We start from the raw sequence: 230686 nt of genomic DNA, 5'->3' as shown, positions 1-230686 counted from the left end.
GATGTCACGCGGCTGTCGCTCGCCGATTTTCCGCTACCGATCTATGACGGCGATCTGCAGAGCAAATCCGGCGTGCCGAAGCATGCGGTCAATCTCAAGCGAATGATCGGCGCCCATCACGGCGTGCTGATGGTCACGCCCGAATACAATTCATCGGTGCCGCCATTGCTCAAGAATACCATCGACTGGGTGTCGCGTGTGCACGACGCGCACGAAACCCGCGGCCAGGTGTTTCACGGCCGCGCCTTTGCGATCGCGGCGGCATCGGAAAACAGATTGGGCGGGACGCGCGCTTTGACGGCGCTGCGGCTTATTCTTTCCGCCTGCCGGGCGATGGTGATCCCCAATCAGCTTGCGCTGTCGTTCGCCGGCGAGGCCTATGATGATATGGACAGGTTGAAACATCCCGCCGATATCGAGGCGCTGGGCGCGCTGGTGCGGCAATTGATCGAAGTTTCCCAGCACGAGGTGAGGTGACATGCAGCTATCCAGCATCGCTCCAAGTGACACGCCGCTCTCCAACATCGCTCTGCGCGACCGGTTGATCGTGGCGCTCGATTTGCCCGATGTCGCCGCGGCGGAAACGATGATCGGCCGGCTCGGCGATAGCGTGACGTTCTACAAGATCGGCTACCAGCTCGCTTACGCCGGCGGCTTGCCGCTAATCCGCCAGCTCGCGGATGCCGGCAAAAAGGTCTTCATCGATCTCAAGCTGCACGACATCGGCAACACGGTGGCGCGCGGCACCGAGAGCATTGCCAAACATGGTGCGACCTTTCTGACCGTGCACGCCTATCCGCAGACCATGAAGGCGGCGGTCGATGCGAGCGCGGGATCGGGATTGAAGATTCTCGCGGTCACGGTGCTGACCTCCTATGACGACAGCGATCTGCAGGAAGCGGGCTATCGCCATAGCGTGCCCGATCTGGTCGCCGCGCGCGCCCGGCAGGCGCAGGAACTTGGTGTCGATGGCATCGTGTGCTCACCTGAAGAGACCACGGCGCTGCGCGGGATCATCGCCCCCCGGATGTGTCTGGTGACGCCCGGCGTGCGGCCGGCCGGCACAAACCTCGGCGATCAGAAACGCATCATGACCCCGGCGCGCGCGATTGCGGCAGGCTCGGATTATCTCGTGGTCGGACGTCCCATCACCGAAGCCGCGGACCCCAAGGCGGTGGCGGAGGTTATCGTGGCCGATATCAAGACGGCATTGGCATAAGCAAACCGGAGAGAAGCACCATGGCAAAAGGCTACTGGATCGGGCGCGTCGACGTTCACAACGAGGAGGGCTACAAGCCCTACGCGGCGGCCAACGCGGCCATCTTCAAGAAGTTCGGCGGGCGGTTTGTCGTGCGCGGCGGCAAGTATTCCGGCGTCGAAGGCCAAAGCCGCACGCGCAACGTGGTGATCGAATTTCCCGACTACGAGACGGCGATGGCCTGCTACCGCTCGCCGGAATATCAGGACAACATCAAGGTGCGGCAGCCGCATTCGATCGCCGATCTTCTCGTGGTGGAAGGCTATGATGGGCCGCAGCCGTAGTTAGATCCTCCTCATCCTGAGCGGCGCGCTCTCCCGCGCGTCTCGAAGAATGTGGCGCGGGCGGTGGCCTTCATGGTTCGAGACGGCGCTAACGCGCCTCCTCACCATGAGGAATGACCAGCGTTAAGCAGGTCAGCAGTGGCCCATCGGTTGCCGGAACCGGCTGCCCCGGCTATACGGCAAAGAAGAGGGTTTTGGACATGGCCGAGATGCGATTGATCGTTGCGGGGGCCGGCGGCCGGATGGGCCGCGCGCTGACGCGCGTGATTTCAGAAACACCGGGCGCCGTCATCACCGGCGCGCTGGAAGCGCCGGGCTCCGACCTCCTGGGCATGGACGCCGGCGTGTTGGCGGGCCTGCCCGCCAATGGCGTGGCACTGTCGGCCGATCTGTGGACGCTATCGGCGAATGCCGACGCCATTCTCGACTTCACCGTGCCCGGCGCGACCATCGCCAATGTCGCGATCGCCGCCGAGCGCGGCCTCGTCCACGTCATCGGCACCACGGGCCTTTCGGCATCGGACGACGCCGTGATCAAGAGCGTGACCTCGCGCGCCATTGTCGTTAAGTCCGGCAATATGAGCCTTGGCGTCAATTTACTGGCGGCGCTGGTGAAGCGGGTGGCGCAATCGCTCGATGAGGATTTCGATATCGAAATCCTGGAAATGCACCACAAGGCCAAGATCGACGCGCCCTCAGGTACTGCTTTGATGCTGGGCGAGGCCGCGGCGGCCGGCCGCCAGATATCACTCAGCCAGCGCTCGGTGCGCGGCCGCGACGGCATCACCGGCGCACGCCGTCCCGGCGATATCGGCTTTGCGTCATTGCGCGGCGGCACCGTCACCGGCGATCACAGCGTGATCTTTGCGGGTGCGATGGAACGCATCGAGCTGACTCACCGGGCCGAGGACCGCACCATGTTCGCGCAAGGCGCCGTGAAAGCGGCGCTATGGGCCCACGGCAAGAAGCCCGGACTGTATTCGATGGCCGATGTGCTTGGGCTCAGCGACTTTTAAACCCGCATGATCCGGAAAAGTGGGTACCGGTTTTCCGAAAGAGATCATGCGCAAACAAAAACGAGATCATGATCCGATCTAATCGGATCATGATCGGGAAAAAACGGAACAACAGGAATGAGCGACCGTCTTCTCGTGCTCGTGCGCCACGGCCAGAGCGAATGGAATCTGAAGAATCTTTTCACCGGCTGGAAAGACCCTGATCTGACCGAGAAGGGCATCGCCGAGGCGAAAGATGCCGGCCGGAAATTGAAGGCGCAGGGGCTTCAATTCGATATCGCCTTCACTTCGGCTTTGCTGCGCGCGCAGCATACGCTCGACCTGACCTTGGCTGAACTCGGCCAGACCGGTCTTCCCGTTCGCAAGCATCTGGCGCTCAACGAGCGCGACTACGGCGATCTCTCGGGTCTCAACAAGGATGATGCCCGCAAGAAATGGGGCGAGGAGCAGGTCCTGATCTGGCGCCGCTCCTATGACGTGCCGCCGCCCGGCGGCGAAAGCCTGAAGGATACGCTGGCGCGCACGCTGCCCTATTTTGTGCAGGAGATTTTGCCGTGCGTATTGCGCGGCGAGCGTACGCTGGTGGCCGCGCATGGCAATTCGCTGCGCGCGCTGATCATGGTGCTGGAAAAGCTGACCCCGGAAGGTATTCTGAAGCGCGAACTCGCGACTGGCGTGCCGATCATTTATCGGTTGAACGCCGACGCCACGGTGGCGTCTAAGCTCGATCTGGCGGGGTAGCAATTCGGGGCCCGTCATTCCGGGGCGATACGAAGTATCGGACCCGGAATCTCGAGATTCCGGGTCTGGTCCTTCGGACCATCCCGGAATGACGTGCTATACACACTCAGTGAATCCCGACCTGTCCGGCTTCCCAGCCCAGCATCGCCTGCTTGCGGGTGATGCCCCAGTGATAGCCGGTCAATGCGCCGCTTTTGCCGAGCGCGCGGTGACACGGCACCACGAACGAGAGCGGGTTTCTTCCGACCGCAGCGCCCACCGCGCGTGAAGCTTTGGGATTCCTGATCTTGTTGGCGATATCCGAATAGCAGACCGCGCGGCCCATCGGGATCTTCAGCAGCGTCTCCCAGACCCGGACTTCGAAATCAGTCCCGATCAGAACCACGCGGAGCGGCTGGTCTTCGCGCCACAGTTTGGTATCGAAGACGCGCTGCGCCAGCGCGGATGTGCCGGCGGTGTCCTCGATATAGGTTGCGCGCGGCCAGCGCCGCTGCATATCGGCGAAGGCTGGCTGTTCCTCGCCTGGATCGGCAAATGCCAGACCGGCCAGGCCGCGGCCGCTGGCAATCACAATCGCGGTCCCGAACGGCGAGGGGTGAAATCCAAATCTTAACGTCATGCCGGCGCCGCCGTTCTTCCATTCGCCCGGCGACATCGCCTCATGGGTGACGAACAGATCGTGCAGCCGCCCCGGGCCCGAAAGGCCGGAATCCAGTGCGGCGTCGAGCACGCTGGCCGAGTCACGTAGCAGGCCCTTGGCGTGGTCGAGCGTCAGCGCCTGCATGAAGGCTTTTGGCGTCAGCCCAGCCCAGCGGCGAAACAGATGGTGCAATTCATCGGGCGTGACGCTCGCCGCGTCCGCCATCGCTTCGATGGTCGGTTGCGTGCGCCAGTGTTCCGAGATGAAAGCGATCGCGCGCCGCACCGAATCATAATCGCGCAGCGCCGCGTTCTCCGAGCCCGGCTTGGCCAGCCGGCGGTCTTTAATGGCGAGGTTCATGTGGTCATTCATGGCTGGGTACATCATGCCTTACGATGTAGGGCCAGTGCGATAGCCAAACCACCCGATTCCTGACGACGTGGCGTTTTCAAGCGAAGTGGACGCCGGTTCGCATAGCAGTCAAGCTTACGCAGATTGCGTAGACTTATCTGCGGTAGAAAACGCGTCAAAAAAAGCAAATCAGGATATCGGATTGTAAGTCACACCCCGTCGCGCGGCCTGCAGTGCATCCGTTAAGGCATTGGCAAAACTTGCTTTTTCATCCGGGCCGAGAAAGGTCGCGATCGTGAAGCGGCGGCCTTTTGAGACCAGAGTGAGCCGTTCGATGCCGAATTCGGCGTGGGTCTTGCGGTCGAGCCGGACCCAGAGCGGATTGAGCACGAATTCGACTACATGGCCGCGATGGCTGACCCGGCGCACGCGCAGTTCGGACGGCGTCACCGAAATCTCCTCGGTGGCCCGCGCGCGGCGGAAATTGACCCGGAACGCCCAGTAGATCGCGAGAATGTCGAGGCCGAAAAAGCCGAACACCGGCCACGCGCCCATCAGCCAAAAAGCAACGCCGGCCGCGAAACTGACCGCGCTGAGAAATCCCATCAGCACCAGGAATCCGGTGCTATTGAGCGAGCGATGCGGCGTCAGCAGCGCCGAAAATAATTCCGGCTGTGCCTGCGGATCAAATTCGTTGCCTGCGGTCATGACCTGTCAGTATACCCGGATCATGGCGAAAATCACCCGCAGACTACCCTCCAAAGCGAAACCAGCGTCGAAGCCAGCGGTGAAAAAATCCAGCGCTTCGAAGTCCAAGGTTCCGGCCAAATCCAAGCCCCCGACCAAGCCGAAGGCTTCAGCCAAGAACAAGGCAATTTTCAACAAGGCCTGGACACCGGCTGAAGTCTACGAAGCCTTCGACCGTTTTCGTAAAGCCAATCCCGAGCCGAAGGGCGAGCTCGAACATCTCAACCCCTATACGCTTTTGGTCGCCGTCGTGCTGTCGGCGCAGGCGACCGACGCCGGCGTCAACAGGGCGACGCGCGCGCTGTTCGCTGTCGCCGATACGCCGCAAAAAATGCTGGCGCTGGGTGAGGATAACGTTCGCGATTACATCAAGACCATCGGGCTCTATCGCAACAAGGCCAAAAACGTCATCGCGCTGTCGGAAAAACTGATCACTGATTTCGGCAGTGAAGTGCCGCGCACCCGTGAAGAACTGGAATCGTTGCCGGGCGCCGGCCGCAAGACCGCCAACGTCGTCCTCAACATGGCGTTCGGCGAACACACCATGGCGGTGGATACGCATGTGTTTCGCGTCGGCAATCGCACGGGTTTGGCGCCCGGCAACACGCCGCTGGAAGTGGAACTCGGGCTTGAGCGCGTGATACCCGCAGAATTCATGCTGCATGCGCATCACTGGTTGATTCTGCATGGCCGCTATACCTGCCTCGCACGCAAGCCGCGGTGCGAGGTGTGTCTGATCAACGATCTCTGCCGCTGGCCTGAAAAGACGGTTTAAGGCATCATCTTGGTATCCACGATCGCCACGCGGAATGTTTCTTTTTCGCGCGGCAAGCATGAGTGACAGGGGGCGTCTTTGAGTCAGCAGGATCAGGTCAAGCCGGCACCATCGGCAGGTCAGACCGGTTTACCGCCCTCGTCATACGGTCCGCATATTCGCCGCCTCGCGCTCCCGTTGTTTGCGGTGCTGGTGGCCTTTGGATTTATCGTGCTGGCCACCTTGCGTTGGGATGCATGGACCGGCAATGCGGTGATCCAGACCACCAACGACGCCTATATCAAAGCGGACCTGACCCGGCTGAGCAGCCGGGTTTCGGGAGAGGTTCTCACCGTCGCTGTAGACGATTTCCAGCGCGTCAAGACTGGCGATCTGCTGATACAGATCGATCCCGCCGACTATCAGGCCCAGGTCGCTCTGGCCGAGGCCGGCGTGGCCGGCGCGCAGGCCGTCTTCGACAATCTCGCCAACCAGATCGAGCTGCAATACGCCACCATCGCCCAGGCCGAGGCGCAGCAGGTCTCGGCCTTGGCACAGGAAGTCGAAACCCGCGAAGAACAACAGCGGCAACAGTCGCTGACGCAGACCGAGGCCGGCACACGGCAAAAGCTCGAACAGGCCGTCGCGGCCTATGCCCGGGCGCAAGCGGACGTTAAGGCCAGCCGGGCGCTGATCGCAGCACAACGCCACCAGATCGAGGTGCTGAACGGGACGAAGAGGCAGCGCGCCGCGGATATCGAAGCCGCCAAGGCGACGCTGGCTTCGGCGAAGCTCAAGCTCGGTTACACCAAAATTACCGCGCCGTTCGATGGCGTCGTCGGAGAGCGGGAAGTTCAGCCGAACGACTACGTCAATATCGGGACCAACCTGATCAACGTCGTGCCGCTGCCGGACGTCTACATCATCGCCAATTACAAGGAGACCCAATTGACCCGGGTCAGACCGGGCCAATCCGTCGATGTCACCGTCGACAGTTTCCCGAGCCAGCGGCTGCATGGCCGCGTCGAGCGTATTTCACCGGCCAGCGGATCGCAGTTTGCATTGTTGCCGCCCGATAATGCGACCGGCAATTTCACCAAGGTGGTTCAGCGCATTCCGGTTCGAATTCAATTCGACAAGGGCCAGCCGCTGCTGGAGCGTTTGCTGCCGGGCATGTCGGTGGTTACCGAAATTCACACCGACGATGCGGTGTCGAATGCCGGAAAATAGCGACGATACCGGTCAGGGACCGCGTTCGCGCGGCGACGTCGCGCCGCAACCTCTGTTCGCCGTCGTGGCAGTGTTGCTCGGCGCTTTTCTCGCCAATTTCGATAGCCGGCTGACGACGGTTGGATTACCGGATTTGCGCGGGGCCTTTTCGCTCGGTTTCGATGAGGGCGCCTGGCTGTCGACGGCAGGGATCGGTTCGCAGATCTTCATTGCGCCGGCGGTCGCCTGGCTCGCGACCGCCTTCGGCCTGCGCCGTGTTCTGGGCGTCCCCAGCCTGGCCTACGCCCTGGTCTCGCTGGTGATACCCTTCGTGCGCGATTACGACACGCTGATCGTACTCAGCGTCATCCACGGCCTGCTGCTGGGCACCTTCGTCCCCGCGACGCTGATGATCATCTTCCGCAACCTGCCGATCGCATGGTGGCTGCCGGCGATCTCGCTCTATTCGATCCGGGTTGGCTTCGCGCTCGATAGCGGATCGTCGCTGGTCGGCCTCTATGTCGATCATCTGGGATGGCAGTGGGTGTACTGGCAGGGCGTGGTGATCGCGCCGCTGATGTGGCTGATGGTCCATCTCGGGACGCCGCGAGAACCGGTCAATCACGAAGTGCTTAAAGGCGCCGATTGGGGCGGCATGCTGCTATTGGGAGCCGGCGTTTCCATGGTCTATGCCGGCCTCGATCAGGGCAACCGCCTCGATTGGCTGGAATCCGGCACCGTCGCGGCGCTGCTGATTGCAGGCGGCGTGCTGTGCGTCCTGTTCCTGATCAACGAGACGCTGGTGCGCCGGCCGTGGGCGCACGTCAACGTGCTGTTTTCGCGCAATGTCGGGCTCTCGCTGGTCGTCATCCTGCTCTACACGCTCACCAGCCTGTCTAATTCATCGCTGGTGCCGAATTTTCTCGGCACCGTCGTGCTGTTGCGGCCCGAGCAGACCGGCGAATTACTGGTGACCTATGGCGCGCTGCCGATGTTCGTGTTGGTGCCGCTATCGATCCTGCTGCTCAGGCATTTCGACCCTCGCTTCGTCCTCATCATCGGCCTGTCAGCCTTCGCCACCGCGAATCTGCTTGGTACGCAACTGACGCATGACTGGGCGCGCGGCGATTTCGTCACCATCGTGGTCCTGCAATCGATCGGCCAGGCGTTCACGCTTTTGCCCATTATTCTCCTCGCATTGGTCAATTCCGATATTACCCGGGCGACCGCATTCGCGGCCTACATCCAGATCATGCGGCTTGGCGGGGCCGAGATCGGCATTGCGCTGATGGGCACCTGGCTGCGCGTCCGCGAACAGATCCATTCCAACTTTCTCGGCCAGCATGTGGAGAACGGCAGTACAGCCGTCACCAAAATGCTCAATCAATTGTCGGCGGAGTTCACCAGCCGCGGCGCATCAACCGCGATGGCACGCGCTACGGGATCGCTCGCTGCGCTGGTGCAACGCGAAGCGAATGTGCTGGCCTATATTGACGGCTTTTGGCTGACATTCTGGCTGGCGATGGCCGCGCTGGGCTTTACGGCCCTGATGACCCGCGCACCAGCGGGTCCGTTGTCGCCTGTGCCGCTTGGCTTCGCGCAGGCCGTGATGCGGCGGCTTGGACTCTCCCGGGGATAACAACAACGCGCCTGCGGTTGATCGCCGCCTTGTATCCGGGTGTCGCCGCGCCTACGCTTGATGATGCGCCAAAAATGGCGTGAAGGCCTAACTCAAGGGCCACATCTATCGGGGAGTGACGCCGTGCGATCCAGGCTTCTTGCTTTTGTGACAGCTAACGCGTGCCTTGTCGGCATTTTCTTGGGATCCGCCGCACAGGCGCAGATCTCCGACGATGTCGTCAGGATCGGCGTGCTCAACGACCAGTCCGGTCTCTATGCGGATCTGGGCGGTCCAGGCTCGGTGGTCGCCGCGCGCATGGCCGTCGAGGATGCGGGCGGCACAGTGCTCGGCAAGCCGGTCGATATCGTGTTTGCCGATCATCAGAACAAATCCGATGTCGGCGTCGCCGTGGCCCGGCAATGGTTCGAGATCGGCAAGGTCGACATGGCGATCGGCTTCGACAATTCGGCGGTCGCCTTGGGCGTCGAGCAACTCGCCTTCGAGAAGAACCGCATCGCGATTGCGGGCGCGGTCGGCAGCACCGCCTTTACCGGCAAGTCCTGCACCCCGAATGAAGCCTCCTGGATCTATGACAGCTACGCGCTGACCACGAGTCTGGCCAAGGCCACCGTGGCGGAAGGGCGCGACACCTGGTTCTTCATCACCGTCGATTACACCTTCGGTCATTCGCTGGAAGCCGATGCGACCGCGGCGGTGAAAGCGGCCGGCGGCAAGGTGCTCGGCAGCGTGCGTCATCCGCTCAACACCGCGGATTTCAGCTCCTATCTGCTGCAGGCGCAGGCCTCCGGCGCCAAGGTGGTGGCCTTTGCCAATGGCGGCGGCGACATGGTCAACGCCACCAAGCAGGCCAACGAATTCGGGCTGACCAAAAATCAGACTCTGGTGTCGCTGCTGGTGTTCATTTCCGACATTCACAGCATGGAGCTGAAAGCCGCGCAGGGATTGAAGTTCATCACCGCGTTCTACTGGGATCGCAATGAAGAAACCCGCGCCTGGTCGAAACGCTTCTTTGAGCGCCAGGGCCGGATGCCGACCATGCCGCAGGCCAGCGTCTATTCGGCCGTTCGCCACTATCTCGCCGCGATTGCCGCCGCCGGTACCGACGAGGCCAGGGCTGTGATGGCGAAAATGCGCGAGACTCCGGTCAATGATTTCTACGTCAAGAACGGCCATCTGCGCGAAGACGGCCGGCTAGTGCACGACATGTATTTTGCGCAGGTGAAAACGCCGGCGGAATCCACCAAGCCGTGGGATTATTACAAGATCCTCGGGACCATTCCCGGCGATCAGGCGTTTCGCTCATTGTCGGATAGCGGGTGTCCGCTGGTGGGGAAGTGATGGCAGCAATTGATGTTCCTCATCCTGAGGAGCCGCGAAGCGGCGTCTCGAAGGATGGCCGCGAGTCCATACGTTGCCGCCATCCTTCGAGACGCCATGCTCCGCATGGCTCCTCAGGATGAGGGCTACACCACTGGCACGCCCGTCTTTCTTGCCGGCTCGATCAGCTCCGGCCGCGGGCCGCTCAGGCGCTTGTGCATGTGGACCATGAACGCCATGCCGAATAGCGGCGTCGCCAGATTGACGACCGGGATCGACACGAACGCGGCGATGAAGAGTCCTGATGTGAACACCAGCGCCGCATTTTGCTTGCGCATCGCCTTGGCTTCCGCAGGCGGGCGGAATCGCATCGCCGCCAGTTCGAAATATTCCCGTCCCAACAGCCATGCGGTCGCGATGAAGAACCCGATAAAGCCGACGCCGGCGAAAAACACGAACGGCAATGCGATCAGATAGACCAGGATCGTCAGCAGCGCCGTCTTGGTGCCCTCGGTGATCGCGACACCAAGCGGCAGCGCCATGCCGGGACGCTCCGCCGGATAATGTTCGCGCTCGACATGCTCGGCGATTTCGTCGACGAAAAAGCTCGCAACCAGCGAGGTGATCGCGGGCATCAGGAATACTGCGCCGAACACAACGCCGAGACCGGCCGCGATCGAGACGATCCATGCCAGCACATTGAGCGGTGTATGAAACCCGGGGCCGAGCATCGCTTCGGCCCAGCCTTCGCCTGAGGTCGCAAACCAGCTCAGCAGCCGCTGCAGGCCGATCGCCAATACCACGATCAGCACCAGCGCGAGGCCGATCGATCGCCACAGGATCGAGCGCATCGGCGGGGACAGGATTTGGGAGAGCGCCTTGACGGCGGCGTCCAACATGATGGCGGGTTCCTCTGCGACAGACCTCGCCAGAGGTAGAGACGCTTTTGCAGTTCGGCAAGGGCCGAACCGGGTCAGGCAAAAGCCGCTGGACGGGCACAGGGCGCGTTCGATGAACGCGTGCGCAGCCCTATTTCTTAAGCAGGAAGCGCCGTTTCCTGGTCAATCGCTTCAGGAACAAGCGGCGGCGACTTGATCGTTTCTGGAAACACGCCGAATTGGCCTGCTACCTCCTGGAGCGGCTTTTGCTTGTCGGCCCAGTGCAGGGAAGTGTAGTCGAAACCATGCACGATGGTGGGTTTGACGATTTCGAAATAGGGCGAAATGTCGAAATCACGGGGCATGTAGAGCGAAGAGTCACGGATATGCAGAATTTCGCGGCGAGCCTGACGGGAGCCCGCGCGCGTGATCCGGGGCAGGATCGGATAGCGCACGGCGTCGAAGGCCTGCGCGATCAGGGCCGAGCAGATGATCTTGGTGGGATCGCCGGAACCGAAGGCGATCATCCGGCGCCGCCAGCGCTGCGGGATCGGCAGCGGAATCAGATAGCGCATCAGGTCGAGAATATTCTTGGTGTCGTAGCCGAAGCCGATCCGGTTGATGGCATAACGGCACACCGTGTTGCGGTCCTCGAACATCAGGCCGACCGGCCGGCATAGCCGCGTGTGATAGGGAAAATATTTCGACAGCGGCGCCGAGGTCACGCCCTCGCCGATATTGGCCTCGATCAGGACATGCGGCTCGCCGTCGGGCTCGGTCGCGCCGTCGATCGCACCGACGAACAGCGCGGCATGCGACCATGTGGATTGCGTGAGATATTTGATGATGCCGGAAACCCGGTTGTTGCCTTCGACCAGCAGCACATCGCCGGGTTCGATCAGGCCGCGCAGATGTTCCGGGTCGCTCGGCGTGAACGGCTCATAACCCGGCACTTCCTTTTGCAGGTAGGAAGCGATCAGCTTTCCGACGGTATCGAGCACCATGCCCATGGATTCCCCCCGGCGGTCTTTTCGACCGCATTTTTGTGGTTCTTAGCATGGTCGAAAGCCGTTGCAATTTAGTTCATGCCAAAAGCGTATCAATCATGATTGATTCACCATGATGGTTGCCGCTCTCGCCCCGATACGGCAAGTTCGCTAGATGTTCTCGTTGGTTTAAAAGGTTCGGAAACCCTGACATGACAATTACGCGGCGCGATTTCCTGTCGGCTTCCGCGGCCCTTGCGCTGACGCCGCTCTTGGGCGCCCGCGCGTGGGGGGCTTCATTGCCGCGCGAGGCCGATATTGTCGTGATCGGCGCGGGCGCAGCCGGTATTGCCGCGGCGCGGCGGATCCAGGCCGCCAACCGCAAGGTGATCGTGGTGGAGGCCTCCGCCCAGATCGGCGGGCGCTGCCTCACGGATACAACGACCTTCGAGGTGCCGTTCGATCGCGGCGCGCGATGGCTGCACAATCCCGATACCAACCCGATGGTCAAGCTCGCGCGCGCCGCCGGGCTCGAGATTTCGACGGCGCCGCCTGGTCAGAAAATCCGCATCGGCCGCCGTTACGCCCGGCCCGGGGAAACCGAGGAATTTCTGGCGGCATTGGTGCGCACCAACCGCGCCTTCGATGAAGCTTCCCGCAAGGGAGATGTGTCCTGCGCGTCCGTCTTGCCCAAGGAACTCGGCGATTGGACCGCCACGGCGGACTTTGTGCTTGGCGCCAATGCGACGGGCAAGGATCTCAAGGATATTTCCGTCGTCGACAAGACCCGCGCGCAGGACCGCAATGCCACGCTGGCCTGCCGCCAGGGTCTGGGGACGTTGATAGCCAGGCTCGGCGAGCAGGTCCCGCTGGCGCTGTCGACACCGGCCAATCAAGTCAGTTGGAGCAACCGCGACGTCACGGTGGAGACACCGGCCGGCAAGATCAACGCGCGTGCCGCCATCATTACCGTGTCGAGCAATGTGCTGGCGGCGGGCAATATCAAATTCACGCCGGATATTCCCAAGCGCCAGCTCGACGCGGCGTCGAAATTGAATCTCGGCAGCTACGACCACATCGCGCTGCAGATGCCGGGCAATCCGCTGGGCCTTGGCCGCGACGAACTGATCATGGAGCAGAGTAATTCGACGCGCACCGCGTTGCTGTTCGCCAATATGGGATCGTCATCGTTGTGCTCGATCGATGTCGCGGGTTCGTTCGGCCGCGATCTCTCAGCCCAAGGCGAGGCGGCGATGGTGGCTTTCGCGGTGGAATGGCTGTCAAAACTGTTCGGTAGCGATGTGGCGGCCGCGGTCAAGAAATCCAGCGCCACGCGCTGGAATGCCGCGCCTTACGCGCAGGGCGCGATGTCGGTCGCCGGTCCGGGCAACCAGCCTTCGCGAAAAGTTCTCGCCGAGCCGATCGGCTGCATGTTTCTTGCCGGCGAAGCGACCCATGAGACGATGTGGGGCACGGTCGACGGCGCCTGGGAAAGCGGCGAGCGCGCTGCCGACGCAGCATTGCGCAAGATCGGCGCGCTGCGGGATGAGCCGGAGCCAGCCCCGGCGCGCACAACAAAGCGCCGCGCGGCGCCGGTGAGGTCGGCGATACCGAGTTCGCCTATTAATTGAGGGGTCTTTCTTACCTCTCCCCTTGTGGGAGAGGTCGGATCACATCTTCAGATGTGATCCGGGTGAGGGGTTACGGACCATCGATAGACCTGAACCCCTCACCCCAACCCTCTCCCACAAGGGGAGAGGGGGGGCACTGTCGGTATTGTTGCAGATCGATTCAATCTCACCATACCCTACCGCAACGCGCCGCCAGTCTTCTTGCTGACCTCAGCCACGATCTTCGCCGCGACCGCATCGATTTCCTGATCGGTCAGGGTTTTCTCGCGCGGCTGGATCGTCACGGCGATGGCGACGGATTTCTTGCCGTCTTCGACGCCCTTGCCTTCATAGACGTCGAACACGGTGACAGCCGTGATCAGTTGCTTGTCGACGCCTTGCGCGGCACGCACGATGTCGCCGGCCTTGACGCTGCGATCGACGGTGAAGGCAAAGTCGCGTGACACCGGCTGGAACGCCGAGAGTTCGAGCACCGGCTTGGCGCGGGTCGGCTTCTGCTTCGCTGCGGGAATTCGATCCAGAATCACCTCAAACGCAATCAGCGGGCCGTCAGCCTTGAGTGCTTCCAGCGTGCGCGGATGCAGCTCGCCGAAATATCCCAGCACATTTTGCGGACCGATCTGGATGGCGCCGGAACGGCCGGGATGCAGCCAGTTGGCCCCACCAGATACGATCTGCAACGCCTGCATCGGCGCGCCGGCGGCGGCGAGCACCGCGAACGCATCGGCCTTGGCGTCGAGCGCATCTGCGGTCACGGAGCCGGACCAGTGCCGGCCGATGCCCCGCGAGGATGCAAAGCCGTGGCGTACACCGGCGGCTGCGATCAATTGGTCTTCCGGCCTATCGCCTTTGAATATTTGACCCACTTCAAACAGCGCGACATCCGGAAATCCGCGATCGGCATTGGCCTGCGCGGCGGCGACCAGGCCCGGCAGCAGGCTCGGCCGCATGTCCGACAGATCCGACGCAATCGGATTGGCGAGCGCGAGTTCGCTTTTGCCGCCGCCGAACAATTCGGCATGCGGCTTGGAGATGAACGACCATGTCACGGCTTCGACCATGCCGCGCGTCGCAAGCGCGCGCTTGGCGCGGCGGGTGCGCAACTGGATCGAACTGAGGATCGGCTTGCGTGGCGCGTCGCCGCGTTCGAACGGCGTCATCGGCACTTTATCGACGCCGACGATGCGCACGATCTCCTCGACAATGTCGGCCTTGCCATGCACATCCGAACGCCAGGACGGCACCGCGACCTTCACAACCGGCCCGCTGCCGGCCACCATGAAGCCGAGATGGCTCAGAATGCGCTTGGCTTCCGGTAACGGCACATCGATGCCGGCCAGACGTTTGGTTTCCGCGAGCGGAAAATCGATCACGCGATCTTCGCCGAACGCATTGCCGGCGACGATATTCTCCGACGGCGTGCCGCCGCACAGTTCCATCACCAGCCGCGTCGCCATCTCCAGCCCCGGCAGCATGAAGGCCGGATCGACGCCGCGCTCGAACCGGTAGCGCGCATCCGAATTGATGCCGAGCTTGCGGCCGGTCTGCGCGATGTTGATTTCGTTCCACAGCGCGGATTCGATCAGCACGTCGGTGGTGTCTTCGGAACAGCCCGAGGCCTCGCCGCCCATGATGCCGGCCAGCGATTCAACGCCGTGTTCGTCTGAAATCACACAGACATTGCGATCGAGGGTGTAAGTGCGGCCGTCCAGCGCCAGCAGCGTCTCGCCGTCGCGCGCGTGGCGTACGGTGAGATTGCCTTTTACTTTTGCGGCGTCGAACACATGCAGCGGCCGGGCGCGGTCATAGGTCATGAAGTTGGTGATATCGACCAGCGCGTTGATCGGGCGCAGGCCAATCGAGGTCAGGCGCTTCTGCAGCCATTCCGGCGACGGGCCGTTCTTGACGCCGCGCACCAGGCGCAGCGCGAAGCCCGGACAGAGCGAAGTGTCTTCGATCGTCACCTTCACGGGACAGAGGAATTCGCCCTTGATTGGCTTGATGCCGGGGTCTTTGAATTTCCCCATGTCGGCGGCGAACAGATCGCGCGCGATGCCGTGCACGCCGGTGCAGTCCTGCCGGTTCGGCGTCAGATTGATCTCGATCACGGGATCGCCGAGCCCGGCCCATTGCGCGTATCCGGCGCCGAGCGGTGCGTCGGCCGGCAATTCCATGATGCCGTCGTGGTCTTCGGAAATCTGCAGCTCGGCTGCCGAGCACAGCATGCCGCGGCTCTCGACGCCCCGGATGGTGCCGACGCCGAGCGTGATGTTCTTGCCGGGAATGAACGTGCCGGGCGGCGAAAACACGCTGACAAGACCGGCCCGCGCATTCGGCGCGCCGCATACGACCTGTACCGGCGCGGCACCGTTACCCGTATCGACCATGCAGACCCGCAACCGGTCCGCATTGGGGTGCTGTTCGGCGGAAATCACCCGCGCAATCGTAAACGGCGCCAGCGCCTTCGCCTTGTCCTCGATATGCTCGACCTCAAGCCCGATCATGGTGAGCTTCTCGGCGAGCTTTTCCAGGGGCTCGTCGGTGTCGAGATATTCCTTCAGCCAGGAGAGAGTGAATTTCACGAACTCAGTCCTCCCGCCAGCGTCGGGACATCGAGCGGTTTGAAGCCATAATGGCTGAGCCAGCGGACGTCGCTTTCGAATAGCTGCCGCAGATCGGACATGCCGTATTTCAGCATCGCGATGCGGTCGATGCCCATGCCCCAGGCGAAGCCTTGGTAGACGTCGGGATCGATGCCGCAGGCGCGCAGCACGTTCGGGTGCACCATGCCGCAGCCGAGAATCTCCAGCCAGTCCTCGCCTTCACCGAAGCGAATTTCGCCCTTGTCGCGCCGGCACTGGATGTCGACTTCGAGCGACGGTTCGGTGAACGGGAAGAACGACGGGCGGAAGCGCATGTTGATGTTGTCAACCTCGAAGAATGCCTTGCAGAATTCATGCAGGATCCATTTGAGGTGGCCGAGATGCGAGCCCTTGTCGATCACCAGGCCTTCGACCTGGTGAAACTGCGGCGTATGGGTCGCGTCGGAATCGATGCGATAGGTGCGGCCCGGGCAGACGATGCGGATCGGCGGCTTTTGCGTCAGCATGGTGCGGACCTGCACCGGCGACGTGTGGGTTCGCAGCAGCATGCGCGAGCCGTCTTCCTTCGGATTGAAGAAGAACGTGTCGTGCATCTCGCGCGCCGGATGGCCTTCCGGGAAATTCAGCTTGGTGAAGTTGTAATCGTCGGTTTCGATATCCGGACCTTCGGCGATCGAGAATCCCATATCGGCGAAGATGGTCGTCAGCTCGTCCATCACCTGGCTGAGCGGATGGATCCGGCCCTGCTCCGCCGGGGTTTCGCGCAGCGGCAGCGTGACGTCGATGGTTTCGGAGGCGAGCCGCGCGTCGAGCGCTGCGGATTTAAGGATATCGCGGCGCGCGGTCAGCGCCTGCGTGACGGTGTCTTTGGCGAGATTGATCGCCGCACCTTGGGTTTTGCGCTCGTCCGGCGACATCTTGCCGAGCGTCGCCAGCAAGGCCGAGATCGATCCCTTCTTGCCGAGCGCTGCGACGCGCACCGCTTCAAGCGCGGCTTCGTCACCGGCGGCGGCGATCTCTGCGAGGATTTGGGATTCAAGTTGGGCGAGATCGGTCATGGCAATCCTTTTTGGCCAGGATGCTGAAGTCGCTACCCCTAGCCCGTCATGGCCGGCATCGCAGACAAGTCTACGCGATCTGCGTAACACAGACCGCTATGGCCGGGCATGACGACTTCACACACTTCGCACAGCCCCAACAGGGCAGCGCCTTACGCCGCCAGCGCGGCCTTGGCCTTTTCGGCGATCGCCTGGAATGCCGCCGGCTCATTGATCGCGAGATCCGATAGCACCTTGCGGTCGACCGTGATGCCCGACTTGGAGAGGCCGTTGATAAAGACGCTGTAGGTCATGCCGAACGGACGCACCGCGGCATTGAGACGCTGGATCCACAACGCGCGGAAGGTGCGCTTCTTGCGCTTGCGGTCGCGGAACGCATATTGCCCGGCCTTGTCGACGGCGGCCTTGGCGGCGCGGATGGTGTTCTTGCGGCGGCCGTAAAAACCCTTGGCGGCCTTGTAGACTTTCTTGTGCTTGGCGTGAGAGGTCACACCGCGTTTAACGCGAGACATGACGGGTCTCCTTCATGAAATGGGTGACGGATCAGCCGCGCGGGCGCGGCTCGGCTAAAATGGACCGCGTGCGCGGCCTGAACGATCAGGCGTTCGGCAAGAAATATTTCTTGATGTTGTCGCCGTCGGTCTTGAACAGCACGCGGGTGCCGCGAAGCTGACGAATCTGCTTTTTCGTCCGCTTGATCATGCCGTGGCGTTTGCCGCGCTGGGCGGCCAGTACTTTGCCGGTGGCAGTCACCTTGAAGCGCTTTTTAGCGCCCGATTTGGTCTTCAGCTTGGGCATTTGGCTCTCCTATAGGCCACAGAAAAATGCGCCCGGAGGGCGCTTTCGCGGCTAAAATGCTCGTTAGAGCGTTGAAAGTGCTCGGTTATTTCCTAGTGGTCACAACCAGCACGGACATCGACACGGCAGCCCTTGATCAGCCGGGCGATGAAGCGTGGGCTTATGGCAGAGACGGACCCAATTGGCAACAATGAACCATGGAACCGTAATATCAGACGTATAGGCTGACCTCGTGCGGAACCGAGCTAAAACAGGGAAAACATGCCCATATCAGCCCAATCGATTGCCCATTCCATTAATTTCGGGCGCTTGAGCGCCCTGCGATCCATTTTTGCGGCTGTCGTTTTTGGCGCCGTCGCGATGTCCGCGCCCTCCGGCGCACAGGCTGCGATGGCCAGGCCGGGTGCCTTTGACGGGACCTGGAACGTGACCTTCGCCACCCAGGCAGGTAATTGCAGTTCCGACCACACGGTCCCCTTCAACGTGGCCGGTACTCACCTTTCGTCGGCAGGGGGCGGCAAGGTCACTGGCGGGATCAGTCCCCGCGGCAACGTTTCCGTCAAAATTTCGGTTGGCGCTTCGGTCGCGACCGGCCGCGGCAGGCTTGCCGGCAATTCTGGCAGCGGCCGATGGAGCGGGATCATTACCGGCGACAAGTGCAGCGGTAGCTGGCGGGCCGTTAGAAGCTGATCTGCTCCGGCACCTAACTCTCTAAATCGTCGTCCCTGCGAGAGCAGGGACCCATACGCCGTGCCCTGTCATTAAGGGCACGCGCGTAGAGACCTTTGGCAACAACTGAGATCGGTGACTATGGGTCCCTGCTTTCGCAGGGACGATAGCTAGCTGTTTGCGCGATTAGCGCGGAGCCAGAACCATGACGACCTGGCGGCCTTCGAAACGTGCGTCCTGCTCGACCTTGGCAAACTCCGCGACGTCGGTCTTGACCTTGTCCAGAAGCTTGGTGCCGATTTCCTGGTGCGCCATTTCGCGGCCACGATAGCGCAAGGTGATCTTGACCTTGTCGCCCTCCTCGAAGAACCGCTGCATCGCGCGCATCTTCACGTCGTAATCGTGATCGTCGATCATCGGCCGAAGCTTGATCTCCTTGATCTCGACGACCTTCTGTTTCTTGCGAGCTTCCGCGGCTTTCTTCTGCGCGGAATATTTGAACTTCCCGTAATCCATAATCTTGCAAACGGGAGGACTGGTGTTCGGCGAAATCTCCACGAGGTCCATGCCGGCCTCGAGTGCCATCTTGACGGCGGTCACTGTCTCGACCGTGCCGTGGTTCAGGCCGGTCTGATCGATCAGCTGAACTTGTGCGTTGCGGATTTCATCGTTGGTGCGCGGCCCGTCTTTGGCGGCGGCGGGCGGGGCTCTGTTGGGACGGCGAATGGGTAACTCTCCAAGGTTGTGAACGAAGGCAACAGTGTGAAGGAATACGGCTCAACGGGCAAGCAAACTTGCTCGAATACGCGCACGAAACCATCAAATGCGAGGCATTTTGGCCACGCTGGCTAACGCCGGCGGGACGATATTGCTCAGAACTGTCCACATAGCGGCCGGGCGGATGTTCCGCAATGCCCGAGAGACTGTCAGGAGCCAATCGAGAGCGGTATTGGCGTCCGTTGACGGATCGTGTGTGCTCACTCAAACAGCAGCCAAACAGAGTAATGATCCATGACCCATTCCACGGCAGCCGGACCTGAACCGGTTTTTATTGAGGTCGGCCAGACCCGGGACAGCGAAACTGTCGGTCAGACCCAGGACAGCGGAACGCGCCGCATCGCCGTGCGGGCCCGCTCCGGCGGCGCGCCGGGGCTGTTCTGGCTCGGCGGTTTTAAATCGGACATGCAGGGCACCAAGGCCATCGCGCTGGACGCATGGGCAGCCGAGCACCATCGCGCCTGCGTCAGATTCGATTATTCCGGCCATGGCGAATCCGGCGGCGCGTTCATCGACGGCACCATCGGGCGCTGGCTGGAAGAAAGCGTCGCAGTGTTTGAACAGTTTTGTCAGGGACCACAGGTCGTGATCGGTTCCTCGATGGGCGGCTGGATGGCGCTGTTGCTGGCGCGCGAACTCTTGAAGCGACCGGCGAGCCTGATGTCGCTGGCCGGGCTGGTGCTGATCGCGCCGGCGCCGGATTTCACCGAAGAATTGATGTGGAAAGGCTTTTCACCAGAAGTGAAGCACGAGATCGAGACCAACGGCGTGTGGTTGCGGCCGTCGGAATATGGCGAGCCTTATCCGATCACGCGCACGCTGATCGAAGAGGGGCGACGGCATCTGTTGCTCGGCAGTGCGATCGAGGTGGGCTGCCCGATCCGCATTCTTCAGGGCGCGCAGGATCCGGATGTGCCGTGGCGGCATGCCTTTGCGCTGGCGCACCGGCTGCCGGTCGATGACGTGGTGCTGACGGTAATCCAGGACGGCGATCACCGCCTGTCGCGGCCGCAGGACATCGCGCGCATGCTCGCGGCGGTCGCGGAGATTGGGTGAGATTTTGATGCTGTCATTCCGGGGCGGCGCGATAGCGCCGAACCCGGAATCTCGAGATTCCGGGTTCAATGCTGCGCATTGCCCCGGAATGACGGAGTAAACATCAGGCGTTTTGCCACTCCGCGCGAACGGTTTCGTCCGTCTCATAACTCGCGGTCTTCGCCGCGAGCGCCGCAAACTCATCCGGCGCCGTCAATTGCGACAGCGCCCACACCGCGGCGCCGCGAACCAGCGGGCTTTCATCATCGAGCAGATGCTTGGCCTCGATGGCCAACGCGGCATCGTTCGAATTGCCGATCGCGATCAGCACATTGCGGATGAAGCGGTCGCGGCCGATGCGTTTGACCGGTGATTTCGTAAACAGCGCGCGAAACGCCGCATCGTCGAGCCGCGCCAGCGCGGCAAGATCGGGCGCGCGCAATTCATCGCGTGCCGCGAGTTTGGACTCATGGCCGGCCTGCGCAAATTTGTTCCAGGGGCAAACCGCGAGGCAATCGTCGCAGCCATAGATGCGATTGCCGATGGCTTTACGAAATTCGTGCGGGATCGGGCCTTTATTTTCGATGGTGAGATACGAAATGCAGCGCCGCGCATCGAGTTTGTAGGGCGCGGGAAAGGCCGCGGTCGGGCAGGCATCGAGGCAGGCCCGGCATGAGCCGCAATGATCGGTATCGGCTTCATCGCGCGGCAGTTCCGCCGCCGTATAGATCGCACCGAGAAACAGCCACGAGCCCAGCTCGCGCGAAACCAGATTCGTATGCTTGCCCTGCCAGCCCAGTCCCGCCGCCTGCGCCAGCGGTTTTTCCATTACCGCGGCGGTGTCGACGAATACCTTGACCTCTTCGCAGGTCGCCGCGACCAGCCATCGCGCCAGCGCCTTCAGGCGCTTCTTGATCAAGTCGTGATAATCATCGCCGCGCGCATAGACCGAGATCGCGCCGCGGCTTCGTTGTTGCAGGATCGAAAGCGGATTCTCGTCGGGGCCATAATTGACGCCCAGCATGATCACCGAGCGTACGCCCGGCCACAGTACGCGCGGATCGGTACGGCGCTGCGGATTGGCTGCCAGCCAATCCATGTCGCCATGCGCGCCGGCCTCGAGGAATTCGCGGAAATACTGGCCGGCCTTCGCGATCGCATCGGGATCGGTGATGCCGATGCAATCGAAGCCTAGCGCGCGCGCTTCGTCGGCAAGTTTTTGCTTGATCTCAGCAGGAGCAAGCCTGGCTTGTGTACTCAGAAGTCGAGGTCCACATAGGTCCGCGACGCCGGGACGCCCGCCAGCCATTCGCTCAGCAGCGGACGGAACGAGGGGCGGGATTTCACCCGCGCGTACCACGCCTTTGCCGCGTCGTCCTCGATCCATGGCACGTCGCCCAGATAATCGATCGCCGAAAGATGCGCCGCGGCGGCGAGGTCCGCATAGGTAAGCTGGTCGCCGGCCAGAAAATTCCGCGTCTGCGCCAGCCAGCCGATATAGGCCAGATGATAGCGTACATTTGCCTTGGCCGCGCGGATCACTTCGGCGGTCGGCGCGCCGCCGCCATCGCCCTCGCTCATGAAGCGCTTATAGATTCGCTCGGTGACCAGCGGATTGGACGCTTCCTCGAAAAATTTTTCGTTGAACCACGCCATCAGCCGGCGCACTTCGACACGCTCATTGACACCTGTCGGCATCAGCCGGCGCTCTTGCATCTCGGCGCCGTGAACTTCATCGAGATATTCGGCGATAATGGCGGCACCTGGAATCGGCGGCCGGCCTTCGGCTGTCAGCACCGGCGTGGTGCCCGCGGGATTCAGCGCGAGAAACGCCTCGCGCCGTTCCCAGACCCGCTCTTCCACCAGACGCAGATCGAGACCGTGTTCGCCGATCGCCAGGCGAATGAAGCGCGAATGCGGGCAGAACGGATGATGAAACAGCGTGAACATGAAGTCCTTGATAAAGTCGCGGTGCTTAAAAAACTCTCACCGCCGAGACGTGCGCCAACCTACAGAAGCGGACGAACGAGGCAACCCTGTGTTTTCGTATTTTGACGTTGCGGCGGGCAGGGGAATAAGCGAGAAGAACCCGGCTTTTTTCGGTCGGGCTGATCACAACGGAACGGATCATGATGTCTGATGCAATAAGGGCGGTAATTCTCGGGATTATCGAAGGCGTCACTGAATTTCTACCGGTGTCCTCGACGGGCCATCTGCTGCTGGCCCAGCGTTTCTTCGGCCTCGGCGATGGCAGTTTCTGGCAGAGCTTCGCGGTTCTGATTCAGCTTGGCGCCATTCTCGCGATTGTCGTGATCTACTTCGCCAAATTGTGGAACATCGCGCTCGGCATGTTCTCCAATCCGGAAGATCGCCGCTTCGTCATCGGCGTGCTGGTGGCGTTTCTGCCGGCGGCCGTTATCGGCGCGCTCGCCGGCGGCCTGATCAAATCCTATCTGTTCAATCCGTGGGTGGTGTGCTTTTCGCTGATCGTCGGCGGCGCGATCCTGCTGTGGGTCGATCAGCTCGATCACAAACCGCATGAATATGATGCGACGAAATTTCCGCTGCCGATGTATCTGGCGATCGGATTTGCACAGTGCCTCGCGATGATCCCGGGCGTGTCACGCTCCGGCGCCAGCATCGTCGCGGCGATGCTGCTCGGCGCCGAGAAGCGCGCGGCGGCGGAATTCTCGTTCTTTCTCGCGATCCCGACTATGGTCGGTGCGTTCGCCTATGATCTCTACAAGAACCGCGGCGAGATGACGTCGGACCACCTCGGGGTCATCGCGATCGGCTTCGTGGTGTCTTTCGTCACCGCGATCATCGTGGTGAAGACGTTCCTCAGCTACGTCACCCGCCACGGCTTCACGCTGTTCGCGTGGTGGCGCGTGATCGTCGGCACGCTCGGGCTGATTGCGCTGGCGATGGGGCGGTAAAGCGGGAAGCGTAGGGTGGGCAAAGGCGTTTGCGCCGTGCCCACCATCCTCGCAGCGATTGCGCTTGTTGTGGTGGGCACGCTTCGCTTTGCCCACCCTACGGATCTGGCGTGAGGCGGTGACAGTCCCTCATGGTGAGGAGCGCGCTTGGCGCGCGTCTCGAACCATCTGGCACACGCCATCCGCGTCCATCCTTCGAGACGCATCGCTTTGCGATGTTCCTCAGGATGAGGAGCACGCCAGTGGCTTACGCGCTCTTCTTCTGAAACTGCCCGGCGGCGCGGAAGCGCCAGAGATATTGCGGCGCGATCGCTTCCAGCGAATCCGGCACAATGCCCAGGCCTTCCAGCGTGAGCCCGGCGGCTTTCGCCGCATCCGACACCACATTGTCGCTGCGGAGTAGCGTCACCTGATCCGGCGTCAGTTTCAGCGCGCCCGGCGCGAATTGCAGGAACGTGGCCTTGAGTTTTGCGAGCCCGAACGGCAGCGATACCAGCATGCGGTTACGCTCGGTGGTCGCGAGAATGATTTCCATGATTTCGCGCATCGTCAGCACTTCCGGGCCGCCGAGTTCATAGGTCGCGCCGGCCTTGGTCTTGCCGTCGACGGCGTCCGCAACCGCGGTTGCGATATCGCCGACATAGACCGGCTGCAATTTGGTCGCCCCGCCGCCGATCAGCGGCAGCACCGGCGACATCCGGGCCAGCGCGGCAAAGCGGTTGGTAAACTGATCCTCGGGCCCGAACACGACCGAAGGCCGCAGGATCGTCGCCGAGGGGATGGCCGAGAGCACGGCCTTTTCGCCGGCCGCCTTGGCGCGGGCGTAACGCGACTCCGAATTCTCATCGGCGCCGATGGCCGAGATATGCACCATCCGTGCGCCAGCCGCAGCCGCGGCCTTGGCCACGGTGCCTGCGCCCGTGCCTTGCACGGCGTCAAAGGTCTGCGCACCGCTTTCGGTCAGGATACCCACCAGATTGATCGCGACGTGGGAATCGCGCATCGCGGCCTCGACCGACGCCGGATAGCGCAGATTGGCCTGGACGGCGTGAATCTGGCCGACTTTCCCGAGGGGCTGCAGATGCCCGGCCAGTTCCGGCCGCCGCACCGCGACCCGGACGCGGTAATCGCGCTTGCACAGCGCGCGGACTACATTTCGCCCCAGAAAACCCGATCCTCCGAAAACCGTAACCAGGGTGTCCGAATTCGATGCCATGGGGGTCATTTCCTGTCAGCCAAAGTCCCAAGAAACTTATTAAGAGATTTTCCAAGGGACTTATGAGGGGATTCACGAAGGGATTCCGGGATTGTTTAGCGCTTTCGCGCCGCGTCGTCATGTCCCGCAGAGCAGTATATTTGGTCCCCCGGTCGCCAATTTGACAAGCGCGCGACCGATCCGTAGTAACCGCCCCTAATGCCCAGGTGGCGGAATTGGTAGACGCGCTGGCTTCAGGTGCCAGTGGCTTAACGGCCGTGAAGGTTCGAGTCCTTTCCTGGGCACCATCCGGTGCTTTTTGCACGAAATCCGGCGGATCGGATCTGTCGTTAGCCGGTGCGGGATCGCCGCATTGGGCCGCGGCGATATGAGATCCCTGGCCCTCGGCCAAACCGAACTCCCGCCTCAAACCACCTGCTTGCCGGTCTGATTCGTGACCGATTTCTGGATGAAATACATCGCGACCAACGACAGCAGCGATGTCGCCACGACGATGTATCCGAGCCGGTCGAAATGCCGGAGCGTGCCATCGGCATTTTGCGCGATGATTGCGGCAGCCAGAACCGATCCAAGCCCGCCGGAGAGTTGTTGCAGCGACGCGCTGACCGCGCTGAAGGAGCCGCGCTGGCTGGGGTCGGGGATCGCCGAAATCAGCGCTTGCGACGGGATCATGCGCGAAAAGATGCCGACGAACATCAACACGTTGACGACGATCACGGTCGTCAAGCTCACCTGGCCAAGGTGCGTATAGATCAACACCATGACCACCGACACCGCGCTGCCGAACACAAACACCGGAAATTTGCCGAATGTGTCGCTCGCCCTGCCGACCAGCGGGCCGGTGAAGATGCTGAATAATCCGGAAACCAGATAGATGGTCGGAAGATGCAGGATATCGATGCCGAGATTGTGCACGGTAAAGGCGCTGCCGAACGGCATCAGCATGAAGCCGCCGGTCGCGAGCAATGTCGTCACCCCGAAGGCCAGCGTATAGCGCGGCTGGCTGAGGGTCGCGATCAAATGCCGGAAGGCATTGTTGTCCTGCTTCAATAAAAGATGTGCGTTCACCGGCCGCATTACCAGCGCGATGGCGGCGATGGTAACGATCGCCAGGATCACCAGCGCGCCGAACGCGACATGCCAGTTCCAGTGATTGGAGAGAAAAAGCCCGGCCGGAATACCCAGTACCTGGCTGGCCGCAAATGCGGTCTGCACGTAACCCATCACGCGGCCGCGCAGGTTTAATGCAAAAAGGTCGGTGACGATGGCCAGAACGACCGAGCCGATCACGCCGCCGAACAATCCGGTAACAATTCTGCCGATCAGCAGCAGATGATAGTTCGGCGCCAGCGCGCAGAGCGCGGTTCCCGCGGTGAAGCCGAGATAGAAAAACAGCAACAGCCGTTTGCGATCGAACCGGTCGGCAAAGCCGGCCGCCAGGATGCCCGAAATCCCCGCGCTGAAGGCGTAGGCTGAGACCGCTACGCCGAATTGCGCGGCCGAAATATCCAGCGCCGGCATGATGATCGCGCCGAGTGGCGACATGATCATGAAGTCGAGAATGATGGTGAACTGGACCAGCGCCAGCAAGGCAACGAGGACTGACTGGTAACGGGAGAAGCCGGGTTGCTGATCGACGATCGGCGCGGCCACGGTCTGTTCAGTCAAGCTTTGTTCGGTCATGTCACTCATTCAAGGCGGTGCGCGGGCAGATATGGGGTCGGCACGGCGTGATTGCACGGCGGGCGTGGATCGGATTTTCAGGCCGAGGGCCCCGGAGCGAAAAGCGGGCGAGACGTTGCCGGGTCCCTAATTTTATTTCGTCAGCACGATTTGTCCTGATTTTATTGGCATATTATGGCTGGGGCAGCTTCCCTGCCGCTCGCCTCTTTCGAATTTGGGCGGTAGTTTGGCCGTATCGATTCGACGAGGTTCCAAAACACCATGACTGTACGCCTGCATCGCGGCGATCTGCCTGATCTTGCCCGCTACACCGATTCAGTGGCGATCGATACCGAGACCATGGGGCTGCACCCGCATCGCGACCGGCTCTGCGTGGTGCAATTGTCGAACGGCGATGGCAGCGCCGATGTCGTACAGATTCCGAAAGACCACGGCAAGAATCCGGCCGACGCGCCGAACTTGAAAGCGCTGCTCGCCAATCCGAAAATCACCAAGATTTTTCATTTCGCGCGGTTCGACCTCGCCGCGCTCTACAACGCCTTCGGCGTGATGCCGCAGCCGGTGTACTGCACCAAGATCGCGTCCCGGCTGACCCGCACCTATACCGATCGCCATGGGCTCAAGGATCTGGTGCGCGAGGTGCTCAACATCGATCTGTCGAAGCAGCAGCAATCGAGCGACTGGGGCTCGCAAAATCTGAGCGACGCGCAACTGGCGTACGCGGCTTCAGATGTGCTGCATCTGCATGGCTTGCGCGAGCGCCTCGATGCGATGCTGGCGCGTGAGGGCCGTACTGAGTTGGCGCAGGCCTGTTTCGAATTTTTGCCGACCCGGGCCAGGCTCGATCTGCAGGGCTGGGACACCGAGGATATTTTCGCGCATTCGTGAGCCAATGGCCCATTTCAACGGCCTTTCAGGGCTATTGTCGGCGGTTCGCGCCCCGTTTCGGACACACTCGTACCCCGAGGTCCCGGCTGCTTAATCCGGCGATCCCGGGTAGAATGATCAGGTCTTGTTGCGCCTGGAGCGGTGGTGAGTTCGGTTCAGAATCCTGCCTATCAAGCCGGAATGGAGGCGCGCTTTGCGATCGCGGCGCGCCACAGCCGAATCGTGCGGGCGCTGCGCGTGGCGGTCCCGGCGGCGGTGATCCTGTCGATGGCGGCGATCGTCCTGGTGTCGGTGTTCAATCCGTTCCGGATGCTGATGCCCAAGCTGCCGATCGATATGGAAAACCTCGTCGTCTCCGGTACCAAGATCACGATGGAATCACCACATATGTCGGGCTACACGCCGGACCGGCGGCCCTACGAGGTCTGGGCCAAGACCGCGACCCAGGATGTCACCGACCCGGATCACGTCGAGCTCAAGACGTTGCGGGCCAAGGTGCTGATGGAGGATCAGTCGACCGTGACCCTGGATGCGCTGACCGGTGTGATGGATACCAAGCAGCAATTGCTCGATTTGCATAAGGACATCTACTTGCAGACCTCTACGGGGTATGAAGCGTGGCTCAGTCAGGCCTTTGTCGACATGGCCAAGAATACCGTGACCTCGGACGAGCATGTCGATGTGAAATGGGCAGACGGAACCATATCCTCCGACAAGCTCAAGATAACCAACGGTGGCGAGACGGTGAGATTTGAAGGCAATGTTGTGATGAAAATCGACAAGCTGCCGCCTCCCGCCGCCGAGCCGGAGCCGGTGCCGCCGCCTGCGCCCGTCCGTCCCGCCAAGACGCGGTCGCTATCCAACAAGTCTGCCAACTCGAAATGATACGCATGAAGATGGTTTCGTCGCGCAGTACCCTGATTCGGCGGATCGCAGTTAGCGCCGGCGCTGCTGCGCTCGCGATGGTCACCGGCGATGCCACGGCGCAGAGCACGATGACCGGCGTGCCCAATGCGATGCAGGGCTTTTCGCAAAATCGCGATCAGCCGATCCAGATCGAGGCCGCGACGCTGGAGATGCGCGACAAGAAAAAGGAAGCGACCTTCTCCGGCAATGTGAAGGTAATTCAGGGCGACACCACCATGACGTCGAAGACGCTGGTGGTGTTCTACGATTCCAATTCGGGTGCCGCGGCGCCGGCAACTCCGGCAGCCAATGCGAAGGCGGGAACCAAAGCCGCGCCGGCCCCGTCCGCGCCGATGCAATCCGCGACTCCCGGTCCCGGCGGTGCCTCGTCGATCAAGCGGCTGGAGGCGCGCGGCAATGTGGTCGTGACCCAGAAGGACCAGGTCGTGACCGGCGAAACCGCCGTGTTCGATACCAAGACCAATCTGGTCACCATGCTCGGGGGCGTGGTGCTGACCCAGAACAAGAATGTACTGCGCGGCGATCGCCTGATGGTCGACATGACCACCGGCGTGTCGCGGGTGGAATCCGATTCCGGGCGCGTGCAGGGCCTGTTCCAGTCGTCCGGCCAGAACGGCTCGCTCCTGCCGGGCGTGCCGCCAAGCAGCCCGGCGGGGCCCGGGAACGGAAGTAAACCCAAATAATATTGATTGTCCGCTGCGTCTTGGGTTTGCAGCAGCTGTCAGCGCGAAATGATTTTCATCATGATGCTTTTCCGGCGCATCCACAGGGTTGGACTGATGGCGCGCTGTGCATCCGCTGCCATAGTCGCGCTCGTCACGATCGCAGGTGAAGCTGCCGCCCAGAACGCGGCGACAGGCGTGCCGAACGCGATGCAGGGCTTTTCGCAAAACCGCGATCAGCCGATCCAGATCGATGCCGCCGCGCTGGAGATGCGCGACAAAAAGAAAGAAGCGACCTTCTCCGGCAATGTGAAGGTGGTTCAGGGCGACACCACCATGACGTCGAAGACGCTGGTGGTGTTTTACGATTCCAACTCGGTTCCCGCGGCGCCGTCGGCCAATGCGAAGGCCGGGGCAAAAGTGGTGCCGGCCGCGCCGATGCAGGCCGCGACTCCAGGTCCCGGCGGCGCTTCGTCGATCAAGCGCCTGGAGGCCCGGGGCAATGTGGTCGTGACTCAGAAGGATCAGGTCGTGACTGGCGAAACCGCCGTGTTCGACACCAAAACCAACCTGATTACCATGCTGGGTGGGGTCGTCCTGACCCAATGTAAAAACGTGGTGCGCGGGGATCGCCTGATGGTGGACATGACCACCGGCATGTCGCGGGTCGAATCCGATAAAGGAACGGTGCAAGCGCTAATTATCCAGTCTGGAAAAGACTGCGGGCCGGTCTTGCCGGGATCGCCATTGCCCGCGGTCGGATCTTCGAATAAACCAAAATAAATCAGAGGCTTGCAAAATAGTCGCTATCGACAAGCTTGCTGCCCCAAGCCGGAACCTCTATCTACCCATCCGCGCTTTGAACGATCGGCCGCGGCCTGTGGCCGTTCGCCAAACCGCTGACACTTTGGCAGGTCATGCCCTGACCGCGCGATACGTCCTTCCGATCAAGGGTGTTTCGCTGGGCAAGGGACATCCATTCCTTCATGTTGCGCGTGCGATCGAATCGCCGCGTCAGGTCGCGGGATCACCGTGAGAGGCTGAACGAAGCGGGAATGGTGGATTTACTCGGCATGTTTCGTCGACGCCCGGCCAAACGCGTTGCGCCCGGGTTCGCGCGCTCGCGCGAGGATATCACCGTGCTTGGCGACAGCATGGGCGAGATGCTGACGGCCCCGCTGCGCGATGCGCCGCCGATGGCCCGCGAAACGCCATCGCCCAATCTGGAGCCGCCCCGAGCGGAAAAGCCACGGCCCGCGCCCGTCAAGGCTCAACCAGCCAAATCTCAGCCCACCAAGGCTGCAGCCAAGACCAATGGCGTAACCGCCCCACGCGCGGCACCACGCGCCGGCTATCTGGCTGTGCATAGCGTGGAAAAGAGTTTCGGCACCCGTCAGGTCGTGCGCGGCGTCAGCATCTATGTTCGCCGCGGCGAGGCGGTCGGTTTGCTCGGTCCGAACGGCGCCGGCAAGACCACGGTTTTCTACATGATCACCGGCCTGATCAAGGCGGATCGCGGCGCCATCGAACTCGACGGCCACGACGTCACCAAGCTGCCGATGTATCAGCGCGCACGGCTCGGCATCGGTTATCTGCCGCAGGAAGCCTCGATCTTTCGCGGCCTCACGGTGGAACAGAATATTCGCGCCGTACTCGAAGTCGTCGAACCGTCGCGCAAAAAACGCGAGGCCGAACTCAATTCGCTGCTCGATGAGTTCAACATCACGCGGTTGCGTAAAACGCCGTCGATTGCGCTGTCCGGCGGTGAACGGCGCCGCGTCGAGATCGCGCGCGCGCTGGCGACACGGCCCAATTACATGCTGCTCGACGAACCCTTTGCCGGCATCGATCCGATCGCGGTGGGCGACATTCAGGATCTGGTCCGCCATCTCACCAATCGCGGCATCGGCGTGCTGATCACCGACCACAATGTGCGGGAAACGCTGGGCCTGACCGACCGCGCCTACATCGTCTATGCGGGAGAGATCTTGACGGAAGGCAGTCCGGAGGAGATCGTCAATGATCCGGACGTACGCCGGCTTTATCTGGGCGAGGAATTCCGGCTTTAAGCCCCACGGGAAAATCGCCCTCTAGTCCATTTTTACAATTCGTCAAGCCGTGTACATCGGCTTTGGACTAGTTTAAGCAAGAATCGGACCAACTTTGGGTGGGATCGGTTCTTCGCTCCATGGCGCTGACACAGAGATTAGAGTTTAGGCAATCGCAGTCACTGGTGATGACGCCGCAGTTGATGCAGGCGATCAAGCTGCTGCAACTGTCGAATCTCGACCTCTCGGCCTTTGTCGAGGAGGAACTGGAGCGAAATCCGCTACTTGAGCGCGCCAGCGACGGTTCCGAGCCTCCGGTGGCCGGCGAGCCGGTTGCAGAACGGGCCGAATTCTCGGATTCCGGCGACGGGGATAGCAGCTACGGCGACGATGGCGGCGGCGACCACACCGACTTTTCGGGCGGTTCCACCGGTGACAGCTTCGAGCCCGGCCAGGAAGAATGGATGAACCGCGACCTCGGCACCCGCGCCGAGATCGAGCAGACCCTCGATACGGGCCTCGACAACGTGTTCTCCGAGGAGCCGGCCGAGGCTGCCGCGCGCACCGCGCAGGATGCGGCGCCTACGGCCTACACCGAATGGGGCGGCGGCGCCTCCAATGATGACAGCTATAATCTGGAAGCCTTTGTGGCCGCCGAGATCACGCTCGGCAGCCATCTCGCCGAACAATTGGCGGTGGCTTTCGCCGCGCCCGCGCAGCGCATGATCGGGCAATATCTGATCGATCTCGTCGATGAAGCGGGTTATCTGCCGCCGGATCTCGGCGGGGCCGCCGAGCGGCTTGGCGCATCGCAGCAGGATGTTGAGGCAGTTCTTGCGGTGCTGCAGAAATTCGATCCACCCGGCGTCTGCGCGCGCTCGCTGAGCGAATGTCTTGCGATCCAGTTGCGCGAGCTTAACCGTTACGACCCTGCGATGCAGGCGCTGGTCGAGCATCTGGATCTCCTGGCGAAGCGCGATATTGCTGCTTTGCGAAAATTCTGCGGGGTCGATGACGACGATATCACCGACATGATCGGCGAGATTCGCCGGCTCGATCCGAAGCCGGGTTTGAAATTCGGCTCGGCGCGCATGCAGACCATGGTGCCGGACGTCTATGTGCGGCCCGGGCCGGACGGCGGCTGGCATGTCGAACTCAACAGCGACACGTTGCCGCGTGTGCTGGTCAATCAGGTCTATTACACCGAGCTGTCGAAGACGATCCGCAAGGACGGCGACAAGTCCTATTTCAGCGATTGCCTGCAGAACGCCACCTGGCTGGTGCGCGCGCTCGATCAGCGCGCCCGCACCATCCTCAAGGTCGCAACCGAGATCGTGCGCCAGCAGGACGGCTTCTTCACCCATGGTGTCGCGCATCTGCGGCCGCTTAACCTTAAAGCGGTAGCGGATGCGATCCAGATGCATGAATCGACCGTATCGCGTGTCACCGCCAATAAATATATGGCGACCAATCGCGGCAGTTTTGAATTGAAGTATTTCTTCACCGCCTCGATTGCATCGGCCGACGGCGGCGAAGCCCATTCGGCGGAGGCGGTGCGGCATCACATCAAGCAGCTGATCGATGCCGAAGACCCCGCGGTGATCCTGTCGGACGACACCATCGTGGAACGATTGCGCGAATCGGGCATTGATATCGCCCGTCGCACGGTCGCGAAGTACCGCGAAGCGATGCGAATTCCTTCGTCGGTGCAACGTCGCCGCGACAAACAGAGCATGCTCGGCAATGCGCTCTCGGCCCCCGCCGCTTCCCCTGACCGGTCCCGCGATACACAGCCTGCCTGATTGCGTCCCGGGCAAATCGGGATAGTGTCGGTTCCGCTATAAGAATCGAGGTATCAGATGACTCTGCGAATCTCGGGAAAAAGCATCAATGTCGGCGACGCCTTGCGCGGGCGTGTCAGTGAGCGCACCGATGAAGTGCTGCGCAAATATTTCGACGGCAATTATTCCGGCCACATCACACTGAGCAAGGATGGTTTCGGTTTCCGAACCGACTGCTCGCTGCATCTGGATTCCGGCATCACGCTTGAAGCGGATTCCAACGCCAGCGATGCCTATGCCAGCGCGGATCAGGCCCTGATCATGATCGAAAAGCGTCTGCGCCGCTACAAGAGCCGTCTCAAGGATCGCTCCGCCCGCAAGGCCCATGTGGCTTCCGCCGCGCTGGCGGAGATAACGGCCCCGACGCTGGACGCGCCGAGCTATGTGATCGAGGCGCTGGTCGAAAGCGACGAGGAGATCACCGACTACAGTCCGGTGATCATCGCCGAGGCGACCACGTCGCTGAAGCGGTTTTCGGTCAGCGAAGCTGTGATGGAACTGGATTTGACCGGCGCCGCCTGCATCGTGTTCCAGCACGGCTCCAGTGGCCGGGTGAACATCATTTATAGGCGGGCCGACGGCAATGTCGGCTGGGTCGATCCCCCCGTAGTTAACCGGGGGGAATAAGCCCGGATCGGCATTGACTGCCCCCGGGGCCCCTCCCTATGGTCCCGCGCCTTAACGATAGGGCTGGGAATGCCTTCGCGGGTGTTGGCACCGCGCTTGCGTTGGAGTAGAAGCCCCCCAATTAGGAACAGGGCGGAAGGCCGCTCCCGCCCCCTATCCTTGATGCCACCCGCTCGAGCCTATTTCGCAACCTGACGGTCAATTCACCTCGGAACGCCCAATGACGATTACCGACCTGGTCGCACCCGAGGCGATTCTCCCGGCGTTGAAAGTCAACAGCAAGAAGCAAGCGCTGCAGGAACTGGCGGCGCGGGCGGCGAGCCTGACCGGGCAGAACGAACGCGCGGTCTTTGAAGTTCTGCTGCAGCGGGAAAAGCTCGGAACCACCGCGGTTGGCTATGGCGTTGCCATTCCGCACGGCAAGCTTCCCAAACTGGAAAAACTGTTCGGCCTGTTTGCCCGTCTGGAGCGCCCGATCGATTTCGAGGCGATGGACGGCCAGCCGGTCGATCTGGTGTTCCTGCTGCTGGCGCCCGAAGGCGCCGGCGCCGACCACCTCAAGGCGCTGGCCCGTATCGCGCGGCTGTTGCGCGATCAGGACGTCGCCAAGAAACTGCGCGCCTCACGCGACGCCCAGGCGATCTATTCGGTGCTGGCATTGCCGCCGGCGAGCGCGGCGTAAGCGCCAGCCCATAACTCTTTCGTCAGGTATTTCCGCTGGTGTGCGAATGGATGCCGCCCGGACGTTCTGTCCGGGTATTCCATCCAAGCGTTGCTAGATCTTGGGCCTGCTCGCATTTTTGGAAAGCGCAAGAAATCCGGCGAGGCAGGGATTTTTGTTGGCCGGCGACCAATATAAAAGCTGCTCGATAACAGGCGGATCGGCGACGGTTCGAAATACGGCACCCTTGATTTGGGAACGTTGCATGGACGCCGGTACGAACGCGATCCCAAGCCCTTCAGCGACAAAATTGACGATGGTTTGTTGCAGATAAACCTCGAGCCCGATGACCGGATCGAAACCTGCCGCCCGGCAGCGCTGGATGATGCTCTCATAAAGCGACGGCACCTGATCGCGGGGCACGATCAGAAACCGCTCCTGCGAGAGGTCCTCGACTTTTATCCTTCTGGATTTTGCCAACGGGTGCCGGTCCGGCAACACCAGATGGAGTGGCTCCCGATACAGCGGACGGGCTTCGAAGCGTGAACCTTCATTGCCGGGGAAACTGATTGCGATGTCGATCACGCCGTCTTTTAAACCGCTCTCCAGGGCATTCGGCATCAGTTCGCGGACGCGCAGATCGACATTGGGAAAGGCCCGCTGATATCGGCGCGTGAGATCAGGCACCACGCTGTAGGCGGCACACATCGTAAACCCCATCGTGAGCCGGCCGGCTTCCCCGCGCCCGGTCGCTGCGGCGTTACGCTTGGCCTGTGCGACAAGTCGCAGAATCTCCGTCGCATCGGACCGGAATTGATGTCCCGCCGCGGTTAACGCGACGCCTTTTGGAGAACGCACAAAGAGTGCGGTTCCAAGTTCCTGCTCCAGGGCCGCAATCTGCCGGCTGAGCGGCGGCTGCGACATATGCAGGCGATCGGCAGCCCGGCCAAAGTTGCCGGCTTCAGCCAGTTCGCAAAAATATCGCAGTTGATTGAACGAAGGCGCCATGACGTATCATACCTTTAAGGTATTGAAATAAGCCAAAATGGCATTGGAATGGAATGGCTCGGTTCGGTAGTCAAGGGCTGTCGATCCGAGGAATTTTACCATGCTCACCATGCTGACGTCGCTTTCTGTAGTCTTTCCGGTGTTTGCGGTCATTGTCGCAGGGTTCGCTTGTGGCCGCCTGGGATTGCTTGGCCCCACCGCGAGTTCGGAGCTGAACCGCTTCGTGGTCTATCTCGGCCTGCCTGCATTGTTGTTCGAGGTGATGGCCGAGGCGAACTGGCCGGCGTTGTGGCAACCCGGATTTATGGCGTCGTTTGCGATCGGCGTCGTCGTCATATTCGGTGGCACGCTGATCTATCAGGTTGCCCGCGGTCGTCATCTGACCGATGCGTCGATCGACGGCCTGAATGCCGGCTATGCCAATGTCGGTTACATCGGATTTCCGCTCTGTGAATTGATTTTTGGCCGCCAAAGCCTGGCGCTGGTGACGATCGCAACCATCATGACCGTCAGCGTCCTGTTCGCGGTCGCGATCATCTTCGTGGAAATAGGTCTGCAGACCGAGCGCCGGGCGCATCGTCTGGTGCTGAAAATTGGTAAAGCGCTGATCCGCAACCCGCTGCTTGTTGCTCCGCTGCTCGGGGCTGTCTGGTCGACGTTCCATACGCCGGTCCCGGAAGCGGCCAGGACAGTGCTCCATCTGGTGGGCAATGCGGCCAGTCCCTGCGCATTGGTGTCACTGGGTCTGTTCCTCGCCGCCAGCCATCGCGGCGGCCGGTCAAGCCGGCCGGTGGCGATGACGCTCACGGTGCTGAAGCTCATCGTCCAGCCCGGAATCGTCGCGATATGTGCCTATGGCATATTCAAGCTGCCGCCGGTGCCGGCTGCGATCGTTGTGCTGCTCTCCGCATTGCCGACAGGGACCGGCCCGTTCATGGTCGCCGAATTCTACAAACGGGAAGCCGTTGTGACATCCGGAACGATTCTGTTCACGACGATCGCATCGGTCGTATCGTTGACAGCTTGCCTGGCGCTGGTCGGTCATATCCAGAATTAGAGTCTTGTTCGGTCTCAAAAAAATACGCGGGCCGTCCTCGATCAGATCGAGGACATGCTCGCGTATTGCGAATTCCGGTTGGCGGCGTCAGTCACGAACAGCAAAAGCTGCGTCAATAACGCCTGTACAGCGCATGTTAGTGACAGGAGCGAAGAACTCCGTCAGTGAACGCTGACGGCCTGCAGTTCGTTGCTCCAGGCATTGGCGATCGCGGCTTCCCGGCTATCGGTCAGCATGATCGGCGTGCCGTCGGCGGCATGGAGCGCGAAAAGTTTCAGGCCCGGCGCGATCTCCGGCGCTTCGGGAAACAGCCCCGGTACGTCTTCGGAGCGGATCTGCTTCACATAGGCGATATGGCCTTCGCCCAGGCTCGCCAATGCCTCGGTGGAGACACCAGCCGGTTCAAACACTATTTCAGCTTCAGTCATGGTCTCGACTCCTCTGTCAGACTAAGCGGTCGAGTCCGCTCCTCGTTCCATTATTCGTGCTCATTGATAGCGATTGTCTTAACGACCTTTTCCGGCTCAGGCCGGGCAAGGTCGACCGACAACAGCCCGTTTTTCAAATCCGCGCCCAGCACCAGCATCCCCTCTGCCAGCACGAAGGTGCGCTGGAAGTGGCGCGCGGCGATGCCGCGATGGATGTACTGCCGGGCCTTGTCGTCCTGTTGGCGGCCCCGGATCACGAGCTGGTTTTCCTCAATGGTTATATCGAGTTGGTCGCGGGTAAACCCCGCCACCGCCAGCGTGATTCGCAAGCGTTCAGGCTGGCCATTGGCGCGATCGCAGCGCTCGATATTGTAGGGAGGATAACCGTCGGCGCCTTTGACGACGCGATCGAGCGCACGCTCGATTTCGTCGAATCCCAAAAGGAACGGACTGGATAACGAAGGAACACGAGACATATTTTGCAAAGTCCTCTCGAAGCGACTTTGAAGTTTCAGGGCCCTTGCGGCACCCCATTTCGACCGGATTGCTGTTCTGCCGTCCGGTCAACAAGCAATATGGGCATGATTTGCAGGGGGTTCAAGCACCCTCGGGACCCCGCTTCAACCGCCCAAAAGCACCCTTTAACGCTTCTTTTCCGGGCCGCAGACGACGCCCTTGGCGAGCAGCGCATCGATCTCGCTGCCGGAATAGCCGAACTCCGTCAGAACTTCTTTGGCGTGCTGGCTGAATTTCGGCGGCACCCGGCGCAGGCTGGGTTTGCTGCGGTCGAGACGGATCGGGGAGGCCACCCCCTTGTACCAGTCTTTTTCGATGACATCGCCGCGATGGATTGTGTGGCTATTGGTCAGGGCCTGGTCGATCGACTGCACCGGTCCGGCCGGCAATCCGGCCGCGAGCAACCGGTCGCATAACGGGGCCGCGTCGTGCTGACTGAACACGGCGGCGAGTTCGGCGCGCAGCGCGTCGCGGTTGGCGATGCGGTCCTTGTTGCGCGCAAAACGCGGATCGGTGCCGAGTTCGGGCTTGCCGATTTCCTTGGCGAGTTTGCGGAAGGTGCCGTCATTGCCGACCCCGATGAAGATATTGTCGGTACGGGTCGGGAAGATCGCATAGGGCACGAGATTGGGATGCTCGTTGCCGGTGAGCTGCGGCGGCTTGCCGTGCATGAAATAATTCGCGGCATGCGGATGCATCACGGCTAGGCCAGTCTCGTACAGCGTGGTTTCGAGAAACTGTCCGACGCCGGATCGCTGCCGCTCCGACAGCGCCATCAAGATCCCGATCGCCGCATAGAGCCCGGTGGTGATGTCGACCACGGGAACGCCGATGCGCATCGGTCCTGATTGCGGTGAGCCGGTCGCGGCGATCATGCCGGTCATGGCCTGGATGATCGCGTCATAGCCGGGATTGCCGCCGCGCGGGCCGTCGGCGCCGAAGCCGGAAATCCGGCAATGCACGAGTCTGGGAAATTTCGCGCGCAGCACGTCGTTGCCGATGCTCCATTTGTCGAGCGTGCCCGGCTTGAAATTCTCGATCAGGACGTCGGCGCTCTCCAGCATCTTCATCAGCACGACGCGTCCGCCTTCCGAGGCGAGGTCGAGGCCGATCGAGCGTTTGTTGCGGTTGATGCCGATGAAATAGGCCGCGTCGTCCTCGTGGAACGGCGGGCCCCAATCGCGCACCTCGTCGCCGGCCGGCGGTTCGACCTTGATCACGTCGGCGCCGTGATCGGCCAGGATCTGCGTGCAATAGGGGCCGCCAAGCACCCGCGTGAGATCGATCACACGCAAGCCGGTCATCGCGCCCGGTACAGTTTCAGTCGTCATCGAAGGCTTCTTGGTTGTTTCTTGGGTAGGTTGCGGAAAGGACTGCTGTGAGCCGTTTAAAGCATCAGAGGCGTTTCTTCGCAAATGCCCGGCCGGAGCCAGACTTCAGATATTTTTCAAATGCGAAAGCCTGCTTTTCGTCGCTAAAAGCAACGTATGTCTTTAAACGCCACGGCCTGTATTTCGAAGTATGCGCTACTTCGCCCGCGTTGTGCTTTGCAAGTCTTGCCGGCACATCGTCGGTGATACCGACGTAAAAATGCTCGGAATCCTCACTTTCCAGGATGTAGACGTATTTCATCGGTTGCCGATGTCCGCCTTCACGTGGAGGTTATAGAGCGCAAAACGCGCCATGTTTTGCCGAGGCCCGTCTTCGCCCTGCGGGCTACGACGCGGCAGCCTTCGCGCGATAGGGCTTGCCGAGCCGAAGCAGGCGTAGCCTGCGAAGGCTGGTGGAGCCAGGCGGGATCGAACCGCCGACCTCTTGCATGCCATGCAAGCGCTCTCCCAGCTGAGCTATGGCCCCTTTAGAAGTCTCGCGCGCCTTGGGCGACGCGCGGGAAACCCTGAACACAGTTCAGGGCTGATCTCAAGTCTCCTCGTCGCCGCCGACGTCGCCGATGATGTCGGTGACGTCCTCGTCGCCTTCTTCCTCGTCGGCGATGAAGGTGGAATCATCATCGTCGTCGTCTTCGATGGTCTCGTCGATCTCGATATCGTCTTCCGATTCGGGAACGACAGCCTTGACCTTGCCGGTGTTCTCCTCGGCGTCGGCTTCCTCGAGCGGCACCAATTCTTCCGCCTCGGCGGGCTCCGGCGTAGCTTCGGCGGAAGCGGCCGCAGCGGCGGCACTGGCGCGCGCAGCAGCGTCGGCGCGGGTCCGGGGCGGCGGAATCGGTGCAATCGGCACGACCTCGCCAGTATAGGGAGAGATCACCGGGTTCTTGTTCAGGTCATAGAATTTTTTACCCGTCGTCGGGCAAATGCGTTTGGTTCCGAGATCGGATTTGGCCACGTGTGGAATCCTGGGGATTTTCGAAAAACGGTGCTTCACTTGGCTAGTTGAGACGCTGCTGTCAATAGCGCTTTGCGCAGGACAGACGGCTCTCGTGACGCAGCGCGCCCCATGTGATACCTGCCGCCAGCGTAGAGGACACAATCTTGACCCATTCAGACGACCCCACAGCCCAGCCGACCCCGCTCGAAGCCCGCGCCAGCGGACCTCTGACCGGGAAGGTCCGCGTTCCCGGCGACAAGTCGATTTCGCACCGCGCCCTGATTTTGGGCGCGCTGGCGGTAGGGGAAACCCGGATTTCGGGCCTATTGGAGGGCGAAGACGTGTTGAATACGGCCAAAGCCATGCACGCTTTGGGGGCCAGGGTGGAACGGACCGGGGATTTTGCCTGGTCGGTGCGCGGTGTCGGGGTCACGGGTTTTGCGCAGCCGGAGGCGCCGCTGGATTTCGGCAATTCCGGCACCGGCTGCCGGCTGGTGATGGGCGCGGTCGCGGGCTGCCCGATCACGGCCATTTTTGACGGCGACGCCTCGCTGCGCTCAAGGCCGATGCGCCGGATCCTCGATCCCCTGGAATTGATGGGTGCCAAAACAGGTGCCAGCGGGCCGGGCGGCCGGCTGCCGCTGACCCTCCACGGCGCGCGCGATCCGCTGCCGATTCTCTACCGCACCCCGGTGGCTTCGGCGCAGATCAAGTCCGCCGTGCTGCTGGCGGGTCTCGCCGCGCCCGGCGTCACCACCGTGATCGAGACCGAGGCCAGCCGCGACCACACCGAGTTGATGCTGAAACATTTCGGCGCGCAAATCGTCTCGACGCCGGAAGGCCCCCACGGTCGCCGCATCGCCCTGACCGGGCAACCCGAATTGCATGGCGCGCAGGTGGTGGTGCCGGCCGATCCGTCTTCGGCATCGTTCCCGATCGTGGCGGCGTTGATCGTCGAGGGCTCCGACGTCGTGTTCTCGGATGTCATGACCAATCCGCTGCGCACCGGGCTGTTCACGACATTGCGCGAGATGGGCGGCTCGATCGAAGAGAGTCTTGTTCGCGGCGATGCCGGCGAGCCGATGGCGCAATTCAGAGTCCGCGCCTCGCGGCTGCGCGGCGTCGAAGTGCCGCCGGAGCGCGCGCCCTCGATGATCGACGAATATCTGGTGCTGGCGGTGGCTGCGGCCTTTGCCGAAGGCACCACCATCATGCGCGGCCTGCAGGAATTGCGCGTCAAGGAATCCGACCGGCTGGAAGCGACCGCCGCGATGCTGCGCGTCAACGGCGTCAAGGTCGAGATTTCGGGCGATGATCTGATCGTCGAGGGCAAGGGCCATGTGCCGGGCGATGGTCTGGTCGCGACCCATATGGATCACCGCATCGCGATGTCGGCGCTAGTGATGGGGCTTGCCGCCGACAAGCCGGTCAAGGTCGACGATACCGCGTTTATCGCCACCAGCTTCCCGGATTTCATTCCGATGATGCGCTCGCTAGGGGCGGAGTTTTCATGATCATCGCCATCGACGGACCGGCCGCCTCCGGCAAGGGCACGCTCGGTAAGCGGCTGGCCAAGCATTACGGCTATCGTCACCTCGATACCGGCGTGATTTACCGGGCGGTCGCCAAGGCCTTGATCGACGCTGGCGCCGACCTGACGGACGAGATGCTGGCGGTTTCCGCGGCCTATGCGCTCGATCCTGAAAAATTCGGCGATCCGGCCCTGAAAACCCAGGCGGTCGGGGATGCCGCCTCGGTGGTTTCGGCCATTCCGAAGGTACGGGAAGCCTTGATGAGCTTTCAGCGGCAATTCGCCGCCGGTCCGCCGGGCGCGGTGCTCGACGGCCGCGACATTGGAACCGTGATCTGCCCCGACGCCGACGTGAAGATCTTCGTCGTGGCCGACCCTAAAGTCCGCGCCCGCCGCCGGACCCTGGAGGCCAGGGCCAGGGGGGAGGACGCCGACGAGGCCGCTGTGCTGGCCGATATCATCCGGCGCGACGAACGCGACCAAAATCGGCCGACCGCCCCTTTAAAAGCGGCGCCGGATGCTCACTTGCTCGATAACTCGCATTTGGATATAGAAGGCGGCGTCCGGGCCGCCATCGACATTGTCGAGGCCGTCCGAGCGGGCCGGCAGCGGGTTTGAATTTTTTCAAACGAAACCGCTGCCGTCATTGGAGGAAAGCCCGCTCCAGGTCTTGAACATCGATCCCGAGGCCGGTTGCCTCGTTCAGGTTCCGGATAAAAATCAACGTATCGAACGTGCAGTTTTGCTGCCGGCCCGCTTTTGCATTTTTCGCAAACAGCGGTCGTTAGGGTTTGCGGACCTCTAACACTTCACGCCCGATGCGCCCCTTAACCCGAAACGCCGGCGATACCCGCATCTGGAGAACAAATGGCTGCGACTGCTGCTACTTCCTATAATCCTTCCCGCGACGATTTTGCCGCGATGCTCGACGAGTCCTTTGCCGGTGGCAACCTGCAGGAAAGTTCCGTCATCAAGGGCATCGTTGTTGCGATCGAAAAGGACATGGCCGTCATCGACGTCGGCCTCAAGACCGAAGGCCGTGTGGCGCTGCGTGAATTCGCAGGACCCGGCCGCGAAAGCGAACTCAAGGTTGGCGACGAGGTCGAGGTGTTTCTCGACCGCATCGAAAATGCGCTCGGCGAAGCCGTGCTGTCGCGCGACAAGGCGCGCCGCGAGGAAAGCTGGGGCAAGCTCGAGAAGGCCTTCAATAATAACGAGAAGGTGCACGGCGTTATCTTCAATCAGGTCAAGGGCGGCTTCACCGTCGATCTCGACGGCGCGGTGGCCTTCCTGCCGCGCTCCCAGGTCGATATCCGCCCGATCCGCGACGTCGCGCCGCTGATGAACAATTCTCAGCCGTTCCAGATCCTCAAGATGGATCGCCGCCGCGGCAACATCGTGGTGTCGCGCCGTACCGTTCTGGAAGAGACCCGCGCCGAACAGCGCCAGGAACTGGTCCAGAACCTCGAAGAGGGTCAGGTCATCGACGGCGTCGTCAAGAACATCACCGATTACGGTGCGTTCGTTGATCTCGGCGGCATCGACGGCCTGCTGCACGTCACCGATATCGCCTGGCGCCGGGTCAACCACCCGACCGAAGTGCTCACCATCGGTCAGACCGTGAAGGTCAAGATCATCAAGATCAACCACGAGACCCACCGCATCTCGCTCGGCATGAAGCAATTGCTGGACGATCCGTGGCAGGGCATCGAGGCGAAGTATCCGCTCAACTCGCGCTTTACCGGCCGTGTCACCAACATCACCGATTACGGCGCGTTCGTCGAGCTCGAGCCGGGCATCGAAGGCCTGATCCACGTTTCAGAAATGTCGTGGACCAAGAAGAACATGCATCCCGGCAAGATCGTTTCGACCTCGCAGGAAGTCGAAGTGCAGGTGCTCGAAGTCGATTCGGTCAAGCGCCGGATTTCGCTCGGTCTCAAGCAGACCATGCGCAATCCCTGGGAAGTGTTCATCGAGAAGTTCCCGGTCGGATCGACCGTCGAAGGCGAAGTCAAGAACAAGACCGAGTTCGGTCTGTTCCTCGGCCTCGAAGGCGACGTCGACGGCATGGTCCATCTCTCCGACCTCGACTGGAAGCTTCCGGGCGAGCAGGTGATCGACAACTTCAAGAAGGGCGACATGGTCAAGGCCGTGGTGCTCGACGTCGATGTCGAGAAGGAGCGCATCTCGCTCGGCGTCAAGCAGCTCGAGGGCGATCCGTTCGCCGAGCCGGGCGACGTCAAGAAGGGCGCGGTCGTGACCTGCGAGATCCTCGAAGTGAAGGAAAGCGGTATCGAGGTGAAGATCTCCGGTACCGATTTCACCACCTTCATCAAGCGGTCCGAGCTGGCGCGTGAGCGTTCCGATCAGCGCGCCGAGCGTTTCGCCGTCGGCGAAAAGGTCGATGCGCGCGTGATCCAGTTCGACAAGAAGGCCCGCAAGGTGCAGGTCTCGATCAAGGCACTGGAAGTCGCCGAAGAGAAGGAAGCCATCGCACAATACGGCTCCTCCGATTCGGGGGCGACGCTGGGCGACATTCTCGGCACCGCGCTCAAGCAGCGCACCGACAAGTAAGCTTACTCGTCGTCACAAAAACGAGGCCCCGGTTCGCAACCGGGGCCTTTTTTGTTGTCATATTGCTTCAGCGGCCGGCCGAACGGCAAAGGGCCATGTTTTCTTCATATTGCGCCGCAATTGATGTATTTGAGGCACGATACATTAGGGTTGTGCAGAGAATACCTTGCGAACCCATCAGGACCGCTTCCGGGAGAATTTTCGATGTCGCTTGATTCAGACGTGATCGTCGATCGCCGCAGGATACGCCGCAAGCTGACATTCTGGCGCGTGGTCGCGGCCTTGATCGCGATCGCCGCGATCATCGCGGTGGGTGCGGTGGCGACGCCGGGCGGGCGCGGTTCGCTCGCGGCCTCAGGCTCGATTGCCCGCGTCAATATCGAAGGCCTGATCCGCAGCGACCAGGAACGCGTCGCCGCACTGGAGCGGCTGGAAAAATCGAAGGCCGCGGCGGTTGTCGTCCATATCAATTCACCTGGAGGCACCACGGCCGGCTCCGAACAGCTTTATGATGCGCTGGTGCGCCTGAAAGCCAAGAAGCCGCTGGTGGTGGTGGTCGAGGGACTGGCCGCTTCCGGTGGCTACATCGCCGCGATCGCGTCCGATCACATCGTCGCCCAGCAGAGTTCGCTGGTGGGTTCGATTGGCGTGCTGTTTCAATTTCCCAATTTCTCGGAATTGCTGAAGACCGTCGGCGTCAAGGTCGAAGAGGTGAAGTCTTCGCCGCTGAAGGCCGCCCCCAACGGGTTTGAGCCGACCAGTCCGGAAGCGCGCGCCGCGCTCGATGCGTTGGTGAAGGATTCTTACGCCTGGTTTCGCAATCTCGTGAAAGAGCGCCGCGGCATGGACGACGAGCTGCTCGAAAAGGTCGCGGACGGACGCGTCTTCACCGGCCATCAGGCGGTCGATCTCAAGCTGATCGATCAGCTCGGCGACGAGAAAACCGCGGTCGCGTGGCTGGTGGCGCAGAAGGGCGTCAAGAGCGATCTGCCGGTGCAGGACTACAAGCTGACGCCCCGGTTTGGCGACCTGACCTTCCTGCGGACCGCCGCCTCGATCACGCTGGACGCGCTTGGTCTGAGCGCGATTGCGCGTCAGGTCGAACAGGCCGGCGTGGTGCAGGCGGTCGATCGGCTGAACCTCGATGGCATGCTGGCGCTGTGGCATCCGGCAGGGGGCAATTGAACCATAAGTCCGGTTTCAATGCCGTCATTTCGCATGGCGGGCATTGCCACAATCCCCAATCCGGCCGTTTGTCATCTGTTTTCACGCAGGCCAAATCTCATTTAGCGTCTTGACAGTTCAACGCATTTTCACGGAAATGCATAACTGTATTTCTCCGGGTCCCCGTCTCGATGATCAAATCCGAACTCGTTCAGCGTATCGCCGAGCACAACCCGCATCTCTATCAGCGGGATGTCGAGAACATTGTGAACGCGATACTCGATGAAATCGTCGCCGCTTTGGCGCGCGGCGACCGGGTTGAACTGCGTGGTTTCGGCGCATTCTCGGTCAAGCATCGCCCGGCCCGGGCCGGCCGCAATCCACGCACCGGCGCGCATGTGCCGGTCGACCAGAAGAGCGTCCCGTTTTTCAAGACGGGCAAGGAAATGCGTGAGCGGCTGAACCGCGACGACGCGGCACCCGAAGCCGGCGCCTGAATGTCGCGGCTGTTTTGCCGCAGCTAAATCCAGGCGCCCGCCGAGCTCCATCAACGCGAGAGATGGTCATGCGAAAATTTTTGACGGGCTTGGTGCTGATTCCGCTGGGGCTGATCTTTATCGATTTCGCGGTCGCCAACCGTCATCTGGTGACGGTGTCATTTGATCCGTTTGGCTCCGGCGATACCGCCTTTGATTTGCCTCCGGTGCCTCTGTTCGCGATCATCATTGTCGCCGTGATGGTGGGTGTGGTGGCGGGCGGTTCGGCGACCTGGTTCCGGCAGCGGCGCTGGCGTCGCGCGGCGCGGCATCACGAGGCCGATGCACGCCAGGCGCGGGCGCAACTCGCTGAATTGCGTACCGGGACCATGACCCCCTCGGGTTACCAGCCGCAGCGCCTGCCGGCGCCTTCGCAGGCTGGCTCATATGGGGCCGCAGGGCGAGACAAGCAGGGCGCGACGTTGTAGAACGCGGCCCACCGCCCAGCCTTTCCGGCGGTTCCACTGTCCCAACCCATATCTGGCTATTGCCCTGAACCATGTCCCTGATCGTCAAAATTTGCGGCCTGTCCACGCGCGAGACGCTCGACGCAGCGCTCGAGGCTGGCGCCGACATGGTGGGATTCGTGTTCTTTCCGCCGTCGCCCCGGCATCTGAGTCTCGAGATCGCGCGCGATCTCGGCCGCGTGGCGAAACGCCGCGCGTCAAAAGTGGCGCTCACGGTCGATGCCGATGATGCGGTTCTCGCCAACATCGTCGAGGTGCTGCAGCCCGATCTCTTGCAACTGCATGGCCGCGAGACCGTGGCGCGGCTGCGCGACATCAAGCAGAAATTCGGATTGCCGGTCATGAAGGCGATACCGGTGGAAACGCCGGCCGATCTCGCCGCGCTGCCCGGATACGCCGCGGTCGCCGACCGGATCCTGTTCGATGCCCGCGCGCCCAAGGAAGCCACCCGTCCCGGCGGACTTGGCGCGGTGTTCGACTGGCATGTGCTGGAAGGTCTCGATCTCAAGCTGCCGTTCATGGTCTCCGGCGGGCTTCATGCGGGCAATGTCGCGGAAGCCGTTCGTGTCACCCGCGCCGGTGGCGTGGATGTTTCTTCCGGGGTGGAAAGTGCACCTGGCGTCAAGGATTCCGAGATGATCCGCGCCTTTATTCGCGCCGCGCGCGCAACCGAAGAGCTTATGGTTCGATGAATCCAGTATTGCCCAATTCCTTCCGCAGCGGTCCCGACGAGCGCGGGCATTTCGGTATTTTCGGCGGCCGCTTTGTCGCGGAAACGCTGATGCCGTTGATCCTCGATCTGGAAAAGGCTTACGCCGACGCCAAGGCCGATCCGGCGTTCCAGACCGAAATGAACGGCTATCTCAAAAACTATGTCGGCCGGCCATCGCCGCTGTATTTCGCCGAGCGCCTGACCGATCATCTCGGCGGCGCCAAGATCTATTTCAAGCGCGAAGAGCTGAACCATACCGGCTCGCACAAGGTCAATAATGTGCTCGGCCAGATCATGGTGGCGCGGCGGATGGGCAAGAAGCGCATCATCGCCGAAACCGGCGCGGGTCAACATGGCGTTGCCACGGCGACGCTGTGCGCCCGGTTCGGACTGGATTGCGTGGTCTATATGGGCGCGGTCGATGTCGAGCGGCAGCAGCCCAATGTGATCCGGATGGAAATGCTGGGTGCGAAAGTGATTCCAGTGCAATCGGGATCGCGCACGCTGAAGGACGCGATGAACGACGCGCTGCGCGACTGGGTCACCAATGTGCACGACACGTTCTATTGCATCGGCACGGTTGCGGGCCCGCATCCCTATCCGATGATGGTGCGCGACTTCCAGTCGATCATCGGCGTCGAGACCCGTGCCCAGATGCAGGAAGCTGAAGGCCGCTTGCCGGATTCGCTTGTCGCCTGCATCGGCGGCGGCTCCAATGCGATGGGGCTGTTTTATCCGTTTCTCGACGATCCCAGCGTCGAGATTTTCGGTGTCGAGGCGGCGGGGCACGGGCTCACGCAATTGCATGCGGCGTCGATCGCCGGCGGCCGGCCGGGCGTGCTGCACGGCAATCGCACCTATTTGCTGATGGACGATGACGGCCAGATCCAGGACGCGCATTCGATTTCGGCGGGGCTGGATTATCCGGGCATCGGGCCGGAGCATTCCTGGCTGCATGAGGCGGGGCGTGTCACCTATCTCAGCGCGACCGATGAGGAGGCGCTGGCTGCTTTTCTCCTGCTGTCTCGTCTGGAGGGCATTCCTCCAGCATTGGAGCCGGCCCATGCAATTGCCAAGGTCATGGAGCTCGCGCCAAGACGGCCGAAGGATCATTTGATGGTCGTCAATCTTTCCGGTCGCGGTGACAAGGATATTCCCCAGATCACCGAAATTCTGAAAGGCAGGAAGAAGTGAGGGTTACTTTCACCTCGTCCGCTGAAAGAGCCCCCACCCTAACCCTCCCCCGCAAGCGGGAGAGGGAACCGACTGCCATTGCTCCAAGAGATGTACTCAATCGTTATCGATTTCCGTTTGCTGTTTTGCAGGGGTTGTCGAGTCGGCGTGCTGCGCCCCCTCTCCCGCTTGCGGGGGAGGGTCGGGGTGGGGGTGCATCAACGGGTGCAAATTTCGCAAAGAAGTATCTCACATCATGACCACCCGTATCGACGCATGTTTTGCCGAGCTGAAAAAACAAGACCGCTCGGCCTTCATCACTTTCCTGATGGGAGGGGATCCCGATCCCGCGACGTCGCTTGAGATCATCAAGGCGTTGCCGAAGGCCGGCGCTGACATCATCGAAATCGGCATGCCCTTTACCGATCCGATGGCGGATGGCCCTGCAATCCAGGCGGCAGGGCTGCGCGCGCTGAAGGCCGGCATGACCCTGAAGAAGACACTCGAGCTGGTGTGCGCGTTTCGCGTGGGCAACGACACCACGCCGCTGGTGCTGATGGGCTATTACAATCCGATCTACATTTACGGCGTCGATAAATTTCTGGCCGATGCCAAATCCGCCGGCGTTGACGGCCTGATCATCGTTGACTTGCCGCCGGAGGAAGACACCGAATTGTGCCTGCCGGCGATCAAGGCCGGACTCAATTTCATCCGGCTGGCGACGCCGACCACCGATGACAAGCGGCTGCCGGCTGTGCTCGCGAATACGTCGGGTTTTGTCTATTACGTTTCCGTCACGGGCATCACCGGCAGCGCCAGCGCCAATGCCTCGGTTGTCGGTGAAGCGGTCGGGCGCATCAAACGACACACGAAATTACCGGTCTGCGTCGGCTTCGGCATCCGCACGCCGGAAGCCGCCCGCGGCATAGCGGCGCATGCGGACGGAGCGGTGGTCGGCACCGCGCTGGTCGATGCCCTGCGCGGAAGCCTCGATCCCGATGGCCGGGCGACCGCCAAAACCATCGGTGCGGTCGCGGACTTGACAGCGTCGCTGGCGCAGGGCGTGCGGGGCGCCAAACAGGCTGCGGAATAAGCTACAAAGCCGTGGAATAGACAGGGAACAGCGGCTTGCCGGGCTTCTCCGGGGCCGCCATATATCCAAGATGATTGCTGCTTGATGGCAATTCGGAGCGAAGCATGAATTGGCTCACCAACGTCGTCCGGCCGAAAATCCGTAATATCCTGCGCCGCGAGACGCCGGAGAATTTGTGGATCAAATGCCCGGATAGCGGCCAGCTCGTTTTTTACAAGGATGTAGAAAGCAACCAGTTCGTGATTCCCGGCTCGAACTACCACATGCGCATGGGCGCGATGGCGCGGCTGAAATCGATCTTCGACAACGAGACCTGGTTCGACGTTGCGCTGCCTGAAGTAACCGCCGATCCCCTCAAGTTCCGCGACGAGCGCAAATATGCCGACCGCATCAAGGATGCGCGCGCCAAGACTGGACTGAACGACGCCATCAAGGCCGGCTACGGCAAGCTCGAAGGAACCGCGGTCGTGATCGCGGTGCAGGACTTCGATTTCATGGGCGGTTCGCTCGGCATGGCCGCCGGCGAAGCGATCGTGCGCGGGCTTGAACTGGCACTCGAAAAGAAATCGCCGTTCATCGTGTTCGCGGCGTCAGGCGGCGCGCGCATGCAGGAAGGCATTCTGTCGCTGATGCAGATGCCGCGCACCACGGTCGGCGTGCAATTGATGCGCGAGGCGAAGCTGCCCTACATCGTCGTGCTGACTAATCCGACCACCGGCGGTGTGACCGCCTCCTACGCGATGCTGGGCGACGTGCAGATCGCCGAGCCCGGCGCGCTGATTGGTTTCGCGGGCGCGCGCGTGATCGAACAGACCATCCGCGAGAAATTGCCCGACGGTTTTCAACGCGCGGAATATCTGAAAGACCATGGCATGGTCGACATGGTCGTGCATCGCCACGATATGCGCGCGACATTGGCGCGGCTGTGTCGACTGCTGACCAAGGCTCCGGCGGTGGAAGTTGCCTCCAAGCCCGCACTGCAGGCCGATATCCCGGCTCCGGCCGCATCGGGTGCGGAGCTGGCGCCGGCAGCGCCCCACGCGTGAACGTGCCTGCGGCCAAACCGCCTTCGCTCGGCGAACTGGTCGCACGGCTGTCGGCCTTGCATCCGAAAACCATCGATCTCGGCCTGGAGCGGATGCATCGGCTGCTCGAACGGCTGGGCCATCCCGAACGCAGACTGCCGCCGGTCATCCATGTTGCCGGAACCAACGGCAAGGGTTCGACCATCGCGTATCTGCGCGCGATTCTGGAAGCCGCGGGCCTGCGGGTCCATGTCTATACTTCGCCCTCACTGGTGCGGGTCAACGAATGCTATCGCCTCGGCCGCATCGGCGGCGGCGTTCTGGTTGATGATGCCGAATTACGCGCGACGCTGGAGCATTGCGAACAGGCCAATGCCGGGCAGCCGGTCACCATTTTCGAAATCGAAACCGCAGCCGCATTCTGCCTGTTCGCGCAGCACCCGGCCGATGTGCTGTTGCTGGAAGTCGGCCTTGGCGGCCGGCTCGACGCCACCAATGTGATCGAGGCGCCGCTGGCCTGTGTGATTGCGCCTGTGAGCATGGATCACACGGAATTTCTCGGCGATACGTTGCTGGCGATTGCGCGGGAAAAGGCCGCCATCATCAAGCCCAACGTGCCGGTGATTTGCGCGGAGCAGGCGCCCGAGGCAATTGCCGTGATCGAACAATTTGCCAAGCGCCAGCGCGCGCCGATGGTGACCGCTGGGCAGGAATGGCACGTCAATGTCGAGCGTGGACGTCTGGTCTATCAGGACGATCGCGGCCTGATGGATCTGGCGGCGCCGCGGCTGTTTGGCCGGCATCAATTCGATAATGCCGGTCTTGCGATTGCGACGCTGCGCGCGCTGAACGCCTTCAAAATCGAACCGTCCGCATTCGAAGCCGGTATCGTCAATGCCGAATGGCCGGCGCGAATGCAGCGGCTGGCGTCGGGCGCGCTGGTGGAGATGGCTCCCCTGGGCTGCGAGATCTGGCTCGATGGCGGCCACAATGCCGAGGGTGGCCGCGTCGCCGCGGCGGCGCTGGGCGATCTCGAAGAACGTGTCCCGCGGCCGCTTGTCGTGATTGTCGGCATGATGGCCAACAAGGATGCCGGCGCATTTCTCGCCAATTTCGCCGGGCTGACACGCCACATCATCGCGGTGCAGATCCCGGATCGTGATAACTCCATGCCGCCGGATCGACTAGCTGATGCGGCGCGGCATCTGGGCATGCGGGTCGAACCTTCAGCCAGTGTCGCAGCCGCGCTGCATTCGCTGACCCGCCTCGCCTATGAAGCGCCGCCGCGAATCCTGATCACGGGATCGCTGTATCTCGCGGGTCACGTGTTGGCCGCCAATGGCACGCCGCCAAACTAAAACGGCCGGCTATTCGCCGGCCGTCATAACCAAATCATTTCGACAGAAGATCAGACCGCAGCGGTGATCCACTGCTGCAGCTTCTGCTTCGGCGCAGCGCCGACCTGGCGCGAAGCCATCTCGCCGCCCTTGAAGATCATCAAGGTCGGGATTGACATCACACCGTACTTCGAAGCCGTCTTCGGGCTCTCATCGACGTTCAGCTTGACGATCTTGACCTTGTCGCCCATCGCGCCGGAAATCTCGTCGAGCGCGGGCGCGATCATGCGACAGGGGCCGCACCATTCGGCCCAGAAATCGACCACGACCGGGCCGGTCGCATTGAGCACTTCGGCTTCGAAATCGGCGTCGGAAACCTTGCCAACGGACATTGGGGTACCTCACTCAGTTTGAAGGAAAACGCGCGCCTAGAATCGCGCTTGAAAGATAGAACCAACGTATGAACGCGATCTCACCGGGTCAAGCGTGGTCACGCTGAGATGATGGATGCGAGCTGCGCGTCCAGCGCGGGGGCAGAAATCTCCATCAATTCAGGGGTTTCGGTCCAAAGCAGTGCAGCCCGGACCAAACGGCCCGGATAGAGCTTCTGCAGCACCGCCCGGTAAAGCGCGAGCTGGCGGACATAGCCCAGGGGAGCCTCGGTCGCCCGGCCGGGCGGGGCGTGGTTGGTCTTGTAATCGACGATCAGGACCTCGTCTGGCGTCACCACCAGCCGGTCGATCTGCCCTGAAACCAGCGGCCGTCCCGGCTGGTCCAGCCGCCCGACGATCGAGACCTCGGCGCGGCTGCCGGCGGCGAAAACCGCCTCGAAGCGCGGATCGGCGATCAGGGCCATCAGTTGTTCGGCCAGCGCGCCGCGCTCGTCGGCGCTCCATCCGCCGGCGTTGCGGGCGAGATAGGTCAGCGCCGCGGCGTGGCGGCGGTCCGGGGCGACATCGGGCAGGGATTGCAGCAAGCGATGCACCAGCGTGCCGCGCTGCAGGGCGCGGGTACGGGCCTGCTGGGCTTCGCCGGTTCGAACACGATGCGCTTCGTCGTCGGCCGGGTCCGAGGGACGCAGCAGGACATCGGCGGCGGCCTCCGGCGGAGCCGGGGTGAGCAACCATGACGGCAGCGCCGTCGGCGTTGATGGCGCGGGGGTGGCGACCACGGCGCCGGTCGCGTCCGCGATATCTTCCGGTCGCGAATAGCGCTTCACCACGCCGTCGCGTGGCGTGTCGAACTCCTGCAACTCGAGGCTGGAATTGCCGAGACCCCGGACGATCAGATCGTACCAGGAGAGTTTGCGCACGGTCTTCATGTTGCCGGGCATGCAACCGCCGATGATCAGCCGATCGGCCGCGCGCGTCATCGCTACATACAACAGCCGGCGGTATTCGTCCTCGGTCTCACCCAGCATCGCAACCCGCGCCGCCGCGACGGCGACGGGATCGTCGGCCTTCTTGCCGGCCCACACCACAACGCCCGGCGCATTTGGCGCGGCGTTGCCGCGCGGCAGGCGAATGAGCCGCAGCCGCTGGGTATCGGAAGGCGATGAGGTCGTATCGACCAGAAACACCACCGGCGCCTCGAGACCCTTGGCGCCGTGCACAGTCATGACCCGGACTTCGTCGCGCGAGATTTCCATGTCGCGCTTCACTTCGAGGTCGGCGGCGCGCAGCCACGCCATGAAGCCCTGCAGCGAGGCGGGCGCCTTGCGCTCATAGCCCAAAGCAAGTTCCAGAAACTCATCGAGTGCGTCATTGGCCTCATGGCCGAGGCGCCGCAGGATTCGCTGCCGGCCGCCGTCGCCGCCGAGCAGCCACGCATAGAACGCAAACGGTGTTGCGCTGACAAAACGGCGCTCGCATTCCGCAAGACGTTTTGCGATATCGCTGAATTTGCCATCTGCCGCCGCGTGGGCAAGCGCCTCGCGCAACGACCCCTCGCGTTGCGAGGCCAGTTCGAACAAGGCAGCCTCGTGAAGGCCGAACAGCGGGCTTTTCAAGGCCACAGCGAGCGCCAGATCGTCCTGCGGCAACAACAGCGCATCGGCGAGATTCATCAGATCGATGATCGCGATGTGTTCCGTGAGCTTGAGCCTGTCGGCGCCGGCCACGGGAATGCCGGCGTGTTTCAGCGCCTGGATTACCGCATCGAACGCGTTGCCGCGCCGTCGCACCAGCACCAGCATGTCGCCGTAGCGAAGCGGACGGCGCGCGCCTTCCGATCCGGTCATCGTGCCGCTTTCGACCAGCCGCCGGACCTCGGCCTGAATGCGCCGGGCGAGTTTGACCTCCGGGCTTGTCAACGCCACGCCGTCGAACGGCGCGCGCCAGCCCTCGATGTCGTCCTTCTCGTCGGCTTCCGCCAATTCCCAGAGCTCGATCACGCTTGGTCCGGCATCGTCGAGGGCCATATGCGGGGGCACGCCATCGCGATCGGAGGTGATGCTGTGATAGACGTCATCGATCGCGAACGCGCTTTCCACCGCGCGCAGCACACTTTGTCCGGAGCGGAAAGAGTAAGTGAACGAGATCGGGTCAAATTTGAGCCCCGCCGCCTTGAACCGGCTGTGGAAATGCTGCCGCCGGTCGGCGAGTTCGTGGGGTGCCGCGCCCTGAAACGAAAAGATCGATTGCTTCTCGTCGCCGACCGCAAAGATCGTGCGGACGACGCCGTCGCGCGCGCCGGCCCCCGAGGTGAATTCGGAAATGATATGGGCGACGATGTCCCATTGCCGGGGGCTGGTGTCCTGCGCCTCGTCAATCAGCACATGATCGACGCCGCGGTCGAGCTTGTAATGCACCCAGCCGGAGGAGACCCGGTCCAGCATTTCCAGCGTCTTGTCGATCAGATCGTCATAATCGAGCAGGCCGCGCTCTTGTTTTTCGCGCCGGTAATTAGCGGCCGCGGCGGTCGCGATGTGCAACAGCGCCTGAGTGCGATCCCGCATTGTCACCGAGCGGCGGCGTTCGATCAGCGGGCCGAGGCGCTCGGCCTCCCGCTCGAACAGGTTGGCGATCGCCCGGTTGTTGTCAGCGAATTTCTTGGTCACCACCGTTTTGCGCGGGGTGCGGTCGTCGGTCAGGAACACGCTGAGATATTCGTCGACCTGCGCGCTGCCGATAAAGGCCAGCGCTTCGCGAAGCTGCGCGGCCTGGTTCTGATCGGATTTGCTGCTGGTATCGAGGACTTCAGCGATGCCATCCCATCGCGACCGCGGCAGATGCGGTCCGTCGACGATCTCCAGCTCGACATCCTCGATGATGTCGTTTGGGCCGACATCCAAAGCGGCCGACATCTGCGCCGCCGCGATGTCCGCGCTGCCGGCGGCATCGGTCCATGCCATGAAATGATCGCGGCTCAGACACGCCTCGCGCACCACATCCTTGAACGTGACGTCGGCGGCATTGGCCATCGCGATGGTGAGTGCGCGGCCGGTCGCGCTGTCGGGATCGCGGGAAGCGTCGAGCAGCACCTTGAGATTGGCGCGTTCCATCATTTCGTTCTGGTCGCGGTCGTCGAGCACCGCGAAACGCGCGGGCACATTGGCCTCGAACGGAAATTGCTGCAGCAACCTTGTACACAGCGCGTGGATGGTCTGCACTTTGAGGCCGCCCGGCGTTTCCAGCGCGCAGGCAAACAGTTTTCGCGCTGTCATGCGCAATTTTCGGGTAGGTTGCGCGATTCCAGCTTCGACGATCGCAGCATCGAGCGCGGTGTCATCGAGCGTGACCCAATGGCCCAGCGTGGAGAATACCCGCTCCGCCATATTGGCGGCGGCAGCCTTGGTGAAGGTGACGCAGAGGATTTTCTCCGGCGGCACGCCGTCGAGCAACAGCCGGATTACGCGCTGCACCAGCACATGGGTCTTGCCCGAGCCGGCATTGGCCGACACGAATGCCGAGGAAGTGGGATCCGAAGCGCGCGCCTGCGTGGCGCGAACGGCATCGGGAATCGGGCGCGGCGCTTTCACCATTCCTCGATCCCCAGGCCGCCGGCCGCCGACCATTCCTTGATCCGGGCGAGATCGTCATAACTGCCGTAGCGGTTCGACCACATCGACAGATTGAGCGAAGTGTAGGCCTGGCTCTCGTTTTCGAAGGCGCGGATCAGCGCCTCCAGCTTCAGCCGCGCTTCGTCGGCGGCCGCATCGGGGAGTTGCGGCGTGTCGCTCTTGTTGACTTTCAACTCCAGCAACCGTTGCTCGCCGGGCGGATTATTGCCGCTGAGTCTGACATAGACGAGTTCGCTGACCGAACTATCCGCCGGAATATTGGCAAAGCCGCCTTCGCGCAGGATCGCGCCTTCCAACGTCAACTGCGGCGACAATCCCATCCGCACCTGCTTGCCGGTCGGAGGCTGACCCGTCTTGTAGTCGAGAATCGCGAAGGTTCCGTCATGGCGCCTCTCGATCCGGTCGGCGCGCGCCGACAGCACGAAGACGCGTTCATTATCGAGCGGGATCTGGATTTTGCCCGAGATTTCGGCCTCTATTTCCGCGACGTTGGTGCGGCGTACGGTTTCCCAATCCGAAAACCAGCTCGCGATACGCAGGAAGCGCGGCCACCACAGCGCCCGCGCTTCCGGCCGCTCCATCAGCGGCGCGAAATATTTCTGGCCGATGCTGCGTAGCGCGCCCGCGGGGTCGGATGGAAGGTTCTTGGCGAAAGTTTGTGTAAATTCGCCGAGCGCGTCGTGAATGGCCGAGCCGCGGTCGGCGGCCGATAGCGGCATGTCGACGGGATCGAGCGGCGAGAGCTTGAGAATGTATTTCGCGTAGATCGTATAGGGATCGCGCAGCCAGTCCTCGATCGCTGTCACCGACAACTTTAAAGGCCTGACCGCGCGCGGCGGCTTTGGAGCGGGCTGTTCGATCGGTTTGACCTCGGCGGGGCGATCAAGTTCAGCGGCGAAGCGAACATAATGCTCGCCAGCCGCGACGGCGGCTTTCCAGCGCGCCTCGCCTGCGACCGCTTCCAGCCGGTGCAGAAATCGCGACGCTACCGCTGGCGCACCGCCGACCTTCGCGGCGTGACTGAGAATGACTTCATCTGCACCGAGCAATTGGGCGAAGTCGTGCGCCGAGAGGCCGATGCGCCGTTCCGGCAGATCGAGGCCCAGTTCATGCCGCATCGGCCGGCTCAGCCATGGATCGATTCGCGGCGCCGGGGGCCACACGCCTTCGACCAGCCCGCCGATAATGACGCGGTCGGATTGCGTCAGCCGCGCTTCCAGCGGGCCGTAAATTCTCAAATGGGCGTTGGCGACTTCGGGCCGCCGCACCGTGCGGTCGCCGAAGGCGGTCTGGAACACCTCCGGATAATCGCCAAGCTGCGTCATCAGCCCGCTCGGCGATGCCTCGCCGAGCAGATCGTCAAACACGGAAGCCAGCGCCGATCCCTGCTGGCCCTCGAATGCCACCGCGACGCCATGCGCATCGCGCGACAGTTCTGTCAGGACCAGACGATGGCGTTCGGCGATCTCCGTAAAATCATACGGTTTCGATGGACTGAGACTCTCAAGCGGCGCGAGGGCGGCCCGCAATTGCGTGATCAGTTGATGGACGCGGTCGAGGTCTTCGTCCTTCAGCCCGGCCCTTGGCTCGGAACGATGGAGCGATGACGTCCTGTTGTCGCGGTATTCGATCAGTTCAAGCCGGAACCTCTCGAGGTCGCGCACCAGCCCTTCGCTTCCCGGTGGCGGCCGGGTGCCGCGCAACAGAGCCAGTTCGAGCACTTCGACGGCGTGCTTGAACGCGTCTTGCGCACCGCCCAATCGACAGAGTGGATGTTTTAGTAGCGCCAGCAGCGTCGGCGGTTCCAGTTCATTGGCGGCGGCCTCGGCGGCGAGGCGCGCGAAAATTCCCGCCGGCGTATCCATCAGCGAATCGCCGCCGGAATCGTCGAAAATGAGATTCCAGCGGCCGAGCGCCGCGGTCACACGCCGTGCCAATGCGCGATCCGGCGTCACCAGCGCGGCCGATTTGTTGAGGTGCCGCGCCTCGCGCATAGCAATCGCAATTGCCAGCGCTTCCATCTCGGAATTGCCGGCCGCGATGACCGCGAGGTTGGTCATGCCCAGCGAAATCTTCTCGGCGATCTCGGGCTGGGCCAGCCGATCGTGCCATTGCGCAGTCGCGTTGGATGGACGCATCGCTTCGGAAACCAGCACGTCGCGGCCAAGCGCCGCGGGCGTGCCCAGAATTTCAACGTCGCGGCGCTGGATACCCAACCGATCCAGCAGGGCGTGCATCGCGAATTGCGGATGGTTCGATGACGGCGATTCGGTGAATTTACCCCGCGCGTCCCTGACGCCGCCGATCATCTGCCAGGCAGCGTCGTCCAGATCGGTATCGAGCCCCGGCAGCACCACCGCGCCCTGTGGAAGTTTGGCGATGGCCTGCAGGAATCGCGCGGTCGCCGGCATCGAGCCGGTCGAGCCCGCCGCGATCACCGGGCCGTCATGATGCGCGGTCAGGCGTTTGGCTTCGGCCTCGATCAGGAGATCGCGCCGCGCTGCCGGTTCGATCTTCTGGATTTCTGCGAGATGTGCCGGCCAGGCCAGTCGCGCGATCCGCAAGAACTCGAGCGAGTATTGCCAATATTTATCGAGTTGATCCGGCACCAATCCGTCGAGCGCATCCCAGCCGACGCCGCGGATGACCATGTCGTCCATCAGGCGCGCGAGATCGCCGGCCAGCGCCAATGTCGATGCGGGTCCGCCGACTACCAGCGGTGCGGAGACCGGGCTCTTCGCCCACATCGCCACCAGCTTTGCCAGTGTGAGTCGGCGATCCAGATCGCCAAGCTTCGGCGGAATCTCCAGCGGCGCCATTCCGCCGTAGGTTTCCGGCTCTTCGGCGAACGCCAACTCGTCTTCGTCGATGTCGCCAAGCGCGACGATACGCGGTAGCAGCACCGCATCGGTGTTTAGTTCATCGAGAAAGATTTCCCGCGCCATGCGTCCGGCGCGGCGGGTCGGCAGATAGAGCGTGGCTTGTGTGAGCCGTTCCGGATTCGCGCGGGCTTCAAAGCCCTCGACCAGCCTGCCGTCGACCAGCGCCGCGATGACGCTGCGCAAGAACGGCACTGACGCTGGAACGCTGAAAACGCGCATGGGCTTCCTGATTCGGGATCAAGCCGCATCATGGCATGGGGCTATTTCGGGCGCGATTTTTTAATTCGGCGCGGATGATGCGCAGGGTGGGCAAAGCGTCAGCGTGCCCACCCTACGGGACGATGCCTTACGCCACGCTCTCCAGAAACGCCTCTTCCGCGGCGTGAACCGCGTCGGGGGTTCCGACATGCATCCACACGCCGTCCAGCCGAAGGCCGAACAGCCGCTCCTGCTCGTTGGCGCGGTCGAACATTTTGGTCAGCGAGAATTTGCCCGCGGGCGCATCGGCGAATTGTGCGGGCGACATGATGGCGACGCCGGCATAGACGAAGGGCACCACCTGATGCTCTTTTCGCTTGCGCAGTGCGCCGTCCGGCAGCATCGCGTAGTCGCCACGGCCGCCATAGCCGATACTGCTGGTGGTCGGTGCCATCAGCAACAGAATATCCATCCGTTCGGGGTCGAACGCGTCGGCCATCCGCGCCAGATTGGGCCGCACGCCATCGATCCATAGCGTGTCGGCATTGACATGGAAGAACGGCTCGTGGCCCAGCAACGGCAATGCCTTGACGACGCCGCCGCCGGTCTCGAGCACTTCGTCGCGCTCGTCCGAGATGATCACGCGGGGCTTGGTACGCGTCGCGACATGATCGATGATCTGGTCGGGCAAGTAATGCACATTGACCACGGCTTCGCTGACGCCGGCGTTGCCGAGCTTGTCGAGCACGTGATCGAGCAAGGTGCGGCCCGCCACCTGCACCAGCGGTTTCGGCATATGGTCGGTCAAGGGGCGCATGCGCAGGCCAAGGCCGGCGGCGAGGACCATGGCTTTGGTGGGCTTGACGGACATTTCAGAAACTTCTCGAACCGTGTTGCGTGCAGGTCATGCAGGCGCCGCGCGAATCATATCATGCGATTCCAGCGGCGCGCCATTGGGAGACTGCGATAATGGTCTGACATGACGGCTGTACGACGGCGGCCATGGATAGAATTACGCTTCGGCAGCCTGCGTACGCCGGGTCTTTTTCTTCTTGTCTTGTTTGAGAAAATTGACCCCGATCTGGTCGCCATTGACCCAGGCCAGTTCGCAGCGGCGGTAGGCCAGGCCGGTCGATGACAGCAGCAGGAAGAATTCCTTGAGATGCAGCCCCTCGACGGAACCGTCCACGGTGAGCTTGGCGCCGGTCTCCGAGATGTCTTCCATCGTGCAATCGCGCCGCCAGGTGCCGTCGATTCCCATCATATGCGCGGATATTCCGCGCTCGAATGTGACGCGCTCACCCCTTCGCCGTTCTGCCACCATGACTTAGCTCCGCGCCCTCAAGCAGCTGCCCTCTGTTTCAGAGTAGGATACGCCTGCAGATTAAGGGAAAATGGGCTAACGACCGGTAAATTACGGGGTCGGCGGGGGAACGTTGGCCGAATACCACTCCCGGATGCCCGAAAGCACGGGGTGAGCCAATGACCTGACAAGATAGGCCCAGATTCGGGGCTGGTGGCGCAGATATTGCGGTTTGCCGTCGCGCCGGTTGAGCCGCGCGAAGGTGCCAAGCAGGCGCGTATTGCGCTGCGCCGACATCAGGGCATAGGTCTCGGCGAAGCTGGCCGGATCGAACGTCTCGTCAACCGCGCGCCTGGCCTTGATATAGCGCGTCAGGAGTCCGAGTTCGGTCAACTCGGGCACGTCGATCCGCGCATCCTGCAACAGCGACGCCAGATCATAGGCGGCCGGTCCCAGCACGGCATCCTGGAAGTCGATCACGCCGACTTTCGACGTGCCCTCGCGCTCGCTGAGCCAGATCAGATTAGGGGAATGAAAGTCCCGCATCACCCAGGTGGTGGGAACCGCGGCCAGCTTGGTCAACAGCTCACGCCACATCGTGATGAATTCGGCCCGTAGAATATCAGATGATTCGGCGCCGCGATCCGGCAGATACCATTCGAGCATCAATCCGATCTCGACCAGCATGGCGTCGATATCGAAGACCGGCACGGCATAGGAGATGTGCGGCGCCAGCGGCAAAGTCTCGGGCAAGGCTTCGCGGTGCAGCGCCGCCAGCATATCGACCGCAGCTTCATAGCGCTCGGTGATCGGTCCGGGTGGATCGCCCTCGATGAAACCCGCGCTGCCGAAGTCTTCAGTGATCAGGAATCCCGTATCGAGGTCGGCGTGATGGATCGCCGGCGCCGAGAAGCCGCGCGCGCGCAAGCCCCCTGCGATCGCGACGAACGGCTTGACGTCCTCGGCCAGATGCACCGCGGCGCTATAGGACTTGCCGTCATAGATCGCGGGCCCGTCCGGCCGCCGCGGCGAGTTCATCAGGATGAAGACGCCGTCGTCACGGATCAGCCGTGCATAGGAACGCGTCGAGGCGTCGCCGGCCATCCGCTGTCGGCGGGCATCGATGAAATCGGAATCGGTGAGAAATTGCCGCAGCGCCTTCAGCCGGGTGACTTGTGCGGCTGATTTGCCATAGCCGGTGATTTCAGCGGCGCGGGCCGTCGATCCCAGCGCCGGACGATGGTTCAGCGCGATATCGATGCGATCTGTGGGGAGTGCGCCGGGCGCGCGCTCGGGCCATTCGATCAGCGCCACCGTGCCCTCGGGCAGCGGCAACAGGCCGATCTCTTCGAGTTCCAGCGGATCGTTGATGCGATAGAGATCCGCATGCACCAGCGGAAAGGGCGGCAATTCGTAGGTTTGCGCCAGCGTGAAGGTCGGGCTTGGCACCTCGACCGTCTCGTCGCCGGCGAGATAACGGATCATGGCGCGTGCGGCGGCGGTTTTGCCGGCGCCGAGATCGCCCGACAGCGTGACGACGTCGCCCGGTCCGAGCAACAGCGCCAGATCGGCCATCAAATGCGCGGTCGCAGTCTCGTTTGCGAGCGCCAGCGAGAATGTGCTGGAGCCGCTCATTCCGCGGCGTTGCGATGCGCGGCCTGATCGGTCGGAAAGTCGCACGTTACGGTCGTGCCTTTACCGACGATCGAATCGACGCGCACCCTGCCGCCATGCAGCTCGACGAACGACTTCACCAGCGGCAGGCCCAGGCCAGCCCCGCGATGCCGTGAGCCGTTGGAATGGCTTTCGAACCAGTCGAACACCTTGTCCTTGACCTCCGCGGGAATGCCGGGGCCGCGGTCGGTCACGGCGAACACCACATTATGCTCGGTACGCGTGGCGCTCAGCGTGATGGTGGAATCCGGCGGCGAGAATCCGACCGCGTTGGCGAGCAGATTATACAGCACCTGCACCACGCGGCTGCCGTCGCCGATGAAGCTGCCGATGTTGGGATCGACATCGACCTTGAGCTCGATCCGGTCGCGGGCCAGCCGGTCTTGAATCCCCTCGGCGGCATTGTCGATCGTCTTGCGGATATCGACCGGGCCAAGCTCGAGCGTCATCGCGCCGGCATCGATGGTGGCGAGATCGAGAATGTTGTTGATCAGGGCGAACAGCGAATTGGTCGAGGTCGTGATGTAGTTGAGGTATTCGGCCTGCTTGGGCACCAGGGGGCCGGTGGTGGTGTCGTTGAGCAGATGCGCGAAGCCGATGATGGTGGTCAGCGGCGAACGCAATTCGTAGGATACGTGGTGGACGAAATCGACCTTCATCTGGTCGGCGGTCTCCAGCGCCTCGTTGCGCTCGCGCAGCGCCCGCTCGACATTCTCGGTGTCGGTAATGTCCTGGAAGGTCAGCATGGTGGCGCCGTCGGGCAGCGGCATGGTCATGCAGTCGAGCACGCTGCCATCCTTGCGTTCCAGCTTCAGCGGCACTTCGACCCGGTTCTCGATCGCGGTGATTGCGTCGCGGATCGTGCGCCACGTAGCGGCGTCATCGAACAGCGGCCTGCACCAGGACTCCACCGTCTCGATATGGGGCCGCTCCTGCAGCGCCTCCGGTGACAGTTTCCACATCCTGGCGAAGGCGGGATTGAACAATTCGGCGCGGCCATTGCTGCCGAACACCGCGACGGCTTCGGCGAGATTGTCGAGCGTTTCCCGCTGCACCCGGATCAGGCCGTCGAAGCGCCGCGCCAGTTCCAGGCTTTCGGTGACGTCGTCGAACAAATACGTCACGCCGCCTTCCGGATTGGGCGTGGTGACGACGCTCAGTGCGCGGCCGTCCGGGAGATACCATGTCTCTTTCTCGGTCTCGACGGCGCGATAGGCCTCATGCAGCTTGGCTTTCCAGGCCCGGAAATCCGGCTGCTCCGGCAACTTACGCGCGGCGCGAAGCCGGTCGAGCACGCTCGAATCGTCCGGGTTGCTGTCGAGGAAGGTACGGTCGAGGTCCCACAGCCGACGATAGGAATCATTATAGAACGCCAGCCGCCGCTGGCCATCGAACACGGCGACACCGGAGGACAATTGATCGAGCGTGCGGCGATGCGCCTCCGCCATCCGCACCAGTGCGGCGCTGAGCGCGGTGGCCTCGGAGGCATCGATGGCGATGCCGGCGCGGCCGTCACCGACATTCATCGCGTACACGTCGTAAATGCGGCGCTCGCCGCCAACCACAATCGGCAGCCGCGCGTTGAAGGTCGCCGCGCCGCTCAGGACGCGTTCCATATTGTTGCGGTCGGCGCTGTCGAGCAGTTCCACGTCGCGATCGATCGCATCGGTGACGCTTGTGGCGTCGGCCGCCCTTGCATAGGCGGCATTGGCGTAAGCGAGACCGCCCTTGGCGCGCTTGGTCCAGATCGGCCAGGGGGCGGCGGCGGCGAAGCCGCGCAGCATCTCGGTTTCTTCCAATAGTGCCTTGTGCCGCAGATTGGTTTCCGCCAGTTCGCGGCGCAGTCCATTAAGTTCGCGAATCCGGACAATGGCCTGGCCGCCGATGGCGCGGCCCATGGCTTCCACCGCGTGGCCGTTCGAGGTCGAAAGATTGAGCAAAAAGCCCTCACCGGCCTCGCATAGCGCATCGACGGCGTGATCCATCTGCAGCGCCGGCTCCGGCGGCAACCAGGTGCCGAATGCGAGAATGCGCTGCGGAGACTGGTGCTGGGAATCCTGCGGCAGCAAAAGCGCGGTATCGCCGCTGATCTGCGGGCGATTGTCGCCAGCGGCCCAGGAGATCAGGATCTGGGGCTCGGCGAACAAAAGCGCGCGGAACCGGTCGGCCTCGCTTTGCAGGGCCTGAATATCGGTGCGCAGGCGCGCCTCGTTCCGTGCCGCACGGACCCGGTGCCGCATCAGCAGGATCGCTGCGACCACGGAAAAACCGAGCAACGCAAAGGCCGTCGTCAGCGCTGCGATTTCCTGGTGGTTCATTTCAAAGAAAGTTGTGATGGCATCCAGCAAAGGCAAGTCGCCGGCCTTCGCAGGCGTCGCCGAGACCACCGCCGTTACGCCAAGGGCAATCAGGCCGTTGCGCGCCAGTGAGGTGCACGACAGCAGGGTCCGACGCATCGCCGCGATCACGCCCGACATGGTTTGCCCCAAACCGCACGATTACACGCCCGGCGCTTCCCCCGCCGTTCGCGAATCGTATGACAATATCCCCAACGGGAGTCAGCGGGTAAGAGTCCAGACCGTGAACGCAAAATCCGGTGGCGAAAAAAGCGGAGCTAAATTTTTTGAGCGGTTTTTAATGAAAGTGAATCCGCTTTTTTACGGAGATTGGTGCCTGCAGAGATCAGCGCCCGGTTGAACCGAAGCCGCCGCTGCCGCGCGCGGTCTCGGTAAGCGAGGTCACGGGAACCAGTTCCGCCTGGATTACCGGTGCGATCACCATCTGCGCGATACGCTCGCCGCGCCGGATCGGAAATGGCGCATCGCCATGGTTGATCAGGAGCACGCCGACCTCGCCGCGATAATCCGCATCCACCGTGCCGGGCGCGTTCAGCACGGTCACGCCATGCTTGGCCGCCAAACCCGAGCGTGGCCGAACCTGTGCCTCATAGCCCGGCGGCAGCGCAATCGTCAGGCCGGTCGGGATCAGCGCATATTTTCCGGGCGCAAGAATCATCGGCGTGCCCTCGGGAACCGCGGCCAGCAGATCGAGCCCGGCTGCGTGCGCGCTCTGATAGGCGGGCAAAGCGAGGCCTTCGCCGTGTGGCAATTGCCGGATGTCGACCTTGGCTGCGCTCAAGAGGTTTTCTCCACGGTTGTTGTCAGGGTCCCGGCAATCTTCGCCACCAGCGCGCTGGCGACTTCTTCTTTCGTCATGACCGGCCAGGATTCAACTTTGATATTATCAACGTTGATGCCATTGGCGTCCCGCGTCAGCAGATGAACGGTATTGCGATCCCCGCCCATCACGCCGGTCGTGGGCGAGACATCATTGGCGACGATCCAGTCGCAGCCCTTGCGCACGAATTTGGCCTTGGCGTTTTCAATGAGGTGTTCGGTCTCGGCGGCGAATCCGATCACCAATTTCGGTCGCCTGTCAGGCAATTTTGAAATCGTCGCCAGGATATCGGGATTTTCGACGAGTTGCAGCGGCGGCATTCCCGTGGCGGTCTTTTTCAGTTTCTGCCCGCCGGCATTGGCGACGCGCCAATCGGCGACGGCGGCGGCGAAGATCGCGATGTCAGCGGGAAGCGCGGCTTCCACTTGCTTTAACATGTCGCGCGCGGACTCGACCGGGATCACCGATACGCCTGCCGGCGCATCGAGATCGACCGGCCCCGAGATCAGAGTGACATCGGCGCCGGCCGCCTGCGCGGCGGCGGCGATGGCGTAGCCTTGCTTGCCCGATGAGCGATTGGCGATGTAGCGCACGGGATCGATCGGTTCATGGGTTGGCCCCGCGGTGATCAGGACGCGCTGGCCTGCGAGTGGGCGCGACTGAGGAGGGCGCAGAATGCGCTCGGCGGCCGCGGCTATTTCCAGCGGCTCCGCCATCCGGCCCACACCAGCCTCGCCGGCTTCGGCCATTTCACCGGCATTGGGACCGATCATCGCGACGCCGTCGCGGCTGAGCTGTGCGACATTGCGGCGGGTCGCGGCATTGTTCCACATCAGCGGGTTCATCGCCGGCGCCAGCAGGATCGGTCCATTGGCTGCGAGCAGGATCGCGGTCGCCAGATCGTCGGCATGGCCGTGCGCCATCTTCGCCATCAGATCGGCGGTGGCGGGCGCAACCACGATCAGGTCGCAGTCGCGCGCCAGCCTGATATGGCCGGCATCGAATTCGCTCTCGGGATCGAACAGATCCGTATAGCAGCGCTCATTCGACAACGCGCTGGCGGTCAGCGCCGTGACGAATTGCTGTGCGGCTTTGGTCAGCACGCAGCGGACGTGGACGTGTCGTTCTTTAAGCCGCCGGATCAGGTCCAGCGCCTTGTAGGCGGCAATACCGCCGCCGATGATCAGGGTGACGCGCGGCTGGGCGGGTGCGGTGTTGTGGGCCTGTAAGGGCCCGGCGCGGCCTGTAGCGGCTCGGGGCGCCGGCAAGGGGATTGAGGAGCCATTCTGCGAGGCGTCGCGCAGGATCACCCGCACCTCATCCTCGACCGAGCGGCCGTTACGCGCGGCACGCAGCCGCAACTCGTCCCGGATGGCGTCGTCCAGTTTTCGGATGGTCAGGCTGGCCATGGTCATGCCCTGCTCGGAATGTATGCAATGCTATCATATCGTGATTGCATTGCAATCACATTTGCCGGACGGCCACCAGAATTCCGATAAAGGTGGCCGCAATGATCCAAAGCGCCAAAGTGCGCCAGCGGCTCTTGCGGCCCTCGGTCCGTCCCATTGCCGCGATGGTCTCCGGCGACAGCGTCAGACCTTCCCGGGTCATGGTCTCCAATTGCTCGATCACGGTCACCGCCCGCGTCGCGAGCGCCGGCAGGCCCGAGAACACCCGGCCGAGTTCGCCCGCGCCGGACATCGCCCCCTGGATGCGTCCGATCGGTCCGAGATTGCGCTCGATCCATTCGCGCACCACGGGATCGGCGATCTTCCAGATGTCGAGCTTGGGATCGAAGCCGCGCGCGACGCCCTCGACCACCACCATGGTCTTCTGCAAAAGAATCAGTTCGGGGCGGGTGCGCATGTCGAACAGGCCGGTGACCTCGAGCAGCAGGGTCAACAGCTTCGCCATCGAGATTTCTTCGGCGGTGCGATTATGGATCGGCTCGCCGATGGCGCGGATGGCCTGTGCGAAATTCTCGACCGAATGATGCCCCGGCACATAGCCGGCCTCGAAATGCACCTCGGCGACGCGGCGATAATTGCGCGTGATGAAGCCCAGCAGAATTTCGGCGAGGAAGCGCCGTTCCTTCAGGCCGAGCCGGCCCATGATGCCGAAATCAACCGCGACGAGCCGGCCGGAATCGTCGAGGAACAGATTGCCCGGGTGCATGTCGGCGTGAAAGAAGCCGTCGCGCAGCGCGTGGCGCAGAAAACTCTGGATCACCTTGCGCCCGAGCTCGGGCAGGTCGACCTGGGATTGCGAGAGCCGCACATGGTCGCTCAGCGCGATGCCGTCGATCCATTCCATCGTCAGCACGTTGTGGCTGGTGCGATCCCAGTCGACGGCCGGCACGCGAAAATCCGGATCGTCCCGGGTATTCTCCGCCATTTCGGAGAGTGCAGCCGCTTCCAGCCGCAGATCCATCTCCATCGCGACCGAGCGCGACATCGTATTGATGACCTCGACCAGGCGCAGCCGCCGGGCCTCCGCCGAATAGATCTCGGCCTTGTGCGCGACAAAGAAGAAATCGGAGAGATCGCGGCGAAAGCGCGAGCCGACATTGGGCCGCAACACCTTCACCGCAACCGAGTGGCGTTCGCCGTCGCGCTCGACTTCGCCGCGATGCACCTGCGCGATCGAAGCTGCGGCAACCGCGGGACCGAGGCTCGCAAACGCCTCCGCCACGGGGCGTTCGAGCGACGTCGCGATCACAGCTTCCGCTTCGGCTTGAGAAAACGGCGGCAGCCGGTCCTGCAGGCTTTCCAGGTCGCGCGCCATTTGGGCGCCGACCACGTCGGGTCTGGTTGCGAGAAATTGTCCGAGCTTGAGATAGGCCGGCCCGAGCCGCGTCAAGGCGCGCGACAGGCGCGGACCGGACTTGGCGCCGGGGCGCTCGACGATCCGCGCCAATTGCAGCGCGAGCTGGCCCGGTGGCGGCACCAGGCTGGGATCGACCACGCCGAACACGCCCTCGCGCGCGAACACGAAACCGGCGCGGGCCAGCCGCGCGATATGAGTCAGTGCGGAAATCACAAACGCCAGCCTGAATGCAGGGCCACGATGCCGCCGGAAAAGCTCTGCCAACTGACACGGGAGAAGCCGGCGGCGCGGATCATGTCGGCGAACGCGCCGGGCTTGGGAAATTTGCGGATCGATTCGACGAGATACTGATACGAATCGGCGTCGCCGGTGACAGCGCGGCCGAGCGGCGGGATCACCTTGAACGAAAACAGATCGTAAATGCGATCGAGCCCGGGCACATCGACAGCGGAAAATTCCAGGCACAAAAATCGGCTGCCGGGCTTGAGCACGCGAAATGCCTCGCTCAAGGCACGATCGATCTGCGGCACGTTGCGGATGCCGAATGCGATGGTGTAGGCGTCGAAGGCGCCGTTGCCGAAATCCAGCTTCTCGGCATTGCCTTCGACGAACGAGACCCGGTCGTCGAGATGTCGTGACGTGGCCCGCTCGCGGCCGACTGCAAGCATGTCGGAATTGATGTCGCAGACCGTGGCCTGAAAGCCGGAACCGGCCGCCTTGGCGGCGCGGAAGGCGATATCGCCGGTGCCGCCGGCCACATCCAACAGCGCAAACGGCGCATCGCTGCGCGGCGGGTTGAGCGCGTTGATCATCAGGTCTTTCCAGACCCGGTGCAGGCCGACCGACATCAGATCGTTCATCAGGTCGTAGCGGGACGCGACGCTGCGGAAAACGTCGTTCACCAGCGTCTGCTTGTCGCCTAACGGCACCTCCCTGAAGCCGAAATGTGTGGTTTCGTCAGGTTGATTCATCTCTTTACGCCCTCAAACTCGCGACCGCCGGACCATAGCGCGCCAGCCGCAATGGCGCTATCACGTCAGCCCCTCAAGGTGAATGCCGCGCATGCCCGAATTACCCGAAGTTGAGACCGTCCGCCGTGGCCTGCAACCGGTCATGGAGGGGTCGAAAATCCTGAAAGCCGAGACGAGACGAAAAGACCTGCGATTTCCGTTCCAGAAGGACTTTATCGCGCGGCTGGAGGGCCAGACCGTGACCGGTCTCGGCCGTCGCGCCAAATATCTGATGGCCGACCTTGAGTCGGGGGACGTGCTGCTGATGCATCTGGGGATGTCGGGCTCGTTCCGCGTCCTCAAGGAGGAGGGGCAGGCCAAGCCGGGCCAATTCCACCATCCGCGTAGCGAAGATCGCGCCCATGACCATGTGGTGTTTCATATGTCGTCGGGCGCGGCGGTGGTTTTCAACGATCCGCGCCGGTTCGGCTACATGAAGATCATTGCCCGCAAGGCGTTCGAGGACGAGCCACTGCTCAAAGGCCTCGGCCCCGAACCCCTGGGCAATGAATTCGATGCAAAAATGCTGGCGCAGTCATGCGCCAACAAGAAGACCAGTTTGAAGGCCGCGCTGCTCGACCAGCGCGTGGTCGCGGGACTCGGCAATATCTATGTCTGCGAGGCGCTGTTTCGTTCGCACCTGTCGCCGCGAAGATTGGCCGCGACGTTGGCAACAAAAAAAGGAGAGCCGACCGATCACGCCAAGCGGCTGGTCAGCGCCATTCACACGGTATTGAATCAGGCGATCAAGGCAGGTGGCTCGTCGCTGCGCGATCATCGCCAGACCTCAGGCGAACTTGGTTATTTCCAGCATTCGTTTCAGGTCTACGATCGCGAGGGAGAAAAATGCCAGACCGCCGGTTGCAACGGAATCGTGCGGCGCTTTACCCAAAACGGGCGCTCGACCTTCTGGTGCCCGCAATGCCAGAAGTGAGTCTCGGCGCGACTTAAGAAAGTCGAACCTCTATTTCCTCACGCAGATCACGCGCACCACGGCGCCTTTCGCATCCGCCGATCCGCCGATCACGTCGACGCTATTCGCTTTAAGAAATTCGTGCACGGCAGTCGCCGGCACCAGCACCGCTTGTGCGGCGGGGGTCGCATTCGGGGGACCGGCCACGATGGCCGGTTTCAACAATGCGACGCCGGCAAATTTGCCTTCGCTATCGAGCGCGGCGGCGCCGGAAAAGCCAACCGCCGGTGGCGGTGACAATGCGAGATCGCCGCCACTGCCGATTGACGTCATCGATGCCTTGACGCTGGAGGCCGCATTGCCGCCGCCCTGATTTTGCGGATCGGAAATACCCACGAGGTCGACACCCGATTTGGCCGCGCCATTGCCGAGCGATAACGGCTTCAATCCGCGCGCGCCGTAAAGGCGCAGCAGCGACAGACCGCGGTCCTTGTCCTCGGCGACGCGATCGGCATTGCCGAAGCCGGCAATCGTGATCGCAAGGCAGCCGTCGGTGACCTCGCGGTCGGCCAGTATAGCGCCGTCTTCGCTGACGACCACGCCGGTACCGTATTCAACGGTCTTGCGCGGCGCGGGTCCTGCGATCTGGGCGCCGCTGGGAAACGGATTGAACGCGCTCGACATCGCGATCACCACCGGCTCGACGGTATTTTCGGTAGCCTGATCGTAAAGGATGGTGAGGATGCGGACCTCGTCGCCCTTGAAAGTGCCGCGCACATAAAACTTCTTCAGGCCCTGCAAGCCCGACAGCACGAAGAATTCCGGCTTGACGACGGTGTAATCGACCGCGCGCCCGGGCGGTTCTTTCTTTTCCCGGTCGGCGAGTTTTGCTGTGGTCGGGTTGGCTTCCTTGCGCCGCGACAACTGAACCTGAATGGTTCCGGTGGGAGAGGTCCATTTGGCGCCGTTGGCGTCGCTGGTCTGTTGGGGCACCAGCTTGGTCGGAATGCCGAGCCGCACGCCGCTGCCTGCATCGGTGACGATCTTCCAGCCGGCATTGTCCTGCCGCCGCCGCGCGGTTTCGGCCAGCACGCTGCGTTCCTGCGGGTTGAGCACGCCGGTCTGTTTGCCGCCGCGCCCCTTCTGGAATTCCTTGATGGATTCCACCATGCGTTCGCTGACTTCGCCTGTGATCGCGCCGTTATACTGGCCCACCCAGGCCAGGTCGGACTGGATAGCGAGGCGATCCGCCTGCGCCATGGCATTGGCGGTATCGGCGGGGGCTTGCAGCGCGGGCCGGACCGGGACGGTCGCGACCGGTTTCGGCTTGGCGCCCGCGGTGGATGGCGGCGTCAGTTGCGCCTGGGCGGAGGTCCCCGCGGCCACGAATATCAATGTTGCTGTCAGCATCGATCTCATGACAAGTCTCGGGTCCCAAATTTCGCTTGTATTGAAGCGCACGCAATTAAGCACATCTGCTTGTGTCGGCAACAACAGGTCCGAGGTTCAGGAGATGTTCGTAAAGGATTTGATCAGGCCATGCTGAGCGCCGACGAACTCGAACGCTACGCCCGCCACATTGTGCTGCGCGAGGTCGGCGGCCCCGGCCAGACGGCGCTGAAAGAGGCCTCTGTGCTGGTGATCGGTGCCGGTGGCCTCGGCGCGCCCGCCTTGATGTACCTCGCAGCGGCGGGTGTCGGCACACTCGGCGTGGTCGATGACGACATTGTTTCGCTGTCGAATCTCCAGCGCCAGATCATCCACACCACGCCGGATATCAGCCGCCTTAAGGTCGACAGCGCCGCCGAGCAGATCTACAAGCTCAATCCCCATGTCCAGTTCGCCGCGCATGCAACGCGGCTTGACGCCGGCAACGCGTTGTCGCTGATCGGCGGCTACGATCTGGTGCTCGATGGTTCCGACAATTTCGAAACCCGCTATCTGGTTTCGGATGCGTGCTTTCTCGCGGGCAAGCCGCTGATCACGGCCGCGCTCGGCATGTTCGACGGATCGCTGACCACAATCCGCGCCCATGAGAGAAACCCCGAGGGCGAGTTCAATCCGACCTACCGGTGCTTGTTTCCGGAACCGCCGCCGCCGGGCACGGTGCCGGCCTGCGCCGAGGCTGGCGTGATGGGTGCGCTCGCCGGCGTATTGGGATCGATGATGGCGCTGGAGGCGATCCGCGAAATCGTCGGCTTCGGCGAGGGCCTGGTTGGGCGGCTATTGATGGTGGACGCGCGCGCGATGCGCTTCGAGACGCTGCGCTATCGGCGCGATCCGCTCAATCCGCTCAACGGCGATGCGCTTGTGATCACCGATCTCAGCGCGCATCAGTAAATTTTACGACGCCTTTAAATTTCAAGAAGCCTTGGCGGGCTTCTCGCTGTCCAGATGGGCCATTTGCTCCGCCGCGTAGCGCGTGCCGGCGGCGACGCCGGGCGGGAACATCTTGTCCAGCGTGGCCAAATGCGCCGGTGTCAGCGTGACATCGAGCGCTCCCAGCGCTTCGGTCAGGCGGTCGCGCCGCCGCGCGCCGACCAGCGGCACGATATCCTTGCCCTGCGCGCCGACCCAGGCAATCGCGAGTTGCGCCACGGAGATGCCGAGCTCGCTGGCGATTGCACGTAGCGGCTCAACCAAGGCCAGATTCGCATCGAGATTGCTGCCCTGGAAGCGCGGGGTGGCGTGGCGGAAATCCCGTGCGTTCGATTCGCCCTTTGACCAATGGCCGCTGATCAGGCCGCGCGCCAGCACGCCGTAAGCGGTGATGCCGATGCCAAGCTCGCGGCAGGTTTTCAGAATGTCGGTCTCGATGCCGCGCGCGATCAGCGAATATTCGATCTGCAGATCGACAATCGGATGGACGGCGTGGGCGCGGCGAATGGTGTCGGATCCGACTTCGGACAGGCCGATATGCTTGACGTAGCCGGCCTTGATCATATCGGCGATGGCGCCGACGGTGTCTTCGATCGGAACTGATGGATCAAGCCGCGCGGGGCGATAGACGTCGATGTGATCGACGCAGAGCCGCTGCAGTGAATAGGCCAGAAAATTCTTCACCGCGGCCGGACGACAGTCCATGCCGCCGAAACCGCGGGACGGATCGCGCAGACCGCCGAACTTGACGGAGATCTGGAGATTGTCGCGGCTGCGGCCCGTGAGGGCCTCGCGGATCAGCATTTCATTGTGGCCCATGCCGTAGAAATCGCCGGTGTCGAGCAGGGTAATTCCGGCCTCCAGCGCCGCATGGAGGGTGGCGATGCTCTCGCCGCGGTCGGCGGGGCCGTAGAAATCCGACATGCCCATGCAGCCGAGCCCGATGCTGGAGACGACGGGGCCGGTTGAACCGAGTTTGCGCTTATCCATGGGGGGCTCCTCAAAAATAGCGGCGGTTCATTCCGTACCGCCAACGGTGCACCGGATATGCGACATTTCGATTGAGACGATAAGATAGACAATGCCGAATGGTTTGTTCATTATATCGAACAATGAGCGATCCCGACCTTCGCGATCTCGACGCCTTTGTGGCCGTGGCCCGCACCCGGAATTTCCGCCGTGCGGCGCTTGAGCAACGCGTCTCGGTCTCAAGCCTCAGCCAGCGGCTGCGTGACATGGAGGAACGTCTCGGCGTCCGCCTGATGAACCGCACCACCCGCAGCGTCGCATTGACGGAAGCCGGCGAATTGCTGCTCAGCCGCATCGGGCCGGCGATGGGGGATGTCAGCGCGGCGCTCGATCAGGTGCGCGGGCTGCGCGGCGTGCCGTCGGGAAGGTTGCGTATCAATGCGCCGTCGCCGGCGATCGACCTGGTGCTGGCGCCGATGATCGCGCCTTTCCTGCGCGCTTATCCGCAGATCGATCTGGAGATCGTCGCGGAAAGTTCATTCGTCGATATCGTCGCCGATGGCTTCGACGCCGGCGTGCGTTACGGCGAACATCTGGCGCTGGACATGGTCGCGCTGTCGCTCAGCGGACCGCAGCGCTATGCGGTGGTGGCGTCGCCCGATTATGTCGCGCGGCATGGCAAGCCAAAACACCCCAAGGATTTGCTCGATCACCGTTGCATCAGTATCCGCTTTGGCACCGGCGTGCTGCAGGAGTGGGAGTTCGAGAAGGCGGGACAGGTGATGAAGGTATCACCTCCGCCAATATTGATCGCGAACTATGCAGGTCTCGTGCACCGCGCCGTGCATGATGGGCTTGGCTTTTGGCTGACCTTCGAGGGCTATGTGCGCGAAGCCGTCAAATCCGGCGCGCTGGTCAGCGTGCTCGACGACTGGTGCACGCCGTTTTCGGGACCATTTCTGTATTATCCGAGCCGCCGCCAACTGCCGCCCGCGCTCGGCGCGTTCGTGGCCTTTGTCGCCGAATGGCGCAAGCAGGAGCGGCGCAAAAGAAAAGACGCTTGAATGATTACAACATGCTCGGCAGCACGCGATCCGGCGGCTTGTGATTGTCGAGGAAGGCGCGGATGTTGATGATCACCTTCTCGCCCATCTCGACCCGGCCCTCGATCGTCGCCGAGCCCATATGCGGCAGCAGCGCCACCTTGCCGGCTTTCGCCAGCCGGAGCAGTTTTGGACTGACCGCGGGTTCGTTCTCGAACACGTCGAGGCCGGCGCCGGCGATGTCGCCGGCTTCGATCAGCTTGACCAGCGTGTCTTCGTCGATCACCTCGCCGCGCGCGGTGTTGACGATATAGGCATCCTTGCGGATCAGCTTCAGCCGCCGCGCCGACAGCAAATGAAACGTCGCCGGGGTGTGCGGACAATTCACCGAGATGATGTCCATCCGCGCCAGCATCTGGTCGAGGCTTTCCCAATAGGTCGCACCCAACTCCTCGGCGATCTTGGGCGCGACGGGTCGGCGGTTATGGTAGTGAATCTGCAGGCCGAAGGCGCGCGCCCGGCGGGCTACGGCTTGGCCGATGCGGCCCATGCCGATGATGCCGAGCCGCTTGCCGCCGATGCGATGACCGAGCATCCAGGTCGGCGACCAGCCCGGCCAATGCTTGCCGTCGGTCAGCACCGAGGCGCCCTCGATCAGCCGGCGCGGCACCGAGAGAATCAGCGCCATGGTCATGTCGGCGGTGTCTTCGGTCAGAACCTTCGGCGTGTTGGTCACGGTGATGCCGCGCGCATGGGCCGCCACGACATCGATATTGTCGACCCCGTTGCCGAAATTGGCGATCAGCTTCAGCGTGCATTCCGGCTGCTTGAGAAGCTCTTCGGTGATCTCGTCGGTAACGGTTGGAACCAGCACGTCGGCTGTGCGAACGGCGTCGGCGATCTGCTCCGGGCTCATCGGCGTATCGTCGAGATTGAGCCGCGCGTCGAACAATTCGCGCATGCGGGTTTCGATCGAGTCCGGCAGCTTGCGCGTGACGACGACGAGAGGCTTTTTCTTGACCGACATGTCCTGCTCTCGCGAGGTTGTTCAGACCTCATTAACCCGGTTGTTCGACACTGCCGCGACCGCGTGGTGCCGTCGTTGGCTTCTCGGTTCGCTCTAAGGTTTCTTTGGTTTCCCGAGGGTTTTCTTCAGGTTTTTCGCTAGGGTTTTCCTGGGTTTCCCCCCGGATATCGCCCTTGCGATTTCCCAAGGGAACATTCGGGCTGTTGTTGGTTTTCGGCGTTCTGTCCTCTCTAGCAGAAGGCCGGGCCAAGACAAGAACCCCTGAGGGAACCGGGTCTCACGACCCGAAGGGCTGCCAGCACGGGGGTACGGGTTTTTGAGAGATCGGTTGCGCGTGTTTCAGCTCAAAGAATTTGGGCTGGGTTCTCGGCAGGAGACGAGTTGATGGCGTTGAGGCGTTTCTATTCTGTGGTGGTTGTCGCGGGTTGCTTGCTGGGGGCCTCGGTCGGCACGGCATTGTCGGCAAAGGATTCGGCGCTCACCACCAGCGGTCTGCCGGTGCCGCGCTATGTCAGCCTCAAATCCGATCATGTGAATGTCAGGGCCGGCCCGACCAAGGATAACGACGTCGCCTGGGTCTACACCCGCTCCGGCCTGCCGGTTGAGATCACCGCCGAGTTCGAGAACTGGCGCCGGGTCCGCGATTCCGAAGGCGCCGAAGGCTGGGTCTATCATTCGCTGCTGTCAGGCCGCCGCACCGCCGTCGTCACCATGAAGAGCAAGGACGATCTGGCGCCGCTGCATGATAGCGCCGATGGCGCCAGCGCGATCGCCGCCCGTTTGCAGGTCGGTGTCGTGGCCCAGGTCAAGAAATGCACATCCGGCTGGTGCCACGTCGCCGGCAACGGTTTCGATGGCTGGATCGAACAGCAGCGCCTGTGGGGCGTCTATGCGGACGAGAAGGTGGAGTGAGATTTTTGTCATTGCCGGGCTTGACCCGGCAATCCATCGCGCTTCGAAAAGCATTTCGTGAAGTGATGGATACGCGGGTCAAGCCCGCGTATGACGATTTCGCGTCTTTCGCTCAGCGCTTCTTGCGCAGCCGGACGACCATGTCGACCCGGGCGATCTCATAGCCCTCGGGCACTTCGGGCATCTTCTGCAGCACCAGATGCGGATCCGGAATATCGACCAGCTCGTGGTTGTTCTCGAGATAGAAGTGGTGATGCGTCGTGACGTTGGTGTCGAAATAGGTCTTGGTGCCGTCGACGCTGACCTGGCGCAGCAAGCCCGCATCGGTGAGCTGGTTGAGCGTGTTGTAGACGGTGGCGAGTGACACCGGGACCTTGGCGAGGGTCGCCTCCTCGTACAGCATTTCCGCGGTGAGATGGCGCGCGCCCTTGCCGAACAGGAGCCAGCCCAGCGCCATGCGTTGACGGGTCGGGCGCAGGCCCGCGGCCTGCAGCATCTCGTTGACGTCGTGCCACGGACAACCGGTCAGTGCCGGCTGGTGTCCCGCAAGGTGGGCCACGGAATCGGCGGCGTCATCATTCAACATCGAATCGTTGTCGTTCATTTCCACGTCCGGCACCGCACTCGTTCTGCACTATCTCAGGAAAATATAGAGGGGAAACCCGGTAGATGCAAGTTTTTCGCAACTAGAACCGGCGCAAGGTTAAGCCGATGACCGGAAAACGCGGCTATTTGCCCTGGCGGGGCGCTTTGCCACCCGCTGGGCCTATGATAGAGAGCGCGCGGACATAGCCTTGCGTTTTCGGCAAAGGCGAGCACTGGTTGCTGCAGGACCTTATCCTGACCTGTGGTTTCAGCGCCAATCGGTCAAAATTGGCGTGCTTCCTACGCGAAACAGGTCCATTTCGCTCGAAAACGCTTCCTCAGGACTTTGAAAAGGCTGGCACCATGCTGGATCGGCGCGGCGGTTATGAATACGAAGATCTGCTGGCATGCGCCCGCGGCGAGCTGTTCGGCCCCGGCAACGCCCAGTTGCCGCTACCGCCGATGCTGATGTTCGACCGCATCAGCGAGATATCGGAGACCGGCGGCGAGCATGGCAAGGGTGTCGTCCGCGCCGAACTCGACGTGAAGCCGGACCTCTGGTTTTTCGGATGCCATTTCAAGAACGATCCGGTGATGCCGGGATGCCTTGGTCTCGATGCGCTCTGGCAGATGGTTGGATTTTTTCTGGGCTGGACCGGCGGCGCAGGCCGCGGCCGGGCGCTGGGGCTCGGGGAACTGAAGCTGGCCGGACAGGTTCTGCCGAACGTCCGCAAGGTTGTGTACAACATCGATATCAAACGGGTGATGCGTTCAAAGCTGGTGTTGGGTATTGCCGATGGCTGGCTTTCCATGGACGGCGAGATTATCTATCGCGCGAAGGATCTGAAGGTCGGGCTGTTCAAGCAGGACACCGCACCGCAATCGGGAACATAAGCTACCTGCTGCAGCGCAAGAGACGGCATTCAGATTGATAACGGTCATAATAACGTAACGACAGGGCGAGGCGATCATGAAGCGGGTTGTCATCACGGGGATGGGCATCGTCTCATCCATCGGAAACAACACCCAGGAAGTGCTGGCGAGCCTCCACGGGGCAAAATCCGGAATCACGCGCGCTGAAAAATATGCGGAGCTCGGTTTCCGCTCCCAGGTTCAGGGGGCGCCAACACTCGACCCGTCCGCGATGATCGATAGGCGTGCGATGCGTTTCCTCGCCGAAGGCTCGGCGTGGAATCACGTCGCGATGGAACAGGCGATTCAGGATTCCGGCCTCGGGCCGTCGGAAATTTCCAACGAGCGTACCGGCATCATCATGGGCTCCGGCGGCCCGTCAACCCGCACCATCATTGAAGCGGCCGATACCGCCCGCACCAAGGGGCCGAAGCGGGTCGGCCCGTTCGCGGTGCCGAAGGCGATGTCGTCGATGGCTTCCGCGACGCTCGCCACCTGGTTCAAGATCAAGGGCGTGAACTATTCGATCTCATCGGCCTGCGCCACGTCGAACCATTGCATCGGCAATGCCTACGAGACCATCCAGATCGGCAAGCAGGACATTATTTTTGCCGGCGGCTGCGAGGATCTCGACTGGTCGATGTCGGTGCTGTTCGACGCGATGGGCGCGATGTCGTCGAAGTACAATGATACGCCCGCGACCGCCTCGCGCCCCTATGACGTCAGCCGCGACGGATTTGTCATTGCCGGCGGCGCCGGCGTGGTCGTTCTCGAAGAACTTGAACATGCCAAGGCGCGGGGCGCGCGCATCTATGGCGAGATCGTCGGCTACGGCGCCACCTCCGACGGCTATGACATGGTCGCTCCTTCGGGCGAGGGCGCCGAACGCTGCATGAAAATGGCGATGTCGACGGTCAAGACCAAGATCGATTACATCAATCCGCATGCGACCTCGACACCTGCCGGCGATCCGCCTGAAATGGAGGCGATCCGCAAGGTGTTCGGCACCGGCGAGGCGTGTCCGCCGATCTCCGCGACCAAGGCGCTGACCGGCCATTCGCTCGGCGCCACCGGCGTGCAGGAAGCGATCTATTCGCTGCTGATGATGAACAATGGTTTCATTTGCGAAAGCGCCCACATCACCGAGCTCGACCCGGTGTTCGCCGACATGCCGATCGTGCGCAAGCGCATCGACAATGCCAAGCTCGGCACCGTACTTTCCAATTCCTTCGGATTCGGCGGCACCAACGCCACGCTGGTGTTCAAGCGGCTGGACGCGTGAGACTGCGCGCGACCTGAATATCCCAATTCATCGTCATGCCCGGCCTTGTGCCGGGCATCCACGTCTTTAAACTCCACATCGAAGACGTGGATGGCCGAGATAAATCCGACCAATACACAAGAGAAGGTACTCGGACGATGCAAGACCTGATGAAAGGCAAACGTGGATTGATCATGGGCATCGCCAATGATCATTCGATTGCCTGGGGCATTGCCAAGGCGCTCGCGGGGCAGGGCGCGGAACTCGCTTTCACGTTTCAGGGCGATGCGCTCGGCAAACGCGTCAAGCCGCTGGCGCAATCGCTTGGCGTCGAACTGGTGCTGCCCTGCGATGTGGAAAATATCGCCAGCGTCGATTCCGTGTTCGAGACGCTGCGCGACAAATGGGGCCAACTGGATTTTCTGGTTCACGCCATTGCGTTCTCCGACAAGAATGAGCTGAAGGGACGTTACGCCGACACCAGCCGCGAAAATTTCTCGCGCACGATGCTGATATCGTGTTTCTCGTTTACCGAATTGGCCAAGCGCGCGGCTGAGCTGATGCCGGCTTCGGGCGGCACCATGGTCACGCTGAGCTTCGGCGGCTCCACGCGGGTGATGCCGAACTACAATGTGATGGGCGTGGCCAAGGCGGCGCTGGAAGCTTCGGTGCGGTATCTTGCGGCCGATTTCGGGCCGCGCGGCATTCGCGTAAATGCGATTTCGGCCGGACCGATTCGCACCCTGGCGGGTTCGGGCATCGGCGATGCGCGCACCATGTTTGCGTTCCAGCAGAAACACTCACCGCTCGGCCGCGGCGTGACTCTGGAAGAGCTGGGCGGTTCGGCGCTGTATCTGTTGTCGGAACTGTCAGGCGGCGTGACCGGCGAAACCCATTTCGTCGATTCCGGTTACAACGTGATTTCGATGCCCCGGCCGGAAGATTTAAAGGACACGGCGGAGTAGCGATTTCAGCAGCCGTGGCAGCCGTAGGGTGGGCAAAGCGAAGCGCGCCCACCACTCAACACAACAAATCAGCGATAGATTGGTGGGCACGGCGCGAAGACGCGCCTTTGCCCACCCTACGATTCTTCGCTCATCCCGCCGCAAGCACGCCCGCGCGCTGGAACGCCGGCCGTGCGGCGCAGCGGTCGATGTAACGCTCAAAGGACGGGCGCGACGGCACCATCTTGAACAGCCGCACCGCAAAATTCAGGCCCGAGCCGATCGCGATGTCGGCGGCCGAGAAATTCTCGCCGAGCAACCACGGTCCCTTGGTCAGCGCAGCGTCGAGCACATCGAATACCTTTTGCGCATCGCCCCAGCCTGCGGCCACCGGATTCATCTCGATCTTGGTGGCGACCTGCACCATCGCGGGTTCGACACAGCCCGGCGCAAAAAACAGCCAGTAGAGATATTTCGCGCGCAAGGGATCGCCGAGCGGCGGCGCCAGCCTCGCTTCGGGGTAGCGTTCGGCGACATAGGCACAGATGGCCGCCGCTTCGGCGAGCGTCGCGTCGCCGTCCTGCAACGCCGGAACCTTGCCCATCGGATTGATCGCGAGATATTCAGGCGCCTTCTGCGCGCCGGTCGAAATGTCGGTCAGCACGCGTTCATAAGGTTGCCCGGTTTCTTCCATCAGCCACAATGCGGAAAACGATCGCGAGCGCGGCGACCAATAGAGCTTCATCATCGGGCAGGCTTCCTATTCTTCCACCGATAATACTTCATGACGTATCCGGTCATGGGCTCCATTTTTTCGTGTTCGAACACAAAACCTTCACGTTCATACCAGCGCCAGGCCTTTTCGTTCTCGCGAACGCAGCGCAGCTCGATTTCGTCGGGCATCTGCCGGCGTGTGAAAGCGAGCAATGTCCGTCCAAGGCTGCGCCCCTGATATTCCGGGGCGACGAATAACATGTCGAGATACTTTTTAGGCAAATGCAGCGCCAGCATGGCCGCCAGTGTGCCGTCATCGTCGGCGACGTAAAGGCTCCAGCCGTTTTCGGTTTCGAGTGCGATACGCGCACGCAATTGGGCCAGCAGAAAAGGACTGGCCTCTGCGAGCCCGGTGGAGACCCAGCTATTCATCCAGACCCGGGCGACCGCGTCGTATTCGCCGGTCCGCGCGGGACGGATGGTTGGTAATGGCATCGAACGCGTTCCGCGAGCGGAGGAGGGCCAGGATGGGGGCTTACTATAGCAAGCGGGGGGCTCGCCACAGGAATACACGATGATGGTCGCGCTCCGAAGAGCCCCACCCTGACCCTCCCGAGGTAATAGACTCTGCGTGCAGCGGGATTATTCCGAATCTCGCGGCAATGGCGCAAATAAAAAGGGCGGCTGTTCAGCCGCCCTTTCGCTAACAAGAATTTCGGGAGCGATTACTCGCCGGCGGCTTCGCGCGGGGCTTCCGCCTTTTGCTTGGCCTCGAGGTCTTCGCCGGTCACCTGATCGACCGCCTTCATCGACAAACGCGTCTTGCCGCGATCGTCGAAGCCGAGCAGCTTGACCTTGACCTTGTCGCCTTCCTTGACGACGTCGGAGGTCTTCTGCACGCGGTTGCCCGCGAGCTGGCTGATGTGAACGAGGCCGTCCTTGGCGCCGAAGAAGTTCACGAACGCGCCGAACTCCATCACCTTGACCACGGTGCCGTCATAGATCGCGTTGAGTTCCGGATCTGACGCGATCGACTTGATCCACTTGATCGCCGCCTTGATCGATTCGCCATCGGCGGAAGCGACCTTCACGGTGCCGTCGTCCTCGATGTTGACCTTGGCGCCGGTCTTCTCGACGATTTCGCGGATCACCTTGCCGCCGGTGCCGATCACTTCACGGATCTTGTCGGTCGGGATCTTGAAGGTCTCGATGCGGGGTGCGTATTCGCCGAGTTCGGCACGGGCCGCGGTCAGGGCCTTCGACATTTCGCCGAGGATGTGGATACGCCCGTCCTTGGCCTGGCCGAGCGCGACCTTCATGATCTCCTCGGTAATGCCGGCGATCTTGATGTCCATCTGCAGCGAGGTGATGCCGTGGTCGGTGCCGGCGACTTTGAAGTCCATGTCGCCGAGATGATCCTCGTCGCCGAGAATGTCCGACAGCACCGCAAAGCGCGTGCCTTCCAGAATGAGGCCCATCGCGATACCCGCGGTCGGCCGCTTCAAGGGAACACCCGCATCCATCAGCGCCAGCGAGGCGCCGCAGACCGACGCCATCGACGACGATCCGTTGGATTCGGTGATCTCGGAGACCACGCGCACCGTGTAGGGGAATTCGTGGTGCGGCGGCAGCACGGGGTGGATCGCGCGCCAGGCGAGCTTGCCATGGCCGATTTCACGCCGCTTGGTGCCGCCCATGCGCCCGGTTTCACCGACCGAGTAGGGAGGGAAATTGTAGTGCAGCAGGAACTGCTCTTTGTAGGTTCCCGACAGCGAGTCGATGTACTGCTCGTCCTCGCCGGTGCCGAGCGTGGTCACGACCATCGCCTGGGTCTCGCCGCGGGTGAACAGCGCCGAACCGTGGGCGCGGGGCAGGATGCCGACTTCGGCGATGATGTTACGCACGGTCTTGGAATCGCGGCCATCGATGCGCTTGCCGGTGTCGAGGATGTTCCAGCGAACGATCTTGGATTCGAGTTCCTTGAACACGCCGGCGACGCGCAGCTTGTCGTATTTCGGTTCCTGGCCTTCCGGGAAATAGTGCGCCATCACCTTCTCCTTGGCCTTGCCGACCGCGGCGTAGCGGTCCTGCTTGACCGGAATGGCGTAGGCCGAGCGCAGATCGGTCTCGATCAGCCCGAGCATTTCCTTTTCCAGCGCGCTTTCGTCGACGACCTTGACGTCGCGCGGTTCCTTGGCGGCCTTCTCGGCGAGCTCGATGATCGCATTGACCACCGGCTGGAAGTGCCGATGTCCGAACATCACGGCGCCGAGCATGATCTCTTCGTTGAGTTCCTTGGCTTCGGATTCCACCATCAGCACGGCGTCGGCGGTGCCGGCGACAACCAGGTCGAGCTGGGTTTCGACCATCTCGTCGAGCGTCGGGTTGAGAACGTATTCGTCATTGACGAAGCCGACGCGGGCAGCGCCGATCGGGCCCTTGAACGGTGCGCCTGACAGTGTCAGCGCGGCCGAGGCCGCGACAACGGCCAGAACGTCAGGATCGTTTTCCATGTCGTGCGACAGCACGGTCACGACGACCTGGGTTTCGTTGCGCCAGCCATCGACGAACAACGGGCGGACCGGGCGGTCGATCAGGCGGGAGACTAGCGTCTCCTTTTCGGTGGGCCGGCCTTCGCGCTTGAAATAACCGCCGGGAATGCGGCCGGCGGCATAGGTCTTCTCGATGTAATCGACGGTCAGCGGCAGGAAGTCGACGCCTTCGCGCGGCGCCTTGGCGGCAACAACGGTGGCGAGCACGACGGTCTCGCCATAGGTGGCGAGCACGGCGCCATCGGCCTGGCGGGCAATCTTTCCGGTTTCAAGCTTGAGGGGACGGCCACCCCAGTCGATCTCGACTGAATGAATATTAAACATTGTGATTTTCTTTCATGGGTTCACGAAAGCAGGGACGCCTGAAACGCAAAGACCATGCGCAAGATTGCGAGATGTTGAGCGCATTGCGCGATCAGCATCCAGCGATCCTGCCATGGTCTTTGATTTTCGAATGGCGTCCATCCTTCCGATGGTACGGGCTTCTTGCCCGTTACACCCAGCCGCCGGATTGCGGCTGGATACGCCGCGCGGACGTTATAAAGTCCGCGCGCAAATACGCGCGCAGGATGCGCGCGTGAACTGTACTCAGCGGCGAATGTTGTGCTTTTCGAGCAGCGTCTTGTAACGCGCCTCGTCCTTCCGCTTGATGTAGTCAAGCAGCGAACGGCGCGTTGCGACCATTTTCAAAAGCCCCCGGCGCGAATGATTGTCCTTCACGTGGGATTTGAAATGTCCGGTAAGGTTGTTGATGCGTTCCGACAGGATCGCAACTTGGACCTCGGGCGAGCCGGTGTCGCCGGCCTTGTTGGCATTGGTCTTGATGACTTCCGCTTTGCGTTCTGCGGTAATCGACATCGTCAGATACTTTCATTGCTGCGAGCCGAACTGGCAGTCAGTCCGGTCAGGTTGAACACGCGCTTGGGGATGAGTTCGCCATTGCCAATTTCGGCGAGGGCCAAAAGCCGGCCTGCCACCGTGACATAGACTGTGCCGCTACTATTGGGCGCATCCCGTCCGCGCAACAAAACGGCCTGGCCCCGATGGAGCCTTGCCGCATCAGCCCGTGTGACGGCCAGTGCCGGGATGTCGTCCAGCGCGGTCTCAACGGGCAAAAGCGCGTCGGCGAGGCTGCCCTCGCCAGACGCGGCTCTATCGCACAAAGCCTCCAACTGTTCCAGTGGAATCATGTCCGCCTCACCAAATGGGCCAACCAGGGTCCGTCGCAGGGCGCAGATATGGCCAAAACAGCCGAGCAGCCGGCCCATGTCGCGGGCCAGCGCCCGTACATAGGTTCCCTTGCCGCATTCGGCTTCGAATACAGACCGGCTACTATCTAACTGTTCTACAAGGGATAATTCGTGAATCTCGACCGGGCGCGGCTTCAAATCCACCGTCTCGCCGTCCCGCGCCAAATCATAGGCCCGCTCGCCCTGGACCTTGATGGCCGAATATTGCGGCGGGATCTGCTCGATGACGCCAGTAAACCGCGGCAACAAAGCGGAAATCGCCTCGGCGGAGGGTCTGACCTCGCTGGTATGGGTGACCCGGCCCTCGGTGTCGTCGGTATCGCGTTCCTCGCCCCAGCACACCGTGAAGCGATAGCGCTTGCGGCCGTCCATCACGAAAGGGACGGTCTTGGTGGCTTCGCCCATAGCGATCGGCAGACCGCCGGACGCCAGCGGATCGAGGGTGCCGGCATGGCCGGCGCGCTTGGCCTGGAACAGCCGTTTCACCACCGCGACCGCCTGGGTCGAGGTCATGCCGATCGGCTTGTCGAGCACGACCCAGCCATGGACGTCGCGTTTGTCGCGGCGCGGCTGGTTGTTCTGGCGCGGCTGCTTGCCCGAGCGCGGGTGATTCCCCTCGCGCGGTGCATCCGAAGAAATATTTTTTGTCGCCTCGTTCGAATCGCCTGTTAGCGGCTCAATGAGGCTGTTGGCAGTGGTCACGATCATCAATTCACTCTTCCGAATCTGGCGAATCTGGTGCGAGGTCTCTTTGCACCGCAGGTGTTCGCAGTAATTTCTCTATTCGTTCCGCTTCATCGAATCGTTCGTCGGTGCGGAAGCGAAGATCAGGCGCAAATTTTAAGTTAACGCGATGCGCCACTTCCCCGCGCAGGAACTTCTTGTTGCGATCCAGCGTCGCGATCACCTTGTCGATCTCGCGTCCGCCGAGCGGCATCACATACACCGTCGCCAGTTTCAGATCCGGCGACATCCGCACCTCGGGCACGGTGATGATGTGACCTTCAAGGTCGGGATCGTGCACGCTGCCTTGCGACAGGATATCCGCAATCGCATGGCGCACGGTTTCGCCCACGCGCAACTGACGCTGCGAGCCGCCGGGAGCGGAACTCTTCTTGTGATGACTGGGCATTGTCGTTTTCTCAATGGCCTAACGGCGGGAGACGCGCAGCAAAGCTGCGCTCCACACCATAAAAATCAGGGTTCGGTCTTCATTTCGAGGAGCGGCTATCTGGCCGCGCCTCGCAGGATGAAGCAGGCAGAGCTTTCTGTAAGGTTTGGACTTACAGAGAGCGCTGAATCGTCTCTACGCGATAACACTCGATGATGTCGCCGGCACGCATGTCGCCGTAATTCTCGAACGCCATGCCGCATTCCTGACCGGACTGCACTTCCTTCACTTCGTCCTTGAAGCGCTTCAGCGTCGACAGCTTGCCTTCATGCACGACGACATTGTCGCGAATCAGGCGGACATTGGCGCCGCGTTCCACCGAACCGTCGGTGACCCGGCAACCGGCCACCTTGCCGACCTTGGAAATGTTGAACACTTCCAGGATCAGCGCATTGCCCAGCATGGTCTCGCGCAGCGTCGGCGCCAGCAGGCCGGACATCGCCTTCTTCACGTCATCCACGAGATCGTAGATGATGTTGTAATAGCGGATTTCGATGCCGTTACGCTTGGCGGCCGCGGCCGCTTCCTTGTGGGCGCGCACGTTGAAGCCGATGATCGCGGCGTTGAAGCCTTCCGCCAGCGTGACGTCGGATTCGCTGATGCCGCCGACGCCGGCATGCAGGATGCGGGCGGCGACTTCGTCGGTGCCGAGCTTGTCAAGCGATCCCAGGATCGCTTCCAGCGAGCCCTGGACGTCGGCCTTGATGATCAGCGGGAAGTCCTTGCGGCCCGATGTCTTGAGCTGCGACATCATCTGCTCGAGCGAGCCGCGCATGCCGGAAATGCTGGCGGCGGCGTTCTCGCGCTTCTGATGGGCGCGGTAGCTGGTGACCTGGCGGGCGCGGGCTTCGTTTTCCACGACGGCAAGACGATCGCCGGCTTCCGGCGGACCGTTGAAGCCGAGCACTTCGACGGGAACCGAAGGACCCGCTTCCTCGATGGTCTCGCCCTGATCGTTGATCAGCGCGCGGACGCGGCCCATCTCGGCGCCGGCAACGATGATATCGCCGACCCGCAGCGTGCCGCGCTGAACCAGCACGGTCGCGACCGGACCGCGGCCGCGATCGAGCTTGGCTTCGATCACCGTGCCCTCGGCGGGACGCGACGCGTTGGTCTTGAGGTCGAGCAGTTCGGCCTGCAGCGCAATCATTTCCAGCAGCTTGTCGAGGTTGGTCTTGTTCTTGGCCGAGACCTCGACATCGACGACGTCGCCGCCGAGCGATTCGACCTGCACTTCGTATTGCAGTAGTTCGGTGCGCACGCGCTCCGGCTTGGCGTCGGGCTTGTCGATCTTGTTGATGGCGATGATCATCGGGACCTTCGCCGCCTTGGCGTGATTGATCGCCTCGATGGTCTGCGGCATGACGCCGTCATCCGCCGCGACCACCAGGATCACGATGTCGGTCACCTTGGCGCCGCGCGCCCGCATCGCGGTAAACGCGGCGTGGCCCGGGGTGTCGATGAAGGTGATCTTCTTGCCGCTTTCCGGCGAGGTCACCTGATAGGCGCCGATGTGCTGGGTGATGCCGCCGGCTTCGCCGGACACCACATTGGCGTGGCGCAGCGCGTCGAGCAGCGAGGTCTTGCCGTGATCGACGTGGCCCATCACGGTCACCACGGGCGAGCGCGGCTCGGTATCGGTCGAGTCGTCGACGACGTCGAACAGGCCTTCCTCGACGTCGGACGCGGCGACGCGCTTGACGGTGTGACCGAGTTCTTCGGCGATCAACTGCGCGGTGTCGGCATCGATCACGTCGGTGATCTTGTGCATCGCGCCCTGCTTCATCAGCAGGCGGATCACGTCAACGGCCCGCTCCGACATGCGGTTGGCGAGTTCCTGGATATTGATCGCTTCCGGGATGATCACCTCGCGAATGAGCTTTTCCTTCGGCTCGTTCGACGCATGACCCTTCAGGCGCTGGGTGCGGCGGCGGAACGATGCGATCGAGCGCTCGCGCACATCATCGGCGTTGAGCGCGGTAACCAGCGTCAGGCGGCCGCGCTGCTTGGCGGGCGCCGGCTTGGCGGTGGTTTTCGGCGGTGTGGCCGGACGGGCAGCGCCGCCCGGACCACGACGGATCTGGCGCGGACCTTCGTCCTCGTCGGTGGCATCGGCGGCAATGCCGGGCGCCCGCGCAACGGGCACTGCGGGGCGGGCCGCTGCTGCAGGAGCGGCCGCGGCGGCTGCCTTGGCTTCTGCTTCGCCAAAGCGCTTCTTGGCTTCAAGTTCGGCCTTGCGCTTGGCTTCCTCGTCCAGGCGGTGGCGTTCTTCTTCGGCCTTGCGGCGGGCTTCGGCGGCTTCACGCTCGGCCTGCTCGATGCCTTCCTTGCTGTTGCGCCGCTTGGCTTCTTCTTCCGCCAGGCGCCGCTCTTCGACGTCGCGTACTTTGGCGTCCGCAAGCGCACTGGCGCGCGCGCTGCGCTCGTCTTCGGTCAGGGTGCGAAGCACCACACCCGAATTGTTGCGCGGCGGGGCCGGCGGTGGCGCGGGGCGAGTAGTAACCTGCGGCTTGGCGACCGGTGCGGCCGGCTTGGCGACGACCGGCTCCGGCGCATGGGTCTCCGGCGCGGGGGCGTCACCGCCGACGCGGCGCTTGCCACGCTTTTCGACCACGACCTGCTTGGTCCGGCCGTGGCTGAAGCTCTGGCGCACGGTGCCCGTCTCGACGCGCGGCTTGAGCGTCAAGGTCTTGGTCGGAACACTCAGTGTCTTGTCGCCAGGCGTTTTCGTATCAACCATTCAGCAGTCCTAATCCTGTTTCGTCGTGCGTGTCCGCACGGTCTGTGTCGGCGAATTCTGGGTCGCTTGGCCGGCTGTCCTGTCGTCATCCGCCATCCGGTATCGGACCAGGATTTGGCTGCGCGACAGGAAGGTCTTGCTCGCCGGGCCCGCGAGCAGGGCAGCATGTATCACATTTGACCGGCCAAGTGCCAAATCCAATTGTTCCGAAGTCAGCGCCGTGACTACCGGGAAGGGGCTCGATTCTTCGATATTCCCGGTATTTTGCCGGACGATGGCGTCCAATTTCCGGATTCCGTCCGCCGCCCCGTCGGAGGCATGGATCAGGGCATGGACCGAAGCCTGGGTCTGCCGCTGGGCCAAATTACCTTTGAAGGCAGCTTCGAGGGCGCCCTCGACCTTGCTGAAACCGGCGACCACCTGCCCGGCCTTGGCGGCCATCGCGAGGGCTTCGATCGCACTGCGCACCAGCAAGGCTTCGGTATCGGCCGCGAGTGTCGGCGCGGCGCGGACCTCGCGTTTGAAGCCTTTGCTAAATTGGTGACGTTTGACCGCTTCTGCAACCGTCTGCCGCGAGGCCGTCACCCACAGGCCCCGGCCGGGAAGCTTGCGCTTCAAATCCGCCAATACCTCGCTCTGGGGCGAGACGACGAACCGGATCAGTTCATCGATCGGCAGCACCTGCCGCGTGACCGCGCACATCCGCATCGTCGCGGACCTGTCGGTCCGCGGTCCGTTGTCGAGATCGGGGTCAGCGAGGGCAAGCATGCGTGTGACGTCTCTCCTAACATGTGCGCATTGCGGCTGCGCAGAACCGTGCGTTTTTGGCGAACGCCCGCATCAGACCGGCTGACCTTCAGCGGTCTCGGTCTCCTCGGGCTTCTTCACCAGATCGGCTTCGGTGATCCAGCCGGCGATGACGCGCGCCTGCATGATCATGTTCTCGGCATCGTCGCGCGAGATTTCGTTGGCATCGAGAATGCCGGGATGCTTGGTCGGCTCGCTGCCTTCCTTGCGCTCGGTCCAGCCGACCAGATCGTCGGTGGCGCAACCGGCGAGATCCTCGACGGTCTTGATTTCGTTTTCGCCGAACTTCACCAGCATCTTCGAGGTCACGCCGGGCACTGTCTTCAAAGCGTCTTCCACACCGAGCTCCTTACGTTTGTTTTCGAGCTCGCCTTCGAGCTGTTCCAGATATTCGCGGGCCCGGCTCTGCAGCTCGCTCGCGGTTTCATCGTCGAAACCTTCGATACCAGCCAGTTCCTTGCTGTCGACCAGCGCCAGTTCCTCCACCGAGGTAAAGCCTTCCGACGCCAGCAATTGACCGACGACTTCGTCGACGTTCAAAGCTTCCATGAAAACCCGGGTTGAGTTTTCGAAATCGGCCTGGCGGCGTTCGGATTCTTCCTGCTCGGTGAGAATGTCGATGTCCCAACCGGTCAGTTGCGAAGCAAGACGCACGTTCTGCCCGCGCCGTCCGATCGCCAATGACAATTGGTTATTGGTATCGGGAACCACAACCTCGATCCGTTCGCGATCTTCGTCGATCACGACCTTGGCGACTTCGGCGGGCGCCAGCGCGTTGACGACAAAGGTCGCGATATCGGGCGACCAGGGAATGATGTCGATCTTTTCGCCCTGCAATTCATTGACCACGGCCTGCACGCGCGAGCCGCGCATGCCGACGCAGGCGCCGACCGGATCGACCGACGAATCCCTTGAAATCACGCCGATTTTCGCGCGCGACCCGGGATCGCGGGCGACCGCCTTGATCTCGACAATGCCGTCATAGATTTCCGGCACTTCCTGCGCGAACAGTTTCGCCATGAATTGCGGATGGGTGCGCGACAGGAAAATCTGCGGGCCGCGGGTTTCACGCCGCACGTCGAAAATATAGGCGCGCACGCGATCGCCGTTGCGGAAAACTTCGCGCGGCAGCATCTCGTCACGCCGCACGATGGCTTCGCCGCGGCCGAGATCGACAATCACGCTGCCATATTCGACGCGCTTGACGATGCCGTTGACGATATCGCCGATGCGATCCTTGAATTCCTGATATTGCCGGTCGCGCTCGGCCTCGCGCACCTTCTGCACGATCACCTGCTTGGCGGATTGCGCGGCGATCCGGCCATATTCCAGCGGCGGCAGGGTATCGGCGATGGTATCGCCGACCTGGGCGCCGGGATTGGCGCGTTGCGCATCGACCAGCGAAATCTGGTTCGATGAATTCTCGACCTGCTCGACCACCAGCATGTGGCGCGACAGCCGCAATTCGCCCTTCTTGGCGTCGATTTCGGCATGGACGTCGGTCTCGCTGCCGTAGCGGGCCCGCGCCGCCTTGGCGATGGCGTCTTCCATCGCCGCGATCACGATGCCCCGGTCGATCGATTTTTCCCGCGCGACGGCGTCTGCGATCTGCAGCAGTTCAAGTTTATTGGCGCTGACAGCTGCCATGGCTCAGTCTCCTTCAGTGGGATCGATGTCGCCTCGTCGCGCTCTTTCGGCGGCGAGACGGTGTTCCTTGGTATTTTTCGGGGCGCTTGGCTTCTTAAGGTTCGATTTCGGCTTCGGTTTGTTGCTCTTCGCGGGATCGCTTTTTTTGGCGTGCGGCGGAGGCGGCGGCTCTAGCCCGAGATTCTGGCGCAACTCGCGCTCGGCGGCCTTGCCGCGCCGCATCGATTCCGCGATCAGCTCGTCGGTCAGAACCAGCCTTGCGTCCGCGATGTCTTCCATGACCAGCGCCACGTCGGCATCTTCGCCCGCCCGGATGTCATCGCGATGTAAGTGCACGACATCGCCCTCGACGCCGCCAAGCGTGCCGCGGAACCGCTTGCGGCCCTGATGGGCCAGCGCCATGTCGATTTTCACGAGATGGCCGGCAAAACGTTCAAAATCGGTCCGGCGCACCAGCGGCCGGTCGATCCCGGGCGAGGAAATTTCCAGCCGGTAGGCCCGCTCGATCGGATCGGCGACATCCATGACCGGTGACAAAGCCTTTGAAATCGCTTCACAATCTTCGATCAGCATGGTTCCATCGGGCCGCTCCGCCATGATCTGGACGGTGCAGCCGGATTCGCCGGAGATCTTGATCCGGACCAGCCGGTAACCCATTCCCTGCAGCACCGGACCCGCGACCGCCGATACCCGCGCCGCAGCACCCGGCTCAACCACCAGCCGCGGCTCGGCGAGCAGGTCGATATCAGGGGAATCTGTGGTCGGATCAGTCATATCCAGTGTCAAATTTGGTCTACTCGGGCGGTCTGACGTGCCGTGGGTTGTGGCCGGGCCGTAAAAGCGGTCCGGGATGCACCTGAGCCATGCCCGGTGTGGTCGCTTGCGGGCTCGTTCAGGTAATAAAAAAGAGCGGGTCCGGAGCGGGCCCACTCTCAATACGCGATCGTATGAGAACCATAAGTTGGCGCGGATATAGCGGTTTTCACCTCATCCGGCAAGGCCTGCGAGGCCCAAAGCCGCGATTTTGCGCGGCTAAAGGACGGTTTCGAACCTAACCCTTCCTTCACCAAGCCGACCTAAATTTGCCGGGAAATCCGCCGCTGCGCGGGATTTGAGTGTGTTGCATGACCGTTGCCACGTCGATGATCCCCGGGCTCGAAGAGATCGTCAGAGGTGGCGATCCCAAGCGCCGGGCCGAGGCGGCTCGCCGCATCTCCGAAATGTATCTGCAGGACGCGCCCAATCTGCGCTCCCATCACGTCGATCTGTTCGACGGCATCCTCGTCGATCTCGTCCCGCACACCGAAATCGCCGCCCGTGCCGAGCTGGCCGAACGGCTGTCCCGCCTGATCAACGCGCCGCGCGCTTTGGTCGGGCAACTCGCGCGTGAGGACGAGTTGTCGATCGCGAGCCCATTGCTGCGCCGATCCCCCGTCATCGACGAGCAGGCCCTGATCGAAATCGCACGCCTGCGCGGCCAGGGTCATTTGCTGGCAATGTCGGAGCGATCGACGCTCTCGCCGGATCTGACGGACGTGATCGTGCGCCGCGGCGATGCCGATGTGGTGCGGCGCGCCGCCGGCAATGCCGGGGCGCAGTTTTCGCAAACGGGATATTCCGAACTGATCAAGCGCGCCGGCAAGGATGGCGTTCTGACTCTCAAGGTCGGCCAGCGCGACGATCTTTCGGACCTGCAGTTGAAGGATCTCCTGGCGGGATCGATCGATATCCTGCGGCGTCGTCTGTTCGAGGTGGTCAAGCCCGGCCGGCAGGTCGCGATCAAGCAGGCGATGAGCGAAATCTCCGGCGTCCCCGAAAAGGTCGAGAGCCGCCGCGATTTCGTGCCGGCACAGCGCAAGGTGATGGCGCTGCATCGCGACGGCGAATTGAACGAACTCGCGCTGCTTGGCTTTGCCAAGAGCCACAAATACGAAGAGTCGGTTGCTGTTCTATCCGCGATGTCGGGCGTGAAGATCGCAACGCTCGATCGGCTGATTTCCGGCGACCGCCACGATCCGGTCCTGATCCTCGGCAAGGCGATCGGGCTCGAATGGGTCACCGTGCGCGCCTTGGTCCTGCTCCGGCTCGGCCCAACCCGGGTGCCGTCGCCGACCGACATCGAGAATGTGCGCACCAATTTCGTGCGCCTGATGCCGTTGACCGCGGAGCGTGTGGTGAATTTCTGGCAGACCCGTCAGTCGGCCTGATTTCAAATCGCGATCAAGTCAGCCGATCCGTCGAAATCGCAGATAGGCGGCGCGCCGGCCTTCGCGTTCGGCTTTGCGGCCGTAGCGCGTCATCGTGTACCCGGCCCAGGGCAGGCGCCAGTCATCGGCTCGCTCCGCAGTCCAGATGAAATCCGGCGAGCGCGAAAGATGCGCCAGCGTCCATGCGCAATAATCGCTGATATCGCTGACGAAGCGAAATTCGCCGCCGGGCCGTAGCACGCGCGCCATTGCGCCGATGGTGGCGTCCTGCACGAAACGCCGTTTCCAGTGCCGCCGTTTCGGCCATGGGTCGGGATGGATCAGGTCGATGCGCGACAGCGATTGCGGCGGCGCCCATGCCAGCAGTTCGGCGGCATCGCCCGCGAACAGCCTGACGTTGCCGACGGCATGGGCTTCGATCTGCGCCAGGATCTTGGCCATGCCGTTGACATAGGGTTCGCAGCCGATGAAGCCGGTCGCGGGAAAGGCGCGCGCTTCCGCGATCAGATGCTCGCCGCCGCCGAACCCGATTTCCAGTCTGACATCGCCGACCGGCACATCGAACAGCGCGGCGAGGCTCAAAGCCGGCGCGGTTGCGATCTCAAGCGAAAGCCGGGGCAGCAGTTGATCGATCAGGTCAGCCTGGTGCGAGCGAAGCTTGTGACCCTTGCGCCGGCCGAAGAACGAGCCGTGCGGATGAATGGCGAGTGCGTCATCGGGCGAAGCGTCGCGATCGCCGGGCTCGCGGCTCGCGGCACTCATCGGGGATCGAACGCGTTGGCTGTCTTCAACATGTGGGTGCCTTGTGGAATTCAACTGCCGTCATTCCGGGGCGCGCGTAGCGCGAACCTCAGATGCACAATTGTGCATCGGGGAATCTCGAGATTCCGGGCTCGCTCGCTTTGCGCGCGCCCCGGAATGACGGTTTGCTGTTAGCGCTTGTCGGGCCCTTCGCGCGTCGCGATCTGCTCGACCAGATCGACGATGCTGCGCCGAAGCTTGGCGTCGGTGATCCGCGTGAAGGCGCGGGTGAGCGCCAAACCTTCCGATGTCGCGAGAAAATCGGACACGTAAGCCGGCGAACTGCCTTCGTTGAAGCCCTCGGCGTTGATGGTGCCGCTGGGTCCGCCCTCAAACAGGAAGGACACCGGCACCTGGAGTATTTCGGAGATCTGCTGAATGCGGCTCGCCCCGACCCGGTTGGTCCCCTTCTCGTATTTCTGAACCTGCTGGAATGTAAGGCCCAACGCTTCGCCGAGCTTTTCCTGACTCATGCCCAGCATGATGCGGCGCATGCGCACACGACTGCCGACATATTTGTCAACAGGATTGGGCGCTTTGGTCGACATCGCCAACACTCCTTGGAATTACATTTGTCGGGTGAAGCAAAACTAAAGCTGAGTAGCCTCAGGCGCCGATACCGTCAAATCCTGCTCGGAGGATCGGTGAATAATCAATGCAGGGAATTCGAGCAATATCCTGACGGGTCTATTCTTGGGCAATCTCGGTGCGCAGAATGCGAATGGCGCAGTCGATCTGTCAACTGGTGGATTTTCGTAGGCAGACGTCAGGACGTTCGCCTCGCGACGCGGCGCCTGACGACAAAAATAAAGGCGGCCGCGACGATGATGGCAGCGGGAATATCGCCAACACGTGTATAAATCGTTGCTGCAATCGCGGAAGGCAGGGGTGAATCGAGCACGCCCTCAATGCCGAGATCGAGCTTTGCGACGATCCGGCCGAGTGGGTCGACAACCGCAGAAATGCCGGTGTTTGCTGCACGAACGACAGGCAGGCCTTGCTCGATGGCGCGCAGCCGCGCCTGTTGCAGATGCTGATACGGGCCGGTCGAAATGCCGAACCAGCCGTCATTGGTGAGATTGACGATCCAGCCGGGACGGTCGTCGCTTTCCGCAACGTCGCCGGGAAAAATCGCTTCATAACAGATCAGGGGTAGCGCGCGCGGTGCATTGGGGATGTCCATGCTGCGCCGCCGGGTGCCCGGAATAAATCCGCCTTGAACCTTGGTCAGTTGCTCCAGGCCGATTTTTTCCATCCAGTCCTGGTAGGGAAGAAATTCGCCGAACGGGACCAGATGCAGCTTGTCGTAAATTGATAGCACGCTGCCGTCGTGATCGATCACGTAGATCGAATTGTAGGCGCGTGTGACCCGCACGCCCGGCGGCAACTCCGGCGCACGCACCGATCCGGTGATCAGGACGGTGCCCTTGGGCAAGAGATCGGCGATCTGCGCCATCGCGTCAGCTTCGCGCGTCAGGAAAAACGGGAACGCTGATTCCGGCCAGATCAGGATATTGGCGTCGCGCACGCCGGTGGATTGCGGTCCGGAGGCGCGATCGGACAGTGTCAGATATTTTTGCATCACTTCCGCCTTGGCGGAGTAATTGAACCTGACGTCCTGCTGCAGGTTGGGCTGCATGATCCGCAGTTTGACGCTGGCGATCAATTTAGTCGGTTGCAGGCCGAGGCGCACGACGCCAAAAACTCCCATCGCGATCAGCAGTGCCAGCGCGATCACAGGCGCGATCCACGGCTTGCGTCCGCGCGAACTGCCGTCGATCAGCGCGGCCGGGCTTGCGAAGATCGCCACGGCCAAGAATGTCATGCCCCACAGGCCGATCAGCGACGCGGTCTGCGCCAGCGCCAGAGGTTCGGTCAGCGCGTAGCCGAACGCATTCCACGGAAAGCCCGTGAGCACATGGCCGCGCAGCCATTCGCTTAACGTCAGGCTTGCGGCCAGCGCGATTACCCGTGAGGCATCCCGTGTCCAGATCAGGCGCGCCAGCGCAAAGCCCAGGGCGGTGAACAGCGCGAGATAGGCTGGCAGACCCAGGATCGCGAACGGCAGCAACCACGCGAAGGTCGAGGCATCGACCAGGAACGCGTAGCCGATCCAGTACAATCCCGGCACGAAATAGCCGAGGCCGAACCACCAGCCGGCCATCGCCGCCGCCGGCACGCCCTGCAGACGTCCGGCGCCCGCGCCATCGATCAGCCAGACCGCGACCGGAAAGGTCAGGAACAGCACCGGCCATGCATTGAACGGCGCCATTGCCAGGGCCGACAGCGCGCCGGCGACGAGCGCAATGCCGGCGCGCTTCCACCCCCAGGACAGGATGATCGCAAGACCGGCGCCGCGAAGTCTGCCGGCAGCGGTCATGGCGAACCCGTGCCGTCACTGGGTGGATTCGTCGTATCGCCGGTCGGTGCAGAACCTGTCTCATTTGTGGCTTCGCGGCGACGGCTCTCGCGTTGCGCGCGCACGGCAGAGCGTTCCTTGCGGGTGCCGATGCGCAGTCGCTTGACGCGACGGGGATCGGCATCGAGCACTTCGATTTCGAAATTGCCGGGCCCCGAAATGACCTCGCCGCGCACCGGTAGCCGGCCGACATGCGTCACGAGATAACCGCCCAGCGTTTCGACTTCTTCGCCGGCCTCGCCGGTCACGAAGTCCTCGCCGATCACGGAGCGAACATCGTCGAGGCTGGCGCGGGCGTCCGCGATGAAGGAATTGTCGGCCTGCCGCACGATCGCCGGCGGCTCGTCGCTGTCATGCTCGTCGTCGATCTCGCCGACGATCTGCTCGACAATATCTTCGATCGAGACCAGGCCGTCGGTGCCGCCATATTCATCCACCACCAGCGCCAGATGAATGCGCGAGGCCTGCATCTGCGCCAACAGATCGATCGCGCGCATCGAGGGCGGTACGAACAGCAGTTTGCGGATGATGTTGGCGTCCGCCAGCGGCAGCGCCAGATCGACCGCGCGCAGATCGAGGCCCGCGGGGAATGGCTTCTTGCGCTTGGCCTTGGATGGTTCGGCGACGCGCGCCCTGGCGGTCATGAAGGCGAGAAGGTCGCGGATGTGGACGATGCCTTCGGGATCGTCGAGGGTTTCGTTGTAGACGACGAGGCGCGAATGCGCGGCGCTTTCGAACAGGCTCATCAATTCGCCAAGCGGAATGTCGCGCTTGACCGCGACGATGTCGGCGCGATGGATCATCACGTCGGCGATGCGCCGTTCATGCAGGCCGAGTATATTGCGCAGCATGGTGCGCTCGATCGCGGAGAAGCCAACCTCGTCCGGTGTCGAGGCGTCGAGCACGACCTGCAGGTCGTCGCGGACCGATCCCGGCTTCCATCCGAACAGCGTGCGGATCGCGCGGGTCAGCCAGCCTTCGGCAGCCGGGCGCATGACTTCGCCTTCCTGCACCACAGCCGGCAGGTTGCGCGTATTGCGCGGATTGTCATGGGTCGGTTCGGAATCCACCATCTCAGTCCGTCCGCTCCCGATCGGAATACGGATCGGGAATGCCGAGTTGCGCCAGGATTTCCGTCTCGAGCGCTTCCATGGTCTCGGCGTCGTCGTCTTGTTCGTGATCGTAACCGATCAAATGCAGGAAGCCATGGATCGCGAGATGGCTGAGATGATGATCGAACGGCTTTTGTTCGTCGTCGGCTTCCCGCCGCATGGTCTGATAGGCAATCGCGATGTCGCCGAGCATCCGCGGCGCATCGTCGGGCCCGCTCGGGCCAGACGGCGGCAGCGCGGGAAACGACAGCACATTGGTCGGCTTGTCGATGCCGCGCCAGTTGTTGTTGAGGGTGCGAATGCCGTCATCGTCGGTCAGCATGACCGCGAGTTCGGCCTCTCCGATATCCGCATCGACGAACTCGGCCGCCGCCGCGATGGCGCGCTGGATCACGGTCTCCGCATTGGCCTCGGCCTGCCAGACATCGGCGACCACGAGGACTTCGGTTATCGGCAGGGCAAACGTCGCCATCGGTCCGGCATTTCTGTTGCGACGGGGATTCGCCCCCGGCGCGCGTTCGGCGGCAGGTTTGGGCATTAAGGTTTTGCGGTTGCCGGCCGCTGCGGCAATCCTTCATAGGCCGCGACGATACGCGCCACCAGTTCGTGGCGGATCACGTCTTCGGCCGTGAATTTCACCTGGGCGATGCCCTCGACGCCATCGAGCAGTCTCGCGGCTTCCGCGAGGCCTGACGCCTGGCCGTTCGGCAGGTCGACCTGCGAGGGATCGCCGGTGATGATCATGCGGCTGTTCTCGCCAAGCCGGGTCAGGAACATCTTCATCTGCATCGAGGTAGTGTTTTGCGCCTCGTCCAGAATGATCGCGGCGTTGGTCAAGGTACGGCCGCGCATGAAGGCCAGCGGCGCGATTTCGATTTCGCCGGTTTGCAAGGCGCGTTCGACGATTCGTGAATCCATCAGATCGTAAAGCGCATCGTAGATCGGCCTCAGATAAGGATCGACCTTCTCGCGCAAATCGCCGGGCAGGAAGCCGAGCCGTTCGCCGGCTTCGACCGCGGGGCGCGACAAAATGATGCGATCGACCTCCTTGCGCTCGAACAATTGCGCGGCCTGCGCCACCGCAAGCCAGGTCTTGCCGGTACCGGCCGGGCCGATGCCGAACACCAATTCGTGGCGCTTGAGTGCGCGGATGTAGGAATCCTGCGCGGCGGTGCGCGCCCGCACCGGGCGCTTGCGCAGATTGATGGTCTCGAACGACGATTTGGCGGCCTTGGCGTCGAATTCGAACAGCGATCCCTGCGCGATCACGGCACGGATCGCGCCTTCGACGTCGCCCTGGGCGAGGTCTTGTCCCTTGACCGCCTGGGCATACAGCGTCTCCAGCACACGCCGCGCGGCGTCGCAGCCATCGCGCGATCCGGCGATGGTGATGTGATTGCCGCGCGAATCCACCACGATGCCGAGCCGGCGTTCGATCAGCGCCAGATTTTGTCCGTAGGGTCCGACCAGCGCCGAGGCCGCGCGATTGTCATCGAAGTCGATGACCACCTGCGTTTCGGGCGGAACTGGCATGTCGCGGTCGATTTTGCGGGGAGCGAGCGAAGGCGAATCCGATGCGCTTTTTGGCAAGGGTTCAGGCTCCCGTTGTGATGTTGGAGGGTGCGACGTGAGATGATTTCATTTCAGCAAAAGCGGGCTGCATCGGCGCAGCGGCCGCAAGTTCGCCGAGCAGGCTGTAGCGCTCGAGGCTTTCGATTTTTACCGGGAGCACCTGCCCGATGATACCGGCCGGCGCCATCACATGCGCGGGCTGCAGATAGGCGGTGCGGCCGACGATCTGACCGGGATTGCGGGCGGCGCGTTCGAACAGCACATCGACAGTGCGGCCAATCATGGCCTTGTTGAAGGCCGATTGCTGGCTGTCGATCAATTCCTGAAGGCGCACCAATCGCTCGTCCATTTCCGCCGCTGACACCGTCTCCCGCATGTCCGCCGCCGGCGTACCGGGCCGCGGCGAATATTTGAACGAATAAGCGCCAGCGTATCCGATTTGTGTGACCAGCGCGAGTGTGGCCGAAAAATCTTCCTCGGTTTCCCCGGGAAAGCCCACGATAAAATCCGATGAAAATGCAATGTCTTGGCGCACATCGCGAAACCGGTCGATGACGCGCCGGTAATCATCGGCGGTATGCTTCCGGTTCATGACCGCAAGAACCCGGTCGGAGCCGGATTGTACCGGCAAATGCACGAAAGGCATCAGCGCGGGCAAATCGCGATGCGCCTCGATCAGCGTCTCGTCGACGTCGCGGGGATGGCTGGTCGAATAACGCAGCCGAACGATGCCGGGAATTTCGGCAAGACGACGCAGCAGAGTGCCGAGCGGCCAGATCCGCCCATCCGGTCCCTCGCCGTGATAGGCGTTGACGTTCTGCCCGATCAAGGTGATTTCGCGCACGCCATTGTCGGCGAGGCGCTGCACATCGTCGATGATCTTTCCGACCGGCCGCGACACTTCGGCGCCGCGCGTGTAGGGCACGACGCAGAACGTGCAGAATTTATCGCAGCCTTCCTGCACCGTGACAAAGGACGAGATGCCGCGCGCGCGGATCGCGTCCGGCTTCGGCGGGGCTAAAAACCCGAACTTGTCCTCGACCGGAAATTCCGTTTCCAGCGCGCGGCCATGGCTTTTGGCGCGGGCCAGCAGTTGCGGCAGATGGTGATAGCTTTGCGGACCGACCACGACATCCACGACCGGCGCGCGGCGGATGATCTCGTTGCCTTCGGCCTGCGCGACGCAGCCGGCCACCGCGATGCTCATGGTCCTGCCGTTGCGCGCGGCCTCGTCCTTGGCGGTGCGCAGCCGCCCGAGTTCGGAATAAACCTTCTCGGAGGCCTTTTCGCGGATGTGGCAGGTATTGAGGATCACCAGGTCCGCGTCGTCGACATCAGCGGTCTCGACAAAGCCTTCCGGCGCCAGCGTGTCCACCATGCGCTGCGCATCGTAGACGTTCATCTGACAACCGTATGACTTGATGTGCAGCTTGCGCGGCGGCTTCATGGAACCTGAATGCTGGGTCGAAATGGCGCCATTGCGGCGCAAGGCTCGATTATAGGCTGCTCAATTATAGGCTAAAGGGCGGGAAATCCAGCTTGATAGGGGTCATTCCGGGGCGATGCGCCAGCATCGAGCCCGGAATCTCGAGATTCCGGGTTCATCGCTGCGCGATGCCCCGGAATGACGGAGAGGGCGCGTCAATCAGTCCCGGCAATTGCCGCATATCGTCAAATGTCAGGGTGGCTCCCGCGGCGCGCAACGTATCGCCGTACCCCGGCCGGCAATGCGTACCGCCGTGAAAACCGAAAACGGCCATTCCGGCGGCCAGTGCGCCGGTGATGCCGGCGATGCTGTCTTCGATGACCAGACATCGCTCCGGTGGCGTGGCCATTTGCGCCGCCGCAAACAGAAACAAATCGGGCGCAGGCTTGCCGTGCTGGACCTGCGAGGCAGAGAAAATGTTGGGTGCGAATTTATCGTAGAGTTTCGCCCGGCCGAGACTGACGCGCATGCGTGCGTGCGAGCCGCTTGATGCTACGCAGACCGGCTGCGCGATCGCAGCGAGCGCCTGATCGATGTGCGGCATTGCTTCCATGGTCGTTGCAAACGACTGAAACAATTCGTCCTGCAATTGGGTGTGATAGTCGTCAGACAGGCTGCGGCCCAATTCGGCCTCGACCTCGAGATGGGCCTGGCGCGAGGACCGGCCGAGGAAGCGGTCGAATACCTGTTCGGTCGAGATCGGGTAGCCGTGGCGCGTCAGCACTTCCGCATGCACGCGGCATGAGATGACTTCGCTGTCGACCAGCACGCCGTCGCAATCGAAAATGATGAGATCGAATCGTGATGTCAAAGGCGGGGCGCTATCAAGACTTGTCGTCGTCGAGCGGAACGCAATACAGCTCCAGCCGATGATCGACCAGTTTATAGCCGAGCTTGCGGGCGATCTCGGCCTGCAGTTTCTCGATCTCCTCGGAGGTGAATTCGATCACCTTGCCGTCGCGCAGATTGATCAGATGGTCGTGGTGGCTGTCGCGCATCTGCTCGTAGCGGGCGCGGCCCTCGCGAAAATCATGCCGCTCGATAATGCCGGCGTCCTCGAACAGCTTGACGGTGCGATACACCGTCGAGATCGAGATCTTGTCGTCGACCGCGACGCAGCGGCGATACAATTCCTCGACGTCGGGATGGTCCACGGCTTCCGCCAGCACGCGCGCGATGACGCGGCGTTGCTCGGTCATACGCATGCCGGTGGCGGCGCAGCGCGCTTCGATACCGGTGGCCTTCAGCGTGGGGCTCGATTTCAGGGCGGTCATGGTGTCCGGGTCCGGATAATGAGCCTGTTCTGCCACTGAGCGCGCGTCACGACAAGTCGCGGCGCATCAGAAGTGCGTTCAATTGTTCCCCGCCAGGCTGCTGGTAATAGCGTTCCCGGCGTCCAACAATGCCAAATCCGGCCCATTGATAGAGCCGCCGCGCCGGCTGATTATTTTCCTCGACTTCGAGGAACACCGTGCGCACGCCGCGGCCGGCGAGATGGCCAAGATGCGTCAGCAACAGGTCGCGGGACAGGCCACGGCCGCGATGGCTTCCGGCCACCGCGATGGAGAGGATTTCCGCCTCATCGGCCGCCATGCGCGATACGGCAAAGCCGATCACCTTCCGCCCCATCCGCAGGCGATGAACCAGTGTGTTGCGCTCGGTCAGCATGGTCTCGAATTCGCCCTCGCCCCAGCCGCGATGAAACGACGCGCCGTGAATCGCGGCGAGGACGCGCGCGTCGCGCAGGGCGGCGGGCTCGATCGCCGCGGTGCCGCCGCGCCATAATCCGCAGAGCCATAACTTGGAAAGCCAAGACTTGGAGAGCATTGCCATCATGAAGGCCGCACGGCTTTCGGCAGCGGGTCTTTCAGTGAAGGTTTGGCATCGGGTGCGCGCAGATAAAACGGGCGGGCGGGCGCGGCGTTCGGACTGACCGCCGCACCAAGCCACGCCACCCAGGCAATGTCGGGCGCCGGTTGTGGATCGACCGTGACCGGCGGTGGCGCCTGCGCGGGCCAGCGATCGGCGAGAATTTTGGCGGCGTTGCCGACCAGATGCGGCGAGCCGAATCGCGAAGCGTCGAGCGCCTCTTCGACCGATGCGACGCATGGGCGGATCAGCGAACTGCCATTGCCGCTGACCGCCTGCAGATAGACATGATCATGGCGCGCATCGATCGCGGAGATCACCGGATGTTCGCCGTTCTGGCTGACGATGGGCGCGGCATAGGCCGTCAGCGTCGGCAGCCCGACCACCGGCTTGTTGGCCGCCAGCGCAATGCCGCGCGCGGCTGACAGCCCGACCCGCAATCCGGTAAAGCTGCCGGGCCCGGTGGTTACCGCGATGCGATCAAGCGCGGCAAAGCCGATGCCGGACGCCTCGATGACGCGCGCGATCAGCGGCATCAGCGCCTCGGCATGGCCGCGCTTCATGGCCTGCGATTCCTGCGCGATCAGTTGGCCGGCCTCGGTATCGAGGACGCCGGCGGCGCAAGCATCCAATGCGGTATCGATGGCAAGGATCAGCATGGGGCCACGTATAGCAGCCCAAAATCGTCACGTCACAATTCGTGAGGCCGGGTTCTTCCTTATCCTCCCCTCCAGGGGAGGGTGAAGGTCAGCGCCTCATCAGGTCATCAATCACATCGGCCGGACTTCGACCACGTCGGGCACGAAATGCTTCAGCAGGTTCTGGATGCCGTGCTGCAGCGTCGCGGTGGAGGACGGGCAGCCGGCGCAGGAGCCCTTCATGTTGAGATAGACGACGCCGTCCTTGAAGCCGCGGAAGGTGATATCGCCGCCGTCATTGGCGACCGCCGGGCGGACGCGGGTTTCGATCAGGTCCTTGATGGTCGCGACGGTTTCGGCGTCGGCCTCGTTGAAGAACTCGTCTTCTTCGTCGGCGGCTTCGTCATTGCCGGCACTGCCGTCGGCGAGCAGCGGCGCGCCGGACATATAGTGCTCCATGATGGCGCCGAGGATCGCCGGCTTGAGATGCTGCCAGTCGCTGTCGTCCTTGGTGACCGTGACGAAATCAGTTCCGTAAAACACGCTGGTCACCCCGGACACGCCGAACAGTCTTTCGGCAAGGGGCGAGCGCGTCGCGGCCTCGCGATTGGCGAATTCCATGGTGCCGCCGTCGAGCACGGTGCGGCCGGGAATGAATTTCAAGGTGGCGGGATTGGGCGTGGCTTCGGTCTGAATAAACATGGTTTTCTCCGGCGTCGCCGGTTCAAGGCCGGCGCGTAAGCTCTTCTAGCAGATGGCGATGGCAAACGCACGATCAAGGGGCGCAGGGCAGCAGTTCCCAAGCCGCATCAAGGGCTTCGGGACCGCTTTAAGACAGCGCGTCGATCTCGACGTCGGTCAGCTCGCCGGGCACGATGATGACCGGGATCGGGAACGCGCCGACCACGCTGGCCATCAGGGTGATGATCGGGCCGGGGCCCTCGGGGCCGGGATTGGCGGCCAGCACCAGCATCGCGATATCGACGTCCTGGTCGATGATGTCGAGGATCTGTTCTGTCGGGTCGCCCTCGCGGATCACCCGTTCGGGGGTGATCGCGGCGATGCCGTTGGCGCGGCCCGAAGCGCGGTCGAGCGCGGCATTGGCTTCCTCCTGCGCTTCGGCCCGCATGATGTCGGCGACCCCCAGCCATTGCTGGTTCTGATCCTCGATCTCGATGAGGCGCAGCATCACCACGCCGCCCCCAACTCGGATGGCCCAGCGGCTGGCATAGTAGACCGCGCGGTCCCATTCCGCGGTGTCGTCAACGATGACAAGGCATTTTGGCTTGTGACCGGTCTCGTAGCTTCGTCGCTGGGTGGTCATGCATGTCCCGAGGCTGCGCCAGGCAGGCCATATGCTGCCACGGCGCAGCCGTCCCCGACAAGCGGCGTCGCAGGCGCCAGATTTTTTTAGAGTGCGCTGCGGAAATTAGCGCTTGCTCACGAAGCCGACGATGTCGGTGACGGACTTCATGGTCTCGTTGGCGATGGCGCGGGCGCGTTCGGCGCCCTCGACCAGAATGGAGTCGACATGGCCTGGGTCCGCCACCAGCCGCTTCATTTCCGAAGCGATCGGCGCCAGCTTGGTGACGCATAATTCGACCAGCGCGTTCTTGAAGTTCGAGAACTGCCCGCCGCCGAATTCGCCGAGCACCTCGGCCTTGCTGCGGCCGGACAGGGCCGCGTAGATCCCGACCAGATTGTCGGCTTCCGGGCGGGTTTCGAGGCCTTTTTCTTCTGATGGCAACGGCTCCGGATCGGTCTTGGCCTTGCGAATCTTCTGCGCGATGGTCTCGGCATCGTCGGTGAGATTGATCCGCGAATTATCCGACGAATCCGACTTCGACATTTTCTTGGTACCGTCGCGCAGCGACATCACCCGCGTCGCGGGACCGGTTATCAGCGGCTCCGGCTGCGGAAAATACAAGCCGTCGTCAAAACCGTGACCGCGGATCGAGTCGCCGAAATCATTGTTGAATTTTTGCGCGATATCGCGCGCCAGTTCGAGATGCTGCTTCTGGTCTTCACCCACAGGCACATGGGTGGCGCGATACAACAGAATGTCGGCCGCCATCAGCACCGGATAATCATAGAGACCAACCGACGCATTCTCGCGATCCTTGCCGGCCTTTTCCTTGAACTGCGTCATGCGGTTGAGCCAGCCGATCCGCGCCACGCAATTGAAGATCCAGGCCAGTTCCGCATGCCCGGAAACCTGGCTCTGGTTGAACACGATGTGCTTTTTGGGATCGATGCCGGCAGCGATAAAGGCCGCAGTCACTTCGCGGGTATTGCGCGCGAGTTCCGCAGGGCCGCCCCACACCGATACCGGCTGCGTCAGCGCGTGCATGTCGACGACGCAATAGAGGCAGTTATGCGTCTCCTGCAACTTCACGAAGTTGACGATGGCGCCAAGATAATTGCCGAGATGCAGATTGCCCGTCGGCTGGACGCCTGAAAAAACCCGTTCAACGATCGCCATGGCCAGCTTTCCTGTTTCGCGCCGTCCATTGCCGATAGGCGCGACGCGCCGTCCCATGCCATGTGAGGCTCAGTCGCGCAAGCCGGAGCCGGTGGTTTGGCGGACCGCGTTAACCACCTCATCCCTGCGGATCACACCGAAAAAGCCCAGAAACAGACCGTAAATCGCAATCCCCCCCGTGATCAGCAGCGCCACGAGAGCGCCCTGCACGATGCCGTGCGGGTTCGCGCTCGATGCCAGCATACCTGGCGCCGCCAGCCACAACAGCGCCCCCATGATCAGTGCGGCCAGCACGATCCGCGGCAGCCGCCGGCGTGCGGACGCGTCGATGGCGAAACCGAATTCAACCGCGCCATGCCGGATCAGGCTGGTCGCGCTGCTCCAGGCGCCGAGCGCGATGCTGGCGGCAATACCACCAGCGCCATACACATGACCTAGGATCACCGCCAGCACGATCGCGACCACAAATCCCTTCAACGTCGCGAACAGCGGCGTCATGGTGTTGCCGCGCGCGAAGAAGGCCGGCGACAACGCCTTGACCAGCACATGCGCGGGCAAGCCGAACGCCAGCCACATCAGCGCGTTCGCGGTGGCCATGCTGTCGGCAGCCGTGAACACGCCGTGCTCGAACAATAGCCGCACCACGGGTTCGCTGAGCACGGCCAGTCCCAGCGTCGCGGGCAATGCCAGACCAACCGCGAGTTCAAGGCCGCGCGACTGCGCATGAGCCGTCGATTGCGGATCGTCGATGCGTAACGCGCGGGTCATTTCCGGCACCAGCACCGTGCTCATCGCGACGCCGACAATGCCGAGCGGCAATTCGATCAGGCGATTGGCGAAATACAGCCACGACACCGCCGAGGGCGACGACGATGCGATAATCGCGCCGCCGACAATCAACAATTGCGGTCCGGCGCTGGCGACCATGCCGGGGATCGCCTTGCCAAGAAAGCCGCGCATGTGCGGATCGAACGCAATACGTAGTGGTGTGGCGATGCCGCCGCCGGGGCGCAATACGAGAATCAGCAATTGCGCGAGCCCGGCGATGCCGACCGTCGCCGCGACCACCAGCGCCGCCGTCGCCGCATCGCCGCGCCAGCCAAACAGCACGATCATGACCGCGATCAGCGCGATGTTGAACAACAGCGGCGAGAACGCGGTCAGCGCAAAGCGCGCCTGCGCGTTCAACAGCGCCATCATCACGGTGGCCGGGCCGGCGAAGGCCAGATAAGGCAGCATCAGGCGCGCATCGTCGACGGCAAGCTGCAATGTCTCGTGTCCGGCAAAGCCCGGCGCGAGCGCTGACATGACGAACGGCATCAGCAACCCGATCGCGGCCGTCACCACGATCAGCGCCGCGCTGATGGTTCCGAGTACGCGTCCGGCGAAAGCGGCTGCGGCGACCGCGCCTTCGGTTTCGCGCACGCGCAGCCAGGCCGGCACCAGGGCCGCGTTCAGCGCCCCCTCGGTCAACAGCCGCCGCACCACATTGACCAGTTGAAACGCGACCAGAAAGGCATCCGCGACCGGGCCGGCGCCAAGCAGCGCCGCGATCATGGCGTCGCGCGTGAAACCCAGCAGCCGTGAGGCCAGCGTGCCCGTGGACACGGTGAGAAAGGAACGGATCATGGAGGCTTCTATATCAGCGGCGCCTGTGATAGGCCGCAGCCTTTCGGTGTGGCCGGAGACGGTCGAGGAACGGATTGAACGAATGGCTGAGGCAAAATACGACGTTCTGGGTATCGGCAATGCGATTTTCGACGTGCTGGTGCAGGCCGACGAGGGTTTTTTGGCCGCGCACGGCATGGCCAAGGGCGGCATGGCGCTGATCGACGAGGCCCGCGCCGAATCGATCTACCGGGACATGGGCCCGGCCACCGAAATGTCCGGCGGCTCGGCCGCCAACACCATTGTCGGTATCGCCAATCTCGGCGCCCGCGCCGCCTATGTCGGAAAAGTCCGGGATGACCAGATCGGCCGCCTCTACACACATGACATCCGCGCCGCCGGCGTCGCGTTCGAGACCAAACCGGCGGCGGATGGGCCGGCTACCGGCTGCTCCTACATTCTGGTGACGCCGGATGGCGAGCGCACCATGAACACCTATCTCGGTGCCGCGCAGGAACTGATGCCCGCCGATATCGATGCGGCGCAAATCGCCGCGTCCGCGATCGTCTATCTCGAAGGCTATTTGTGGGATCCGGCAAGCGCCAAGGAAGCCTTCGTCAAGGCCTCGAAGATCGCGCATGACGCCGGCCGTCAGGTCGCGCTGACCCTGTCGGACGCCTTTTGCGTCGGCCGCTACCGCGGCGAATTTCTCGATCTGATGCGGGGTGGCACCGTCGATCTGGTGTTCGCCAACGAAGCCGAACTGGGCTCGCTGTACGAGACCGCGGATTTCGACGCAGCCTTGAAGCAATTGCGCAACGACACCAAACTCGGCGTGGTGACGCGCAGCGAAAAAGGCTGCGTGGTGGCGTCGAAAGAGGGCGTGGTTGCAGTGCCGGCGTTTCCGGTCAGCAAGATCGTCGACACCACAGGCGCCGGCGATCTGTTCGCCGCCGGTTTCCTGTTCGGCCTCGTGCGCGGCGCCGGCCATGAAGCGGCCGGACGCTTGGGGGCTTTGGCCGCCGCCGAAGTGATCCAGCACATCGGCGCGCGGCCGCAGACCTCGCTGAAGGAACTGGCGCAGGAGAATGGGTTGCCGGTTTAGGGGCACGTCTTCGCGAGGCGCGATCTATCATCCGTCATGTCCGAGCTTGTCTCGGGCATCCACGTCTTAATCCAACGTACTGCCCCAAAGACGTGGGTGGCCGGGACAAGCCCGGCCATAACGAATCATGAGCGTGAACTCTGTTGTGGACTAACCTTGGCGGTTACGACTTGGGTTAACTTCGGGGTCTTTCGTCGCCACAATCTGTAGCTGTATCGAAGACGGAGCGCTATTGCACGACCGCTAAGGGTCAGCGTACGATCAAACGTATTCATCCATTGGGCCGGTCCCTAGAAGACGCGGATGGCGGACTTGCCTAGCTCAACCGTCTCACTATTGGCGCTCATAGTCGCTATCCTCGCGCTAGCGGTGTCAGCGCTCACGGCGTGGCTCACTTTGTTGCGCAAGGTGAGGTTCGGATGACACAGCCCACGATTGTCCCGGAAACCGGTTTAGCAGCCAATCATCATTTTTTGCTGCCTGCAGACGGCACGTCTTTTCACTTTTCCCCGGGCCAATATGTTTTAGAGGTTTTCATAACAGAAATCGGAGCGCGGGAGGCTCGGTCAGTATTTAAAGTGAGCCTTGAAATCACGCCCGAGAATTATAGACAACTCAATCAACCGGATCATGGGTTGTATTTCGATTGGGGGCCGGATGCCGGGCGCTATTTCGCTCATAGTCGCCCGCCAGCGAAGACAGAACCCCCGGCGTTTGTTCGCGAGATGTTTTCTAACGAAGAAGCAAGCGCGGAAGAATGATGCAATCTCTGATGGTTGCCGGTCTGTCGCTTTTCGGTGTGCTGATCGAGGCAGGCCTTCAATATGCTTTGGGCCGGCCTTGCCAGCGGCTGATAAAGACTTCGACAGCCTTCGGTGTTTTTTGTTTCCCCGATCGGGGCAGACTAGCTAGCGGGTTGAACGGGTTATGCACAAACCCATGAAGATCGGAGTGCTTTTCCAAGAATATTTCTGATTTTTGGCGTTCGCGGGGGAGCGCGCACCGCACTACCGCAAGCAATTGCCGTACGCCCGTCGAGCCCGGCAGCAGCAGGCATTGACCACTCACACTCAGACTCACATCAGAGTCTTCTTGGTGCCGATGGCAGCGGCGGGACGCGTTACCACCCTTCCTTGAACTGTCGCTGAAATAATCGGTTCGCCATGCAGTGCCGGACATATCAAAATCAAAAACATCAGTTCGCAAAGATACGCCGTCGAGATTGCCGCGCAGCCCCAAACGCCTGCCTTTATGGATGATCTTGCAAAGATATCATTGAAATGATATCATCTCGGAGTTCACCATGGAGGCTGCGATGCAGGTTTCGAAATGGGGCGATAGCTTGGCCGTCAGGCTACCCAAAGCGCTGGTTGAAAAGATGGGCCTTCGCGCCGGCGACGAAATCAACATCGTCGATGTGGCCGAACGAACGCTGGTCGTCCAGAAGGAAGACCGGCGCAAGGCGGCGCTCGAGCGTCTGACTTCCCTCAACTGGACGCTTCCTCCCGATTACAAATTCGATCGGGACGAGGCGAACGAGCGGTGAAGGCTTTTTTCGATACCAACATTCTGGTCTACACCGCGACCTCCGATCCAAAAAAGCAGCGGGCCGCCGAATGCCTAGCGTGTAGCGGCATCGCAAGCGTTCAGGTGCTGAACGAGTTCGTGCATGTCGCGCGCCGCAAACTTCGCCACGACTGGCCGCAGATTGAATTCGCGCTCGGATTATTTCGTGCCTCGCTCGACGATATCGTGCCCGTCACGCTGAACACCCACACCGGCGCTGTGCTGCTTGCCCGCGAACATGGTCTGTCGTTCTATGATGCGCTGATCGCCGCCGCCGCGATCGAAGCCGGTTGCGACACGCTGTTCAGCGAGGACATGCAGCACGGTCGCCAAATCGGCGGGCTCACAATCGTCAATCCATTTCTCACAAAAGCGCCGTGAATACGAAATTCCCGCTGCGCCTAAAAACTAATTTCCTCAGCCAATTCAACGTGATCCCATCAGTCCAGATGGATCGCAAAAAATATTCTGCTTTTCGCAGCCCCCAAATCATTGGCATCTTGCGGCCATCCCGTCCCTCCAGAGGGGCGTTCGCGATCGTCACTAACGCGGGATGGGATGCGGTGGACGCGGATGCGCTTTTGACGAACGGCGCGTGAGGCGGACGGCGAAGTCGTGTGGTCCTGACACCCCGACGCTGGTGTCAAGTTGCGTTGGATTTATCCGCGCAGCGACGGTGGCAAAAAAGCCCGGTCACCGGGGAGAGCGCGAAATAAGCCGTAAAACCATTGCGCAGGGAAGGCCGGATTGCCTCCGCTGACCTGTATGCTCGTGTGCGTTTTTTACACCCATTTGCACGCGAGACCGCGGGTGCAGCGCGCACCCGGTCTTCCCTGCGCCCTCTGATTTCAAGGCGCGAAATTTTACGCAAAACCCGGGCGCATGGCGCCGCGGGAACGAGAATTCATGTCCATCATCGTCATTGCGAGCGAAGCGAAGCAATCCATGGCCACACCAAGGAAGAATGGATTGCTTCGTCGCAAGTGCTCCTCGCAATGACGGTCGCTGGCCTCTCACGCCGCTCTTTGACCCGCCGCATCGAGTCCGGCGTAGACGCCTTTCTCGAAGCCTGCGAACGCTTCCAGGCATTTCTTGTCGGCGAATGGCAGCACCTGCATCAGGATCACGCCGGTGACGTCACGCGACGGATCGATCCAGTAATAGGTGTTGGCGAGGCCGGCCCAGGCGAGGCTGCCGGGGCTGCGGCCCTCCGGGGTCTTGGCGGTGTTGATCAGGAACGACAGTCCCCACTTCTTCACCATGCCGGGATAGAGATCGACATCGTTGGTGGCGAAGGCGACCGCCGATGTCAGCTTGGTCATGTTGATCTCGCCGATATGGTTCTGCCCCATCGTGGCAATCGTTTCCGGCTTCAACACCTGATTTCCGTTGCCGCGTCCCTTGTTGAGGATCATCTGGGTGAACTTGATGTAATCGCCCGCGGTGCCGTAGAGGCCGCCGCCACCCATGTGGAATTCCGGCTCCTGCTCGAGTTCGAACGGGATCGCCGCCAGCGATCCGTCCTCGCCGCGGGCATGCATGCCGACCAGCCGTTGGCGTTGCGCCTCGCCGATCTTGAATCCGGTATCGGTCATGCCGAGCGGCGCAAATATGTGATCGCGCAGATAGGCATCGAGCCGCTGGCCGCTGATGGCCTCGATCGCCTTGCCGATGAAATCGATATTGGTGCCGTATTCCCAGCGGGTGCCGGGCTCGGACATGATCGGGGTCTTCAGCGCGGCGTTCTTGCAGGAGGTGATGCCGGGGGTGCCGGTCTTCTCCAGATATTTCACCATGTCGCCGTTCCACATATCGTAGCAGAAGCCGGCGGTGTGGGTCATGAGATGACGCAACGTGATCGGGTTCTTCGCGGGCCGCAGCTTCGGCTCGCCCTTGGCGTCGAAACCTTCGAGCACTTGCGGCGCGGCGAGATCGGGCAACACCTTGCCGATCGGCGCATCGAGCGAGAGCTTGCCCTGCTCGACCAGTTGCATGCCCGCGGCCGAGGTGACCGCCTTGGTCATCGAGGCAATCCAGAACACGCTGTCGGCGGTCATCGGGGCGTCTTTGGACAGGTCGCGTTTGCCGAACGCGCCCTGATAGATCACTTCCTTGCTGTTGGCAGCCATCGCAACAACGCCGGGAATCTCCTTGGCGTCGCTTTTCTCACGCAGAATCTGATCAATCTGAGCTTTGCTATGCATGGGGTCACCTCCGGTTTATTTTTTTGTAGTCTGCAATCCTCCTCCCGGCGGCGGCTTCCCGCAAGCGGGACTCGCTTTGGTTTCGGTCGCAGCCTTGTGATCGCCAGCCCGGCAGGGAAAGGCGACCGAACTGCAACACCCGCCATAATTTACGGTGATTTGCGCTGCAACATCGGTGACGTTGCGGCCTGAGGGCGATATCTTCCGGAGCGTTAATCGGAACGTATTTTGGAATAAGGCGTTCAGATCGCAGCACAAAACGGTGCTCTCGACTGAACAATTTGATGAAAATGATTGCGGCTTTGAGTGCCGCAAGGGGACGGCGATGATTTCGACCTGGAGCGAGTGGAAGCGGTATCCCCGCGCGGAGCGCGGCGAGAATATCGAGGCGCCGATCAGCCCCGGAATCTACGAAGTCCGCCATGCCGCGACCGGGGCGTTGTTTTCGTTCGACGCGGTCGAAAACGTCGCGAGCGCGCTGGCGATGTTGCCGGTGTCATCGAAATCATGGTTCGGGCGGCGCAGCCCCGCAGTCGTGCCGGACCTCGAATACCGGACCTGCGCGACCTCGTCGAAAGCCGATGCCAAGGCCGCGGTGGAACGCATGATCGGCCGCCGGGACACCTATATGAACGGCGCGGCCTGAACCGTGCCACGTCAGGTCTTCCGAGGTCGCAACCGCTGTTGATTAAGCTTGCCTGAAATCCTGGCATAAGCCCTCGAAATTGCTTGAAGCAGCCGTGCTTTTGCCGCCGGTGTCTTGCGGCCGGGTTGCGCCTATATTGTTGTCCAACGAGCGGGAACATCTGATTCCCAAGGGAATCCGAGCCCGAGAATCCGATCCCGAGAAATCTGATCCAGGAGTAACGCCATGACCCCGACTGCTGCCGCACGCGCTTCGCAATCGTCCGCGCCGACGCTGCGCGACCGCCTGAAAGATCCGTCGCTGTTGCGCGAGCAGTGCTACATCGACGGCGCCTGGGTCGGCACGCCGGTCCATCCCGTCAACAATCCGGCCAACGGCGTTGAGCTGGCGAAGATTGCCCAGCTCACGGCCGAAGATGCCACCCACGCGGTCGAAGCCGCCGAGCGCGCATTTCCGGCCTGGGCCAAACTCACCGCCAAGCAGCGCTCCAATACCTTACGCAAATGGTTCGACCTGATCGTCGCCAACCGCCAAGATCTGGCGCTGATCCTGACCTCCGAACAGGGCAAGCCGCTCGCGGAAGCCCTGGGCGAAGTCGATATCGGCGGCGCCTATGTCGAGTTCTTTGCCGAGGAGGCCCGCCGCGTCTACGGCGAAACCATCCCGACGCAGCGGCCGGACTCGCGTCTGCTGGCGATCCGCCAGCCGATCGGCGTTTGCGGCGCGATCACGCCGTGGAACTTCCCGAACTCGATGATCACCCGCAAAGTCTCGCCGGCGCTCGCCGCAGGCTGCACCGTGGTGCTCAAGCCCGCCAACGAGACGCCGCTCAGCGCGCTGGCGCTGGTCGCGCTCGCCGAAAAGGCCGGCGTGCCCAGGGGCGTGTTCAATGTCATCACCGGCGATGCGCCGCCGATCGGCAAGGTGTTGTGCGAACACCCCGCGGTGCGCTTCGTCGGCTTCACCGGCTCGACCGAGGTCGGCAAGATCCTGTACCGGCAGGCGGCGGTCGGCGTGAAGAAGCTCGGACTGGAGCTCGGCGGCAACGCGCCGTTCGTGGTGTTCGACGACGCCGATATCGATGCCGCGGTGGAAGGCGCCATGGTCTCGAAATATCGCAACATGGGCCAGACCTGCGTCTGCGCCAACCGGATCTACGCCCAGGACAAGATTTACGATCAGTTCGTGGAAAAGCTCTCGAAGAAAGTCGCCGCGATGAAGATCGGCGACGGCACCGAGCAAGGCGTGACGCAGGGCCCGCTGATCAACATGGAAGCGATCGACAAGGTCGAGAAGCACATCGCCGACGCGGTCAAGGGCGGCGCCAGGATCGTCACCGGCGGCAAGCGCCATTCGCTCGGCGGTACGTTCTTCGAACCGACCGTGCTTTCCAACGTCGCGCCCGATGCGCTGGTGTCGCGCGAGGAAACGTTTGGGCCGCTGGCGCCGGTGTTTCGTTTCAAGGACGAGGCCGACGTGGTCGCGATGTGCAACAAGTCGCCGTTTGGACTGGCCGCGTATTTCTATTCGCGCGATCTCGGCCGGGTCTGGCGGGTGGCGGAAGCGCTGGAGTCGGGCATGGTCGGGGTCAACACCGGTCTGATCACCACCGAAGTGGCGCCGTTCGGTGGCGTCAAGGAATCGGGGCTCGGCCGCGAAGGCTCGCATCACGGCATGGAAGAATATGTCGAGATCAAATATGTGATGATGTCGGGGATTTAGGCTCCGCGTCGTCAGTGCTGGGTTAGAGACCAAGCGTTACCTCGGCCCAGTGCACGATGACCTCGCTGTTGAGGAATTCGATGACACTGGGCTCGATCGTATCAGGGCTGTTATGCGCGACCAGCGTGGTGGCGACGATCGCGTCGCAGCGGTCGTTGAAAGCGACTGCCAGCGCGGAAGTCCCCGCGCGGTAGGGATCGGCGATTGCAAAGGCCCGGCTGCGGCCCTTCATCCAGGCGACGTTGATCTGGCGGCCGGGACCCAATCCCGAAAGCCTGTCGCCCATCAGCCCGAAGTCGCTGAGGCGATCGAGTTCGGTGTCGTCGGAGACGCCGGTCTTGCAGTTGCAAAAACCGATCTTGGCCCGGACAAAGAGATTCACTTCGACTCCACAGTCCGAAGCCTCGCAGCGGAAGGCTTTGCCCTTGCCCCACTCGTCGGTCGGATACGGCCATTGCACTTCGGAGAATTTCGGATGGCTCGGCGTAACCACAGCTTTGCTGTGACCCGGCATCGGCCAGCCGAAGAACATCGAGGCTCCAGCGAGCCCGCCCAGTCCGAAGCCGACAACCGCAGCGATGATGGCGGTTCTTTTCATCCGGCCGCTGCCTAGTTGCTCGCGATGAAAGTACGGGCCGCGGCCAGCGTCGGCCGCTCCGAATTTGAGTCCGCCGTGAGCGCGACCAGTTTTTCATACGTCGCTTTCGCCTTCGCGGTGTCGCCGAGCGCCTGCGCGGCTTTGGCGGCGCCGACATAGCCATTGAACCGGTTGGGCTCCTTCGCCATCGTGGCCTCGAACGCCGCAAGGGCCTCCTTGGCCATGCCGCGGTCCAGCAGCATGAAGCCGTATAATTCGCGCGCCGGCGCCAGCGGTCCGGGCGTGACCGGCGCCTTTTCAGTCTTGTCCTCGGCGTCGGCCGCGGCACTCATCGCCTTGAGCGCGTCGTCATATTTGCCATCAGCATAGAGTATCCAGGCGCTCGCCACCTGTTCCTGCACGTCGACTTGCCCGGCCCAGTAATCATTTTTCGCCTCACGCAATTTGTCGCGAAGCTCGGCGAGTTTAGCGGCGTCAACCCTTGCTGCGGCAGGATTGCCGGAGCGAGCCTCGCCCACCGCGCGCGCAAAATAGGTGATCGCCATCACGTGCGGAAACTTGCTCGGCTTGACCTGAAGATTTGCCGCACCCGCCCAGTCGCCACGTTCCACCGCGTAACGCGCCGGCGAGGCCGCCTGCGAAAATGCCGCGCCGTAGGCATCGGGATCAGGCTGTAACGTCGCGATCTCATCGACCAGCGCACGTGCCTCCTTGTCCCGGCCGAGCTGCAGACAAGCATAGACCATGTAGTCCTGCCCATGCAGTTGATCGCCGAGTTCATTGCCGGCCTTAGCGGCCACCACGGACGCGGTGTTCGCCGTGATCGATTCCTTCCAATAGCCGACGCGGGTGAAAATGTGCGACGGCATGTGCTGCGCATGCGGCGCGTTCGGCGCGATCTTGGAGTAGCGCAACGCGGCCGGCAGGCCCTTGGCGGCAATCGCTGGATAATCATAGAGATGGATCAGATAATGGGCGACGCCTGGGTGTTGAGGTTGCCGCTGCCAGATCGGCTCGAGAATGGCGGCGCCCTTGAGCTGGTTGGCGTAGGTCTTGTCCGCCGGTGACGCCGCGACGTTGAGGGTGATCGCATAGAAGATCTGCGCCTCGTCATCGTCGGGATATTTCGCCGCCAGCGCCTCCATCGCCTTCAGGTAGGATTGCACACGGGCCTGATGCGGAGTCTTGTCGTAATCGACATACATCACCGCCAGCGCGTCGATGTAATCGCGCTCGCGCGCGGTCTTGGCGCCGGTTGCCTTGGCTTTTTCGATCGCGGCGAGGCCGAGCGGAAGATTGGGCGCCGGGATTGGGCTGTGTGGATTGTTCAGCAGCGATAGCGCGACACCCCAATAGGCGATGGCACATTCGGGGTCGGCCTTGAGGGCTTCCCGGTAAATCTCCCCGGATTCCGTGTACCAGAACGAATGCTGATAACGCATCGCGCGATCGAACCGGCGCTGGGCGGTTTCGTTGCACGAAGTCGCGAAATGGACCGTGCCGAACTTCTGGTCGGCATCGTCTTTTGCATTGTCCTGGGCAATGCCCGGGGCGCAAGGCGCCAGCGTTGTCACGGCCGCGACGGTTACTGCCAACAGCAATTCACGCATGACTTTCTCCCGGTCCCGACGGCAAGGATGACGTCGATCATAGACTTTTATGGCGATCGACTCAACGCGGTCGCGCCGGGCCGGTCTATCGCCGCAATACCGCGATCAGGCGGTTGGCGAAGGTCAGCCGTTCGGCCATCACGGAAACGAAATAAGTCAGTAGCTTCTGGCTGAGCAGCGGATTTTCGTCCTTGATCGCCTCGAACTGCTCGGTGTTCAGGACATACAGCACGCTGGCGATCTCGGCCTGGATCGTGGCGTTGCGCGGCGCATGCGAGACCAGACCCATTTCGCCGATCGTGGTGTAGCGGCCGAGGCTTCGCACCCGCGTGGTGCCGCCGTCGCTTTTCGGGATCATGATCCCGACCCGCCCTTCCAGAATGAAGTGCATGGAATCGGCGGCGTCGCCGGCATTGACGATGATCTCGCCGGCGTCGACTTCGAGGCGCTCGCAGCGCTGGATCAACTCGCTGGCCTCGTCCGGGTCATCGAGAATCTGGGTGAACCAGTCGCGTAAGGAAGCTTCTTCCTGCTCGAAGTCCTGATGCTGCGCGATCAGCTCGTTCTCGCACCACTCCAGCGCATGATCCAGTTCGGGCAGGATGCGGATGTCCTGCGAGATAAAATCGCTCGAACGCAACGCCTTCTCGGCCATGGGCGGAAGATGCACCAGCACCAGCTTGATGCCGCGGTCATGCGCCGTCCGCTTGATCTGGGCAAAACTATACGCCGCCGAGGAATCGATGCCGGTGACCTGCTTGAAGTCGAACACCAGGAAGCGGCAGTCCACGTGATGGGCCAGCAGCCCTTTGACGTGCTGGTAAAGCCGGTTGGCGGAGCCGAAGAACAGGTAGCTCTGCAGGTTCAACCCCTGGATCTTGCTGCCATGGGCGGCCAGTACCGTCAGATCGTCGCGCGAGCGATCGAGTGAGCTGCGGTATTCCGTGCCATCGAAACTGTATTTGATGGAATCGATGCGCGACGCGCTCAAGGCAAAGGTCGCGCAACCGATCACCACGCCGATCAGGATGCCGGCGACGAAGCCCCATTGCACGATGATGATGATGATCGCCACCAGCGACAGATATTCGGTGAACGAAAGCCGCCGCCGCGACTGCACGATCCATCGGTGGAGCTGATCCGCGCCGAGATAGATCAGGAGGCCGCCCAGCACGAATTTCGGCATGTAGCCGAGCAATGTGGGAGCAAAGGCCAGCATCAGCAGCGAGATTGTGGCGACGGTCAGCCCGGACAGCCGGCCGGTCCCGCCGGCATTGAAGTTGAGGATGGTGCGGCTGACGGAAATGCAGCCGGTATAGCCGCCGAACATGCCCGACAGGATATTGGCCACGCCCGTGACGTTCAATTCCTGTTCGAGATTGGCTTCGCGATGCGCGGCGACTTCGATGCCGGTGGTATTGAACAAGGCGCTCGACGCCGTGACGAAGACGACGGCGATCAAATTGCCCGAAATCTCCGGCAGAAAGGACCAGGGATAGCGGCCCATCTCTCCGATGTCCCAGGGCAACATCAGGGTCACGCTCGGCGGCGGCTTGAAGGTCCATCCCGAGGCCTGGGCGTCGGCGGGTGAGATGCCGGCCAGCCAGAACACGATGTGCGCCGCGATCACGCCGCCAATCAGAATAGCTGGCAACGCGAAAGGCGTGCGGGAGCGATGCCAGGTCAGATAGAGGATGATCGCCATCGCAAGCGCCGCCGACAGCTCGGACAGCGTCAGCGCATTCTGAAACCGGTCGAGCGTGGCGAGTTGCAGGCGCTGGCCGGTGATGACGCGGATCGCACCGAGCACGACCAGCCAGGCGGTCGCGCCCAGAAAGCCGCCGACCACCGGATAGGGCACATAGCGGATCGCGCGGCCCAGTCGCGTCAAACCGAAACAACAGAGTACGATTCCTGTGGCGATGGTGGTGAGCGCCAGCGTGATCATGACCGGCGCGAGCAGCGGCGCCGATGGATCGGCGGCCGTTATTCGTTCGACCATCGATGAGGCCAATATGCCGGTCATCGCCGCGGTGGAACTCTCCGGCCCCGCGATCGCAAACGGCAAGGAACTGCCGAGACCGATAACGGCGGCGAGGACCGCCGATGCAATGAAAGTCGCGGCGACGCCATAGGACAAATAGGGCGCCAGCGGACCCGCGAAGATCAACAGCGCGTAGGACAATCCGAAAGTGATGGTCAGAACGCTGGCGGTGCCGCCGCCGAGCACGTCGTTGAGCGCCGTGCGCAACCGCAGTTTGCGGCCGGGACCGATGGCGAGGCTGCTGGCGAGATTGTTGGCGGGATTGTTGGATTGACTGACCACGCGCGCGCTTGCCCCTAAAAACCCGGTCAGTGGTAGACGACTGCGCTGCGCAAGGACAACGGTTTTTTGTGACAGCGTGCTGCGGTAGTAACCTGTGGTGGAACCTGCGCCGCTCTCATTTCCTGGGGCTACGCGATCTTCAGATCGGCGCCGGTGACGCGGCGGAAAGCTTCGAGGTAACGCTTGCTGGTGGCCTCCACCACGCTGGCGGGCAAAGCGGGAGCGGGCGCTTCGCCATTCCAGCGGCCGGCGTGGCGCTCCACATCGAGATAATCGCGCAGCGGTTGCTTGTCGAAACTCGGCTGCGGCTGGCCGGGTTTGTAGACATCGGTAGCCCAGAACCGCGAACTGTCGGGGGTCATCACCTCGTCGATCAGGATAATGCGCCCATCGGCATCCCGGCCGAATTCGAATTTGGTGTCGGCAATGATGATGCCCTGGTCGCGGCTGATTTTTTCGCCGAGCGTATAGATCGCGCGGGTCATGCTCTCCAGCGTGTAGGCGACCTCGTCGCCGACAATTTCGCGCATCCGGCTCACCGGAATGTTTTCGTCATGGCCGGTCTCGGCCTTGGTCGCCGGGCTGAAGATCGCGGGCTCCAGCCTGCCGCTTTCCAAAAGGCCAGCCGGAAGCTTCTCGCCCGCCAGCGTGCCCTGCGCGGCATATTCCTTCCACGCCGACCCGGAGAGATAGCCGCGGATTACGCATTCGATCGGAAACACTGTGGTGCGCCGGCACAGCATCGCGCGCCCGAGCAGCGAAGCGCGATGATCCCTGAGTTCAGGTACTTCGCGGATGATGGTGTCCGCGTCGGCACTGATCATGTGATGCGGCACCACACCTTCGAGCTGTTCGAACCACCAGGCGCTGATCTGGGTCAGCACCGCGCCCTTCATCGGAATGGTCTCGGCCATCACGATGTCGAAGGCGCTGATACGATCGGTGGTCAGGAGCAGCACGCGGTCTTCGCCGACGGCATAGATATCGCGCACCTTGCCGCGCCCGATCCGGGGAAGGGGCAGGTCGCTGGCGAGCATCGTGGTCATGGATCAAACTTTCGAAATAGCTATCGCGCGCGAAGGCGCGAGGCAAAAAGGCAAATGGGAGTAGCTCACTCCGGCAGCGGAATGAACTCATGTTCGTTGGGGACATGGGCGAAGCGGCCGCTTTTCCAGTCCTGCTTGGCCTGTTCGATCCGCTCCTGGCTGGAGGAAACGAAGTTCCACCAGATATGGCGCGGGCCTTCCAGCGCATCGCCACCGAGAAACATCATCCGGGTCGGCTTGAGTGCCTTGACGGTGATGCGGTCGCCGGGCCGGAAGATCAGCAGGCGCGGAGCCTCATAGCGCTCATTGGCGATCTCGACCTCGCCGTCGACCACATAGATCGCGCGTTCCTCGTGATCGGGATCAAGCGGGACGCTGACGCCTTCATTGACGCTCACTTCCGTATAAAACCACGGCGAAACCATCGTGACCGGCGATTTCACGCCGAACGAACTGCCGGCGATGATGCGCGCGGTGAAGCCGGTATCGCGCACGATCGGAAGGTCGGCCGCGGCATAATGCTGGAACGATGGCGCGATTTCCTCGGAACCCTTGGGCAGCGCGATCCAGCTTTGCAGGCCCAGCATCTTCTGGCCGTTCCTGCGCTGCACATCAGGCGTGCGCTCGGAATGCGCGATGCCGCGGCCCGCGGTCATCAGGTTCATGGCGCCGGGTTGGATTTCCCGGATGTTGCCCTCGCTGTCGCGGTGCATGATGCTGCCGTCGAACAGATAAGTGACGGTCGCGAGCCCGATATGCGGATGCGGCCGCACGTCCATGCCCTTGCCGGCCATGAACTGGACCGGCCCGAAATGATCGAAAAAGATAAAGGGGCCGACCATCTGCCGGTGGCCATGCGGCAGCGCCCGGCGCACCTCAAATCCGTCGCCGAGGTCGCGGGTGCGCGGCACAATCACCAGTTCCAGCGCGTCGCAGGATTGTGGATCGCCTGATATGGGGTCGTTGGAGGGATGCCAGCTCATGGGATTTTTCCATCGTTCTTCGCGGCTATCATAACAGCAAACAGGCGATGCCGTCCAAGAGGGCATTCAAGAGGGCTTTCGAGCGTCAAAAGACGCGACTTCGCGATCTCGCGGCGCGAAACGCCCGAGTGTGGCAGGAATTTCCGCCCCTTGGAGGGCGTGGGGAATGCCGGGTGCCCGTGCACCCGCAGCCGCGCGTGTATTGGTAGGTAGCACGCGCGTTAGTCACCACGAGTACACCGGGATCACCCGGCATTCCCGCACGCGGTGGTGTTAACGGTTTCCTTCGTGCTCTCCCCGGTGATCGGGCTCTTTTGTCACCGTCGCTTCGCAAAACGTCCGCGAAACTTGACGCCGGCGTCGAGGCGTCAGGACCACACGACTTTGCCGTCCGCTTTCGCACCGTTCGTCAAAGGCGCATCTGCGTCCACCGCATCCCGTTCCAACGTCCGTGACGATCGCGAGCGCCCCTCAAGTGGGACGGGATGCGCGGATTATGATTTGATTTGGGTGGAAGCGCGAAGGGATTTATTTTTGGCGATCCATCTGGACAGGTGGAATCGCGTTGATCGGGTTCGAGAAATCAGGCTGAACGTTCGCGTTCCGTGGGGTGAGTTAGCGAAGCGTAACCCACCATTTCGTTGCAAACCGGCGGCGGATTACGCTGAGTTTATCATCGGACGCGCGTTCGTGCGATCCGTTGGCTAATCCGCCCTACGCGGTCCGACTGCGACATCGGGCTTGGTCGCTTTCTTGCGCCGGAGAGATACTATTCCGGTCGCAAAACGCCAAACAGGCGGCCAATTCCTGCAGCAGATTTTGTGTGGGTGCTGGATATGAGACGACGCGATTTCTTCACGCTTCTGGGCTGTACGGTTGTGCTGTCGATGCCGGCACGCGCGCAATCGATCAAGATGCGGCGGATCGGATATTTGGGGTTCGGCCCTGCATCCAGTTGGACCAGTGAGATAGAGGCTCTGCGCGGCGGCCTGCGCAATCTGGGCTATGTCGAGGGTAAAGATATCACCATCGAATATCGATGGGCGGAGCGGGCTGATCAAACTTTTGACCTCGCGGCCCAGCTTGTTCAAATGAATGTCGATGTGATCTTTGCCCCAGCATCTACGCAGGTAGAGCCGGCCCGACGTGCGACGAATGCAATTCCCATTGTCTTTGCGCAACATGCCGATCCGGTTGGATTGGGAGATGTGAAAAGCCTTTCGCATCCCGGCGGGAATATCACCGGAATGTCGATGCTTCTCACCGAGCTCTCCGTCAAGGAGTTGGAGATTTTCAAGGAAACTTTTCCGAACGCGGCGCGGATCGGTATTCTCTGGAATCCGACGACGCCTTCGCACCCGACCGCCTTGACTGCGATTGAGGCTGCCAGCGAAAAGCTCGGAGTTCGCGTGGTGTTGGCTCGAGCTGGAACTGCCGCCGAAATTCAGGAAGCTTTCGAGACGATGTCGCGGGAGCGGGTCAGTGGCGTGCTTGTCTTGTCATCGCCGCTCTACAACGCACGCAGCGAACTCCTGGCGGAATGTCAAATGAAGCACCGGCTGCCCGAGATATTCGCAAATAAGGGAAACGTGAGCGCCGGAGGTCTTATGAGTTATGGCGCGGATCTGGACGACCTATACCGGCGTGCCGCAGTCTATATCGACAAAATACTCAAGGGGGCCAAGCCGGCCGACCTGCCGGTGGAGCAAGCGTCCAAATACGTGATGGTGGTCAACCTGAAGACCGCGAAAGCATTGGGTATCACGATTCCTCCGACCGTGTTAGCTCGGGCTGACGATATCATCGAATAGGTCAATTCCGTGTTTCAGTCGCCTGTAGGATGGGTTGAGCCCTTCGCGAAACCCATCATCTGTGCAAGCTGCAATCGATGGGTATCGCTTCGCTCCACCCATCCTACGCGCTGGTCCGCAATGGCATTCCAATCAGGATCCTCATCACCACAATGAATTGATTCACGGCCTGTTTATGGTTCTGATGTCACCCTGAAAATTGAAAAAGGTGCCAATCAATGGTCACCACGTAGGGAGGAGCCGATGATCGATTCGAACCGACGCACCGTTCTTGCAAGCGGCGTTGCCGCTGCAGCGGCGAGTGCCGTGCCGCAAGTGTTCGCCCAGGCCCAGCCGGCGGGGGCGGTTCCGGGATTGCCCGCGGGCGCCAAGGTCGGTTTCTACGAAAAGGGCAATGTCCGCATCCGTTACGCCGAGATCGGCTCAGGCTTCCCGTTGCTGGCGACGCCCGGCGGCGGCTTGAACTCTTGTATGGCCGTGTGGGCGCGGGCGGTGATCAACATTCCCGAAGAGTTCAAGAGCGACTTCCGCGTGATCACCATGGACCAGCGCAACGCCACCGGCGGCGAATCCACCGGGCCGGTGCCATCAGACGATCCCTGGAGCGCATTCGCCGACGACCAGTTGGGCGTGATGGACCATCTCGGCATCGACAAGTTCGTGTTCTTCGGCAACTGCATCGGCGGCCCGTTCGCGATGAAGTTGATGGAGCGGGCGCCGCAGCGCGTCGCCGCGGCGATATTGAGCCAGCCAGTCGGGCACAACCCGGCGAAGCCGGATTACATGTACGACGCTGGCAAGACGGTCTGGGCCAGGGAGCTGCGCGAACGCCGGTCCGACGTCTCGATGGAAACCATCGAGAAATATCTGCACAACCTTTATCGCGTGCGGCCCGATTTCGTGTACAGCGTATCGCGCGATTTCGCGAAATCATGCCAGACGTCGATGCTGGTGCTGCCGGATGACGTCGACGCGCATCCGCTGGTGACTTCGATCGATGTCGCCTCGCTCTGCCCGAATGCCGAGGTCACGGTATTCCCCTGGAAAGAAGTGCCGGAGTTGAAGGCGCGCACCATCAACCGCGCGCGCACCTTCCTGAAGCGGCATCAGACGGCGTAGCGAAGTCCTGCGAAACGGGTTGAGCCTTCGCGGAACCCAATCCTCTGCGCAGACCCCCATTGATGGGTATCGCGGAGTTTATCATCGGCGCGCATTCGCGCGACCTGTTGGCTCCACTCGGTCCTGAGAAGCGGCATCGAGAAAATGAGCGCTGATCTGCCTGGACGGCAAATCAGCGAGCAGTACCTTCGAGGTCTGCCGCAGCGACCGACGTATCACCACGCCACGCGCAAGCCGCCCTTGCCGTTATAGGCCGTCATGTTTCCGTTAGTGCTGACCTGGTAGCCGACGCTCGCGAACAGCGATGTGGCTTTGGTGATTTGAGCGTCCAGGCCGGCGTTTATCTCGACCCAGGCGCCACCGATATCCGACTGAAAGGGGACGGGGCCGGCCGCCGATGAGAACAGCGTTTGCGGGTTGCCGCGGAATTCATTCCAGAGGCTTGGCCGGATCCAGGCGGTGATCGAACGCTGGGCGCTGTCGTCGAGCAACCACGTTCGCGCCACTCGCGCGCCGATGCGCGCCACAAGCGAGTCGACATTGCGGAATTGAACGGTCGCTGCGGTATCGTTGCCATCGCTCAAGCTGACGTTCTGGTAGACGATCTGCGCCTGCGGCTCGATGATGAAGCCGCCCCCGAGCTTGATAGGATAGCCGCCCTCCAATGAACTGGCCAAACCCCAGCCATTGGTCGCCAGCGCCGGCAGACTGTTCGAGACACCTCTGGCATTATACCAGGTGCCTTGCAGGATTGCGTCGAGATACCACCCCCGCGCCCCGAAATGGGTCCAATAGCCGCCGAGACTATAGGCGCTGAGGTTGTTGGCTCCGGCGAAGGTTTGATCAAAGTGGGTCACGTTGCCGGTAAGCAAACCGATGGCGGTATAAAGCCCGGCGTGGTCGCGGCTGCTGTCCGCACCTTCGCGCCGAAGTAAATCCTGACCGCCCTGGAATGCGCCGATGTCATAGTCGAATTTAGGGCCGCTGCCGAAGATCCCCAGCGGATCGCCCTGATTATTGCCGTGCTGGCCGATCACGCGCGCCCACGCGCCGGGGGCGACGCCATTCTGGCGCAACTGATTGCGCAAATCCTCCTCGTCGCCGACACGCTCATGCAAGGTATCGAGCAGTGTGCGGCCATAGATCAGGGCCATCGAAGGAATGGCCGCATAGAGCGAAGTCTCCGGTCTGAAGTCCGGCAGCGTCGGACCAACTCCAGGTACGGCGCAAATCGGATCGGTTGAAGCAAGCGTGCAGTTGATCGTCGAGCGCAAATACCACGCTTGAGCGTTACTGGCATCGACGCTGCTGCGGAACAGCGTGTAGTCGTAAGGCCCCTCGGCCACCGGCCGTGCCAACGCGAAGGTGCCCGGCACCGTAGTGCCCCCATTGATGGTGTCGACCACGAGAATGCCGTTGCCGGTCGTCAACGCACCGGGGCCGCCGGCATTTGTAATCCGCAGCAGCGAATTGCCATTTGCCGTACCGCCGTTGATGACGAGACGGTCAGAGGGCGAGCCGTCGGTTCCGAGAAACGTATTGAGCCCGATAGTACCGCCGCTGCCAATATAGTTCGCAGTCGTGAGCGTCTTGAAATTTGCGAGCTGCGTCGGATCGCCGGTCGGCGGCGTGAATTGGATCAGGCCCGAATTGTTCACTGTCTGCGAGACAGTCGAGTTCGCCGTTACGGTCCAGACGCTGGTCGGATCAACGTTGACATTGGTGACGTTAAAGGCTGCGCCTTCCCATCGTGACCCGGTCAAAAGACTGATGTTCGCTGTGCTTCCAACATCGACAATGGCGTCGCCCATGAGTTGGCTGCCCTGCGATGCCGTGAAATTGACGACGGTCGGTTGGAAGGCGGGATTATTCGCGAAGGTTTCCAGCAATGTACCGCCGCCGCCCGTCACCACAGTTCCGCTGGTGGTCAGATTGAGGGGGCCCTGGGCCTCCACCGCCGTAGAGGCGTTGCTGATCAGACTGCCGCTGGTGAGGCGAACGGTGTCGATCCCATTGGTGGAAAGGTTCAACGAAGACAGCCCGACGGTATTTGCCCCCGTCGCCAGCACTGTGCTGTTGGTCAGATCGATGAGCCCCGGGCCGGCATTGAAGAACAGCGCGGCTCCGCCGCCGGATGTCGTTACGCTCGAACCGGTGCCTATCAGCGTCCCGTTATCCACCCTGACACCGAACGAATTCGTACCCGTCGTGGTGATGGTGTTGCGGTCGATGTTGATGAGGCCGTTGGCTTGAATATCCGCCCCCGCCGCACCGTTGCCGGTCGTCACGTTGATGGTCGTGCCCGTGCTGTTGATCGTTCCTCCCGTGGAGAACAGCCCGCTGATCGGACTCCCGCCGTTCACGCCAAAAATCGAACCTACCGGGCCATTCGAAGTGACGAGGGTCGCGGTCTGAAGCGTATAGAACGTCGGATTCTGCGCCGAGTTGATGTTGATCGTGTTGGTGCCCGTCAGCGTGACGGTGCTGTTGGGCGCCGCCCAAACGCCTGCGGCACCGTTGGAGCCCGTCACTGTGAGATTCTGGAGGGAGACGTTCCCACCATTGAATGCCACGACGCCGGTGCTCCCTGCCTGCCCCGCAACCCCGACGCCATTGAGATTAACGGTCAAGCCGCTGCCGATCGTGCCGAGGGCAACCGTCGTGTTGTCTGCCGCAACGCCGACACTGCTGGTGCCGTTTATATTAAGCGTCGATCCCGGAAGCAGCGAAACCTGGCCTCCATCGTGGAGATAGATGCCCATTGCGCCTCGGCCTGTGGTCGTGACCGGGATGAGCACGTCGGCATTGACGCGGCTGCCGGCACCGGAAGCGCCAAGCGCGACAGCATTGAAGGCGCCGCCGGTAGATATCGAGGTCCCGGCGTGGAGGTTGATGGTTCCACCGCTTTCCGCCACCGCGCCGTGACCGCGGGAAGCTGCCGTACCGTTGATGATGACTCCCGAGGCATTGATCGTGCCGCCGATCGCGGCCAACCCCTCGCCCACACCGGTCAGCGTGACCGACGCCCCGTTTGCAATGGTGACGGTGCTGGCGGCGCCGTTCGCCAGCACCGCGTGACCGCCTCCCGAGGTGATGCTGAGGTTGTCGTTGGGAACAAGAATCGTACCGCCGGCCGCCTGCAACGCGTTGCCGTTTTGACTCTGCACCGTGATCAGTCCCGGTAACGGCCCGGCCGCCGCATCCCATACCAGGGTTCCGCCCGTGACGTTGCTTGCATTCGTCGCGCCTGTCACGGAAACCACGGTGCCGCCGACCACGGTCGTGGTCCCGGATGTTACATTGACGGTCGTTGTAACTGTAGGCGGGCTTGGGCCGACCGTCTGCGATCTAACCCGGCTCGGAATCGCGGCAATGACGATGATTCCGGCAAGCACCAGAGCGTTTGAATTTGTCGAACTAAGCTTCGAGCCCCGCCTTGCGTTGCAAGCGCGCGACATCGCACATCGAAGAGCCATCGCTGGTCTCCTGATCGAGCATTGCTTGTCGAGTCTGTAACCAAAAATTCGTGCGTAACGCAGGCACGAGGCCGAAACGACTATCCTGCAGTCAGTTTTGCGAGCGCGGAAATGTTTGTCATCTCTGGCGCGTCGATCCTGTCTCTGATCGAATCGTCAATCTTTACGTGCCGCGATGGCTTTATTTGTGGCAACAACCAGACCGCGAGTTAATTCTCTTCCTGTGTGGCCGAGCGGTAACGCATCGTTCGAATTCTCTGCAAAATGAAACGGTGGACTTGGCGCGCCTCGTCGAGATCCGACTTCCAGCGGTATTGTCGGTACGACAGCATTTACGAATGCCGACTTGGTCCGCTGCTCGGAGGGCGATGCTGTACCGCAGCAATATCAATGCGTCTTAAGATCGCATCGACGCGGCTGACTGATCCCTGCAGGTTCGATACAAATGGGTCGCGGCATGAGGACGGCCGCCAATTTCGCCACGGTGAACGTTCATGGCGGTAAAAACGACGAACAGGGATCGGAAAAGACAACGGCTGGAGGCAGGCAGTTGAATATTCTTGGAATTAATTCAGTGTATCACGAGTCGTCCGCCGCGCTGCTGGTCGACGGCAAGCTGGTCGCCGCCGTCGAGGAAGAACGGTTCAATCGCATCAAGCATGGCAAGACGGCGGAATTCGACAACCCCCATCAATTGCCCGAACGCGCGATCCGTTATTGTCTCAAGCATGCCGGGCTCACTGCCGGTGATATCGATCACGTCGCCTATTCGTTCAGTCCCAAGATGCGCCAGGCGCAATACCGCAAGGAATGGTGGAACCCGCGGCTCGAGGAAACGCTGCGGCTGCGGCTGGGTCAGGTGCAAGGCGCGGTCGAGGAGTATCTCGATCGTCCGCTCAAGCAAAGCTTTCACTTCGTGCCCCATCATATGGCGCATGCCGCCTCGGCCTATTTCCCGTCGGGCTTCGATCATGCCGCGATCCTCACCCTCGACGGGATCGGCGAAGTGGCGGGTTCTTTTCTGGCGAAGGCCGAGGGCACACGTATCCAGGCTGTTGAATCGATCGACTATCCGAACTCGCTCGGCTTCCTGTGGGAAGTGCTCAGCAGTCACCTTGGTTTCTCGCATTACGACGCGTCGAAGGTGATGGGTCTCGCTGCCTACGGTAATCCCGAAATCTTCCGGCGCAAAATCCAGGCGGCGCTGCGCGTCGGCAAGGAGGATTACGCGGTATCGCCGGAGTTTCTCAGCGCCAATCCGAATCAATACGCCAAACTGGAAGCCGCGTTCGGCCCGGCGCGCTATGAGGAGGGCGAAAATGCGCAGATTCTGCCGCGCCACGCCGATATCGCGGCAGCACTTCAGGAAGCGACCAATGAGGCGGTGCTGGCGCTGGTCCGGCGCCTCAAGCGCCAAGTGCCATCAGACAAATTATGCATGGCCGGCGGCGTCGCGCTCAATTGCGTGACCAATGAGATCGTGCGGAAATCCGGCGAATTTTCGGATGTGTTCATCCCTTCCGCGCCGCACGATGCCGGCACCGCGATCGGCGCTGCGCAGATCGTGCATTGTTCGAAACAAAAAAGCTCTCCTGAACGCGGCATGTCTTCGCCCTATCTCGGTCCCGCGTTCGAGCGGCGCGAAATTCTGGCCGCGGTGAAGTCATCAGGTCTTGAGGCGCGCCGCAGCAAGTCTCCCGGGCGCGATGCGGCTGACATGATCGCCGATGGCAAGATCGTCGCGTGGTTTCAGGGCCGGATGGAATTCGGGCCGCGCGCGCTCGGCAACCGTTCGCTGCTTGCCGACCCGCGCCGGCCGGATATGCGCACTATCCTCAATCAGAAGGTCAAACACCGCGAGGATTTCCGGCCGTTCGCGCCGAGCGTGATGGCGGAACACGCCGACGAATGGTTCGAGCTTGGCGGCGCGCATGCGATCAGCCACGGCTTCATGCTGTTTGCCTGCGACGTCAAGCCCGAGCTGCGCGATCGCATTCCGTCCGTCGTGCATCTCGACGGCAGCGCCCGCGTGCAACTCGTGAGCCGCGAACTGAATCCGCGCTTTCACGAATTGATATCCGCTTTCCATGCCAAAACCGGCGTGCCGATCGTCGTCAATACCTCGTTCAATGACAGCGAACCGATCGTGTGCACGCCCACCGATGCGATCGTCACCTTCCGCAAGTCCGGCATCGATGCGTTGTTCATGGACGATGTGGTTCTGACGGCGGAGGGGTGAGCGATCACACCCATTTGAGATACAGGACCGCGTCTGCGACCTATCTTATCTACAGAGACAAGAGATGCCCGATGACGATGACAAACATCAAAACGTTAGGCGCAGCGCAGCGCTGGTGCTTTCCTCCGTTTTCGCTGCTCCCGCGCTGGCGCGAGACGCCGGAACGTCATGGTCGCACAGCTACAGGCGGGCCCATCACGAAGCGAATTTCCGCAGGGCCTATAACGGGCCGCTGGGAGCGCTACAGCAGGGAGACCTGTCGCATGTTGGCGGCTGGAGAGACCCATCCTGCTTCAACGGCGGCAATGGAAACTGACGTTCAGCAATTGTAGTGTGAGAAGCTGTCTCAGTGGCGTGGCCTCATGGTTCGAGACGCGCGAAGCCGCGCTCCTCACCATGAGGGATCGAGAGATCGTCCAGGCTCCGGCCTCATCCTGAGGAGGCGCGAAGCGCCGTCTCGAAGGATGCGATTGAGGCTAAATCCCGCTAACGCGATTACTCCGCCGCGGTCACTGTGCTGGTCGGGACATTCGAGCCCGCGCCGTAACGCTGGTCGATATAGTCGATCACCATCGCCTTGAATTCGGTGGCGATGTTGGGGCCGCGCAGGGTGCGGAATTTCTTGCCGTCGACGAAGACAGGCGCGGCCGGGGTTTCACCGGTGCCGGGAAGCGAGATGCCGATATCGGCATGCTTGGATTCGCCGGGGCCGTTGACGATGCAGCCCATGATCGCGACGTTGAGCGATTCGACGCCGGGATAACGGGTCTTCCAGCTCGGCATTTCGACGCGGATGAAATCCTGAATGCTGCGCGCCAGTTCCTGGAACGTGGTCGAGGTGGTGCGGCCGCAGCCGGGGCATGCGGCGACCAGCGGCACGAAGGTGCGGAAACCCATGGTCTGCAGCAATTCCTGCGCGACCTGAACTTCCAGCGTGCGATCGCCGCCCGGTTCAGGTGTCAGCGAAATGCGGATGGTGTCGCCGATGCCGCCTTGCAGGAGGATGCCGAGCGCGGCCGAGGAAGCCACGATGCCTTTGGAGCCCATGCCGGCTTCGGTGAGGCCGAGATGGATCGCGTAATCGGAACGCTCAGCCAGGGTCTGGTAAACCGCGATCAGATCCTGCACCGCCGAAACCTTGGCCGACAGGATCATCTTGTTCTTGGGCATGCCGAGTTCTTGCGCCCGGGCGGCCGACAGCAATGCCGACTGCACCATGGCCTCGCGGGTTACTGCGCGAACGTCTTTCGGCTCAGCCAGCAGCGCGTTCTCATCCATCAGCTTGGTGAGCAGTTCCTGATCGAGCGATCCCCAATTGGCGCCGATCCGGACCGGCTTGTCGTTCTTGTTGGCGATCTCGATGATGTCGGCGAACTGGGTGTCGCGCTTGTTCTTGAAGCCGACATTGCCGGGATTGATGCGGTATTTGTCGAGCGCCTCGGCGCAGGCCGGATAATCCGCCAAGAGCTTGTGGCCGATGTAATGGAAATCGCCGATCAGGGGCGTGGTGATGCCGCGCTTGCGCAGGGCGTCGCGGATATGCGGCACGGCGGCGGCGGCTTCCTCGCGGTCCACCGTGATGCGCACCATTTCCGAGCCGGCGCGCGCAAGGGCCGCGACCTGGGCCACGGTGCCTTCGATATCGGCCGTGTCGGTGTTGGTCATCGACTGCACGACAATCGGGGCGCCGCCGCCGACGGCGACATTGCCGACCATTACCTGGGTGGTTTTATGCCGGGCCAAGGGGCCGGCGACGTCATCTTGGGGTGGTTTCACGGGCTGGTTCATGGGGGCTCAAATATCAGGTTTTGGTGACATTCAGCAATGGATCAATCGCCGCCGGGGTAGCAGGACTTGGGTGTATAGGACTTGGTCCCGCCGGACCCGGCCGATTAACCAGATAAAGCCCCGCAATCACGAGTATCGCCGCGGCGCCGAATACCGGGGTCGGGGTATCGTGCAGGATGAGATAGCTAGCCACGACGCCAAACAAAGGGGTGATGAAGGTAAAAGCCGACAATTTGCTGGCGGAATAGGTCTTGATCAGCCCAACCCATATCAAAAACGTCAATCCGACCACCCAAAGCGCCTGATAGGCCATTAACGATAGCGCCAGAGGGCCGGGAACCCGGGTCACGGTTTCGCCCCAAAACCACGCCGCCAGGCCCAGAATCGGGATCGATACCGCGACCTGATAGCCGAGGGCCTTTTCGGGCGGGGCCCGGCGCAGGGGCGAGGCCTTCACCAGCAGGGTGGTGGCCGCCCACAGCGAGCCGCCGCCGACGATCATGAGGTCGCCCAGTAATACACTGGCATCGACATCGGCCTGAGGCACGCCGATCGCCAGCGCCACCCCGGCAAAGCTTAAGCCGAGGCCGCTCCATTGCGATGCCCTCAGCCGCTCGCCGAGGAACTGATAGGAGCCGAGCGCGACAAAAAACGGCGCGGTGTAGAGAAACACCACCGCGCGCGACGCCGAGGTCAGCGCGATGCCGCGAAAGATCAGCGCGAATTCGACGCCGAACAACAGGCCAGCGAACAACCCGACGCCAAGCGTGCCGTCGGCGGCAAACATTTTCACGCCGCGAAAGCGCGCGATCAACAGCAGTACGGGCAAGGCGCCGGCGGAGCGGATCATGCCTTGCAGCATCGGCGGGATATCGGGGAGAGCCAGCTTGACCGCGATCTGGTTGAACCCCCAGCTCAGGCAAAGCATCAGCATCAGCGCGATAGCGCCGGGGCTGAGCGGGCGCTCGGCCGCGTTTGTCGGCGTGTCGTTTGGGGGCATGAATCCTCGCCGGCTTATCGCGGTCTTGTTTATTTCTGGCAGTGCGCGCAGGTGCCGGTGATTTCGACCACCGACAATTTCGGCGCAAAACCGGTCGCGCGCGCCGCGTCATTGAGGCTCTGGGCGACGGGTGCTGCGGGAATTTCGCCGACCGAGCCGCAATGCTCGCAAATCAGGAACGCCACCATTGCCGCGGCGTCATGGTCGTGCGCGCAGGCCAGAAAGGCGTTGCGGCTTTCGATGCGGTGGACGAGGCCGTTCTCCATCAGGAAATCCAGCGCACGATACACCGTGATCGGCGCCGGCCGCGGCATCGATTTGGCGAGTTCGTCGATCACCTCATAGGCGCCGAGCGGCCGGTGGCTGGACAAGAGCGCCTGCAGCACGTGGCGGCGAATCGGGGTGAATTTCTGCGCCCGCCGTTCGCAGACCTGTTCCGCATGCCGCATCGCATCCGCGGTGCAGCGTCCGTGATCATGGTCGGGGGCGGGAAAGGTCGGTTTTGTCAGCGTCATTATGGCGGAATGTAGCATTCCGGCAGCTAATCCCCAATGCCATCAGGCCGCTTTCCCGGAGTTCCCGAGGGCAAGCAGCGATGAGCCATGTGCGTTCGGCAGGGCAGCCCTTCGGGGCGCGGCCATGAAAAATTCATAAGCTAGCTTATTATATCCAAAGCTTATGGAGATGATCGGAATGCCCCGCGGTTCCGTGGACATGAACTTCCTGTTCGCGCTCGGCGAATTGAACCGGCTGGTGCGTGCCTATGCCGACAAGCAGGCGGCGCGCCACGGCATTACCCGCGCGCAATGGGCTGTGCTGGCCAAGGTAGAACGCACCGAGGGCCTCAAGCAGTCGGAACTTGCCGAGCAGATGGAGATGCAGCCGATCACGCTGACGCGGCTGATCGACAAGCTCTGTGACAATGGCTGGATCGAGCGCCGCAACGACGACACCGACCGGCGCGTCAACCGGCTCTATCTGCGCAAGGCGGCGCGGCCGCTGCTTGGCAAACTGGGGGGCTTGCGTTCCGAACTCACCGCGACTGCGCTCGAGGGCATCAGCCCGGCCGATGCGCATCGCCTGCTGTCACAACTGGAAACGATCAAGGAAAACGTGCGCAACGCTATTCAGAATCCGGCGGACGTGCCGCCCAACAAAAAGGAGCAGCGGTATGGCTGATCCCGTCCTGAAATTTCCGCCCGAGCAAAAGGGCACTCCGTCGCAGACATCACCGAACGCGGTTTCCGCGCCATCGCGGCGCAGCCTCGCAGCCGGCTTGCGGCGCCATCGCCGCACGCTGTTGCTGGTGGTGTTGCCGCTGGTCGCCGTGATCGCGGGGCTGGTGTTCTATCTCAATGGCGGCCGCTACGTGACCACCGATGACGCCTATGTCGGCGCGCAAAAGGTCCTGATCACGCCGGATATTTCCGGCAAGGTCGACAAGGTCGTGGTCCGTGAAGGCCAGCGCGTCAACGCTGGCGATGCGCTGTTCGAGATCGATCCGGTGCCGTTTCAGTTGGCGGTCGATCAGGCCAGGGCGACGCTCGCGCAGGCCAAGACCAGCTATGAGAATCTGAACGCCAATATCAAGATATACGGCCAGATGGCCGATCTGATGCAGCAGTCGGCCGACCTGAAGCAACGCGATGTCGAGCGCAAGACCGCGCTCGCCAAGAGCAATTTCGGCTCGCAGCTCGACCTCGACAATTCGTCGAACTCGGCTTTGACCGTGCGCGCGGAAGCGGCGTTCGTGCAGCAACAGCTATCCAGCTCGAAAACCCAGTTGCTCGGCGATCCCAATCTGCCGCTCGAGCAGTTTCCGCCCTATGTCCAGGCCAAGGCGGCGCTGGCGCAGGCCGAGCGCAATCTCGACCACACGGTTTTGCGCGCGCCGATGGGCGGCATTGCAACTCAAGTGGACCAGATCCAGCTCGGCCGCTTCGTGGTCGCGGGCACGCCGGTGTTCTCGGTGATCGACACGTCGAAGCCATGGGTCGATGCCAATCTGAAGGAATCGGATTTCACCTATATTACCGAAGGTCAGCCGGTCAGCATCGACGTCGATGCGTTCCCGGATCATGTCTTCAAGGGCACCATCGGGTCGCTCAGCCCCGGCACCGGCGCGCAATTCGCGATCCTGCCGCCGCAGAACGCGACCGGAAATTTCGTCAAGGTCGTGCAGCGCGTGCCGGTGCGAATCTATTTCGACAGCCATGACGCCGATGTGCAGCGGCTGAAAGCCGGCATGAGTGCCTACACCACGATCGATACCGGTCATCGCCGCTCACTGGCTTCCATGCTCGGCTTCTCGCCGGCGGCCGCCGCGACCAGGCAGAACTGATCGCCATGAGCACCGCCGCTGCCCCGATCGCGGTGCCCGGCCTGCGCCGGAACATGGTGACGATCTGCGCCATGACCGCGACCATCATGCAGGCGCTGGACACCACGATCGCCAACGTCGCGCTGCCCTATATGCAGGGCAGCCTGTCGGCTTCCCAAGATCAGATCAACTGGGTGTTGACCTCCTACATCGTCGCCGCCGCGATCATGACTGCGCCGGTCGGCTGGATCGCCAATCGCTTCGGCCGCAAGCGGATTTTCATCGTCTGCTCCGCCGGATTCACGATCGCATCCCTGCTGTGCGGCGTGGCGCAGGACATCAACCAGATGGTGCTGTTTCGCCTGCTGCAGGGCGTGTTCGGCGCGGCGCTGGTGCCGCTGTCGCAGGCGGTCATGCTGGACTCCTATGCGCTGCATGAACGCGCCAAGGCGATGTCGATCTGGGGCATGGGCGTGATGATGGGGCCGATCATGGGCCCGTCGCTGGGCGCGTGGCTAACCGAAACCTATTCCTGGCACTGGGTGTTTTTCGTCAATCTCCCGTTCGGGATCGTAACCGTGCTCGGTCTGCTGGTCTTCATGGACGAGACCAAGCAGAACACGGAATTGCGGTTCGACTGGTTCGGGTTTGCCGCGCTCGCGATCGGCATCGGCTCGATGCAGGTGGCGCTCGACCGCGGCGAACAGCTCGGCTGGCTGGAATCCAACGAGATCATCGTCGAGATCATCGTCGCCATCGTCGGCTTTTATTATTTCTTTGCGCATTCGCTGACGACCGCAAAGCCTTTCATCCAGTTTGCCATCTTCAAGGATCGCAACTTCGTCGGCGGCTGCGTATTCATGGCGGTGATGGGGCTGGTGCTGTTCTCCACCATGGCGCTGTCGTCGCCTTATCTGCAGAATGTGATCGGCTATCCCATCATCACTGCTGGGTTGCTGCTGGCGACCCGCGGCTGCGGTACGTTTTTCGCGATGATGCTGGTCGGCCGCTTCATGAAATTTATCGAGGCGCGCACCCTGATCATCGGCGGGTTGGCGCTGATGTCGCTGTCGCTGTTCTTCATGACCGGCTGGACCGACCAGACCGGTGTGCCTGAAATCATCGTTGTCAGCATCGCGCAGGGTTTCGGGCTCGGGCTGGTGTTCGTGCCGCTCTCGACGGTGGCGTTCCTGACGCTGCCCAATCATCTGCGCACCGACGGCACCGCAATGCTGACCCTGATGCGCAATGTCGCGAGTTCGATCGGTATATCAGTTGTGATCGCGCAACTGACCGAGGGTGGACGCCGGGTCTACGCAATCCTGTCGGAACACATCAACCCGTTCAATCACGCGCTGCAGATGCCGGACGTGCGCGGCATGATCGACCTGAATTCCGACGGCGGTCGCGCGCTGGCGGATGCAGTGGTCGGCATCCAGTCGCAGATCATCGCGTTTTCGCTGGACTATCAGATGGTCATGATCATCACGCTGTGCGCGATCCCGCTCGCGATCATGATCGGCTCCAGCAAGGTCGCGCTGCGCAAGCAGTCGGCGGCGCCGGAACATGCGGTGCTGGAGTAGGTGCCCGCGCGGCGCGCTACTCGTCATACGCGGGCTTGACCCGCGTATCCATCAATCTTCAAAGTCATGTGAGGGAATGGATGGCCGGGTCAAGCCCGGCCATGACGAGCTTCAGATATCGAAGAACACCGTTTCGTTGTCGCCCTGCAGATGGATATCGAAACGATAGACGGCCTTTCCCGCGCCCGGCTCGCGCGCTGCGATCAGCGTGTTGCGGCGATCGGCCGGTATCAGCGCCAGTACGGGGTCGGCGGCATTGGCCGCTTCGCCGCCGAGATAAATCCGCGTGTAAAGCTGCAGCAACATGCCGCGCGCGAAGATCGCCAGCACGAGATGCGGCGCCTGCGGCTTGCCGTCGGGATCGGGCACCGTGCCCGGTTTGATGGTGTCGAAAACAAAGCCGCCATTTGGATCGGTGCCGCAGCGCCCGAAACCCTTGAAGCTTGAATTCGGCAGCGCGCGCTTGTCCTGCGGATCGGAGAAACGTCCCTGCGCATCGGCCTGCCAGATCTCCAGCATCGCGTCCGGCACGGGTTGGCCATCACCGTCGAACACCCGTCCCTCGACCCGGATGCGATCGCCCGACGTATCAGGGGTGACGAGGTTGTTGGTGAAGGCGTCATTCCATTCATAGGCGCCGTTTGGCGTCAGCCCGTATTTGAAGAACGGGCCGACGGTCTGCGACGGCGTCACGCCGTGTGGCTTGGTATTCCCTTGCACTATTTCGTCTCCATCGGCGTCGCGCTGCGCCCGCGCAAGACAATGTTGAAGCGGTAGCACAGCGCCCATCCGGGCTGGGTGTTGTCGAGATCGAACGATGACACCATCCGCAGCCGCGCGTTTTCGTCCGGGACCGAATTGAAGATCGGATCAAACTCGAACAGGGGATCGCCGGGAAAATACATCTGCGTCACCAGCCGCGAGACGAAGGCATGGCCGAACACCGAGAAATGGATGTGCGCCGGCCGCCAGGCATTGTGGTGATTACCCCACGGATAGGCGCCGGGCTTGATGGTGATGAATTTGTAATAGCCCTGCGCATCGGTCTGGGCGCGGCCCGCGCCGGTAAAGTTCGGATCGAGCGGAGCCGGATGCTGGTCGACCACATGGATGTAGCGGCCGCAGGCATTGGCCTGCCACAGCTCTACCAATGCATTCGGCACGCCGCGGCCGTCTTCATCGAGCACATGGCCGTGCACGATGATGCGCTCGCCGAGCGGCTCGGATTTATGCTGGATGGTGAGATCGTGATCGTTCTCGCGCACGGTCTCGTGGCCGTAGACCGGTCCGGTCAATTCCGACAGCGTATGCCGCATGATGATCAGCGGCTTCTGCGGCGAGCGCTTCACGGTGCTCTTATAGCCCGGCGACAGCCGCGGCGGATGCGCGGCAAGGCTGGTGATGGGATAGGCGAGGGTCATGATTTGCTCCTACCGTCTCCCTCATGGTGAGGAGGCGCTACTTCAGCGCCGTCTCGAACCATCAGGTTAATCCTGTCATCCTTCGAGACGCGGCCAAGTGGCCGCTCCTCAGGATGAGGTTGAAACTCAATTCAACTTCTCGATCGCCATCGCGACACCCTGTCCGACGCCGACGCACATGGTGGCCAGCGCGCGCTTGCCGCCACGCTTTTCCATGCCGTGCACCGCCGTCATCGCCAGCCGCGCGCCGCTCATGCCGAGGGGATGACCGAGCGCGATCGCGCCGCCATGCGGATTGACGAAATCAGCGTCGTCCTTGACGCCGAGCTGGCGCAGGCAGGCTATACCCTGGCTGGCGAAGGCTTCATTGAGTTCGATCAAATCGAAATCGCTGATCTTCAATCCCAGCCGTTCCATCAGCTTGCGGGTGGCCGGCACCGGACCGATGCCCATGATTCGCGGGGGCACGCCGGCCGAAGCGAGGCCGAGAATCCGCGCCCGCGGCGTCAGGCCATACTTTTTCACCGCGGCTTCGGACGCCAGGATCATCGCGGCAGCGCCGTCATTGACACCGGAGGCATTGCCGGCGGTCACGGTGCCGGGATTGCGCACGATTGGCTTCAGCTTGGTCAGGCCTTCGAGCGTGGTTTCGGGCCGCGGATGTTCGTCCTTATCGACCGTCACAGGTCCGGCCTTGCCGCCGGGCACCGAAATCGGGGTGATTTCCTCGGTGAAATAGCCCGAGGCGATCGCGGCGCCGGCGCGCTGCTGCGAGCGGATCGCGAACGCGTCCTGGTCGGCGCGCGAAACTTGAAACTCCTCGGCGACGTTCTCGCCGGTCTCTGGCATCGCGTCGACGCCGTATTGCGCCTTCATCAGCGGGTTGATGAACCGCCAGCCGATGGTGGTGTCGAAAATATCGGCCGAGCGCGAGAACGCTTCCGGCGCCTTGCCCATCACGAAAGGCGCCCGCGTCATCGACTCGACGCCGCCGGCAATCGCCAGATTGATTTCACCGGCGCGGATCGCGCGGCCGGCGGCGCCAACCGCATCCAGTCCCGAGGCGCAGAGCCGGTTGAGTGTGAGGCCGGGAATCGAATCCGGCAGGCCCGCCAACAGCAGCGCCATCCGAGCCACATTGCGGTTGTCCTCGCCGGCCTGGTTGGCGCAACCGAAATAGACCTCGTCGACTGCCCCGGCCCAGTCGAGATTGGGATGGCGCGCCATCAGGGCCTTGATGGGGGTTGCGGCCAGATCGTCAGCGCGGACCTTGGCCAGCGCGCCGCCGAAGCGGCCGATCGGGGTCCGGACGGCATCGCACACAAATACATCACCCATTGAATCTCTCCCTCAATGCCGCGGTTCCGCGCTGACAGGCTCGAATTGATGGCGAGTTTTAGGAGTGGCTTGGAGACAGGTCAATTGAGGCTTTAGCGCCAGCGGCGCTTTGGCGGGAGGTCGGTTATGCCGCCACGTCGGGGGTGTCCCGCAAGGAGGCCATCGAGAGAGTGGAAAACGCGGACAATCGCGGCAAAGCAATAGGATCGGTGACCGAAATTTTGTAGTTTCTCAGCTTCATGACCATCCAGCAGCCCATCCCCGTGCCATCAGAACCCGTGCCACCAGACGCCGCGCCCGCCGCCGAGGCGCGCGTGACGCCGATGATGGAGCAGTACCTCGAAATCAAGGCCGCCAATCCCGGGCTGCTGCTGTTTTACCGGATGGGCGATTTCTACGAGCTGTTCTTTGACGACGCCGAGATCGCCTCGCGCGCGCTCGGCATCATGCTGACCAAGCGCGGCAAGCATCAGGGCATGGATATCCCGATGTGCGGCGTGCCGGTGGAGCGCTCTGAGGACTATCTGCATCGCCTGATCGCCTCGGGCCATCGCGTCGCGGTGTGCGAACAGATGGAAGACCCCGCCGCGGCACGGGCGCGCGGCAACAAGAGCGTGGTGCGCCGCGACGTGGTGCGGCTGGTCACGCCGGGCACGCTGACCGAAGACAATCTGCTGGATGCGCGCACCAACAATTATCTGCTGGCGATTGCGCGGGCGCGGGGCTCTGTTGGTGCCGACCGCATTGGCCTCGCCTGGATCGATATCTCCACTTCGGAATTCATTGTTACGGAATGTTCGACCGGCGAGCTCGCGGCGACGCTGGCGCGCATCAATCCCAACGAAGTCATCGTGACCGACGCGCTCTATGGCGACGCGGATCTGGGGCAGTTGCTGCGCGAATTGCCGGCGGTGACGCCGCTGACCCGTGACGTCTTCGACAGCGCCACCGCCGAGCGGCGGCTGTGCGATTATTTCGCGGTCGCCACCATGGACGGCCTCAGCGCGATGTCGCGGCTGGAAGCGACCGCCGCGGCTGCGGCCGTCACCTATATCGACCGCACCCAAGTGGGCAAACGTCCGCCGCTGTCGCCGCCGGCACGCGAGGCTGCCGGCACCACCATGGCGATCGATCCGGCGACGCGCGCCAATCTCGAACTGACGCGCACGTTGGCTGGCGAGCGGCGCGGATCGCTGCTCGATGCGATCGACTGCACGGTGACACCCGCCGGATCGCGGCTACTTGCACAGAGACTCGCGGCGCCGCTGACCGACAGCGACGGTATTGCGCGCCGGCTCGATGCCATCGCGGCTTTCGTCGCGGCCTCCGCCGTGCGCGATGATGTGCGCGGCACGCTGCGTGCGGCGCCGGACATGTCGCGCGCGCTGGCGCGCTTGTCGGTCGGGCGCGGCGGGCCGCGCGATCTCGCTGGGCTACGCGACGGTATCCTCGCTGCGGATGAGGCGCTCGCAAAGCTTGCCGGGCTCGACGATGCGCCGCAAGAGATCGCCGCGGTCATGGCGGCGTTGCGCCGTCCGTCGCGCGACCTCGCGCGCGAATTCGAGCGTGCCTTGGCTGAGCAATTGCCCTTGATCAAACGCGACGGCGGCTTCGTGCGCGAGGGCTATGAGCTGGCGCTCGATGAAACCCGCAATCTGCGCGACGCCTCGCGTCTCGTGGTAGCCGCGATGCAGGCGCGCTACGCCGATGATACCGGCGTCAAGGGTCTCAAGATTCGCCATAACAATGTGCTCGGTTATTTCGTCGAGGTGACCGCGCAGCACGGCGACAAGCTGATGGCGCCGCCGTTGAACGCGACCTTCATCCATCGCCAGACCCTGGCCGGGCAGGTTCGCTTCACGACATCAGAACTCGGCGAGATCGAGGCTAAAATTGCCAATGCCGGCGACCGCGCGCTCGGGCTGGAGCTCGAAATTTTCGAGCGGCTCTGTGCGCTGGCAATCGCGGCCAGCGACGATCTGCGCGCCGCCGCGCACGCCTTCGCGATGCTCGATGTCGCAACCGCGCTCGCAAAACTCGCGGTCGATGACAATTATGTGCGGCCGGAGGTCGATGGCTCGCTCGGTTTCGCGATCGAAGGCGGCCGTCATCCCGTGGTCGAGCAGGCGCTGAAGCGCGACGGCCAGCCGTTCATCGCCAATGCCTGCGATCTGTCTCCCGGACCGGCGCAGAAATCAGGCCAGATCTGGCTGATCACCGGCCCCAACATGGCGGGTAAATCGACCTTTCTCCGTCAGAACGCGCTGATTGCGCTGATGGCGCAGACCGGCTGCTTCGTGCCGGCGGCGCGAGCGCGGATCGGCATCGTCGACCGGCTGTTCTCGCGCGTCGGCGCGGCGGACGATCTGGCGCGGGGACGCTCCACCTTCATGGTGGAGATGGTGGAAACCGCCGTCATCCTCAATCAGGCCAGCGAACGCTCGCTGGTGATCCTCGACGAGATCGGCCGCGGCACCGCGACCTTCGACGGGCTGTCGATCGCCTGGGCCGCGATCGAACATCTGCACGAGGCCAATCGATGCCGCGCATTGTTCGCGACGCATTATCATGAACTTACCGCGCTCTCCGCCAAACTGCCCCGGCTGTTCAACGCCACCGTGCGGGTCAAGGAATGGCAGGGCGACGTGGTGTTCCTGCATGAGGTGCTGCCCGGTTCGGCGGATCGCTCCTATGGCATTCAAGTGGCAAAACTCGCAGGCCTGCCGCCGGCGGTGATCGCGCGCGCCAAGTCGGTGTTGGCCAAGCTGGAAGCGCAGGACCGCGGCCAGACCGCGCGTGCGCTGGCCGACGATCTGCCGCTGTTCGCGGTGCCCTCGCGTGCCGCGGCCGAGCCTGCACCTGCGAGCGAGGCTGAAAAGCTGATGGAAGCGTTGCGCGCGCTGCATCCGGACGAGATGTCGCCGCGCGATGCGTTGGAAGCGCTGTATGCGTTGAAGGCGAAGCTGCCGAAGCAATAAAGCTTCGTAACCCGGATGAGCGCAGCGATATCCGGGGTCGGTGCCGCGTTCATCCCGGATGTCGCTGCGCTCATCCGGGCTACAAGTTACTTGGCCGTCATTGCGAGCGTAGCGAAGCAATCCATTTTCGAAGCGAATGGCCCTATGGATTGCTTCGTCGCTTCGCTCCCTTACGCAAACGCTTTGCGTTTGTCGCAGGCAATGACGGGTTCAACGAGTGATCGCTCTTCGCCCGATCCACCACAATCCCAAATTCCAGATCACGCAAGTCGCCAGCGCGAGACTCAGCGCAATCGCCGAGCCGAACGGCAACGCGGCGACTTGCAGCACCGCAACCCCGAGGCCGAATCCCATCAGGCCCCAGCCGGAATTGGCGACCACCGCCGCGGTGGCCGGTCCGCCGATGCGCGGGTGCAGGATCAGCATGATGCTGCTGAACACCACCGGAAACAGCGCGATGGTTCCGCTGACGCCGGGGCCGACCCAGCCAGAGAGCGTCGTGACGATGGCCACCAGCGTTGCGACCAGCCCGGCGCGCAGCGGGATGTCGTACCAGCGTCGGGTGATCAGCGGCATTTTGGCGTGACGAAAGCGCCGCAGCAGCGGCAGGCAGATCGCAAACGCGATCGCATTGGCGAGAAGACCCGTCGCCAGCGTCCACGGGACCAGGCGCATCAGCGCGGCGAGCCCGATCCAGACCGCGACGCCGCCGCCGGTACTGACCAGCGCATTCCAGCGCTGCGCCAGCACAACATAAGTGAGTCCCATGAACATCGTCGCGGCATTGATCGGCAGGCTCGCCAGCGCGCCCTGCGCGATGAAGGCTGAGTCATGGTCGAGCGACAGAAAAACGTAAGAAGGCCCGGCCGAAAACGGCAACGTCGCAATCAGCGCGCCGATCACCGGACCCGACCGTTCGGTGATGAACGCCGCCGTCACGACCAACGCGGCAGTGAAGGCCATGCGCAGCCCGAGCGTCAGAATGAGGGTGAGTTCGGGGGACATGGAGGCGTGACTAGCCAAGCTGTCGTCCCTGCGAACGCAGGGACCCATAACCACAACTGTCCGTGGTGTGCGAAAGTCCGCAAACAGTTCTTTCTAATCGAGATGACACGGCGTATGGGTTCCGGCTCCTTGTGCGCAATTGCGCACTGGGCCGGGACGACGAGCTGCGTCCTCACACCCTTTGCATCGTCACCGAAACCTTCGGGCCGTTCTTGATGGTCTGGTAGACTACGCAGTAACGCTCGGTGAGTTTCAGCAACAGATCGAGCTTGTCCTGCGGCGCTTCCGTGTCGACGTCGAAGCGCAGTCGGATTTCAGCAAAGCCGACTGGCGCTTCCTTGTCGACGCCGAGCGTGCCGCGGAAATCCAGATCGCCTTCGGCGGTGACGATACCTGTTTTGAGCGGCACTTCGATCGCGGTCGCGACCGATTTGAGGGTGACGCCGGCGCAGGCGACCAGCGCTTCCAGCAGCATGTCGCCGGAGCACAGTTCAAGCCCGGAGCCGCCGGTGGCCGGATGCAGGCCGGCGACCGCCAGCGCGCGGCCGGTTTCGACCTTGCAGGCGATGCCTTCGCTGTCGATCGAGCCTTTGGCTTTCAGCGTGATGAACGCAGCCTTGGGGTCGGTCTTGTACTTGTCCTTGATCGGGGCCTGCGTGGCGCGGAGTTCGGCGGCGTCCATTGTTCTCTCCCGGATTTAATTCACGTCGTTTAATTCGTTTGGGATGTAATGGGTCGCAGCTCAGATGTCACCACCACATCGCTTCGCCCGCGGTCGATTTCGGGTCGGCATCCGGCACGCTGCGGTCGAGCGAGCGGTCCAGTGCGGTCAGCACGCGGCGCTTGAAATTGTCGAATAGCGGCGATTGTCGGTCGCGCGGCCGCGCCAGATTGATCTTGATCTCCTCGAACAGACGTCCCGGCCGCGGCCGCATCACCAGCACGCGGTCGGCCAGCACCACGGCCTCGTCGACATCATGGGTGACCAGCACCAATGTCGGCCGTGTATCGGCCCAGAGGTCGAGTAGATGGTCCTGCAAATCTCGCCGCGTGAAGGCATCCAGCGCCGAGAATGGCTCGTCCAGCAGCAGCACTTCCGGCTGTGGCACCAGCGCGCGTGCGATCGCGACACGTTGCGCCTGTCCGCCGGACAATTCGCGCGGCCATGCGCTGGCTTTTTCGGTGAGCCCGACCCGCGCCAGCGCGAGCGCGACCTTCTCGCGGCGAAGGGCCGGCGGCAGCTCCGACAGGCCGAAGCCAATATTGTCGGCGACGCTGAGCCAGGGCAGCAGCCGCGGTTCCTGAAAGATGATGCCGATCTTGGGATGCGGCGCCGTGATCGCCTCACCGTCGAGCGTCACGGTGCCGGAGGTGGCCCTATCAAGCCCGGCGATGGCGCGCAACAGTGTCGACTTTCCGCAGCCGGAGCCGCCGATGATCGCGATGATCTCGCCGATGCCGATGTCGGCCGAGAAGCGCTCCAGCGCGTGGACGCCATTGGGATAGGTTTTTCCGACTGTGTTGAGCACCAGCATCAGGCGCCTCCACCTGGGCGGCTGAACGCATCCTGCCAGCGCAACAATGGCGCCGAGGCGATTTCGATCAGCCAGTCGGTGGTCTTGCCGAGGATCGCGAAGATCACGATCGCGGCCAGGATCTGCGCCGGTTTGCCGAGCTGCTGGCCGTCGATCAGGAGATAACCCAGGCCTTCGGACGCGCCCATGAATTCGGCGGCGACCACGAACATCCAGCCGAGCCCGAGGCCGACCCGCAGCGACACCACATAGGCCGGCAACACCGCGGGCAGCAGAATGCGGCGGATCATTGCGGGTCCACTGAGACGGAAAGTGCGGCCGACTTCGACGATTTTGCGATCGACCGACAGGATCGCGCCCATCACGCCGAGATAGACCGGGAAGAAAACTCCGACCGCGATCAGCGCGATTTTCGAGGTCTCGAAAATGCCGAGCCACAGGATGAACAGCGGCACCCAGGCAATCGAGGGGATCGCGCGCAGCGCCTGCACGGTGGGATCGAGCAGCCGCCGCGCCACCCCCCAATAGCCGGAGACGGCGCCGAGCACAGTCCCGGCGATGACGCCAAGGCCGAATCCCAGCACGACCCGCGTCAGCGTCGCCGTGATGTGGCGTGCGAGTTCGCCGCTGCGCGCAAGCTCCATGATGGTCGCGAATATTTTGGTTGGCGGCGGCACCAGCCGTCCGTTGGACAGGCCGAGCCAAACCACGAGCTCCCACACCAGCGCGATACCCACCGGCAGCAGCAATCCCAGCGCCGGCCGCGCGTAACGCCGCAGGCGGTTGGGGGTGTGGCTTTCCACCAGGTCGGCTCGTTCAAGCGCGGGTAGTTCAACGGTCATGACGATAGCAAGAACCGCGTCTTGATCGGGATTGCAAGGTCGCGCTGCGCGCGAAGCTCTCGGCGGCAGCGGTTCTGCCTTCCCTTCTCCCCTTGTGGGAGAAGGTGGCGCGGACGAAGTCCGTGCCGGATGAGGGGTCTGCATCCGCGGAGACAACCCCTCACCCGTCCGCGATGCCCGGGGCATCGCGTCCACCCTCTCCCACAACAAGGGGAGAGGGGAAGAAAGAGAATCCCTCAATTCGTCGGCAGCGGAACCTGGTCGTCGATCAGTGCGTCCAGCGTGGCCTTGACGTCGGTCTTGGCGTCGATCACGCCGGCCTGCTGCAGCGCGAGGCCGGCGGCCAGAATGGAATCGCGTTGCGGCGCGCCGATCCGGCTATGGGTGAGTTCCGTGCGTTCCTTGAGCTGCTTGTCGACCACGGCGTCCGGCAATTTGGTCACGGCGATGAAGGTCTTCTTCAGGTCATCGTAATTCGCGAGTGAATATTTGCGCGCCTCTTCGTAGGTCGCGAGCACGCGGCGGACGATATCCGGGTAGTCCTTGAGGAACTGCTCGCGCACATTGAGGATGCCCCAGGTGTTGGCGTCGGGCTTGCGGAAGAACAGCTTGGCGCCATCCTCGATTTCCGCCTGCGCCATCATCGGATCGAGACCCGCCCAGGCATCGACATCACCGCGAATAAGCGCGGTCTTGCCGTCGGCATGCTGCAACAGTACCGGCGTGATGTCTTTTTCGCTTAAGCCCGCGTCGAGCAGCGCGCGCACCAGGAAGATATGCGGATCGGTCCCACGGGTCACCGCGACACGCTTGCCTTTAAGGTCGGCCACATTGGCGATCTTGGAATCCTTGGTAGTGACCAGCGCGGTCCATTCGGGGCGCGAAAACACGTAAATCGATTTGATCGGATTGCCATTGATCTTGGCGACCAAAGCGGCGGAACCCGCGGTCGAGCCGAAATCGATCGACCCGGCGTTGAGGAATTCGAGCGCCTTGTTGGAACCAGCCGATTGCACCCAGACAATGCTGATGCCGTCCTTGGCGAATTCCTTTTCGAGCAATCCCTTTTGCTTGAGGATCATCGAGACCGGATTATATGTCGCCCAGTCCAGATGAATCTCCTTGGGCGCGTCGGCGGCGTAGGACCCGCCTGACATTAATGCCGATGCGACGACAGCCGCGGTGAAAGCGCGCCGGGAAATTTGGGGCATCGTCGAGTTCTCCAAGGAAGTGGGATGATCAAAGCCAATTGGCGGGCAGTCGCCTGACCTTAAAAACATCCTTTTATTTCAATTAGTTATGTCAGAAGTCAACGAGAAAATATGGTTCGGCAAGACGGCGCGATGAGAACGATGTTGCTCAAATTGAGAGGTATGCAGCATGGACCCGCTGTATCTTTGCAATGTCCCGTGACAGGGTCGGCGCCGTCCGATATCGGGTGAGAGCATGGATAGCGTTGTGACACTGGCCCGGCCCGAGGCCGACGATCGTTTCGATACCGCGCGGATCACCGCCGCGGTCGATGCGCTGGCCGAGGAGCATGCCGGACGCGAGGATTTGTTCCGTTCCGCCGTGGCGAAATTGCTGAAGGCCGAGATGATCGCGGCCCGCGAAATCGCGCAGGCGATCCTCCTGAAGGATCGTCACGGCCGGCGTTGCGCCGAACGGCTGTGTTTCATGCAGGATGAAATCATCCGCATCCTGTTCTCGGCGGCGACGCGCCATCTCTATCATTCGCCGATCCCCTCGGGCGCCGAGCGCATGGCCGTGGTCGCGACCGGCGGCTATGGCCGTGGCCTGATGGCGCCGGAATCCGACATCGATCTGTTGTTCATCCTGCCCTACAAGCAGACCGCCTGGGGCGAGCAGGTCGCCGAAGCGATTTTGTATTGCCTATGGGACATGGGCCTGAAGGTCGGCCACGCCACGCGGTCGGTCGATGAATCGATCCGCCAGGCCCGCGGCGACATGACCATCCGCACCGCGATCCTCGAGACCCGGTTCCTGGCGGGGGACCAGCCGCTCTACAACGAGCTGGTGGCGCGGTTCGACAAGGAAGTGGTGCAGGGCACCGCCGCCGAATTCGTCACCGCCAAATTGGCCGAGCGCGAAGAACGGCATCGCCGCGCCGGACAGTCGCGCTATCTGGTCGAGCCCAACGTCAAGGACGGCAAGGGCGGGTTGCGCGACCTGCATACGCTGTTCTGGATCGCGAAATATGTTTACCGCGTGCGCGAGACCGATGAGCTGCTCGAGCGCGGCGTGTTCGATGCGCAGGAATACCGCACCTTCCGCCGCTGCGCCGATTTTCTCTGGTCGGTTCGCTGCAACATCCATTTCTTCTCGGGCCGCGCCGAGGAGCGGCTGTCGTTCGATATGCAGCGCGAGATCGCGATCCGGCTCGGCTATACCTCGCATCCGGGCATGCAGGACGTCGAACGCTTCATGAAGCACTACTTCCTGATTGCGAAGGAAGTCGGCGATCTCACCGCGATCCTGTGCGCCAAGCTGGAAGATCAGCAGGCCAAGCCGGCGCCCGTGCTTTCGCGGATGATGGCAAAGTTCCGGCCCACGGCCACAAGGCGGCGGGTGCCCGACAGCGACGACTTCATCATCGACAACAACCGCATCAACCTCGCGACCCCCGATGTCTTCAAGCACGATCCGGTCAACCTGATCCGGATATTCCGGCTCGCGCAGAAGAACAATCTCGCATTCCATCCGGATGCCATGCGCACCGCGACGCGTTCGCTGAAACTCGTCAACACCCAACTGCGCGAGGATCCCGAGGCCAACCGGCTGTTCATGGAAATCCTGACCTCGAACGGTGCGGAGATCGTGCTGCGGCGGATGAACGAAGCCGGCGTGCTCGGCCACTTCATTCGCGCCTTCGGCAAGATCGTGTCGATGATGCAGTTCAACATGTATCACCACTATACGGTGGACGAGCATCTGCTGCGCTGCGTCGGCTATCTGCAGGAGATCGAGCGCGGCGGCAATGACGAGTTCATCGTCGCCAGCGATCTGATGCGCAAAATTCGCCCCGAACATCGCGCGGTGATCTACATCACCGTGCTGCTGCACGACATCGCGAAAGGTCGCCCCGAGGATCACTCGATTGCCGGCGCCAAGGTCGCGCGGCGGCTGTGCCCGCGGCTCGGCTTCAACGCCGCCGATACCGAATTGGTGGCGTGGCTGATCGAGCAGCATTTGACCATGTCGACGGTGGCGCAGTCGCGCGATCTGTCGGATCGCAAGACCATCGAGAATTTTGCCGCGGTGGTGCAGTCGGTCGAGCAGATGAAGCTATTGACCATCTTGACCACCGCCGACATCCGCGGCGTCGGTCCCGGCGTCTGGAACGGCTGGAAGGCGCAATTGCTGCGCACGCTGTATTATGAGACCGAGCCGGTGCTGACCGGCGGCTTCTCCGAGGTCAATCGCGCACAGCGTATCGCGGTGGCGCAGTCGGAGTTTCGCGCGGCGTTCACCGAATGGCCGGAGCATGAACTCAATTCCTATGTCGCGCGGCATTATCCGGCGTACTGGCTCAAGGTCGAACTGGCGCGCAAGATCCGTCACGCCCGTTTCCTGCGCGCCAGCGAACAGGCCGGCCACAAGCTTGCGATCAATGTCGGTTTCGACGAGGCGCGCGGCGTCACCGAACTGACGATTCTCGCCGTCGACCATCCCTGGCTGCTGTCGATTATCGCCGGCGCCTGCGCGTCAGCCGGCGCCAACATCGTCGACGCACAGATCTACACCACCACCGACGGGCGTGCGCTCGATACCATCGCAATATCGCGGGAATACGACCGCGACGAGGACGAGGGACGGCGCGCCACGCGCATCGGCGAGATGATCGAGGACGTGTTGGAAGGCAAGCTGCGCCTGCCCGAGGCAATGGCGCGCCGCGCCAATGGCCGTGGCCACAAGACACGGCCCTTCGTGGTCGAGCCGGAAGTCGCCGTCAACAATCAGTGGTCGGAGCGCTATACCGTGATCGAGGTGTCCGGCCTCGATCGACCGGGCTTGCTGTATCAATTGACCACGGCGATCTCAAAGCTCAATCTCAACATCGCCTCCGCCCATGTCGCGACCTTCGGCGAGCGCGCCCGTGACGTGTTCTATGTGACGGATTTGCTCGGTGCGCAGATCACCGCGCCGACGCGGCAGGCCGCAATCCGCAGCGCGTTAACCCATCTGCTCGCCAATGACGAGGCCGCGGCGTAGCCGGGGCGTAAGGCGTAGTACGTAGGGTGGGCAAAGCGTTAGCGTGCCCACCATTTCGAAACAAAGACGGTGGGCACGGCGCAAGGGCGCCTTTGCCCACCCTACGTCCTGCGCGGCGCGTGCGCGCTAAAGCACCACGCCTTCGTGCTCGAGCAGCCATTTTTTCCGCGAAAGCCCGCCGCCATATTTGACCAGTGAACCGTTGGCGCCGATCAGGCGATGGCAGGGCAGCACGACGCTGATCGGGTTGGAGCCATTGGCATGACCGACCGCGCGCATCGCGTTGGGCGCGTCAAGCTTTGCCGCCATCGCGCCATAGCTCATCGTGGTGCCCGCCGCTACCTTCGGAAGCGCGTGCCAGACCTTCTGCTGAAACGGCGTGCCCGCGACGCGCCATTCGATGCTGCCGAGGCGATCGAGATCGCCCTTGAAATAAGCCGTCAGCGCCTTGCGCATGTCGCCGGGCGCTCGCGCTTCGTTTAATTCAACCGTGCCATATTGCCGGCGCAGCAATTCCTGCAAGCGCGGTACATGATCTTCCCAGTCGAGCGCGCGGAGAAAGCCTTCCGCATCGGTGGCCAGCAAGGCCACGCCGATCGGCGTGTCCAGCCGGTCGAGGTTGAATGTTTCAGGCGGCTTTGCGCTCATGGTCTTGCCCAAGGTTTCGAGCTTATCATTCCAGTGAATGGCGGATTCGATCCGCGTACTTTTCACAGGCCGCGTGCTAGCGTCCACCCGAAATCTGGCTAACAGGTTCGGGGGAACGTCACATGATCTGGATTGCGAATGTTCTGGTGGCGCTGGTCGCTGCACTGCACGTCTATTTCCTGACATTGGAGATGTTCCTCTGGACCAAGCCGCTGGGCCTGAAGACATTTCGAAATTCGCCAGAGAAGGCCGCGGATTCCGCGGTGCTGGCCGCCAATCAGGGGCTTTATAACGGCTTCCTCGCGGCCGGGCTGCTCTGGGGGCTCGTTCAGGGTGTCCCGGCCTTCGCGTTCCAGATCAAAATATTCTTTTTGCTCTGCGTCATTGTCGCCGGCGTTTATGGCGCGGCGACCGTCAGCCGCCGAATCCTGTTCGTGCAGGCCGCTCCTGCCGCGCTCGCATTGATCCTGCTCTGGCTGGCGTGAAACGGGTCAACCTCAGGCTGCCATTGCCTTGCATTGCCGGATTCGTTCCGCCAGTATCTTGCGAGCGATGGCATCCGCACCAGTCGGACCAGATCATCGGCAAAATCAGACATTCAGGTGAGGTAGCGACATGAGGAACAGGTTCTTTCATTTCGTGACTGGGACCGCGATGGCCATCGCGCTATCGGCATCGTCCGCCTATGCGCAAAAGAAATACGATCCCGGCGCGACCGATACCGAAATCAAGATCGGCCAGACCGTGCCGTTCAGCGGGCCTGCTTCGGCTTACGCCACCATCGGCAAGACGCAAGCAGCCTATTTCAACATGATCAACGAGCAGGGCGGCGTGAATGGCCGCAAGATCAACCTGATCCAGTATGACGATGCCTATAGCCCGCCCAAGGCCGTCGAGCAGGTGCGCAAACTGGTCGAGAGCGACGAAGTGCTGCTGACCTTTCAGATCATCGGCACGCCATCGAACGCAGCGGTGCAGAAATATCTGAACGTGAAGAAAGTGCCGCAACTGTTCGCCGCCACCGGGGCTTCCAAATTCACCGATCCGAAGAACTTTCCATGGACGCTGGGCTTCAATCCCAACTACTTCGTCGAAGGGCGCATCTACGGCCAGTACATTCTGAAGGAGTATCCGAACGCCAGGATCGGCGTGCTCTACCAGAACGATGATCTCGGCAAGGACTATCTGAACGGCATCAAGTCCGGACTCGGCGACAAGGCGGCGACGATGATCGTCGCGGAAGCCTCCTATGAGGTTTCCGATCCCACCATCGATTCGCAGATCCTCAAGCTGAAGGCCGCCGGCACCGATCTTTTCTTCAGCGCATCGACGCCGAAATTCGCGGCGCAGGCCATCAAGAAGAATGCCGAGCTCGGCTGGAAACCAATTCATATCCTCGACATCAACGCCACGTCGGTCGGCGCGGTGATGCAGCCGGCGGGTCTTGAGGCCTCCAAGGGTGTGATCAGCGTCAATTATGGCAAGGATCCGCTGGATCCGACCTGGAAGGACGATGCCGGCATGAAGCGCTATTTCGACTTCATGGCGAAATATTTTCCTGACGGCGACAAGAATTCAGGCTTCAACGCCTACGGCTACAGCACCGCGCAGTTGATGGTCCATGTGCTCAAGCAGTGCGGCGACGACCTTACGCGGGAGAACGTGCTCAAGCAGGCGACCAATTTGAAAAACGTCCAGCTCGATCTGTCGCTGCCGGGAATTGTCGGCAACACCACGCCGAACGATTACCGGGTCAACAAGCAGTTGCAGATGATGAAATTCAACGGCGAGCGCTGGGTACTGTTCGGGCCGATCATCGAGGACGCCGGCCCGGCGGGTTAGCGCGATTGTCTATCAACAGTATCGACGGCCGGATCAGCGCGGGCCGTCATTGCGAGGAGCGTAAGCGACGAAGCAATCCACACTTCCTTGTTGCATGGATTGCTTCGCTTCGCTCGCAATGACGGCTCGAATTGTCCCGCCCTCTCTCGGCAGCCCGCCATCGGCAGCCGTCCGGTAGGGTTAAGAGGGCCTGAACGCCTTGTTTTTGAGGTACTTGCAGGCCAGTCATCGTCTCAGCATTAATCATCGCTTAACGCGGCTTTAAATCCCGCTCGCTAGTGTGCCGCATCGGGTGATGGGCGCGTTTGCGTATGGCGTGGGCACGGAAAAAGAGCGGCGGACGCAAGGAGCCGCAATTCGGGCTCGCCGCTGCGCTCGGCGAATTGCGCCTCACTCCGCAGGACCGCATCTCCGTCGCAGACGACAAGCCCAAGAAGTCCGCCAAAAAACCCCCCAAGCGTGAAACCGATGATTCCGGCGACGAGCCGCCGCGCGAGCGCAAGCCGCAGCCGGGCCGCAGCGGCAGCAAGCGCCGCTCGAAATCACGCGGCGGCTTCATCTCGCGCCTGTTCTATTGGGGAGCGGTGCTCGGCCTGTGGGCCGCGATTGCGGTGATCGGCGTCGTCGTCTGGGTCGGCGCGCATCTGCCGGCGATCCAGTCGCTGGAAATTCCAAAACGGCCGCCGACGATCCAGATCGTCGGCCTCGATGGCAGCGTGCTGGCGACGCGCGGCGAAATGGCCGGCACCAATGTCGCGCTGAAGGACCTGCCGCCCTATTTGCCGAATGCCTTCATCGCCATCGAGGATCGCCGGTTCTATTCGCATTACGGCGTCGATCCCCTTGGCATCGCGCGCGCGGCGGTAACCAATGTCCTGCATCACGGGGTATCGCAGGGTGGCTCGACGCTGACGCAACAGCTCGCCAAGAATTTGTTCCTGACGCAGGAGCGCACGTTCCAGCGCAAACTGCAGGAAGTCGAACTGGCGCTGTGGCTGGAGCGCAAGCATTCCAAGGCCGAGATTCTCGAACTCTATCTCAACCGGGTCTATTTCGGTTCCGGCGCCTACGGCGTCGAAGCTGCCGCGCAGCGCTATTTCGGCAAGTCCGCCAAGAACGTCACGATCGCGGAAGCTGCGATGCTGGCGGGCCTGGTCAAATCGCCGTCGCGGCTGGCGCCCAATCGTAATCCGGAAGGCGCCGAGCAGCGCGCCCAGATCGTGTTGGCCGCGATGGCGGATTCCAAATTCATCACGGACGCGCAGGCGCAGGCCACGATCGGGCATCCTTCTTACAATGTGAAACCGGTCGGCGCCGGTACCGTCAATTATGTCGCGGACTGGATCGGCGAAGTGCTCGACGATCTCGTGGGCCAGATCGACCAGAGCGTCGTGGTCGAAACCTCGATCGACCCGAAACTCCAGAGCATCGCCGAAGCCTCCGTGATCGACGAACTCGCGGCCAAAAGCGTGAAATTCAATGTTACGCAGGGCGCGCTGGTCGCGATGACGCCTGACGGAGCGGTGCGCGCGATGGTCGGCGGGCGTAACTATACCGAGAGCCAGTACAACCGCGCGGTCACCGCGAGGCGCCAGCCGGGTTCCGCATTCAAGCCTTTTGTCTATCTCACCGCCATCGAGGCCGGCCTCACACCCGAAACGATCCGGCAGGATGCGCCGCTCGACGTCAAGGGATGGAAGCCCGAAAATTACAGCCATGAATATTTCGGCTCGGTGACCCTGACGCAGGCGCTGGCGATGTCGCTCAACACGGTCGCGGTGCGGCTCGGGCTGGAAGTTGGACCGAAAAACGTCGTGCGCACGGCGCACCGGCTTGGCATCTCCTCGAAGCTCGACGCCAATGCGTCGATTGCGCTCGGCACCTCGGAAGTTTCGGTGGTCGAACTGGTTGGCGCCTATGTGCCGTTCGCCAATGGCGGCCTCGGCGTTTCGCCCCATGTCGTCAACAAAATCCGCACCACCGAGGGCAACAAGGTGCTCTATGCGCGCCAGCCCGACCAGCTCGGCCAAGTGATCGAGCCGCGTAACGTCGCCATGATGAACACGATGATGCAGGAGACGCTACTTAGCGGCACCGCGCACAAGGCGGAACTGCCGGGCTGGATGGCCGCCGGCAAAACCGGCACCAGCCAGGATTTCCGCGACGCCTGGTTCATCGGCTACACGGCCAATCTCGTGACCGGCGTCTGGCTCGGCAATGACGACAGCTCGCCGACCAAGAAAGCCACCGGTGGCGGCTTGCCAGTGGAGATCTGGACCCGGTTCATGAAATCAGCCCACCAAGGCATCACACCTGTGCCGCTGCCGGTGCCGCCGGCCCCCTCGGGCGGTCTATTGGCGAACATCGCGCAGGCCGTCGCGCCGTCAAACGCGCCACAGGTTTATGCGCCGCAGGTCTATCCGCCTTCACCGGCCTATCCGCCTGCAAATTCGCAGCCGATCAATGCGCCGGTGTCAGCGAGCTCTGCCGTCCGACCGGCGCCGACACGCGCCTCGGCCTCAGTACGACCAGAGGCGGCGAGCGGCTTGGACGGCTGGCTGGTGGATCGCTTGTTCGGCGGACGATAGAAATCGGCAGCGCAATCCACGGCTTCATCCTTCGAGACGCATCGCTTTGCGATGCTCCTCAGAGTCTGACTCATAATTCGCAGGACGGCCGCACTTTGGCATTTTTGTCCTGCGGCAGTCGATTTGGCTTCGCTTCTCTTGATTCTAAAATTTCAGAACCACACGCCAATCGATTCTAAAGTTGCGCGGGAACCGGTACTTAAAGCCACACACGGTGGCTCCTGCGAATTATCAGTCAGGCTCTCAGGATGAGGTCCGAACCAGGATCAGGTTTCCAAACCCTCATGGTGAGGAGCGCGTCTTCGCGCGTCTCGAACCATGAGGCCACCGGCGAACAAACAGCCGCGCTAATCCGAAATGCCGTAGCGGTGCAGATCGTTGCCGTGGGTGTCGAGCCAGGTCTTGGCGCGCTCGACATGGCTGCACACTTTAGCGACCACCCGCCAGAACCGTGCCGAATGGTTCATCTCGACCAGATGCGCCACTTCGTGGGCGGCCAGATAATCCAGCACATAGGGTGGCGCCAGGATCAGCCGCCACGAAAAGGACAGCGATCCTGCCGAAGTGCAGGAGCCCCAGCGGCTCGACTGATCGCGGATCGACAGCCGCCGGACTTTGACGGCGAGTTCCTGCGCGTAGGAAATTGACGCCTTCTGCAGATCCTTGCGCGCTTCGCGCTTCAGATAATCCAGCACCCGCCGCTCGATGTGTTCGCTGGCGCCGGCCACGCAGAGAATTCGCTCGCCGCTGTCGCGTATTTCGGTCCATACGGTGCCGCGCATCGCCGCACGATGCACGATCCGGTGCGGAACGCCACGCAACGGTACCGACGTGCCCGGAAGAAACGGTGCAGCCTTCGGCAACCGGCCAAGACGCGCGGCGATCCAGGCGCCGTGGCGCTGCGCAAAGTCCTTGGCCTCGATGATGGTGCCGCGCGGCGGCATGGTCAGGATGGCTTCGCGGTCGCTCGGATGGATGCGCAACGTGTAACGCCGCGCGCGCCGGTGGCGGCGCAGCCTCACCGAATAGATTTGCGAGCCGTGCTTGACCAGAAGTCGAGAAGGTTCGGCAGGACGCCGATAAAGGAGGGCGCGAGTGGCCATGTCTGTCAGTCCGGGGAGGAGAAACTCGCCCGGATTCTGCCATATCTGCCGCCAGCGAAATCGGTCGGCGCAAAAACAAATCATTTGCCCAATATACAGGGGGAGTACCGGCTGTCCGCCTCTACAGGATGGGCCTGGAACAAAATTTTTTGAGTAAAAACAGGCACCGCCGGGTACCCCAAAGATTGATTTTGAATTCACTCCTTGGGGGCCCGGAAATTTCGATTTTTTTAGGCTAATTCAGAGGGTTACCGGCAGCATCGAATCGTCAGGGTATTTGGTCCCGAATGCCCGATAGCGTCCAAAACCGTGTGTTCGACGCTTATTCGGCGGCGGCGGCCAAGGCCGGCTTCAAATTCGCCGACGACACCATGAAATCGGAAATGCGCGGCACGATTTCCGATTTGAAACGGGAACCGTTGAACACCCCGTAATGCCCGACGCCCTTTTGCACGTAATGCACCCGGCGCTCATTGGGGATCGAAGTGCACAGTCCGTGCGTCGCCTCGGTCTGTCCCAGTCCGGAAATGTCGTCGTTCTCGCCCTCCACCGTCATCAGCGCGACGCGGGTGATCTTCGAAGGATCGACCGGCTTGCCGCGATGGGTCATCTCGCCCTTGGGCAGCGCGTGCTTGACGAAGACGGTGTCGACCGTCTGCAAATAATACTCCGCGGAAAGATCCATCACCGCGAGATATTCGTCGTAGAAGTCGCGATGCTTGTCGACCAGGTCGCCGTCGCCCTTCACTAGGTTCTTGAACAGGTTCTTGTGCGCGTCCATGTGGCGGTCGAGATTCATGCTGATGAAGCCGTTGAGCTGCAGGAAGCCCGGATAGACATCGCGCATGACGCCCGGATGCGGGAACGGCACTTTGGTGATGACGTTGCTGCGAAACCAGTCGATGCCCTTCTCGGCGGCGAGGTTGTTGACGGCGGTCGGGTTGCGGCGGGTATCGATCGGGCCGCCCATCAGCGTCATCGACAGCGGCACATAGGGATCATGCTCGGCTTCCATCACGGAAACTGCCGCCAGCACCGGCACCGAGGGCTGGCAGACGGCGATGATGTGCATGTTGCCGCCGAGCACGTGCAGCATCTCGATCAGGTAATCGACATAGTCTTCGAGATCGAAACGCCCCGCGGCCATCGGCACCATCCGGGCATCGGCCCAGTCGGTGATATAGACTTCATGGGTCGGCAGAAACGCTTCGACGGTGCCGCGCAGCAGGGTCGCGTAGTGACCCGACATCGGCGCCACGAGCAGCACCCGCGGCTGTGGCGCGCGTAATGGACGGGTCAATTTGCGATCGAAGTACAACAGGCGGCAGAACGGCTTTTCCCAGACCGGGCGAATCTCGATCGGCGTGCGCACGCCGTTGACCTCGGTATCGTTGAGGCCCCATTCCGGCTTGCCGTAGCGGCGCGTGGTGCGCTCGAACAATTCGCAGCCGGCGGCGACGGATTTGCCGAACTCGGTGTGCGCCCACGGATTAAGCGGATTCTGAAACAGGATTTTGGTGGCGTCGGTCACGGCGCGCGCCGGGTTGAGCGACGCCTGCGCCATCTCGTACATCCAGTACATCGGCGTCGTCATCGCCGGACTGACTTCCGACGGCAGTGCCGGCGGGCGGCCAAATTCACCTATCGGCATTTAGTCCCTCAAGTCGCTTTTGCATCGCAGCATAGTGCCGAATGCGTAATAATGCGTCAATGCACAGATCGGTATAACTACTGGCCCCGCAAGCCGAAAATCCCTCAAAATCTCGGGATAACTGGCGTTTTCCGCTGTTTTATTCGCCGCCCTGGATCAGCGACCCGTGCCGCCGCGCGCTGCGCAAAAGGGCAAGAAACGACGCGAATGACGCGATAAACAGCACGACATTGATCGCCAGCGCCGAGGCCATCAGATCGGGACGAAACACGTGATCGATCAACAATGCCCGCATGCCCTCGAACACGTAAGTCGGCGGCAAGGCCCAGGCGATATATTGCAGCCAGTGCGGCAGCACCGTCACCGGATAGTAGACGCAGGCCAGCGGCATCAGCGCGAACATCAAGGTCCAGGCGATACTTTCGGCGCCGAGCCCGTTGCGCAGCACCAGCCCCGAAACGAAAATCCCGACCGACCAGCTGGTGAAAATCAGGTTGCAGAAGAAGGCGATCAGCGGCAGCCCGAAACTATAGAGATTGAAATTGAAGAAGATGATCGCCAGCAGCGTCATCGGAATGACGCCGATCGCAAGCCGGATCAGGCTCATGATCATCAGCGAGATCAGAAACTCGATCGGCTTGAGCGGGCTCATCATCAGGTTGCCGAGATTGCGCGCCCACATTTCCTCGAGAAACGAGATCGAAAAGCCGAGCTGCCCGCGAAACAGGATGTCCCACAGGATCACGGCACCGACCAGCGTGCCGCCGGCGCGCGCGAAAAATCCGTCATTCTGCGAGATGTAGCTCTGCAGGAATCCCCAGGTGATGATCTGCAAAGCGGGCCAATATAGCAGCTCCAGCAGCCGCGGCCATGACGAGACCAGCAGGTACCAATAGCGCAGGATCATTGCCGCGATGCGATGCGGCGCGATGCCTCGGGGGGTGACGGGCGCGCTCACGATGTGCCCTCCTGAACCCGGCCGCGTGCGACATCGAGAAACACGTCTTCCAGCGTGGTCCGGTTATAGCGCGCCATGATCTTGTCCGGGCTGTCATCGTCTTCGATGCGACCGCGCTTCATGATGATGACCCGGTCGCACAGCCGCTCCACTTCGAGCATGTTGTGCGACGCCAGCAGTATGGTCGCGCCGTTTTGCTTGCGATAGGTCTCAAGGTGCTGCCTGATCCAGTCGGCGGTATCGGGATCGAGCGATGCGGTCGGCTCATCCAGCAGCAACAGCTCCGGCTGGTTGATCAGCGCCTTTGCCAGTGCCACCCGCGTCTTCTGGCCGGCGGAGAGCTTGCCATTGGCGCGGTCGAGGAAGTCGCCCAAATCCAGATCGGCGGCGAGTTTTTCGATGCGCTCGCACAAATTCGCGACCGCATAGAGGCGGCCGAATATGGTCAGGTTCTGCCGCACCGTGAGCCGCATCGGCATATCGACATAGGGACTTTCGAAATTGATCCGGCCCAGCACATCGGCGCTTTGGTCGGGAATCGAACAGCCCAGCACCTGGATGCGTCCTGAGGTCGGTAACACCAGCCCCATGATCATTGCGATGGTCGTGGTCTTGCCGGCGCCATTGCCGCCGAGCAATCCGGTAATGCTGCCGCGTGCGATGCGAAACGAAATATCGTCGACCGCGCGGGTGGTCTTGTAGAGCTTGACGAGATGCGCGACCTCGATGGCCGCCGTTTCCGAGAGGTCGGCTGCCGCAAATGGGGGGGCAATTGCTTCGCTATTCACCATGCGGGCCGTTCATTGGGCCATCGGGAGCGTGAGCGCAAGACTTTCCAATTACAAGACTTTCCAATCACAAGACTTCCCAATAACAAGACCTCGCAATAACAAGTTCGGCAATCATTTGCGACCGTGCGGCGCAAAGCCCCAGCCGTTGAATTTGTGGTCGACGCCGTGCGCGGCTAGACTTGCCGCATGACCGATATTGCCGCCTCCGATTTTCGCCAGCCGCGCCGCTATGTCCGTCTGGATACGATCCTGCGGCTGCGCTGGCTCGCGGTGCTCGGCCAGCTCGCGGCGATCTTCATCGTGGTGCAGGGGCTCGAATTCGACGTCGAGGTCGTTCCCTGTCTGACCATCGTCGGCCTCTCGGCGCTGCTCAATCTTGTCTTGCAGGTCAGCTTCAACCCGATGCAGCGGCTGGAGCCGGCCTATGCGGCCGCGTTGCTGGCCCTGAACATCGTCGAACTCGCCGGCCTGCTGTTTTTAACCGGTGGTCTGGAGAACCCGTTCTCGTTTCTGTTTCTCGCCCCGGTGCTGATTTCGGCAACGGCGTTGCCGATCCGGTTGACGATCGCGCTGGGTATGCTGGCGGTCGCCTGCGCCTCGGTGCTGGTATTTTTTCACCTGCCGTTGCCGTGGGACGGCGACGATCCGCTGGTATTGCCGCCGATCTACCTGTTCGGCGTCTGGCTCTCGATCGTGGTCGCGATTGGCGTTACCAGTCTTTACGCGTTCCAGGTCGCGGAAGAAGCCCGCAAGCTGTCGGACGCGCTGGCCGCGACCGAACTTGTGCTGACGCGGGAACAGCATCTCACCCAGCTCGATGGCCTGGCGGCCGCCGCGGCTCACGAACTTGGCACGCCGCTTTCGACCATCTTCCTGATTTCGCGCGAGTTGGAGCGCACCTTGCAGGACAACAGCGCGATATCCGGAGACATCAAAACCCTGCGCGAACAGGCGCAACGCTGCCGCGATATTCTGGCCAAGATCACCCAGCTCTCCTCGAGCGGGGCGCCGTTCGATCGCATGCCGCTGTCGGCGCTGATCGAGGAAACCGTGGCGCCGCATCGCGACTTCGGCGTCGCGATCAAGGTTCGCATCGCGGTCGCCGGCACGGCCGAGCCGGTGGGAACCCGCAACCCGGCGATTCTATATGGCGTCGGCAACATCCTGGAAAACGCGGTCGACTTTGCGCGGGCGACGGTCGAGGTGAATGCGTGGTGGAATACCGACACCGTCGAGATCATCATTTCCGATGACGGCCCGGGGATCGCGCCCGACATGTTGAAGCGCATCGGCGAGCCATATCTGTCGCGGCGGCGCAGCGCGGATGAGATTCAAAGCGAGCACAGCGGGCTCGGTCTCGGGATATTCATCGCCCGCACGCTATTGGAACGTACCGGCGCCAAGGTTTCCTTCAGCAACCGTATTTTCCCGGATCATGGCGCTGTCGTTCATGTCGTCTGGCCGCGCGACCGCTTCGAAACCTCCGAAAGCGTGGTGGAACCGGCTTTCTAGGGCGTTTTCGACCGAATGGTCCCGGATGCGATCCGGGGCGGACGTACGGTGCACATGAGGACAACGCCTCACGGACATGAAACTAGAATGGTTCCAAGGTTAACGCTGTCGTGTCATCGACCTTTGGCGGTCTTGGCAGCACCGGTTGGCGCGCCATATGTTGTAAGGTGCGACATCAGGGGGTACCCGAACATGAACGCCATCGTCGAACTGACTGATCATGCTGATCGCTCGTTGTTGATCGTGGAAGACGACAAGCCGTTTCTGGAACGCCTTTCGCGCGCGATGGAAACCCGCGGCTTCACGGTGACCTCCTGCGACAGCGTTTCCGACGGTCTGGTGCAAATCGGCAAGGCCGCGCCGGCTTTTGCAGTCGTCGATTTGCGGCTTGGCGACGGCAACGGGCTTGACGTTGTGTCGGCGCTCAAGCGCAAGCGCCCCGAAGCCCGCACGATCGTGCTGACCGGCTATGGCAACATCGCCACTGCCGTGACCGCGGTGAAGATGGGCGCGGTGGATTATCTCTCGAAACCCGCCGACGCTGACGATGTCGTCGCAGCGCTGCTCGCGAGCGGCACCGAGAAGTCGGAGCCGCCGAACAACCCGATGTCGGCGGATCGCGTGCGCTGGGAGCACATCCAGCGCATCTATGAGATGTGCAACCGCAACGTCTCGGAAACTGCGCGGCGGCTGAACATGCACCGCCGCACCCTGCAGCGCATTCTCGCCAAACGCGCACCGCGCTAGGCCAGTCATGGGATGAACCTTGGTGCACCGTCGCGTGACTAAATCGCGACGGTGATCACATGGTCTCGCTTCGTAATCTGAGTTTCCGGCAAATGGCGGCGGTCATCGCTGCTGTAGGCACGCTGTTCTGGCTGTATACTTTTTACGCGATCGATCACGTGCCGCTGGGTGACGGATCGGGATTTCAGTGGCTCGCCGTGTTTCCGCTTGGCGGCATCTTTGCGATCTTCTTCCTGCCTGCGTGGTTGCTGGTCGCGATCGGCCGCTGGCCGCGCCTGACGATTGCGTTGGGAATAGCAGGGCTGATCGCCTTTGCGGTGGTCTGGATGCAATTGCTGGCGGAATTTCCCAAAAAATAATTTCCCGGGAGTGAGTAGGCCTTTGACGGATCAATCGAGCGCGCGTTTGGGTTTCGGCAAGCTGGTTGTTGCGGCGGTGATGTCATTGGCGCTCCTGTCGTCCGCGTCGGCGCAATCCCTGAAGGACAGCAACTGCACTGGTAAATTCGACATCCCGGGCGACCAGCAAATCAGCGGATGCAACGAGGCGATCGCGTCGGGTCGCTTCACCGGCAAAGATCTCGCTGCCGCGTTCAACAACCGCGGTGTGGCTTATCAGGCCAAGGGCGACATTGACCGTGCCATTGCCGACTATGGCCAGGCGATCAACATCGATCCCGGTTATGCGATGGCGCATAGCAACCGCGGCCAAGCGTATCAGATCAAGGGGGACAACGACCGGGCGCTGACCGATTACGACGCCGCGATCAAGGTCGATCCGAATTATGCGCGTGCCTATGATAACCGCGGCAGCGTTTACGGCAACAAGGGCGACATTGACCGAGCCATTGCCGACTACGATCAGGCGATCCGGCTCGATCCCGGACTGGCCCACGCTTATTCGAATCGCGGCAGCGCCTATGCGGACAAGAATGATTACGACCATGCGATCGCGGATCTGGACAAGGCGATCAGCCTCGATCCCAATTCCGTGCAATCCTATTATGACCGTGGCGTCGCCTATTCCCTCAAGAAGGACTACGACCGCGCGATTGCAGATTACGATCAGGCGATCCGGCTCCAGCCCGGATTGATTCTGGCATGGAGCAATCGCGGGATGGCCTATATGGGCAAGAACGATCCCGACCATGCCATGGCGGATTACAACGAGGCGATCAGGCTCAATCCCAAATTTGCGGTTGCCTTCAATAACCGCGGCACGACTTTCGTTCGAAAGAAAGACTATGCGCGCGCGATCGCCGACTACAGCGAGGCGTTCCGGCTCGATCCCGATTATGCTGCAGCGCTGTTCCGACGTGGCATCGTCAAGCGGTTGAACGGAGACAAATCAGGCGGCGATGCGGATGTCGCCGCTGCCAGGAAGCTTGATCCAGACATCGCCGAGTAAGGGCGAAGCCCAGTCCGCTTATCGCACATGCGAGACATGCCCGCGGTCTCACTTGATTGAGGTCAAAGGGCGCGCTTAACTGCGCCACGCTCAGATGAGCATGAGGTGAGGAGCTTCCCCATGAAGAAGGCAATAATATTAATCGCGATGGGTGCCTTGGCATTTCCCGCGATTGCTTTCGCGCAGACCGCTTCAAACAAAGCCGCGCCATCCCGCGAGGTCAAGCGGCCCGCACCGGTGTGGGATGCCTGGGGTGGCGTTTTAAGGCAGGATCTGTACGACCGAAATAATCCCAACAATCTGCGGTCGGATTGGCCGAGCCCACCCCGTCAGGCCGGCTCGATCTGAAATCGGCAATTGTGTAAGTAACAGCAACAGAAGCGAGCACAGTCGCGCGAACGCGCCGCGGCCTTGTCAAACTCGCCCGACATAGAGGAACGCCCCAATGGCCATTATCGATTCCCAGGTTCATGCCTATGAGGCGAACACGCCGAAGCGGCCCTGGCACAATGTTCCGAACTGGCCCGACCACGTCACCGGTGACGAGATGGTGGCCGCGATGGACAAGGTCGGCGTCGACGGCGCGATCTTCATCTCGGCTTTTTCGCTGTACAAATACGACGCCAGCTATGCTGTCGAAGCGCAACGGGCCCATCCGGGCCGGCTAGCCATCGTCAAGCCGGTCGATCCTGATAATCCCGAGGTCGCCGATGTCGTCGCCGACTGGAAGAAGACACCAGGCACGGTCGGCATCCGCATCATGCTGACAAAGGAATCCAAGCGCGATCCCAGCGATCCCGGCCTTGAGCGGATCGCCCGTGCGGCGGTTCGTTACGATTTTCCGGTCAACGTTTTGTGCTGGGACAATCTGGACGCCGGCATCGCGCTGATCGATCGCCATCCCGACACACGATTCATACTCGACCATCTCGGTCTTCTGCAGCCGCGCGTGCCGCCCGCGCCGGCGCAGCCCTGGGCCGAGCTTCCGAAAGTGCTGGCGCTCGCCAAGCGCCCCAATGTCGTGATCAAGGTCAGCGGCGCCTGCACGCTGTCGCGCGAGCCGTATCCGTTCCCCGATATCTGGGATCCGCTGGCGCGCGTGTTCGATGCCTGGGGTTTTGAGCGCTGCCTGTGGGGCACCGACTGGACGCGCGCGTTTGCGGTCGTCAATTACGAGCAGGCCGTCACGCCTTTTTTGAAAACCGATCGGCTGAGTGAGAGCGAACGCGCCATGCTGATGGGCGGTGCCTGCGCCAAGGCCTATGGTTGGTCACCGAAGAAGTAGCGCCGGACGCGACGCTAATTTGTAGGGTGGGCAAAGGCGCCCTTCGCGCCGTGCCCACCATCTATCGACAAACCGCTTTCCGGAATGGTGGGAACGCTGGCGCGTTGTCCACCTTACGCGCCGGAACCCAATAAATTCAGGTTGCCCAATCCGGCCTGATGGGCTATTTGGCCTCCGTCGAAAAAGGCAGGCTTGGTCTGGGTAGGCCCAAGCCCTTCCGTTCCACGGAAGCTCTGTTCCTTGCATCGCTGCCAATGGCAGCGCCTGAGATCCCTCGACGAATTCCTGGTGCGGCGCAAGCCGCGCCACAGGATTCGTCCGTGTGGTTGTCAGCCGACACACTGCTCCGGGTGAATCCTTGATCCGGAGAGAGCCATGCAAGAACTTCCGCAACATACCGATCGTGCTTCGCAGTCCGACGCCGCGCCCAAACAAAAGGGTTCGGTGATCGTGCTTGCGATATCGGTTTTCCTGAATATCGCCGGCTTCACCTTGATCCTGCCGGTGATCCCTTTCCTGGTCGGCCAATATGTGCCGCCGGAGCAGGTCGGCCTATACGTCGGGCTAATCGTCTCGGTGTTTGCGCTCTGCGCGTTTTGTGCAGCACCCGTGATGGGCGCACTCAGCGATCGCTACGGCCGCCGGCCGATCCTGATGCTGTCGCTGTTTGGCTCCACAATTGGCTATGTGATCTTTGGCCTTGGCGGCGCATTGTGGGTTCTGTTCGTTGGCCGCATCATCGACGGCCTGACCGCCGGGAATATCAGCACCGTCTATGCTTACGTGGCAGATACGTTCGCGCCGGAAGAACGCGGACGCATCTATGGCGTGCTCGGCGCGGTCGGCGGCCTTGGCTTTATGCTGGGGCCGGTCGCCGGCGGACTGCTGGGGGCGATTTATCCTGCCGCGCCATTGTTTGCGGCGGCCGCGCTGACGCTTGTGAGCATCGCCTGGATTTATCTGGCGTTGCCCGAAAGCCTCGCGCGCGATGCGGCGCGTCCGGCTTGGCGCTGGCAGCAGCTTAACCCGCTGGCACAACTCGCGCAGGTGCTCGGCATCGCCGCGCTGCGCATTCCCTTTGCGGCCGCGTTTGCCTTCTTCTTTTCCGGCGCCATGCTGCAGAGTAATTTTGCGGTCTATCTGAAAGATATTTTGCAATTCGGTCCGACCGGGATCGGCTGGATATTGTTCACCGTCGGCGTGATGGACATCGTCGCCCAGGGGCTTCTCACGCGCATACTGTTGCCGCGCCTCGGCGCCGATCTGCTCACGCGCGTGGGACTCGCCGTCAATGCGATTGGTTTCGGGCTGATCGCATGTCTGGTGTTCGTGCCGCGGGTCGAATTCCTGCTCGCTTCGATCGTGGTTTTCACGTTGGGCGATGGCCTGTTCCAGCCGCCGATGAACGCGATCATCTCCAACGCGGCGCCCGCGGACGCGCAGGGATTGGTGCAGGGTGCGAACCAATCGCAGCAGGCGATGGCACGGATGCTGGGACCGCTGCTCGCCGCGGTGCTGTCACCATTCAGCGCCGCCGCGCCCTATTGGGCCGGTGGGCTGATCGCGATGATGGGCGTGGTCATCCTGTTGATTTCAGGACGATCGAAGCAGCCGGCAGCGGAGTGAATTAAAACTCCGCATGCCCTTGCGGATCGACCAGCCGGTTGATCCGCCCGGCGGCAGCCATGCCGAAGCGCACGGTCATCAGCTTGCGGGTCGGCGCCGGCAGGCGATGTTCGGGCGCCTCGCGGTGCAGGTGGGCGCCATAGGCATCGGCGACGATCAGCCCGGTATCGAGCGGGAAGATTTCGTGCGACAGTTCCCGGGTAAAGGCGAAAAACAGCCGGTCGCAATGCGATCGGTATTCCGGCCATTTCTGGTCGGCGCGTAAATCCTCGATTGACGATTTGATCTCGACGATCCAGATCTCGCTGCGCTCGTTCAGCGCCACCAGATCGGCGCGGCGTCCCGACGGCAGCGATAATTCGCTGATGCAGGAGAAACCCAGGGTATGCAGCATGCGCGCGGTGCCGCGCGCGACCGCAAGCGCGGTCTCGGACTGACGGCGGTCCGGCGCGGGAACGAGATTGACCTGACGTGCTTGTGATTCCATCGCCACGCAGCCTAGCCGATTGCGTGATCGCGTCCAACGGCGTGCGCGACGTCAGGGCAGCCCCGACGCACGGATTTTCCGAAATTTCGGCGAATTTTCTCCTTGGCGGGTCGCTAAAAATCGGCAATGTGCGGCCAAAGGACAGGAACACATGGCAAAGCAATCCGAAAATCAGGCCAAGGAACAGGCGCGCGCCGGTGCGCTCATTATCCCGGTGACGCTGTTCGAGCAGAACTGCACATTGTTTTGGTGCCTGACCACCAAAAAGGCGGTTGTGATCGATCCCGGCGGGGACGTTCCGAAAATTCTGGCTGCGATCAAGCAGTCCAATGTAACGGTCGAAAAGATCTGGCTGACCCATGGCCATATCGACCATGTCGGCGGCGCGGACAAGCTGCGCGAAGAATTGAAAGTGCCTATCGAAGGCCCGCATATCGCCGACAAATTCCTGCTCGACAATGTCGTCAACAGCGGCGCGCGGTTCGGCATGAGCGGCGTGCGTAACTTCACGCCGGATCGCTGGCTTGATGAGGGCGATCAGGTCTCGATCGGCGAATTGACCCTCGACATCCTGCATTGCCCGGGCCATTCGCCCGGCAGCGTGGTGTTTTTCCAAAAGGAAATGCGTTTTGCCCATGTCGGTGACGTGCTGTTCAACGGCTCGGTCGGACGCAGCGACATTCCCGGCGGCAATCACGACACGCTGATCAAGTCGATCAAGGACAAGCTGCTGCCGCTCGGCGACGATGTCGGATTCTTCTGCGGCCACGGCGCCCGCTCCACCATCGGCCATGAGCGGATGACGAATCCGTTCCTGACGGGGACGGTGTGATCAGGCGGCCGTGTCTTCTGCTGTGGCCTCATGGTTCAAGACGCGCCAACGGGTCCGCGCGAAGCGCGGCCCGATGATAAACTCCGCCGCGCTCCTCACCATGAGGAATGAGCATCAGCGCGGACATGACAGTTGCTCCCGGATATCGCTGCGCTCATCCGGGCTACAGTTCGTCCTCATCCGGAGGAGCTGCGCACTTGCACGGCGTCTCGAAGGATGATGCGGAAGTGGAACTACCGCGAAACCATCGCGCGAATTCGGCGGGACAGGTTGTCGAGATCGAACGGCTTGGTGATCATCTCCATGCCCGGCTGCAGGAAGCCGTCGGCGATCGCAACGCTTTCGGCATAGCCGGTGATGAAGAGAATCTTCAGGTCGGGCCGGGTTTCCCGGGCCTGATCGGCGAGCTGGCGGCCGTTCATGCCGGGCAGGCCGACGTCAGTGATCAACAGATCGATCTGCTTGTTGTCGCGCAGCAGGTGCAAGCCGGCGGGGCCGTCGCCGGCTTCGAGCGTCCGGTACCCCTGATCGGCCAGCATTTCCAGAATGACCGAGCGGACCACCGGTTCGTCCTCAACCACCAGCACGGTCTCGCCGGTGGCGGCGTGCCGGCTCGTGTGGACGCCTGCGGCTTGCTCGATAATGCTGCTGCCGAGATGCCGCGGCAGGTAAAGTTTGACCGACGTTCCCCGGTCCAGCTTGCTGTCGATCGTGGCATGGCCGTTCGATTGCCGCGCAAAGCCATAGATCATCGAAAGCCCGAGCCCGGTGCCTTGGCCGATCGGCTTGGTGGTGAAGAACGGATCGAAGGCGCGCGCGGCGACCTCGGCGCTCATGCCGGTTCCGGTATCGGTGACGCTGATGCAGATGTAATCGCCGGGCGATAGCGCCGACGGATCGGCGGTCGTGTCGTCGAGCCGTGCATTGGCAGTCGCGATGATGAGCTTGCCGCCATTCGGCATCGCATCGCGGGCGTTGATAGCGAGATTGAGCAGTGCGCTCTCCAACTGGTTGGGATCGCACAGCGTATTCCACAACCCGTTCAATGCTGTGATCTCGAGATCGATGGCTTCGCCGATTGTCCGGCGCAGCAAGTCCTCCAGCGATACCACGAGCTGGTTGACGTCGACGACCTTCGGAACCAGCGGTTGGCGCCGCGCAAAAGCCAGCAGGCGGTGGGTGAGGGCGGCGGCGCGGTTGGCCGATGTCATCGCCGCATGGATGTAGCGCGTGACATTGTCGGTGCGTCCCTGGTTGAGACGGGTCTGCAGCAAATCCAGCGATCCCACGATGCCGGTCAGCAAATTATTGAAGTCGTGCGCGATGCCGCCGGTCAATTGCCCCACCGCTTCCATCTTCTGGGATTGCAGCAGCGCCTCTTCGGCGGCCTTCAACCGCTCCGCCGCGGCCTTTTCGGCGGTGACGTCGCGGGCCACCGCATAATTGCAGTCCTTGTCGGAGACGCCGGTCCATGACAGCCAGCGATAGGTGCCGTCCTTATGGCGAAAACGGCTCTCAAAACGGACGGTGGTCTCGCGCGCGCCTAGCTCCTTCATCTTGGCGCGGGTAAGACCGTTGTCGTCGGGATGCTCCAGCCATTCCGAAGTCCTGTTCAGCAACTCGGCTTCGCTCCAGCCCAGGGTTGTGGTCCAGGCCGGATTGACCGTCTGCCAGACGCCGGCGCGATCGGAGACCATCAGCAAGTCCTGCGACACGTTCCAGATCCGGTCGCGCTCCCGTGTCTTCTCCTCGACGCGCTGCGCCAGCGTCGCATTCAACTCGGCGAGCTGGTCTGCAAGCTTGCGGTAGAGCTCCTCGCTCTGCCGCAGCGCCTGCTCTGCCGCGACCTGTTCGGTGACATCGGTATGGGCGCCGATCAGGCGGATGGGTTTTCCGCTTGCGTCGCGTTCGATCGTGGACTTGACGGAAATCCAGCGCGTCTCACCATCGCTGGGGCGGATGATCCGGTATTGCACCGTGTAGTCACGGACGCCGTTGGCAACGGCGTCGCGGAATTTTCTTTCAGTGGCCTCGCGATCCTCGGGATGAATGCGGCGGACCCAGTCTTCGTGCGACTCGTTGGCCGCCTCCGGCGGCAATCCGTGGATCAGCAGATATTCCGGCGAGCGGCGATTGCGAAAGCCGGTGGTCAGATCGACTTCAAGGCCGCCGATGCGGCCGATCTGCTGCACGCGCGCGAGTTCAGCTTCGCGTTCCCGCAACGCGACGGAGGCAAGATAGTCTTTGGTGACATCACGGCAGACCACGAGTACGCCGCCGATCCCGTCGTCGTCGTCGATCGGGCTGTAGCCATAGGTCCAGTAGACTTGTTCGAGCTTGCCGTTGCGGGTGACGGGAACGAGCTGGTTCTCGTTCCAGGTCGGGCCGCCGCCGCTCATTACCTGTTCGATCTGCGGGCCGATAATGGGCCAGATCTCGGCCCAACATTCCCGTCCGCGCTGGCCGAGCGCGCTGGGATGCCGCTCGGGTCCCATCGTCTGGCGATAGGCATCATTGTAGAACTGGATGAGGTCTTCGCCCCACCAGATGAACATCGGGTGGTTGGTGTTCAGCAGGATCCGCAGTGCGGTCCGCAAACTCTGCGGCCAGGTCTCGGGCTTTCCAAGCGGACTGGCCGACCAGTCATGCGCGCGCGTCAACGCGCCCATCTCTCCGCCGCCGGAGAGAAAATCCGCAGAAATCGGTTTGTTGACCTTCAACATGCAGGACGGCGCCGAGTTTTGCTTAGATTAGCAGCCGGAACTTAACCGCCTGTCACAATCTCAGCAAACTCTTGCCCGTGGGTTTGGTTCCAATTTTATTTCTCAAGGCTGGAACAAAACGCCGGGATCGTGCGCGTTATCCTTAACGGGGTCGTGCGAAATGCCCTGTGGCTTTAGCTAAAGGCACGTCCGCTATTTCATGAGTCCTGCGGCCGTCAATGCGCGTGTGATGACGCTGCCGACGTCGATACCGCCACGGGGCGATGAATGCGATGCCTCGCGGTTGAGACCCGCCTGCGGCCAGAGCACGGCAGCGATATCCGGCGTTCGCGCTGATACGGTAGCCAGCGGAATCGGTTCGGCGGTTTGCTTCGCAACTGGCTTTGCAGATTCTTTGGCCGGACGAATCCAGTCGGTCAGGCCGAAGAAATTGGCAATGTGATAGGAGGACGAGATTCCCGCCTCGATCAGAAACGCGCCCTCGGCGCCATACCGTTCGTCATTGTCAGCCAACCCGAGCGGCGTGCCATGGGCCATATTGGTGATGGTGTAGGATTCGACGATGGTTTCTCCGTCCGTATTCCACCAGATCTGACGCGGATAGCCGTCAACGGCTCCCTCCGACATCGGCGCGGAAGGAAGCTGATGGACGTCGAGCCATTGCTTGAGAATCTCATCGGCATTCGCTGGGTTAACGGTGCGATCCGCGCTGCCGTGCCACACCGAAAGCCGTGGCCAGGGGCCTTTATGATCTGACGCGTTGCGCACGAGGTCGCCTAATTCGGGGGCTGGACGGGCGGGCGTCTGGAACATGCCGTTCAATGCTTCGCGCACATTGGTCGCGACGCCGAACGGCAATCCCGCGATCACGGCGCCGGCCGCGAACGTCTCGGGATAGGTGGCGAGCATCGCCGTCGTCATCGCGCCGCCGGCAGACAGTCCTGTGACGTAGATGCGATTCGGATCGATCGCGTGCTCATGCACCATTTGCGCGATCATCTGGCTGATCGAACAGGCTTCGCCGCTGCCGCGCGTGGTATCTTCGGGGTTGAACCAGTTGAAGCAGCCCTGTCCATTATTCGAGTGCTGCTGCTCGGGCATCAGCAGCGCGAAACCGTAATGTTGCGCGAGCGTCGACCAGCCGGCGCCGAGATCGTAGCCGGCGGCCGTCTGGCCGCAGCCATGCAGCACCACGATCAGGCTGGGCATCGGCTGCAGCGTCTCGGGAACGTAGGCAAACATCCTGAGATCGCCCGGATTGGTGCCGAATTCCGTGATTTCGACGAGCGGGGTGTTGGCTGGTTGCCGGGTTCCCCAGCCTCCCAAGCCATTGATTCCATTCACCCTGGGCAGGTGCCGCAGAAATTCGACGTTTTTGGCAAGGGACACGGCAGCTCCTGGGCAAGTGAATAGCAACTCCACCCAAACCAGATAGTTGCTGCACTGCAAAATAAAAAGGACGTGTGCTGTCTTTCCCCAGAAATGCCGGGGATTGTGATCGCCATCGTTAACAGGCGAAGGCTGTCGCGCGGCGCATCCACGTCAGAAATGCGGCGCAAATCGCAATTGATGCCGCAAATCGCCCGGTGGCGGAATATGCCATGCGCTTTCTTGATGCGTTGGATTGACGGGTTGTGCAAAAGCGAATGAAGGCTGCGTCGCGAAGCGATGACAGTCTCGACTGGCGCGGGCCGCATGCAGGTCGATGGCGACAGTCGGAATAGCAAGTGGATGACGAACGGCATCGACGCCAAACATGGATTACGCGGCGACAGTGACCGCGCGCATTCGCGTCTTTTTGGCCCGATTGCTGCATGGAAAAAGGCCTCGGGCCTTTCTTTCCAGCACTTCCAGCGCGTTCGGGACTGCTTTCGATGCATGACTATGACATGGTGGTGATCGGCTCCGGGCCGTCCGGCCGCAGGGCCGCTGTGCAATTCGCCAAACTCGGCAAGTCGGTTCTGGTGGTGGAAAAAGGCCGGCGGGTTGGCGGCGTTTCGGTCCATACCGGGACCATCCCCTCCAAGACCCTGCGCGAAACCGTGCTCAATCTGTCAGGCTGGCGCGAGCGCGGCTTTTATGGCCGCTCCTACCGCGTCAAGCAGGACATCGGCGCCGTCGATCTGATCGCGCGGCTGCAGAAGACGCTCGACCATGAAGTCGAGGTGCTGGAGCATCAGTTCAGCCGCAACATGGTCAAGACCGCCTGCGGCGAGGCGCGCTTTACCGGGCCGAACCAGATCGAGATCACGGCCGACAGCGGCGAGATCCGCACCGTGTCGGCCGCCCATATCCTGATCGCCTGCGGCACCCGGCCGTTCCGGCCGGATTATGTGCCGTTCGACAGCAAAAGCGTGTTCGACAGCGACGAGATCATCGATCTGCCGAAACTGCCGCGCAGCCTCGCGGTGATTGGCGCCGGCGTCATTGGCGTCGAATACGCCACGATCTTCTCGGCACTCGATGTCGCGGTGACGCTGATCGAGCCTCGGCCGACCTTCCTCGATTTCATCGACAAGGAATTGATCGAAGAGTTCATGCACGAATTGCGCGACCGCAATGTCTCGATGCGGCTCGGCTCTGCCGTCAATTCAATCGAGCGCAGCGAAGGTGGCAGCATCGTCACCAGGCTTGCCGACGGCCGCAATGTTGTTTCGGAAATGTTGCTGTTCGCGGCGGGGCGCGTTGGCGCCACCGATCGGCTTAATCTCGAGGCCGCAGGGATAGCGGTCGATCACCGTGGCCGGATCGCGGTCGATCCACTCACACTTCAAACCAGCGTGCCGCATATCTATGCGGCCGGCGACGTGATCGGCTTTCCCAGCCTTGCATCGACGTCGATGGAGCAGGGGCGGGTGGCTGCCTGTCATGCACTGGGCATGGAGCCGATGACGCCGCCGGAGTTCTTTCCCTACGGGATTTATTCGGTGCCGGAAATCTCGACGACAGGTCTGACGGAAGAAGAAGTGCGGACCCGCGGCATTCCCTATGAAGTCGGCGTCGCGCGCTTTCGCGAAACTTCGCGCGGACACATCATGGGGCTCAACAGCGGCATGATGAAGATGATCTTCTCGACCAAGACCCGCCGCTTGCTCGGCGTCCACATTCTCGGCGAAGGCGCCACGGAACTCATTCACATCGGCCAGGCGGTGCTCAATCTCAAAGGCACGATCGATTATTTTATCCAAAACACGTTCAACTATCCGACGCTGGCAGAAGCCTACAAGATCGCCGGGCTCGATGCGTGGAATCGGATGACGAGGTAGAGGGCTGCGGCCATAGGACGAGGACTTCTCGTCATTGCGAGGAGCGAAGCGACGAAGCAATCCATTCTTTCTTTGTGCCGTAGGATGGATTGCTTCGCTTTGCTCGCAATGACGGTCTTAAATGTCTGGCGGCAAGCCGCTCAAATCGCCTTCAATTTGCGATAGGCGAACCACACCATCTTCAACAGCAACCAGCCGTCGCGAAACCGCGAGATCTGGGTTTCGCCGAAGGTGCGCGCCTTGTAGTGGATCGGTGTTTCCAGGATTTTGAGGTTCTGCTTGGCCGCGCCGAAGATCAGGTCGAAATCGCCGAACGGGTCGAAATTGCCGAAGTAAGCGCGCTCCCGTGCCAGCATTTCGTAGTCTTTTCGCAGCAGGACCTTGGTACCGCACAGCGTATCGGTCAGCCGCGTGTTGACGAGGTAGCTGAACAGATAGGCGAAGCATCTGTTGGCGATCAGATTGAGCGGGCGCATCGCCTCATGCTCCATCGGATAGATCAGTCTTGTGCCGTTGACGAATTCCGCCTTCCCGGTCTCGATCACAGCGTGATATTTCGGCAGCATCTCCGGCGGCATGGTCAGGTCGGCGTCCAGGATCATCAGCACATCGCCGGTCGCGGCAGCAAATCCCTTGCGGACCGCGTCGCCCTTGCCCTTGCCGTCCTGCTTCAGCACCTTGATGTTCCAGCGATCCTTGTAGGCGTCGCGAACCCGCTCGCATTCCTCGAAGGTACCGTCGCTGGAATTGCCCTCGACAAACAAAATTTCCTGCGATGAGCCAAATCGCGGCATGCGCAGGATCGCGTTTTCGATGTTGCCTCGTTCGTTGCGGCAGGGAACCAGAATGCTCGCGGACAATTTCCGCTCCGGGAAGTGCCGCACCGGGCGTCCGACCAGATAGGTGCGCAGGCACAATTGCCGGATGCCGGGCAACGGCGCGATGAAGCGGTTGACGAACGGTCCGAGGCCCAGCCAGCGCCGCGGGATCAATTGCCGCTGCTCCTGGCTGATTACCTCGAGATCCGCGAGGTCCATCATGTTGAGGAAGTCGGCGTTGGCGATGTAATTGATCTTCGGTTGCTTGCTGCGCAGATGCAAAAGCTCCGCGAGCTTGAGCACCGGTTCCCACAGATGGGAGTAATAGGAGATCACGATCCGCGTCGATGGCGCGCACAGATGCTGCACCTGAGTTAACGTGCCGTCGATGTCCTCGAACATGCCGATGGTGTCGGCGATCACGATATAATCGAACGGTCCTTCGATCCCGGCCAGCGTGGCGGGGTCCTCGACATCGCCAAGAACAAAATTCAATTCCGGATGTTGCTGGCGGGCGCGGGCAATGGTCTTGGCACCGAAATCGATGCCGACGCCGTAGGATGGCTGCAGCGCAGCCAGCAGATCGCCGCGGCCGCAGCCCAATTCCAGCACCCGCTTGCCGGGTGGGATCAGGAACCGCATGAATTTGAGGTCGTCCTGATGGTAGGCGACGTTGAATTCGCGCCAGCGATCGAGCTCCTCGACATTGTCTTCGTAATGGTCGAGCAGGTCCCGCTTTCGCTGGCTGGAAAGCTGCAGTGAAGCAGGGATGTCGGGTTGCTTCAGGTCCATTGCAGCCTCGAAACGGGAAAAAGGAAAGCCCTCTTAGCCGAATGGTCCCGGGGTGTAAATTCGGCAAAAAAGGCCCCATTTGCTCGTTTTTTGCCCTGCCCGCCCCGGATCGGCCCTTGCGCTACCGACCGGTCTCGACATGAACGCAACTCCCCACCGGCGCGACCAAGCAATGCCCCTCTCGCGCCCCAAAGACCGCCGATTACAAGGATCGCCCATGACGATGAAGCTGACACTGCTGGCCGTGTTCACCGCGGGCGTATTTGCGGTGTGGTGTTCCGGCGCCTCGGCTAAATCGAAACGCGTGAGACCGATACCCGCTCCGGCCGCGGAAGCAGCTCAGGCGCCTGCACCCGCGCCGCGGCAATTCTTCGCCACGAAAGGCGTGGAGCCGCTCACGCCGGAGATCGAGCAGGCGTTGAAGCCGAAAGACAGCTTCAAGGAGTGCGAGGCCTGCCCGGAGATGGTGGTGGTGCCGAAGGGCTCGTTCATCATGGGGACGCCGCTTTCCGAAATCGATCGCTACAAGGGTGAAGACCCGCTGCACCAGGTTACGCTGGCGCGGCCATTTGCGGTCGGCCGCTTCACCATCTCATTCGACGAGTGGGATGCCTGCCTCGCCGACGGCGGCTGCGACGGCAACAAGGGGGACGACAAATTCGGGCGCGGCCGCATGCCCGCGCAGGGCATCAGCTTCGAAGCGGCGAAATCCTATCTGGCGTGGCTGTCGCGAAAGGTCGGGCGCACCTACCGGCTGCCGAGCGAGTCCGAGCGCGAATATTTCACCCGCGCCGGCACCACGACGGCGTTCTGGTTCGGCAACACCATCTCCTCGATGAACGCCAGCTATACCGCGGGTACCCCGTATGGCCACGGTCCGCGCGGCGTCGACGCCAAGGGTCCGGCGGTGGTGGATTCCTACGCGCCCAATCCTTTCGGGATCTATCAGGTGAACGGCAACGTGATGGAATGGACCGAGGATTGCTTCAACAAGCGTTACACCGAGGATACGCCGGCCGACGGTGCGCCATGGCTGGAAGGCGATTGCACCAAGCGCATGGTGCGCGGCGGGCTATGGAACTGGTCCGCGGACAAGTCGCGCTCGGGCTACCGCGACGACCATTATGCCGGTAGCGGCGACAGCTTCCGCGTCGTCAGGACGCTGAACGTTCAATAGAAGGCGCACGCCGGGCGATTCTTAACTCCGCGCATGGCCGGTACCGCATAAGCGGTCCGATCCAGCAGCGATTGCCTTGGTCCTTGCCGCGCACTAGTTTGGCGCCAAGCAACCAAGAACAACACGCCCGGAGAGAACGCCCATGGCACGCCTGAAGTTCGGCGCCTTCCTCGCCCCGCATCATCCGATCGGCGAGCATCCGATGCTGCAATTTCGTCGGGATCTCGATCTGGTCGAGCAGCTCGACGCACTCGGTTACGACGAGTTCTGGTGCGGCGAGCATCATTCCTCGGGCTGGGAAATGATCGCGTCGCCCGAAATGTTTCTGGCTGCGGCCGGCGAGCGCACCAAGCGCATCAAGCTCGGCACCGGCGTGGTCTCGCTGCCCTATCACCATCCCTTCAATGTCGCCCAGCGCATGGTGCAGCTCGACCACATGACGGGTGGCCGCGCCATCTTCGGCTCCGGGCCGGGTGCGTTGGCTTCCGATGCGCACACGCTCGGCATCGATCCGATGACGCAGCGCGACCGCCAGGACGAGGCGATTGCGATCATCCGCCGGCTATTCAAGGGCGAGCGGGTCACGGCGAAGAGCGACTGGTTCACGATGAACGATGCCGCGCTGCAGATCTTGCCGCTGCAAGAGGAGATGCCGTTCGTGGTGGCGTCGCAGATCTCGCCGTCGGGCATGACGCTGGCCGGCAAATACGGCATCGGCATCATTTCGCTCGGCTCGATGTCGACGCAGGGCCTGATGGCGCTGCCGACGCAATGGGGCTTTGCCGAGGATGCCGCGAAAAAGCACGGCACCATTGTGAGCCGTTCCGATTGGCGCGTATTGTTGAGCTGGCATATCGCCGAGACCCGTGAACAGGCGCAGCGCGAGGCGGGCGCTGGTTTGATGCGCTGGCACAATGAATACAATGTCCGCACGCTGCAGCGGCCGGGCTTGCAGCCGTTCACCTCGCCGGAGGACGCGGTGGATAAAACCGCGGGCGGCGAGGCGGCCGCTTCCACCATCGGCACACCGGATGATCTCGTCAAAACCATCAAGAGCCTGACGGAAGTTTCCGGCGGCGTCGGCACCATCGTCGGCTTCGTGCACGACTGGGCCAATCCGGAAAACACCCGGCGCAGCTGGGACATGGTGGCGCGCTATGTGGTGCCGGAGATCAACGGCTACGTCACCAAGCTGCGCGAGTCGCAGAAATTCCTGATCGAGAATCGCGCGGTGTTCGACCGGGCGGGTCAGGCCGTGATGGCCAAGATCATGGAGAACGACAAGGCCGCTGCCGCGCTTTCGCTCACCGGCCCCGGCCGCGTCGCGATCCCGATCATCAATGCACCGGATCTGCAAAAGGAAGCCGCAAAACGGAAGGTTTAACCTCCCGAGAGCCTTTGCACAGGAACGACAAAGGGGCTATTTTAGCAGCATTGGGGCTACGCCGATGACATCGACCCGGAGCTGCGATCACGCCACGATCGAACTCCGGCGGATCCACTGGGACCAATCGGAGCAATTGCCATGTCCATGCAGACTGTGGTGTCTCCCGCGATCACCATCACACCGGTCAAGCGCACTTCGCTGAAGCACATTCCGGGCAACGAAGGCTGGCCGATCGTGGGCCGTACCTTGTCGATCCTCGCCGACCCCAAGGGGGAAGTTGAGCGGATGGCTGCGAAATATGGCCTGATCTATCGCAGCCGCGTGCTCGGCGAAACCAGCATCACGCTGCTTGGGCCGGAAGCCAATGAGCTCGTGCTGTTCGACCAAAGCCGGCTGTTCTCCTCGACCTATGGCTGGGAGACCATCCTGGGCCGCCTGTTTCCACGCGGCCTGATGCTGCTTGATTTCGACGAACACCGCCTGCACCGGCGCGCTCTCTCGGTCGCATTCAAAGCCGGGCCGATGAAGTCCTATCTCGCTGCGCTGGATGCCGGGATCGCGGCGCGGGTCGCGCAGTGGAAGGCGCAGCCGGGGCCGATATTGTTCTATCCGGCGATGAAACAACTCACGCTCGATCTCGCTGCGACGTCGTTTCTCGGCGCCAGCATCGGGCCCGATGTCGACAACATCACGCGCGCCTTCATCGACATGGTCGCGGCCGCGGTGACGCCGATCCGGCAGCCTCTACCCGGCACGCAGATGGCGCGCGGTGTCAAAGGCCGCGCCCGTGTCGTCGCTTATTTTTCGGAACAGATTCCGATCCGCCGCGCCAAGGGCGGCGAGGACCTGTTCTCGCAGCTATGCCGCGCCACCCATGAGGACGGCGCGCTGCTCACGACCCAGGACATCGTCGACCACATGAGTTTTCTGATGATGGCGGCGCACGACACGCTGACCTCGTCGCTGACATCCTTTGTCGCTGGGCTCGCCGCCAATCCGCAGTGGCAAAGCAAACTGCGCGACGAAATCACCGCGCTCGGCGTCGCCGCCGATGAGCCGACGACGTCGGAAAATCTCGACGCCATGCCATTGAGTGAGATGGCCTTCAAGGAAGCGATGCGGATGAAGCCGCCGGTGCCGTCGCTGCCGCGGCGCGCGACGCGGGATTTTACGTTTGGCGGCTACGCGATCCCCGCCGGTACGCTGGTCGGAATCAATCCGCTGTTTACCCATCACATGCCGCAAATCTGGCATGATCCCGAAACGTTCGATCCGTCGCGCTTTACCGATGAGGCGCAGCGCGGCCGCCATCGCTTCGCCTGGGTGCCGTTCGGCGGCGGCGCGCATATGTGTCTCGGGCTGCACTTCGCCTACATGCAGGCGAAGTGTTTTGCGCGGCATTTCCTGCAGAATCTCAGCGTCTCGCTGCAGCCCGGCACCACGCCGGACTGGCAGATGTGGCCGATCCCGAAGCCCAAGGACGGGCTGCGCGTGGTGCTGTCGCCGGTGTGAGAGAGATCGGCTGGCCGGATGTTCGCGGCCTATTCCGGAATCTCGCCGAATGCCTTGCGCATGGCGACATAGCCTTGTTGCTGTGCGGTCCAGTTGCGGCCGCCGGTGATGGCGCCATCGATCACCAGATCATGACCGTTGATGAAACCTGACTCGTCGCTGGCGAGAAATACCGCGGCATGGGCGATATCCTCGGGTAAGCCGGCACGCGGGATCGGCTGCGCTGTCTTGGTGACCTCGCGCATGATCTCCGGCGTTTTCTCCGCGGCTTCGACCGACAGGCCCAGCGCCTTGCCGAAGATGCCGGTGGCGATGATGCCCGGCGAAATACTGTTGACGCGGATGTTGGCCTCGCCCAGCTCCATCGCCACGCATTTGGTCAGATGAATAACCGCGGCCTTGGCGGCGCCGTAGACAAGCGACGACGAATAGCCGGCCAGCCTGCCGGCGATGCTGCCATTGTTGATGATGCTGCCGGAACCCTGGCGGCGCATATGGGGTGCTGCGTGCTTCATGCCCAGCATCACGCTGCGCAGCAGCGTCGCGATCGCGGTGTCGAAGCGCGCGGCGTCAAGGTTTTCGATGCCGCCGGTTTGCGCCGGGCCGCCGGCATTGTTGAAAAGGCAGTCGATGCGGCCGAACGTATCGACCGTCTGGCCGATCAAGGCCCGGATATCTTCCTCGATGGTGACGTCGGTGCGCCGAAACACGCAGGCGGTGCCGAGTCTTTTGGCAAGTTGCTCCCCTTCGGAAGCCCGGCGTCCGGCGATGACGATTTTCGCGCCTTCGGCGACGAACATCTCGGCGGTGCGCAGGCCGATGCCGCTTGTCGCGCCAGTGATCACCGCGACCTTGCCGTCCAGCCGTCCCATTCCCGTTCTCCTTTTTGACAAGGTTGAGTTCAATAATCTGCGGCCCGCCGGAACAACGCAAGCCACAAGCCCGATTTAACAGCCATTCTCGCAGAACAGGTACTCGTTCCATGCTCGGCCTTGGACTGGACTCTCTGATCGGGCTGATATGACCCGATGGTAAAATTGATCGACGAGTTTCAACGGGGCTGGCAGGGAATCTCGCGACCGTCACCGCTATTCAGCATCGGCTTTGCGGCATCTTGCATTGCGGCATCGACCGCGGCGCGTTGGCTTCTTTCGATGATCCGGCCGGATGTCTACTTTACCCCCTATTTCCCCGCCGTATTCTTTGCCACCGCGTTTGGCGGCTTACGGATCGGGATTGCGACGGCCGTGATGGGCGGCTTGTTCGGCTTGACCCTGAATTTCGGCGATACCCCGACCGATTTTGCCAGATTGGTGCTGTCGGTCATCTATCTTGTCGTGTGCAGTCTTACGATCTGGGGTGTCGAGCACTATCGCTCGGTCGCCGCAAATCAGCGGGAAATCTCCGCGCAACTGATCCAGGAGGAGGCCTACCGCAAGCTCATCGTCGATGAGCTCCAGCATCGGCTGAAAAACAAGTTATCGACTATTCACGCGGTGCTGCATCAGGTGTTGCAGGATCAACCGCAGGTCTGGGCCAGCATCGATCAACGGATGCGGGCGCTGTCAGCGACCGACGATCTGATTGCCAGGGTTGATGGCCGTGGTTGCGATATCAAGGATCTCCTGCAGTCCGAACTCGGGCCATATGGCCATGCCCGGTTTGACCTGAACGGCGATCGGTTGTTTCTTCCAGCCAAATTGGCGGTGAGCCTGGCGTTGATATTTCACGAATTGGCCACCAACGCCGGGAAATACGGTGCGTTTTCTGCCGCCGGCGGGTTTTTGCAGGTTTCGTGGTCGATGATCGAAGATCGCCTCAATATTGCGTGGGACGAAATGGAAGGACCGCCGATCGGCGAAATCGGCGCGGCCGGGTTCGGCAGCAAATTGCTGAAGACTGCACTCACGCCTTTTGAAGGCAAGACCGAAATTACCTTTTTGAAGACTGGCATTCATTGCACGCTGCAATGCCGCATACCTGCCAATTAAACAGCGCAAGATGAACGGCGCAATACGCAAGATGAACGCGCGAATCGGACGCGCTTGCGCACGCAAACCCGCAGGATTTGTTGTTGACAGTATCCGTGTAAGGGCATTCTGAAGTCGCGTTGACGGTCTGTTAATGACGATCAGGACGGCGCCGATTTAAATCGCATGCATTGAGAGCTGTCACGGCTTTTCGGAGGTCCACTTAACCAAAACTACAAGAGACTTTGACACTTTCGGCTTCCATGCAAAGCCCGATTCGAAAAGACCTCTACGCCCCGGCGCAAGGAGACAGCGAAATAGCTGTCGACAGCGAGTTGAACATCTTGCGGGATGTTTTCAGAATGCTCCCGACCGGCATCACGGTTCAGGACGAGCAGGGCCGCTTCCTGATGGTCAATGACGCGGCTGCGGTGCAGTTGGGCCTGGCCGAAGGACAGTCGCCCGCACTTCCCTCGAAATATCTGAACGATCGTCGCGAGGCTTGCCTCGAATTGCTCCGCGCCGGGCGCGCCGCCGTTGCGGAAGAATGTTTCACCGCCGGCCAGGGCAAGCAGACCTTGCTCACGGCCCATCGGCCGGTCCGTATCGCGGACCGAAATTTGCTGCTGTCGAGCTCCGCCGATATCAGCGATCAAAAAGCCGTCGAGGATCATCTGTTCCGTTCGGCGTATTTTGACGAATTGACCAACCTGCCGATGCGCCGGGTGATCGAGCACCGCGCCAACAGCCTGATCCAGCATGACGGCGCGGTCTCCAGGTTCGCGCTCGCCTTTCTCGACATCGATAATTTCAAACACATCAACGATTATTACGGCCATTCGATCGGGGACGCGCTGCTGATCGAGGTCGCCAAGCGGTTGGGGCTGGATCTGCGCGAGTCCGACATGCTGTCGCGGATCAGCGGCGACGAGTTCATGCTGTTGCTCAATCCGATCCGGAACGAGGCGGAGGTGGCGGAATATATCCAGGCGACGCTGCAGCGGCTGAAAGCTCCGTTCTTTATCGACGGCTCGGAAATATTCGCCTCGACCTCGATCGGGGTCAGTCTCTATCCCGATCACGGACGCAGCTACGACGTGCTGCGCCAGAATGCCGACATCGCGATGTACCGCGTCAAGAATGACGGCAAGGGATCGGCGGCGTTCTTCGACTCCACCATGGAGCACGAGGCGTTTGAACGAATGAAGATCGAGCAGTCGCTGCGGCTGGCGATTCTGGAAAAGCGTTTTTGCTGTGCCTTTCAGGCCAAGGTCGACATCCGGACCCGGGATATCAAGGGCATCGAGGCGCTGGTTCGCTTGCGTGACGATGAGGGCGTGATCCAGGCTCCGGGCACCTTCATCAATCTCGCCGTGGAATTGGGATTGATCGACGATCTGACGCATCTGGTGCTGGCGGAGATCGTCAAGTCGATTGATCTCATCAACGAGACCTTTGGTCCTGCTACCACCATCAGCATCAACGTCGCGGCCAAGCAGGCCGGCAATCCGGAGTTCATGCGCTCGTTCGCGCAGGCGCTGGAAGCGACCGGTTTCCCCAAACGGTTCATGATCGAGGTGACCGAAGACGCATTCGTCACCAAAACCCATTTCCAGGACCAGATTCTGCCGATCTTCCGCAGACTGGGCGTCGGCATCTCGATCGACGATTTCGGCATCGGCTATTCGTCGCTGTCGGCGCTGGCCGATATCACCGCCGACGAAATCAAGATCGACCGTTCGTTCATTACCGACATCCATTTGCGTCCGCGCAGCCAGGGAATCCTGCGGGCCATTGAATCGCTGAGCGAGGCCCTTGGAATGACGATGATCGCGGAGGGCATCGAGTCCTTCGAGGAACTCGCCTATCTGCAGGCCGCGACCCGAATCCGCTATGCGCAGGGATATTATTTCTCCCGGCCGATTTTCCTGGAAGAACTCAAGCCAAGCTTACCCGCCATCAGCGAGGCTCGCGTCAGCCTTGCGAGCCGCCCGCAGCAGGAAGGCCGCCAGGCCCATGCGCGCCCCGAGCGCTATCGCCGGTAAGACATTTGCACTTCAGGCGCTGCTTCCATCCTTCGAGACGCGACCAAAAGGCCGCTCCTCTGGATGAGGTCCCAACCAGGATCAGGTCTTTAATCCTCATGGTGAGGAGCGCGTTTTCGTGCGTCTCGAACCATGAGGCCAAGGAAGTCGCCGACTATCCCCACCGCATCGGAAGGCCTATAAACGGCGCGAAGTGTCCGCAGCGAACGCGGAGCCATATTTACGAGAAATCGCATTTTACGAGAAATCCCATGGCCCCTGTCTCGATGATTTTGAATATCTTCTGGATTCTCTGCGGCGGCCTTTGGATGGCCGCCGGCTGGGTAATTGCCGCCATCATCATGGCGATCACCATTATCGGCCTGCCCTGGGCGAGGGCCGCGTTCAATATCGCGGTCTATACGCTGTTGCCCTTCGGACAAAAGGCGGTCAGCCGCGAGAGCCTGACCGGTCAATCCGATCTGGGCACCGGCGTGCTCGGCCTGATCGGCAATCTGATCTGGCTGGTGCTGGCGGGCTGGTGGCTGGCGCTTGGGCACATCGTGACCGCGGTGGTGCTGGCCGTGACCATCATCGGCATTCCCTTTGCCTGGGCTCACGTAAAACTCGCCGGCATCGCGCTGTGGCCGATCGGCAAGGTGATCGTGCCGGCTTGATCAACCTGTCACGTCTGCCTTGCCCAACGCCTTGATCGCTTCATCGACGCTTTGAAAAATATGATCTGTGCCCAGCAGCGTACAGATGCCGAAGCGGTCCATGGCGTCGAGGGCGCGGACGGATTCCAGCCGGGCGACAGCAAAGTCGACGCCGTCGGCATGACAGCGGCGAATGAGATCGGTCATCACCTGTGCGGCGGTAAAATCGATCTCGACAATGCCGGTGGCTTCGAGCACGAGCAGCCGCGCCTTTTGAGGTGACGACTGCAACGCCGCCAGGACGTCGTGGCGGAAATGATAGGCGTTGAGAAACGACAGCGGCGCCTGGAATCCCGCGACAATGATGCCGGGCTCCTGTTCGCCGGGAAGATTAGAACTCGATGGCCACCAGATCGAGGTGCCGGGCACGCGTTCATAGGCCTGCACCCGGGCCTGCGTCGTGGTCCAGATGCCGTGCAGCAGCGAGAGCGCGATGCCGATACCGACGCCTTGTTCGATCGGCAGCAGGATGATTCCGACCGCCGTCAGCACGATCAGCAGGAACTCGCCGAGCGACTGCTTGAATATCGTGACGATCTGGCCGACGCGGATGATCCGCAGCGCGACGAACAACAACACGCCGCCAAGCGCGGCATTGGGGATTTGGCGTAACAACGACGCGCCGAACAACAACAGCAGGATCACGATCGCCACCGCCGCGAGGCCGGCGAGCTGGGATTGGCCGCCGGTCTCGGACACCACGGCGGTGCGCGGCGGACTGGCATTGACGGGAAACGCGCCGATCAGTCCGGATAGAATACTGCCCGTGCCGACGCCGACGAAATCGCGGTCGACATCCGGCGGCTCGTTGGGATTGGACTGGAACGAGCGCGTGGTCGCGGCGGTCTGCACCATCACGACAATGGAGATGATCAGGCTCAGCGACAACAAGCTCGTCAGTTTGCTGACGGAGACGACGGGAATCGCCACCGCCGGCATCGTCACCGTGACGGCACCGAGCACGCTGACGCCCCGGCTCTCCAACGCAAGCAGCACCACGGCAGCGACGGCCAGCGCGAGACCGATCAATGCGCCGGGAATCCGCGCATCGATCTTTTCGGAAACGGTGATGATCGCCAGCACGCCGAGCCCGATCACCAGCGTATAGGGATTGGTCTGTCCGAGATGCCCAATGAGAATCGCGAGCTTCTGCAGCATCGGGCCTTCGGGGCCAGGCAGCCCGAGAATCGCCGGCAATTGCGAAATCAGGATATGGACCGAAATGCCGGCCAGAAAGCCGGTGGTGACAGGGATCGACAACAGATCGGCGATCCAGCCGAGGCGGAAAATGCCGGCGGCCAGCAGCATCAGCCCGACCATCAGCGCCAGCGCCGCCGCAAGCGTCAGGTAGTCCGGCGAGCCGGTCGCGGCCAGCACCGCCAGGCCCCCGGCAAAAATCGGCGTGATTGTCGAATCCGAACCGGACGACAAAAAGCGGTTGCTTCCGAACGCCGCGAACGCCAGCGAGCCCGCCAGAAAGGCGAAAAAGCCGATTTGAGGCGCGAATCCACCGAGCCGCGCCGTCGCCATCTGTTCGGGGATCGCGATCGCGGCCAGCGTCAGGCCGGCAAACAGATCGTGGCTGATGAATTGAATCGGGTAGGCGCGCAGCGAGCGAAATACCGGCCACGGCTTGGCTGTATTAGCGGTATCAGCAGCGCCGGACGTCTTCGCCATCGCTTATTGTTCCCCCAAGCTGTTCCCTAAGACCGGTGCGTCCGATCGCGCGCGCTTTTCTCCGCTACGCTATCATGACGGTCCAGATCCGGAAATAAAGCCGCAAACCGGCGCCTTTTGCCCGCGCCAAGGCCTGCAAAGGTCCCGCCCGGCCGTTGCCGAGCGTGGGCCAATCGGCTAAATGAACCCCAACGCACCCGTAGCTCAGCTGGATAGAGCGTTGCCCTCCGAAGGCAAAGGTCACACGTTCGAATCGTGTCGGGTGCGCCAATTGGCTTGAAGCCCGAACGGTTGAAATTTCGAACGGCTTCAACGCTGGAAACAGCCAAAAGCCGCTCGGGATTCGCTCAGGCTGCTGAGCCACCTGCCGGCAGGATGATTGTCGCTCGGGGAGCAGACAACGAGGATTGCCTTACGGCATGATCAACACAACCGCCGGCACTTAGGAACTTTTGGGTGGGTGGGGCATTCGATACCGTCTTACCGAAAGTGATAGCTGTGCCTGCTGAAAACGACCCCTTAAGCGATCTTGATCTTAAAGAGTCCATTGACCTGCGATGGACCCTGCGGGACATCAAGGCGAAACGTTGGAAACTCTCGCCAATCGACCCCACGCATCTCGAAAAGCTGAAGGCCATGGGCCTCGTCGAGATGCGAAATGACGAACTCGTCCTGACCAATGCCGGCTTCGACGCTATTCCCTGATCGCCATTGGGCACCGTTGCACAGATCGTGGAAGTTCGGGGAATAGTTACGCCCCGGGGCGTATCGTGGTGGCCGAATGTCGAGAGAGTGTTTCGGCAGTATCTGCCCCTCTGCGGCCAACAGAAAGCGAAGCCCCCATGAGCGAGCGACTTGAGACGCTGAAAAAGGCGCGCGAGCGCATGATCGAGGACCGTGACGCCTTTGCCAAAGTGCTTGCGGCGCCCTTTGATCGGGACAAGGCCGAGCGGGCGCGGCTCAAATTTATCGAGACCCAGGGGCTGATCGATGCGATCGATCGCGCCATTGCGGGCGAGTCCACCGCGACGTAAGCGCGCAACGCGCTTAACTCGATGACGCCGCCGTTTCCGGCAAAACATCGAGATGACAGGCCGCCCATTGGCCGTCTTCCCAGGATCGAAGTTCCGGCTCTTCGGTCCGGCAACGATCGAAAACGTACGGACATCGGGTGTGAAAGCGGCATCCGCTCGGCGGATTGATCGGGCTCGGCACGTCGCCCTTGAGGATGATCGGGTTGCGTGCGGCGCCCGGCTCGGGGATCGGCACGGCCGACAGCAATGCCTTGGTGTAAGGATGTTTCGGTGCGGTGAAGATCTGCTGCCGGGTTGCCATCTCGACGATCTTGCCGAGATACATCACCGCGACACGGTGCGTCATGTGCTCGACGATCGCGAGATCATGGCTGATGAACAGCAGCGCGAGGCCGAACTTCTGCTGCAGATCCTGCAGCAGATTGACGATCTGCGCCTTGACCGAGACGTCCAGCGCCGAGACTGCCTCGTCGCAGACGATCAGTTCGGGTTCGGCCGCGAGTGCGCGCGCGATGCAGATGCGCTGGCGCTGGCCGCCGGAGAATTCGTGCGGCCTGCGGTTCAGCGCATCGCGCGGCAAGCGCACGATATCCATCAATTCCGCAAGGCGTGTTTCGAGTTCGGCTTTGGAGTTGGTCAGGCCAAAATTGCGGATCGGTTCGGCCAGGATATCCCGCACCCGCATCCGCGGATTGAGGCTCGAGAACGGATCCTGGAACACCACCTGCACCCGCCGGCGCATGCTGTGCAGTTTGTCGGGCGACAGATCGTCGATGCGCTTGCCGTCCAGCACCACCTGACCGGCGGTGATATCAAACAGCCGCAGGATCGCGCGGCCGACCGTCGACTTGCCGCAACCGGACTCGCCGACCAGCGACAGCGTCTCGCCGCGCTTGACCTCAAAGGACACGCCGTCGACGGCATAGACCCAGCCGGAGGTGCGGCTGAAAAGACCTCCGCGCACCGGAAAATGCTTCTTGAGGTCGTTGACCTGCAGCAGAGGGAGGTTCATGCGGCGCTCGCCTCTTTGGCCGCGTAATGGCACGCGGCGGTGTGGCGGGGTGCTTTTTCTTCGAGGCCCGGCGCGACCTGACGACACAGGTCAGTCGCCAGCGCGCAGCGCCCGGCAAAGGCGCAACCCTCGATCCGCATCTTGAGGCTCGGCACTTGTCCAGGGATTTCTGCAAGACGCCGTGCCGCGCCAATGAGGGAGGAGCCGAGCTTGGGCACCGCGCCGAGCAAACCCTGCGTGTAGGGATGACGGGGCGAGCGAAACAACTCGGCCACCGGCGCTTCCTCGACCTGTCGGCCCGCATACATCACCATCACGCGCTCGGCGATTTCAGCCACCACGCCGAGATCATGGGTGATCAGAATCACCGCCGCGCCGACGCGGCGCTTGAGATCCAGCATCAATTGCAGGATTTGCGCCTGGATCGTGACATCCAGCGCCGTGGTCGGCTCGTCGGCGATCAGGAGTTTCGGATTGCAGGCCAGCGAAATTGCGATCATCACGCGCTGGCGCATGCCGCCTGAAAGCTGGTGCGGATATTCGTGCACGCGCCGCGCCGGCTCCGGGATGCCCACCAATGTCAGCATCTCGATGGCGCGGGCCTCGGCGGCCTGCTTGTCCAGACCCTGATGCAGCCGCAACGTCTCGCCGATCTGGCGGCCGACGCTGAGCACCGGATTGAGGCTCGACATCGGCTCCTGGAAGATCATCGAAATGTCATTGCCGCGGATCGCGCGCATTTCCTGTTCGGAGAGCTGCAGCAGGTCCTTGCCCTGGAAGCGAATCGAGCCCGCGATCTTGCCGGGCGGTTCCGGGATCAGCCGCATCAGCGACATCGAGGTGACGGATTTGCCGCAGCCGGATTCGCCGACGATCGCCAGCGTCTCGCCTTCATTGACATGGAAGGACACGCCGTCGACCGCCCGGTTGATCCCCTCTGGGGTTCGGAAATGGGTCTGCAGGTTTTCGACTTCGAGCAGGGCCATCGTCTACAGGCTCTTCGCCATGCGGGGATCGAGCGCATCCCGCAGCCCGTCGCCGAGCAGATTGACGGCCAGAACAGTGACCGACAGGAACGCGGCGGGAAAGAACACGATGTAGGGTTTTATCTGCCACAGCGCGCGGCCTTCGGCCATGATGTTGCCCCAGGATGGAATGGTTGGCGGCGTGCCGGCGCCGATAAAGGACAGAATGGATTCCACGATCATCGCGCTGGCGCAGACATAAGTCGCCTGTACCAGCATCGGCGCCAGCGTGTTCGGCAAAATGTGACGAAGGATGATCATCGGCGTTCGCGTGCCGGACGCGATCGCACCGTCGACATAGGGCTGCTCGCGCAGCGACAGCACGACGCCGCGCACCAGGCGCGCCACGCGCGGGATTTCGGCGATGGTAATGGCGACAATGACATTGCCGACGCTGCCGCGCGTCAAGGCCATCAGCGCGACCGCGAGCAGGATCGGCGGGATCGACATCAGCCCGTCGATAAATCGCATGATGATACTGTCGGCCCATCGCACAAAGCCCGAGACGAGGCCGATCGCGAGCCCGGCAAGGGACGCCAAAGCGGCGACCGAAAGCCCGACGGTAAGCGAGACCCGCGATCCGTAAAGCACGCGCGAATAGATGTCGCGGCCCAATAAATCAGTCCCGAACCAGAAATCCGCCGACGGCGCCCGCGTGCGCTTGGCGGGCGCGATCGCGGTGGGGTCGACCGTTCCCAGATAGGGTGCAAAAATTCCGATCAGGATCAGGCACAGCAACAGCGCGCCGCCGATGGCTACCGTCGGATTGTTGCGCAGGAAGCCAAATACGCCGCGCCGAACCTTTGCGGGCGCCATCAAATCCGGCAATTGCCGGGCGATGGCGAGGCCCGGGGGAATGGGCACGGGATTGGTGGTCGTGATGGTCAATAGCGGATCCTCGGATCGACCAAGGTGTAGGTGACATCGACCATCAGATTGACCAGCGTGTAGAGGAAGCTGAACATCAGCACGATGCCTTGGATAACCGGATAATCGCGGCGCAGGATCGCATCGACGGTCAGGCGGCCGAGGCCCGGTATAGCGAACACGCTTTCGGTCACCACGGCGCCGCCGATCAATAGCGCGATGCCGATGCCGATCACCGTGACGATCGGAACGGCGGCGTTTTTCAGCGCGTGCACGAACAGGATGCTGCGCTGCCCCAGACCCTTGGCGCGCGCGGTGCGGATATAATCCTGCTGCAGCACCTCGAGCATCGAGGCGCGGGTGATGCGCGCGATCAGCGCGATGTAGACACAGCCGAGTGCGATGGCGGGGAGGATCAGGTTTTCGAGCCACGGCCAGAAGCCGGCGGAAAGCGGCTTATAGCCCTGCACTGGAAGCCATTCCAGTTCGAGCGCGAACACGTAAGCCAGCACATATCCGACCACAAACACCGGAAGCGAAAAGCCGAACACGGCGAATGTCATGATGGCGCGATCGATCCAGCTTCCCGCCTTCCACGCCGCGACCACGCCGAGCGGCACCGCGATCACAATGGTGAGGACGAGGGTGATCGTCATCAGCGAGAGCGTCGGCTCGATCCGCTGTGCAATCAGGGCCGAAACCGGCAGGTTGGTGAAAATCGACGTGCCAAGATCGCCGTGCAGGATTCGCCACAGCCAGGTCCAGAACTGCACCAGAAACGGCTGGTCGAGACCGAGGCTCTGGCGAATCCGCTCAACGTCGGCGGGGCTCGCCTGATCGCCCGCGATCACCGCCGCCGGATCTCCCGGCGCGATGTAAAGCAGGCTGAAGACGAAAAACGCGACGATCGCCATCACGGGCATGGTCGCGAGAACACGCCGGAGGATGTAGGAAACCATCTGGGTTCACCGCTTTGTCGTCACGCGGTTTTTGTCACGTCCCAGAAGAAGGGCAGCGGCCCTTTCACGATTCCCGAGACGTTCTTGCGCCAGGCCGTGTAGCTGAGGAAGAAGCCGGTCGGCGCGTAAATGACGTCTTCCATCGCGGCCTTGTTGAGGCGGGCGACCGCGGCTTTTTCCTCATCGAGGTTCTTGGCGTCGAACCACGCCGTGACTTCCTTCTCGACAGCCTCACTGGTCGGCCAGCCCCACCACGACTTGTCGCCATTGCCGCGAATGCCGGCATAGCCGGCGGGGCTGAGACAGTCGGCACCGGCGTGCCAGGTATGGAACATCTCCCAGCCGCCCTGGCCTGCGGGCGCCTTCTGGGCGCGGCGAGAACCGACCGTGCCCCAGTCCGTCGCGACGAAGTCGACATTCATGCCCATCTGCTTCAACAGATCGGCGGTAACATCACCTTGCGCCTTGGTGATCGGTTGGTCCTGCGCCACGATGCAGGACACCGGCTGGTTGGTATAGCCGCTCTCGGCGAGAAGTTTCTTGGCAGCCGCGAAATCGCGTTTGCCTTTGAGGATGTCGCCGCCATCTTCGCTGTAAAGCGGCGTGCCCGGCGTGAAGAAACCCGGCAGCGGCTTCCAGAGCGCGTTATCGTCGCCGACGATCGCACGCATATAGTCTTCCTGGTTCAGCGCTGTCAGTACGGCGCGCCTCGCCTTCACATCGTTGAAGGGCGGATGCAGATGGTTCATGCGGAACACGCCGATATTGCCGAGGGGATCGGCGATATCGACGGCGATGTTGCGGTTCTTCTTGAGCACCGGCACGAGATCGGCAATCGGATTCTCCCACCAGTCGATCTCGCCGTTCTGCAGCGCAGCCGCCGCTGTCGCCGGATCGGGTATGACCACCCATTCGATGCGGTCGATCAGCATCTGTTTGCCGCCGGCAAGCCATGACGCCTTTTCCTGGCGCGGCACATAGTCGGTGAATTTCTCGAATACCGACTTGGCGCCCGGCACCCATTCGCTTCGGACGAATTTCATCGGGCCCGAACCGACATATTCGGTGATCTGCTTGAACGGATCGGTCTTGGCGATCCGCTCCGGCATGATGAAGGTGCAAGGCGCATTGTTCTTGCCCAATGCCAGCAGCATTTTCGGATAGGGTTTTGTCAACGTCCATTTGAAGGTCTTGTCGTCGACCGCAACGAGATCGCTCTGGATCGCCTTGATCCCGATCCCCATCGGATCGCGGAACGACCAGCGCGTCAGGCTCGCCACCACGTCCTTGGCGAGCACCTTCTCGCCATCATGGAACTTCAGCCCGTCGCGAAGGCGGAAGGTCCAGGTCAGGCCGTCACTGGAAACTTCTTCGCTTTCGACCATCTGGCGCTTCGGCTGCAGATTGGCGTCGATGCCGTAGAGCGTGTCCCACACCAGTGCGGCGGCGTTGCGCACCACATATTGCGTTCCCCAGATCGGATCGAAATTCGCAAGATCGGCTTGCGGCACAAAGCGCAAGGTGCGCGCCGCGGCATTTTGGGAAAGCGCTGGCATCGAAAGCCCGCCTGTCGCCGCCAAGCTGCCTGCCCCGGCCAATCCCTTCAACACGGTTCTGCGATCCATAGAACTCTCCACTATCGGCTCGTTGCGGTGATGGCCGCCCGTTTCATTCGCCGAGGGTCCGGCGGTAAACGCGATGAAACGAACGAATTAGGTCTGATGCCAACGGTCCTCTTGCTTGCAAATGGTATGCCAGTGCGGACGCGCTCCGCCATGGAATGGAGGCGGAATAGGTATTTGGAGCGATCAATTGTTTGATCGGATCACATCGGTTGAAGTCGGTCCATAGCGTTTTCGAGCGAAGTGGGTACCGGTTCGCGTGAAGAAAACGCGTTCAAAACAAAAAGCCTAGCCCGCGAGTTGCTTGAATTGCGAAGACGGCTGCGGATGCCACCAGCGCCCGCCGATCACGACGCCTTCGGATACGATCTTGCGGTCGCCGGTCAGATGCTCGCCGACGACGTCGACATAGTCGAATTGGCCCTCTTTGATTGAAATGAGCGTGGCGTCGCCGACGCTCCCCGGTTTGAGACTGCCGAGTTCGGGACGCCGCAGCGCCATTGCCGCATTGACCGTCGAGGCCGCGACCACGTCAGAAAGCGGCATGCCCATGCACAGGAACTTGGACATCGTCGTTACCTGATCAAAAGCTGGCCCGTTGATGCAGAGGATATGCACGTCGGAAGAGATGGTATCGGGATAGAAGCCATTGGCGAGCATCGCGCGCGCGGTCTTGAAGGCGAACGAACCCTTGCCGTGGCCGATGTCAAAGAACACGCCGCGTTCGCGCGCCTCCAGCACGACCTTCTTCACGGTGCCCTGCGCGGTGGCCGGCGAATTGGGGAACGGCCGGAACGCATGAGTAAGGACGTCGCCCGGACGCAGCAGTGAGACCACTTCCTCGTAGCTCGGCGGCGGATGGTCGATATGCGCCATCACGGGCATGCCGACTTGCTCGGCGACTTCGAGCGCGATCTGCAGCGGCACAATCCCCGAAGTACCCGAGGAGTGGCGGCCCACCCGCACCTTGATGCCGACAATGAGGTCGCGGTTGGCATCGGCGACCTCCGCGGCGTCGATCGGATTCATGAGGCGGATTTCTTCGCTCTCGCCGACCATGACGCGATGCGAATAGCCATAGATGCCGGCATGCGAGACATGCAGATAAGCGAGAATGCGGACTTGACTGGGCTCGATCACATGTTTGCGAAATCCCGCGAAGTTACCCGGCCCGGCGCTGCCGGTATCGATCGCGGTGGTGACGCCGGAGGTGCGGCAGAATTCCTCGGCATCGATGCCGATCGAGGTGCCGCCCCAGTAAACATGGGCGTGCAGATCAATCAGGCCGGGGGTGACGATGTAACCCGATACATCCCGCACGTCGGTCCCCGGATCGGCCCTGAGCGCGTTTCCGACCATGGCCACCTTGCCGCCGCTAAAGGCGACATCTGTGACGGCGTCGAGCTTCTGGGAAGGGTCGATCACCCGGCCGCCGCGCAGCACCAAGTCGAAAGGCATAAGGCAGTCTCCAAATGCAGAGGGAGGAAGAGGGGGAGGGGACGTCGGGCAATAGTTTTGCAAATCCTTGCCGCTCTGTCTCCCGCTGTCTTGCTGCACCGCGGTCTGGGCAATCAAAAACGCGTTGGCGAACGCTTGGGTGGAACCAGAAGCGGCCGGATGAGGTTAAAATACGAAATGCAATGAAAAGGAGCACGCCATGAAAATATTGGCCGTCGGTTGCATCGTTCTCTCGGCACTTTTCTCAAGCGCGGCGTACAGCCGTGGCGGTGGTGGTTCGGGATCGCATCATTCGGGAATGACAGGCGGGGCGTTTGGCACCCAGCCGACTGCGCCCGGCACCAATTCCGCCGGGACGGCGCTTTCGGGCGGCGGGTCGAGTTTTGTCGGCGGTCCTCCGCTCGGCACCGGCAATCCAGCGGTCGATGCGGAAGATCGCAAGGTCTCCCGGATCGTGTCGTCGATCTGCAGGGGTTGCTAAGAAGCTTTATCGTATCCGTGAGCTCAAGGAGGCGTATCAGCTATGGCACGCCGCCGGACCCGCCGCAGGTGCGTACTGATCGCGCAGCCGCAGCTAATCCATCGGGTACGGCAGACCTTCTTCATGGCGGCCGAGCGGCGTCAGGTCGAGATAGTGATAGGCGGCATTCATCATGTCGAGGCCGCGCGCGAAGCACGAATAGGTATGGAAAATGTCGCCCGTCTCGTCGCGATAGAACACGCTGATGCCGGGCGCCTCCTCGATGCCGAAGCTCGAGGTGCCGAAATTATAGATCCCAGCGCCTGATTCGATGTCTTCCGGCCGGAACGAGACCGCATAGTCGTAATTAAAATCGTCTCCGGCGGAAGAAAACCAGTCGAAGGTCCAGCCCATCCGCGCCTTGAAGGCGTCGAGTTTGGGCAAGGGTGCGCGCGAGATCGCGACCAGGGTGGTGTCGCGTGCGGCGAGATGCGGAATCATGCGCTCGAATCCGTCGGCCCAGAACGAGCAGCTCTTGCAGCCTTCGTTCCAGTCGGGCGCGAACATGAAATGCTGCACCACGAGCTGGCTGCGCCCCCGAAACAGATCGGCCAGCGTCTGCTTTCCTTGCGGTCCGTCGAAGACATAGGATTTGTCGACCCTGACCCAGGGCAGTGCGCGGCGCTCCTCGCTCAAGCGGTCGCGGGCTCGGGTATATTCCTTTTCGTGGGCCATATGGGCTTTGCGGGCTTCGATCCATTCCTCGCGCGAGACGATCTTGTGCGGCTGCATGGCTGGCTCCTGGATTTCCGGCGGAAAACGCCCGGACTTGTCGAGGTTCCTTATTCGATCTTGATGCCGGCGAATTTGACGACCTTTTCCCATTTTTCGGTCTCGGCCGCGATCATCGCGCCGAACTCTTCCGGCGTGGCGATCACCGGGTCGCCGCCGAGCTCGACGAAGCGCTTCTTCACCTCGGGATCGGCCAGCACCGCGTTGATTTCCTTGTTCAGCTTGGCGATGATCTCCGGCGGGGTGTTCTTTGGCGCGCCCATGCCGAACAGCGCGCTGGCCTCGTAGCCCGGCACGGTCTCGCCGACGGTGGGGACGTCGGGCAGTTCAGACGACCGCGTCGCCGTCGTCACGGCCAGTGCGCGCAACGCACCGCCACGGATATGCCCGATGATGGAGGGCATGTTGTCGAACAGCACCTGGACGCGGTCGCCAAGCAGGTCGGTGGTCGCAGGCGCCGCGCCCCGGTAGGGCACATGCAGCATCTTCGCGCCGGTCATCGCCATGAACATTTCGCCGGACAGATGCACCGACGTGCCATTGCCCGACGACGCCAGGTTCACCTTGCCGGGATTGGCCTTCACATAGGCGATGAATTCGGCGACGGTTTTCGCCTTGATGCCCGGGCTGACCGTCATGATGTTCGGCACGCGATTGAACGCGGCGACCGGCGCGATGTCGCGGATGAAATTGAAGTTGAGGTTGACGTAGAGCGACGCGTTGATGAAGTTGGCAGGATTGACCAGCAGCACCGTGTAACCGTCGGGATCGGCCTTGACGACGGTCTCGGTACCGATGTTGTTGCCGGCGCCGGGCTTGTTCTCGATCACGAATTGCTGGCCCAGCCGTTCAGATAGCTTCTGTCCGACCAATCGGGCCACGATGTCGGTCGAGCCGCCGGCCGGATATCCGACAATGAAACGAACCGGCCGCGTCGGATAGTCCAGGGCGAAGGCGCTGCCCACCGGCAAGGCAAGCGGCAAGGCTAGAGCCGAGAAACCAAGTGCAACCAGACCCATCGCGGCACGACGTGATGCCAAGCGGTTTCTTCCCATAAGTGGCTTCTCCCTGTCATTCCCCAACCGCTTTGCGCGGCCCGATCTTGTTGAATTAACGGCGGTCCGCGTTGTAACAAACAAAATGTGACGCGGCCAGCGCGGCACATGCGCACGGATCTGCGACGAAAGGATAGCCTATGTCTGTCAAAGTCAACGCGCTCGATCATCTCGTGATCAATGTCGCCGACGTGGCGCGCTCAGCCGAATGGTATCACCGGGTTCTCGGCATGGAGATCAGGGTGTCCGAGCCGGGCCCGGGCAAGCCCAAGCGGACATCGCTGATGTTCGGCAACCAGAAAATCAACGTACGGCCGCTCGGCGCCGACAAGGCCGAGTGGTTCACTGCGGATCATGTGGCCGCCGGCAGCGACGATCTGTGTTTTCTTACGTCAAGCCCGCCGGAACAGGTGGTCGCGCATCTGCGGGCGTGCGGGGTCGCGATCGAAGAAGGCCCCGGGCCAAGACAAGGCGCGCGTGGCACGCTGCGGTCGGTCTATTGCCGCGATCCCGATGGGAGTCTGATTGAGATATCGTCGTATGAGGGTGAGGCGGAGTAGGGCGATCCTTGGTTCCGTCATTGCGAGCGTAAGCGAAGCAGTCCAGCTTTCCTTCTCGTTGCGAGATGGATTGCTTCGTCGCCAACGCTCCCTTGCGCAAACGCTTCGCGTTTGTCTCAGGCAATGGCGGTGAGGCCTCAACCTACCAATCAATAAGACCCAAGCGTCACCGGACGGAACGCGTGCAGCAGATGCTGGTCGAGCTTGCCCTGCATCTTTTCCATGACCGCGAAGGCGTTGGCGTGCGTAAACGGCAACCGGTAGGCGCGCTGCTCCACCAGCGCCGCATAGATGTCCACGATCGTGGTCAGGCGCACGATGTCGCTGATCTGGTCGCCATGCAGACCGTCGGGATATCCGGTGCCATCCAGGAATTCATGATGGTGCAGCACGACATCCAGCATCTCCGGCGGGAAACTGCCCTGGGCTTTGAGTGCATCATAGCCGAGACGCGGGTGCTTGCGGATTTCGACCGTCTCCTCGGGTGTCAGCTCGCTCGGCTTGTCTAGAATCGTGACCGGAATAAAGGCCTTGCCGACGTCGTGCAGAAGGGCGGCCCGCGCCAGCCGGCGCTGGTCGTCTTCACGCATGCCCAGATGCTGCGCGAACGCGACGGAGAAACCGGTGACGAACAGGCAGTGACGATAGCTGGCAGTGTGGTGACAGCCGACCGTCGTCAGCCACTCGCGCAAGGAAGAGTGCTTGATTGCCTTCAGAATCTTGTTTTCGGCTTTCACGATATCGTCGAACTGCAACGGTACTCCGGCTGGAAGCTTGTCGAAGATCTTGACCATGACGTCGTGCGCGGCAACGACACCCCTGTTCAGGGTCTTGCCGCGATCCGTCGCATCGAAGCCGGTGGAGTCCGGAAAGGCCGCACTAACGCGGTGCAGAATGCCCCGTGCATCGAACGGCCGCGAGATCGTGTCGGTGGCGCCTAAAGCCCAGGCCTGCATCGAGCCGTGGTGTAACGCATCGGCGAGAACGAACAGCCGCGGCATCGCGCGGTAGGGTTCGCCCCGCAGCTTGTTGCGAACCACCTGCACGCTTTCGGCGGAACGCAGATTGATATCGACCACAATCCCGGAAAAATGACCGGCGGGGTTGTCGGGAATCTCCGACGTCGAGATGGTATCCACCTCGCTCACGGTTTGCAGAATGTTCGCCAGCTCACTGCTCTGATCGCTGCGATCGGACGCCAGCAGCAGCCGGCGTTTGGTGGAAGGTTTCGGTAGAGCTGACATGGAGCCTCGCTGGGCAACTAAAGGTGGCCGACAGCGAAAGAACTAGCTTAAGAACATATTCTCCCGGATTAACAGAAGCGATGAACGCTTGTTGATGGGGAAGCGTAAAATTTGAAGGAATGTTATTGCTGCTGCCGGCTCGGGCAGAAAATGCAGCAGTGATTTGCGAAGGTTAGTACGACCGCCGGACTCTGGATCGCGATGATCGGGACACGGCATGGAAACAGCCGGACGCAAAAAATCCGCCGGAGACAGGCTCCGGCGGATCGTTGTCGAGATCGGCGATGCCGACTATGCCTTCGACATTCCCGCCTTAACTGCTTCTGCCGTGATCGGCAGCGAGCGGACGCGGGCGCCCGAGGCATTGAAGATCGCGTTGGCGAGCGCCGGCGCGATCACGGTCACGGCGGGTTCGCCGACGCCCGTGGCTTTTTCGCCATTGGCGATGACGCTGATGGCGACTTCCGGCACCTGACTCATCCGGAGCGGCGTGTAGGTATCAAAGTTGGTCTGCTCGATACCGCCATCCTTCAACGTCGCCTTTTCGTACAAGGCCAGCGACAGGCCCCACAACGCAGCCCCCTCGACCTGGGCGCGGATGTTGTCGGGATGTACTTGCGTGCCGACGTCCGTGGCCACGGTCAGTTTCTTGACCTTGACCTCGCCGCTTGGCGTCACCGCAACATGGGCGACGCAGGCGGTCCAGCTTGCCGTTGCTCGTTCCTGCGATGACACGCAGGCCACGCCCATGCCTTCGCCTTTCGGCAATTGCCTGGAGCCGTAGCCGGCCATGCCCATGGCCGCGAGCAAGGTGTTGCGCAGACGTTGCGCACCACCGGCATTGGCGCCCTTGCCGTCGAGCATGTCGATCCGGTATTGCGCCGGATCCTTGCCCGCCGCATGGGCGAGTTCATCGACCATGCTTTCGACCGCCCAGAAGGTCCAGCCCGGCGCCACCGATCGCAACTGACCCGACGGGGTGGCGTTGTGTGCCATCTCGTTGAGGATCGCGCGGACATTGTGATTGGGCACGGTGTAGAAGAAGTCCGCGCCGTTCACGGTGAAGCCGTCGAGACCGCCTTTCTTGTCGACCGAAGGCGTGAGGAAATCGGGAATCCCCCAGCGCTTGGTCGGCCACGCGCTGACCACGTCGTGGTTCAACGCGATCAGTTTGCCGTCGCCGTCCAGACCTGCCTTGACCTTCTGGAACGTCAGCGGACGCGAGAAGTCCATGGTCATGTCATTTTCGCGCGAATAGATGACCTTGACCGGCTTGCCGACGGCCTTCGCCGCCTGCACTGCCGGGACCATCATGTCGGCGTCGAGACGCCGGCCGAAGCCGCCGCCCAGCCACATCTGATGCATCACGACAAATTTCGGATCGACCCCGGCGGCGCCGGCCGCGATCGCGCCGGAGCGTGTCGCAAACTGGTTGCCGGAATAGAGGTGCCAGATATCGCCCTGCAACTGCGCCGTGGCGTTCATCGGTTCCAGCGGCGCATGGATATTAATGTTGGTGGTGTACTCCGCCTCGAACACCTTTGCCGCCGTGCCGAACGCCGCTGCCGTATCGCCGTCCTTGACGAAGAACAGACCGGAGTCGTCCAGCTTCTGCAACCGCTTGGCTTCGGTGAGCAGGGATTCGCTCGACAGCTTGGCGTTCGGACCATCGTTATAGGTAATCTTGAGCGCGTCCGCGGCCTTGCGGGCGTTGGCATAAGTGTTGGCGACCGCCACGACCCAGCCGGTGGTGGTGGCGGTCTTGTCGTCGAGCGTAACGGCCTTGATGAAGCCCGGTACTTTTTTGGCTTCGCTGTCGTCGACCGACTTTACCGTGGCGCCATAACGCACCGGCGGAGTGACGACCTTGCCGTAGACCATGCCCGGCAACATGACGTCGATGCCGTATTTGGCGGTCCCGTTGGTCTTCGAGGGGATGTCGAGTTGCGGAACCGAAACACCGATCATGGTGTATTGGTCCGGCGTCTTGAGCTTGATCGCCTTGAGTTCGTCGGGCGTAAAGGTCTTGGTGGCCTTGCCGCTCTTGACGATGTCCGCAAACGTCATCGACTTCTTCGACTTCGGATGCGTAACCGTGGACTCCCTGACGACCAGTTCACTGGCGGGCACGCCCATCGCAGTGGCTGCGGCTTCCGTCAGTGCCAAGCGTCCCGCGGCTCCCGCGCGACTCATGGCATCGTAGTTCATCATCGTGCTCCAGCTGCCGCCGGTAATCTGCGCGCCGAGCACGGGGTCGTTGAACTTCGGGTCGTTGGATGCGAGTTGAACCCGCATGTCCTTCCAGCTCGCGCCGAGTTCTTCGGCGATGATCTGCGCCATGGTCGAGGCGATATGCTGGCCCATGTCGGCCTTGCCGCAGGTAACCGTGACAAGCCCGTCCGGTGCGATCGAATACCAGACACTGGGATCGAAATTGCCGGTGGCAGCGAGCGCCTGATCGGCGCCAAGCAGGCCGGGGACAGCGGAATAGCCGAGTGCGAGGCCTGCAGCAGCGGTGCCGACGAGGAACGAACGGCGGCTGAGATCGGCGGGTTCGCCTGCTGTCTGGGTGATTTTCACGTGCGTATTCATGTGGGCCTCCGATCGCCAGCGTTGGACGCGGTGCGCATATCGGCGGCGGCGCGCATGATTGCTTTCTGAATGCGAGAATAGGTCATGCAGCGGCAGAGATTGCCGTCCATGTGCGCAACCACCTCATCCTTGGTCGGATTTGAATTCTTGGCGAGCAGCGAGGCTGCCTGCATGATCTGTCCGGATTGACAGTAGCCGCATTGCGGGACCTGCTCGGCGATCCATGCTTTCTGCAACGGATGGTCGCCCTTGACGCTGAGACCCTCGATGGTGGTGATTTTTTTGCCGGCGGCGTCGCTGACGGACGTCTGGCAGGATCGTACGGCTTCGCCGTTAACATGAACGGTGCAGGCGCCACACAGACCGGCGCCGCAACCGAACTTTGTGCCGGTCATCTGCAATTGCTCGCGGATGACCCAAAGCAGCGGCGTATCGTTCGCTGCCTCGACGGACATATTCCGCCCATTGATGTTGAGATTAGGCATTGTCTCTCTTCCCTTGCCGGTGAATGACACCGCTTACGGCGGCAACACTCTTTTGGTTATGGGCTGGCACCCACCGGTCCGATGCCAGATAATATGCAGAATGATCGTGATCCGTTCTGGGGGCAATCCAATTTGGAATTGATCAAAAAAAATAAAATGCCAAATTAGTGTTGTGCGTTGGGGCAATAACGCTGACATAATTTATTGCCGGATCAGGTGTTTATTCCGCGCGGCGGCAGGACCAGAACGACGCGAGTCCAAAACAAGAAGGTTGCATCATGAAGATATCGGCTGCTTCGGCAATTTTAGCGCTCGCGATGTTCGCAGGCCTCTCGGCCCCTGCGAATGCCACACCACCCGCGCCGGCCGGCGGACCGTACACGCCGTCCCTGATGACGATATGGCCTGACAACACGCCGCTGGCTTTCGGCATGAATGTCGGGGAAGTCTCACAGACCTTGGGCGTGCCACTGCGCTATGTCAGCGGCCGCCGCGGCAATGAAATCTATCTGGCGATCCGCGACACCAGTGGCATCATTCTATTCGCGCGCAGGGATCCGATCTATCTGCAGTTCCGCAGGGGCAGGCTGACCGGCTGGAAAGGCGAGAGCGGCTATCATATGCCGTATCTGGTGTGGTAGGCCGCTTCAGCTTTCCAATCTCGCCGCCAACAAATTCGCGCAACTCTAAAAGCAAATGGATGACCCGTGGGACATGACATCAAGCTGACGGCTTCGGACAGTTTCCAACTCGGCGGCTACCGGGCCGATCCCGCGGCCGCGCCCAAAGGGGCTGTCGTGGTGATCCAGGAAATCTTTGGCGTCAATCACCACATCCGTGCGGTTTGCGACCGCCTCGCCGGTGAGGGGTATGTCGCGATCGCGCCCGCGATCTTCGATCGCGTCGAGCCCAATTTCCAGTCCGGTTATTCGCCCGACGAGATCGCCGTGGCGCGCAAATTCGTTGCCAATCCGGATTGGGCCGCAATGCTGCGCGACACCCAGGCGGCGATCGATGCCGTGAAGGATGTCGGGCCGGTCGGCATTATCGGCTTTTGCCTCGGCGGCAGTATCGCCTATGCGGCGGCCACCAAGCTGTCCGGCCTCTCTGCCGCGATCGGTTATTACGGCGGCGCCGTCGTTCGCTTTGCCGACGACAAGCCGCAGGTGCCGACGCAATTGCATTTCGGCGAAAAGGATGCGGGCATTCCGCTCAGCGACGTCGAGACCATCCGCGCCAAGCGGCCCGATGTCGAGATCTACGTCTATCCCGGCGCGCAGCACGGCTTCCACTGCGACGAGCGGCCAAGCTACGACAAGGCGAGCTCTGATATCGCCTGGCCGCGCAGCCTCGATTTCCTTGCCAAGCATTTGAAGAAGTAATTTTACGATGTCATTCCGGGTCCACGCTAAGAAGCGTGTCCCGGAATGACGAAGCACTTCGTCCTTCGTCAGAACCAGCGTTCGCCGACCAGCACGGTATCGCCGGGGCTGATAGCCGTGCCGAGCGGCACCACATAGCGCGTTGAACCCGAACTATCCGTGTGGGTCAGCGTCACCTGGTCTCGCTTGGCGCGAGGCGAGAAACCGCCGGCAATCGCCACCGCACTTTCGACGCTCATATTCGGGACGTAGGGATATTGGCCGGGGGCTGCGACTTCACCGAGGATGAAGAACGGCCGATAGGATTCGATCTCGACCGCCACGGATGGCTCGCGGATGTAACCGTTGCGCAGCCGGCCGGTGATCTCGGCGGCGAGACCAGCCGGCGTTCGTCCGCGCGCCGGCACCGAACCGATCAATGGCATCGTGATGGAGCCACCGGCATCGATCGCATAGGTGTTGGTGAGGCCTTCCTGGCCATAGACCACGACCCGCAATCTATCGCCGGCATCGAGCCGGTAAGAGGAATCATAAGCTACCGGCATCGGGGCTGCGGCGTAGGCCGCCTGAGGCGGAGCATATTGCGCGGGCTGAGGCTGCGCGTAAGCGCGCCGGCGCGCGGACAAACTGGCGTTCAGCGCTGCGATGGCGCCGCCGGAATTGGCTGGAGGCGCGGCGCCGGCAACGGGAGCCGGATAATAAGCCGGCTGACCGTAAGCCATCGCATCGAGATCGCTTCGCGGCTGTGTGTTCGCGACCGGCGAGCCCGAGTGCACGCAGCCCGACAAAGCGAGCGCAGTCATGGCGGTAATGATCGGCAATCGAAACGCGCGCGCAACCCGCACCGGAGCCATCCCCTCAAGCGAGACAGCCTCAGTCTTGCACCGGTTATGGTTAACAAAGGGTTTTTTTGCCCAAGATGCGCAAAGGAGACGTGGAACGCAGAAAATGGAAGGCCGCTGCCGGCCTTCCATCCAATGCAAGCGATCAAGCCACGCTGACGCCGGCGCCGATCGGGCACGACACACCGGTGCCGCCAAGTCCGCAATAGCCGGCCGGATTCTTGGCCAGATATTGCTGGTGATAGTCCTCGGCGAAATAAAACTCGCTCGACGGCGCAACCTCCGTGGTGATGGTGCCGAGGCCTTTTGCGGACAGCGCCTTTTGATAGGCGGCCTTCGACGCATCCACCGCTTTGCGCTGCGCGTCGTTGAACGTGTAGATCGCGGAACGATACTGGGTGCCGACGTCATTGCCCTGACGCATGCCCTGGGTCGGGTTGTGACTTTCCCAGAACGTCTTGAGCAGTTGCTCGTACGAGATCACCTTGGGATCGAACACCACCAGAACGACTTCGGTATGACCGGTACGGCCCGAACATACTTCTTCATAGGTGGGATTCGGGGTGTGGCCGCCGGCATACCCCACGGCCGTCGTATAGATGCCGTTGCCGAGTTCCCAGAATTTACGCTCCGCGCCCCAAAAGCAGCCGAGTCCGAATACGGCTTGCTCCAGACCTGCGGGATAGGGCGGCTGCGTTTGATGGCCGTTGACGAAATGGCGGACAGAAGTCGGGATCGGAGCCGCGCGTCCGGGCAGGGCCTCGGTGGCGCTCGGCAGCGTCGTGGTTTTGCGCATGAACAACATGGATGACCTCCTTGCGGGATGCATTCGAATTGACGCCAGGAATGTGTGGGCTGGATATATGTCTCTACGCAGAGAAGGGCAGCTCCGTTACGGCGGGCGCGTTACCTGTCGCCCCGGCACTGATGAGCCCGGCAGCGCCTTTAAACTTGGCAGTCCTGTAAACTTGGCAATCCTGTCGGGTCAGTTCCGCGAATAACCGATCAGGGGTTTGCGGGGCCGGAACAGCAGCATCAGCACAATGCCCAATAGGCCCATCACGGCAAAAACCGGTTGGTCGAGAAGAACCCTCACGACGCCGTTCCAGAGCCAGGGCGCATGGCCCTCTACCCAGGCCCGGAATGCCTGCTGGCTGGTCTGATGGACATCGTTCCAGAACTGGCCAAACCGGGTAAACCGCAGGGTCTGATCGGCGACCCAGCGGGCCCCGTCATAGACCATGAAGATAAATCCGCCGGCCAGCAGCAATAGCCCCACAAGGCGGAAGAAACCGCGGATCATGCGTCACCTTACATAAAAAGCGCCGGAAAGCGCAGCCAGCCCATAACGGGGTGGCGTGGGAAATTCAACCTCATCAGCAACTTATCGGCATTTTCGCGGCGGGCCTGCCGCTCCCAGGGAGGCCGGAAGGCGTTGACGCTGCAAACCGCGCCCTCTATAAGACTGGCAATGGCGGCGGGCGCAATCCCGCCGCCGATGTTCTTTGAGCGACGCCGCCAGTTGAGCCCTTGGGCTCCAAGAGTGGCTTTCTTGCAGAGCACCCGGAAAACATATCAGCGTCGGTTACGTGGTTGAACTGTCGGCAGGCGCAGGCCTGACCACCCGCGATCGATCACCGTCGAAGGACATTTGAGAACATGGCCAATACTACTTCCGCCAAGAAGGCGACCCGCAAGATTGCCCGCCGCACCATCATCAACAAGTCGCGTCGCACCCAGATGCGTGGCGCGGTTCGTACCGTCGAAGAAGCGATCAAGAGCGGCGACCGCGATGCGGCGCTGAAGGCGATGGCGCATGCGGAACCGGAACTGATGCAGGCAGCGCAGCGCAATATCATTCACAAGAACAATGCGAGCCGCAAAGTTTCGCGGCTGGCCCATCAGATCGCCAAGCTCGCCAAGTAAACTGAGGTCAAGTAAGCCGAGGCTACGTAAGCTGAGGCCGAGTGGCGAAAGCCAACAGCCGAAGCAAGTGAGCTGAACAAAACAGACATTCGTCAAAAGCCCGGCAGTGCCGGGCTTTTTTATTGTCGGATCCTTTGGCGACAGGCTTTTTCTTTTCCGGACGTCTGATTTCCAGGCCCGCTTTATTTCTTATCTCGTTGTCATACTTCGCTGGCCAGTGGCTCACTGTGCGGCGTGCGACATTGCTGACGTTCCGTATTTCTACTGACGACATTCCGCAATGCGGATTGTTGCCGATGATGGTTGCGACGATTTGGCCATCAACTGTTGATCCGCCGCGCTTTTGAAATAGCAACAGCGACTGCGTAGCAGCATTCAACAGCGCTGAAGGGTTACCCTGTCGCGACGAGCAAAAAAAAACGCGCTTGCGTAGTCACTTATCGGCATAGCGGGTAGCGGTTGTTCAAAAAATCCCTTCCGCCACACACCAACGTAAATATTTTATGAATTTATTTTGGGCAATCGTACGAAATATGACAACGGCCCGGCGTTTCGAATCTGTGCACAGATTCAAAACCTTGCCGCTTTGCGCGAAAAACCGCTGCCTGATTCGGCGAACCGAAGTTGTTTTTGCTGGCACCCGCGCTGAATCATTTTCGTTGCGGGAAATGGGGCATGATGTATCTCTTAGAGCGTTCGCGGCGCCCACGGCTCTTCAGACCAGCGCGGTTTAAGGATCGGGGTGGACGTGCAAATCGGCGGCGGTGTGCGCGTTGGCGACGCTTTCCAAGCGATTGTCGAGTTGAAACTCATAGCAATATGAGGATGGCGGGTCTGTGTCGAAATTTCTCAGGCGGGGCGCTTGCGTCTCGTTGGTTTCAAACAAGAGAGATACGCATCAGACAGTCACGACAGCGCCGAAGGCAAAGCACGTGAGCGGGCTGGAATGAGTGGGCGGAGCGGAGGGGCGTAACGACTGGACTGTTTGAGTTTCAGGCGTCGCCGATCGAATTTAAAAATATCTGGAATGACAACTTGCCGGGAGCAATCTCGGCAGGAGGGGGAGGTCGTATGTCTTACGTAATCAGCGCGGTTTTCAATCAAATGCCATTTTCAGACAATGCCGAACTGAGCTTCCTGGATATAATCGGCACACGGCCTCCCGCGCGAGCTGCGGACACGCCGTCGAGTACGCGCTGACCTCGCGGAAACTTCATCTTCAAACTGATGATTTTGCCTGACGGCGTTTCGCCGAACGGCTGGTCTATGTCTGACAGACGAAGTCCCGCTTGAGGTCACCCGTCGCGGAACTCCACCCGGCGGTTTCACCATCACTATTACTCCTTACAGAGAAGTTCTCAGGCAATGGACAATATGGAACAGGATCGCTGGTCACGCGTGAAGGGTCGGCTGCGCTCGAGCGTCGGAGAAGACGTCTACACAAGCTGGTTTGCGCGGATGGACCTGGAAAGCGTCCAGCCGGAAAGCGTCCATCTTTCGGTTCCGACGCGATTTCTCAAGAGCTGGATTCAGGCGCATTATGCCGAGCGCGTTCTCACCTGCTGGCAGGCCGAGATGCCGGAAGTGCACCGGATCGACCTCACCGTGCGCACCGCGATGCGCTGCGCGGCGCCCGCCAAGGAAACCGCTGCGCCGCTCGACGCGCGCCGCACCGAACGGTCCGATGGCCGTCCCGCGCCTGAATTGCGTGCGACCGCGACCGCGCCGGTCTCCGCCAGTCATGACGCGCTCGGTGGCTCGCCGCTCGATCCGCGCCTGACATTCGGAAGCTTCGTGATCGGCCGCTCCAATACGCTGGCCCATGCGGCCGCGCGTCAGGTCGCCGAAGGCCGCCGCGGCGATAGCGTGATGTTCAACCCGCTCTATATCCATGCCGGCGTTGGTCTCGGCAAAACCCATCTGCTGCAGGCGGTGACCTGGGCCGGTAATTCCGGCAGCGAGCGCAAGGTGCTTTATCTCACCGCGGAAAAATTCATGTACGGCTTCGTCGCGGCGCTGAAAACGCAGACCGCGCTGGCGTTCAAGGAGGCGTTACGCGGCATCGACGTGCTGGTGATCGACGATCTGCAGTTCCTGCAGGGTAAATCGACCCAGGCCGAATTCTGCCACACGCTCAATGCGCTGATCGACGCCGGCCGTCAGGTGGTGATCGCGGCAGACCGTCCGCCGTCCGACCTCGAGAGTCTCGACGATCGCGTGCGCTCCCGGCTGGCCGGTGGTCTCGTGGTCGAGATGGGATCGCTCGGCGAAGAATTGCGGCTGGGCATCCTCAAGTCGCGGGTCGCCGCGGCCCGCGCCCATCATGCGAGCTTCGACGTTCCGGCGCCGGTGCTGGATTATCTCGCCCGCACCATCACCCATAATGGCCGGGATCTCGAGGGCGCCATCAATCGCCTGTTGGCGCATAGCAAATTGAACGCGCAGCCCGTCACCCTGGAAATGGCGGAACGCGAAGTACGCGACCTGATCCGTCCGCAGGAACCCAAGCGCATCAAGATCGAAGATATTCAGCGCGTGGTGGCCCGCCAATACAATGTCAGCCGCTCCGATCTGTTGTCGTCGCGCCGTACTGCGAATGTGGTCCGCCCGCGTCAGGTCGCGATGTACCTGGCGAAAACCCTGACGCTGCGCTCATTGCCCGAAATCGGCCGCCGGTTCGGCGGACGCGACCACACCACGGTGCTTCATGCGGTGCGCAAGATCGAGGCGCTGGTAAGCAAGGATGTTTCGCTGTCGGAAGAGGTCGAATCGCTCAAGCGCCAATTGCAGAGCGAGTAAGCGCCGCCCGCCAGGGGTCCATCTAATGTGCCATCGACCAGCGGTCCCGGCGAAGGCCGGGACCGCTGCCAGCTTTTGCGCCAGTCGACATCAGGGGTTAAGGCCCCGGCTGTCGGCCGGAGCGCTGTCCGTACATTGTATTTCCTTGGTATTTCTCTTGGAATTTCCTCGCAAAACGTGGGGAACGGCGTGACGCGTCTCTTGCGCTGGCGGGCCATCCGCGCCACCTTGCGGTCCCCCCACGGGTTTGATCAAATCCAGCTTTGATCGGGCTTTTCGGGTTTCAAATGCCGCGGCGCGCCTTCGGGGCCGCCCGGCTTTTCCATCTTCGGACCAGGCGGGTATTGCAATGAAGGTTACCGTCGAACGCGCGCAACTCCTGAAGTCGCTGGGCCACGTCCACCGTGTGGTCGAGCGCCGCAACACCATTCCGATCCTCGGAAATGTGCTGGTCCGCGCTGAAAATTCGCGGCTGTCGCTTAAAGCCACCGACCTCGATCTCGAGGTCACGGAAACGCTGGCGGCGGAAACCGGAACCGCGGGTTCAACCACCGTCCCGGCGCACATGTTTTATGACATCGTGCGCAAATTGCCCGACGGCGCGCAGATCGTGCTCGAAGGCGACGGCGATCGCTCGGTGCTGGCGATCCGCGCCGGCCGTTCGCGCTTCACGCTGCAGACCCTGCCGGAAAACGATTTCCCGGATCTCGCCGCCGGCGATATGACGCATTCGTTTACGCTCGCCGCCGCCGACATGAAGCGGCTGATCGATCGCACCCAGTTTGCGATCTCGACCGAGGAAACCCGCTACTACCTCAACGGTATCTATCTGCATTCGGCCGGCAGCGCCAAGGCCGCAACCCTGCGCGCGGTTGCGACCGACGGGCATCGATTGGCCCAGATCGACCTCGCTCTGCCCAAGGGGGCCACGGGCATGCCGGGCGTGATCGTGCCGCGCAAAACCGTTGGCGAAGTTCAGCGCCTGATCGAGGACAATGAGGCCGAGGTCGGTCTTGAGCTTTCACAGGGCAAGATCCGCTTTACCATCGGCAATGTGGTCCTGACCTCGAAACTGATCGACGGCACCTTTCCGGATTATGGCCGCGTGATCCCGCAGAACAACGACAAGGAACTCGTCGTCGACAAGAAGGATTTCGAGGCTGCGGTCGACCGCGTCTCGACCATTTCAAGCGAGCGCGGCCGGGCGGTGAAACTGGCGCTGTCCGCCGGCAAGCTGGTGCTGTCGGTAACCAATCCGGATTCCGGCAGCGCGACCGAAGAGCTCGAAGTCGAATACGCCTCCGACCCGCTCGATATCGGATTCAATTCGCGTTACCTCCTGGATATCGCGGCCCAGATCGAAGGCGAGGTCGCAGTCCTGCGGCTGGCCGATCCCGGTTCGCCCACGCTGGTCCAGGACAAGGATTCCAAGGGCGCACTCTACGTGCTGATGCCGATGCGGGTGTAGTTACGGTCGTCATGGGTGGTGTTCTTCCCTCTCCCCTTGTGGGAGAGGGTGGCGCCGAAGGCGACGGGTGAGGGGTTCGTGCCACAGCCGCCACACCATCGACCGACCGCCAGGCGCATCCGCAATTTTGCGAAGAAAATGCGCCATGAACCGACGGATGCCGAAGTGGCGATGTGGCGGTTGCTGCGCGACCGGCGATTTGCGCTCTTCAAATTTCGGCGGCAGGTGCCCTTTCAGGCCTTTATTCTCGATTTCGTTTGCTTCGAAAAACGGATCATTATCGAGATCGACGGCAGTCAGCATGCATCGTCGGAGCGCGACATGGAGAGAGAAGCGATCCTGAAGGCCGAAGGCTTCCGAATCGAGCGTTACTGGAACAATGACGTGTTGCAACGACCGTCCAGCGTTTTGGAGGACATTCTGGCAAAGCTCGTCGAACCGTAAGAACCCCTCACCCGTCGCCTCACTTCGTGAGGCGCCACCCTCTCCCACAAGGGGAGAGGGAAGAAAGCCCGACATTTCTTCTCATGACCGCCTCCCGTATTCATCGCCTCAGCCTCACCCACTTCCGCAATTATCGCGCGGCTGGTCTGGAGACGCGGGGCGACGTGGTGGTGCTGGTGGGGCCCAACGGCGCCGGCAAGACCAATTGCATCGAGGCGATTTCGTTTTTATCGCCGGGGCGAGGCTTGCGACGCGCGACGCTCGACGATGTCGCCGACAATCAGGGCGACGGTTCGTGGGCGGTGTCCGCCGAGGTCGAAGGCGCGCTTGGGCTGGCGACGCTCGGCACCGGCATTGATGCGCCGGGCAGCGAGGCGGCCGCGACCAGCCGGCGCTGCCGGATCGATCGCGAGCCGGTAGGTTCGGCCACGGCGTTCGGCGATCATCTGCGCATGGTGTGGCTGACGCCTTCGATGGATGGGCTGTTTCTGGGCGCGGCATCGGAGCGGCGGCGGTTTTTCGACCGGCTGGTGCTGGCGATCGACAGCGAGCACTCGGCGCGGGTGTCGGCGCTGGATCGCTCTTTGCGCTCGCGCAACCGGCTCCTCGAAGTGCGCAATTACGACGACCACTGGTGCGACGCGATTGAACGCGAAACCGCCGAACTCGCGGTTGCGGTGGCTGCGATGCGCGGCCAGACCGTGGCGAAACTCGCCGCGATGCTGCGCGCCCGCGGTGAAACGTCTTCATTTCCCTCCGCGCAGATCATGCTCGACGGCTGGATGGAAAATGCATTGCTGTCGGAACCCGCCACCGCGGTGGAGGATCGGTATCGCGAAATCCTGCGCAGCAACCGCCCGCGCGACGCGATCGCCGGCCGCACCCTCGATGGTCCGCACTTGACGGATTTGCAGGTAATCTACGCGCCGAAAAACATGCCGGCCCGCGACGCCTCCACCGGCGAACAGAAGGCGCTGCTGATCGGTCTCGTGCTGGCGCATGCCACTTTGGTCACCGAGATGACCGGTATCACGCCGCTGCTATTGCTCGACGAGGTGGTGGCCCATCTTGATCCCGGCAGGCGTCTGGCGTTGTTCGACGAGTTCGCCAAGCTTGGCGCGCAGGTCTGGATGACCGGCGCCGATCCCGCCGCGTTCGCCGGCATCGGTTCGTCGGGCGAAGTGTTTGGCGTCGATTCCGGTCAGATTGTCCGCCGTAGCTGATTGAACCGAACTCTCCGCCGCAGCGACTAGATGTCAGGCGCGACTGACGTCGCCGCCATCCTTGCCGTGCGACCAGGATCAGGCGCCGGAAAACACCGGAGATCACAGATGTTGGGAACGATGCGCGGGACCCTCGTCCCGGCAAGGAGTCAGTTGCTCGCCCTCGTCCTCGCATCGATCGCCGCCACGACAATCGCAGCCAGAGCCGATGACGGCCTGGTTGACGTCCGCACCCTGCCGCGTCTCGAAGGGGCGGTCGAAAATCCGGCGCGCACCGAGCCCCACAGCTTGGGTTACGGTGTTCCGACCCCGGTCACGATCACGACCCCGGCCATCGAGAAGCTGCTGGCGGCCGATGGGTGGGTGGAATATTTGCGGCCGTTGGAAGAATCCGGGGGCTCGCTGCTGTTCAAGAAAGGCAAGCAGGGGCTGTTCGTCTCTTTTACGCAGGGTCTCAAACGGCCCGACCAATCCGTGGTGTCTTATAATTCCAGCCGGATCAATGCCGACCTGCCGTTTCCGGCCGCTGCGACAAATATCATGTTCGACGACCGGCGGCCCTATCTCGGCTGCGTCAGCGCCGCAAGCGTGGACGCGAACCTCGATTTCTTCCGCAAGGAGCTGATCGCGTCCGGCTGGTCACCATTATCCGATGCCGACATCGCGGCGCGGTGGCCGAATGCCAAAACGGCTCAGAAAATCGAGAACGGTATGCGCGCTTATTATGGTCAGGACACCCATGGCGGCTATCCGCAGCCGCCGATCGTGCTGTCGCTGCAACGCCGCGGCGACGGCAACACATCCATCGAAATCAAGGTTGCGCCATTCGCACTGCCGCAGGATCTCAGGGTTATCCGGGACACGGTCGACTTGCCGGAACCGGACCATACCCCGAGCTTCGGAAGTACCGGCAGCCGGGATTCGACCAGCCGCAAAGTCGAGGGCGTCACGGTGGCTGAAATTCCTGTGGTGCTCGCGTTCTACCGCCGCGAGCTCGCGGCCCGCAACTGGAAGGAAGAAGCCGGCGGCGCTGTTGTCTCCGACAACGAAGCCACGCTGAATTTCTCTTCCCCGGAGCAAACCGCCACGCTCAAGCTCAGCCGCAAATACGACCTCACCACGATCAGTCTCGTGGCGCGGGTAAAGGAGGCCGCGTTGGCGGCGCGGGCGAAAGCAAAGAAAGACGCTGACGACAAGTTCATGACCGACGCGATGGCCACGGCGAAACAGATGATGGCTGCGGACGAGGTGCGGCGGGCCGCGCAGGCGGCCAATCTTTCGGATGCGCCATTGCAGGCGCAGGCCGGTGCGAAAACGCCGGTGCCGCTGCCGGAGAACGCCGAGAATATCGAGTTCGACGCCGAGGACGGCAAACTGGAGTTCGACTCTGCCTCCAGCGTGAAGACGATCGCGACATTCTACCGTGAATCCCTTAAATCGCAGGGCTGGAAGGAACAGCCCTCCGTGATCAACAAATCCAACATGGTGGTGATGGAATTCTCCAAAGCCGGGAAAAAGCTGTCGTTCACCGCGATGCAGATGGGTTCCAAGGTCAATGTCAGCGCCGACGGCTCCGGCCTGGTGATGGCGAATTCCAAGCCCGATGCTGGGGACAATCAGGCCTCCAGCGCATTGGCCGGCAAATCAGCGGCGGTGGCGAATCTCGAAGCCGATCCCGATTCCGCTCTGCCGCTACCGAAGCTGCACACGATGAGTTCGACCGAAGCCGGAAAACTCCCGGGTACCGATATCGCGTTCCGCAGGGAGCTTGAAGCCAGTATTCCCGCCGAGCTGAATTCGGTACTCGCTTTCTACCGCAGCGAACTTGCCAAGCGCGGCTGGAAAGAATCGGCGGAGCGCGCCGTCATCAAGCCCGATCAGGTCCAGCTTGCGTTTTCCTCGCCCGACGGCCCGGCGGTGCTGAAACTTGGGCGCAACAATGACGAGACCACCGTCAATCTGGCGCAAAAGAATCCGGCCGCGGCCGCGAAAGGCGACGTCATGCCGAAACCCGGTCAGGCCAAGCTGCTGTTCGGCAATCTCGGCGACAGCGAAGCTGCGGTGATCATCAACAAGCAGACCATCAAGATCGCCGCCGGCGCAGGCGGACCACAGGCCAAGGGTCCGACGCTCGAACTGCCGCCGGGAAAATATCAATACTCGCTGAAGGTTGCGGGCGGTCCGGTTCGAAATAACGCGATCGAGGTTGCGGCGGACGATGCTTGGGGCCTGATGATTGCGCCCGACGGCGATGTGCTGTCGTTGCACGTGTATTAAGGCGCAAGTCTATTGATGCGGCGCAAGCACCCTGCCGATGATGGATTGGATCAGAAAGATCGATCCTTTTTCGGTCAGGTGCACCTGATCGCTGGCCGAGATATCTTGCGCGGTATCGCCGATACGCGCCAGGCAGCCATCCGCGTTGCATAGGGTTTCCCACGCCGAAATGAATTCCGCGCCAAGCGGGGTGAGTTTTTCGCGCAGGCGCGCTTCGGACGGATCGGCTGTGGCGCGATCGGATCGTTCTGGAATCAGCCGACGATGCAGCATGAAATAGCGCAGCACCTCGTTCGGTAGCCCGCGCTTCCACCATGGCACTGAACCCAGCACGATGATGCGCGCGCCGGTTTGCTGCTTCAGCGCCGTCACCGCCGCGGCCACGCCGTCGAGCGGCCCGGCCCAGGTGCTGTGCAGTAGCACGATATCGGGCTGGATCTGGCGGGCGAGCGTCAGGACCTTGTCATTGATGGCGCGGCAGTTGGGCACGCCTGATATGTCGACGTTAACGGCCGGGATGCAGGAATTGGACGTAAACTGCGCGATCCCGAAATCGTGGGTTTCCTGCGCCTTGCGCAGTCCGAGCAATAACGCGCCGGCGGTCGAATCCCCCCATAACATGATCAGCGGGCGGCGGTTGCGATCGACGCAGTCGTCGGCGAACGAAGTTTCATGGCCGAGGTCGAGCAGGCACTCCCGGAACCTCCATTTGAAAGACTCCGTCTTCACGGCAGCCATGTCGCGAATTTCCGCCGGCAGCCGGAAATCGAATCCGTCCCCTCTGACGATAACGCCGCCGGCCAGCGCAACCAGCGCCATGCCCGAACAAAGCGCTGCGATTCTGGGCCGGGTTGGCCGGCCAAACCGGAACGGAATCTCGATGAATCGATAGGTCAGCCAAGCCAGGGCAAAGCTCAGCCCGACGATCAGCGCGCGTTCCAGCAGCGTCAACGGGGCGAATTTGATGATTCCGGAGAATACCAACAGCGGCCAATGCCAGAGATAAAGCGGATAGCTGATCAACCCGATCCGGACCATGGCGGGACTGGCTAGTAGATGCCGGCAGCCCCAGGCCATCGGCGCCGATATCATCAGAGCCGCACCGGCGACGGGCAGCAGCGCCCACCAGCCCGGAAAAGCGTTTTTGGAATCGAGTACGCCGGCAGCGATCGCAATCAGTAATATCCCGGCGGCAGCGCGCAAATTGCTCGCGGCAGGGGTGTGCCGAATATGGCTCCAACCGCAGGCCAGTGCGGCGCCGGCCAGCAATTCCCAGGCCCGGGTGAACGGCAGGTAGAAGGTCGCGACGGGATCGGGGCCGATCAGCGCCACGTTAAGCGCAAGCGACGCGATGGCGATCAGCGAGGCCACCGCTAGAAGGCTCAGGCGGAGGCGTGCCGCCAGCATCAAAATCAGCGGCCAGAATAGGTAAAACTGTTCCTCGATGCCCAGAGACCACAGATGCAGCAGCGGTTTCCTGCTGGATTCGATGTCGAAATAGCCGGACTGCAGCCAGAGCGCGATGTTCGAGACAAACGCAGCGCTGGCAAACACATCACTGCTTAACTGCGCATAGGCTTGCGGCAGCAGCCATAGCCAGCCGAGCACCAGCGTCACGCCGAGCACCACGATCAGGGCCGGGAAAATTCGCCGGATTCGCCTGGCGTAGAACGCTAGCAGCCCGAAATGCTGTTGGCCCAGCTCGCGTGCGATGATGCCGGTGATCAGGAATCCCGAAATCACAAAGAAAATATCGACGCCGATAAAACCGCCCGGCACAGCTTCCGGAAAGGCGTGGAAGCCAACGACCAGCAGCACCGCGATCGCGCGCAGGCCATCGATGTCAGGCCGATATTGATCTGAAAGCTGGGACAATTCGGGTCGTTCCAAAACTCGCGTCACAAGCCTCTCTAGCAGGTCTCCGGCGCCCTGCCATGGCGGCTGCAACCGGGGCGTTCAGGGCCGCAAGATCGGCGTGCGAATCGCGCTTTTGCGAGCCCGTCGAATCGGTCTCCGGAGGGCTTGAAAAACCACTGAAAAACCCCAATTATTCAATAGCTTGTTGACAGATACTTTGCGCTAGGCGCATCGCGCCTTTCATGGCACAAATAAGTGATTCAGCGCCTGTTTTGCGCCGCTGATTCGGGACATCCTCGAAGGCCTCACATGACAGAACCTGCCCGGCAATCCATCGCCGAAACTGAGCATTCTATCCCTGTCGAATACGGTGCGGAATCGATCCGGGTTTTGAAGGGGCTCGATGCCGTGCGCAAGCGGCCGGGCATGTATATCGGCGATACCGACGACGGCTCCGGCCTGCATCACATGGTCTATGAAGTCGTCGACAACGCGATCGACGAAGCGCTTGCCGGTCACGCCACCGCGGTGGAAGTGGTGCTCAACGCCGATGGCTCGGTGACCGTGCGCGATGACGGCCGCGGCATTCCCGTCGATATTCACAAGGGCGAGGGCATCTCTGCGGCCGAGGTCATCATGACCCAGCTGCATGCCGGCGGAAAATTCGACCAGAATTCCTACAAGGTGTCCGGCGGTCTGCACGGCGTCGGCGTATCCGTCGTCAATGCGCTGTCGAGCAAGTTGCAATTGCGGGTCTGGCGCGACGGCAAGGAGCACTTCATCGAATTCGCCCATGGCGACGCGGTGGCGCCACTCACGACGGTCGGCGATGCCAATGGCAAGCGCGGCACCGAGGTGACGTTTCTGGCCTCGGTCGAAACCTTCACCAACGTCGAATATGACTTCGCGACGCTTGAGCATCGCCTGCGCGAACTCGCGTTCCTGAATTCCGGCGTCAACATCGTGCTGTCCGATATGCGTCATGCGGTCGAGAAGCGCGAAGTGATGATGTACAAGGGTGGCGTCGAGGAATTCGTCAAGTACCTCGACCGCAACAAGAAGGCGATGGTGCCGGCCCCGATCATGATCAATGCCGACATGAACGGCATCGGCGTCGAGGCGGCGCTGTGGTGGAACGACAGCTATCATGAGAATGTGCTGTGCTTCACCAACAACATCCCGCAGCGCGACGGCGGCACCCATCTGGCGGGCTTTCGCGGCGCGTTGACGCGCCAGGTCAACGGCTACGCCGATGCGATCGCCAAGCGCGAAAAGATCGCGCTGACCGGCGACGATTGCCGCGAGGGCCTGACCGCGGTGCTCTCGGTGAAAGTGCCGGATCCGAAGTTCTCTTCGCAGACCAAGGACAAGCTGGTGTCCTCGGAAGTGCGCCCAGTGGTCGAGAACGTGCTCAACGAGGCGCTGGCGTCGTGGTTCGAGGAGCATCCCGCCGAGGCCAAGGCCATCGTCGGCAAGGTAGTGGAAGCCGCTGCCGCTCGTGAGGCTGCGCGCAAGGCACGCGAATTGACGCGGCGCAAGGGCGCGCTCGACTATACATCGTTGCCCGGCAAGCTTGCCGACTGCCAGGAAAAAGACCCCGGCAAATCAGAACTGTTCATCGTCGAGGGTGACTCGGCCGGCGGCAGCGCCAAGATGGGCCGCAACCGCGAATTCCAGGCGGTGTTGCCGCTGCGCGGTAAAATTCTCAATGTCGAGCGCGCGCGTTTCGACAAGATGCTGAGCTCCGAGCAGATCGGCACGCTGATCACGGCGCTGGGCACCGGCATTGGCCGCGACGATTTCGACCTGTCAAAGCTGCGCTATCACAAAATCATCTTGATGACCGACGCCGATGTCGATGGCGCGCACATCCGCACGCTGCTGCTGACGTTCTTCTTTCGTCAGATGCCGTCGCTGATCGACGCCGGGTATCTCTATATTGCGCAGCCGCCGCTCTACAAGGTCAACCGCGGCAAGTCCGAGCAGTACCTGAAGGACGAGCGCGCGCTGGAAGATTATCTGATTGAGACCGGCCTCGATGATTGTGTCTTCAAGCTGGCTTCCGGCGAAGACCGCAGCAGCCGCGATCTGCAGGCTCTAGTAGAGGATGCCCGCGTCATCCGTAGCACGCTGCATAATCTGCACAGCCGCTATAACCGCAAGGTGGTCGAGCAGGCGGCGATCGCCGGCGTGCTGAACCCGAAAATTACCAGCGATGTCGCGACCGCCAACGCCGCGGCCGACTACATTGCGCGGCGGCTCGATGCGCTGGCCGATGAAGTCGAGCGCGGCTGGATCGGGCGCTTCACCGAGGGCGAGGGTTTCTTCTTCGAACGCACGGTGCGTGGCGTCAAGGATGTCGCTGTGATCGATGACGCGCTGCTTGGCTCCGCCGATGCGCGCAAGCTCGACGATTACGCGCCGAAGCTGCAGGAAGCCTATCCGAAGCCCGGCCTGTTGCGCCGCAAGGATACGGAAACCGCGATCCACGGGCCGGTCAGCCTGTTCGAAGCGGTGACCGATGCCGGCCGCAAGGGCGTTTCGCTGCAACGCTACAAAGGCCTCGGCGAGATGAACCCCAGCCAGCTCTGGGAGACCACGCTCGACAGCAATGAGCGCTCGCTGCTGCAGGTCAAGATCAAGGAGGTCGACGAGGCTGACGACATCTTCACCAAACTGATGGGTGACGTAGTCGAGCCGCGCCGCGAATTCATCCAGGACAACTCGCTCAGCGCCACCGTGGATGTGTGAGGCCAGATTTCTGACCTCCTTCGTACAGGCTCTCTTTACAGCCACTCTTGCTTGAGTCCCCAAAATCGAGCCCGGCGCAGTCGATGAGATCGACGACTTTTGTAGTTGGTGGGACGCCATGAAAAGATCGGCGAAATTAATATTCGCATTCTCAGCCATCTATATTTTGGGCGTGCTGAGTGTGACTGCCGCTGAAATAAATCTGAAGGTGATGGTCTACAGAGGGGGACAAAATCTTCCGCTGTTTGTCGCCCAAGAGGAAGGGTTCTTCAAGAAGCATGGGTTGAATGTTGATTTGATCAACGCGCAGTCCTCCGACGAATTGGGTCCAGGCTTAACGGCTGGAAACTGGCAAATTATTCACAGCACCTCGGACAATGCCGTAAAAATACATGACGTCGATGGCGTCGACGTTGCTCTGGTGATCGGGGGAGATAACGCCCACAATCACATTATTTCTCAGAAATCGATCAAATCATTTTCCGATCTGAGAGGGAAAACGATTGTCCTCGATGGTGCGGATACCGGATATGCTTACGTACTCTATTCGATCCTGAAGCAATCCGGGCTGAATAAAGGCGATTATAATCTCAAACTGGTGGGAGCCACGCCAAAGAGATTAGAGGCCCTGCTTAATGACAACACAAATTCGGCGGCGCTCATTAATCCACCCTTTTCAGTTCAAGCCATTCGAGCCGGGCTCAACGACTTAGGCTCGGTGGTTTCAATGATCGGCCCCTATCAAGGTCCGGCCGGTTACACGCTCAGATCATGGGCCAGGGAGCACAGCGAGACGCTCATTGAGTATTTGGAGGCCTATATAGAGGCGGTCCGGTGGACCTTGGATAAGAGCCATCAGTCCAAGGCAAAAGAAATCCTTGCTCGACGCTTGTCTTTGGCTCCAGATCTCGCCTCGGATGTCTTCGATATTATTACAGGAGATGCCGAAAAATTCGCGAAAGACGGCAAATTTGATATGGCAGGATTTCGCAACGTTCTTGCGCTTCGGGCTTCCTATGAAGGAAAGAACCCATCGGCGCCGGAGAAATATCTTGATCTTTCCTATTATGATCGGGCACTCGAAAATCTCGATAAACCAGGTCTAAAATAAGCTGCGGGAAAAAACGCGTGCCACTCCAATACATCGTTGAGGGCGGCCACCGGCTGAGCGGTACGATCGAGCCGTCCGGCAACAAGAATGCCGCCTTGCCGATCATCGCCGCGGCGCTGCTGACCGAGCATCCGGTGACGCTCGAAAACGTCCCGCGCATTCGCGATACCGAAACGCTGGTGGAACTGATTCAGTCGGTCGGCGCGTCAGCCGAATGGCGCTCCCGCAATACGCTTGCGATCCATGCCAAAAACATCCGCGCCGCCGACCTCGATCCTGAACTCTGCGCGCGGATTCGCGCCTCGATCCTGCTGGCGGGGCCGCTGCTGGCCCGCTGCGGCGAGGTGACGCTGCCGCCGCCCGGCGGCGACGTTATCGGCCGGCGTCGTCTCGATACGCATTTCCTGGCGTTCGAGCAGCTCGGCGCCACGGTCACCGCCTCCGAGCGGCTGGAATTTCGCGCGTCGCGCCTCAGCGGCGCCGACGTTTTTCTGGATGAGCCCAGCGTGACCGCGACCGAAAACGCATTGATGGCGGCGGTGGCCGCGCACGGTACCACGCATCTGCGCAACGTCGCGTCCGAGCCGCATGTGCAGGATCTCGCGCATTTCCTGGTTGCGCTCGGCGCGCGCATCGAGGGGATCGGCACCAACACCATGATTGTGCATGGGCCGGCGACGCTTGGCGGCGCCAGTCATTCGATCGGTCCCGATCACATCGAGGTCGGCTCGCTGATCGGGCTCGCCGCGGTGACGCGCTCGCCGCTGCGTATCGCGCGGGCCGGCGTCGAACATCTGCGCTCGATCCGGATGGGTTTTGAACGGCTCGGCATTGTCTGCGAGGTCGAGGGTGACGACCTCATCGTGCCCTCCGGCCAGACGCTCAAGATCAGGGACGATTTCGGCGGCCATGTGCCGAAGCTCGAGGACCAGCCGTGGCCGGCTTTCCCGGCCGATCTGATGTCGATTGCGATCGTGACGGCCACGCAGTGCGACGGCGTGATCCTGATGTTCGAGAAGATGTTCGAATCCCGGATGTTCTTTGTCGATAAATTGATCGCGATGGGCGGCCGCATCGTGTTGTGCGATCCGCACCGCGCGATCGTGGCAGGCCCGAGCCGGCTTCGGGGCGCGCTGATGACATCGCCCGATATTCGCGCCGGAATGGCCATGCTGCTGGCCGCGGTATGCGCCAAGGGCGTCAGCACCATCAACAACGCCGATCAGATCGAACGCGGCTATGAGCGCATCGACGAGCGGCTCAATGCGCTCGGCGCCCGAATCACCCGCGTGCCGGCGCGCTGACGGGCTGATGGTCACCATTTCGACCCAACGGCAGTGCTAGTAATGTTCCATGACATCCCTTGATAAAATGGAGCGCGGGCGCGGCGTCGCGGCTGATATCGCGGGCGCTTCAGGCCATGAGTTCGCGGTCGAGTTGACCGAGACGCTCAGGCTGGCGGTGCCGATCGCGCTGACCCAGCTCGGGCAGATCGCGATGATGACAACCGATCTGGCTTTGATCGGACGGCTCGGGGACGTGGCTGTCGCCGCGGCCGCGCTGGCGCATACCGTGTTCTTCTTCAGCTTCACCTTCGGCATGGGATTGGTCTCTGCGGTGGCGCCGCTCGCCGCGCAGGGCTTTGGCGCGCGCAATCCGCGGCAGGTACGGCGCGCGCTTCGCGTCGGACTGTGGGCCGCGTTGGCGATTTCCCTCCCCATCATGATGTTTCCGCTGTACGGCGAGCGAATATTATTGGCGTTGGGTCAGGCGCCCGCGACGGCGCATCTGGCGCAAGACTATCTCTGGGGTCTCACCTGGGGCATTACGCCGGCGCTGTGGTTCATGGCGATCCGCGGCTTCACGGGTGCGGTCAACCGGCCGGAGCCGGTGTTGTGGATCACGCTTGCCGCGATCCCGGCCAACGCGGTGCTGGTCTATCTGCTGATCCACGGGGCATTGGGATTGCCGCGGCTTGGGCTGTTCGGCGCCGGCCTCGCGACCACAATTGTCAATTTCGGGATGTTTTTCGCGGGCCTGTGGTTTGTGACGCAGCGCGCGCCGTTCCGGAAATATCATGTGATGGGCCGCATCTGGCGCATCGACGGGGCCCTGATGCGGCAACTCATTGTCATCGGGGCGCCAATCTCGCTGTCATTTCTGTTGGAATATGGCCTGTTCGGCGCTGCCGGACTTTTGATGGGCCTGATCAGCACCACGGCGCTGGCGGCCCATCAGGTTGCGCTGCAGATCGCGGCGATTTTGTTCATGGTTCCGTTCGGCATCGGCATGGCCGCGACCGTGCGTGTCGGTCACGCGGTCGGGCGCGGCGACGCGCCGGCCGTCCATCGTGCGGGATCGGTCGCGACCAGTCTTGGTATTGTCTTCATGACCGCGATGACTTTGGTTGTGGTCCTCGGACGATTTGCGATCGCGCGGTTTTTCTTCGGCGATGGTGCCGAGAGCGGCGGTGGCGTGATCGATCTCACCGCGATGCTTCTGATGGTCGGCGCGACTTTCTTTATCGCCGATGGCATCCAGACCGTCGCGGCAGGTTCGCTGCGCGGCATGAATGATACGCGGATACCACTATTGTTTGCCGTGATCAGCTACTGGTTGATCGGATTCCCCGCCGCCTACGAATTGGCGTTCCGGATGGGATTGGGCGCCGTCGGCGTCTGGATCGGACTGTCCTGCGGGACGGTGGTGTACGCCGTGCTTCTCGTCCTGCGCTTCCGGCGGCTGGCCGACCGCGTGGTTTTGCGGATACCATGATCGGCTACAACGCTCCAGACCGCCGCACGGCAAGGGGTTGGCGATGCAAGTTCAGACGGTTGAGCCCGATGTGACCACCGGTGAACTGTTGGCCGGTGCGCAGTTCAGCGACGCATTTAGTGTTTTAATCGAGGATACTGCGCTCGATGCGCGGCGTGCGGCCGAGAAGATGCTGGGCCGCTCGCCGCGATGGATCGAAAGATTGCTGGCAGTACGCAATTTTCTGATCACGCCTTTCGGCTTGAAAAAGCCTGTTCCGGGCCGGAACGGTGCCACCGATACCATCGGGATATTTCCCGTTCTGAGCGAAACCCCGGGTCGCCTTGTTGCGGGTTTAAACGACAGGCATCTGGACTTTCGCGTCGTGGTGGATGTCGCCACTTCCGGCCGCGGCCGGCGGGTTACCGCGACCACAATTGTGCTGACGCACAATCTGCTTGGCCGGGTCTATCTCGCGGTCATCATGCCATTTCATCGCCTTGTCGTCCGCGCCTTGTTGCGGCAAGTCGCAGCCTGACCCGCGGCGGCGGATGTTGACGGCGCGCCGCGGCAGCCGTACCAAAACCAGCGTGGGAACGAACGAGCAAGAAAAACCGGGGCAAAGCCATGGCAGAAGAAACCGCAACCCTCGCCGCCTATGTCGCCGGCCTCCGGTTCGACGACATCCCGCCTGAGGTCCGCGAGCGCGCCAAGGTGCTGACGCTGGATTTTCTCGGCAGCGCCATTCGCGCGCGGCGCGATGCCGAATCGACGCCCTCGCTGCTCAAGATGCTCGAAGCGCTCGCGCTCGACGGCACCGGCGAATCCACCGTGTTCGGCGACACCAGGACCTGGACGCCCGCGGTCGCAGCATTGCTCAATGGCGCGCTCGGCCATTCGCTGGATTTCGACGACACCCATGCGGATTCTTCGCTGCATCCGAGCGCACCGGTGGTGCCGGCCGCGTTTGCGATCGGCGAGTTGGTCGGCGCCTCCGGCCGCGATGTGCTGACCGCCATCGTAGCGGGTTACGAAGTGTGCTGCCGGCTCGGCAATGCGCTCGATCCGACGTCGCATTACGCGCGCGGCTTCCATCCCACCGCCACCGCCGGCACCTATGGCGCGGCGGCCGCTGCGGCAAAACTGTTTGGTCTCACCAAAGGCCAGATCATCGCGGCGTTTGGGGTTTCCGGCAGCCAGGCCGCGGGCTCGCTGCAGTTCCTGGTCAATGGCGCATGGAACAAGCGCTATCAGGTCGGCGCCGCCGCCATGAACGGAGTGATCGCGGCGACCCTGGCGCGCAACGATTTCGTCGGCTCAAGCGAATCGGTCGAGGGCAAGCATGGCCTGCTGGTCGGCTACAGCGACAACGCCCATCCCGAGAAGGCCGTCGCCGGGCTCGGCGAGATCTACGAGACCATGAAGATCGGCGTAAAGCCCTATCCGAGCTGCCGCTATACCCATGCCGCGCTCGATGCGCTGATCGCGATGCGCCGCGAGCACAATCTGACGCCGGACCAGGTCAAGCGCGTCGAGATCGGCCTGCACCGCAACGGCATCACGCTGACGGGCGACGCCGCCACCAAGCGGCATCCAACCTCCATCGTCGGCGGGCAGTTCTCGATGTTCTTCACTGGAGCCGTCGCACTCGATCAGGGCCGTTTCGGCTGGGACGATTACGAGCGGCTCGGCGATGTCGCGGTGGATGCACTGGCTGACAAGTTCGACGTCGTGCAGGACGATCGTCTTGAGGTCGGCCGCAGCCATCCGTTCGGGGCTCGCGTCAGCATCACCACCGATGACGGGATACATGAGCGCCTCTATCCCGATCCCTCGGGCGAACCGGGCTCGTTTCCCGACGCGCAGGCGATGGCGCAGAAATTCCTGACGCTGGCCCGCCCGGTACTGCACAACCGCGCCGATCAGCTTGCGGACGCCATTCTGTCTCTGGAGCGGTTCGACCGGGTCGCGACCGCGACGCATCTGGGACGGCAGTAGCGCGCATCAATCAAAATCACAGCAAGAAATCATAGAGGGAGCGATCATCATGAAACGTCGGGATGTTCTCAAAACAATGGCAGTTGCAGGATTGGCGGCGGGCGCGAGTGATACAGCAGCAAAGGCGCAGAATGCGGCGCAGACTTTTGTGCTGGTGCACGGCGCCTGGCACGGTGGCTGGTGCTGGAGCCGGGTCGCGGACCGGCTGCGCGCAGCCGGGCATCAGGTGTTCACGCCGACCCAGACCGGGCTTGGCGAACGCAAGCATCTGCTGTCGAAAGACATCACGCTCGATACCTTCACCAAGGACATCGTCAACGTGATCGAGGCCGAGGAGCTGAGCAATATCGTGCTGGTCGGACATTCCTTTGGCGGCTTGGCGATCACCGGCACCGCCGATGCCGTGCCCGAGCGGATTCGTCATCTGGTCTATCTGGATTCGCTGATGGTGGAAGGCGGCAAGAGCCCGTTCGATAGCCTGCCGCCGGATGTCGTCGCCGCGCGCCGCAAGGCTGCGGAAGAAACCAGCGGCGGGCTCAGCCTGCCCAATCCGCCGCCCTCGGCGTTCGGGGTCTCGGACCCAAAAGACACCGAATGGGTCAAACGGCGGCTGACGCCGCACCCGCTCGGGACCTATACCAGCACGCTCAATATCAAGGGGCCGGTCGGCAACAACCTGCCGCGCACCTATATTCACTGCACCAGTCCGGTCTATGCGGCGCTGCAGAAGTCGCGGGACTGGGTCAAGGCGCAGCAGGGCTGGCGCTGGGCCGAAATCGCAACCGGCCACAACGCCATGGTGATGGCGCCTGACGAACTCACGCGCATGCTGATCGGCGTTTCAAGCTGATCACGACATGACCGCTGATTTCGTCCCGGCGTTTGCCGGGACGAAAGATGGATCTCGAACGACAGGGTCGGTCGCTATTTCATCGCTGCGATGGAGCGCAAAGCCGGTCTTGTCGGTGCTCAATTCGGGCTTCAAGGTCAGCGCCGGAATCAGGTAATCGCCGAGGTTCTGACTGCGGTAGGCGATCGGCGTGGTCTGCATCGCAGTGTCCAGCCGAGCGCCGAGCGCACTCAATATCTCGTCGTGACGTGCCGGGTTCATCGCGCTGGTTTTGAACACGAGGAATGGCGGCAACACGTCGAACCCCGGATAGAACAAAAGGCCGTGCTGAATCGGGAATAGCAGATCGTCGATCGGCCCGTTGATGCCGCGCTCGCTGTAATGGTCGGCCCAGCCGCCGGTCGTCACCACCAGCATGGCGCGCTTGCCCTTGAACGCGCCCTCGCCATAGCGCACGCCCCAGCGCTTCTCTGAATGTTCGCCGACGCCATAGGCGAAGCCGTAGGCATAGACGCGATCGAACCAGCCCTTCATGATCGCGGGCATCGAGAACCACCACAGCGGGAACTGGAAGATCACCAGATCCGCCCGGCGCAACTTCTCCTGCTCGGCCGTTACATCCGCGGTCTGGGTTCCCTCCGCGAAAGCACGCCTGGAGTCGCCGCTCGGCCTGAACGGTTGCGCCGCGTCGCGCTGCGGAAAATCTTCGGCGTCGAGATCGGCCTTCCAGCGCATGGCGTAGAGGTCGCTGACTTCGACGGTATGTCCGGCGCGAACGAACCGGTCGACCGTGAAATCGCGGATCGATCCGTTCAATGAGCGCGGCTCGGGGTGGGCATAAACCAGCAGGACATTCATGCCGATGGCTCCTTGGTGGGACGCTATCCAGTTAGGACGTCCTGTGGCATAGTCAAAATGAATAGATGCAATAGCAGGCATAGCCATGCGTAATATCCGCGGCATTGATATCGAATTGCTCGTGACCCTCGAAGCGTTGCTTACCATCTGCAACGTCACCCATGTGGCGCGGCGGCTGCACCTGAGCCAGCCGACCGTCAGCGTGCGCCTCGGCAAGCTGCGCCATCTGTTTGCCGATCCGCTGCTGACGCCGGGTCCTCGCGGCATGCGGCCGACCACGCGCGGTCTCGAATTGCTGGCGCCGCTGCGCGAAGCCCTAGGCGGCGTCGAGCGCATGCTCAGCGCGCAGACGCCGTTCGATCCGGCTAAAACCGAAATGACCTGGCGCGTCGTCGCCTCGGACTATTCGCAACGCGCGATTCTGTTGCCGTTGCTGCCGCGTCTGCGCCGTGACGCGCCGGGGGTGCGCGTGGCGGTCTATACGCCGGTTCCGGCTGAAATCGCGCGTATGGCCGAGCGCGGCGATATCGATGTCGCGCTCACGACCGCCGACATCGTGCCGGAAAGCCTGCGCAGCACGATCCTTTTTACCGAACGCTATCAATTTATCGCGCGCCAGCGTCACCCTCTGCTCGGAAAGGGCCCGATCACGCTGGCGCAATATTGCGCGCTCGATCATATGGTGGTGTCGCCGGAAGGCGGCGGCTTCAAGGGACCGACGGACGTGTTGCTGGAAGCGCGCCGCCACAAGCGCCGCGTGGTTCTGTCGGTGCCGCATTTCCTTTCGGTGCCAGAATTGGTTCGCCATTCGGATATGGTCGCGATGTTGCCGGCGCGTCTGCTCAAGGGGCGCAGCGAGGGGCTGCAATTGCGCGATGCGCCGGTCCAGCCGCCCGGATTTGAAATGGCCATGAGCTGGCACGAGCGCGTGCACCTCGATCCCGCCCATGCATGGCTGCGCGCGCAGATCATGGCGGCGGTCTCGCAGATGACCGCACCGCAGCCGCGCACCCGCGGCAAGGTCTGATTTACGGTTTCCGCCAGTTAAAGCGGAATCCTGCGGTATTCGCGGTTGGCTAGGCTGGCTTCTTCCAGATCGAGATCGCGCTCGATCCGCCGCCGGATTTCGTCGGTGATCTTGCCGTCGCGCAGCATGACATGGATGAATTTTCGCTCCGCCGAGATCAATTCCCGCGTCAGCGCGGTTCCGGTCGCCGAGACATCATGCGCATCGGGATTGAGCGAATCCGGGAGCTGATCGGCGCGGGTTTCGTGTCGCGCGCGCAGCAGCTTGACGACTTCTTCTGATAGTTCGCGGTCGTCGGTGATGGCATCGAGCGATTTGAGCGCCGCGCCAAGCGCCTCGCGCCGCGCGGCGATTTCCGATTCATGCTCCGCGATGCTTTCCGCACGGCCCACATCAGTGACACCCAGCCGCCGCACCACCGGGGGCAGCGTAAGTCCGACGCCAACCAGCGTGATGAAAATGACGCCGAAACTGACAAACAGGATCAGGTCGCGGTATGGAAAGCTTTGGCCATCGGGGAGCACGAATGGCAGTGCGAGCGCTGCTGCCAGCGAGACCGCGCCGCGCACGCCGGTAAATGCGATCACGAACGTCGTGCGCCAGGACGGGTGCGGATCGCGCTCGCGCAGGCGCTTGTTCAACAGCCGCGGCAGATAGGTGGCGGGGTAGACCCAGGCAAACCGCGCCACGACGACGATCACGGCGACCAGCGCGGTGGCGGACAGGATTTCGTTGAGCGGAAATGCCTTCGAGTTTTCCCATAGCGATCGCATCTGGAAACCCGTCAGCAAAAACAGCAGGCCCTCGATCAGAAAGATCACGAGGTCCCAGAAGAAAATGCCCTGAAGCCGGGTCGCCGATGAGATCAGCAGCGGCCCGTTCCAGCTCATGTAGAGTCCGCAGGCGACGGTCGCGATCACGCCGGAACCGCCGAAGTGCTCGGGGATCCAATAGGCGACATAGGGGGTGATCAGCGACAGCGTAATCTCGATCTGCGGATCGCGGGCGCGATGGCGCGCCCGCAGGCTGAGCCAGCCCACCGCAATCCCGAACAGCGCCTCGCATATGACGATGGCGAAGAACGTGCCGGTCGCTTTGGGCAGCGAAAATGCGCCGGTCGAAATGGCCATGAGCGCGAAACGATAGAGAATCAGCGCGGTGGAATCGTTGGCCAGGCCCTCACCCTCCAGCACGACCAGGATACGCCGGGGCATGCCGAGCTTGCGGGCGATCGCCAGCGGGGCCACCACGTCCGGCGGCGCGACAATGGCGCCGAGCAGGAAGCCGACATTCCAGGGCAGTCCGACCAGGTAATGCGTCGCGGCGGCGACCGCCCAGGCCGTGAAAATCACACAGCCGACCGACAGCATGATGATTGGCCGCAAATTGCGTTTGAACTCGCGCCAGCTCATCGCGACGCTGGCCGAATAGATCAGCGGCGGCAGGACCACCAGCAGCACCAGCTCTGGCGGCAACTCCAGCGACGGCATTCCCGGCACGAAGGCCAGCACGATGCCGGTCAGCAGCAGCAGGATCGCGGGCGCAACGCTGACCCGCCGTGCGAGCAGGGTCGCGCCCGCCAGCACTGCCAGCAGAATCAGAAAAATCTGGAATTTGGCTTCCACGGTCCGATAAATCCTTCCGCCCTTTTATTCGCCCGGAAGGTACGCGAGGTCAACGCGAGGCAGTAGGTCGCAGGGGCGCGGATACCGGTGAGACTTGGCGTCATTCAAGCATGGGTTGCGCCAACGCAGAAGTGACGCAGGCCGCGGCGAAAGCCTGACGCACTATTCCTTCAAATCGTAACGATAGGATTTGGAGACGATCTGCCAGCCATCGGGGAGCTTCATCGCCACCAGATAATCGGTGAAATAGCGCGGCGGCAGTTGGCAGCGCACTTTGATAAAGGCGGTGGATTCGTCGGAGCGGTCGATGGTGACGATGAAATCCTCGCGCGGCTTGCCGTCGGCCTTGGCGGAGGCACGCTTTCGCACGCGACCGAGCCAGTCTGGTACGGTGAGAACCTGCAATTCGCCTTTTTCGAGCCAGCGCAGATCCGCGGAAGGATGGAAGATTGCGCCCAGCTTGTCGGCATCGCCTTCATACAGGCCGTCGAAATAGTGCTGGACGACGGCTTCGATGCTGGAACGGTCGTGGCTCATGGTTTTCTCCCAGGTGTCATTCCGGGATGGTCCGTCAGGACCAGACCCGGAATCTCGAGATTCCGGGTTCGATGCTTCGCATCGCCCCGGAATGACGGGTTAATTTCTAAATCGCGCTCGCGGCGATGTTGACCATCAGCGCGACGAGAGCGGTGTTGAACACAAAAGAGATAATGCCGTGTACGGTCGCGGTGCGGCGGATAATCTTGTCGGTGATTCCGACATCGGACACTTGCGCGGTCATGCCGATCACGAACGAGAAATACACAAAGTCCCAGTAGTCGGCATGGTCGTCCTGGTCGCCGCTGGGAAACTGCAAGCCGCCGGGTTTGGTGCGGCGATAAAATTCGTGGGCGTAGTGCAGGGCGAAGACGGTATGCACCGCGGCCCATGACAGCGCGATCGTCACCGTCGCCAGCGACAGGTCTGTGACGCTGCGATGCGATCCGCCGAGTTCGAACACGATGGCTGCGATGCTGGCGAAGGCGCCGAGCGCGGTTACCAGCAGGATCAGAAAGCGGCCGTCATCCTGCAGAATCGCGTTGCGGCGGATATGCGCGAGCCCGCAGCGAAACATCATGATGTAGACCAGCAGCAGATACACTGCGACAAAGCAGTCCCAGCCGATCAGCAGGCGCGTTACCAGCCGCAACGATCCCGGCAGCAGGAAGAACGCGATAATGCCGATGGCGATCGCCGCGAAGGTGCGCGGACGCCCATAGACGAGACGAACCGGCCTTGGCATCTTCCGGAAGCGGACAAGATGATCGTCGACTTCCTTGGTTGCCATCGCCGCGATCAGTTCTTGCGTTCAGCGACGAAGCGCGCCGCGGCGCGCAACACGTCGCCCTTGGCGCCGAAGATCGACAGCGCCGAATCGGCGCGCGCCAACAGGTCGCTGACGCGCTGCTTGGCGCCGGCGATGCCAAGCTGGGTGACGAACGTGGTCTTGCCCAAGGCGGCGTCCTGCCCGGTCTGCTTGCCGAGTGCGGCCGCATCGCCTTCGACATCGAGCAGGTCGTCGGCGATCTGGAAGGCTTCGCCCAGCGCACGGCCATAATCATCGAGCGCCTGATATTGGGCCGACGTGGACTGGCCGAGAATGGCGCCGGCAATGCATCCATAGCGCAACAGCGCGCCGGTCTTCATCTGCTGCAGCCGCGCGACGTCGACCGGCTCGCGGTCGCCGAACCGGCCTTCACCGGCCAGATCCAGCATCTGGCCGCCGACCATGCCGCCCAGTCCCGAGGCGCGCGCCAGTGCCCGCGTCAGCAACAGCCGCACGGTCGGGTCTTTGTGGATCTCGTCGCGGCTGATGATGTCGAAAGCGAGCGTCAGCAGCCCGTCGCCGGCCAGGATCGCGGTGGCGTCGTCGGTTTTCTTGTGCAGGGTGGGACGGCCGCGGCGCAAATCGCTGTTGTCCATCGCCGGCAGATCGTCGTGAATCAGCGAATAGCAGTGGATGCATTCGAGCGCGGCCCCGGCCAGCAGCGCGGAATCGCGGGGCACGCCGAAGACGGCTGAGCTTTCGACCACCAGGAATGGCCGCAACCTTTTGCCGCCGCCAAGGCTCGAATAGCGCATCGCGTCCATCAGCCGTTTCGGCCGTGCGATCTCGTCGGGCAAAAGGGTATCGGAAAGAAGCCTCCCCAGCAGCGCTTCGGTATCCTCCGCGGTCTGGTCCAGTCGTTGGGTGAAGTCGGATAGTGCCGTGCCGGTCGTCATTAAGAATAGCTCCAGATCAAGTTGGCCGGACAATCGGTTATGCGGCAGGCTTCGTCAATTCCGCAGGCACAGGTTCGGGGTGCCTTAAAAGGGCTGAAAAAAGCGGGAATTATCAGCGGGATATCGACCTGATCCGTACATTAAGCCAGAAACGACAGAATTTGCGCATTGCCCGAAATGTATTGCTGGCTGTGCTGGCCGTTTTGCTGCTGCCCTATCTGCTGGTGCCGTTCTACCGTGCCGGTCACCCGGTCTCGGCGCTGATGGCTTGGCGCCGGGCTACCGGTGCGCCGGTATCGCGGCAATGGATCGATTTTGGTGCGATTTCGCCGTCGCTGCCGCGTTCGGTGGTGGCGTCCGAGGACGCGAAATTCTGCAGCCATCATGGCATCGACTGGGACGCGCTACGTGAGGTGATCGATGACGCCGAGGATGGTGAGGCGTCCCGCGGCGGCTCGACCATCACCCAGCAGGTGGTGAAAAACCTGTTCCTGTGGCCGGGCCGCAGCGTGGTCCGCAAGGGGCTGGAATTGCCGCTGGCGCTGTGGACCGATTGGGTGCTGCCAAAGCAGCGGATTTTGGAAATCTACCTCAACATTGCCGAGCTCGGGCCCGCCGGCCAGTTTGGCGCGCAATCCGGCGCCCTCTACGCTTTCGGGCACCCTGCTTCAGCCCTGTCGCCGCGCGAAGCGGCTCTATTGGCGGCCATTCTGCCTAATCCGGTCCGGCGCAGCGCCCGCAACCCCGGTCCCGGCACGCGCCGGCTGGCCGGGATCTATACGGTCCGGGCGCAGGCCTCCGAATTGCAGCATTGCTGGAACGAAAATCGCGGTTTTTGAGCCATTTTGGCGTATTTTGAACCTAGCTTTGGGCCATTCCATCCTCTATAAGCGCGGCCTTATCGGCATTTGCGCCTGCGCCAAAACGCTGCGGCGGTCCGGTTTCGGACGATGCCTCCGACAACACCCCTAGAGGATACCGACATGGCCGTTCCCCGTAGAAAAACATCGCCCTCGCGGCGTGGCATGCGCCGCTCGGCGGACGCGCTGAAGAAGCCGACCTATGCCGAGGACAAGGATTCCGGCGAATTGCGCCGTCCGCACCACCTCGACCTGAAAACCGGCATGTACAAGGGCCGCCAGGTTCTCAAGGCCAAGAAAGAATCCTGATATCGATGCAGGGCAGGCGAACTGCGATCCGCAGCGCCTGCCCGAATTCGGTCACGCGTGAGGTAAGACGGTTTCCGGCGGCGAACCCGATGGTTCGCCAGAGAACGCCTTGGTAGTCTCGGATCAGTAGTCTCGGACGCCTTGGTTCTCTTGAAAAGAAGGCCTCGCCGATGGTCGGTTTCCCGCTTCTTCTGATTCCGCTCGCGATCTACAACATCATCGTGTTCCTGATGCCCGGGGTTTCGCTGGGCGATCCGCTCGTGACAGTGCCACTGATGTCGGGCGCGGCGTGGCCGGTGACGCTCGGCGATATCCTGCTCGCGATCGGCATTGTCGTGCTGTTGCTTGAGGTGATCAAGGGCGCGCGCCCCGGCGCGAAATATCTCACCGATCACCTGCTGTCGCTGGTCGTGTGTGGCGGCGCGATTGCTGAATTCCTGCTGTGGCCGCGGTTCGGCAATTCGATCTATTTCCTGCTCACCTTGCTGGCGTTGGCGGATTTCCTGTCGGGCCTGGCGTTGCGCACGCGACGCGGGACGCAAGTTGTCGCTGTGGCTCCGGTTTCCAGGCGCGGAGCGAGAAAAGCCGACGTGGTGGTTGCCGAGCCGCAATTCGATCCTCCGCCCGCGCCCGTGTCGAAGGCGCCGGCTGCGGCTTCGGTAGCCGAATCCGTGCTGCTGGAGCATCCGCAACCGAAAATCGTCCAGCCGGAAGTCGCACCCGCCGCCGCGTCACCGGAAGTGGTGCCCGCAGGGCCGCATCCGGACGCCAGCCTGCCGCGGACACCGGACGCGCCGGCGCATTAATTTAAAAAATTTGGAGCCTATCGGTTCTGATTTAATCAGAACCGGGCTCCAATCTTTTGTTTTGACGCGTTTTCTTCACGCGAACCGGCGTCCACTTCGCTTGAAAACGCTCTAGA

At 62.0% G+C, this 230686-nt stretch carries 207 protein-coding genes, 3 tRNA genes and 1 pseudogene (1 of these 211 cut by a window edge); 99 read left to right on the top strand and 112 right to left on the bottom strand.

Translation table 11 applies throughout. From position 1 onward, the window contains the following. The 5 genes from HB676_RS01055 to HB676_RS01035 all read left to right on the top strand — a co-directional run. Nucleotides 1–477 carry the 3' portion of an NAD(P)H-dependent oxidoreductase gene (locus HB676_RS01055; protein WP_213735791.1) on the top strand. Its footprint begins 105 nt before the window's first position, so the window shows 477 of its 582 coding nt (coding positions 106–582); its start codon lies beyond the left edge, outside the window; the stop codon is at nt 475–477. Nucleotide 478: 1 nt separating this feature from the next. After that, nucleotides 479–1219, top strand: a complete 741-nt coding sequence (gene pyrF / locus HB676_RS01050; protein WP_213735790.1) for an orotidine-5'-phosphate decarboxylase — start codon at nt 479–481, stop codon at nt 1217–1219. Between the two features lie 20 nt (nt 1220–1239). Next, nucleotides 1240–1542, top strand: a complete 303-nt coding sequence (locus tag HB676_RS01045; RefSeq protein WP_213735789.1) for a DUF1330 domain-containing protein — start codon at nt 1240–1242, stop codon at nt 1540–1542. A gap of 200 nt (nt 1543–1742) precedes the next feature. Then, nucleotides 1743–2558 carry a 4-hydroxy-tetrahydrodipicolinate reductase gene (dapB, locus tag HB676_RS01040; RefSeq protein ID WP_213735788.1) on the top strand — a complete coding sequence of 272 codons (816 nt, stop codon included), beginning with the start codon at nt 1743–1745 and terminating at the stop codon, nt 2556–2558. 117 nt (nt 2559–2675) lie between these two features. Next, nucleotides 2676–3299: a 2,3-bisphosphoglycerate-dependent phosphoglycerate mutase gene (locus HB676_RS01035; protein WP_213735787.1), complete on the top strand. Its 624-nt coding sequence runs from the start codon at nt 2676–2678 to the stop codon at nt 3297–3299. Nucleotides 3300–3405: 106 nt separating this feature from the next. Here the strand turns inward: HB676_RS01035 and HB676_RS01030 are convergent, their stop codons facing one another. After that, the gene (locus HB676_RS01030; RefSeq protein WP_213735786.1) at nt 3406–4299 is read right to left on the bottom strand and encodes a bifunctional helix-turn-helix domain-containing protein/methylated-DNA--[protein]-cysteine S-methyltransferase; all 894 of its coding nucleotides are present in this window, start codon (nt 4297–4299) and stop codon (nt 3406–3408) included. Between the two features lie 180 nt (nt 4300–4479). After that, nucleotides 4480–4998 (bottom strand): DUF2244 domain-containing protein, encoded by a 519-nt coding sequence (locus tag HB676_RS01025; RefSeq protein ID WP_213735785.1) that lies wholly within the window; start codon nt 4996–4998, stop codon nt 4480–4482. Nucleotides 4999–5020: 22 nt separating this feature from the next. Here HB676_RS01025 and nth point away from each other — a divergent pair, with 22 nt between their 5' ends. The 4 genes from nth to HB676_RS01005 all read left to right on the top strand — a co-directional run bounded on the left by nth (nt 5021) and on the right by HB676_RS01005 (nt 9980). After that, nucleotides 5021–5812, top strand: a complete 792-nt coding sequence (gene nth, locus HB676_RS01020; protein ID WP_213735784.1) for an endonuclease III — start codon at nt 5021–5023, stop codon at nt 5810–5812. A 156-nt stretch (nt 5813–5968) separates the two neighbouring features. Continuing rightward, nucleotides 5969–7021 carry an HlyD family secretion protein gene (locus HB676_RS01015; protein ID WP_346347241.1) on the top strand — a complete coding sequence of 351 codons (1053 nt, stop codon included), beginning with the start codon at nt 5969–5971 and terminating at the stop codon, nt 7019–7021. After that, complete coding sequence (locus tag HB676_RS01010; protein ID WP_213735782.1) at nt 7008–8639, top strand: MFS transporter; 1632 nt, start codon at nt 7008–7010, stop codon at nt 8637–8639. Before HB676_RS01015 ends, HB676_RS01010 begins: the two co-directional genes overlap by 14 nt. 147 nt (nt 8640–8786) lie before the next feature. Then, a complete protein-coding gene (locus HB676_RS01005; RefSeq protein ID WP_346347239.1) occupies nt 8787–9980 on the top strand; it encodes an ABC transporter substrate-binding protein in 1194 nt (397 codons plus the stop codon). Nucleotides 9981–10105: 125 nt separating this feature from the next. Here the strand turns inward: HB676_RS01005 and HB676_RS01000 are convergent, their stop codons facing one another. Together HB676_RS01000 and HB676_RS00995 are read right to left on the bottom strand one after the other, a co-directional pair. Further along, nucleotides 10106–10858: a sulfate transporter family protein gene (locus tag HB676_RS01000; protein ID WP_213735781.1), complete on the bottom strand. Its 753-nt coding sequence runs from the start codon at nt 10856–10858 to the stop codon at nt 10106–10108. A 137-nt stretch (nt 10859–10995) separates the two neighbouring features. After that, on the bottom strand, nt 10996–11847 hold the full coding sequence (locus tag HB676_RS00995) for a YiiX/YebB-like N1pC/P60 family cysteine hydrolase (protein ID WP_218625595.1): 852 nt from the start codon (nt 11845–11847) through the stop codon (nt 10996–10998). Between the two features lie 188 nt (nt 11848–12035). On the opposite strand from HB676_RS00995, the gene HB676_RS00990 reads away from it, so the two are divergent. Further along, entirely contained in the window at nt 12036–13454 is a 1419-nt protein-coding gene (locus HB676_RS00990) for an NAD(P)/FAD-dependent oxidoreductase (protein WP_213735780.1), read from the top strand. A 176-nt stretch (nt 13455–13630) separates the two neighbouring features. Here the strand turns inward: HB676_RS00990 and pheT are convergent, their stop codons facing one another. The 4 genes from pheT to rpmI all read right to left on the bottom strand — a co-directional run bounded on the left by pheT (nt 13631) and on the right by rpmI (nt 17913). Continuing rightward, the gene (pheT, locus tag HB676_RS00985; RefSeq protein WP_213735779.1) at nt 13631–16036 is read right to left on the bottom strand and encodes a phenylalanine--tRNA ligase subunit beta; all 2406 of its coding nucleotides are present in this window, start codon (nt 16034–16036) and stop codon (nt 13631–13633) included. Beyond that, nucleotides 16033–17115 carry a phenylalanine--tRNA ligase subunit alpha gene (gene pheS, locus HB676_RS00980; RefSeq protein WP_213735778.1) on the bottom strand — a complete coding sequence of 361 codons (1083 nt, stop codon included), beginning with the start codon at nt 17113–17115 and terminating at the stop codon, nt 16033–16035. The genes pheT and pheS overlap by 4 nt, the downstream gene beginning before the upstream one ends. Nucleotides 17116–17267: 152 nt before the next feature. After that, the gene (gene rplT / locus HB676_RS00975) at nt 17268–17627 is read right to left on the bottom strand and encodes a 50S ribosomal protein L20 (protein WP_213735777.1); all 360 of its coding nucleotides are present in this window, start codon (nt 17625–17627) and stop codon (nt 17268–17270) included. Nucleotides 17628–17712: 85 nt separating this feature from the next. Beyond that, a complete protein-coding gene (rpmI, locus tag HB676_RS00970; protein WP_213735776.1) occupies nt 17713–17913 on the bottom strand; it encodes a 50S ribosomal protein L35 in 201 nt (66 codons plus the stop codon). 360 nt (nt 17914–18273) lie between these two features. On the opposite strand from rpmI, the gene HB676_RS00965 reads away from it, so the two are divergent. Beyond that, on the top strand, nt 18274–18603 hold the full coding sequence (locus HB676_RS00965; RefSeq protein WP_213735775.1) for a hypothetical protein: 330 nt from the start codon (nt 18274–18276) through the stop codon (nt 18601–18603). A 165-nt stretch (nt 18604–18768) separates the two neighbouring features. Here HB676_RS00965 and infC read toward each other — a convergent pair whose 3' ends face one another. Beyond that, the gene (infC, locus tag HB676_RS00960) at nt 18769–19308 is read right to left on the bottom strand and encodes a translation initiation factor IF-3 (RefSeq protein ID WP_213736103.1); all 540 of its coding nucleotides are present in this window, start codon (nt 19306–19308) and stop codon (nt 18769–18771) included. A gap of 285 nt (nt 19309–19593) precedes the next feature. On the opposite strand from infC, the gene HB676_RS00955 reads away from it, so the two are divergent. Further along, entirely contained in the window at nt 19594–20415 is an 822-nt protein-coding gene (locus tag HB676_RS00955; protein ID WP_213735774.1) for an alpha/beta hydrolase, read from the top strand. 103 nt (nt 20416–20518) lie between these two features. Here the strand turns inward: HB676_RS00955 and queG are convergent, their stop codons facing one another. Then, the gene (queG, locus tag HB676_RS00950) at nt 20519–21703 is read right to left on the bottom strand and encodes a tRNA epoxyqueuosine(34) reductase QueG (RefSeq protein ID WP_213735773.1); all 1185 of its coding nucleotides are present in this window, start codon (nt 21701–21703) and stop codon (nt 20519–20521) included. Further along, nucleotides 21652–22344, bottom strand: coding sequence for a glutathione S-transferase family protein (locus HB676_RS00945; protein ID WP_213735772.1), 693 nt, complete (start codon nt 22342–22344; stop codon nt 21652–21654). The genes queG and HB676_RS00945 overlap by 52 nt, the downstream gene beginning before the upstream one ends. 179 nt (nt 22345–22523) lie before the next feature. On the opposite strand from HB676_RS00945, the gene HB676_RS00940 reads away from it, so the two are divergent. Beyond that, nucleotides 22524–23330, top strand: coding sequence for an undecaprenyl-diphosphate phosphatase (locus HB676_RS00940; protein ID WP_213735771.1), 807 nt, complete (start codon nt 22524–22526; stop codon nt 23328–23330). A 247-nt stretch (nt 23331–23577) separates the two neighbouring features. Here HB676_RS00940 and HB676_RS00935 read toward each other — a convergent pair whose 3' ends face one another. Next, nucleotides 23578–24546 (bottom strand): complex I NDUFA9 subunit family protein, encoded by a 969-nt coding sequence (locus HB676_RS00935; RefSeq protein ID WP_213735770.1) that lies wholly within the window; start codon nt 24544–24546, stop codon nt 23578–23580. Between the two features lie 200 nt (nt 24547–24746). Between HB676_RS00935 and HB676_RS00930 the strand changes: the two genes are divergently transcribed. Continuing rightward, nucleotides 24747–24833, top strand: a tRNA-Leu gene (locus HB676_RS00930). A 118-nt stretch (nt 24834–24951) separates the two neighbouring features. Here the strand turns inward: HB676_RS00930 and HB676_RS00925 are convergent. Further along, on the bottom strand, nt 24952–26214 hold the full coding sequence (locus HB676_RS00925) for an MFS transporter (protein ID WP_213736102.1): 1263 nt from the start codon (nt 26212–26214) through the stop codon (nt 24952–24954). A gap of 276 nt (nt 26215–26490) precedes the next feature. Between HB676_RS00925 and HB676_RS00920 the strand changes: the two genes are divergently transcribed. The 8 genes from HB676_RS00920 to ptsN all read left to right on the top strand — a co-directional run bounded on the left by HB676_RS00920 (nt 26491) and on the right by ptsN (nt 33904). Continuing rightward, entirely contained in the window at nt 26491–27117 is a 627-nt protein-coding gene (locus HB676_RS00920; RefSeq protein WP_213735769.1) for a ribonuclease D, read from the top strand. 144 nt (nt 27118–27261) lie between these two features. Then, a complete protein-coding gene (gene lptC, locus HB676_RS00915; RefSeq protein WP_213735768.1) occupies nt 27262–28002 on the top strand; it encodes an LPS export ABC transporter periplasmic protein LptC in 741 nt (246 codons plus the stop codon). Between the two features lie 11 nt (nt 28003–28013). After that, a complete protein-coding gene (locus HB676_RS00910) occupies nt 28014–28727 on the top strand; it encodes an LptA/OstA family protein (RefSeq protein ID WP_213736101.1) in 714 nt (237 codons plus the stop codon). A 60-nt stretch (nt 28728–28787) separates the two neighbouring features. Continuing rightward, the gene (locus HB676_RS00905; RefSeq protein WP_249780000.1) at nt 28788–29489 is read left to right on the top strand and encodes an LptA/OstA family protein; all 702 of its coding nucleotides are present in this window, start codon (nt 28788–28790) and stop codon (nt 29487–29489) included. Between the two features lie 272 nt (nt 29490–29761). Next, nucleotides 29762–30775 carry an LPS export ABC transporter ATP-binding protein gene (gene lptB, locus HB676_RS00900; RefSeq protein ID WP_213735766.1) on the top strand — a complete coding sequence of 338 codons (1014 nt, stop codon included), beginning with the start codon at nt 29762–29764 and terminating at the stop codon, nt 30773–30775. A gap of 119 nt (nt 30776–30894) precedes the next feature. After that, nucleotides 30895–32556: an RNA polymerase factor sigma-54 gene (gene rpoN / locus HB676_RS00895; RefSeq protein WP_213735765.1), complete on the top strand. Its 1662-nt coding sequence runs from the start codon at nt 30895–30897 to the stop codon at nt 32554–32556. Between the two features lie 57 nt (nt 32557–32613). Beyond that, nucleotides 32614–33222 carry a ribosome-associated translation inhibitor RaiA gene (gene raiA, locus HB676_RS00890; RefSeq protein WP_213735764.1) on the top strand — a complete coding sequence of 203 codons (609 nt, stop codon included), beginning with the start codon at nt 32614–32616 and terminating at the stop codon, nt 33220–33222. A 220-nt stretch (nt 33223–33442) separates the two neighbouring features. After that, entirely contained in the window at nt 33443–33904 is a 462-nt protein-coding gene (gene ptsN / locus HB676_RS00885; protein WP_213735763.1) for a PTS IIA-like nitrogen regulatory protein PtsN, read from the top strand. A gap of 93 nt (nt 33905–33997) precedes the next feature. Here ptsN and HB676_RS00880 read toward each other — a convergent pair whose 3' ends face one another. Further along, nucleotides 33998–34807 (bottom strand): LysR family transcriptional regulator, encoded by an 810-nt coding sequence (locus HB676_RS00880; RefSeq protein WP_275944907.1) that lies wholly within the window; start codon nt 34805–34807, stop codon nt 33998–34000. A 193-nt stretch (nt 34808–35000) separates the two neighbouring features. Between HB676_RS00880 and HB676_RS00875 the strand changes: the two genes are divergently transcribed. Next, on the top strand, nt 35001–35948 hold the full coding sequence (locus HB676_RS00875) for an AEC family transporter (protein ID WP_213736100.1): 948 nt from the start codon (nt 35001–35003) through the stop codon (nt 35946–35948). Between the two features lie 161 nt (nt 35949–36109). Here the strand turns inward: HB676_RS00875 and HB676_RS00870 are convergent, their stop codons facing one another. The 6 genes from HB676_RS00870 to HB676_RS00845 form a co-directional block, all read right to left on the bottom strand. Further along, nucleotides 36110–36376 (bottom strand): DUF1150 domain-containing protein, encoded by a 267-nt coding sequence (locus tag HB676_RS00870; protein ID WP_213735761.1) that lies wholly within the window; start codon nt 36374–36376, stop codon nt 36110–36112. Between the two features lie 50 nt (nt 36377–36426). Then, entirely contained in the window at nt 36427–36852 is a 426-nt protein-coding gene (locus HB676_RS00865) for an Hsp20 family protein (protein WP_213735760.1), read from the bottom strand. Between the two features lie 165 nt (nt 36853–37017). Next, nucleotides 37018–38223 carry a CaiB/BaiF CoA-transferase family protein gene (locus tag HB676_RS00860; protein ID WP_249779999.1) on the bottom strand — a complete coding sequence of 402 codons (1206 nt, stop codon included), beginning with the start codon at nt 38221–38223 and terminating at the stop codon, nt 37018–37020. A gap of 64 nt (nt 38224–38287) precedes the next feature. Further along, on the bottom strand, nt 38288–38524 hold the full coding sequence (locus tag HB676_RS00855) for a GIY-YIG nuclease family protein (RefSeq protein WP_213735759.1): 237 nt from the start codon (nt 38522–38524) through the stop codon (nt 38288–38290). Nucleotides 38525–38673: 149 nt separating this feature from the next. Then, nucleotides 38674–38749, bottom strand: a tRNA-Ala gene (locus HB676_RS00850). Between the two features lie 63 nt (nt 38750–38812). Beyond that, nucleotides 38813–39238, bottom strand: a complete 426-nt coding sequence (locus HB676_RS00845) for a TIGR02300 family protein (RefSeq protein WP_213735758.1) — start codon at nt 39236–39238, stop codon at nt 38813–38815. A gap of 146 nt (nt 39239–39384) precedes the next feature. On the opposite strand from HB676_RS00845, the gene aroA reads away from it, so the two are divergent. The 11 genes from aroA (at nt 39385) to HB676_RS00790 (ending at nt 50853) form a co-directional block, all read left to right on the top strand. Next, nucleotides 39385–40734, top strand: a complete 1350-nt coding sequence (gene aroA, locus HB676_RS00840) for a 3-phosphoshikimate 1-carboxyvinyltransferase (protein WP_213735757.1) — start codon at nt 39385–39387, stop codon at nt 40732–40734. Beyond that, nucleotides 40731–41369, top strand: coding sequence for a (d)CMP kinase (gene cmk, locus HB676_RS00835; protein WP_213735756.1), 639 nt, complete (start codon nt 40731–40733; stop codon nt 41367–41369). Before aroA ends, cmk begins: the two co-directional genes overlap by 4 nt. Nucleotides 41370–41618: 249 nt before the next feature. Further along, complete coding sequence (gene rpsA / locus HB676_RS00830; RefSeq protein WP_213735755.1) at nt 41619–43325, top strand: 30S ribosomal protein S1; 1707 nt, start codon at nt 41619–41621, stop codon at nt 43323–43325. Nucleotides 43326–43529: 204 nt separating this feature from the next. Further along, a complete protein-coding gene (sppA, locus tag HB676_RS00825; protein ID WP_213735754.1) occupies nt 43530–44510 on the top strand; it encodes a signal peptide peptidase SppA in 981 nt (326 codons plus the stop codon). A gap of 170 nt (nt 44511–44680) precedes the next feature. Then, nucleotides 44681–44986: an integration host factor subunit beta gene (locus tag HB676_RS00820; protein ID WP_213735753.1), complete on the top strand. Its 306-nt coding sequence runs from the start codon at nt 44681–44683 to the stop codon at nt 44984–44986. Nucleotides 44987–45054: 68 nt separating this feature from the next. Beyond that, nucleotides 45055–45453, top strand: coding sequence for a lipopolysaccharide assembly protein LapA domain-containing protein (locus HB676_RS00815; RefSeq protein ID WP_213735752.1), 399 nt, complete (start codon nt 45055–45057; stop codon nt 45451–45453). Between the two features lie 71 nt (nt 45454–45524). Beyond that, entirely contained in the window at nt 45525–46184 is a 660-nt protein-coding gene (locus HB676_RS00810) for a phosphoribosylanthranilate isomerase (RefSeq protein WP_213735751.1), read from the top strand. After that, nucleotides 46181–47398, top strand: a complete 1218-nt coding sequence (gene trpB, locus HB676_RS00805; protein WP_213735750.1) for a tryptophan synthase subunit beta — start codon at nt 46181–46183, stop codon at nt 47396–47398. Before HB676_RS00810 ends, trpB begins: the two co-directional genes overlap by 4 nt. Before the next feature lie 235 nt (nt 47399–47633). Continuing rightward, nucleotides 47634–48470: a tryptophan synthase subunit alpha gene (trpA, locus tag HB676_RS00800; protein ID WP_213735749.1), complete on the top strand. Its 837-nt coding sequence runs from the start codon at nt 47634–47636 to the stop codon at nt 48468–48470. Between the two features lie 104 nt (nt 48471–48574). Further along, on the top strand, nt 48575–49516 hold the full coding sequence (accD, locus tag HB676_RS00795) for an acetyl-CoA carboxylase, carboxyltransferase subunit beta (RefSeq protein WP_213735748.1): 942 nt from the start codon (nt 48575–48577) through the stop codon (nt 49514–49516). Further along, a complete protein-coding gene (locus HB676_RS00790; RefSeq protein WP_213735747.1) occupies nt 49513–50853 on the top strand; it encodes a Mur ligase family protein in 1341 nt (446 codons plus the stop codon). Before accD ends, HB676_RS00790 begins: the two co-directional genes overlap by 4 nt. 50 nt (nt 50854–50903) lie before the next feature. Here the strand turns inward: HB676_RS00790 and trxA are convergent, their stop codons facing one another. The 11 genes and pseudogenes from trxA to ubiE form a co-directional block, all read right to left on the bottom strand. Further along, nucleotides 50904–51224, bottom strand: coding sequence for a thioredoxin (gene trxA / locus HB676_RS00785; protein ID WP_213735746.1), 321 nt, complete (start codon nt 51222–51224; stop codon nt 50904–50906). 36 nt (nt 51225–51260) lie between these two features. After that, a pseudogene (gene addA / locus HB676_RS00780) lies at nt 51261–54814 on the bottom strand (double-strand break repair helicase AddA). After that, the gene (addB, locus tag HB676_RS00775; RefSeq protein WP_213735745.1) at nt 54808–57954 is read right to left on the bottom strand and encodes a double-strand break repair protein AddB; all 3147 of its coding nucleotides are present in this window, start codon (nt 57952–57954) and stop codon (nt 54808–54810) included. Before addB ends, addA begins: the two are co-directional and overlap by 7 nt. Nucleotides 57955–58081: 127 nt before the next feature. Beyond that, the gene (locus tag HB676_RS00770) at nt 58082–58804 is read right to left on the bottom strand and encodes a nucleotidyltransferase family protein (protein WP_213735744.1); all 723 of its coding nucleotides are present in this window, start codon (nt 58802–58804) and stop codon (nt 58082–58084) included. Nucleotides 58805–58945: 141 nt separating this feature from the next. Beyond that, nucleotides 58946–59257 carry a PilZ domain-containing protein gene (locus tag HB676_RS00765; protein ID WP_213735743.1) on the bottom strand — a complete coding sequence of 104 codons (312 nt, stop codon included), beginning with the start codon at nt 59255–59257 and terminating at the stop codon, nt 58946–58948. Between the two features lie 90 nt (nt 59258–59347). Continuing rightward, nucleotides 59348–60871 (bottom strand): tRNA (adenosine(37)-N6)-threonylcarbamoyltransferase complex ATPase subunit type 1 TsaE, encoded by a 1524-nt coding sequence (gene tsaE, locus HB676_RS00760; protein WP_213735742.1) that lies wholly within the window; start codon nt 60869–60871, stop codon nt 59348–59350. After that, on the bottom strand, nt 60868–63387 hold the full coding sequence (locus HB676_RS00755; protein ID WP_213735741.1) for a PAS domain-containing sensor histidine kinase: 2520 nt from the start codon (nt 63385–63387) through the stop codon (nt 60868–60870). The genes tsaE and HB676_RS00755 overlap by 4 nt, the downstream gene beginning before the upstream one ends. 205 nt (nt 63388–63592) lie before the next feature. Then, nucleotides 63593–64048, bottom strand: a complete 456-nt coding sequence (dut, locus tag HB676_RS00750; protein ID WP_213735740.1) for a dUTP diphosphatase — start codon at nt 64046–64048, stop codon at nt 63593–63595. Beyond that, nucleotides 64045–65496, bottom strand: coding sequence for a bifunctional phosphopantothenoylcysteine decarboxylase/phosphopantothenate--cysteine ligase CoaBC (gene coaBC, locus HB676_RS00745; RefSeq protein WP_213736097.1), 1452 nt, complete (start codon nt 65494–65496; stop codon nt 64045–64047). The genes dut and coaBC overlap by 4 nt, the downstream gene beginning before the upstream one ends. Before the next feature lie 55 nt (nt 65497–65551). After that, nucleotides 65552–67126 (bottom strand): 2-polyprenylphenol 6-hydroxylase, encoded by a 1575-nt coding sequence (ubiB, locus tag HB676_RS00740; protein WP_213735739.1) that lies wholly within the window; start codon nt 67124–67126, stop codon nt 65552–65554. After that, nucleotides 67123–67884, bottom strand: coding sequence for a bifunctional demethylmenaquinone methyltransferase/2-methoxy-6-polyprenyl-1,4-benzoquinol methylase UbiE (ubiE, locus tag HB676_RS00735; protein ID WP_213735738.1), 762 nt, complete (start codon nt 67882–67884; stop codon nt 67123–67125). The genes ubiB and ubiE overlap by 4 nt, the downstream gene beginning before the upstream one ends. Nucleotides 67885–67975: 91 nt before the next feature. Between ubiE and mutM the strand changes: the two genes are divergently transcribed. Continuing rightward, complete coding sequence (mutM, locus tag HB676_RS00730) at nt 67976–68857, top strand: bifunctional DNA-formamidopyrimidine glycosylase/DNA-(apurinic or apyrimidinic site) lyase (RefSeq protein ID WP_213735737.1); 882 nt, start codon at nt 67976–67978, stop codon at nt 68855–68857. Nucleotides 68858–68887: 30 nt separating this feature from the next. On the opposite strand, the gene HB676_RS00725 is transcribed toward mutM, so the two are convergent. Continuing rightward, nucleotides 68888–70255 carry a serine protease gene (locus HB676_RS00725; protein ID WP_213735736.1) on the bottom strand — a complete coding sequence of 456 codons (1368 nt, stop codon included), beginning with the start codon at nt 70253–70255 and terminating at the stop codon, nt 68888–68890. 120 nt (nt 70256–70375) lie between these two features. Between HB676_RS00725 and moeB the strand changes: the two genes are divergently transcribed. After that, nucleotides 70376–71176 (top strand): molybdopterin-synthase adenylyltransferase MoeB, encoded by an 801-nt coding sequence (gene moeB, locus HB676_RS00720; RefSeq protein WP_213735735.1) that lies wholly within the window; start codon nt 70376–70378, stop codon nt 71174–71176. 21 nt (nt 71177–71197) lie between these two features. Here moeB and HB676_RS00715 read toward each other — a convergent pair whose 3' ends face one another. Further along, nucleotides 71198–72205: an aldo/keto reductase gene (locus HB676_RS00715; RefSeq protein ID WP_213735734.1), complete on the bottom strand. Its 1008-nt coding sequence runs from the start codon at nt 72203–72205 to the stop codon at nt 71198–71200. A gap of 122 nt (nt 72206–72327) precedes the next feature. Here HB676_RS00715 and HB676_RS00710 point away from each other — a divergent pair, with 122 nt between their 5' ends. Next, nucleotides 72328–73248, top strand: a complete 921-nt coding sequence (locus HB676_RS00710; protein WP_213735733.1) for a LysR family transcriptional regulator — start codon at nt 72328–72330, stop codon at nt 73246–73248. A gap of 4 nt (nt 73249–73252) precedes the next feature. On the opposite strand, the gene HB676_RS00705 is transcribed toward HB676_RS00710, so the two are convergent. After that, on the bottom strand, nt 73253–74254 hold the full coding sequence (locus HB676_RS00705; protein ID WP_213735732.1) for a D-glycerate dehydrogenase: 1002 nt from the start codon (nt 74252–74254) through the stop codon (nt 73253–73255). 384 nt (nt 74255–74638) lie between these two features. Between HB676_RS00705 and HB676_RS00700 the strand changes: the two genes are divergently transcribed. Beyond that, nucleotides 74639–75166 (top strand): SH3 domain-containing protein, encoded by a 528-nt coding sequence (locus HB676_RS00700; protein WP_213735731.1) that lies wholly within the window; start codon nt 74639–74641, stop codon nt 75164–75166. Nucleotides 75167–75278: 112 nt separating this feature from the next. Here the strand turns inward: HB676_RS00700 and irrA are convergent, their stop codons facing one another. Further along, nucleotides 75279–75770: an iron response transcriptional regulator IrrA gene (gene irrA, locus HB676_RS00695; protein WP_275944901.1), complete on the bottom strand. Its 492-nt coding sequence runs from the start codon at nt 75768–75770 to the stop codon at nt 75279–75281. A gap of 344 nt (nt 75771–76114) precedes the next feature. Here irrA and fabA point away from each other — a divergent pair, with 344 nt between their 5' ends. The 3 genes from fabA (at nt 76115) to fabI (ending at nt 78889) form a co-directional block, all read left to right on the top strand. Then, on the top strand, nt 76115–76645 hold the full coding sequence (gene fabA / locus HB676_RS00690; protein ID WP_213735730.1) for a 3-hydroxyacyl-[acyl-carrier-protein] dehydratase FabA: 531 nt from the start codon (nt 76115–76117) through the stop codon (nt 76643–76645). Nucleotides 76646–76721: 76 nt separating this feature from the next. Then, the gene (fabB, locus tag HB676_RS00685) at nt 76722–77945 is read left to right on the top strand and encodes a beta-ketoacyl-ACP synthase I (RefSeq protein ID WP_213735729.1); all 1224 of its coding nucleotides are present in this window, start codon (nt 76722–76724) and stop codon (nt 77943–77945) included. A gap of 137 nt (nt 77946–78082) precedes the next feature. After that, the gene (gene fabI / locus HB676_RS00680) at nt 78083–78889 is read left to right on the top strand and encodes an enoyl-ACP reductase FabI (RefSeq protein ID WP_213735728.1); all 807 of its coding nucleotides are present in this window, start codon (nt 78083–78085) and stop codon (nt 78887–78889) included. 130 nt (nt 78890–79019) lie between these two features. Here the strand turns inward: fabI and HB676_RS00675 are convergent, their stop codons facing one another. The 10 genes from HB676_RS00675 to rimP form a co-directional block, all read right to left on the bottom strand. Further along, entirely contained in the window at nt 79020–79616 is a 597-nt protein-coding gene (locus HB676_RS00675; RefSeq protein WP_213735727.1) for a glutathione S-transferase family protein, read from the bottom strand. Next, nucleotides 79613–80077 (bottom strand): GNAT family N-acetyltransferase, encoded by a 465-nt coding sequence (locus HB676_RS00670; RefSeq protein WP_213735726.1) that lies wholly within the window; start codon nt 80075–80077, stop codon nt 79613–79615. The genes HB676_RS00675 and HB676_RS00670 overlap by 4 nt, the downstream gene beginning before the upstream one ends. Before the next feature lie 230 nt (nt 80078–80307). Beyond that, nucleotides 80308–82458 (bottom strand): polyribonucleotide nucleotidyltransferase, encoded by a 2151-nt coding sequence (gene pnp, locus HB676_RS00665; RefSeq protein ID WP_213735725.1) that lies wholly within the window; start codon nt 82456–82458, stop codon nt 80308–80310. Nucleotides 82459–82722: 264 nt separating this feature from the next. Further along, a complete protein-coding gene (rpsO, locus tag HB676_RS00660) occupies nt 82723–82992 on the bottom strand; it encodes a 30S ribosomal protein S15 (protein ID WP_213735724.1) in 270 nt (89 codons plus the stop codon). Between the two features lie 2 nt (nt 82993–82994). Then, complete coding sequence (gene truB / locus HB676_RS00655; RefSeq protein WP_213735723.1) at nt 82995–84092, bottom strand: tRNA pseudouridine(55) synthase TruB; 1098 nt, start codon at nt 84090–84092, stop codon at nt 82995–82997. Between the two features lie 4 nt (nt 84093–84096). Next, complete coding sequence (rbfA, locus tag HB676_RS00650; protein ID WP_213735722.1) at nt 84097–84516, bottom strand: 30S ribosome-binding factor RbfA; 420 nt, start codon at nt 84514–84516, stop codon at nt 84097–84099. A 151-nt stretch (nt 84517–84667) separates the two neighbouring features. After that, the gene (gene infB / locus HB676_RS00645) at nt 84668–87295 is read right to left on the bottom strand and encodes a translation initiation factor IF-2 (RefSeq protein WP_213735721.1); all 2628 of its coding nucleotides are present in this window, start codon (nt 87293–87295) and stop codon (nt 84668–84670) included. 9 nt (nt 87296–87304) lie between these two features. Continuing rightward, a complete protein-coding gene (locus tag HB676_RS00640) occupies nt 87305–88063 on the bottom strand; it encodes an RNA-binding protein (protein WP_213735720.1) in 759 nt (252 codons plus the stop codon). A 72-nt stretch (nt 88064–88135) separates the two neighbouring features. Further along, on the bottom strand, nt 88136–89749 hold the full coding sequence (nusA, locus tag HB676_RS00635; RefSeq protein ID WP_213735719.1) for a transcription termination factor NusA: 1614 nt from the start codon (nt 89747–89749) through the stop codon (nt 88136–88138). A gap of 3 nt (nt 89750–89752) precedes the next feature. Further along, entirely contained in the window at nt 89753–90523 is a 771-nt protein-coding gene (gene rimP / locus HB676_RS00630; RefSeq protein ID WP_213735718.1) for a ribosome maturation factor RimP, read from the bottom strand. Between the two features lie 350 nt (nt 90524–90873). On the opposite strand from rimP, the gene HB676_RS00625 reads away from it, so the two are divergent. Next, nucleotides 90874–91956, top strand: a complete 1083-nt coding sequence (locus tag HB676_RS00625; protein ID WP_213735717.1) for a DUF2336 domain-containing protein — start codon at nt 90874–90876, stop codon at nt 91954–91956. A gap of 18 nt (nt 91957–91974) precedes the next feature. Here the strand turns inward: HB676_RS00625 and trmB are convergent, their stop codons facing one another. The 15 genes from trmB to murJ form a co-directional block, all read right to left on the bottom strand. Beyond that, nucleotides 91975–92718 carry a tRNA (guanosine(46)-N7)-methyltransferase TrmB gene (gene trmB, locus HB676_RS00620; protein ID WP_213735716.1) on the bottom strand — a complete coding sequence of 248 codons (744 nt, stop codon included), beginning with the start codon at nt 92716–92718 and terminating at the stop codon, nt 91975–91977. 170 nt (nt 92719–92888) lie between these two features. Then, nucleotides 92889–93305 (bottom strand): helix-turn-helix transcriptional regulator, encoded by a 417-nt coding sequence (locus HB676_RS00615; RefSeq protein ID WP_213735715.1) that lies wholly within the window; start codon nt 93303–93305, stop codon nt 92889–92891. A 218-nt stretch (nt 93306–93523) separates the two neighbouring features. Beyond that, on the bottom strand, nt 93524–95137 hold the full coding sequence (gene lnt / locus HB676_RS00610) for an apolipoprotein N-acyltransferase (protein ID WP_213735714.1): 1614 nt from the start codon (nt 95135–95137) through the stop codon (nt 93524–93526). Beyond that, entirely contained in the window at nt 95134–96249 is a 1116-nt protein-coding gene (locus HB676_RS00605) for a hemolysin family protein (RefSeq protein WP_213735713.1), read from the bottom strand. Before HB676_RS00605 ends, lnt begins: the two co-directional genes overlap by 4 nt. Nucleotide 96250: 1 nt before the next feature. Then, nucleotides 96251–96760 carry an rRNA maturation RNase YbeY gene (ybeY, locus tag HB676_RS00600; RefSeq protein ID WP_213735712.1) on the bottom strand — a complete coding sequence of 170 codons (510 nt, stop codon included), beginning with the start codon at nt 96758–96760 and terminating at the stop codon, nt 96251–96253. Nucleotides 96761–96825: 65 nt separating this feature from the next. Next, on the bottom strand, nt 96826–97878 hold the full coding sequence (locus tag HB676_RS00595; protein ID WP_213735711.1) for a PhoH family protein: 1053 nt from the start codon (nt 97876–97878) through the stop codon (nt 96826–96828). Between the two features lie 4 nt (nt 97879–97882). Next, entirely contained in the window at nt 97883–99307 is a 1425-nt protein-coding gene (miaB, locus tag HB676_RS00590) for a tRNA (N6-isopentenyl adenosine(37)-C2)-methylthiotransferase MiaB (RefSeq protein WP_213735710.1), read from the bottom strand. 154 nt (nt 99308–99461) lie between these two features. Continuing rightward, nucleotides 99462–100157 (bottom strand): HAD family hydrolase, encoded by a 696-nt coding sequence (locus tag HB676_RS00585; RefSeq protein ID WP_213735709.1) that lies wholly within the window; start codon nt 100155–100157, stop codon nt 99462–99464. 13 nt (nt 100158–100170) lie between these two features. Further along, entirely contained in the window at nt 100171–100620 is a 450-nt protein-coding gene (locus tag HB676_RS00580) for a Fur family transcriptional regulator (RefSeq protein ID WP_213735708.1), read from the bottom strand. A 46-nt stretch (nt 100621–100666) separates the two neighbouring features. Continuing rightward, nucleotides 100667–101173 (bottom strand): ribosomal protein S18-alanine N-acetyltransferase, encoded by a 507-nt coding sequence (gene rimI, locus HB676_RS00575; protein WP_213736095.1) that lies wholly within the window; start codon nt 101171–101173, stop codon nt 100667–100669. A 5-nt stretch (nt 101174–101178) separates the two neighbouring features. Then, a complete protein-coding gene (gene tsaB / locus HB676_RS00570; RefSeq protein WP_213735707.1) occupies nt 101179–101874 on the bottom strand; it encodes a tRNA (adenosine(37)-N6)-threonylcarbamoyltransferase complex dimerization subunit type 1 TsaB in 696 nt (231 codons plus the stop codon). Between the two features lie 111 nt (nt 101875–101985). Next, nucleotides 101986–102555, bottom strand: coding sequence for a NifU family protein (locus HB676_RS00565; protein ID WP_213735706.1), 570 nt, complete (start codon nt 102553–102555; stop codon nt 101986–101988). Nucleotides 102556–102682: 127 nt separating this feature from the next. Beyond that, nucleotides 102683–103177 (bottom strand): universal stress protein, encoded by a 495-nt coding sequence (locus tag HB676_RS00560; RefSeq protein WP_213735705.1) that lies wholly within the window; start codon nt 103175–103177, stop codon nt 102683–102685. A 105-nt stretch (nt 103178–103282) separates the two neighbouring features. Then, on the bottom strand, nt 103283–104335 hold the full coding sequence (trpS, locus tag HB676_RS00555) for a tryptophan--tRNA ligase (protein ID WP_213735704.1): 1053 nt from the start codon (nt 104333–104335) through the stop codon (nt 103283–103285). A 69-nt stretch (nt 104336–104404) separates the two neighbouring features. Further along, entirely contained in the window at nt 104405–105964 is a 1560-nt protein-coding gene (gene murJ / locus HB676_RS00550) for a murein biosynthesis integral membrane protein MurJ (protein WP_213735703.1), read from the bottom strand. Between the two features lie 82 nt (nt 105965–106046). Here murJ and HB676_RS00545 point away from each other — a divergent pair, with 82 nt between their 5' ends. Both HB676_RS00545 and HB676_RS00540 read left to right on the top strand, forming a co-directional pair. Beyond that, nucleotides 106047–107048, top strand: coding sequence for an adenosine kinase (locus HB676_RS00545; RefSeq protein ID WP_213735702.1), 1002 nt, complete (start codon nt 106047–106049; stop codon nt 107046–107048). A 419-nt stretch (nt 107049–107467) separates the two neighbouring features. After that, complete coding sequence (locus tag HB676_RS00540; RefSeq protein WP_213735701.1) at nt 107468–107809, top strand: hypothetical protein; 342 nt, start codon at nt 107468–107470, stop codon at nt 107807–107809. 58 nt (nt 107810–107867) lie between these two features. Here the strand turns inward: HB676_RS00540 and HB676_RS00535 are convergent, their stop codons facing one another. Then, nucleotides 107868–108287, bottom strand: a complete 420-nt coding sequence (locus HB676_RS00535; RefSeq protein ID WP_213735700.1) for a hypothetical protein — start codon at nt 108285–108287, stop codon at nt 107868–107870. A gap of 76 nt (nt 108288–108363) precedes the next feature. On the opposite strand from HB676_RS00535, the gene HB676_RS00530 reads away from it, so the two are divergent. The 3 genes from HB676_RS00530 to HB676_RS00520 are packed head-to-tail and all read left to right on the top strand — an operon-like array spanning nt 108364 to nt 109213. Further along, nucleotides 108364–108594, top strand: a complete 231-nt coding sequence (locus HB676_RS00530; protein WP_213736094.1) for an AbrB/MazE/SpoVT family DNA-binding domain-containing protein — start codon at nt 108364–108366, stop codon at nt 108592–108594. Next, nucleotides 108591–108995: a PIN domain-containing protein gene (locus HB676_RS00525; RefSeq protein ID WP_213735699.1), complete on the top strand. Its 405-nt coding sequence runs from the start codon at nt 108591–108593 to the stop codon at nt 108993–108995. The genes HB676_RS00530 and HB676_RS00525 overlap by 4 nt, the downstream gene beginning before the upstream one ends. Continuing rightward, nucleotides 108992–109213, top strand: coding sequence for a hypothetical protein (locus tag HB676_RS00520; RefSeq protein WP_213735698.1), 222 nt, complete (start codon nt 108992–108994; stop codon nt 109211–109213). The genes HB676_RS00525 and HB676_RS00520 overlap by 4 nt, the downstream gene beginning before the upstream one ends. 414 nt (nt 109214–109627) lie before the next feature. Here HB676_RS00520 and HB676_RS00515 read toward each other — a convergent pair whose 3' ends face one another. Further along, complete coding sequence (locus HB676_RS00515; protein WP_213735697.1) at nt 109628–110818, bottom strand: serine hydrolase domain-containing protein; 1191 nt, start codon at nt 110816–110818, stop codon at nt 109628–109630. Between the two features lie 325 nt (nt 110819–111143). On the opposite strand from HB676_RS00515, the gene HB676_RS00510 reads away from it, so the two are divergent. Together HB676_RS00510 and HB676_RS00505 are read left to right on the top strand one after the other, a co-directional pair. Beyond that, nucleotides 111144–111464 carry a hypothetical protein gene (locus HB676_RS00510; protein WP_213735696.1) on the top strand — a complete coding sequence of 107 codons (321 nt, stop codon included), beginning with the start codon at nt 111144–111146 and terminating at the stop codon, nt 111462–111464. Nucleotides 111465–111689: 225 nt separating this feature from the next. Further along, nucleotides 111690–113186 (top strand): NAD-dependent succinate-semialdehyde dehydrogenase, encoded by a 1497-nt coding sequence (locus HB676_RS00505; protein ID WP_213735695.1) that lies wholly within the window; start codon nt 111690–111692, stop codon nt 113184–113186. A 22-nt stretch (nt 113187–113208) separates the two neighbouring features. On the opposite strand, the gene HB676_RS00500 is transcribed toward HB676_RS00505, so the two are convergent. The 5 genes from HB676_RS00500 to HB676_RS00480 all read right to left on the bottom strand — a co-directional run bounded on the left by HB676_RS00500 (nt 113209) and on the right by HB676_RS00480 (nt 119749). After that, nucleotides 113209–113784 carry a hypothetical protein gene (locus tag HB676_RS00500; RefSeq protein WP_213735694.1) on the bottom strand — a complete coding sequence of 192 codons (576 nt, stop codon included), beginning with the start codon at nt 113782–113784 and terminating at the stop codon, nt 113209–113211. Nucleotides 113785–113795: 11 nt separating this feature from the next. After that, nucleotides 113796–115394, bottom strand: a complete 1599-nt coding sequence (locus tag HB676_RS00495; RefSeq protein WP_213735693.1) for a hypothetical protein — start codon at nt 115392–115394, stop codon at nt 113796–113798. A gap of 85 nt (nt 115395–115479) precedes the next feature. Then, nucleotides 115480–117651, bottom strand: coding sequence for a SulP family inorganic anion transporter (locus tag HB676_RS00490; RefSeq protein WP_213736093.1), 2172 nt, complete (start codon nt 117649–117651; stop codon nt 115480–115482). 197 nt (nt 117652–117848) lie between these two features. Beyond that, on the bottom strand, nt 117849–118766 hold the full coding sequence (locus HB676_RS00485; RefSeq protein ID WP_213735692.1) for a phosphoribosylaminoimidazolesuccinocarboxamide synthase: 918 nt from the start codon (nt 118764–118766) through the stop codon (nt 117849–117851). A gap of 65 nt (nt 118767–118831) precedes the next feature. Further along, nucleotides 118832–119749, bottom strand: coding sequence for a pirin family protein (locus HB676_RS00480; protein ID WP_213735691.1), 918 nt, complete (start codon nt 119747–119749; stop codon nt 118832–118834). Nucleotides 119750–120585: 836 nt separating this feature from the next. On the opposite strand from HB676_RS00480, the gene HB676_RS00475 reads away from it, so the two are divergent. Together HB676_RS00475 and HB676_RS00470 are read left to right on the top strand one after the other, a co-directional pair. Beyond that, nucleotides 120586–121560 carry an ABC transporter substrate-binding protein gene (locus tag HB676_RS00475; RefSeq protein WP_213735690.1) on the top strand — a complete coding sequence of 325 codons (975 nt, stop codon included), beginning with the start codon at nt 120586–120588 and terminating at the stop codon, nt 121558–121560. A gap of 243 nt (nt 121561–121803) precedes the next feature. Beyond that, entirely contained in the window at nt 121804–122679 is an 876-nt protein-coding gene (locus HB676_RS00470) for an alpha/beta hydrolase (protein WP_213735689.1), read from the top strand. A gap of 215 nt (nt 122680–122894) precedes the next feature. Here the strand turns inward: HB676_RS00470 and HB676_RS34185 are convergent, their stop codons facing one another. Further along, nucleotides 122895–126074, bottom strand: a complete 3180-nt coding sequence (locus HB676_RS34185; RefSeq protein ID WP_213735688.1) for an autotransporter outer membrane beta-barrel domain-containing protein — start codon at nt 126072–126074, stop codon at nt 122895–122897. Between the two features lie 538 nt (nt 126075–126612). Here HB676_RS34185 and HB676_RS00460 point away from each other — a divergent pair. Next, a complete protein-coding gene (locus tag HB676_RS00460; RefSeq protein WP_213735687.1) occupies nt 126613–128394 on the top strand; it encodes a carbamoyltransferase C-terminal domain-containing protein in 1782 nt (593 codons plus the stop codon). 495 nt (nt 128395–128889) lie between these two features. On the opposite strand, the gene ispG is transcribed toward HB676_RS00460, so the two are convergent. The 3 genes from ispG to HB676_RS00445 form a co-directional block, all read right to left on the bottom strand. Beyond that, the gene (gene ispG / locus HB676_RS00455) at nt 128890–130182 is read right to left on the bottom strand and encodes a flavodoxin-dependent (E)-4-hydroxy-3-methylbut-2-enyl-diphosphate synthase (RefSeq protein ID WP_213735686.1); all 1293 of its coding nucleotides are present in this window, start codon (nt 130180–130182) and stop codon (nt 128890–128892) included. Nucleotides 130183–130195: 13 nt separating this feature from the next. Beyond that, the gene (locus tag HB676_RS00450; protein ID WP_213736092.1) at nt 130196–131116 is read right to left on the bottom strand and encodes a DMT family transporter; all 921 of its coding nucleotides are present in this window, start codon (nt 131114–131116) and stop codon (nt 130196–130198) included. Nucleotides 131117–131211: 95 nt separating this feature from the next. Beyond that, a complete protein-coding gene (locus HB676_RS00445; protein WP_213736091.1) occupies nt 131212–131697 on the bottom strand; it encodes a Fur family transcriptional regulator in 486 nt (161 codons plus the stop codon). 178 nt (nt 131698–131875) lie between these two features. Between HB676_RS00445 and HB676_RS00440 the strand changes: the two genes are divergently transcribed. From HB676_RS00440 to HB676_RS00430, 3 genes are read left to right on the top strand one after another with little or no spacing between them, the layout of a single operon-like run. After that, a complete protein-coding gene (locus tag HB676_RS00440) occupies nt 131876–132361 on the top strand; it encodes a MarR family winged helix-turn-helix transcriptional regulator (protein WP_213735685.1) in 486 nt (161 codons plus the stop codon). Then, nucleotides 132354–133523, top strand: a complete 1170-nt coding sequence (locus HB676_RS00435) for an HlyD family secretion protein (protein ID WP_213735684.1) — start codon at nt 132354–132356, stop codon at nt 133521–133523. Before HB676_RS00440 ends, HB676_RS00435 begins: the two co-directional genes overlap by 8 nt. Nucleotides 133524–133528: 5 nt before the next feature. Continuing rightward, nucleotides 133529–135085, top strand: a complete 1557-nt coding sequence (locus tag HB676_RS00430) for an MDR family MFS transporter (protein ID WP_213735683.1) — start codon at nt 133529–133531, stop codon at nt 135083–135085. Nucleotides 135086–135196: 111 nt separating this feature from the next. On the opposite strand, the gene pcaG is transcribed toward HB676_RS00430, so the two are convergent. The 3 genes from pcaG to pcaF all read right to left on the bottom strand — a co-directional run bounded on the left by pcaG (nt 135197) and on the right by pcaF (nt 137844). Beyond that, on the bottom strand, nt 135197–135805 hold the full coding sequence (pcaG, locus tag HB676_RS00425; RefSeq protein WP_346347230.1) for a protocatechuate 3,4-dioxygenase subunit alpha: 609 nt from the start codon (nt 135803–135805) through the stop codon (nt 135197–135199). Then, nucleotides 135805–136506, bottom strand: a complete 702-nt coding sequence (gene pcaH, locus HB676_RS00420; protein WP_213735681.1) for a protocatechuate 3,4-dioxygenase subunit beta — start codon at nt 136504–136506, stop codon at nt 135805–135807. The genes pcaG and pcaH overlap by 1 nt, the downstream gene beginning before the upstream one ends. Nucleotides 136507–136632: 126 nt before the next feature. After that, nucleotides 136633–137844, bottom strand: a complete 1212-nt coding sequence (gene pcaF, locus HB676_RS00415) for a 3-oxoadipyl-CoA thiolase (protein WP_213735680.1) — start codon at nt 137842–137844, stop codon at nt 136633–136635. A gap of 239 nt (nt 137845–138083) precedes the next feature. On the opposite strand from pcaF, the gene mutS reads away from it, so the two are divergent. Next, nucleotides 138084–140822: a DNA mismatch repair protein MutS gene (gene mutS / locus HB676_RS00410; protein WP_213735679.1), complete on the top strand. Its 2739-nt coding sequence runs from the start codon at nt 138084–138086 to the stop codon at nt 140820–140822. Nucleotides 140823–141032: 210 nt separating this feature from the next. Here the strand turns inward: mutS and HB676_RS00405 are convergent, their stop codons facing one another. From HB676_RS00405 to HB676_RS00385, 5 genes are all read right to left on the bottom strand, one after another. Further along, on the bottom strand, nt 141033–141827 hold the full coding sequence (locus tag HB676_RS00405; RefSeq protein ID WP_213735678.1) for a hypothetical protein: 795 nt from the start codon (nt 141825–141827) through the stop codon (nt 141033–141035). 172 nt (nt 141828–141999) lie between these two features. Then, nucleotides 142000–142509 (bottom strand): OsmC family protein, encoded by a 510-nt coding sequence (locus tag HB676_RS00400; protein ID WP_213735677.1) that lies wholly within the window; start codon nt 142507–142509, stop codon nt 142000–142002. 67 nt (nt 142510–142576) lie between these two features. Continuing rightward, a complete protein-coding gene (locus tag HB676_RS00395) occupies nt 142577–143362 on the bottom strand; it encodes an ABC transporter ATP-binding protein (RefSeq protein ID WP_213735676.1) in 786 nt (261 codons plus the stop codon). Next, nucleotides 143362–144204 carry an ABC transporter permease gene (locus HB676_RS00390; protein WP_213735675.1) on the bottom strand — a complete coding sequence of 281 codons (843 nt, stop codon included), beginning with the start codon at nt 144202–144204 and terminating at the stop codon, nt 143362–143364. The genes HB676_RS00395 and HB676_RS00390 overlap by 1 nt, the downstream gene beginning before the upstream one ends. Nucleotides 144205–144440: 236 nt before the next feature. Next, nucleotides 144441–145415: an aliphatic sulfonate ABC transporter substrate-binding protein gene (locus HB676_RS00385; protein WP_213735674.1), complete on the bottom strand. Its 975-nt coding sequence runs from the start codon at nt 145413–145415 to the stop codon at nt 144441–144443. Nucleotides 145416–145650: 235 nt separating this feature from the next. On the opposite strand from HB676_RS00385, the gene HB676_RS00380 reads away from it, so the two are divergent. After that, nucleotides 145651–148437 carry a [protein-PII] uridylyltransferase gene (locus tag HB676_RS00380; protein WP_213735673.1) on the top strand — a complete coding sequence of 929 codons (2787 nt, stop codon included), beginning with the start codon at nt 145651–145653 and terminating at the stop codon, nt 148435–148437. Nucleotides 148438–148563: 126 nt separating this feature from the next. Here HB676_RS00380 and HB676_RS00375 read toward each other — a convergent pair whose 3' ends face one another. Then, complete coding sequence (locus tag HB676_RS00375) at nt 148564–149085, bottom strand: methylated-DNA--[protein]-cysteine S-methyltransferase (protein WP_213735672.1); 522 nt, start codon at nt 149083–149085, stop codon at nt 148564–148566. Between the two features lie 122 nt (nt 149086–149207). Here HB676_RS00375 and HB676_RS00370 point away from each other — a divergent pair, with 122 nt between their 5' ends. The 3 genes from HB676_RS00370 (at nt 149208) to HB676_RS00360 (ending at nt 153515) form a co-directional block, all read left to right on the top strand. Beyond that, the gene (locus HB676_RS00370; protein ID WP_213735671.1) at nt 149208–149570 is read left to right on the top strand and encodes a DUF1304 domain-containing protein; all 363 of its coding nucleotides are present in this window, start codon (nt 149208–149210) and stop codon (nt 149568–149570) included. 169 nt (nt 149571–149739) lie between these two features. After that, entirely contained in the window at nt 149740–150927 is a 1188-nt protein-coding gene (locus HB676_RS00365; protein ID WP_213736090.1) for an ABC transporter substrate-binding protein, read from the top strand. Nucleotides 150928–151238: 311 nt separating this feature from the next. Then, nucleotides 151239–153515, top strand: a complete 2277-nt coding sequence (locus HB676_RS00360; RefSeq protein WP_213735670.1) for a PBP1A family penicillin-binding protein — start codon at nt 151239–151241, stop codon at nt 153513–153515. 347 nt (nt 153516–153862) lie between these two features. On the opposite strand, the gene HB676_RS00355 is transcribed toward HB676_RS00360, so the two are convergent. The 4 genes from HB676_RS00355 to HB676_RS00340 all read right to left on the bottom strand — a co-directional run bounded on the left by HB676_RS00355 (nt 153863) and on the right by HB676_RS00340 (nt 158018). Beyond that, nucleotides 153863–154702, bottom strand: coding sequence for a SprT family zinc-dependent metalloprotease (locus HB676_RS00355; protein ID WP_213735669.1), 840 nt, complete (start codon nt 154700–154702; stop codon nt 153863–153865). A 238-nt stretch (nt 154703–154940) separates the two neighbouring features. Next, entirely contained in the window at nt 154941–156269 is a 1329-nt protein-coding gene (gene phaZ, locus HB676_RS00350) for a polyhydroxyalkanoate depolymerase (RefSeq protein WP_213735668.1), read from the bottom strand. A 139-nt stretch (nt 156270–156408) separates the two neighbouring features. After that, nucleotides 156409–157176, bottom strand: a complete 768-nt coding sequence (locus HB676_RS00345) for an ABC transporter permease (protein ID WP_213736089.1) — start codon at nt 157174–157176, stop codon at nt 156409–156411. 47 nt (nt 157177–157223) lie between these two features. Beyond that, entirely contained in the window at nt 157224–158018 is a 795-nt protein-coding gene (locus HB676_RS00340; RefSeq protein WP_213735667.1) for an ABC transporter ATP-binding protein, read from the bottom strand. Between the two features lie 186 nt (nt 158019–158204). Between HB676_RS00340 and HB676_RS00335 the strand changes: the two genes are divergently transcribed. The 7 genes from HB676_RS00335 to HB676_RS00305 all read left to right on the top strand — a co-directional run bounded on the left by HB676_RS00335 (nt 158205) and on the right by HB676_RS00305 (nt 164595). Next, nucleotides 158205–159530 (top strand): ActS/PrrB/RegB family redox-sensitive histidine kinase, encoded by a 1326-nt coding sequence (locus tag HB676_RS00335; RefSeq protein ID WP_213735666.1) that lies wholly within the window; start codon nt 158205–158207, stop codon nt 159528–159530. A gap of 192 nt (nt 159531–159722) precedes the next feature. Further along, nucleotides 159723–160277, top strand: coding sequence for an ActR/PrrA/RegA family redox response regulator transcription factor (locus HB676_RS00330; RefSeq protein ID WP_213735665.1), 555 nt, complete (start codon nt 159723–159725; stop codon nt 160275–160277). A 59-nt stretch (nt 160278–160336) separates the two neighbouring features. Next, on the top strand, nt 160337–160636 hold the full coding sequence (locus HB676_RS00325) for a hypothetical protein (RefSeq protein ID WP_249779998.1): 300 nt from the start codon (nt 160337–160339) through the stop codon (nt 160634–160636). Between the two features lie 22 nt (nt 160637–160658). Further along, nucleotides 160659–161684: a tetratricopeptide repeat protein gene (locus tag HB676_RS00320; protein WP_213735664.1), complete on the top strand. Its 1026-nt coding sequence runs from the start codon at nt 160659–160661 to the stop codon at nt 161682–161684. 120 nt (nt 161685–161804) lie between these two features. Next, the gene (locus HB676_RS00315) at nt 161805–162032 is read left to right on the top strand and encodes a hypothetical protein (protein ID WP_213735663.1); all 228 of its coding nucleotides are present in this window, start codon (nt 161805–161807) and stop codon (nt 162030–162032) included. A gap of 97 nt (nt 162033–162129) precedes the next feature. Continuing rightward, on the top strand, nt 162130–162969 hold the full coding sequence (locus HB676_RS00310) for an amidohydrolase family protein (RefSeq protein ID WP_213735662.1): 840 nt from the start codon (nt 162130–162132) through the stop codon (nt 162967–162969). Nucleotides 162970–163344: 375 nt separating this feature from the next. Continuing rightward, nucleotides 163345–164595, top strand: coding sequence for an MFS transporter (locus tag HB676_RS00305; RefSeq protein ID WP_213735661.1), 1251 nt, complete (start codon nt 163345–163347; stop codon nt 164593–164595). A 1-nt stretch (nt 164596) separates the two neighbouring features. Here the strand turns inward: HB676_RS00305 and HB676_RS00300 are convergent, their stop codons facing one another. Further along, entirely contained in the window at nt 164597–165082 is a 486-nt protein-coding gene (locus HB676_RS00300) for an MmcB family DNA repair protein (protein ID WP_213735660.1), read from the bottom strand. A gap of 151 nt (nt 165083–165233) precedes the next feature. Between HB676_RS00300 and HB676_RS00295 the strand changes: the two genes are divergently transcribed. Then, nucleotides 165234–165914 carry an MBL fold metallo-hydrolase gene (locus HB676_RS00295; protein WP_213735659.1) on the top strand — a complete coding sequence of 227 codons (681 nt, stop codon included), beginning with the start codon at nt 165234–165236 and terminating at the stop codon, nt 165912–165914. A 233-nt stretch (nt 165915–166147) separates the two neighbouring features. On the opposite strand, the gene HB676_RS00290 is transcribed toward HB676_RS00295, so the two are convergent. The 3 genes from HB676_RS00290 to HB676_RS00280 all read right to left on the bottom strand — a co-directional run bounded on the left by HB676_RS00290 (nt 166148) and on the right by HB676_RS00280 (nt 170395). After that, nucleotides 166148–168637: a hybrid sensor histidine kinase/response regulator gene (locus HB676_RS00290; protein WP_213735658.1), complete on the bottom strand. Its 2490-nt coding sequence runs from the start codon at nt 168635–168637 to the stop codon at nt 166148–166150. 192 nt (nt 168638–168829) lie between these two features. Continuing rightward, nucleotides 168830–170026, bottom strand: coding sequence for a PHB depolymerase family esterase (locus HB676_RS00285; protein ID WP_213735657.1), 1197 nt, complete (start codon nt 170024–170026; stop codon nt 168830–168832). 153 nt (nt 170027–170179) lie between these two features. Then, nucleotides 170180–170395, bottom strand: a complete 216-nt coding sequence (locus HB676_RS00280) for a hypothetical protein (RefSeq protein WP_213735656.1) — start codon at nt 170393–170395, stop codon at nt 170180–170182. A gap of 116 nt (nt 170396–170511) precedes the next feature. Here HB676_RS00280 and sthA point away from each other — a divergent pair, with 116 nt between their 5' ends. Continuing rightward, nucleotides 170512–171903 (top strand): Si-specific NAD(P)(+) transhydrogenase, encoded by a 1392-nt coding sequence (gene sthA / locus HB676_RS00275; RefSeq protein ID WP_213735655.1) that lies wholly within the window; start codon nt 170512–170514, stop codon nt 171901–171903. Between the two features lie 140 nt (nt 171904–172043). Here the strand turns inward: sthA and HB676_RS00270 are convergent, their stop codons facing one another. Then, nucleotides 172044–173513 (bottom strand): glycosyltransferase, encoded by a 1470-nt coding sequence (locus tag HB676_RS00270; protein WP_213735654.1) that lies wholly within the window; start codon nt 173511–173513, stop codon nt 172044–172046. Between the two features lie 217 nt (nt 173514–173730). Here HB676_RS00270 and HB676_RS00265 point away from each other — a divergent pair, with 217 nt between their 5' ends. The 3 genes from HB676_RS00265 (at nt 173731) to HB676_RS00255 (ending at nt 177589) form a co-directional block, all read left to right on the top strand. After that, a complete protein-coding gene (locus HB676_RS00265; RefSeq protein ID WP_213735653.1) occupies nt 173731–174690 on the top strand; it encodes a formylglycine-generating enzyme family protein in 960 nt (319 codons plus the stop codon). Between the two features lie 142 nt (nt 174691–174832). Beyond that, nucleotides 174833–176074 (top strand): LLM class flavin-dependent oxidoreductase, encoded by a 1242-nt coding sequence (locus HB676_RS00260; protein WP_213735652.1) that lies wholly within the window; start codon nt 174833–174835, stop codon nt 176072–176074. A 141-nt stretch (nt 176075–176215) separates the two neighbouring features. Continuing rightward, entirely contained in the window at nt 176216–177589 is a 1374-nt protein-coding gene (locus HB676_RS00255) for a cytochrome P450 (RefSeq protein WP_213735651.1), read from the top strand. Nucleotides 177590–177618: 29 nt separating this feature from the next. Here HB676_RS00255 and HB676_RS00250 read toward each other — a convergent pair whose 3' ends face one another. Then, nucleotides 177619–178461, bottom strand: a complete 843-nt coding sequence (locus HB676_RS00250) for a glucose 1-dehydrogenase (RefSeq protein WP_213735650.1) — start codon at nt 178459–178461, stop codon at nt 177619–177621. Nucleotides 178462–178617: 156 nt separating this feature from the next. Here HB676_RS00250 and HB676_RS00245 point away from each other — a divergent pair, with 156 nt between their 5' ends. The 3 genes from HB676_RS00245 to HB676_RS00235 all read left to right on the top strand — a co-directional run bounded on the left by HB676_RS00245 (nt 178618) and on the right by HB676_RS00235 (nt 182260). Then, complete coding sequence (locus HB676_RS00245; protein WP_213735649.1) at nt 178618–179580, top strand: HWE histidine kinase domain-containing protein; 963 nt, start codon at nt 178618–178620, stop codon at nt 179578–179580. A gap of 242 nt (nt 179581–179822) precedes the next feature. Beyond that, a complete protein-coding gene (locus HB676_RS00240; RefSeq protein ID WP_213735648.1) occupies nt 179823–181604 on the top strand; it encodes an EAL domain-containing protein in 1782 nt (593 codons plus the stop codon). A 251-nt stretch (nt 181605–181855) separates the two neighbouring features. Further along, complete coding sequence (locus HB676_RS00235; RefSeq protein ID WP_213735647.1) at nt 181856–182260, top strand: YccF domain-containing protein; 405 nt, start codon at nt 181856–181858, stop codon at nt 182258–182260. Here HB676_RS00235 and HB676_RS00230 read toward each other — a convergent pair whose 3' ends face one another. Continuing rightward, the gene (locus HB676_RS00230) at nt 182261–183976 is read right to left on the bottom strand and encodes a SulP family inorganic anion transporter (protein WP_213735646.1); all 1716 of its coding nucleotides are present in this window, start codon (nt 183974–183976) and stop codon (nt 182261–182263) included. It lies immediately after the preceding gene. A 193-nt stretch (nt 183977–184169) separates the two neighbouring features. On the opposite strand from HB676_RS00230, the gene HB676_RS00225 reads away from it, so the two are divergent. The 3 genes from HB676_RS00225 (at nt 184170) to HB676_RS00215 (ending at nt 185010) form a co-directional block, all read left to right on the top strand. Then, nucleotides 184170–184246 (top strand) — tRNA-Arg (locus HB676_RS00225). Nucleotides 184247–184432: 186 nt separating this feature from the next. Then, nucleotides 184433–184681 (top strand): hypothetical protein, encoded by a 249-nt coding sequence (locus tag HB676_RS00220; RefSeq protein WP_218625619.1) that lies wholly within the window; start codon nt 184433–184435, stop codon nt 184679–184681. Nucleotides 184682–184818: 137 nt separating this feature from the next. Then, nucleotides 184819–185010: a hypothetical protein gene (locus HB676_RS00215; RefSeq protein WP_213735645.1), complete on the top strand. Its 192-nt coding sequence runs from the start codon at nt 184819–184821 to the stop codon at nt 185008–185010. Nucleotides 185011–185023: 13 nt separating this feature from the next. Here HB676_RS00215 and HB676_RS00210 read toward each other — a convergent pair whose 3' ends face one another. The 6 genes from HB676_RS00210 to HB676_RS00185 form a co-directional block, all read right to left on the bottom strand. Continuing rightward, nucleotides 185024–186022: an oligopeptide/dipeptide ABC transporter ATP-binding protein gene (locus HB676_RS00210; RefSeq protein WP_213735644.1), complete on the bottom strand. Its 999-nt coding sequence runs from the start codon at nt 186020–186022 to the stop codon at nt 185024–185026. Further along, nucleotides 186019–187008, bottom strand: coding sequence for an ABC transporter ATP-binding protein (locus tag HB676_RS00205; protein WP_213735643.1), 990 nt, complete (start codon nt 187006–187008; stop codon nt 186019–186021). Before HB676_RS00205 ends, HB676_RS00210 begins: the two co-directional genes overlap by 4 nt. 3 nt (nt 187009–187011) lie before the next feature. Next, a complete protein-coding gene (locus HB676_RS00200; RefSeq protein ID WP_213735642.1) occupies nt 187012–187935 on the bottom strand; it encodes an ABC transporter permease in 924 nt (307 codons plus the stop codon). Continuing rightward, a complete protein-coding gene (locus HB676_RS00195) occupies nt 187932–188873 on the bottom strand; it encodes an ABC transporter permease (RefSeq protein ID WP_213735641.1) in 942 nt (313 codons plus the stop codon). The genes HB676_RS00200 and HB676_RS00195 overlap by 4 nt, the downstream gene beginning before the upstream one ends. Before the next feature lie 20 nt (nt 188874–188893). After that, nucleotides 188894–190498, bottom strand: a complete 1605-nt coding sequence (locus HB676_RS00190) for an ABC transporter substrate-binding protein (protein WP_213735640.1) — start codon at nt 190496–190498, stop codon at nt 188894–188896. 285 nt (nt 190499–190783) lie between these two features. After that, complete coding sequence (locus HB676_RS00185; protein ID WP_213735639.1) at nt 190784–191953, bottom strand: amidohydrolase/deacetylase family metallohydrolase; 1170 nt, start codon at nt 191951–191953, stop codon at nt 190784–190786. 199 nt (nt 191954–192152) lie between these two features. Here HB676_RS00185 and HB676_RS00180 point away from each other — a divergent pair, with 199 nt between their 5' ends. Further along, nucleotides 192153–192434 carry a hypothetical protein gene (locus HB676_RS00180; RefSeq protein ID WP_213735638.1) on the top strand — a complete coding sequence of 94 codons (282 nt, stop codon included), beginning with the start codon at nt 192153–192155 and terminating at the stop codon, nt 192432–192434. Between the two features lie 93 nt (nt 192435–192527). On the opposite strand, the gene HB676_RS00175 is transcribed toward HB676_RS00180, so the two are convergent. Both HB676_RS00175 and HB676_RS00170 read right to left on the bottom strand, forming a co-directional pair. Then, nucleotides 192528–193205, bottom strand: a complete 678-nt coding sequence (locus tag HB676_RS00175; RefSeq protein ID WP_213735637.1) for a DUF899 domain-containing protein — start codon at nt 193203–193205, stop codon at nt 192528–192530. 50 nt (nt 193206–193255) lie between these two features. Further along, nucleotides 193256–194245, bottom strand: coding sequence for a tripartite tricarboxylate transporter substrate binding protein (locus tag HB676_RS00170; RefSeq protein WP_213735636.1), 990 nt, complete (start codon nt 194243–194245; stop codon nt 193256–193258). Between the two features lie 155 nt (nt 194246–194400). On the opposite strand from HB676_RS00170, the gene HB676_RS00165 reads away from it, so the two are divergent. After that, nucleotides 194401–194820 (top strand): VOC family protein, encoded by a 420-nt coding sequence (locus HB676_RS00165; protein ID WP_213735635.1) that lies wholly within the window; start codon nt 194401–194403, stop codon nt 194818–194820. A gap of 149 nt (nt 194821–194969) precedes the next feature. On the opposite strand, the gene HB676_RS00160 is transcribed toward HB676_RS00165, so the two are convergent. The 3 genes from HB676_RS00160 to HB676_RS00150 all read right to left on the bottom strand — a co-directional run bounded on the left by HB676_RS00160 (nt 194970) and on the right by HB676_RS00150 (nt 199141). Next, entirely contained in the window at nt 194970–196064 is a 1095-nt protein-coding gene (locus HB676_RS00160) for an HD domain-containing phosphohydrolase (RefSeq protein ID WP_213735634.1), read from the bottom strand. 291 nt (nt 196065–196355) lie between these two features. Then, nucleotides 196356–198656 carry a molybdopterin cofactor-binding domain-containing protein gene (locus HB676_RS00155; protein WP_213735633.1) on the bottom strand — a complete coding sequence of 767 codons (2301 nt, stop codon included), beginning with the start codon at nt 198654–198656 and terminating at the stop codon, nt 196356–196358. Further along, a complete protein-coding gene (locus tag HB676_RS00150) occupies nt 198653–199141 on the bottom strand; it encodes a (2Fe-2S)-binding protein (RefSeq protein ID WP_213735632.1) in 489 nt (162 codons plus the stop codon). The genes HB676_RS00155 and HB676_RS00150 overlap by 4 nt, the downstream gene beginning before the upstream one ends. Before the next feature lie 278 nt (nt 199142–199419). On the opposite strand from HB676_RS00150, the gene HB676_RS00145 reads away from it, so the two are divergent. Both HB676_RS00145 and HB676_RS00140 read left to right on the top strand, forming a co-directional pair. Further along, entirely contained in the window at nt 199420–199782 is a 363-nt protein-coding gene (locus tag HB676_RS00145) for a hypothetical protein (protein ID WP_213735631.1), read from the top strand. A 66-nt stretch (nt 199783–199848) separates the two neighbouring features. Continuing rightward, nucleotides 199849–200523, top strand: a complete 675-nt coding sequence (locus tag HB676_RS00140) for a dienelactone hydrolase family protein (protein WP_213735630.1) — start codon at nt 199849–199851, stop codon at nt 200521–200523. Between the two features lie 68 nt (nt 200524–200591). On the opposite strand, the gene HB676_RS00135 is transcribed toward HB676_RS00140, so the two are convergent. From HB676_RS00135 to HB676_RS00125, 3 genes are all read right to left on the bottom strand, one after another. After that, the gene (locus tag HB676_RS00135) at nt 200592–201377 is read right to left on the bottom strand and encodes a polysaccharide biosynthesis/export family protein (protein ID WP_213735629.1); all 786 of its coding nucleotides are present in this window, start codon (nt 201375–201377) and stop codon (nt 200592–200594) included. Between the two features lie 133 nt (nt 201378–201510). Then, complete coding sequence (gene msrA / locus HB676_RS00130; RefSeq protein ID WP_213735628.1) at nt 201511–202170, bottom strand: peptide-methionine (S)-S-oxide reductase MsrA; 660 nt, start codon at nt 202168–202170, stop codon at nt 201511–201513. A 180-nt stretch (nt 202171–202350) separates the two neighbouring features. Next, a complete protein-coding gene (locus HB676_RS00125) occupies nt 202351–202668 on the bottom strand; it encodes a hypothetical protein (protein ID WP_213735627.1) in 318 nt (105 codons plus the stop codon). A gap of 356 nt (nt 202669–203024) precedes the next feature. Between HB676_RS00125 and rpsT the strand changes: the two genes are divergently transcribed. Then, nucleotides 203025–203291: a 30S ribosomal protein S20 gene (rpsT, locus tag HB676_RS00120; protein WP_213735626.1), complete on the top strand. Its 267-nt coding sequence runs from the start codon at nt 203025–203027 to the stop codon at nt 203289–203291. A gap of 22 nt (nt 203292–203313) precedes the next feature. On the opposite strand, the gene HB676_RS00115 is transcribed toward rpsT, so the two are convergent. After that, entirely contained in the window at nt 203314–203670 is a 357-nt protein-coding gene (locus tag HB676_RS00115) for a hypothetical protein (protein ID WP_213735625.1), read from the bottom strand. A 986-nt stretch (nt 203671–204656) separates the two neighbouring features. Between HB676_RS00115 and dnaA the strand changes: the two genes are divergently transcribed. The 5 genes from dnaA to HB676_RS00090 all read left to right on the top strand — a co-directional run bounded on the left by dnaA (nt 204657) and on the right by HB676_RS00090 (nt 211502). Next, on the top strand, nt 204657–206090 hold the full coding sequence (gene dnaA, locus HB676_RS00110; RefSeq protein ID WP_213735624.1) for a chromosomal replication initiator protein DnaA: 1434 nt from the start codon (nt 204657–204659) through the stop codon (nt 206088–206090). Between the two features lie 349 nt (nt 206091–206439). Next, nucleotides 206440–207558, top strand: a complete 1119-nt coding sequence (gene dnaN / locus HB676_RS00105) for a DNA polymerase III subunit beta (RefSeq protein WP_213735623.1) — start codon at nt 206440–206442, stop codon at nt 207556–207558. A gap of 78 nt (nt 207559–207636) precedes the next feature. After that, nucleotides 207637–208002 (top strand): DUF559 domain-containing protein, encoded by a 366-nt coding sequence (locus HB676_RS00100; protein ID WP_213736086.1) that lies wholly within the window; start codon nt 207637–207639, stop codon nt 208000–208002. 83 nt (nt 208003–208085) lie between these two features. Next, nucleotides 208086–209225 carry a DNA replication/repair protein RecF gene (gene recF / locus HB676_RS00095; protein WP_213735622.1) on the top strand — a complete coding sequence of 380 codons (1140 nt, stop codon included), beginning with the start codon at nt 208086–208088 and terminating at the stop codon, nt 209223–209225. A 108-nt stretch (nt 209226–209333) separates the two neighbouring features. Continuing rightward, complete coding sequence (locus HB676_RS00090; RefSeq protein WP_213735621.1) at nt 209334–211502, top strand: hypothetical protein; 2169 nt, start codon at nt 209334–209336, stop codon at nt 211500–211502. A 9-nt stretch (nt 211503–211511) separates the two neighbouring features. Here HB676_RS00090 and HB676_RS00085 read toward each other — a convergent pair whose 3' ends face one another. Further along, complete coding sequence (locus tag HB676_RS00085) at nt 211512–213377, bottom strand: acyltransferase family protein (RefSeq protein ID WP_213735620.1); 1866 nt, start codon at nt 213375–213377, stop codon at nt 211512–211514. A gap of 291 nt (nt 213378–213668) precedes the next feature. Between HB676_RS00085 and gyrB the strand changes: the two genes are divergently transcribed. The 7 genes from gyrB (at nt 213669) to HB676_RS00050 (ending at nt 222823) form a co-directional block, all read left to right on the top strand. Then, entirely contained in the window at nt 213669–216110 is a 2442-nt protein-coding gene (gene gyrB, locus HB676_RS00080) for a DNA topoisomerase (ATP-hydrolyzing) subunit B (protein ID WP_213735619.1), read from the top strand. A 118-nt stretch (nt 216111–216228) separates the two neighbouring features. Next, nucleotides 216229–217221 (top strand): ABC transporter substrate-binding protein, encoded by a 993-nt coding sequence (locus HB676_RS00075; RefSeq protein ID WP_213735618.1) that lies wholly within the window; start codon nt 216229–216231, stop codon nt 217219–217221. Nucleotides 217222–217238: 17 nt separating this feature from the next. Further along, nucleotides 217239–218525, top strand: a complete 1287-nt coding sequence (murA, locus tag HB676_RS00070; RefSeq protein WP_213735617.1) for a UDP-N-acetylglucosamine 1-carboxyvinyltransferase — start codon at nt 217239–217241, stop codon at nt 218523–218525. A gap of 49 nt (nt 218526–218574) precedes the next feature. Continuing rightward, on the top strand, nt 218575–219996 hold the full coding sequence (locus tag HB676_RS00065) for an MATE family efflux transporter (protein WP_249779996.1): 1422 nt from the start codon (nt 218575–218577) through the stop codon (nt 219994–219996). A 43-nt stretch (nt 219997–220039) separates the two neighbouring features. After that, the gene (locus HB676_RS00060; RefSeq protein WP_213735616.1) at nt 220040–220513 is read left to right on the top strand and encodes a DUF2867 domain-containing protein; all 474 of its coding nucleotides are present in this window, start codon (nt 220040–220042) and stop codon (nt 220511–220513) included. A gap of 89 nt (nt 220514–220602) precedes the next feature. Continuing rightward, nucleotides 220603–221973: an MmgE/PrpD family protein gene (locus tag HB676_RS00055; RefSeq protein WP_213735615.1), complete on the top strand. Its 1371-nt coding sequence runs from the start codon at nt 220603–220605 to the stop codon at nt 221971–221973. 49 nt (nt 221974–222022) lie between these two features. Further along, nucleotides 222023–222823 carry an alpha/beta fold hydrolase gene (locus tag HB676_RS00050; RefSeq protein ID WP_249779995.1) on the top strand — a complete coding sequence of 267 codons (801 nt, stop codon included), beginning with the start codon at nt 222023–222025 and terminating at the stop codon, nt 222821–222823. Here the strand turns inward: HB676_RS00050 and HB676_RS00045 are convergent, their stop codons facing one another. After that, entirely contained in the window at nt 222824–223681 is an 858-nt protein-coding gene (locus HB676_RS00045; protein ID WP_213735614.1) for an NAD(P)H-dependent oxidoreductase, read from the bottom strand. It lies immediately after the preceding gene. Nucleotides 223682–223766: 85 nt separating this feature from the next. Between HB676_RS00045 and HB676_RS00040 the strand changes: the two genes are divergently transcribed. Next, nucleotides 223767–224708, top strand: coding sequence for a LysR family transcriptional regulator (locus HB676_RS00040; protein WP_213735613.1), 942 nt, complete (start codon nt 223767–223769; stop codon nt 224706–224708). Nucleotides 224709–224725: 17 nt separating this feature from the next. Here HB676_RS00040 and HB676_RS00035 read toward each other — a convergent pair whose 3' ends face one another. The 4 genes from HB676_RS00035 to HB676_RS00020 form a co-directional block, all read right to left on the bottom strand. Continuing rightward, on the bottom strand, nt 224726–226333 hold the full coding sequence (locus tag HB676_RS00035) for a Na+/H+ antiporter (RefSeq protein ID WP_213735612.1): 1608 nt from the start codon (nt 226331–226333) through the stop codon (nt 224726–224728). A 162-nt stretch (nt 226334–226495) separates the two neighbouring features. Further along, a complete protein-coding gene (locus HB676_RS00030) occupies nt 226496–226870 on the bottom strand; it encodes a nuclear transport factor 2 family protein (protein WP_213735611.1) in 375 nt (124 codons plus the stop codon). Nucleotides 226871–226976: 106 nt separating this feature from the next. Further along, a complete protein-coding gene (locus HB676_RS00025) occupies nt 226977–227660 on the bottom strand; it encodes a DUF1345 domain-containing protein (protein WP_213735610.1) in 684 nt (227 codons plus the stop codon). Nucleotides 227661–227668: 8 nt separating this feature from the next. Beyond that, nucleotides 227669–228595, bottom strand: a complete 927-nt coding sequence (locus HB676_RS00020) for a polyprenyl synthetase family protein (protein WP_213735609.1) — start codon at nt 228593–228595, stop codon at nt 227669–227671. Between the two features lie 161 nt (nt 228596–228756). Between HB676_RS00020 and HB676_RS00015 the strand changes: the two genes are divergently transcribed. The 3 genes from HB676_RS00015 (at nt 228757) to HB676_RS00005 (ending at nt 230570) form a co-directional block, all read left to right on the top strand. After that, nucleotides 228757–229434, top strand: a complete 678-nt coding sequence (locus HB676_RS00015) for a biosynthetic peptidoglycan transglycosylase (protein WP_213735608.1) — start codon at nt 228757–228759, stop codon at nt 229432–229434. A 144-nt stretch (nt 229435–229578) separates the two neighbouring features. Then, the gene (gene rpmF / locus HB676_RS00010; RefSeq protein ID WP_027540899.1) at nt 229579–229764 is read left to right on the top strand and encodes a 50S ribosomal protein L32; all 186 of its coding nucleotides are present in this window, start codon (nt 229579–229581) and stop codon (nt 229762–229764) included. Between the two features lie 170 nt (nt 229765–229934). Next, nucleotides 229935–230570, top strand: a complete 636-nt coding sequence (locus HB676_RS00005) for a hypothetical protein (protein WP_213735607.1) — start codon at nt 229935–229937, stop codon at nt 230568–230570. Nucleotides 230571–230686 lie beyond the last annotated feature (116 nt).

The sequence above is a fragment of the Bradyrhizobium sp. dw_411 genome, assembly GCF_018449695.1.
In the GTDB taxonomy this organism is placed as follows: domain Bacteria; phylum Pseudomonadota; class Alphaproteobacteria; order Rhizobiales; family Xanthobacteraceae; genus Bradyrhizobium.
This window is presented reverse-complemented; position numbering and strand designations above follow the sequence as displayed.

What these genes read in the sequence shown, in the direction of transcription:
- pyrF (WP_213735790.1), top strand. Translation starts at nt 479, where the DNA reads ATGCAGCTATCCAGCATCGCTCCAAGTGACACGCCGCTCTCCAACATC.
- HB676_RS01045 (WP_213735789.1), top strand. Translation starts at nt 1,240, where the DNA reads ATGGCAAAAGGCTACTGGATCGGGCGCGTCGACGTTCACAACGAGGAG.
- dapB (WP_213735788.1), top strand. Translation starts at nt 1,743, where the DNA reads ATGGCCGAGATGCGATTGATCGTTGCGGGGGCCGGCGGCCGGATGGGC.
- HB676_RS01035 (WP_213735787.1), top strand. Translation starts at nt 2,676, where the DNA reads ATGAGCGACCGTCTTCTCGTGCTCGTGCGCCACGGCCAGAGCGAATGG.
- HB676_RS01030 (WP_213735786.1), bottom strand. Translation starts at nt 4,299, where the DNA reads ATGAACCTCGCCATTAAAGACCGCCGGCTGGCCAAGCCGGGCTCGGAG.
- HB676_RS01025 (WP_213735785.1), bottom strand. Translation starts at nt 4,998, where the DNA reads ATGACCGCAGGCAACGAATTTGATCCGCAGGCACAGCCGGAATTATTT.
- nth (WP_213735784.1), top strand. Translation starts at nt 5,021, where the DNA reads ATGGCGAAAATCACCCGCAGACTACCCTCCAAAGCGAAACCAGCGTCG.
- HB676_RS01010 (WP_213735782.1), top strand. Translation starts at nt 7,008, where the DNA reads ATGCCGGAAAATAGCGACGATACCGGTCAGGGACCGCGTTCGCGCGGC.
- HB676_RS01000 (WP_213735781.1), bottom strand. Translation starts at nt 10,858, where the DNA reads ATGTTGGACGCCGCCGTCAAGGCGCTCTCCCAAATCCTGTCCCCGCCG.
- HB676_RS00995 (WP_218625595.1), bottom strand. Translation starts at nt 11,847, where the DNA reads ATGGGCATGGTGCTCGATACCGTCGGAAAGCTGATCGCTTCCTACCTG.
- HB676_RS00990 (WP_213735780.1), top strand. Translation starts at nt 12,036, where the DNA reads ATGACAATTACGCGGCGCGATTTCCTGTCGGCTTCCGCGGCCCTTGCG.
- pheS (WP_213735778.1), bottom strand. Translation starts at nt 17,115, where the DNA reads ATGACCGATCTCGCCCAACTTGAATCCCAAATCCTCGCAGAGATCGCC.
- rplT (WP_213735777.1), bottom strand. Translation starts at nt 17,627, where the DNA reads ATGTCTCGCGTTAAACGCGGTGTGACCTCTCACGCCAAGCACAAGAAA.
- rpmI (WP_213735776.1), bottom strand. Translation starts at nt 17,913, where the DNA reads ATGCCCAAGCTGAAGACCAAATCGGGCGCTAAAAAGCGCTTCAAGGTG.
- HB676_RS00965 (WP_213735775.1), top strand. Translation starts at nt 18,274, where the DNA reads ATGTCCGCGCCCTCCGGCGCACAGGCTGCGATGGCCAGGCCGGGTGCC.
- HB676_RS00955 (WP_213735774.1), top strand. Translation starts at nt 19,594, where the DNA reads ATGACCCATTCCACGGCAGCCGGACCTGAACCGGTTTTTATTGAGGTC.
- queG (WP_213735773.1), bottom strand. Translation starts at nt 21,703, where the DNA reads ATGGCTGGCGGGCGTCCCGGCGTCGCGGACCTATGTGGACCTCGACTT.
- HB676_RS00945 (WP_213735772.1), bottom strand. Translation starts at nt 22,344, where the DNA reads ATGTTCACGCTGTTTCATCATCCGTTCTGCCCGCATTCGCGCTTCATT.
- HB676_RS00940 (WP_213735771.1), top strand. Translation starts at nt 22,524, where the DNA reads ATGATGTCTGATGCAATAAGGGCGGTAATTCTCGGGATTATCGAAGGC.
- HB676_RS00935 (WP_213735770.1), bottom strand. Translation starts at nt 24,546, where the DNA reads ATGGCATCGAATTCGGACACCCTGGTTACGGTTTTCGGAGGATCGGGT.
- HB676_RS00920 (WP_213735769.1), top strand. Translation starts at nt 26,491, where the DNA reads ATGACTGTACGCCTGCATCGCGGCGATCTGCCTGATCTTGCCCGCTAC.
- HB676_RS00910 (WP_213736101.1), top strand. Translation starts at nt 28,014, where the DNA reads ATGGTTTCGTCGCGCAGTACCCTGATTCGGCGGATCGCAGTTAGCGCC.
- HB676_RS00905 (WP_249780000.1), top strand. Translation starts at nt 28,788, where the DNA reads ATGATGCTTTTCCGGCGCATCCACAGGGTTGGACTGATGGCGCGCTGT.
- lptB (WP_213735766.1), top strand. Translation starts at nt 29,762, where the DNA reads ATGGTGGATTTACTCGGCATGTTTCGTCGACGCCCGGCCAAACGCGTT.
- rpoN (WP_213735765.1), top strand. Translation starts at nt 30,895, where the DNA reads ATGGCGCTGACACAGAGATTAGAGTTTAGGCAATCGCAGTCACTGGTG.
- raiA (WP_213735764.1), top strand. Translation starts at nt 32,614, where the DNA reads ATGACTCTGCGAATCTCGGGAAAAAGCATCAATGTCGGCGACGCCTTG.
- ptsN (WP_213735763.1), top strand. Translation starts at nt 33,443, where the DNA reads ATGACGATTACCGACCTGGTCGCACCCGAGGCGATTCTCCCGGCGTTG.
- HB676_RS00880 (WP_275944907.1), bottom strand. Translation starts at nt 34,807, where the DNA reads ATGTCGCAGCCGCCGCTCAGCCGGCAGATTGCGGCCCTGGAGCAGGAA.
- HB676_RS00875 (WP_213736100.1), top strand. Translation starts at nt 35,001, where the DNA reads ATGCTGACGTCGCTTTCTGTAGTCTTTCCGGTGTTTGCGGTCATTGTC.
- HB676_RS00870 (WP_213735761.1), bottom strand. Translation starts at nt 36,376, where the DNA reads ATGACTGAAGCTGAAATAGTGTTTGAACCGGCTGGTGTCTCCACCGAG.
- HB676_RS00865 (WP_213735760.1), bottom strand. Translation starts at nt 36,852, where the DNA reads ATGTCTCGTGTTCCTTCGTTATCCAGTCCGTTCCTTTTGGGATTCGAC.
- HB676_RS00860 (WP_249779999.1), bottom strand. Translation starts at nt 38,223, where the DNA reads ATGACGACTGAAACTGTACCGGGCGCGATGACCGGCTTGCGTGTGATC.
- HB676_RS00855 (WP_213735759.1), bottom strand. Translation starts at nt 38,524, where the DNA reads ATGAAATACGTCTACATCCTGGAAAGTGAGGATTCCGAGCATTTTTAC.
- cmk (WP_213735756.1), top strand. Translation starts at nt 40,731, where the DNA reads ATGATCATCGCCATCGACGGACCGGCCGCCTCCGGCAAGGGCACGCTC.
- rpsA (WP_213735755.1), top strand. Translation starts at nt 41,619, where the DNA reads ATGGCTGCGACTGCTGCTACTTCCTATAATCCTTCCCGCGACGATTTT.
- sppA (WP_213735754.1), top strand. Translation starts at nt 43,530, where the DNA reads ATGTCGCTTGATTCAGACGTGATCGTCGATCGCCGCAGGATACGCCGC.
- HB676_RS00820 (WP_213735753.1), top strand. Translation starts at nt 44,681, where the DNA reads ATGATCAAATCCGAACTCGTTCAGCGTATCGCCGAGCACAACCCGCAT.
- HB676_RS00815 (WP_213735752.1), top strand. Translation starts at nt 45,055, where the DNA reads ATGCGAAAATTTTTGACGGGCTTGGTGCTGATTCCGCTGGGGCTGATC.
- HB676_RS00810 (WP_213735751.1), top strand. Translation starts at nt 45,525, where the DNA reads ATGTCCCTGATCGTCAAAATTTGCGGCCTGTCCACGCGCGAGACGCTC.
- trpB (WP_213735750.1), top strand. Translation starts at nt 46,181, where the DNA reads ATGAATCCAGTATTGCCCAATTCCTTCCGCAGCGGTCCCGACGAGCGC.
- trpA (WP_213735749.1), top strand. Translation starts at nt 47,634, where the DNA reads ATGACCACCCGTATCGACGCATGTTTTGCCGAGCTGAAAAAACAAGAC.
- accD (WP_213735748.1), top strand. Translation starts at nt 48,575, where the DNA reads ATGAATTGGCTCACCAACGTCGTCCGGCCGAAAATCCGTAATATCCTG.
- trxA (WP_213735746.1), bottom strand. Translation starts at nt 51,224, where the DNA reads ATGTCCGTTGGCAAGGTTTCCGACGCCGATTTCGAAGCCGAAGTGCTC.
- addB (WP_213735745.1), bottom strand. Translation starts at nt 57,954, where the DNA reads ATGCGCGTTTTCAGCGTTCCAGCGTCAGTGCCGTTCTTGCGCAGCGTC.
- HB676_RS00770 (WP_213735744.1), bottom strand. Translation starts at nt 58,804, where the DNA reads ATGTCCGTCAAGCCCACCAAAGCCATGGTCCTCGCCGCCGGCCTTGGC.
- HB676_RS00765 (WP_213735743.1), bottom strand. Translation starts at nt 59,257, where the DNA reads ATGGTGGCAGAACGGCGAAGGGGTGAGCGCGTCACATTCGAGCGCGGA.
- tsaE (WP_213735742.1), bottom strand. Translation starts at nt 60,871, where the DNA reads ATGAGCGGCTCCAGCACATTCTCGCTGGCGCTCGCAAACGAGACTGCG.
- HB676_RS00755 (WP_213735741.1), bottom strand. Translation starts at nt 63,387, where the DNA reads ATGTCGGGCGTGATCGCGGCGATGCGTCGGACCCTGCTGTCGTGCACC.
- coaBC (WP_213736097.1), bottom strand. Translation starts at nt 65,496, where the DNA reads ATGGCCAGCCTGACCATCCGAAAACTGGACGACGCCATCCGGGACGAG.
- ubiE (WP_213735738.1), bottom strand. Translation starts at nt 67,884, where the DNA reads ATGAATCAACCTGACGAAACCACACATTTCGGCTTCAGGGAGGTGCCG.
- mutM (WP_213735737.1), top strand. Translation starts at nt 67,976, where the DNA reads ATGCCCGAATTACCCGAAGTTGAGACCGTCCGCCGTGGCCTGCAACCG.
- HB676_RS00725 (WP_213735736.1), bottom strand. Translation starts at nt 70,255, where the DNA reads ATGAGATCGATGCTGACAGCAACATTGATATTCGTGGCCGCGGGGACC.
- moeB (WP_213735735.1), top strand. Translation starts at nt 70,376, where the DNA reads ATGCTGAGCGCCGACGAACTCGAACGCTACGCCCGCCACATTGTGCTG.
- HB676_RS00715 (WP_213735734.1), bottom strand. Translation starts at nt 72,205, where the DNA reads ATGGATAAGCGCAAACTCGGTTCAACCGGCCCCGTCGTCTCCAGCATC.
- HB676_RS00710 (WP_213735733.1), top strand. Translation starts at nt 72,328, where the DNA reads ATGAGCGATCCCGACCTTCGCGATCTCGACGCCTTTGTGGCCGTGGCC.
- HB676_RS00705 (WP_213735732.1), bottom strand. Translation starts at nt 74,254, where the DNA reads ATGTCGGTCAAGAAAAAGCCTCTCGTCGTCGTCACGCGCAAGCTGCCG.
- HB676_RS00700 (WP_213735731.1), top strand. Translation starts at nt 74,639, where the DNA reads ATGGCGTTGAGGCGTTTCTATTCTGTGGTGGTTGTCGCGGGTTGCTTG.
- irrA (WP_275944901.1), bottom strand. Translation starts at nt 75,770, where the DNA reads ATGAACGACAACGATTCGATGTTGAATGATGACGCCGCCGATTCCGTG.
- fabA (WP_213735730.1), top strand. Translation starts at nt 76,115, where the DNA reads ATGCTGGATCGGCGCGGCGGTTATGAATACGAAGATCTGCTGGCATGC.
- fabB (WP_213735729.1), top strand. Translation starts at nt 76,722, where the DNA reads ATGAAGCGGGTTGTCATCACGGGGATGGGCATCGTCTCATCCATCGGA.
- fabI (WP_213735728.1), top strand. Translation starts at nt 78,083, where the DNA reads ATGCAAGACCTGATGAAAGGCAAACGTGGATTGATCATGGGCATCGCC.
- HB676_RS00675 (WP_213735727.1), bottom strand. Translation starts at nt 79,616, where the DNA reads ATGATGAAGCTCTATTGGTCGCCGCGCTCGCGATCGTTTTCCGCATTG.
- HB676_RS00670 (WP_213735726.1), bottom strand. Translation starts at nt 80,077, where the DNA reads ATGCCATTACCAACCATCCGTCCCGCGCGGACCGGCGAATACGACGCG.
- pnp (WP_213735725.1), bottom strand. Translation starts at nt 82,458, where the DNA reads ATGTTTAATATTCATTCAGTCGAGATCGACTGGGGTGGCCGTCCCCTC.
- rpsO (WP_213735724.1), bottom strand. Translation starts at nt 82,992, where the DNA reads ATGTCGATTACCGCAGAACGCAAAGCGGAAGTCATCAAGACCAATGCC.
- truB (WP_213735723.1), bottom strand. Translation starts at nt 84,092, where the DNA reads ATGATCGTGACCACTGCCAACAGCCTCATTGAGCCGCTAACAGGCGAT.
- rbfA (WP_213735722.1), bottom strand. Translation starts at nt 84,516, where the DNA reads ATGCCCAGTCATCACAAGAAGAGTTCCGCTCCCGGCGGCTCGCAGCGT.
- infB (WP_213735721.1), bottom strand. Translation starts at nt 87,295, where the DNA reads ATGGTTGATACGAAAACGCCTGGCGACAAGACACTGAGTGTTCCGACC.
- HB676_RS00640 (WP_213735720.1), bottom strand. Translation starts at nt 88,063, where the DNA reads ATGCTTGCCCTCGCTGACCCCGATCTCGACAACGGACCGCGGACCGAC.
- nusA (WP_213735719.1), bottom strand. Translation starts at nt 89,749, where the DNA reads ATGGCAGCTGTCAGCGCCAATAAACTTGAACTGCTGCAGATCGCAGAC.
- rimP (WP_213735718.1), bottom strand. Translation starts at nt 90,523, where the DNA reads ATGACTGATCCGACCACAGATTCCCCTGATATCGACCTGCTCGCCGAG.
- HB676_RS00625 (WP_213735717.1), top strand. Translation starts at nt 90,874, where the DNA reads ATGACCGTTGCCACGTCGATGATCCCCGGGCTCGAAGAGATCGTCAGA.
- trmB (WP_213735716.1), bottom strand. Translation starts at nt 92,718, where the DNA reads ATGAGTGCCGCGAGCCGCGAGCCCGGCGATCGCGACGCTTCGCCCGAT.
- HB676_RS00615 (WP_213735715.1), bottom strand. Translation starts at nt 93,305, where the DNA reads ATGTCGACCAAAGCGCCCAATCCTGTTGACAAATATGTCGGCAGTCGT.
- lnt (WP_213735714.1), bottom strand. Translation starts at nt 95,137, where the DNA reads ATGACCGCTGCCGGCAGACTTCGCGGCGCCGGTCTTGCGATCATCCTG.
- HB676_RS00605 (WP_213735713.1), bottom strand. Translation starts at nt 96,249, where the DNA reads ATGGTGGATTCCGAACCGACCCATGACAATCCGCGCAATACGCGCAAC.
- ybeY (WP_213735712.1), bottom strand. Translation starts at nt 96,760, where the DNA reads ATGGCGACGTTTGCCCTGCCGATAACCGAAGTCCTCGTGGTCGCCGAT.
- miaB (WP_213735710.1), bottom strand. Translation starts at nt 99,307, where the DNA reads ATGAAGCCGCCGCGCAAGCTGCACATCAAGTCATACGGTTGTCAGATG.
- HB676_RS00580 (WP_213735708.1), bottom strand. Translation starts at nt 100,620, where the DNA reads ATGACCGCCCTGAAATCGAGCCCCACGCTGAAGGCCACCGGTATCGAA.
- rimI (WP_213736095.1), bottom strand. Translation starts at nt 101,173, where the DNA reads ATGCTCTCCAAGTCTTGGCTTTCCAAGTTATGGCTCTGCGGATTATGG.
- tsaB (WP_213735707.1), bottom strand. Translation starts at nt 101,874, where the DNA reads ATGCTGATCCTTGCCATCGATACCGCATTGGATGCTTGCGCCGCCGGC.
- HB676_RS00565 (WP_213735706.1), bottom strand. Translation starts at nt 102,555, where the DNA reads ATGTTTATTCAGACCGAAGCCACGCCCAATCCCGCCACCTTGAAATTC.
- HB676_RS00560 (WP_213735705.1), bottom strand. Translation starts at nt 103,177, where the DNA reads ATGACCACCCAGCGACGAAGCTACGAGACCGGTCACAAGCCAAAATGC.
- trpS (WP_213735704.1), bottom strand. Translation starts at nt 104,335, where the DNA reads ATGGCGATCGTTGAACGGGTTTTTTCAGGCGTCCAGCCGACGGGCAAT.
- murJ (WP_213735703.1), bottom strand. Translation starts at nt 105,964, where the DNA reads ATGATCCGTTCCTTTCTCACCGTGTCCACGGGCACGCTGGCCTCACGG.
- HB676_RS00545 (WP_213735702.1), top strand. Translation starts at nt 106,047, where the DNA reads ATGGCTGAGGCAAAATACGACGTTCTGGGTATCGGCAATGCGATTTTC.
- HB676_RS00540 (WP_213735701.1), top strand. Translation starts at nt 107,468, where the DNA reads ATGACACAGCCCACGATTGTCCCGGAAACCGGTTTAGCAGCCAATCAT.
- HB676_RS00530 (WP_213736094.1), top strand. Translation starts at nt 108,364, where the DNA reads ATGCAGGTTTCGAAATGGGGCGATAGCTTGGCCGTCAGGCTACCCAAA.
- HB676_RS00515 (WP_213735697.1), bottom strand. Translation starts at nt 110,818, where the DNA reads ATGCATAGCAAAGCTCAGATTGATCAGATTCTGCGTGAGAAAAGCGAC.
- HB676_RS00510 (WP_213735696.1), top strand. Translation starts at nt 111,144, where the DNA reads ATGATTTCGACCTGGAGCGAGTGGAAGCGGTATCCCCGCGCGGAGCGC.
- HB676_RS00505 (WP_213735695.1), top strand. Translation starts at nt 111,690, where the DNA reads ATGACCCCGACTGCTGCCGCACGCGCTTCGCAATCGTCCGCGCCGACG.
- HB676_RS00500 (WP_213735694.1), bottom strand. Translation starts at nt 113,784, where the DNA reads ATGAAAAGAACCGCCATCATCGCTGCGGTTGTCGGCTTCGGACTGGGC.
- HB676_RS00495 (WP_213735693.1), bottom strand. Translation starts at nt 115,394, where the DNA reads ATGCGTGAATTGCTGTTGGCAGTAACCGTCGCGGCCGTGACAACGCTG.
- HB676_RS00485 (WP_213735692.1), bottom strand. Translation starts at nt 118,766, where the DNA reads ATGACCACGATGCTCGCCAGCGACCTGCCCCTTCCCCGGATCGGGCGC.
- HB676_RS00480 (WP_213735691.1), bottom strand. Translation starts at nt 119,749, where the DNA reads ATGAGCTGGCATCCCTCCAACGACCCCATATCAGGCGATCCACAATCC.
- HB676_RS00475 (WP_213735690.1), top strand. Translation starts at nt 120,586, where the DNA reads ATGAGACGACGCGATTTCTTCACGCTTCTGGGCTGTACGGTTGTGCTG.
- HB676_RS00470 (WP_213735689.1), top strand. Translation starts at nt 121,804, where the DNA reads ATGATCGATTCGAACCGACGCACCGTTCTTGCAAGCGGCGTTGCCGCT.
- HB676_RS00460 (WP_213735687.1), top strand. Translation starts at nt 126,613, where the DNA reads ATGAGGACGGCCGCCAATTTCGCCACGGTGAACGTTCATGGCGGTAAA.
- ispG (WP_213735686.1), bottom strand. Translation starts at nt 130,182, where the DNA reads ATGAACCAGCCCGTGAAACCACCCCAAGATGACGTCGCCGGCCCCTTG.
- HB676_RS00450 (WP_213736092.1), bottom strand. Translation starts at nt 131,116, where the DNA reads ATGCTGATGCTTTGCCTGAGCTGGGGGTTCAACCAGATCGCGGTCAAG.
- HB676_RS00445 (WP_213736091.1), bottom strand. Translation starts at nt 131,697, where the DNA reads ATGACGCTGACAAAACCGACCTTTCCCGCCCCCGACCATGATCACGGA.
- HB676_RS00440 (WP_213735685.1), top strand. Translation starts at nt 131,876, where the DNA reads ATGCCCCGCGGTTCCGTGGACATGAACTTCCTGTTCGCGCTCGGCGAA.
- HB676_RS00435 (WP_213735684.1), top strand. Translation starts at nt 132,354, where the DNA reads ATGGCTGATCCCGTCCTGAAATTTCCGCCCGAGCAAAAGGGCACTCCG.
- HB676_RS00430 (WP_213735683.1), top strand. Translation starts at nt 133,529, where the DNA reads ATGAGCACCGCCGCTGCCCCGATCGCGGTGCCCGGCCTGCGCCGGAAC.
- pcaH (WP_213735681.1), bottom strand. Translation starts at nt 136,506, where the DNA reads ATGACCCTCGCCTATCCCATCACCAGCCTTGCCGCGCATCCGCCGCGG.
- pcaF (WP_213735680.1), bottom strand. Translation starts at nt 137,844, where the DNA reads ATGGGTGATGTATTTGTGTGCGATGCCGTCCGGACCCCGATCGGCCGC.
- mutS (WP_213735679.1), top strand. Translation starts at nt 138,084, where the DNA reads ATGACCATCCAGCAGCCCATCCCCGTGCCATCAGAACCCGTGCCACCA.
- HB676_RS00405 (WP_213735678.1), bottom strand. Translation starts at nt 141,827, where the DNA reads ATGTCCCCCGAACTCACCCTCATTCTGACGCTCGGGCTGCGCATGGCC.
- HB676_RS00400 (WP_213735677.1), bottom strand. Translation starts at nt 142,509, where the DNA reads ATGGACGCCGCCGAACTCCGCGCCACGCAGGCCCCGATCAAGGACAAG.
- HB676_RS00395 (WP_213735676.1), bottom strand. Translation starts at nt 143,362, where the DNA reads ATGCTGGTGCTCAACACAGTCGGAAAAACCTATCCCAATGGCGTCCAC.
- HB676_RS00390 (WP_213735675.1), bottom strand. Translation starts at nt 144,204, where the DNA reads ATGACCGTTGAACTACCCGCGCTTGAACGAGCCGACCTGGTGGAAAGC.
- HB676_RS00385 (WP_213735674.1), bottom strand. Translation starts at nt 145,415, where the DNA reads ATGCCCCAAATTTCCCGGCGCGCTTTCACCGCGGCTGTCGTCGCATCG.
- HB676_RS00380 (WP_213735673.1), top strand. Translation starts at nt 145,651, where the DNA reads ATGGATAGCGTTGTGACACTGGCCCGGCCCGAGGCCGACGATCGTTTC.
- HB676_RS00375 (WP_213735672.1), bottom strand. Translation starts at nt 149,085, where the DNA reads ATGAGCGCAAAGCCGCCTGAAACATTCAACCTCGACCGGCTGGACACG.
- HB676_RS00370 (WP_213735671.1), top strand. Translation starts at nt 149,208, where the DNA reads ATGATCTGGATTGCGAATGTTCTGGTGGCGCTGGTCGCTGCACTGCAC.
- HB676_RS00365 (WP_213736090.1), top strand. Translation starts at nt 149,740, where the DNA reads ATGGCCATCGCGCTATCGGCATCGTCCGCCTATGCGCAAAAGAAATAC.
- HB676_RS00360 (WP_213735670.1), top strand. Translation starts at nt 151,239, where the DNA reads ATGGCGTGGGCACGGAAAAAGAGCGGCGGACGCAAGGAGCCGCAATTC.
- HB676_RS00355 (WP_213735669.1), bottom strand. Translation starts at nt 154,702, where the DNA reads ATGATTTGTTTTTGCGCCGACCGATTTCGCTGGCGGCAGATATGGCAG.
- phaZ (WP_213735668.1), bottom strand. Translation starts at nt 156,269, where the DNA reads ATGCCGATAGGTGAATTTGGCCGCCCGCCGGCACTGCCGTCGGAAGTC.
- HB676_RS00345 (WP_213736089.1), bottom strand. Translation starts at nt 157,176, where the DNA reads ATGATCCTGCGCTATTGGTACCTGCTGGTCTCGTCATGGCCGCGGCTG.
- HB676_RS00340 (WP_213735667.1), bottom strand. Translation starts at nt 158,018, where the DNA reads ATGGTGAATAGCGAAGCAATTGCCCCCCCATTTGCGGCAGCCGACCTC.
- HB676_RS00335 (WP_213735666.1), top strand. Translation starts at nt 158,205, where the DNA reads ATGACCGATATTGCCGCCTCCGATTTTCGCCAGCCGCGCCGCTATGTC.
- HB676_RS00330 (WP_213735665.1), top strand. Translation starts at nt 159,723, where the DNA reads ATGAACGCCATCGTCGAACTGACTGATCATGCTGATCGCTCGTTGTTG.
- HB676_RS00325 (WP_249779998.1), top strand. Translation starts at nt 160,337, where the DNA reads ATGGTCTCGCTTCGTAATCTGAGTTTCCGGCAAATGGCGGCGGTCATC.
- HB676_RS00315 (WP_213735663.1), top strand. Translation starts at nt 161,805, where the DNA reads ATGAAGAAGGCAATAATATTAATCGCGATGGGTGCCTTGGCATTTCCC.
- HB676_RS00310 (WP_213735662.1), top strand. Translation starts at nt 162,130, where the DNA reads ATGGCCATTATCGATTCCCAGGTTCATGCCTATGAGGCGAACACGCCG.
- HB676_RS00305 (WP_213735661.1), top strand. Translation starts at nt 163,345, where the DNA reads ATGCAAGAACTTCCGCAACATACCGATCGTGCTTCGCAGTCCGACGCC.
- HB676_RS00300 (WP_213735660.1), bottom strand. Translation starts at nt 165,082, where the DNA reads ATGGAATCACAAGCACGTCAGGTCAATCTCGTTCCCGCGCCGGACCGC.
- HB676_RS00295 (WP_213735659.1), top strand. Translation starts at nt 165,234, where the DNA reads ATGGCAAAGCAATCCGAAAATCAGGCCAAGGAACAGGCGCGCGCCGGT.
- HB676_RS00290 (WP_213735658.1), bottom strand. Translation starts at nt 168,637, where the DNA reads ATGTTGAAGGTCAACAAACCGATTTCTGCGGATTTTCTCTCCGGCGGC.
- HB676_RS00280 (WP_213735656.1), bottom strand. Translation starts at nt 170,395, where the DNA reads ATGTTTGGCGTCGATGCCGTTCGTCATCCACTTGCTATTCCGACTGTC.
- sthA (WP_213735655.1), top strand. Translation starts at nt 170,512, where the DNA reads ATGCATGACTATGACATGGTGGTGATCGGCTCCGGGCCGTCCGGCCGC.
- HB676_RS00270 (WP_213735654.1), bottom strand. Translation starts at nt 173,513, where the DNA reads ATGGACCTGAAGCAACCCGACATCCCTGCTTCACTGCAGCTTTCCAGC.
- HB676_RS00265 (WP_213735653.1), top strand. Translation starts at nt 173,731, where the DNA reads ATGACGATGAAGCTGACACTGCTGGCCGTGTTCACCGCGGGCGTATTT.
- HB676_RS00260 (WP_213735652.1), top strand. Translation starts at nt 174,833, where the DNA reads ATGGCACGCCTGAAGTTCGGCGCCTTCCTCGCCCCGCATCATCCGATC.
- HB676_RS00255 (WP_213735651.1), top strand. Translation starts at nt 176,216, where the DNA reads ATGTCCATGCAGACTGTGGTGTCTCCCGCGATCACCATCACACCGGTC.
- HB676_RS00250 (WP_213735650.1), bottom strand. Translation starts at nt 178,461, where the DNA reads ATGGGACGGCTGGACGGCAAGGTCGCGGTGATCACTGGCGCGACAAGC.
- HB676_RS00245 (WP_213735649.1), top strand. Translation starts at nt 178,618, where the DNA reads ATGGTAAAATTGATCGACGAGTTTCAACGGGGCTGGCAGGGAATCTCG.
- HB676_RS00240 (WP_213735648.1), top strand. Translation starts at nt 179,823, where the DNA reads ATGCAAAGCCCGATTCGAAAAGACCTCTACGCCCCGGCGCAAGGAGAC.
- HB676_RS00235 (WP_213735647.1), top strand. Translation starts at nt 181,856, where the DNA reads ATGGCCCCTGTCTCGATGATTTTGAATATCTTCTGGATTCTCTGCGGC.
- HB676_RS00230 (WP_213735646.1), bottom strand. Translation starts at nt 183,976, where the DNA reads ATGGCGAAGACGTCCGGCGCTGCTGATACCGCTAATACAGCCAAGCCG.
- HB676_RS00215 (WP_213735645.1), top strand. Translation starts at nt 184,819, where the DNA reads ATGAGCGAGCGACTTGAGACGCTGAAAAAGGCGCGCGAGCGCATGATC.
- HB676_RS00210 (WP_213735644.1), bottom strand. Translation starts at nt 186,022, where the DNA reads ATGAACCTCCCTCTGCTGCAGGTCAACGACCTCAAGAAGCATTTTCCG.
- HB676_RS00205 (WP_213735643.1), bottom strand. Translation starts at nt 187,008, where the DNA reads ATGGCCCTGCTCGAAGTCGAAAACCTGCAGACCCATTTCCGAACCCCA.
- HB676_RS00195 (WP_213735641.1), bottom strand. Translation starts at nt 188,873, where the DNA reads ATGGTTTCCTACATCCTCCGGCGTGTTCTCGCGACCATGCCCGTGATG.
- HB676_RS00190 (WP_213735640.1), bottom strand. Translation starts at nt 190,498, where the DNA reads ATGGATCGCAGAACCGTGTTGAAGGGATTGGCCGGGGCAGGCAGCTTG.
- HB676_RS00185 (WP_213735639.1), bottom strand. Translation starts at nt 191,953, where the DNA reads ATGCCTTTCGACTTGGTGCTGCGCGGCGGCCGGGTGATCGACCCTTCC.
- HB676_RS00180 (WP_213735638.1), top strand. Translation starts at nt 192,153, where the DNA reads ATGAAAATATTGGCCGTCGGTTGCATCGTTCTCTCGGCACTTTTCTCA.
- HB676_RS00175 (WP_213735637.1), bottom strand. Translation starts at nt 193,205, where the DNA reads ATGCAGCCGCACAAGATCGTCTCGCGCGAGGAATGGATCGAAGCCCGC.
- HB676_RS00165 (WP_213735635.1), top strand. Translation starts at nt 194,401, where the DNA reads ATGTCTGTCAAAGTCAACGCGCTCGATCATCTCGTGATCAATGTCGCC.
- HB676_RS00160 (WP_213735634.1), bottom strand. Translation starts at nt 196,064, where the DNA reads ATGTCAGCTCTACCGAAACCTTCCACCAAACGCCGGCTGCTGCTGGCG.
- HB676_RS00155 (WP_213735633.1), bottom strand. Translation starts at nt 198,656, where the DNA reads ATGAATACGCACGTGAAAATCACCCAGACAGCAGGCGAACCCGCCGAT.
- HB676_RS00150 (WP_213735632.1), bottom strand. Translation starts at nt 199,141, where the DNA reads ATGCCTAATCTCAACATCAATGGGCGGAATATGTCCGTCGAGGCAGCG.
- HB676_RS00145 (WP_213735631.1), top strand. Translation starts at nt 199,420, where the DNA reads ATGAAGATATCGGCTGCTTCGGCAATTTTAGCGCTCGCGATGTTCGCA.
- HB676_RS00135 (WP_213735629.1), bottom strand. Translation starts at nt 201,377, where the DNA reads ATGGCTCCGGTGCGGGTTGCGCGCGCGTTTCGATTGCCGATCATTACC.
- msrA (WP_213735628.1), bottom strand. Translation starts at nt 202,170, where the DNA reads ATGTTGTTCATGCGCAAAACCACGACGCTGCCGAGCGCCACCGAGGCC.
- HB676_RS00125 (WP_213735627.1), bottom strand. Translation starts at nt 202,668, where the DNA reads ATGATCCGCGGTTTCTTCCGCCTTGTGGGGCTATTGCTGCTGGCCGGC.
- rpsT (WP_213735626.1), top strand. Translation starts at nt 203,025, where the DNA reads ATGGCCAATACTACTTCCGCCAAGAAGGCGACCCGCAAGATTGCCCGC.
- dnaA (WP_213735624.1), top strand. Translation starts at nt 204,657, where the DNA reads ATGGACAATATGGAACAGGATCGCTGGTCACGCGTGAAGGGTCGGCTG.
- dnaN (WP_213735623.1), top strand. Translation starts at nt 206,440, where the DNA reads ATGAAGGTTACCGTCGAACGCGCGCAACTCCTGAAGTCGCTGGGCCAC.
- recF (WP_213735622.1), top strand. Translation starts at nt 208,086, where the DNA reads ATGACCGCCTCCCGTATTCATCGCCTCAGCCTCACCCACTTCCGCAAT.
- HB676_RS00090 (WP_213735621.1), top strand. Translation starts at nt 209,334, where the DNA reads ATGTTGGGAACGATGCGCGGGACCCTCGTCCCGGCAAGGAGTCAGTTG.
- gyrB (WP_213735619.1), top strand. Translation starts at nt 213,669, where the DNA reads ATGACAGAACCTGCCCGGCAATCCATCGCCGAAACTGAGCATTCTATC.
- HB676_RS00075 (WP_213735618.1), top strand. Translation starts at nt 216,229, where the DNA reads ATGAAAAGATCGGCGAAATTAATATTCGCATTCTCAGCCATCTATATT.
- HB676_RS00065 (WP_249779996.1), top strand. Translation starts at nt 218,575, where the DNA reads ATGACATCCCTTGATAAAATGGAGCGCGGGCGCGGCGTCGCGGCTGAT.
- HB676_RS00060 (WP_213735616.1), top strand. Translation starts at nt 220,040, where the DNA reads ATGCAAGTTCAGACGGTTGAGCCCGATGTGACCACCGGTGAACTGTTG.
- HB676_RS00055 (WP_213735615.1), top strand. Translation starts at nt 220,603, where the DNA reads ATGGCAGAAGAAACCGCAACCCTCGCCGCCTATGTCGCCGGCCTCCGG.
- HB676_RS00050 (WP_249779995.1), top strand. Translation starts at nt 222,023, where the DNA reads ATGAAACGTCGGGATGTTCTCAAAACAATGGCAGTTGCAGGATTGGCG.
- HB676_RS00045 (WP_213735614.1), bottom strand. Translation starts at nt 223,681, where the DNA reads ATGAATGTCCTGCTGGTTTATGCCCACCCCGAGCCGCGCTCATTGAAC.
- HB676_RS00040 (WP_213735613.1), top strand. Translation starts at nt 223,767, where the DNA reads ATGCGTAATATCCGCGGCATTGATATCGAATTGCTCGTGACCCTCGAA.
- HB676_RS00030 (WP_213735611.1), bottom strand. Translation starts at nt 226,870, where the DNA reads ATGAGCCACGACCGTTCCAGCATCGAAGCCGTCGTCCAGCACTATTTC.
- HB676_RS00025 (WP_213735610.1), bottom strand. Translation starts at nt 227,660, where the DNA reads ATGGCAACCAAGGAAGTCGACGATCATCTTGTCCGCTTCCGGAAGATG.
- HB676_RS00020 (WP_213735609.1), bottom strand. Translation starts at nt 228,595, where the DNA reads ATGACGACCGGCACGGCACTATCCGACTTCACCCAACGACTGGACCAG.
- rpmF (WP_027540899.1), top strand. Translation starts at nt 229,579, where the DNA reads ATGGCCGTTCCCCGTAGAAAAACATCGCCCTCGCGGCGTGGCATGCGC.
- HB676_RS00005 (WP_213735607.1), top strand. Translation starts at nt 229,935, where the DNA reads ATGGTCGGTTTCCCGCTTCTTCTGATTCCGCTCGCGATCTACAACATC.